This window comes from Streptomyces sp. NPDC006294, assembly GCF_042870895.1.
In the GTDB taxonomy this organism is placed as follows: Bacteria; Actinomycetota; Actinomycetes; order Streptomycetales; family Streptomycetaceae; genus Streptomyces.
Genome location: NZ_JBIAHV010000002.1, coordinates 1 through 225,742, shown reverse-complemented (window position 1 = coordinate 225,742; position 225,742 = coordinate 1). Strand labels below are relative to the sequence as shown.

208 protein-coding genes, 2 tRNA genes, 2 pseudogenes and 1 riboswitch (1 of these 213 cut by a window edge) are annotated in these 225,742 nt (G+C 72.6%); of the genes and pseudogenes, 110 read left to right on the top strand and 102 right to left on the bottom strand.

Features of this window, described 5'->3' with window-relative positions; all coding sequences use genetic code 11:
• Both ACFYOP_RS03970 and ACFYOP_RS03965 read left to right on the top strand, forming a co-directional pair.
• Positions 1-433 carry the end of an acetyl-CoA C-acetyltransferase gene (locus ACFYOP_RS03970; protein WP_356890768.1) on the top strand. 782 nt of this gene lie to the left of the window's left edge, so the window shows 433 of its 1,215 coding nt (coding positions 783-1,215); the start codon falls outside the window, past its left edge; the stop codon is at positions 431-433.
• Positions 434-471: 38 nt separating this feature from the next.
• Entirely contained in the window at positions 472-2,646 is a 2,175-nt protein-coding gene (locus ACFYOP_RS03965; RefSeq protein ID WP_356890770.1) for a 3-hydroxyacyl-CoA dehydrogenase NAD-binding domain-containing protein, read from the top strand.
• 42 nt (positions 2,647-2,688) lie between these two features.
• On the opposite strand, the gene ACFYOP_RS03960 is transcribed toward ACFYOP_RS03965, so the two are convergent.
• Complete coding sequence (locus tag ACFYOP_RS03960; RefSeq protein WP_356890772.1) at positions 2,689-2,964, bottom strand: DUF2087 domain-containing protein; 276 nt, start codon at positions 2,962-2,964, stop codon at positions 2,689-2,691.
• A gap of 41 nt (positions 2,965-3,005) precedes the next feature.
• On the bottom strand, positions 3,006-3,785 hold the full coding sequence (locus ACFYOP_RS03955) for a MerR family transcriptional regulator (RefSeq protein WP_356890774.1): 780 nt from the start codon (positions 3,783-3,785) through the stop codon (positions 3,006-3,008).
• Positions 3,786-3,898: 113 nt separating this feature from the next.
• Between ACFYOP_RS03955 and ACFYOP_RS03950 the strand changes: the two genes are divergently transcribed.
• On the top strand, positions 3,899-4,378 hold the full coding sequence (locus ACFYOP_RS03950; protein ID WP_356890776.1) for a macro domain-containing protein: 480 nt from the start codon (positions 3,899-3,901) through the stop codon (positions 4,376-4,378).
• Between the two features lie 181 nt (positions 4,379-4,559).
• Here ACFYOP_RS03950 and ACFYOP_RS03945 read toward each other — a convergent pair whose 3' ends face one another.
• From ACFYOP_RS03945 to ACFYOP_RS03935, 3 genes are all read right to left on the bottom strand, one after another.
• Positions 4,560-5,639: a S1 family peptidase gene (locus ACFYOP_RS03945; protein ID WP_356890778.1), complete on the bottom strand. Its 1,080-nt coding sequence runs from the start codon at positions 5,637-5,639 to the stop codon at positions 4,560-4,562.
• Positions 5,640-5,774: 135 nt separating this feature from the next.
• Positions 5,775-6,776 (bottom strand): sphingomyelin phosphodiesterase, encoded by a 1,002-nt coding sequence (gene sph, locus ACFYOP_RS03940; RefSeq protein WP_356890780.1) that lies wholly within the window; start codon positions 6,774-6,776, stop codon positions 5,775-5,777.
• Positions 6,777-6,897: 121 nt separating this feature from the next.
• Positions 6,898-7,356, bottom strand: coding sequence for a GNAT family N-acetyltransferase (locus ACFYOP_RS03935; RefSeq protein ID WP_356890782.1), 459 nt, complete (start codon positions 7,354-7,356; stop codon positions 6,898-6,900).
• Positions 7,357-7,772: 416 nt separating this feature from the next.
• Here ACFYOP_RS03935 and ACFYOP_RS03930 point away from each other — a divergent pair, with 416 nt between their 5' ends.
• The gene (locus ACFYOP_RS03930; RefSeq protein WP_356890784.1) at positions 7,773-8,648 is read left to right on the top strand and encodes an oxygenase MpaB family protein; all 876 of its coding nucleotides are present in this window, start codon (positions 7,773-7,775) and stop codon (positions 8,646-8,648) included.
• Here ACFYOP_RS03930 and ACFYOP_RS03925 read toward each other — a convergent pair.
• The 4 genes from ACFYOP_RS03925 to ACFYOP_RS03910 all read right to left on the bottom strand — a co-directional run bounded on the left by ACFYOP_RS03925 (position 8,623) and on the right by ACFYOP_RS03910 (position 13,569).
• The gene (locus tag ACFYOP_RS03925) at positions 8,623-10,020 is read right to left on the bottom strand and encodes a GH1 family beta-glucosidase (RefSeq protein WP_356890786.1); all 1,398 of its coding nucleotides are present in this window, start codon (positions 10,018-10,020) and stop codon (positions 8,623-8,625) included. The genes ACFYOP_RS03930 and ACFYOP_RS03925 overlap by 26 nt on opposite strands.
• Positions 10,021-10,149: 129 nt before the next feature.
• Positions 10,150-11,058: a carbohydrate ABC transporter permease gene (locus ACFYOP_RS03920; RefSeq protein WP_356890788.1), complete on the bottom strand. Its 909-nt coding sequence runs from the start codon at positions 11,056-11,058 to the stop codon at positions 10,150-10,152.
• Entirely contained in the window at positions 11,055-12,026 is a 972-nt protein-coding gene (locus tag ACFYOP_RS03915) for a carbohydrate ABC transporter permease (RefSeq protein WP_388450788.1), read from the bottom strand. The genes ACFYOP_RS03920 and ACFYOP_RS03915 overlap by 4 nt, the downstream gene beginning before the upstream one ends.
• A 238-nt stretch (positions 12,027-12,264) precedes the next feature.
• Complete coding sequence (locus ACFYOP_RS03910) at positions 12,265-13,569, bottom strand: extracellular solute-binding protein (RefSeq protein ID WP_356890790.1); 1,305 nt, start codon at positions 13,567-13,569, stop codon at positions 12,265-12,267.
• Between the two features lie 235 nt (positions 13,570-13,804).
• Here ACFYOP_RS03910 and ACFYOP_RS03905 point away from each other — a divergent pair, with 235 nt between their 5' ends.
• Positions 13,805-16,588: a glycosyl hydrolase gene (locus ACFYOP_RS03905; protein WP_356890792.1), complete on the top strand. Its 2,784-nt coding sequence runs from the start codon at positions 13,805-13,807 to the stop codon at positions 16,586-16,588.
• Between the two features lie 63 nt (positions 16,589-16,651).
• Here ACFYOP_RS03905 and ACFYOP_RS03900 read toward each other — a convergent pair whose 3' ends face one another.
• The 3 genes from ACFYOP_RS03900 to ACFYOP_RS03890 all read right to left on the bottom strand — a co-directional run bounded on the left by ACFYOP_RS03900 (position 16,652) and on the right by ACFYOP_RS03890 (position 18,647).
• The gene (locus ACFYOP_RS03900; RefSeq protein WP_356890794.1) at positions 16,652-17,677 is read right to left on the bottom strand and encodes a LacI family DNA-binding transcriptional regulator; all 1,026 of its coding nucleotides are present in this window, start codon (positions 17,675-17,677) and stop codon (positions 16,652-16,654) included.
• 189 nt (positions 17,678-17,866) lie between these two features.
• The gene (locus ACFYOP_RS03895; RefSeq protein WP_356890796.1) at positions 17,867-18,427 is read right to left on the bottom strand and encodes a TetR family transcriptional regulator; all 561 of its coding nucleotides are present in this window, start codon (positions 18,425-18,427) and stop codon (positions 17,867-17,869) included.
• Between the two features lie 4 nt (positions 18,428-18,431).
• Positions 18,432-18,647 carry a DapH/DapD/GlmU-related protein gene (locus ACFYOP_RS03890; RefSeq protein ID WP_356890798.1) on the bottom strand — a complete coding sequence of 72 codons (216 nt, stop codon included), beginning with the start codon at positions 18,645-18,647 and terminating at the stop codon, positions 18,432-18,434.
• A 235-nt stretch (positions 18,648-18,882) separates the two neighbouring features.
• Here ACFYOP_RS03890 and ACFYOP_RS03885 point away from each other — a divergent pair, with 235 nt between their 5' ends.
• Both ACFYOP_RS03885 and ACFYOP_RS03880 read left to right on the top strand, forming a co-directional pair.
• On the top strand, positions 18,883-20,175 hold the full coding sequence (locus ACFYOP_RS03885; protein ID WP_356890800.1) for a M14 family metallocarboxypeptidase: 1,293 nt from the start codon (positions 18,883-18,885) through the stop codon (positions 20,173-20,175).
• A gap of 80 nt (positions 20,176-20,255) precedes the next feature.
• Positions 20,256-22,055, top strand: a complete 1,800-nt coding sequence (locus tag ACFYOP_RS03880) for a BCCT family transporter (protein WP_388450784.1) — start codon at positions 20,256-20,258, stop codon at positions 22,053-22,055.
• 80 nt (positions 22,056-22,135) lie between these two features.
• Here the strand turns inward: ACFYOP_RS03880 and ACFYOP_RS03875 are convergent.
• Positions 22,136-22,316 (bottom strand): annotated as a pseudogene (locus tag ACFYOP_RS03875) (hypothetical protein); the annotation flags it as partial.
• A 42-nt stretch (positions 22,317-22,358) separates the two neighbouring features.
• Here ACFYOP_RS03875 and ACFYOP_RS03870 point away from each other — a divergent pair.
• Entirely contained in the window at positions 22,359-23,996 is a 1,638-nt protein-coding gene (locus ACFYOP_RS03870) for an ABC-F family ATP-binding cassette domain-containing protein (RefSeq protein WP_356890802.1), read from the top strand.
• Positions 23,997-24,042: 46 nt separating this feature from the next.
• Here ACFYOP_RS03870 and ACFYOP_RS03865 read toward each other — a convergent pair whose 3' ends face one another.
• The 3 genes from ACFYOP_RS03865 to ACFYOP_RS03855 form a co-directional block, all read right to left on the bottom strand.
• Positions 24,043-26,472, bottom strand: a complete 2,430-nt coding sequence (locus ACFYOP_RS03865; RefSeq protein ID WP_356890804.1) for a Tex family protein — start codon at positions 26,470-26,472, stop codon at positions 24,043-24,045.
• 120 nt (positions 26,473-26,592) lie between these two features.
• On the bottom strand, positions 26,593-26,736 hold the full coding sequence (locus tag ACFYOP_RS03860; RefSeq protein WP_356890806.1) for an LPFR motif small protein: 144 nt from the start codon (positions 26,734-26,736) through the stop codon (positions 26,593-26,595).
• Between the two features lie 126 nt (positions 26,737-26,862).
• A complete protein-coding gene (locus tag ACFYOP_RS03855) occupies positions 26,863-27,726 on the bottom strand; it encodes a hypothetical protein (protein ID WP_356890808.1) in 864 nt (287 codons plus the stop codon).
• Between the two features lie 124 nt (positions 27,727-27,850).
• On the opposite strand from ACFYOP_RS03855, the gene ACFYOP_RS03850 reads away from it, so the two are divergent.
• A complete protein-coding gene (locus ACFYOP_RS03850) occupies positions 27,851-28,819 on the top strand; it encodes a GlxA family transcriptional regulator (protein ID WP_356890810.1) in 969 nt (322 codons plus the stop codon).
• Positions 28,820-28,832: 13 nt separating this feature from the next.
• On the top strand, positions 28,833-29,474 hold the full coding sequence (locus ACFYOP_RS03845; RefSeq protein ID WP_356890812.1) for a DJ-1/PfpI family protein: 642 nt from the start codon (positions 28,833-28,835) through the stop codon (positions 29,472-29,474).
• Here the strand turns inward: ACFYOP_RS03845 and ACFYOP_RS03840 are convergent.
• The gene (locus tag ACFYOP_RS03840; protein ID WP_356890814.1) at positions 29,461-30,231 is read right to left on the bottom strand and encodes an enoyl-CoA hydratase/isomerase family protein; all 771 of its coding nucleotides are present in this window, start codon (positions 30,229-30,231) and stop codon (positions 29,461-29,463) included. The two genes, ACFYOP_RS03845 and ACFYOP_RS03840, sit on opposite strands and share 14 nt — an antisense overlap.
• A gap of 283 nt (positions 30,232-30,514) precedes the next feature.
• On the opposite strand from ACFYOP_RS03840, the gene ACFYOP_RS03835 reads away from it, so the two are divergent.
• Entirely contained in the window at positions 30,515-30,991 is a 477-nt protein-coding gene (locus ACFYOP_RS03835) for an ATP-binding protein (RefSeq protein WP_356890816.1), read from the top strand.
• Positions 30,992-31,038: 47 nt separating this feature from the next.
• Here the strand turns inward: ACFYOP_RS03835 and idi are convergent, their stop codons facing one another.
• The 4 genes from idi to galE all read right to left on the bottom strand — a co-directional run bounded on the left by idi (position 31,039) and on the right by galE (position 35,375).
• Positions 31,039-31,629, bottom strand: a complete 591-nt coding sequence (gene idi / locus ACFYOP_RS03830; protein ID WP_356890818.1) for an isopentenyl-diphosphate Delta-isomerase — start codon at positions 31,627-31,629, stop codon at positions 31,039-31,041.
• A gap of 155 nt (positions 31,630-31,784) precedes the next feature.
• Positions 31,785-33,029 (bottom strand): bifunctional class I SAM-dependent methyltransferase/N-acetyltransferase, encoded by a 1,245-nt coding sequence (locus tag ACFYOP_RS03825; RefSeq protein ID WP_356890820.1) that lies wholly within the window; start codon positions 33,027-33,029, stop codon positions 31,785-31,787.
• Between the two features lie 276 nt (positions 33,030-33,305).
• Positions 33,306-34,241 carry a cation diffusion facilitator family transporter gene (locus ACFYOP_RS03820; protein ID WP_356890822.1) on the bottom strand — a complete coding sequence of 312 codons (936 nt, stop codon included), beginning with the start codon at positions 34,239-34,241 and terminating at the stop codon, positions 33,306-33,308.
• A 150-nt stretch (positions 34,242-34,391) separates the two neighbouring features.
• Positions 34,392-35,375 (bottom strand): UDP-glucose 4-epimerase GalE, encoded by a 984-nt coding sequence (galE, locus tag ACFYOP_RS03815; protein WP_356890824.1) that lies wholly within the window; start codon positions 35,373-35,375, stop codon positions 34,392-34,394.
• A 252-nt stretch (positions 35,376-35,627) separates the two neighbouring features.
• On the opposite strand from galE, the gene ACFYOP_RS03810 reads away from it, so the two are divergent.
• The 17 genes from ACFYOP_RS03810 (at position 35,628) to ACFYOP_RS03730 (ending at position 54,182) form a co-directional block, all read left to right on the top strand.
• Positions 35,628-37,442: a DUF5941 domain-containing protein gene (locus ACFYOP_RS03810; RefSeq protein ID WP_356891197.1), complete on the top strand. Its 1,815-nt coding sequence runs from the start codon at positions 35,628-35,630 to the stop codon at positions 37,440-37,442.
• On the top strand, positions 37,439-38,188 hold the full coding sequence (locus ACFYOP_RS03805; RefSeq protein ID WP_356890826.1) for a phosphocholine cytidylyltransferase family protein: 750 nt from the start codon (positions 37,439-37,441) through the stop codon (positions 38,186-38,188). Before ACFYOP_RS03810 ends, ACFYOP_RS03805 begins: the two co-directional genes overlap by 4 nt.
• Entirely contained in the window at positions 38,176-39,237 is a 1,062-nt protein-coding gene (locus tag ACFYOP_RS03800; RefSeq protein WP_356890828.1) for an iron-containing alcohol dehydrogenase family protein, read from the top strand. The genes ACFYOP_RS03805 and ACFYOP_RS03800 overlap by 13 nt, the downstream gene beginning before the upstream one ends.
• A complete protein-coding gene (locus tag ACFYOP_RS03795) occupies positions 39,215-39,994 on the top strand; it encodes a CDP-alcohol phosphatidyltransferase family protein (RefSeq protein ID WP_356890830.1) in 780 nt (259 codons plus the stop codon). The genes ACFYOP_RS03800 and ACFYOP_RS03795 overlap by 23 nt, the downstream gene beginning before the upstream one ends.
• Positions 39,991-40,875, top strand: a complete 885-nt coding sequence (locus tag ACFYOP_RS03790; protein WP_356890832.1) for a glycosyltransferase — start codon at positions 39,991-39,993, stop codon at positions 40,873-40,875. The genes ACFYOP_RS03795 and ACFYOP_RS03790 overlap by 4 nt, the downstream gene beginning before the upstream one ends.
• Before the next feature lie 88 nt (positions 40,876-40,963).
• On the top strand, positions 40,964-41,893 hold the full coding sequence (locus ACFYOP_RS03785) for an ABC transporter permease (protein WP_356890834.1): 930 nt from the start codon (positions 40,964-40,966) through the stop codon (positions 41,891-41,893).
• Positions 41,886-42,680, top strand: a complete 795-nt coding sequence (locus ACFYOP_RS03780) for an ABC transporter ATP-binding protein (protein WP_356890836.1) — start codon at positions 41,886-41,888, stop codon at positions 42,678-42,680. Before ACFYOP_RS03785 ends, ACFYOP_RS03780 begins: the two co-directional genes overlap by 8 nt.
• A 440-nt stretch (positions 42,681-43,120) precedes the next feature.
• Entirely contained in the window at positions 43,121-44,029 is a 909-nt protein-coding gene (gene hpnC, locus ACFYOP_RS03775; protein ID WP_356890838.1) for a squalene synthase HpnC, read from the top strand.
• Entirely contained in the window at positions 44,026-44,976 is a 951-nt protein-coding gene (hpnD, locus tag ACFYOP_RS03770) for a presqualene diphosphate synthase HpnD (protein ID WP_388450777.1), read from the top strand. Before hpnC ends, hpnD begins: the two co-directional genes overlap by 4 nt.
• A 544-nt stretch (positions 44,977-45,520) precedes the next feature.
• Positions 45,521-46,909 carry a hydroxysqualene dehydroxylase HpnE gene (gene hpnE / locus ACFYOP_RS03765; protein ID WP_356890842.1) on the top strand — a complete coding sequence of 463 codons (1,389 nt, stop codon included), beginning with the start codon at positions 45,521-45,523 and terminating at the stop codon, positions 46,907-46,909.
• Positions 46,906-48,024 carry a polyprenyl synthetase family protein gene (locus ACFYOP_RS03760; RefSeq protein WP_356890844.1) on the top strand — a complete coding sequence of 373 codons (1,119 nt, stop codon included), beginning with the start codon at positions 46,906-46,908 and terminating at the stop codon, positions 48,022-48,024. Before hpnE ends, ACFYOP_RS03760 begins: the two co-directional genes overlap by 4 nt.
• 171 nt (positions 48,025-48,195) lie before the next feature.
• Positions 48,196-50,220, top strand: a complete 2,025-nt coding sequence (shc, locus tag ACFYOP_RS03755) for a squalene--hopene cyclase (RefSeq protein WP_356890846.1) — start codon at positions 48,196-48,198, stop codon at positions 50,218-50,220.
• Positions 50,220-50,864, top strand: a complete 645-nt coding sequence (locus ACFYOP_RS03750) for a 1-hydroxy-2-methyl-2-butenyl 4-diphosphate reductase (RefSeq protein ID WP_356890848.1) — start codon at positions 50,220-50,222, stop codon at positions 50,862-50,864. Before shc ends, ACFYOP_RS03750 begins: the two co-directional genes overlap by 1 nt.
• Positions 50,865-50,869: 5 nt before the next feature.
• Positions 50,870-51,889 (top strand): adenosyl-hopene transferase HpnH, encoded by a 1,020-nt coding sequence (gene hpnH / locus ACFYOP_RS03745; RefSeq protein WP_356890850.1) that lies wholly within the window; start codon positions 50,870-50,872, stop codon positions 51,887-51,889.
• A gap of 43 nt (positions 51,890-51,932) precedes the next feature.
• Complete coding sequence (locus ACFYOP_RS03740; RefSeq protein WP_356890852.1) at positions 51,933-53,327, top strand: aspartate aminotransferase family protein; 1,395 nt, start codon at positions 51,933-51,935, stop codon at positions 53,325-53,327.
• Positions 53,328-53,406: 79 nt separating this feature from the next.
• On the top strand, positions 53,407-54,009 hold the full coding sequence (locus ACFYOP_RS03735) for an XRE family transcriptional regulator (protein ID WP_356890854.1): 603 nt from the start codon (positions 53,407-53,409) through the stop codon (positions 54,007-54,009).
• 8 nt (positions 54,010-54,017) lie between these two features.
• Entirely contained in the window at positions 54,018-54,182 is a 165-nt protein-coding gene (locus ACFYOP_RS03730; protein WP_356890856.1) for a DUF6126 family protein, read from the top strand.
• Between the two features lie 24 nt (positions 54,183-54,206).
• Here the strand turns inward: ACFYOP_RS03730 and ACFYOP_RS03725 are convergent, their stop codons facing one another.
• A complete protein-coding gene (locus ACFYOP_RS03725) occupies positions 54,207-55,019 on the bottom strand; it encodes a tyrosine-protein phosphatase (RefSeq protein ID WP_356890858.1) in 813 nt (270 codons plus the stop codon).
• Between the two features lie 206 nt (positions 55,020-55,225).
• On the opposite strand from ACFYOP_RS03725, the gene ACFYOP_RS03720 reads away from it, so the two are divergent.
• The 3 genes from ACFYOP_RS03720 (at position 55,226) to ACFYOP_RS03710 (ending at position 59,706) form a co-directional block, all read left to right on the top strand.
• Positions 55,226-57,316 carry an alpha-galactosidase gene (locus ACFYOP_RS03720; protein ID WP_356890860.1) on the top strand — a complete coding sequence of 697 codons (2,091 nt, stop codon included), beginning with the start codon at positions 55,226-55,228 and terminating at the stop codon, positions 57,314-57,316.
• Positions 57,317-57,643: 327 nt separating this feature from the next.
• Positions 57,644-57,800, top strand: a riboswitch (cyclic di-AMP (ydaO/yuaA leader).
• Between the two features lie 4 nt (positions 57,801-57,804).
• On the top strand, positions 57,805-58,743 hold the full coding sequence (locus ACFYOP_RS03715; protein ID WP_356890862.1) for a LysM peptidoglycan-binding domain-containing M23 family metallopeptidase: 939 nt from the start codon (positions 57,805-57,807) through the stop codon (positions 58,741-58,743).
• A 171-nt stretch (positions 58,744-58,914) separates the two neighbouring features.
• Positions 58,915-59,706, top strand: a complete 792-nt coding sequence (locus ACFYOP_RS03710; protein WP_356890864.1) for an SGNH/GDSL hydrolase family protein — start codon at positions 58,915-58,917, stop codon at positions 59,704-59,706.
• A gap of 12 nt (positions 59,707-59,718) precedes the next feature.
• Here ACFYOP_RS03710 and ACFYOP_RS03705 read toward each other — a convergent pair whose 3' ends face one another.
• From ACFYOP_RS03705 to ACFYOP_RS03685, 5 genes are all read right to left on the bottom strand, one after another.
• Entirely contained in the window at positions 59,719-60,597 is an 879-nt protein-coding gene (locus ACFYOP_RS03705) for an STM4011 family radical SAM protein (protein WP_356891199.1), read from the bottom strand.
• An 8-nt stretch (positions 60,598-60,605) separates the two neighbouring features.
• A complete protein-coding gene (locus tag ACFYOP_RS03700) occupies positions 60,606-61,979 on the bottom strand; it encodes an STM4012 family radical SAM protein (RefSeq protein WP_356890866.1) in 1,374 nt (457 codons plus the stop codon).
• Positions 61,976-62,782, bottom strand: coding sequence for an STM4013/SEN3800 family hydrolase (locus tag ACFYOP_RS03695; protein ID WP_356891201.1), 807 nt, complete (start codon positions 62,780-62,782; stop codon positions 61,976-61,978). Before ACFYOP_RS03695 ends, ACFYOP_RS03700 begins: the two co-directional genes overlap by 4 nt.
• A gap of 94 nt (positions 62,783-62,876) precedes the next feature.
• Positions 62,877-64,031: an STM4014 family protein gene (locus tag ACFYOP_RS03690; RefSeq protein WP_388450770.1), complete on the bottom strand. Its 1,155-nt coding sequence runs from the start codon at positions 64,029-64,031 to the stop codon at positions 62,877-62,879.
• The gene (locus tag ACFYOP_RS03685) at positions 64,028-64,987 is read right to left on the bottom strand and encodes an STM4015 family protein (RefSeq protein ID WP_356890870.1); all 960 of its coding nucleotides are present in this window, start codon (positions 64,985-64,987) and stop codon (positions 64,028-64,030) included. The genes ACFYOP_RS03690 and ACFYOP_RS03685 overlap by 4 nt, the downstream gene beginning before the upstream one ends.
• Before the next feature lie 180 nt (positions 64,988-65,167).
• Between ACFYOP_RS03685 and ACFYOP_RS03680 the strand changes: the two genes are divergently transcribed.
• Together ACFYOP_RS03680 and ACFYOP_RS03675 are read left to right on the top strand one after the other, a co-directional pair.
• Positions 65,168-65,494: a hypothetical protein gene (locus ACFYOP_RS03680; RefSeq protein WP_356890872.1), complete on the top strand. Its 327-nt coding sequence runs from the start codon at positions 65,168-65,170 to the stop codon at positions 65,492-65,494.
• 111 nt (positions 65,495-65,605) lie between these two features.
• Positions 65,606-66,631 carry a DUF6745 domain-containing protein gene (locus ACFYOP_RS03675; protein ID WP_356890873.1) on the top strand — a complete coding sequence of 342 codons (1,026 nt, stop codon included), beginning with the start codon at positions 65,606-65,608 and terminating at the stop codon, positions 66,629-66,631.
• A gap of 353 nt (positions 66,632-66,984) precedes the next feature.
• Here the strand turns inward: ACFYOP_RS03675 and ACFYOP_RS03670 are convergent, their stop codons facing one another.
• Both ACFYOP_RS03670 and ACFYOP_RS03665 read right to left on the bottom strand, forming a co-directional pair.
• Entirely contained in the window at positions 66,985-67,605 is a 621-nt protein-coding gene (locus ACFYOP_RS03670; RefSeq protein ID WP_356890875.1) for a TetR/AcrR family transcriptional regulator, read from the bottom strand.
• Between the two features lie 141 nt (positions 67,606-67,746).
• Positions 67,747-68,343, bottom strand: a complete 597-nt coding sequence (locus tag ACFYOP_RS03665) for a carboxymuconolactone decarboxylase family protein (RefSeq protein ID WP_356890877.1) — start codon at positions 68,341-68,343, stop codon at positions 67,747-67,749.
• A gap of 218 nt (positions 68,344-68,561) precedes the next feature.
• On the opposite strand from ACFYOP_RS03665, the gene ACFYOP_RS03660 reads away from it, so the two are divergent.
• Positions 68,562-69,803, top strand: coding sequence for an MBL fold metallo-hydrolase (locus ACFYOP_RS03660; RefSeq protein WP_356890879.1), 1,242 nt, complete (start codon positions 68,562-68,564; stop codon positions 69,801-69,803).
• Between the two features lie 378 nt (positions 69,804-70,181).
• Here the strand turns inward: ACFYOP_RS03660 and ACFYOP_RS03655 are convergent, their stop codons facing one another.
• On the bottom strand, positions 70,182-71,168 hold the full coding sequence (locus tag ACFYOP_RS03655; RefSeq protein ID WP_356890881.1) for a LacI family DNA-binding transcriptional regulator: 987 nt from the start codon (positions 71,166-71,168) through the stop codon (positions 70,182-70,184).
• A gap of 289 nt (positions 71,169-71,457) precedes the next feature.
• Between ACFYOP_RS03655 and ACFYOP_RS03650 the strand changes: the two genes are divergently transcribed.
• From ACFYOP_RS03650 to ACFYOP_RS03600, 11 genes are all read left to right on the top strand, one after another.
• A complete protein-coding gene (locus ACFYOP_RS03650; protein ID WP_356890883.1) occupies positions 71,458-72,399 on the top strand; it encodes a sugar ABC transporter permease in 942 nt (313 codons plus the stop codon).
• A 3-nt stretch (positions 72,400-72,402) separates the two neighbouring features.
• Positions 72,403-73,353, top strand: a complete 951-nt coding sequence (locus ACFYOP_RS03645) for a carbohydrate ABC transporter permease (protein ID WP_356890885.1) — start codon at positions 72,403-72,405, stop codon at positions 73,351-73,353.
• An 88-nt stretch (positions 73,354-73,441) separates the two neighbouring features.
• Positions 73,442-74,779, top strand: coding sequence for an extracellular solute-binding protein (locus ACFYOP_RS03640; protein ID WP_356890886.1), 1,338 nt, complete (start codon positions 73,442-73,444; stop codon positions 74,777-74,779).
• A 44-nt stretch (positions 74,780-74,823) separates the two neighbouring features.
• Positions 74,824-76,869: a beta-galactosidase gene (locus ACFYOP_RS03635; protein ID WP_356890888.1), complete on the top strand. Its 2,046-nt coding sequence runs from the start codon at positions 74,824-74,826 to the stop codon at positions 76,867-76,869.
• 349 nt (positions 76,870-77,218) lie between these two features.
• Positions 77,219-78,946: an ATP-binding protein gene (locus ACFYOP_RS03630; protein WP_356890890.1), complete on the top strand. Its 1,728-nt coding sequence runs from the start codon at positions 77,219-77,221 to the stop codon at positions 78,944-78,946.
• A 6-nt stretch (positions 78,947-78,952) separates the two neighbouring features.
• Positions 78,953-79,387: a roadblock/LC7 domain-containing protein gene (locus ACFYOP_RS03625; RefSeq protein ID WP_356890892.1), complete on the top strand. Its 435-nt coding sequence runs from the start codon at positions 78,953-78,955 to the stop codon at positions 79,385-79,387.
• Positions 79,388-79,389: 2 nt separating this feature from the next.
• Positions 79,390-79,761 (top strand): DUF742 domain-containing protein, encoded by a 372-nt coding sequence (locus ACFYOP_RS03620; RefSeq protein WP_356890894.1) that lies wholly within the window; start codon positions 79,390-79,392, stop codon positions 79,759-79,761.
• Entirely contained in the window at positions 79,739-80,371 is a 633-nt protein-coding gene (locus ACFYOP_RS03615; protein ID WP_356890896.1) for an ATP/GTP-binding protein, read from the top strand. Before ACFYOP_RS03620 ends, ACFYOP_RS03615 begins: the two co-directional genes overlap by 23 nt.
• A complete protein-coding gene (locus tag ACFYOP_RS03610; protein ID WP_356890898.1) occupies positions 80,368-80,934 on the top strand; it encodes a GAF domain-containing protein in 567 nt (188 codons plus the stop codon). The genes ACFYOP_RS03615 and ACFYOP_RS03610 overlap by 4 nt, the downstream gene beginning before the upstream one ends.
• Before the next feature lie 85 nt (positions 80,935-81,019).
• Positions 81,020-81,385: an MmcQ/YjbR family DNA-binding protein gene (locus ACFYOP_RS03605; protein WP_356890900.1), complete on the top strand. Its 366-nt coding sequence runs from the start codon at positions 81,020-81,022 to the stop codon at positions 81,383-81,385.
• Positions 81,386-81,583: 198 nt separating this feature from the next.
• Positions 81,584-82,348, top strand: coding sequence for a L,D-transpeptidase family protein (locus ACFYOP_RS03600; RefSeq protein ID WP_356890902.1), 765 nt, complete (start codon positions 81,584-81,586; stop codon positions 82,346-82,348).
• Between the two features lie 40 nt (positions 82,349-82,388).
• Here the strand turns inward: ACFYOP_RS03600 and ACFYOP_RS03595 are convergent, their stop codons facing one another.
• Both ACFYOP_RS03595 and ACFYOP_RS03590 read right to left on the bottom strand, forming a co-directional pair.
• The gene (locus ACFYOP_RS03595; protein WP_356890904.1) at positions 82,389-83,276 is read right to left on the bottom strand and encodes a transketolase C-terminal domain-containing protein; all 888 of its coding nucleotides are present in this window, start codon (positions 83,274-83,276) and stop codon (positions 82,389-82,391) included.
• Between the two features lie 80 nt (positions 83,277-83,356).
• Positions 83,357-84,118: a transketolase gene (locus tag ACFYOP_RS03590; protein WP_388450762.1), complete on the bottom strand. Its 762-nt coding sequence runs from the start codon at positions 84,116-84,118 to the stop codon at positions 83,357-83,359.
• Between the two features lie 137 nt (positions 84,119-84,255).
• Between ACFYOP_RS03590 and ACFYOP_RS03585 the strand changes: the two genes are divergently transcribed.
• Both ACFYOP_RS03585 and ACFYOP_RS03580 read left to right on the top strand, forming a co-directional pair.
• Positions 84,256-84,329, top strand: a tRNA-Pro gene (locus tag ACFYOP_RS03585).
• 191 nt (positions 84,330-84,520) lie between these two features.
• Positions 84,521-85,966: a glyceraldehyde-3-phosphate dehydrogenase gene (locus tag ACFYOP_RS03580; RefSeq protein ID WP_356890906.1), complete on the top strand. Its 1,446-nt coding sequence runs from the start codon at positions 84,521-84,523 to the stop codon at positions 85,964-85,966.
• Between the two features lie 63 nt (positions 85,967-86,029).
• Here ACFYOP_RS03580 and ACFYOP_RS03575 read toward each other — a convergent pair whose 3' ends face one another.
• A complete protein-coding gene (locus ACFYOP_RS03575) occupies positions 86,030-88,453 on the bottom strand; it encodes a SpoIIE family protein phosphatase (RefSeq protein WP_356891205.1) in 2,424 nt (807 codons plus the stop codon).
• 207 nt (positions 88,454-88,660) lie between these two features.
• Here ACFYOP_RS03575 and ACFYOP_RS03570 point away from each other — a divergent pair, with 207 nt between their 5' ends.
• Positions 88,661-89,020: a DUF488 family protein gene (locus tag ACFYOP_RS03570; protein WP_356890908.1), complete on the top strand. Its 360-nt coding sequence runs from the start codon at positions 88,661-88,663 to the stop codon at positions 89,018-89,020.
• A gap of 29 nt (positions 89,021-89,049) precedes the next feature.
• On the opposite strand, the gene ACFYOP_RS03565 is transcribed toward ACFYOP_RS03570, so the two are convergent.
• Entirely contained in the window at positions 89,050-89,508 is a 459-nt protein-coding gene (locus tag ACFYOP_RS03565; RefSeq protein WP_356890910.1) for a hypothetical protein, read from the bottom strand.
• Positions 89,509-89,696: 188 nt separating this feature from the next.
• Positions 89,697-90,170, bottom strand: a complete 474-nt coding sequence (locus ACFYOP_RS03560) for a DUF309 domain-containing protein (protein ID WP_356890912.1) — start codon at positions 90,168-90,170, stop codon at positions 89,697-89,699.
• 162 nt (positions 90,171-90,332) lie between these two features.
• Between ACFYOP_RS03560 and ACFYOP_RS03555 the strand changes: the two genes are divergently transcribed.
• From ACFYOP_RS03555 to ACFYOP_RS03545, 3 genes are all read left to right on the top strand, one after another.
• A tRNA-Pro gene (locus ACFYOP_RS03555) sits at positions 90,333-90,406 on the top strand.
• A gap of 118 nt (positions 90,407-90,524) precedes the next feature.
• Positions 90,525-91,223 carry a GNAT family N-acetyltransferase gene (locus ACFYOP_RS03550; protein ID WP_356890914.1) on the top strand — a complete coding sequence of 233 codons (699 nt, stop codon included), beginning with the start codon at positions 90,525-90,527 and terminating at the stop codon, positions 91,221-91,223.
• Positions 91,224-91,300: 77 nt separating this feature from the next.
• Positions 91,301-91,702, top strand: a complete 402-nt coding sequence (locus ACFYOP_RS03545) for a helix-turn-helix domain-containing protein (RefSeq protein WP_388450758.1) — start codon at positions 91,301-91,303, stop codon at positions 91,700-91,702.
• 156 nt (positions 91,703-91,858) lie between these two features.
• On the opposite strand, the gene ACFYOP_RS03540 is transcribed toward ACFYOP_RS03545, so the two are convergent.
• From ACFYOP_RS03540 to ACFYOP_RS03520, 5 genes are all read right to left on the bottom strand, one after another.
• The gene (locus tag ACFYOP_RS03540; protein WP_356890916.1) at positions 91,859-92,767 is read right to left on the bottom strand and encodes a transporter substrate-binding domain-containing protein; all 909 of its coding nucleotides are present in this window, start codon (positions 92,765-92,767) and stop codon (positions 91,859-91,861) included.
• Between the two features lie 9 nt (positions 92,768-92,776).
• Complete coding sequence (locus ACFYOP_RS03535; RefSeq protein WP_356890918.1) at positions 92,777-93,517, bottom strand: hypothetical protein; 741 nt, start codon at positions 93,515-93,517, stop codon at positions 92,777-92,779.
• Positions 93,514-93,963 (bottom strand): hypothetical protein, encoded by a 450-nt coding sequence (locus ACFYOP_RS03530; RefSeq protein ID WP_356890920.1) that lies wholly within the window; start codon positions 93,961-93,963, stop codon positions 93,514-93,516. The genes ACFYOP_RS03535 and ACFYOP_RS03530 overlap by 4 nt, the downstream gene beginning before the upstream one ends.
• Positions 93,964-94,126: 163 nt before the next feature.
• Positions 94,127-94,333: a hypothetical protein gene (locus tag ACFYOP_RS03525; protein WP_356890922.1), complete on the bottom strand. Its 207-nt coding sequence runs from the start codon at positions 94,331-94,333 to the stop codon at positions 94,127-94,129.
• A gap of 387 nt (positions 94,334-94,720) precedes the next feature.
• On the bottom strand, positions 94,721-97,636 hold the full coding sequence (locus tag ACFYOP_RS03520; RefSeq protein ID WP_356890924.1) for a glycoside hydrolase family 48 protein: 2,916 nt from the start codon (positions 97,634-97,636) through the stop codon (positions 94,721-94,723).
• A 523-nt stretch (positions 97,637-98,159) separates the two neighbouring features.
• Between ACFYOP_RS03520 and ACFYOP_RS03515 the strand changes: the two genes are divergently transcribed.
• From ACFYOP_RS03515 to ACFYOP_RS03495, 5 genes are all read left to right on the top strand, one after another.
• Positions 98,160-99,923: a glycoside hydrolase family 6 protein gene (locus ACFYOP_RS03515; protein WP_356891206.1), complete on the top strand. Its 1,764-nt coding sequence runs from the start codon at positions 98,160-98,162 to the stop codon at positions 99,921-99,923.
• A 195-nt stretch (positions 99,924-100,118) separates the two neighbouring features.
• Positions 100,119-101,126 carry a LacI family DNA-binding transcriptional regulator gene (locus tag ACFYOP_RS03510; protein WP_356890926.1) on the top strand — a complete coding sequence of 336 codons (1,008 nt, stop codon included), beginning with the start codon at positions 100,119-100,121 and terminating at the stop codon, positions 101,124-101,126.
• 38 nt (positions 101,127-101,164) lie between these two features.
• Positions 101,165-101,695, top strand: a complete 531-nt coding sequence (locus ACFYOP_RS03505) for a SigE family RNA polymerase sigma factor (RefSeq protein ID WP_356890928.1) — start codon at positions 101,165-101,167, stop codon at positions 101,693-101,695.
• On the top strand, positions 101,692-102,372 hold the full coding sequence (locus ACFYOP_RS03500) for a hypothetical protein (protein ID WP_356890930.1): 681 nt from the start codon (positions 101,692-101,694) through the stop codon (positions 102,370-102,372). Before ACFYOP_RS03505 ends, ACFYOP_RS03500 begins: the two co-directional genes overlap by 4 nt.
• 98 nt (positions 102,373-102,470) lie before the next feature.
• Positions 102,471-103,280, top strand: a complete 810-nt coding sequence (locus ACFYOP_RS03495; RefSeq protein ID WP_356890932.1) for a pectate lyase — start codon at positions 102,471-102,473, stop codon at positions 103,278-103,280.
• Between the two features lie 67 nt (positions 103,281-103,347).
• On the opposite strand, the gene ACFYOP_RS03490 is transcribed toward ACFYOP_RS03495, so the two are convergent.
• The 14 genes from ACFYOP_RS03490 to ACFYOP_RS03425 form a co-directional block, all read right to left on the bottom strand.
• Positions 103,348-104,469: a pectinesterase family protein gene (locus ACFYOP_RS03490; protein ID WP_356890934.1), complete on the bottom strand. Its 1,122-nt coding sequence runs from the start codon at positions 104,467-104,469 to the stop codon at positions 103,348-103,350.
• Between the two features lie 19 nt (positions 104,470-104,488).
• Positions 104,489-105,817: a pectate lyase gene (locus ACFYOP_RS03485; protein ID WP_356890936.1), complete on the bottom strand. Its 1,329-nt coding sequence runs from the start codon at positions 105,815-105,817 to the stop codon at positions 104,489-104,491.
• A 19-nt stretch (positions 105,818-105,836) separates the two neighbouring features.
• The gene (locus ACFYOP_RS03480) at positions 105,837-106,628 is read right to left on the bottom strand and encodes a rhamnogalacturonan acetylesterase (RefSeq protein ID WP_356890938.1); all 792 of its coding nucleotides are present in this window, start codon (positions 106,626-106,628) and stop codon (positions 105,837-105,839) included.
• Positions 106,625-107,965 carry a sugar ABC transporter substrate-binding protein gene (locus ACFYOP_RS03475; RefSeq protein ID WP_356890940.1) on the bottom strand — a complete coding sequence of 447 codons (1,341 nt, stop codon included), beginning with the start codon at positions 107,963-107,965 and terminating at the stop codon, positions 106,625-106,627. Before ACFYOP_RS03475 ends, ACFYOP_RS03480 begins: the two co-directional genes overlap by 4 nt.
• Positions 107,962-109,566 carry a family 43 glycosylhydrolase gene (locus ACFYOP_RS03470; RefSeq protein WP_356890942.1) on the bottom strand — a complete coding sequence of 535 codons (1,605 nt, stop codon included), beginning with the start codon at positions 109,564-109,566 and terminating at the stop codon, positions 107,962-107,964. The genes ACFYOP_RS03475 and ACFYOP_RS03470 overlap by 4 nt, the downstream gene beginning before the upstream one ends.
• The gene (locus ACFYOP_RS03465; protein ID WP_356890944.1) at positions 109,563-110,402 is read right to left on the bottom strand and encodes a PmoA family protein; all 840 of its coding nucleotides are present in this window, start codon (positions 110,400-110,402) and stop codon (positions 109,563-109,565) included. The genes ACFYOP_RS03470 and ACFYOP_RS03465 overlap by 4 nt, the downstream gene beginning before the upstream one ends.
• Complete coding sequence (locus ACFYOP_RS03460) at positions 110,399-111,562, bottom strand: Gfo/Idh/MocA family oxidoreductase (RefSeq protein ID WP_356890946.1); 1,164 nt, start codon at positions 111,560-111,562, stop codon at positions 110,399-110,401. Before ACFYOP_RS03460 ends, ACFYOP_RS03465 begins: the two co-directional genes overlap by 4 nt.
• Positions 111,559-112,461, bottom strand: coding sequence for a carbohydrate ABC transporter permease (locus tag ACFYOP_RS03455; RefSeq protein ID WP_356890948.1), 903 nt, complete (start codon positions 112,459-112,461; stop codon positions 111,559-111,561). The genes ACFYOP_RS03460 and ACFYOP_RS03455 overlap by 4 nt, the downstream gene beginning before the upstream one ends.
• Entirely contained in the window at positions 112,458-113,408 is a 951-nt protein-coding gene (locus ACFYOP_RS03450; protein ID WP_356890950.1) for a sugar ABC transporter permease, read from the bottom strand. The genes ACFYOP_RS03455 and ACFYOP_RS03450 overlap by 4 nt, the downstream gene beginning before the upstream one ends.
• Before the next feature lie 85 nt (positions 113,409-113,493).
• Positions 113,494-115,218 carry an L-arabinonate dehydratase gene (araD, locus tag ACFYOP_RS03445; RefSeq protein WP_356890952.1) on the bottom strand — a complete coding sequence of 575 codons (1,725 nt, stop codon included), beginning with the start codon at positions 115,216-115,218 and terminating at the stop codon, positions 113,494-113,496.
• The gene (locus ACFYOP_RS03440) at positions 115,215-116,129 is read right to left on the bottom strand and encodes a dihydrodipicolinate synthase family protein (protein WP_356890954.1); all 915 of its coding nucleotides are present in this window, start codon (positions 116,127-116,129) and stop codon (positions 115,215-115,217) included. The genes araD and ACFYOP_RS03440 overlap by 4 nt, the downstream gene beginning before the upstream one ends.
• Positions 116,126-116,779 (bottom strand): GntR family transcriptional regulator, encoded by a 654-nt coding sequence (locus ACFYOP_RS03435; RefSeq protein WP_356890956.1) that lies wholly within the window; start codon positions 116,777-116,779, stop codon positions 116,126-116,128. The genes ACFYOP_RS03440 and ACFYOP_RS03435 overlap by 4 nt, the downstream gene beginning before the upstream one ends.
• A 170-nt stretch (positions 116,780-116,949) precedes the next feature.
• Positions 116,950-118,479 (bottom strand): amino acid permease, encoded by a 1,530-nt coding sequence (locus ACFYOP_RS03430; RefSeq protein ID WP_356890958.1) that lies wholly within the window; start codon positions 118,477-118,479, stop codon positions 116,950-116,952.
• Between the two features lie 90 nt (positions 118,480-118,569).
• On the bottom strand, positions 118,570-119,589 hold the full coding sequence (locus ACFYOP_RS03425) for a hypothetical protein (protein WP_356890960.1): 1,020 nt from the start codon (positions 119,587-119,589) through the stop codon (positions 118,570-118,572).
• Positions 119,590-120,084: 495 nt separating this feature from the next.
• Here ACFYOP_RS03425 and ACFYOP_RS03420 point away from each other — a divergent pair, with 495 nt between their 5' ends.
• The 5 genes from ACFYOP_RS03420 to ACFYOP_RS03400 all read left to right on the top strand — a co-directional run bounded on the left by ACFYOP_RS03420 (position 120,085) and on the right by ACFYOP_RS03400 (position 126,378).
• On the top strand, positions 120,085-121,545 hold the full coding sequence (locus ACFYOP_RS03420; RefSeq protein WP_356890962.1) for an FGGY family carbohydrate kinase: 1,461 nt from the start codon (positions 120,085-120,087) through the stop codon (positions 121,543-121,545).
• Entirely contained in the window at positions 121,542-122,939 is a 1,398-nt protein-coding gene (locus ACFYOP_RS03415) for an FAD-dependent oxidoreductase (RefSeq protein ID WP_356890964.1), read from the top strand. Before ACFYOP_RS03420 ends, ACFYOP_RS03415 begins: the two co-directional genes overlap by 4 nt.
• Positions 122,936-124,216: an FAD-dependent oxidoreductase gene (locus ACFYOP_RS03410; protein ID WP_356890966.1), complete on the top strand. Its 1,281-nt coding sequence runs from the start codon at positions 122,936-122,938 to the stop codon at positions 124,214-124,216. Before ACFYOP_RS03415 ends, ACFYOP_RS03410 begins: the two co-directional genes overlap by 4 nt.
• Positions 124,213-125,604, top strand: a complete 1,392-nt coding sequence (locus ACFYOP_RS03405) for an AlkA N-terminal domain-containing protein (protein ID WP_356890968.1) — start codon at positions 124,213-124,215, stop codon at positions 125,602-125,604. The genes ACFYOP_RS03410 and ACFYOP_RS03405 overlap by 4 nt, the downstream gene beginning before the upstream one ends.
• 213 nt (positions 125,605-125,817) lie before the next feature.
• Positions 125,818-126,378: a DoxX family protein gene (locus ACFYOP_RS03400; protein WP_356890970.1), complete on the top strand. Its 561-nt coding sequence runs from the start codon at positions 125,818-125,820 to the stop codon at positions 126,376-126,378.
• 58 nt (positions 126,379-126,436) lie between these two features.
• Here the strand turns inward: ACFYOP_RS03400 and ACFYOP_RS03395 are convergent, their stop codons facing one another.
• Together ACFYOP_RS03395 and ACFYOP_RS03390 are read right to left on the bottom strand one after the other, a co-directional pair.
• The gene (locus tag ACFYOP_RS03395; protein ID WP_388450748.1) at positions 126,437-126,775 is read right to left on the bottom strand and encodes a hypothetical protein; all 339 of its coding nucleotides are present in this window, start codon (positions 126,773-126,775) and stop codon (positions 126,437-126,439) included.
• A complete protein-coding gene (locus ACFYOP_RS03390; protein WP_388450746.1) occupies positions 126,657-126,914 on the bottom strand; it encodes an NAD(P)-binding domain-containing protein in 258 nt (85 codons plus the stop codon). The genes ACFYOP_RS03395 and ACFYOP_RS03390 overlap by 119 nt, the downstream gene beginning before the upstream one ends.
• Before the next feature lie 112 nt (positions 126,915-127,026).
• On the opposite strand from ACFYOP_RS03390, the gene ACFYOP_RS03385 reads away from it, so the two are divergent.
• Complete coding sequence (locus tag ACFYOP_RS03385) at positions 127,027-127,644, top strand: TetR/AcrR family transcriptional regulator (protein WP_356890972.1); 618 nt, start codon at positions 127,027-127,029, stop codon at positions 127,642-127,644.
• Between the two features lie 28 nt (positions 127,645-127,672).
• Complete coding sequence (locus ACFYOP_RS03380; RefSeq protein ID WP_356890974.1) at positions 127,673-129,364, top strand: acyl-CoA dehydrogenase family protein; 1,692 nt, start codon at positions 127,673-127,675, stop codon at positions 129,362-129,364.
• Positions 129,365-129,515: 151 nt separating this feature from the next.
• On the opposite strand, the gene folE is transcribed toward ACFYOP_RS03380, so the two are convergent.
• Complete coding sequence (folE, locus tag ACFYOP_RS03375; RefSeq protein ID WP_356890976.1) at positions 129,516-130,181, bottom strand: GTP cyclohydrolase I; 666 nt, start codon at positions 130,179-130,181, stop codon at positions 129,516-129,518.
• Between the two features lie 136 nt (positions 130,182-130,317).
• Here folE and ACFYOP_RS03370 point away from each other — a divergent pair, with 136 nt between their 5' ends.
• From ACFYOP_RS03370 to ACFYOP_RS03360, 3 genes and pseudogenes are all read left to right on the top strand, one after another.
• Positions 130,318-131,124, top strand: a complete 807-nt coding sequence (locus tag ACFYOP_RS03370; RefSeq protein ID WP_356890978.1) for a transcriptional regulator — start codon at positions 130,318-130,320, stop codon at positions 131,122-131,124.
• Positions 131,125-131,185: 61 nt separating this feature from the next.
• Entirely contained in the window at positions 131,186-132,433 is a 1,248-nt protein-coding gene (locus tag ACFYOP_RS03365) for an FAD-dependent oxidoreductase (RefSeq protein WP_356890980.1), read from the top strand.
• 171 nt (positions 132,434-132,604) lie between these two features.
• Positions 132,605-133,027, top strand: a pseudogene (locus ACFYOP_RS03360) (pyridoxal-phosphate dependent enzyme); the annotation flags it as partial.
• A gap of 69 nt (positions 133,028-133,096) precedes the next feature.
• Here the strand turns inward: ACFYOP_RS03360 and ACFYOP_RS03355 are convergent.
• The 5 genes from ACFYOP_RS03355 to ACFYOP_RS03335 form a co-directional block, all read right to left on the bottom strand.
• On the bottom strand, positions 133,097-133,342 hold the full coding sequence (locus ACFYOP_RS03355) for a hypothetical protein (RefSeq protein ID WP_356890982.1): 246 nt from the start codon (positions 133,340-133,342) through the stop codon (positions 133,097-133,099).
• 269 nt (positions 133,343-133,611) lie between these two features.
• A complete protein-coding gene (locus tag ACFYOP_RS03350; protein WP_356890984.1) occupies positions 133,612-134,796 on the bottom strand; it encodes a low temperature requirement protein A in 1,185 nt (394 codons plus the stop codon).
• A 62-nt stretch (positions 134,797-134,858) separates the two neighbouring features.
• Positions 134,859-135,173 (bottom strand): nuclear transport factor 2 family protein, encoded by a 315-nt coding sequence (locus tag ACFYOP_RS03345; RefSeq protein WP_356890986.1) that lies wholly within the window; start codon positions 135,171-135,173, stop codon positions 134,859-134,861.
• Positions 135,174-135,253: 80 nt separating this feature from the next.
• Entirely contained in the window at positions 135,254-136,018 is a 765-nt protein-coding gene (locus ACFYOP_RS03340) for an SDR family oxidoreductase (protein WP_356890988.1), read from the bottom strand.
• 136 nt (positions 136,019-136,154) lie between these two features.
• Positions 136,155-137,051, bottom strand: a complete 897-nt coding sequence (locus ACFYOP_RS03335; protein WP_356890990.1) for an AraC family transcriptional regulator — start codon at positions 137,049-137,051, stop codon at positions 136,155-136,157.
• 201 nt (positions 137,052-137,252) lie between these two features.
• Here ACFYOP_RS03335 and ACFYOP_RS03330 point away from each other — a divergent pair, with 201 nt between their 5' ends.
• Positions 137,253-139,331, top strand: coding sequence for a SpoIIE family protein phosphatase (locus ACFYOP_RS03330; RefSeq protein ID WP_356890992.1), 2,079 nt, complete (start codon positions 137,253-137,255; stop codon positions 139,329-139,331).
• A 95-nt stretch (positions 139,332-139,426) separates the two neighbouring features.
• Here ACFYOP_RS03330 and ACFYOP_RS03325 read toward each other — a convergent pair whose 3' ends face one another.
• Positions 139,427-140,968: a UDP-N-acetylmuramoyl-L-alanyl-D-glutamate--2,6-diaminopimelate ligase gene (locus ACFYOP_RS03325; RefSeq protein WP_356890994.1), complete on the bottom strand. Its 1,542-nt coding sequence runs from the start codon at positions 140,966-140,968 to the stop codon at positions 139,427-139,429.
• 194 nt (positions 140,969-141,162) lie between these two features.
• Positions 141,163-141,300, bottom strand: a complete 138-nt coding sequence (locus ACFYOP_RS03320; protein WP_356890996.1) for a hypothetical protein — start codon at positions 141,298-141,300, stop codon at positions 141,163-141,165.
• Positions 141,301-141,588: 288 nt separating this feature from the next.
• Here ACFYOP_RS03320 and ACFYOP_RS03315 point away from each other — a divergent pair, with 288 nt between their 5' ends.
• The 5 genes from ACFYOP_RS03315 to ACFYOP_RS03295 all read left to right on the top strand — a co-directional run bounded on the left by ACFYOP_RS03315 (position 141,589) and on the right by ACFYOP_RS03295 (position 145,866).
• Positions 141,589-141,963 carry a BlaI/MecI/CopY family transcriptional regulator gene (locus ACFYOP_RS03315; RefSeq protein WP_356890998.1) on the top strand — a complete coding sequence of 125 codons (375 nt, stop codon included), beginning with the start codon at positions 141,589-141,591 and terminating at the stop codon, positions 141,961-141,963.
• A complete protein-coding gene (locus ACFYOP_RS03310; RefSeq protein WP_356891000.1) occupies positions 141,960-142,940 on the top strand; it encodes a M56 family metallopeptidase in 981 nt (326 codons plus the stop codon). Before ACFYOP_RS03315 ends, ACFYOP_RS03310 begins: the two co-directional genes overlap by 4 nt.
• A 123-nt stretch (positions 142,941-143,063) precedes the next feature.
• Positions 143,064-143,741: an SCO family protein gene (locus tag ACFYOP_RS03305; protein WP_356891002.1), complete on the top strand. Its 678-nt coding sequence runs from the start codon at positions 143,064-143,066 to the stop codon at positions 143,739-143,741.
• Positions 143,742-144,099: 358 nt separating this feature from the next.
• Positions 144,100-144,879 carry a cytochrome c biogenesis protein CcdA gene (locus tag ACFYOP_RS03300; protein ID WP_356891004.1) on the top strand — a complete coding sequence of 260 codons (780 nt, stop codon included), beginning with the start codon at positions 144,100-144,102 and terminating at the stop codon, positions 144,877-144,879.
• A gap of 114 nt (positions 144,880-144,993) precedes the next feature.
• On the top strand, positions 144,994-145,866 hold the full coding sequence (locus ACFYOP_RS03295) for a F510_1955 family glycosylhydrolase (protein ID WP_356891006.1): 873 nt from the start codon (positions 144,994-144,996) through the stop codon (positions 145,864-145,866).
• A 114-nt stretch (positions 145,867-145,980) separates the two neighbouring features.
• Here the strand turns inward: ACFYOP_RS03295 and ACFYOP_RS03290 are convergent, their stop codons facing one another.
• From ACFYOP_RS03290 to ACFYOP_RS03270, 5 genes are all read right to left on the bottom strand, one after another.
• Positions 145,981-146,532: a copper chaperone PCu(A)C gene (locus ACFYOP_RS03290; RefSeq protein ID WP_356891008.1), complete on the bottom strand. Its 552-nt coding sequence runs from the start codon at positions 146,530-146,532 to the stop codon at positions 145,981-145,983.
• A 180-nt stretch (positions 146,533-146,712) separates the two neighbouring features.
• On the bottom strand, positions 146,713-147,852 hold the full coding sequence (locus tag ACFYOP_RS03285; protein ID WP_356891010.1) for a site-2 protease family protein: 1,140 nt from the start codon (positions 147,850-147,852) through the stop codon (positions 146,713-146,715).
• Between the two features lie 87 nt (positions 147,853-147,939).
• On the bottom strand, positions 147,940-148,395 hold the full coding sequence (locus ACFYOP_RS03280) for a PPC domain-containing DNA-binding protein (RefSeq protein WP_356891012.1): 456 nt from the start codon (positions 148,393-148,395) through the stop codon (positions 147,940-147,942).
• A gap of 261 nt (positions 148,396-148,656) precedes the next feature.
• Entirely contained in the window at positions 148,657-150,174 is a 1,518-nt protein-coding gene (locus ACFYOP_RS03275; protein ID WP_356891014.1) for a vanadium-dependent haloperoxidase, read from the bottom strand.
• Between the two features lie 61 nt (positions 150,175-150,235).
• Positions 150,236-150,868 (bottom strand): HD domain-containing protein, encoded by a 633-nt coding sequence (locus tag ACFYOP_RS03270; RefSeq protein WP_356891016.1) that lies wholly within the window; start codon positions 150,866-150,868, stop codon positions 150,236-150,238.
• Between the two features lie 761 nt (positions 150,869-151,629).
• On the opposite strand from ACFYOP_RS03270, the gene panD reads away from it, so the two are divergent.
• The 3 genes from panD (at position 151,630) to ACFYOP_RS03255 (ending at position 153,723) form a co-directional block, all read left to right on the top strand.
• Complete coding sequence (panD, locus tag ACFYOP_RS03265) at positions 151,630-152,052, top strand: aspartate 1-decarboxylase (protein ID WP_356891018.1); 423 nt, start codon at positions 151,630-151,632, stop codon at positions 152,050-152,052.
• 170 nt (positions 152,053-152,222) lie between these two features.
• Positions 152,223-153,053, top strand: a complete 831-nt coding sequence (locus ACFYOP_RS03260) for an MBL fold metallo-hydrolase (RefSeq protein WP_356891020.1) — start codon at positions 152,223-152,225, stop codon at positions 153,051-153,053.
• Positions 153,054-153,087: 34 nt separating this feature from the next.
• Entirely contained in the window at positions 153,088-153,723 is a 636-nt protein-coding gene (locus tag ACFYOP_RS03255; RefSeq protein ID WP_356891022.1) for an aspartate/glutamate racemase family protein, read from the top strand.
• Between the two features lie 452 nt (positions 153,724-154,175).
• On the opposite strand, the gene gndA is transcribed toward ACFYOP_RS03255, so the two are convergent.
• Positions 154,176-155,618 carry an NADP-dependent phosphogluconate dehydrogenase gene (gene gndA, locus ACFYOP_RS03250; RefSeq protein WP_356891024.1) on the bottom strand — a complete coding sequence of 481 codons (1,443 nt, stop codon included), beginning with the start codon at positions 155,616-155,618 and terminating at the stop codon, positions 154,176-154,178.
• Positions 155,619-155,847: 229 nt separating this feature from the next.
• Here gndA and ACFYOP_RS03245 point away from each other — a divergent pair, with 229 nt between their 5' ends.
• Together ACFYOP_RS03245 and ACFYOP_RS03240 are read left to right on the top strand one after the other, a co-directional pair.
• Positions 155,848-157,128, top strand: coding sequence for an ROK family transcriptional regulator (locus ACFYOP_RS03245; RefSeq protein WP_356891026.1), 1,281 nt, complete (start codon positions 155,848-155,850; stop codon positions 157,126-157,128).
• A 986-nt stretch (positions 157,129-158,114) separates the two neighbouring features.
• Positions 158,115-159,404 (top strand): peptidoglycan DD-metalloendopeptidase family protein, encoded by a 1,290-nt coding sequence (locus ACFYOP_RS03240; protein ID WP_356891028.1) that lies wholly within the window; start codon positions 158,115-158,117, stop codon positions 159,402-159,404.
• Here ACFYOP_RS03240 and ACFYOP_RS03235 read toward each other — a convergent pair.
• From ACFYOP_RS03235 to ACFYOP_RS03195, 9 genes are all read right to left on the bottom strand, one after another.
• Entirely contained in the window at positions 159,285-160,250 is a 966-nt protein-coding gene (locus tag ACFYOP_RS03235) for a DMT family transporter (protein WP_356891030.1), read from the bottom strand. The two genes, ACFYOP_RS03240 and ACFYOP_RS03235, sit on opposite strands and share 120 nt — an antisense overlap.
• 236 nt (positions 160,251-160,486) lie before the next feature.
• Positions 160,487-161,269 (bottom strand): endo alpha-1,4 polygalactosaminidase, encoded by a 783-nt coding sequence (locus ACFYOP_RS03230; RefSeq protein WP_388450890.1) that lies wholly within the window; start codon positions 161,267-161,269, stop codon positions 160,487-160,489.
• A complete protein-coding gene (locus tag ACFYOP_RS03225) occupies positions 161,269-161,925 on the bottom strand; it encodes a spherulation-specific family 4 protein (RefSeq protein WP_356891032.1) in 657 nt (218 codons plus the stop codon). The genes ACFYOP_RS03230 and ACFYOP_RS03225 overlap by 1 nt, the downstream gene beginning before the upstream one ends.
• Complete coding sequence (locus tag ACFYOP_RS03220; protein WP_356891034.1) at positions 161,922-162,854, bottom strand: NAD(P)-dependent oxidoreductase; 933 nt, start codon at positions 162,852-162,854, stop codon at positions 161,922-161,924. Before ACFYOP_RS03220 ends, ACFYOP_RS03225 begins: the two co-directional genes overlap by 4 nt.
• Positions 162,855-162,860: 6 nt before the next feature.
• A complete protein-coding gene (locus tag ACFYOP_RS03215; protein ID WP_356891036.1) occupies positions 162,861-163,574 on the bottom strand; it encodes a sugar phosphate nucleotidyltransferase in 714 nt (237 codons plus the stop codon).
• 148 nt (positions 163,575-163,722) lie between these two features.
• Positions 163,723-164,724, bottom strand: coding sequence for an SDR family NAD(P)-dependent oxidoreductase (locus ACFYOP_RS03210; protein WP_356891038.1), 1,002 nt, complete (start codon positions 164,722-164,724; stop codon positions 163,723-163,725).
• 58 nt (positions 164,725-164,782) lie between these two features.
• Positions 164,783-166,156: a hypothetical protein gene (locus ACFYOP_RS03205; protein WP_356891040.1), complete on the bottom strand. Its 1,374-nt coding sequence runs from the start codon at positions 166,154-166,156 to the stop codon at positions 164,783-164,785.
• The gene (gene pelF, locus ACFYOP_RS03200) at positions 166,153-167,646 is read right to left on the bottom strand and encodes a GT4 family glycosyltransferase PelF (RefSeq protein ID WP_356891042.1); all 1,494 of its coding nucleotides are present in this window, start codon (positions 167,644-167,646) and stop codon (positions 166,153-166,155) included. The genes ACFYOP_RS03205 and pelF overlap by 4 nt, the downstream gene beginning before the upstream one ends.
• Before the next feature lie 59 nt (positions 167,647-167,705).
• Positions 167,706-169,853, bottom strand: a complete 2,148-nt coding sequence (locus tag ACFYOP_RS03195) for a hypothetical protein (RefSeq protein ID WP_356891044.1) — start codon at positions 169,851-169,853, stop codon at positions 167,706-167,708.
• 482 nt (positions 169,854-170,335) lie between these two features.
• On the opposite strand from ACFYOP_RS03195, the gene ACFYOP_RS03190 reads away from it, so the two are divergent.
• On the top strand, positions 170,336-171,802 hold the full coding sequence (locus ACFYOP_RS03190; RefSeq protein ID WP_356891046.1) for an SDR family NAD(P)-dependent oxidoreductase: 1,467 nt from the start codon (positions 170,336-170,338) through the stop codon (positions 171,800-171,802).
• Positions 171,803-172,101: 299 nt separating this feature from the next.
• A complete protein-coding gene (locus tag ACFYOP_RS03185) occupies positions 172,102-172,272 on the top strand; it encodes a hypothetical protein (protein WP_356891048.1) in 171 nt (56 codons plus the stop codon).
• Positions 172,273-172,348: 76 nt separating this feature from the next.
• Here ACFYOP_RS03185 and ACFYOP_RS03180 read toward each other — a convergent pair whose 3' ends face one another.
• From ACFYOP_RS03180 to ACFYOP_RS03170, 3 genes are read right to left on the bottom strand one after another with little or no spacing between them, the layout of a single operon-like run.
• Complete coding sequence (locus ACFYOP_RS03180) at positions 172,349-173,755, bottom strand: lipase maturation factor family protein (RefSeq protein WP_356891050.1); 1,407 nt, start codon at positions 173,753-173,755, stop codon at positions 172,349-172,351.
• 29 nt (positions 173,756-173,784) lie between these two features.
• Entirely contained in the window at positions 173,785-174,315 is a 531-nt protein-coding gene (locus ACFYOP_RS03175) for a DUF1990 domain-containing protein (protein ID WP_356891052.1), read from the bottom strand.
• Positions 174,312-175,157 (bottom strand): YndJ family protein, encoded by an 846-nt coding sequence (locus ACFYOP_RS03170; RefSeq protein ID WP_356891054.1) that lies wholly within the window; start codon positions 175,155-175,157, stop codon positions 174,312-174,314. The genes ACFYOP_RS03175 and ACFYOP_RS03170 overlap by 4 nt, the downstream gene beginning before the upstream one ends.
• Before the next feature lie 143 nt (positions 175,158-175,300).
• Between ACFYOP_RS03170 and ACFYOP_RS03165 the strand changes: the two genes are divergently transcribed.
• Together ACFYOP_RS03165 and ACFYOP_RS03160 are read left to right on the top strand one after the other, a co-directional pair.
• On the top strand, positions 175,301-176,425 hold the full coding sequence (locus tag ACFYOP_RS03165; protein ID WP_356891056.1) for a DUF6777 domain-containing protein: 1,125 nt from the start codon (positions 175,301-175,303) through the stop codon (positions 176,423-176,425).
• A gap of 62 nt (positions 176,426-176,487) precedes the next feature.
• Positions 176,488-178,560 carry a SpoIIE family protein phosphatase gene (locus ACFYOP_RS03160; RefSeq protein ID WP_356891058.1) on the top strand — a complete coding sequence of 691 codons (2,073 nt, stop codon included), beginning with the start codon at positions 176,488-176,490 and terminating at the stop codon, positions 178,558-178,560.
• A gap of 21 nt (positions 178,561-178,581) precedes the next feature.
• Here the strand turns inward: ACFYOP_RS03160 and ACFYOP_RS03155 are convergent, their stop codons facing one another.
• A complete protein-coding gene (locus ACFYOP_RS03155) occupies positions 178,582-179,220 on the bottom strand; it encodes a DNA polymerase ligase N-terminal domain-containing protein (RefSeq protein ID WP_356891060.1) in 639 nt (212 codons plus the stop codon).
• A gap of 211 nt (positions 179,221-179,431) precedes the next feature.
• Here ACFYOP_RS03155 and ACFYOP_RS03150 point away from each other — a divergent pair, with 211 nt between their 5' ends.
• The 3 genes from ACFYOP_RS03150 to ACFYOP_RS03140 all read left to right on the top strand — a co-directional run bounded on the left by ACFYOP_RS03150 (position 179,432) and on the right by ACFYOP_RS03140 (position 182,231).
• Positions 179,432-180,424: an aldo/keto reductase gene (locus ACFYOP_RS03150; protein WP_356891062.1), complete on the top strand. Its 993-nt coding sequence runs from the start codon at positions 179,432-179,434 to the stop codon at positions 180,422-180,424.
• A complete protein-coding gene (locus ACFYOP_RS03145; RefSeq protein ID WP_356891064.1) occupies positions 180,421-181,263 on the top strand; it encodes an amidohydrolase family protein in 843 nt (280 codons plus the stop codon). The genes ACFYOP_RS03150 and ACFYOP_RS03145 overlap by 4 nt, the downstream gene beginning before the upstream one ends.
• A gap of 107 nt (positions 181,264-181,370) precedes the next feature.
• A complete protein-coding gene (locus ACFYOP_RS03140; protein WP_356891066.1) occupies positions 181,371-182,231 on the top strand; it encodes a DNA-formamidopyrimidine glycosylase family protein in 861 nt (286 codons plus the stop codon).
• A 41-nt stretch (positions 182,232-182,272) separates the two neighbouring features.
• Here the strand turns inward: ACFYOP_RS03140 and ACFYOP_RS03135 are convergent, their stop codons facing one another.
• On the bottom strand, positions 182,273-182,944 hold the full coding sequence (locus ACFYOP_RS03135) for a zf-HC2 domain-containing protein (RefSeq protein WP_356891068.1): 672 nt from the start codon (positions 182,942-182,944) through the stop codon (positions 182,273-182,275).
• 151 nt (positions 182,945-183,095) lie between these two features.
• Here ACFYOP_RS03135 and ACFYOP_RS03130 point away from each other — a divergent pair, with 151 nt between their 5' ends.
• From ACFYOP_RS03130 to ACFYOP_RS03110, 5 genes are all read left to right on the top strand, one after another.
• A complete protein-coding gene (locus tag ACFYOP_RS03130) occupies positions 183,096-183,902 on the top strand; it encodes a LytTR family DNA-binding domain-containing protein (protein WP_356891070.1) in 807 nt (268 codons plus the stop codon).
• Between the two features lie 132 nt (positions 183,903-184,034).
• Positions 184,035-184,304 carry a hypothetical protein gene (locus ACFYOP_RS03125; protein WP_356891072.1) on the top strand — a complete coding sequence of 90 codons (270 nt, stop codon included), beginning with the start codon at positions 184,035-184,037 and terminating at the stop codon, positions 184,302-184,304.
• A 125-nt stretch (positions 184,305-184,429) separates the two neighbouring features.
• Positions 184,430-184,810, top strand: coding sequence for a hypothetical protein (locus ACFYOP_RS03120; RefSeq protein ID WP_356891074.1), 381 nt, complete (start codon positions 184,430-184,432; stop codon positions 184,808-184,810).
• Between the two features lie 22 nt (positions 184,811-184,832).
• A complete protein-coding gene (locus tag ACFYOP_RS03115; protein ID WP_356891076.1) occupies positions 184,833-186,566 on the top strand; it encodes a cation acetate symporter in 1,734 nt (577 codons plus the stop codon).
• On the top strand, positions 186,563-187,786 hold the full coding sequence (locus ACFYOP_RS03110) for a histidine kinase (RefSeq protein ID WP_356891077.1): 1,224 nt from the start codon (positions 186,563-186,565) through the stop codon (positions 187,784-187,786). The genes ACFYOP_RS03115 and ACFYOP_RS03110 overlap by 4 nt, the downstream gene beginning before the upstream one ends.
• Before the next feature lie 24 nt (positions 187,787-187,810).
• On the opposite strand, the gene ACFYOP_RS03105 is transcribed toward ACFYOP_RS03110, so the two are convergent.
• Both ACFYOP_RS03105 and ACFYOP_RS03100 read right to left on the bottom strand, forming a co-directional pair.
• Complete coding sequence (locus ACFYOP_RS03105) at positions 187,811-188,326, bottom strand: hypothetical protein (protein ID WP_356891079.1); 516 nt, start codon at positions 188,324-188,326, stop codon at positions 187,811-187,813.
• Between the two features lie 85 nt (positions 188,327-188,411).
• A complete protein-coding gene (locus ACFYOP_RS03100; protein ID WP_356891081.1) occupies positions 188,412-189,029 on the bottom strand; it encodes a sigma-70 family RNA polymerase sigma factor in 618 nt (205 codons plus the stop codon).
• 273 nt (positions 189,030-189,302) lie between these two features.
• On the opposite strand from ACFYOP_RS03100, the gene ACFYOP_RS03095 reads away from it, so the two are divergent.
• A complete protein-coding gene (locus ACFYOP_RS03095; protein WP_356891083.1) occupies positions 189,303-190,481 on the top strand; it encodes a CapA family protein in 1,179 nt (392 codons plus the stop codon).
• Positions 190,482-190,499: 18 nt separating this feature from the next.
• On the opposite strand, the gene ACFYOP_RS03090 is transcribed toward ACFYOP_RS03095, so the two are convergent.
• Positions 190,500-190,958: a universal stress protein gene (locus ACFYOP_RS03090; RefSeq protein ID WP_388450888.1), complete on the bottom strand. Its 459-nt coding sequence runs from the start codon at positions 190,956-190,958 to the stop codon at positions 190,500-190,502.
• 149 nt (positions 190,959-191,107) lie between these two features.
• Between ACFYOP_RS03090 and ACFYOP_RS03085 the strand changes: the two genes are divergently transcribed.
• On the top strand, positions 191,108-191,941 hold the full coding sequence (locus ACFYOP_RS03085; protein WP_356891087.1) for a polysaccharide deacetylase family protein: 834 nt from the start codon (positions 191,108-191,110) through the stop codon (positions 191,939-191,941).
• 7 nt (positions 191,942-191,948) lie between these two features.
• Here the strand turns inward: ACFYOP_RS03085 and ACFYOP_RS03080 are convergent, their stop codons facing one another.
• Positions 191,949-192,596, bottom strand: coding sequence for a class F sortase (locus ACFYOP_RS03080; protein WP_356891089.1), 648 nt, complete (start codon positions 192,594-192,596; stop codon positions 191,949-191,951).
• 311 nt (positions 192,597-192,907) lie between these two features.
• Between ACFYOP_RS03080 and ACFYOP_RS03075 the strand changes: the two genes are divergently transcribed.
• Positions 192,908-193,435, top strand: coding sequence for a hypothetical protein (locus ACFYOP_RS03075; RefSeq protein WP_356891091.1), 528 nt, complete (start codon positions 192,908-192,910; stop codon positions 193,433-193,435).
• Positions 193,436-193,567: 132 nt separating this feature from the next.
• On the opposite strand, the gene ACFYOP_RS03070 is transcribed toward ACFYOP_RS03075, so the two are convergent.
• Both ACFYOP_RS03070 and ACFYOP_RS03065 read right to left on the bottom strand, forming a co-directional pair.
• Positions 193,568-194,086 carry a hypothetical protein gene (locus ACFYOP_RS03070; protein ID WP_356891093.1) on the bottom strand — a complete coding sequence of 173 codons (519 nt, stop codon included), beginning with the start codon at positions 194,084-194,086 and terminating at the stop codon, positions 193,568-193,570.
• Between the two features lie 169 nt (positions 194,087-194,255).
• The gene (locus tag ACFYOP_RS03065; RefSeq protein WP_356891095.1) at positions 194,256-194,801 is read right to left on the bottom strand and encodes a helix-turn-helix domain-containing protein; all 546 of its coding nucleotides are present in this window, start codon (positions 194,799-194,801) and stop codon (positions 194,256-194,258) included.
• Between the two features lie 55 nt (positions 194,802-194,856).
• Between ACFYOP_RS03065 and pip the strand changes: the two genes are divergently transcribed.
• From pip to ACFYOP_RS03045, 4 genes are all read left to right on the top strand, one after another.
• Positions 194,857-195,819, top strand: coding sequence for a prolyl aminopeptidase (gene pip, locus ACFYOP_RS03060; RefSeq protein WP_356891097.1), 963 nt, complete (start codon positions 194,857-194,859; stop codon positions 195,817-195,819).
• Positions 195,820-196,037: 218 nt separating this feature from the next.
• The gene (locus ACFYOP_RS03055) at positions 196,038-197,015 is read left to right on the top strand and encodes an SCO0930 family lipoprotein (RefSeq protein ID WP_356891099.1); all 978 of its coding nucleotides are present in this window, start codon (positions 196,038-196,040) and stop codon (positions 197,013-197,015) included.
• Positions 197,016-197,262: 247 nt separating this feature from the next.
• Positions 197,263-198,072 (top strand): SAM-dependent methyltransferase, encoded by an 810-nt coding sequence (locus ACFYOP_RS03050; protein ID WP_356891101.1) that lies wholly within the window; start codon positions 197,263-197,265, stop codon positions 198,070-198,072.
• Positions 198,069-200,231 (top strand): EAL domain-containing protein, encoded by a 2,163-nt coding sequence (locus ACFYOP_RS03045; RefSeq protein ID WP_356891103.1) that lies wholly within the window; start codon positions 198,069-198,071, stop codon positions 200,229-200,231. The genes ACFYOP_RS03050 and ACFYOP_RS03045 overlap by 4 nt, the downstream gene beginning before the upstream one ends.
• On the opposite strand, the gene ACFYOP_RS03040 is transcribed toward ACFYOP_RS03045, so the two are convergent.
• Positions 200,201-201,121, bottom strand: coding sequence for a LysR substrate-binding domain-containing protein (locus ACFYOP_RS03040; protein ID WP_356891105.1), 921 nt, complete (start codon positions 201,119-201,121; stop codon positions 200,201-200,203). The two genes, ACFYOP_RS03045 and ACFYOP_RS03040, sit on opposite strands and share 31 nt — an antisense overlap.
• An 83-nt stretch (positions 201,122-201,204) precedes the next feature.
• Here ACFYOP_RS03040 and ACFYOP_RS03035 point away from each other — a divergent pair, with 83 nt between their 5' ends.
• Genes ACFYOP_RS03035 through ACFYOP_RS03025 form a run of 3 tightly spaced genes read left to right on the top strand, consistent with a single transcriptional unit; the run spans position 201,205 to position 204,660 of the window.
• A complete protein-coding gene (locus tag ACFYOP_RS03035; RefSeq protein ID WP_356891107.1) occupies positions 201,205-201,912 on the top strand; it encodes a succinate dehydrogenase in 708 nt (235 codons plus the stop codon).
• A gap of 1 nt (position 201,913) precedes the next feature.
• On the top strand, positions 201,914-203,917 hold the full coding sequence (locus ACFYOP_RS03030; protein ID WP_356891109.1) for a fumarate reductase/succinate dehydrogenase flavoprotein subunit: 2,004 nt from the start codon (positions 201,914-201,916) through the stop codon (positions 203,915-203,917).
• Positions 203,914-204,660 (top strand): succinate dehydrogenase/fumarate reductase iron-sulfur subunit, encoded by a 747-nt coding sequence (locus tag ACFYOP_RS03025; RefSeq protein WP_356891111.1) that lies wholly within the window; start codon positions 203,914-203,916, stop codon positions 204,658-204,660. The genes ACFYOP_RS03030 and ACFYOP_RS03025 overlap by 4 nt, the downstream gene beginning before the upstream one ends.
• Here the strand turns inward: ACFYOP_RS03025 and ACFYOP_RS03020 are convergent.
• Together ACFYOP_RS03020 and ACFYOP_RS03015 are read right to left on the bottom strand one after the other, a co-directional pair.
• Positions 204,650-205,675 carry an MBL fold metallo-hydrolase gene (locus tag ACFYOP_RS03020; RefSeq protein WP_356891210.1) on the bottom strand — a complete coding sequence of 342 codons (1,026 nt, stop codon included), beginning with the start codon at positions 205,673-205,675 and terminating at the stop codon, positions 204,650-204,652. The two genes, ACFYOP_RS03025 and ACFYOP_RS03020, sit on opposite strands and share 11 nt — an antisense overlap.
• A gap of 72 nt (positions 205,676-205,747) precedes the next feature.
• Complete coding sequence (locus ACFYOP_RS03015; RefSeq protein WP_388450722.1) at positions 205,748-206,704, bottom strand: serine hydrolase; 957 nt, start codon at positions 206,702-206,704, stop codon at positions 205,748-205,750.
• A gap of 40 nt (positions 206,705-206,744) precedes the next feature.
• On the opposite strand from ACFYOP_RS03015, the gene ACFYOP_RS03010 reads away from it, so the two are divergent.
• The 3 genes from ACFYOP_RS03010 to ACFYOP_RS03000 all read left to right on the top strand — a co-directional run bounded on the left by ACFYOP_RS03010 (position 206,745) and on the right by ACFYOP_RS03000 (position 209,264).
• Positions 206,745-207,695 carry a LysR family transcriptional regulator gene (locus tag ACFYOP_RS03010; RefSeq protein ID WP_356891113.1) on the top strand — a complete coding sequence of 317 codons (951 nt, stop codon included), beginning with the start codon at positions 206,745-206,747 and terminating at the stop codon, positions 207,693-207,695.
• Between the two features lie 326 nt (positions 207,696-208,021).
• The gene (locus ACFYOP_RS03005) at positions 208,022-208,417 is read left to right on the top strand and encodes a tyrosinase cofactor (RefSeq protein ID WP_356891115.1); all 396 of its coding nucleotides are present in this window, start codon (positions 208,022-208,024) and stop codon (positions 208,415-208,417) included.
• A 19-nt stretch (positions 208,418-208,436) separates the two neighbouring features.
• Complete coding sequence (locus ACFYOP_RS03000; protein WP_356891117.1) at positions 208,437-209,264, top strand: tyrosinase family protein; 828 nt, start codon at positions 208,437-208,439, stop codon at positions 209,262-209,264.
• Between the two features lie 60 nt (positions 209,265-209,324).
• Here the strand turns inward: ACFYOP_RS03000 and ACFYOP_RS02995 are convergent, their stop codons facing one another.
• Positions 209,325-210,353 carry an LLM class flavin-dependent oxidoreductase gene (locus tag ACFYOP_RS02995; RefSeq protein ID WP_356891119.1) on the bottom strand — a complete coding sequence of 343 codons (1,029 nt, stop codon included), beginning with the start codon at positions 210,351-210,353 and terminating at the stop codon, positions 209,325-209,327.
• Between the two features lie 60 nt (positions 210,354-210,413).
• Between ACFYOP_RS02995 and ACFYOP_RS02990 the strand changes: the two genes are divergently transcribed.
• Positions 210,414-210,911, top strand: coding sequence for a hypothetical protein (locus ACFYOP_RS02990; protein ID WP_356891121.1), 498 nt, complete (start codon positions 210,414-210,416; stop codon positions 210,909-210,911).
• Between the two features lie 33 nt (positions 210,912-210,944).
• On the opposite strand, the gene ACFYOP_RS02985 is transcribed toward ACFYOP_RS02990, so the two are convergent.
• Positions 210,945-211,160 carry a dodecin gene (locus ACFYOP_RS02985; RefSeq protein ID WP_356891123.1) on the bottom strand — a complete coding sequence of 72 codons (216 nt, stop codon included), beginning with the start codon at positions 211,158-211,160 and terminating at the stop codon, positions 210,945-210,947.
• A 318-nt stretch (positions 211,161-211,478) separates the two neighbouring features.
• Here ACFYOP_RS02985 and ACFYOP_RS02980 point away from each other — a divergent pair, with 318 nt between their 5' ends.
• From ACFYOP_RS02980 to ACFYOP_RS02970, 3 genes are all read left to right on the top strand, one after another.
• The gene (locus ACFYOP_RS02980; RefSeq protein WP_388450718.1) at positions 211,479-212,726 is read left to right on the top strand and encodes an extracellular solute-binding protein; all 1,248 of its coding nucleotides are present in this window, start codon (positions 211,479-211,481) and stop codon (positions 212,724-212,726) included.
• A 185-nt stretch (positions 212,727-212,911) separates the two neighbouring features.
• A complete protein-coding gene (locus ACFYOP_RS02975; protein WP_356891127.1) occupies positions 212,912-213,730 on the top strand; it encodes a GNAT family N-acyltransferase in 819 nt (272 codons plus the stop codon).
• Complete coding sequence (locus ACFYOP_RS02970) at positions 213,727-214,584, top strand: lysophospholipid acyltransferase family protein (RefSeq protein ID WP_356891129.1); 858 nt, start codon at positions 213,727-213,729, stop codon at positions 214,582-214,584. The genes ACFYOP_RS02975 and ACFYOP_RS02970 overlap by 4 nt, the downstream gene beginning before the upstream one ends.
• On the opposite strand, the gene egtD is transcribed toward ACFYOP_RS02970, so the two are convergent.
• From egtD to egtA, 4 genes are read right to left on the bottom strand one after another with little or no spacing between them, the layout of a single operon-like run.
• A complete protein-coding gene (gene egtD / locus ACFYOP_RS02965) occupies positions 214,479-215,441 on the bottom strand; it encodes an L-histidine N(alpha)-methyltransferase (protein WP_356891131.1) in 963 nt (320 codons plus the stop codon). The two genes, ACFYOP_RS02970 and egtD, sit on opposite strands and share 106 nt — an antisense overlap.
• Positions 215,438-216,193 (bottom strand): ergothioneine biosynthesis protein EgtC, encoded by a 756-nt coding sequence (gene egtC, locus ACFYOP_RS02960; RefSeq protein WP_356891133.1) that lies wholly within the window; start codon positions 216,191-216,193, stop codon positions 215,438-215,440. Before egtC ends, egtD begins: the two co-directional genes overlap by 4 nt.
• Positions 216,193-217,518, bottom strand: a complete 1,326-nt coding sequence (egtB, locus tag ACFYOP_RS02955) for an ergothioneine biosynthesis protein EgtB (protein ID WP_356891135.1) — start codon at positions 217,516-217,518, stop codon at positions 216,193-216,195. Before egtB ends, egtC begins: the two co-directional genes overlap by 1 nt.
• The gene (egtA, locus tag ACFYOP_RS02950) at positions 217,515-218,792 is read right to left on the bottom strand and encodes an ergothioneine biosynthesis glutamate--cysteine ligase EgtA (RefSeq protein ID WP_356891137.1); all 1,278 of its coding nucleotides are present in this window, start codon (positions 218,790-218,792) and stop codon (positions 217,515-217,517) included. Before egtA ends, egtB begins: the two co-directional genes overlap by 4 nt.
• A 150-nt stretch (positions 218,793-218,942) precedes the next feature.
• On the opposite strand from egtA, the gene ACFYOP_RS02945 reads away from it, so the two are divergent.
• Positions 218,943-219,794 (top strand): TIGR02452 family protein, encoded by an 852-nt coding sequence (locus ACFYOP_RS02945; RefSeq protein ID WP_356891139.1) that lies wholly within the window; start codon positions 218,943-218,945, stop codon positions 219,792-219,794.
• A gap of 37 nt (positions 219,795-219,831) precedes the next feature.
• Here the strand turns inward: ACFYOP_RS02945 and ACFYOP_RS02940 are convergent, their stop codons facing one another.
• A complete protein-coding gene (locus ACFYOP_RS02940) occupies positions 219,832-220,329 on the bottom strand; it encodes a type II toxin-antitoxin system PemK/MazF family toxin (RefSeq protein WP_356891141.1) in 498 nt (165 codons plus the stop codon).
• 48 nt (positions 220,330-220,377) lie between these two features.
• Here ACFYOP_RS02940 and ACFYOP_RS02935 point away from each other — a divergent pair, with 48 nt between their 5' ends.
• Positions 220,378-220,647 carry a hypothetical protein gene (locus ACFYOP_RS02935; RefSeq protein WP_356891143.1) on the top strand — a complete coding sequence of 90 codons (270 nt, stop codon included), beginning with the start codon at positions 220,378-220,380 and terminating at the stop codon, positions 220,645-220,647.
• Between the two features lie 35 nt (positions 220,648-220,682).
• Here ACFYOP_RS02935 and ACFYOP_RS02930 read toward each other — a convergent pair whose 3' ends face one another.
• The gene (locus ACFYOP_RS02930) at positions 220,683-222,200 is read right to left on the bottom strand and encodes an IclR family transcriptional regulator C-terminal domain-containing protein (RefSeq protein ID WP_356891145.1); all 1,518 of its coding nucleotides are present in this window, start codon (positions 222,198-222,200) and stop codon (positions 220,683-220,685) included.
• A gap of 204 nt (positions 222,201-222,404) precedes the next feature.
• Between ACFYOP_RS02930 and ACFYOP_RS02925 the strand changes: the two genes are divergently transcribed.
• A complete protein-coding gene (locus ACFYOP_RS02925) occupies positions 222,405-223,589 on the top strand; it encodes a thiolase family protein (protein WP_356891147.1) in 1,185 nt (394 codons plus the stop codon).
• Between the two features lie 119 nt (positions 223,590-223,708).
• Here ACFYOP_RS02925 and trxA read toward each other — a convergent pair whose 3' ends face one another.
• Positions 223,709-224,104 carry a thioredoxin gene (gene trxA / locus ACFYOP_RS02920; protein WP_356891149.1) on the bottom strand — a complete coding sequence of 132 codons (396 nt, stop codon included), beginning with the start codon at positions 224,102-224,104 and terminating at the stop codon, positions 223,709-223,711.
• 118 nt (positions 224,105-224,222) lie between these two features.
• Here trxA and ACFYOP_RS02915 point away from each other — a divergent pair, with 118 nt between their 5' ends.
• Complete coding sequence (locus ACFYOP_RS02915) at positions 224,223-225,656, top strand: NAD(P)/FAD-dependent oxidoreductase (RefSeq protein WP_356891151.1); 1,434 nt, start codon at positions 224,223-224,225, stop codon at positions 225,654-225,656.
• Positions 225,657-225,742 lie beyond the last annotated feature (86 nt).

Genomic DNA, 225,742 nt, shown 5'->3' with positions numbered 1-225,742 from the left:
CGTGGACGGCGCCGCCCTCGTCGCCATCGGCTCCAAGGAGGCCGGTGAGCGGAACGGCCTGACCCCGCGCGCCCGGATCGTCTCCGCCGCGGTCTCCGGCTCCGAGCCCACCATCATGCTCACCGGCCCGGCGCCCGCCACCCGCAAGGCACTGGCCAAGGCCGGGCTGACCATCGACGACATCGACCTGGTCGAGATCAACGAGGCCTTCGCCGGCGTCGTCCTGCGCTTCGTCCAGGACATGGGGCTGTCGCTGGACAAGGTCAACGTCAACGGCGGCGCGATCGCCATGGGCCACCCGCTGGGCGCGACCGGGGCCATGATCCTCGGCACCCTCGTGGACGAACTCGAACGCCGGGACGAGCGGTACGGCCTCGCCACCCTGTGCGTGGGCGGCGGCATGGGCGTCGCCACCGTCGTAGAGCGCCTCTGACCCCCGTCCTCTTCCTGCCTTACGGAGTAGCCACCACCATGAGCGAGCCCACCACCATCCGCTGGGAACAGGACGAGACCGGCGTCGTCACCCTCGTCCTCGACGACCCGAACCAGTCCGCCAACACCATGAACCAGGCCTTCAAGGCCTCGATCGCGGCCGTCGCCGACCGCGTGGAGGCTGAGCAGGACTCCATCCGCGGCATCATCTTCACCTCCGCCAAGAAGACCTTCTTCGCAGGCGGCGACCTCAAGGACATGATCAAGGCCGGACCCGACGACGCGCAGTTCGTCTTCGAGGCGGGCATGGGCATCAAGCGCGCCCTGCGCCGCATCGAGACCATCGGCAAGCCCGTCGTCGCCGCCATCAACGGCGCGGCCCTCGGCGGCGGTTACGAGATCGCCCTCGCCTGTCACCACCGCGTCGCCCTCGACGCGCCCGGCTCGAAGATCGGCCTGCCCGAGGTCACCCTGGGCCTCCTCCCGGCCGGCGGCGGCGTCACCCGCTCCGTGCGGCTCATGGGCATCGCGGACGCGCTGCTCAAGCTGCTGCTCCAGGGCACCCAGTACAGCCCGGCGCGAGCGCTGGAGAACGGCCTCGTCCACGAAGTGGCCGCCACCGAGGAGGAGATGATCGCGCAGGCCCGCGCCTTCATCGACGCCAACCCGGAGTCCCGGCAGCCCTGGGACGTCAAGGGCTACAAGATCCCCGGCGGCACCCCGTCGAACCCCAAGTTCGCCGCCAACCTGCCCGCCTTCCCCGCGAACCTGCGCAAGCAGACCGCGGGCGCGCCCTGTCCGGCGCCGCGCAACATCCTCGCGGCCGCCGTCGAAGGCTCCCAGGTCGACTTCGAGACCGCGCAGGTCATCGAGGCGCGCTACTTCACCGAGCTGGTCACCGGCGCGATCGCCAAGAACATGATGCAGGCGTTCTTCTTCGACCTGCAGGCCGTCAACGCCGGCCGCAGCCGCCCCCAGGGCGTCGAGCCGCGGCCCGTCCGCAAGGTCGCTGTCCTCGGCGCCGGCATGATGGGCGCCGGCATCGCCTACTCCTGCGCCCGCGCCGGGATGGACGTCGTCCTCAAGGACGTCACCGCCGAGTCCGCCGCCAAGGGCAAGGGCTACTCGGAGAAGCTGTGCGCCAAGGCCGTGTCCCGGGGCCGCACCACCCAGGAGAAGGCCGACGCCCTGCTCGCCCGGATCACGCCGACCGCCGACGCCGCCGACCTCGCGGGCTGCGACGCCGTGATCGAGGCCGTCTTCGAGGACACCGCGCTCAAGCACAAGGTGTTCCAGGAGATCCAGGACGTCGTGGAGCCCGACGCGCTCCTGTGCTCCAACACCTCCACCCTCCCGATCACCGTCCTCGCCGAGGGCGTCTCACGGCCGGACGACTTCGTCGGCCTGCACTTCTTCTCCCCGGTCGACAAGATGCCGCTGGTGGAGATCATCAAGGGTGAGCGCACCGGCGACGAGGCGCTGGCCCGCGCCTTCGACCTGGTCCGGCAGATCAACAAGACGCCGATCGTCGTCAACGACTCCCGCGGCTTCTTCACCTCCCGTGTCATCGGCCAGTTCATCAACGAGGGCGTCGCGATGGTCGGCGAGGGCGTCGACCCCGTCTCCGTCGAGCAGGCGGCCGCGCAGGCCGGCTACCCGGCGAAGGTGCTGTCCCTGATGGACGAGCTGACCCTGACCCTGCCGCGGAAGATCCGCAACGAGACGAAGCGCGCGGTCGAGGAGGCCGGCGGCACCTGGGCAGGCCACCCCTCGGACTCGGTGATCGACCGGATGGTGGACGAGTTCGGCCGCACCGGCCGCAGCGGCGGCGCGGGCTTCTACGACTACGACGAGGACGGCAAGCGCCTCGGCCAGTGGCCCGGGCTGCGGGAGCACTTCACCCGCGAGGGGGCCGACGTCCCGTTCGAGGACATGAAGGAGCGGATGCTCTTCTCGGAGGCCCTGGACACCGTCCGCTGCCTCGAGGAGGACGTCCTCACCTCGGTCGCCGACGCCAACATCGGGTCCATCATGGGCATCGGCTTCCCGGCCTGGACCGGCGGCGCCCTGCAGTACATCAACGGCTACGAGGGCGGCCCGGCCGGCTTCCTGGCCCGCGCCCGCGAGCTGGCCGAGCGCTACGGCGAGCGCTTCCAGCCGCCCGCGCTGCTGGTCGGGAAGGCGGAGCGGGGCGAGGTCTTCACCGACGCGTGACGGGCCACGGCGCCTGACGCGTGACCGCCACGACGGCGGCAGTCACCGGCCGCGCCGGTAGCTGCCGCCGTCCCTCGTCCGGCTCAGCAGTCCGGCCACCACCAGATAGCGGCGCAGCGCCGCGCAGTCGTCGTGCACGGAGCGCAGCGCGTTGTTGACCTCGCGCTCGGTGTAGTCGCGGTCGCCTTCGAACAGCGTCTCGGCGAGGTGTACGAGCAGTTGCTCACGGCGGGCCGGCTTACGGGGGATCGCGGTCAGCCGCCCCTGTGAGAAGAGGTCGTGGACACTGCGCGCGGAGCTGGTTCGTTGATCGGACATGGCCGGTACCCTCGCGCACCGTCATGGCCCGGGCAACGCATTTATGCCCTCCCCGCCTCCTGTGCCTCCCGGCCGCTCTCCGGCGGACTCCCGTCCTGCTCCTTCGTGAACGCGGCTCGCAGCTCCTCCCGCAGCGACCGCTGGAACGCCGTCACCAGGGCCTGGATCACCATCGGCTGCATATGGGCGGAGAGCGACTTCATGGCCTTGACATGGTCGGGGTCCGACTCGCGTTCCCGGTACGGGCCCCAGACCTCGTCACGGAAGAGCCGGCTCAGGTCCTCGGCCGCGGCCCGCGCGTGCTCCAGCAGCACCGTGCGGGACGCGAGGATCGTCTCGTGCGCGATCGGCACGTCCAGCAGCTCCACGCCGAGCCGCAGCAGCCCACAGTCCAGCCGGTACGCGTCCGCGCCGGCCCGGTCCAGGACGCCCATCGCGGCCAGCCGGCCGACATCCTGCTCCGACAGCGCCCGGCCCGCCCGGCGCTCCAGTTCCTCCCGGCCGACCTCCTCCGCCGACTCGGGGGCCCACGAGGCCACCAGCGCCCGGTGGATCGCCAGATCCTGCGCGCTCAGGTCCGCGGGAAGCTGCCCGAGATAGCGCTCGATCGCGGCGAGCGTCATCCCCTGGCGCTGCAACTCCTCGATCAGCGCCAGCCGGGAGACATGCTCGCTGCCGTAGTGCCCGACCCGGCGGGGCCCGATGACGGGCGGGGGCAGCAGACCGCGGGTGCTGTAGAACCGGATGGTGCGCACGGTGACCCCGGCGCGTGCGGCCAGTTCGTCGACGGTGAGCGTCTGCTCCTCGGTCTCGGTCGCCATGACCCTCCTTCTGCTGGTCCACTCCGGTGCAACAGTATTGCTGTCTCACCAGTGTTGTGAAAGGCGTGGGGCGATCGAGGTCCGATGTCAGTGGCGGATCGTACGGTGGTGCCATGTCCGAGATCAGATATGTCCGGGGGGACGCCACCGCGCCGCAGGCCAAAGGCGTCAAGCTGATCGTCCATGTGTGCAACGACCTCGGCGGCTGGGGCAAGGGCTTCGTCCTCGCCCTGTCACGCCGCTGGCCGGAGCCCGAGGCGGCCTATCGCCGCTGGCACCGCGACCGCGCGGGCAACGACTTCGGGCTGGGCGCGGCGCAGTTCGTCCAGGTCGGCCCGTATCTGTGGGTGGCCAACACGGTGGGCCAGCGCGGTATACGGACCGGCAGCAAGGGGGTGCCGGTGCGGTACGAGGCGATCGACAGGGCCCTGGCGGCGGTGGGGGACAAGGCCGTCGAGCTGGGCGCCTCCGTCCATATGCCGCGCATCGGCTGCGGTCTCGCGGGCGGCACGTGGTCGCGCGTCGAACCGCTGATAGCCGGGCGGCTGACGGCCCGCTCCATACCGGTCACGGTCTACGACCAAGGGGACTGACCCGGCTGCCGCGGTCGCCGAGACGTCAGCCCCTCACGGCCCTCCGCCGCATGCCGCCCCCCTGCCCCTCCGCGGCGCCCCGGGGCACGGCGAAGGGCGTGCCCGGCCGAAGCGGGCACGCCCTGCTGTGCGGAGCCGGTTCGGGGTGCGGTCGGTGGACGGCGACCCCGTAGGCGTGCGGTCAGTACACGGTGACCCCGAAGGCGCCGAGCGCCTCCTTGACCGGCTGGTGGAGGGCGGAGCCGCTGCTGCCCGTGCAGCCGGCGCTGCCGGAGTGGATGCCGAGCGCGGTGGAGCCGGCGAAGTGCGCGCCGCCGCTGTCGCCGCCCGCGGAGCAGGCGGTGGTGCGGACCAGGTCGTGGACCGGGCCGTCCCCGTAGTTCACCGTGACGTCCACCGCGGTCACCGTGCCGCTGGTGAGCTTGGTGGTGGAGCCGCTCTTGCGGATGGACTGGCCGACGATCGCGTCGGCCGCGGCGGTGATGTCCTGGTGGGTGCCGTTGTAGAGGTTGACGTTGCCCGCCGGCTGCGAGCCGTCGGTGTAGCGGACGATGCCGTAGTCGTTGGTCGGGAAGCTGGTGCCCGTGCGGGTACCGATCTCGGCGCCGCCGGAGGTGGCGGACCAGCTGCTCGCGGCGTTGGTGCAGTGGCCGGCGGTCAGGAAGTAGCGATCGGTGCCGTCGGAGACGTTGAAGGCCGCCGAACAGCGGTAGCCGCCGCCGTAGACCGCGTCGCCGCCCGCCACCTCCTTCTTGAACGTGCCGGGGACTCGCTTGATGCTGACGGCGTCTCCGAGCTGAGCGGCGACGCTCCGCAGCTTCGCCATGGAGGCCGCGGAGACCGTGCTGTCGGCCTCCACCGCGACCTTGTTGGCCGACGGGTCGATGCCCCATGAGGTGCCGGTGATCCTCGCCTTGGACTCCAGGGTGTCCATGGCAGCCCTGAGCTGGGCCATGCTGCGGCTCACGAGCTCGGCACGGGCGCCGGTGGCCCGCACCTCCTCGGCGGCCGCCGCGTCGGTGACGGTCACCACGAGTTCGCCGCTCTCCGCGTCGAGGTACGAACCGGCGCTGCGGTCGCCGAGGTCTCGTTCGAGCGTGGTGTGCAGGGAGTACTGGGCGGGCGACGCGGCGACGCCCGGGCTCGGGTTGCCGCCGGCGCCGGCGGTGTCGGCGGCGCCGGCCGTGGGGGAGCCGAGTGCGGCGGTGGTCAGGGCCAGCAGAGCGGGAAGGCAGATGCGCGCGCGGAGCGTGCGTCTCATGGGGGGCTTCTCCTTCGTACGAGTCCGTGTGGGGGGGGATCGCCTGACGGCAATGTGGACTGGACCAGTCCGGAGTGCGGACTCAATCTGGCATGGCCCTGACAGTGGTACAAGGCCACCGCCGGCGGCTTGCGCCTATTGGCCGGAGGCAATCACCGGATAGTGGTCGGACAGATCGGTGTACGTGTAGGTGGTGCCCCAACTGGAGACCGACCAGGGCGCACTCCGCTCCTTGATCACCTCATTGGTCCAGCCGGACGGCTTCACATGACCCGCCCGGTGCAGGACGTGATCCAGGTCCTCGCGCGGGTCGTCCGGGTAGCGCTCGGCGGCGATCGAGTTGTCCCGCGTGTCGAACGAGTACGGGTGGCCGGTGCGCCCGTCGGCCCCCACCAGACCGCCGTCGGCCAGCATCGAGGCGTACTCGGGGGTGCGCGAGTCCACGTTGAAGTCGCCCGCCACCACGACCTGCTCGGAGGCCGGGATGTTCTTGGCGTCCAGGAAGGCGTCCATGGCGCGGAACTGACGGCTGCGCATCCGGGCCGCCTCGCCCACGTCGCAGCCGGGGTCCGTGGACTGCGCGTGGGTGCCCACGACGTGCACCCGTACACCGTTCACGTCGAGGACCGCGTACACGAAGCCCTTGTTCGACCACCAGTCCGCGCCGCACGCGTCCTTGTAGACGTACTGCTCCTTGCGCACGATCGGCCATGTGCTGAGGACGGCCACCCCGCCGTCCTCCGGCGTCGTCGCCGAGTACGAGCCGCCGGTCGCGTCCCAGCCGCTCCTGCTCCGGCCCAGCACCGGTGTGCTGTGCGGATACCGGTCGGCGGCGGCCTGTATCAGCGCATCGGAGGAGGAGTTGTCGAACGCTTCCTGGAGGACCACGACGTCGTGGCCCTGGAAGAACGGCGCCGCGGGTATGGCCGCTGCCCGGTGGTCCTGGCCCCAGTTGGGGTAGAGGGACTTGCTGAAGAGGAACGCGTTGTAGGTGAGGACCTGCAGGTCCGGCGTCGCGGCGGCCGGCGCGGCGGCCGCCGACGGCGCCGCGCCCGCCAGGACGGTGGCGGCGAGCACGGCGGACAGGGCGGCGGACACGGCCGCGCCGGAGGCACGGCGGAGCTGGGGATGCGGCACTGGATCTCCCGTTCGTGGTGGGGGGTCACCTCCGGTCGGCAGACCGGCGCCGCACATCAAATCAGCCGTAGTTACCTTCTGGTAATGGTCAGGTGCCGGGTTTCTGTGCCCGACTTCACGATCAGGGGCCGAGCGGCAGCTTGAACCCGACGTGGGAGCCGGTGAAGCCGAGCCGCTCGTAGAACCGGTGCGCGTCGGCACGGGAGGCGTCGGAGGTGAGCTGGACCAGTTGACAGCCCTGGTCGCGGGATTCCTCGATCGCCCACTCGACGAACCGCTGCCCGAGTCCCTTGCCCCGCTCCGACGTGTGAACGCGCACCGCCTCGATGATCGAGCGGGTGCTGCCGCGACGTGACAGGCCGTGCACGATGGTCAGTTGCAGAGTGCCGACCACCGTTCCGGCACGCTCGGCCACCATCACGTACTGATGAGGGTCGTCCCGCAGCCGCTCGTACGCCGCCAGATAGGGTTCCAGGTCGTCGGGGGACTCCCTGCCCACCCCCATCGAGTCCTCGGCGAGCATGGCCACGATGGCCGGGATGTCGTCCGCGACGGCGGACCTGATCACGATGTCCGTCATGAGGCGCAGGCTATCCGGGCGCCTGCCCGCCACCCGGCGGGGCCAGGCGCCCGCCCTCAGTCGAGGTGTCACCGTTCGGGGAGGTGCTTGTACGGCCCGTGTACGGGTGGGTGGACGTGTCCCGGGGATCGCCGACCCCGTCGAACCCCGGCCGAGTGCAACGGCGTTGGCGTGCGCTGCGGTGCGAGCGGGGCGAACTCGGGGACGGAAGGGCGTGAGGGCAGGGCGGCTGCTGCAACACCTGCGGAAGCGGGCCGGGACTCCAAGGCGACAGGTGACGGGCCCGCGCTGCGGGTCGGTCAGGACGAGTGCGCCGCGTTCGTGGCACTCGCCGCCGGGTAGGGCCGCCGGGGCGGCTCCGCCGCAGGTCGCATACTGGAAGGTGACCGACCGGCCCGCACCCAGGGAGACGACCGATGAGCAGGGCAGCCGACGACGAACCCCTGCCGCCGCCGCCCGGGGGCGTGCTCTGGGGGCTCGCCGGTGACGTCCGGGCCCTGCTGATGCTGCCCGCGGCGCTCACCATGCAGGTCGCCCACCCCGCCGTCGGCGCGGGCGTCGACGAGCACTCCGTCTTCCGCACCGACCCCTGGGGCCGCGGCGAGCGCTCGCTGCGCTCGCTCCAGCTGTGGATCTACGGCGGCGAGGCGGCCGCCGCGGAGGGCCGCAGGCTCCGCGAACTGCACCGCACCATCCAGGGAACGGACGCGCACGGCCGCCGCTACCACGCGCTGAGCCCGGCCTACTACTCCTGGGTCCACGCCACCGGCTTCCCCGTCTACCGGCACGCCGCCCGCTACCTGGTGCGCGAACTGACCGGCGCCGAGGAACGGCAGCTGTACGCGGAGTGGCTCCAGGTCGGCCGGATACTCGGCATCCACGACCGGGACATGCCGCAGTCGATCGAGGAGTTCTGGCCGTACTACCGCAAGGTGCTGGCCGACGAGCTCGAGGCGACCGTCGTCGTACGGGAACTGGTCGCCGTCGACCAGCCGGTGCCCCCGCCCGATCGGGGGCCGCTGCCCGTCCGGCTGGTGCTGCGCGCGCTGTGGCCGGTGCTGGCCCCGCCGCTGGCCCGCTTCCGCCGGTTCATGACCATCGGGCTGATGCCGCCGGACGCGCGGGAGGCCATCGGGTTGCCCTGGACCGGCGCCCAGGAGCGCCGGCTGCGGCGCTTCGCCCGGGTCGTACGGGCCGTGGTGCCCGTACTTCCCGAGCGGCTGCGCTATCTGCCTCTCGCCCGCGAGGCGCGCCGGGCCGAGCGGCTCAGGTCAGGCCGCCGCGCGCGATGACGTCCGCGTACCAGTGCGCGCTGTCCTTGAAGGTGCGGCGCTGCGTCGCGAAGTCGACGTGCACGATGCCGAACCGCTTGCTGTAGCCGTACGCCCACTCGAAGTTGTCCAGCAGGGACCACAGGAAGTAGCCCCGTACGTCCGCGCCTTCACCGATCGCCCGGTGCACCGCCGAGAGGTGGGCGTGCAGATAGGCCACCCGCTCCGGGTCGTGTACCTCGCCCGACGGGTCGGCGTAGTCGTCGTACGCCGCGCCGTTCTCGGTGATCACCAGCGGCACGCCCGGCAGCTCGTCGCGCAGCCGGATCAGCAGCTCGTGCAGGCCGTCGGCGTCGACCGGCCAGTCCATCGCGGTGCGCGGACCGGGCGCGGGTAGGAACCGTACGTGCTCCTCGGCGCCGGCCCACGGCGAGGGCGACTCGGAGGAGCCCGCGGCGACGACGGTGGGGGAGTAGTAGTTGATGCCCAGCGAGTCGATCGGCGTGGCCGCCGCCGCCAGGTCGCCGTCCAGCACGAACGACCAGTCGGTGACCGCCGCGGTGTCCCGCACCAGGTCCTCGGGGAGCCGGCCGCGGAAGACCGGGTCGAGGAAGACGCGGTTGCCGACCGCGTCGATACGGCGGGCCGCGTCCAGGTCCTCGGGCGAGTCGGTGTGGGCCCGCACCGCATGGAGGTTGAGCGTCAGTGAGATCTCCGAGCCCGACGGGAGCCCGGCGCGCAGGGTCTGCGCGGCCCAGCCGTGCGCCAGGTTGAAGTGGTGGGCGGCGCGGAGCGAGGCGAGCGGGCTGGTGCGGCCGGGGGCGTGGACCCCGTTGCCGTAGCCGAGGAAGGCGGCGCACCAGGGCTCGTTGAGCGTCGTCCAGGTGGCCACCCGGTCGCCGAGCGCCTCCGCCATGATCCCCGCGTACTCGCCGAACCGCTGGGCGGTCTCCCGCTGCGGCCAGCCGCCCGCGTCCTCCAGCTCCTGCGGCAGGTCCCAGTGGTAGAGCGTGGCCACCGGCCGGATGCCGGCGTCCCGCAGCTCGTCGACGAGCCGGCGGTAGAAGTCGAGGCCCTTCTGGACGGCGGGGCCGCGGCCGGTCGGCTGGACCCGGGGCCAGGCGACGGAGAACCGGTAGTCCGTGACGCCGAGCCGGCGCATCAGGGCGACGTCCTCGCGCATCCGGTGGTAGTGGTCGGCCGCGATGTCACCGGTGTCGCCGTTGCGGACCTTGCCCGGGACGCGGCTGAAGGTGTCCCAGATGGAGGGGGTGCGGCCGTCCTCGGCCGCCGCGCCCTCGATCTGATAGGCGGCGGTGGCGGTGCCCCAGCGGAATCCGGTGGGGAACCGGAGCGTCGTGGTGGTGTCGGGGCGTGCGTCGAGCGCGGTCATGAGGTGGGACTCCCAGGGTTGAGACGTCGAGCGAGGAGAGTGACGGTGCGGCCGTGTCCGGCTGATCGGGGCCGGACACCGCCCGGGGTCTTTCGTCGGGACAGCCCGGCGGGATCCGGACGAGAGGTCCTAGCCCTTGACCGCGCCCTGCATGATGCCGCCGACGATCTGCCGGCCGAGCAGGCCGAAGACCAGCAGTACCGGCAGCGTGCCCAGCAGGGTGCCCGCCATGATCACGGACTGGTCGTGCACATAGCCGCCGCCGAGCTGGCGCAGCGCCACCTGGACGGTCGGGTTCTGCGAGGAGAGCGCGACGATCGGCCAGAAGAAGTCGTTCCAGGCGGCCATGAACGTCAGCATGCCGAGCACGGCCATGCCGGGCCGGGCGACGGGCACCACGATCGACCAGAAGATACGGGCGGTGGAGGCGCCGTCGACGCGGGCGGCCTCGATCAGCTCGTCCGGCAGCGACTGCACCAGGTACTGGCGCATGAAGAACACACCGAAGGCGGAGACCAGGCCGGGGAGGATCACCGCCTGGAGCTGGTTCACCCACTGCAGTTCGGCGATCAGCATGAACAGCGGGATGACGCCGAGCTGCGGCGGGATCATCATCGTGCCGACCGTGACCGCGAGCAGCGCGCCCCGGCCGCGGAAACGCAGCTTGGCGAAGGCGAAACCGGCGAGCGTGCAGCACAGAACGGTGCCCACGGTGATCGAGCCGGAGACGATGAGGGAGTTGAGGAGGGCCTTGCCGATGTCGGCCTCCTCCAGCACCGCCTCGAAGTTGCGGAGCAGGTTGGGCCCCGGCAGCAGTGTCGGCGGCACCTTCGCCAGGTCCGCGTTGGAGCGGCTGGCGGCGACGATCGTCCAGTAGAACGGGAACGCGGAGACGAGGAAGGCGGCGATCAGGAAGGCGTAGGCGAGCTTGCCGCCCTTCGTCACGCGGCCCGCGCCGGACTTGCGGCGGCGGGGCCGCGCCTCCTTGCGGCTCCGGTCGGCCGGCTGCTTCGTCGGCGGGTCGGCGAGCGCGGTCATCGGCCGGCCTCCTTGCGGGAACGGCGGCGCGCGATCAGGGCGTTGACCCCGACGAGCACCACGATCAGCACGAACATCACCCAGGCGATGGCGGCGGCGCGCCCCAGGTGGAAGAAGCCCCAGCCCTGCTCGTACATGTAGAGCCCGAGCGTCTGGTACTGGTGCGAGATGCCGCCGGAGATGGAGCCCTCGAACAGCAGCGGCTCACCGAAGAGCTGGGTCGCGCCGATCGTGGAGACGACCACGGTGAACAGGATCGTGGGGCGCAGCCCCGGCAGCGTGACATGGAAGAACTGCCGCCACCGGGAGGCGCCGTCCACCTCCGCCGCCTCGTACAGTTCGGAGGGGATGGACTGCATGCCGGCCAGGTAGATCAGCGCGTTGTAGCCGGTCCAGCGCCAGATGACGATGGTCGACACGGCGATCTGCGAGGCGACGGTGCCGGTCTGCCAGTCGACGGGGCCGATGCCGACCACGCCCAGGGCGTAGTTGATCAGTCCGAAGTCGCGTCCGAAGAGCTGGGCGAAGACGAGCGTGGCGGCGGCCACGGACGTCGCGTACGGCAGGAGCATCGCGGTGCGCAGGAAGGTGCGGCCGCGCAGGCGGTAGTTGAGCAGGTGCGCGAGGCCGAGCGCCATCACGAGCTGCGGCACCGTGGAGAGTACTCCGATGGTGAACGTGTTGCGCAGCGCCGTCCAGAAGAACTCGTCGCTCAGCAGCGCGGTGTAGTTGCCCAGTCCGCGCCACTCCATGTCGCCCGGGGTCTGCAGCTCCACGCGGTAGAGGGAGACGAACGCCGTGTAGATCAGCGGGAAGAGCCCGAAGGCGGCGAACAGGGTGAAGAACGGGGCGATGTAGGCGTACGGCGAGAGCTTGCGCCAGGCGCGTCGCACGACCGGCGGCCGGGGCGCCGAGACCGGATCCTGTTCCGGTTTCGGCTCCGGCTTCGCGGTAGCGGTGAGGGTCACGGGGCGGCCCTTCGGGGCGAGTCGGTACGGGGCTGGGCTGCGGGGCGAGTCGGTGCGGGGCGGGCTGCGGGCCTGGGCTGCGGCCGGGCTTTCCGGATCGTGCGGGCGCCTGGTCCGGGGGCGCGGCCTTCGGGCCGGTCCGGTGCGGGGGTCGGGTGACGACGGACCGGCCCGAAGGGGTTTCTCGTCCGGACCGGGCCTGACGGACCGGCCCGGTCCGGACGAGAGGCGGTGGGCGTCAGCCGATGGTGTTCTCGACGCCCTTCTTGGCGTTCCCCCACGCCTTCTCGGACGAGATGCCCTTGCGCTCGACCTCGTTCAGCGCGTTGGTGATCTGCTGGTTGACGTTCTGGTCGTGCACGCCGAGGACCTGGACCGGGGCCTCCTTGGCCGCGTCACCGAAGATCCGGCCGATCGGCGCGCCGGAGAAGTACGGGTCCGTGGCGTCCGCGACCTTCTCGATGGCGCCGGTGGAGGAGGGGAAGTTGCCCTGCTTCTGGAACAGCTTGGCCTGCTGCTCGGGCGCGGTGAGCCACTGGATCAGCTCGTACGCCGCCTTCTTGTGCTTCGCCGCGCGCGGCACCGAGAGGTAGGAGCCGCCCCAGTTGCCGGCGCCGCCGGGCAGCTTGGCGATGTCCCACTTGCCCTTGCCGCTGTCACCGGCCTGGCCCTTGATGTAGCCGAGCATCCAGGCAGGGCACGGGATGGTGGCGAAGGAACCGGCGGCGAAGGCCTGGTTCCACTGCGGCGACCACTGGTCGAGCTTGGCGCTCAGGTCGCTCTCCGCGGCCTTGACGGAGGTGTCCCAGGCCGTCTTCAGCGCCGGGTTGGTGTCCCAGATCAGCTTGCCGGACGCGTCGTAGTAGCGCTCCTCCTCCTGGCCGATCATGATGGAGAAGAGGCTGCCGACGCTGTCCAGCCAGGCGCTCTTGGCGGGCGCCTTGGCCTTGTACTGCTTGCCGAGATCGAGATAGCCGTCCCACGTCGACCACTTCTTCGCGAGTTCCTCGCGGTCGGTCGGCAGGCCGGCCTGCTTGAACAGGTCGGTGCGGTAGCACATGGCCTCGGGGCCGACGTCGGTGCCGAGGCCCAGGACCTTGCCGTCCTCGGTGGTGGCCGCGGCCCACTTGGCCTCGGCGAACTGGCTCTTCAGCTTGTCCGCGCCGTACTTGGTCAGATCCTCGAACTTGTCGGACTGCTGCTGGGTGACCGACGCGATCCGCCCGACCTCGATGCCCTGGACGTCCGCGAGACCGCCGCCGCCGGCCAGCCGGGTCTGGAGCGACTTCCAGTAGTCCGCCTCGTCCTCGGTGTCGGTCTGCTTGATCGTGACGTCCGGGTTCAGCTTCTCGTACTCGGCGTAGAGGCCGGCCTCCTTGTAACCGAAGGAACCGAACAGGTCGACGGTGAGCGTGACCTTCCCGCCCTCGCCGTCGGAGGCGGTGTCCGACGAACCGGATCCGCAGGCGGCGAGCAGTGCCCCGGCGAGTGCGACGGCACCGAGACGGACGGCAGCCCTTTTGGCGGTTCTGGCTATGGGCATGGGAAGCCTCCCTTGGCTTCGGGGTGGGACGAGCACGTGAGAGCGCTCTCAAACATGCGCTTGGAGAGTGCCCCGCCGGAACTCGCCTCGTCAAGACTCGAAGGCGTAACGGCTTGGACTCGGGCCCAACTACCGGCTGTGTTCGATGTATTGACACATGTGTTTCAGGGGTTTTACGTTTCGGCCATCTGAGAGCGCTCTCAGCCACCCGTCTCGTGATGACTTGAGGTGCCGCATGCCAGCCCCCCGCACCAGGCCAGCAGCCGCGCTGGTCCTGGCCTCAGCCATGGCCGTCGTCGGCCTCGGCCCGGCCGCCGCACCGGCGGCCGCAGCCACCGTCCCCGTAGGCTCCGGCAGCTACTCCGACACCCGCCCCGCCGGTACGTCGGGCCCCACCACCAACACCGGAGCGCCGGTCACCCCCAAGGTGACCGCCGCCGCCAGGAACCGGCCCGTGCCCACCAACGACTGGTGGTCCTCCCTCGCCTTCCAGCGCTACGGCGACAACCCGTACTCGACCCCCATGTACGGGCACCCCCTCACCTACCAGGCCACGTCCGGCGGACTCGACGTCGGCTACCCGACCTCCGCAGCGATCGTCGGCGACGGCCGCCAGTACGAGTACGCCCACAAGCGCGACCTGACCATCGGGCTGACCGGCCTCAACTCGCCCGACACCAAGGCCGACGACTGGTCCGACTGGACGGTGACCCCCTACTGGTCCGACGGCGCCCGCACCCTGCGCACCACCATCGGCCACGGCTCCCCGTTCGTATACGCCAAGGGCTCCGGCGGCAACGCGCAGATCACCACCGCCGCCGCGCCCGCCGTCTTCGCCGACCAGGGCAACGTCCTCGGCATCACCGTCGGCGGACACCACTACGCCCTGTTCGCACCGTCCGGCAGCGACTGGAACGTCTCCGGCTCCACGATCACCGCCGGCCTCGGCTCCAAGGACTACTTCTCCGTCGCCGTACTGCCGTCCACCGGCGCGCTGGCGACCTTCCGGAAGTACGCCTACAGCTTCGTCACCGGCTCCAAGGCCACCTGGAGCTACGGCGGCGGCACCGTCCGGGCCACCTACCAGCTCAGCACCGAGGCCAAGGAGGGCACCGAGCGCGGCACGCTCCAGGCCCTCTACCGCCACCAGTGGCTGAACACCACGGACCCGCTCACGTCCTACACCTACGTCTCCCCGCGCGGCACGATGAAGGTCCGCGAGTCGGCGTCCTTCACCACCAGCCAGAAGGCCGCCGCGGTGCTGCCCGCGGTGCCGAAGTCGAACGGCGTGGACGCCGCCCGGCTGCGCGGCTACCTGAACGAGGTCGTGAACGCCTCCGACCCGTTCTCCGGAGCCTCCGACACCTACTGGACCGGCAAGGCGCTCGGCCGCCTCGCACAGCTCGTGCCGGTCGCCGAGCAGATCGGCGAGACGGGCACCCGCGACCGGCTCCTCGGCCTGATCAAGGGCAAGCTGCAGGACTGGTTCACGGCGGGAGGCGGAGGCGAGTTCAGCTACGACAAGGACTGGAGGACCCTCACCGGCTACCCCGCCTCCTACGGCAGCGACACCGAACTCAACGACCACCACTTCCACTACAGCTACTACGTCTACGCGGCCGCCATCGTCGCCCAGTACGACCAGGCGTGGGCCGCCGACTCCGCCTGGGGCGGCATGGTCAAGACCCTGGTCCGCGACGCCGCCAACCCCAGCCGCACCGACACCGCCTTCCCCTTCCTGCGCGGCTTCGACGTCTACGCCGGCCACAGCTGGGCCTCCGGCCACCAGGGCTTCGCCGCCGGCAACAACCAGGAGTCCTCCTCCGAGTCCACCAACCTCAGCGCCGCCCTCGTCCTGTGGGGCTCCGCCACCGGTGACACCTCGCTGCGCGACCTCGGCACGTTCCTGCTGACCACCGAGTCGGAGTCGATCGCCCAGTACTGGTTCGACGCCGACGAGCAGGTCTACCCGGCCGGCTTCAACCACGACACGGTGGGCATGGTCTGGGGCAGCGGCGGAGCCTACGCCACCTGGTGGACCGCCAACCCCGAGGAGATCCACGGCATCAACGTCCTGCCCGTGACCGGCGGTTCGCTGCACCTCGGCGGCGAGAAGACCGCGATCCGGCGCAACATCGCGGAGATGGAGCGCGAGAACGGCGGCCCGGCCGTCGAATGGCGCGACATCCTCTGGGAGTTCCAGTCCCTCGCCGACCCCGGCTCGGCCAAGGCCAAGTGGGACGCCGGCCACGCCGGCTACACCCCGGAGCAGGGCGAGTCGAAGGCGCACACGTACCACTGGATCAACACCCTCGACACCCTCGGCGCACCGGACGCCACCGTGACCGGTGACATCCCGACCTCCGCCGTCTTCACCAAGGGCACGACCCGCACCTACGCCGCCCACAACCACGGCTCGACCGCCCGCACCGTCACCTTCTCCGACGGCAAGACCCTCTCCGTGCCGGCCCGTTCCACGGCGACCGGCAGCGGGACCGGCGGGGGCGACCCCGACCCCGACCCGGACCCGGAGCCGCCGACCGGCAACACCTTCCAGCTCCGCAGCGGCGGCGCCCTGACCACGGCCACCGGCGGCACGGCCGGCAGCGACACCATCGCCTCCGCCGGCGGCGCCAACCACGACGGCACCCCGCACCAGCCACTGGTCTACGAGATCCGCGGCGTCAACGGCACGCTCAAGTCGGGCGCGTCGACCGCCTTCCGGCTCCAGGTGGACGCGGGCAGCACGGTCGGACTCGGCCAGCAGGCCCGGATCAGCTACGACTTCACCGGCGACGGCCGCTTCGACCGGACAGAGACGTACCACTACTTCGCGACCGACCCGGTCACCGGCTGGGAGGAGTACACGCAGGCACGCGGCCTCAAGGCGGTCACGGGCACACCGGGCAACCTGGCCGGCGGCACCGTACGCCTCGAGGTGTGGAACGCCATCGGCAACGGAACCTCGAAGCTGCAGACCGGCACGGACAAGTCCGTCCTGGTGATCCCCTACAGCTGACGGTCTCCGAGCCGGGGCTCACGGCTCACCACCGCGACACCGCACAGGCGGCGGGCATCGGAGTCAGGCCGATGCCCGCCGCACCAGCGTGGTGGGGGTGATCACGGACGCGGGCGCCGCACCGCCCGACTCGTTCAGCAGCCGCATCAGCAGCCGGACCATCAGCCGCCCCATCCCCTCGATGTCCTGGCGCACCGTGGTCAGCGGCGGGTCCGTCGTGCCGACGACCGTGGCCATGTCGTCGAAACCGACCACGGCCACGTCGTCCGGCACCCGCAGTCCGCGCTCGCGCAGCGTGCGCAGCGCGCCCGACGCCATCAGGTCGTTCGAGACGAAGACCCCGTCGAGATCCGGGCGGCGCTCCAGCAGCGCCGCCATCGCCCGCGCGCCGCTCTCCTCCGTGAAGTCGCCCTGGCAGCACAGGCCGGGGTCCGCGTCCACCAGGACGTCGTGATAGCCGTCGGTCCGGTCCTGCGCCGAGGTCTGGTCGCGCGGCCCCGCGATATGGGCGATGTTCCGGCAGCCCCGCGCGACCAGATGGCGGACGGCCTCCCGGGCGCCGCCGCGGTTGTCGGCGTCCACGTAAGGGACGGTGAGGTCGGAGCCGGAGACCGGGCGCCCGCCGAAGACCATGGGGATCTTCGTCCTGCCGATCAGCGCGGGCAGTTCGTCGTCGTTGTGCAGGGAGAACGCGAGAGCCCCGTCGACATGTCCGCCGCCGAGGTAGCGGGCGATCCGGTCGTGGTCCCCGGGGCCCTCCACCCACAGCAGCACCAGCTGGGAGTCGTACGCCGTGAGCTCACGGCTGATCCCGCGCACCTGCTGCTCGAAGAACGGGTCGGAGAAGATCCGCATCTCGGGCTCCGCGATCACCACGGCGACCGCGCCGTTGCGCCGCGTGACCAGGGTGCGCGCCGCGTGGTTCGGCACGTAACCGAGTTCCTCCACCGCCTGGCGCACCTTGTCGACCAGCGGCGCGCGCACCCCCACGCCGCCGTTCACGACCCGGGAGGCCGTGGCGCGGGAGACACCCGCGCGCGCCGCGACGGCCTCCAGGGTGGGGCGGGACCCAGCGGTCTGCTCCGACACGTGAGGCGCTCCTCGTCTGCTCCAGTGATGTTCCAGTGCGCCGGTCGGCGACATGATCTGACACGGACAGGATATCTGCCCGGTCAGACGTGTTGAGAGCGCTTCCATCGAGGCGGCCCACCGAAGTGCGCGAGCCCGGCCGGCGCCCTCGTCAGGTAGGGCGCCGGCCGGGCGGCTCGGGGGTCGGGCCTACGCCGGCCCGGGCGGCGGGGCCGCGGTGATACGGGCGACGGCGTCGACGGTCAGCGCGCGGTCGTGCGGTTCGGTGTCGAGCGCGCGGTGGATCGACAGCCCCTCGATCAGCGCGTCGAGCTGACGGGCCGTCGCCGCGTCGAAGTGCCGCTCCAGCGCCCGCCGGCTGCTGCGCATCCACTCCCGGGTCAGCTCCCGGTAGGCGGGCTGCCGGGCCGCGAGCGTGTACAGCTCGTGGGTCAGCACCAGGTCGCGCTCGCATCCCCCGGACAGCTGATGGATCAGGTCCACGACCGCGGTCCGGGTCTCGTCGGGCGACCCGGCGGCCCCGAGCCGCGCCTCGAACAGCTCCACGACGGTCCGCGAGAAGCGGGTGAACGCCTCGCGCAGCAGCTCCTCCATGCCGCGGAAGTGGTACGTCATCGAGCCGAGCGGGACGCCCGCCCGCGCCGCGACCTTGCGGTGCGAGGTGCCCGCGACGCCCTCCTCCGCGATGAGGTCCAGCGCTGCGGCGATGATGCGCTCCCGCCGCTCGGGGTCGACCCGTCCCGTCACCATCGCCTCACACCTCGACCGGCAGGACCACACGGGCCGGGTTGCCGAGAGCCACGACGTTCGCCGGGACGTCCTCGGCGACGACCGAGCCCGCGCCGATGACGCTGTTGTCGCCGATCGTGACACCGGGCAGGACGATCGCCCCGCCGCCGAGCCGCACGGCCCGCTGCGCCTCGCGGGCGAGATCGGGGTCGTCGGCGACGTAGAGGTCGCCCGCGATCATGCGCTCACGGTTGGTGCGGGTGTCGCCGCGAAGGGGTCTGCCATGCGTACGAACGTACACTAAGGGGGCGTACGCCCGTACACCTGAGGCACCCTCGTCGTCGCCTTTCATGGTCACCGGGTGACTTGCGGTGCTTGCCGGTTCCCGGGTCGGGAGTCGAGCCGTACGGTGAGCACTTGCCGGACGTCCGCCGCGGCGGCCGTCCGAAGTGTCCGAGTCCGGGAGGCCGCAGCCGATGAGAGCCGGCGTCACAGTCCGCGCCCGCACGCTCGTGCTCACCGCTTTCGCCGTCGCGCTCGTCGTGCCGGTGCTGACCGGGAACGCCCGGGCGGTGCACACGGTGCCCCGGACCGGGTTCGAGGCGAGTGGGGGTGCTCGGTGGACCTCCGAGGCCCAGGAGCGGGAGCTTCTCGCCGCGGTCGACCGGGGCAGTGCGCGGATGTCGTACGAGCGCGTCGGCACGACGAGGCGGGGCCGGCCGCTGCACCTCGTCCACCTGGGGAACGAGCGGGCGCCGCTCACCGTGCTGCTGGTCTGCAGCCAGCACGGCGACGAACCGGCGGGCCGTGAGGCGTGCCTCAGCACGGTAAGGGACCTGGCCTTCGCCCGGGACGGCGGGACCCGGCGGCTGCTGTCCCGTACGCATGTGATGGTCGTGCCGACGGCCAACCCCGACGGCCGGGCCGCGGGCACCCGGGGCAACGCGGACGGCGTCGACATCAACCGCGACCACATCGCGCTGCGGACGGCGGAGGGCCGGGCGCTCGCCGCCGTCGTGCGTGACGAACGCCCGGACGTCGTCCACGACCTGCACGAGTACGACGCCACGCCGCCGTACTACGACCGGGACCTGTTCGACCTGTGGCCGCGCAACCTCAACACCGACCCGCGGGTCCGCGACGAGGCGCGGACCCTCTCGGGCGCCTACGTCCGCCCGGCCGCGGCCCGCGCCGGCCACAGCACCGGCACGTACGGCATCTGGACCGACCCGGCCACCGGCGAGCCCCTCAGGCGGACCGCGGGCGACGGCCAGGAACGCATCCTGCGGAACGCGTCCGGCATCAAGCACGCCGTCGGCCTGCTCGTCGAGAGCCGCGCCGATGCCCTCGGCGCAGACGAGCCGGCCGATCCCGCACTGAACAAGCGCCGCCGCGTGGCCGGTCAGCAGGCGGCGCTCGGCGGGCTGCTGTCGTACGCGGACGAGCGGCGCGACCGGATCGAGGCCGTCACGGCGGCCGCCCGGGCGGCGGGCTTCGCGGACCGTGGGCCGGTCCACCTCGGCGGCGCGGACAACGATCCGCCGGCGCCGGGGGAGACCCTTGCGGACCCGCCCTGCGGATACCGCCTCGACGCCGCCCAGTACGCCGACGTGGGCGACGAACTCGCGCTGCACGGAGTGAGTTCCCGGCCGGACGGGGAAGGCGTCTTCGTGCCGCTGCGGCAGCCGCACCGGGAACTGGTGCCCCTGCTCCTCGACACCCGTGCGGCCTATCACCTCATTGCGGCTCAACCGGTCGAAGCCTGTTGATACCAGGGCGAGTGTGACTCTTGTGGTAGGGGGTACCGGGGAGTGAATTCAGGCTCCGCGTATCCCTGAAAGGTGCCTCCGTGTCGCACGAAGTACAGAAGCCACAGAAGCCGGGCAAACGGCTGTGGTATCCGGTGAAGGCCGCGCTGCCCGGCCGCCATCCGCACGAGGACAGTCCACCCGTCACGGACCGGGTGGTGTTCGGCGTCGCGGCGGTTCTCACCCTCGCCTTCGTGTTCTGGGGTTCGCTGTTCACGGAGACGCTGGAGAGCACCTCCGACAGCCTGCTCAGCGGCCTGATGCACCACGGCGGTTGGGGGTTCGTCCTGGCCGCCTCGGGCTTCGTCGTCTTCGCGCTCTGGCTGGCCGTCAGCCGCTACGGCCGCATCCCGCTCGGACAGGAGCACGAGGGGCCGGAGTTCCGCACGATCTCGTGGGTCGCGATGATGTTCAGCGCGGGCATGGGCATCGGGCTGATGTTCTACGGGGTCAGCGAACCGCTGGCGCACTACACGGAGCCTCCGCCGGGCACCATGCCGATCGACTCCGCGGACGCCATGCAGACCGCCCTGGCCACCACGCTCTTCCACTGGACGCTGCACCCGTGGGCCATCTACGCGGTCGTCGGACTCGCCATCGCCTACAGCACGTTCCGGCGCCGCCGGCGGCAGAACATCAGCGCCGTCTTCACGCCCCTGATCGGCGAGGAGCGGGCCGCGGGCACGCCGGGCAAGGTGATCGACATCCTCGCGATCTTCGCCACGCTGTTCGGGTCCGCGACGTCACTGGGGCTCGGCGCTCTGCAGATCGGCAGCGGATTCCGCGAACTGGGCTGGATGGAACGGGCGGGCACGGGCCTGCTCATCGCCATCATCGCGGTCCTGACGGTGTGTTTCGTGGTCTCGGCCGTCTCCGGCGTCGAGCGCGGCATCCAGTGGCTGTCCAACACCAACATGGTGCTGGCGGTGATCCTCGTCCTGTTCGTCTTCATCGCCGGGCCGACCATCCTGGTGCTCGACCTCATTCCCACGTCGCTCGCCGCGTACTTCGGTGAGCTGCCGCAGCTGGCCGGCCGTACGGAGGCGGCGACGGGCGGCGGCGACGTCGCGGAGTGGCTGAGCGGCTGGACGGTCTTCTACTGGGCGTGGTGGATCTCGTGGACGCCGTTCGTCGGCATGTTCATCGCGCGGATCAGCCGCGGCCGTACGATCCGTCAGTTCGTCGGCGGCGTCATCCTGGTGCCGAGCACGGTCAGCCTGATCTGGTTCGCCATCTTCGGCGGCACGGCCATGAAGCTCGAGGAGCGCGGCGAACTGGGCGGCGAGACCACGCCGGAGGGCCAGCTCTTCGGTGTGCTGCAGGAGTTCCCGATCGCCGGGGTGATGAGCCTCCTGGTGATGATCCTCGTCGGCATCTTCTTCGTGTCCGGCGCGGACGCGGCCTCGATCGTGATGGGCACGCTCTCCCAGAAGGGCACCTTCGAACCGGCGCGGCTCGTCGTCATCTTCTGGGGCGTGGTGACCGGGGCCGTGGCGGCCGTCATGCTGCTCGTCGGCGAGGGCAAGGGCGACGCCCTCGCGGGTCTGCAGCAGCTGACGATCCTGGTCGCGGCCCCCTTCGTACTGGTGATGATCGGCATGTGCCTGGCGCTCATGCGCGACCTGCGCCAGGACCCGCTGATCGTCCGTGGCGAGATCGCGGAGGAGGCGGTGGAGTCGGCGGTGATCGCGGGTCACGAGAAGTACGCCGGCGAGTTCGAGATCCGGATCGGTCCGGGCTTGGGCCCCGAGGCGGGGCAGATCCCCGTCGAGGAGCCGGAGATCCCGCCGGAGGCGGACCCGGGCACGCAGACCCGCAAGGACGGACCGGAGCCGGGCTGACGGGAGGTCGTCCGCAGGTCGTCCGGGGCTGGTGCCGCGCGTCGTCGGCGGCGGCCCCGCGCCCCCCGCCCGGCGGGCCGTCACCCCGGCGGGGCCGTCACCCCGACCAGGGCGGCCGCTGCCCCCGGCGCACCCCCACGCCACCGTGATGCCGGCCCCGCCGTGCCCGTAGTTGTGGACCAGCAGCGCACCGCCCGGCAGGCGTCCGGAGCCGACGCGCACACCGGCGTCCCGCGCCGGCCGCGGCCCCACACGGGCCGCCCCGGACCGGCCCGGCCGGCAAGCCTTAGAATGCACCCCCTGATGACTGCAACCCTCGTCGCCAAGGACCTCGCCGCCGCCCACGGCGACCGCTCGCTGTTCACCGGGCTCGACCTCGTCGTCGCCCCCGGCGACGTGATCGGTCTCGTCGGCGTCAACGGCGCGGGCAAGTCCACACTGCTGCGGCTGCTCGCCGGCCTCGACCGGCCGGAACAGGGCGAGCTGCGGCTCTCCCCGCCGACCGCGAGCGTCGGCCATCTCCCGCAGGAGCCGGAGCGCCGCGAGGGGGAGACCGTACGGGACTTCCTGGCTCGCCGCACCGGCGTCGCGGCCGCCCAGATCGCCATGGACACCGCCGCCCAGGGGCTGGCCGACGGCGTCGCGGGAGCGGACGACGCCTACGCCGTCGGCCTGGAGCGCTGGCTGGACCTCGGCGGCGCCGACCTGGACGAGCGCGCCGAGGAGGTCGCCGCCTCGCTCGGCCTCGCCGTCGGCCTCGACGCGCCGATGACATCCCTGTCCGGCGGCCAGGCCGCCCGCGCCGGGCTCGCCTCGCTGCTGCTGTCCCGCTACGACGTCTTCCTGCTCGACGAGCCCACCAACGACCTCGACCTGGACGGCCTCGAACGCCTCGAGAGCTTCGTCCAGGGCCTGCGCGCCGGCACGGTCGTCGTCAGCCACGACCGCGAGTTCCTCACCCGGACCGTCACCAAGGTCCTCGAACTGGACCTCGCGCAGCAGCAGATCACCCTCTACGGCGGCGGCTACCAGGCGTACCTGGAAGAGCGCGAGCGGGCCCGCCGCCACGCCCGCGAGGAGTACGACGAGTTCGCCGACAAGAAGGCCGCGCTCGAAGGCCGTGCCCAGATGCAGCGCAACTGGATGGACAAGGGCGTGAAGAACGCCCGCCGCAAGGCCACCGACAACGACAAGATCGGCCGCAAGCTGCGCAGCGAGGCGAGCGAGAAGCAGGCCGCCAAGGCGCGCCAGACGCAGCGCATGATCGAGCGGCTCGACGCCGTGGACGAGCCCCGCAAGGAGTGGGAGCTGCGGATGGAGATCGCCGCCGCCCCGCGCTCCGGCTCGGTGGTGGCCACCCTTCGCGAGGCGGAGGTCCGGCGCGGCGGCTTCCGCTTCGGGCCCGCGTCACTGCAGATCGACTGGGCGGACCGGGTGGCCATCACCGGCGCCAACGGCGCGGGCAAGTCGACGCTGCTGGCCGCGCTGCTCGGCCGGCTCACTCTCGACGAGGGACACGCCGCGCTCGGCTCGGGTGTCGTCGTCGGCGAGGTCGACCAGGCCCGCCGCCTGTTCTACGGCGACGAGACCCTGCTGGACGCCTTCTGCGCGGCCGTCCCCGACACCGAACCGGCCGAAGTACGCACCCTGCTGGCCAAGTTCGGGCTCAAGGCCGAGCATGTGCTGCGCCCCGCGACGACCCTCTCGCCGGGGGAGCGGACCCGCGCCGCGCTCGCCCTGCTCCAGGGCCGGGGCGTCAATCTGCTCGTGCTGGACGAGCCGACCAACCATCTCGACCTGGTCGCCATCGAACAGCTCGAGTCGGCGCTCGACTCGTACACGGGCACGCTGCTGCTGGTCACCCACGACCGCCGGATGCTGGACGCCGTCCGGGTCACCCGCCGCATCGAGGTGGCGGACGGCAAGGTGACCGAGCTCTGACGCACGACCCCCGGGCCGGGGAGCCGGCCCGGGAGTCATGTTGCTGTCAGCGGTTCTTGGGGTCCACCAGGCCCGCCTTGCGCAGGGCGTCCGCCATCGCGCTGTTGGAGGGGGCCGGGGCCTGACGCGCCGCGCCGCGCCGGTCGCCACCGCCGCCACCCCGGCGTTCGCGGCCACCGCCACCGCCACCGCCACCGCCACCGCCGCCACCGCCCTGGCGCTGCTGCGGCGGCCGGCCGCCGCGCTCCCGCTGCGGCGCCTCGGCCGCCGTCGCCTCGTCGTCCAGCCGCAGCGTCAGCGAGATCCGCTTCCGCGGGATGTCGACCTCGACGACCTTCACCTTCACCACGTCGCCCGGCTTGACCACGTCCCGCGGATCCTTGACGAACGTCTTCGACATCGCGGACACATGCACCAGACCGTCCTGGTGGACACCGACGTCCACGAACGCCCCGAACGCCGCCACGTTCGTGACGACGCCCTCCAGCACCATCCCCGGCGCCAGGTCGCCGAGCTTCTCGACGCCCTCCTTGAAGGTGGCCGTCCGGAACGCCGGACGCGGGTCGCGCCCCGGCTTCTCCAGCTCGCGCAGGATGTCCGTCACGGTCGGCAGACCGAAGGTCTCGTCCACGAAGTCCGCGGGCCGCAGCGACCGCAGCACCGCGGTGTTGCCGATGAGCGAGGCCACCTCGCCACCGCCGGACTTCACCATCCGACGCACCACCGGGTACGCCTCCGGGTGGACGCTCGACGCGTCCAGCGGGTCGTCACCGCCGCGGATGCGCAGGAAGCCCGCGCACTGCTCGTACGCCTTCGGGCCGAGGCGCGCCACGTCCTTGAGCGCCCTGCGGGAACGGAACGGGCCGTTGGTGTCGCGGTGGGTGACGATGTTCTCCGCGAGGCCGGCGCCGATGCCGGAGACCCGCGAGAGCAGCGGCGCGGAGGCCGTGTTGACGTCGACGCCGACCCCGTTCACACAGTCCTCGACCACCGCGTCGAGCGAGCGCGACAGCTTCAGCTCGGACAGGTCGTGCTGGTACTGGCCGACACCGATGGACTTCGGGTCGATCTTGACCAGTTCGGCGAGCGGGTCCTGCAGCCGGCGCGCGATCGACACGGCGCCGCGCAGCGAGACGTCCAGGCCGGGCAGCTCCTGCGAGGCGAACGCGGAGGCCGAGTACACCGACGCGCCCGCCTCCGAGACCATCACCTTCGTCAGGCCCAGCTCCGGGTGCCGGGTGATGAGATCGCCGGCGAGCTTGTCCGTCTCACGGGAGGCCGTGCCGTTGCCGATCGCGATCAGCTCGACCGCGTGCTCCTTCGCCAGGCGCGCCAGCGTCCCGAGCGAGGCGTCCCACTTGTTGGCGGGGACGTGCGGATAGATCGTGTCGGTCGCCACGACCTTGCCGGTCGCGTCGACCACCGCGACCTTCACACCGGTACGGAAACCGGGGTCGAGCCCGAGCGTGGCGCGGGTGCCGGCCGGGGCGGCGAGCAGCAGGTCCCGCAGGTTCGCCGCGAAGACCCGTACCGCCTCGTCCTCGGCCGCCGTGCGCAGCCGCAGCCGCAGGTCGATGCCGAGATGCACCAGAATCCGGGTCCGCCAGGCCCAGCGCACGGTGTCGGCCAGCCACTTGTCGCCGGGCCGGCCCTGCTGGGACACACCGAAACGGGCCGCGACGATCCCCTCGTACGAGGAGGGGCCCTCGACCGGCTCCTCCGGTTCCAGCACGAGGTCCAGGACCTCTTCCTTCTCGCCGCGGAGCATCGCGAGGACGCGGTGCGAGGGCATCTCCGTGAAGGGCTGGGAGAAGTCGAAGTAGTCGGCGAACTTCGCGCCCGCCTCCTCCTTGCCGTCCCGCACCTTCGCCGTGAGCCGGCCGCGGGTCCACATCCGCTCGCGGAGCTCACCGATCAGGTCCGCGTCCTCGGAGAAACGCTCCGCCAGAATGGCCCGCGCGCCCTCCAGCGCGGCGGGCGCGTCCGCGACACCCTTCCTGGCGTCGACGAACGCCTCCGCGGCGGCGAGCGGTTCGCCCGACGGGTCGGCCAGCAGGCCCTGCGCCAGCGGCTCCAGGCCCGCCTCGCGCGCGATCTGCGCCTTGGTGCGCCGCTTGGGCTTGAACGGCAGATAGATGTCCTCGAGCCGCGCCTTCGTGTCGGCGGCCCGGATCCGGGCCGCCAGCTCGTCGTCGAGCTTGCCCTGCTCGTGCACCGAGTCCAGGATCGCGGTCCGCCGTTCCTCCAGTTCCCGGAGGTAGCGCAGCCGTTCCTCGAGCGTGCGCAGCTGCGCGTCGTCGAGCATCTCGGTCGCTTCCTTGCGGTAGCGCGCGATGAACGGGACGGTCGACCCGCCGTCGAGCAGCTCGACGGCCGCCTTCACCTGCCGCTCGCGTACGCCGAGCTCCTCGGCGATCCTGCCTTCGATGGACGTCGTCACGGTTGTCCGACTCGCCTTCTCGTGCTCGCTGTGCATGAGTGAGCATTGTGCCGTGCCCCTGGGCGGGTGGCGGACCGGGTCACGCTCTCGGGCGTGGCCCGGTCCGTGTCGCCGCCCTGGGCGCGGCCCGGCGGGTCCGGGTCCGTGTCGGGTGCCTCAGACACGCCGTGTTCCGCCGGCGCGTGACGCGCTGTGCGAGGCGCCGCCGAAGAGGCGGGCGAGGAGCCGGAAGGGCAGCGTCACGACGGTGGCGATCGCCGAGCCGACCATACGGAGAGCGTCGGCTATGGACCGGAGCACGAACACGCTCCCTGCGCGTCCCCTGTCCCCGGGGCGGCCGTTTCGCCCCCGCCGGTGGGCGGGTGCGAGCGACCCCGGCGGGTGCGCGCGGCCCCGGCAGGAACGAGCGCCCCGGCGAAGCCCGGATCAGCCCTTGCCCACCAGGTCCGGGGGGAACGCGCCTGCCAGCGCCGCGGTCGTCAGGAAGCCGCGGCCCAGTTCGGTCAGGCGCTCGACGCCGTCCGCGCCCAGGTGCTCGTACGGTGCGCGGTCCAGGCGGTCCGTGTGCTCCTCGACCTCGGCCCGCAGCGCGGCGCCCGCCTCGGTCAACTCGCCCTCCGCGTCCAGCAGGCCGCGCTCCCGCAGCCGCGTCTGCGCCGCCTCCCAGTCGGCCCGGTCCCAGCCGCGGGTGGTGAGGATCCAGCGCGGGGCCATGCCTTTGCCCGTCGCGGTGTGGCTCACCAGCGCCTCGAGCGGGTCGAGCCCGGCCGCCAGCAGTGCCGCGAGATGGCCGTCGCCGCGGTGCTCGCGCAGCAGCGTAGCGGCGTGCCAGTACGCCAGGTGCGGCTCCTCAGGCACGGGCAGGTCCGCGTGGGCCGCGTACAGGGGGCGGGCGTGCCGGGTGCACGCCTCGGCCGCGCGCAGGGCGAGAGCGGCGGCCTCCGCCATGTCGGGGGAGGTGACCGCGTCGTTCCCGAGCAGCCGCCGCAGCGTGCTGTCGGCGGCGCGCAGCCGTGCGTCGAGCACCGTCTGCGGCGAGGCGGTGTCCCATACGGCCGGCAGGTGCTTGGCGATCAGCTCGTGGCTGAAGTTGTAGAACGCGGCGGCCACCGCGCCCGCCCCGACCGCTCCCATCGCGGCGCCGCGACCCGCGAAGTACGCGGCGTTCGGGTCCTCGATGCCGAGCCTGCCGAGTTCGCCGGTGAAGTCGGGCGAGAAGTAGACCGTGGAGTGCAGCGGGTTGACGACGTTGTGGCAGCGGCGTCCCGCGCGCGGGTGCAGAGGGCTCATGCCCGGCACGTTACCGACTGGTTGGTACGCCGGGAAGGGCCGGGTCTCCGCGCGAGCGGGCATGGCAGGAAAGGTGGGGTACTCGTCATTGCGGCCATGCGCCGGGCCGCTGAGGATGAGGGCCATGACGGAGCGAACGCTGCTCGTCGTCCTCTTCGACGGCGTGCAGAGCCTGGATGTGACCGGCCCCATCGAAGTCTTCGAGGGAGCCGGCCGCAGCCACGGCGACCGGTCCGCATACCGGATCCGTACCGCCTCGCTCGACGGTTCGCCGGTACGGACCTCCAGCGGCCTCACCCTGGTGCCCGACGGCGGTCTCCCGGACGCGCCCGCCCCGCACACGCTCCTCGTGCCCGGCGGCGAGGGCACCCGCCGCCCCGACCCGCTCCTGATCGACTGGCTGCGCGACCGCGCCCCGCGCGCCGGGCGGCTGGTCTCCGTCTGCACCGGGGCCCTGCTCCTCGCCGAGGCGGGACTGCTCGACGGACACCGGGCCACCACCCACTGGCGCGTCTGCGGCCACCTCGCCGCCGCCTATCCGGACGTCGAGGTCGAGCCGGACCCGATCTTCGTACGGGACGGCCGGGTATCCACCTCCGCCGGTGTCACGGCGGGGATCGACCTGGCACTGGCCCTGGTGGAGGAGGACCTGGGCAGGGACGTCGCCCTCGACGTGGCCCGCAATCTCGTCGTCTTCCTGCGCCGCCCCGGCAACCAGTCGCAGTTCAGCGCCCAGCTCGCGGCCCAGACGGCCTCCCGTGAACCGCTGCGCGAGGTGCAGCACTGGGTCGCGCGGCACCCCGAGGCGGACCTGTCCGTCGAGTCGCTCGCCGCCCGCGCGGGCCTGTCCCCGCGCCATTTCGCCCGCGCCTTCCAGGCGGAGACGGGTACGACACCGGGGCGCTACGTCGAGCGGGTGCGGCTCGAACACGCCAGACGGCTCCTCGAGGACACGGCCGACGGGGTCACGAAGATCTCCCGCGCCTGCGGCTACGGCACCACCGAGGCCATGCGCAGGGCGTTCCTGAAGTCCCTCGGCGTCGCGCCGGCCGAGTACCGCCGCCGCTTCCGCGGCCCCACGCAACCTCAATAGAAGGGACACCCACGTGACCACCCGGATCGCGATCCCGCTCTTCGACCGCTTCACGGCGCTGGACGCCGTCGGCCCCTACGAAATGCTGTGCCGCCTGCCCGACAGCGAGGTCGTGTTCGTCGCCGAGCGGATTGGCCCGGTGACGAACGACCGCGGCGATCTGTCCCTCGTGGCCGGCAGGACCTTGGCCGGGACGACCGCACCGGACATCGTCGTCGTCCCCGGCGGCCCCGGCCAGGACGCCCAGATGGACAACGAGGCGCTGCTGGGGTGGCTGCGCGCCGTGGACGCGACCAGCACCTGGACCACTTCGGTGTGCACCGGCTCGCTGCTGCTCGCCGCCGCCGGACTGCTGAAGGGCCGTGCGGCGACCTCGCACTGGCTCGCCCTGGACGAACTGAAGCGGCTGGGCGCCGAGCCGACCGGCCGCCGGGTCGTCACCGACGGCAAGTACGTCACGGCCGCCGGAGTCTCGTCCGGCATCGACATGGGCCTCACGCTGGTCGGCAGGCTGGCCGGCGACCGGCACGCCCAGGCCGTGCAGCTGCTCACCGAGTACGATCCCCGGCCGCCCTACGACGCGGGGTCGCCGGAGAAGGCTCCGGCGGACCTGGTGGAGGAGTTCCGCGCCGGGAGCCGTTTCATTCTGCGGTAGGCGTCCATTCGAAGCGCGGCGCGCGCCGCTCCAGGAAGGCGGCGACCCCCTCCGCGGTGTCGCCGCTGCCGCGTGCCTGCCCGGCCCAGTACGCGTCCCGGTCCGTGCGTCCGGCGGCGTACTCCTTGGCCGCGCACTGCGTGAGCTGCGAGCGCGCCACCAGGACCCGGGTGAACTCGGCGGCCTGGCGGCCCAGTTCGTCCGCCGGCAGCACCTCGTCGACCAGCCCGGTCCGCAGCGCCCGCTCCGTGTCGATCAACTCGCCGGAGAACAGCAGGTACTTGGCGGCCGCCGGGCCGACCAGCGCGGTGAGCCGGCGGGTCGAGGCCGCCGGGTAGACGATGCCGAGCTTCGCCGGTGTCACGCCGAACAGCGCGTCCTGCTCCGCGAACCGCAGGTCGCAGGCCGCGGCGAGCTGGCAGCCGCCGCCCACGCAGTAGCCGCGCACCACGGCGAGCGTCGGCTTGGGGAACGCCGCGAGCGCCTCCTCGGCGCGAACCGCCAGCGACTGCGGGTCCTGGCCCGGCTCCCGCAGCGAGGAGATGTCCGCGCCCGCGCAGAACGTCTCGCCCTCGCCGGTCAGCACCAGTGCCCGTACGGCGCGTTCCGCCGCCAGTCCTTCGAGCAGGTCCGGCAGTGCCTGCCACATGCCGGCGGTCATGGCGTTGCGCTTGGCGGGGTTGCTGATGACGACGGTGGCGACGCCGTCCGCGACGGTGTGCGTCAGCCGGGGCGGGCCGGCGTTCGGGGACTCCATGCGGCGGATGCTATCCGCAGCGCCCCGGCGGGTGATCAAGGAGGGGGCGGGCCGCGGAAGCCACGGGCGATGTGAAACCTGAATAAGAGTGCTGAAACGATCGCCCTGACCAAGTGGGCAGAAGACGGTTCCGAGCAGTCACACATCTGACCCTGTCATACGCGTTCAGTCAAATAGAGCCGATAACCGTGCACTTCCGATCAGGGGTGCGGCACGGACCACCGCACTACCAACACTTGTTACCCGAAGGTCAGTGGGACGAGCCGAAGGTGGGTGCCGGACTATGGAGAGCCGCGGGAGCGTGCCCGCCCGGCCGCTGTCGTACGAGGGCGTCTGGCGGTTCACCGCGCCGGCCCTCGACGTGTCCGTCCCCCAGGCCCGGCACGCCGTGCGGGACCTGCTCGCCCGCCAGGGCGTGCCGGTCGCCGACGACGTGATGCAGGGCCTGCTGCTGATCGTCTCCGAACTGGTCACCAACACCGTGCGGCACGCGGCCCTGCTCTCGCCGGAGGTGGCCGTGGAGGTCGCCATCGGCGCGCACCGGGTGCGGGTCTCCGTCGAGGACAACCACCCCTACCGGCCCAAGGCCCTCGAGACCGACTCCGCCCGGACGGGCGGCCGCGGCCTGCTGCTGGTCCGTGAGATCACCCGGGAGGCCGGGGGCGTCTGCGACGTCGAGCACACCGCGAGCGGCGGCAAGATCATCTGGGCGGAACTGCCGCTGGTGCCGCAGGTCCAGGGCGACGCGGCGGCCCTCTGACACGACGTCCGGCGGCGCCGCGGGCGCAGCGCCGCCGGACGCAAGGGCTACCAGCCGGCCGGCCCCGTCAGTTCCCTGACCGCGGGCCTGACCGCGTCCAGCACCGTCATGAACCAGGCGGAGAACGGCGCGGAGCCGTGCAGCTCGGTCAGTTCGTCCGGCGTCACGAACGCCGTCTCCCCGATCTCGTCGGGGTCCGGCCGCAGCGGGGACTGCACCATCCCGACGAAGAGATGGTTGAACTCCTGCTCGACCAGCCCCGATCCCGGATCCGGGTGGTTGTAGCGGACCGTGCCCGCCTCGGCGAGCAGCGAGGGCGACACGCCCAGCTCCTCGTACGTCCGCCGGGCCGCCGCGGCGAACGGCGCCTCACCCGGATACGGGTGGCCGCAGCAGGAGTTCGACCAGACGCCGGGGGAGTGGTACTTGCCGAGCGCCCGGCGCTGCAGCAGCAGCCGGCCCAGCTCGTCGAAGAGGAACACCGAGAACGCGCGGTGCAGCTGACCGGGCGGCTGGTGGGCGGCGAGCTTCTCCGCCGTGCCGACGGTGTTGCCCTCCTCGTCGACCAGCTCGAGCAGGATCGCTGGTGATGTGCCGTTCGACGCACTGGTCGCCGCGGTGGCTGGTGTGATCGGCATAACCGTCCTTCGCATCGGTCCTCGGCCCTGCGGCCTTCCGGTGGAAGGGCCCTGGGCTCCGCTCAGTCTGCCGTACAAAAGCGGCTTGTCCGTACTTCGGTGGCCGTCTGGCATGTCCGCCCCGCCGCGCGCGTACGCGGCGGGGCCGACGGCCGTCAGACGCCGAAGGCGGCCGGATAACGGATCGTGCCCTGCGGCACCTCCCGGCTGCCGTCGAGCGCCAACACCATCAGAGCCTCCTCCGGTACCTCGAAAGATGTCCTGACCCCGTGCTTCGCGGCGACCTCGAAACCGAAGGCCGGGTAGTACTCCGGGTGCCCGAGGACGACGACCGGTCCCTCGCCGCGCACCCGTGCCGCGTCCAGCACCGCGCGGACCACCGCCCGGCCCGCGCCCTGCCGCTGGTGGCGCGGCGCGGTCGCCACCGGCGCGAGGGCCAGCGCCGGCGCGCCGCCGATCCGGCACCGGGTGAGCAGCGCGTACGCGGCCACCGACCCGTCCGGCGCCTCCGCGACGTACGACAGCCCCGGCAGCCACGCCTCTTCGTCCTGGCGGAGCGCGTCCACCAGGCCCGCCTCGGCGGCGGTGGGGAACGCGGCGGCGTTGACGGCGCGCACCGCCGGGACGTCCTGCGCGGTCTCGGGGCGGGTCGGCCAGCGGGGGTCGGCGGGACGCAGCACATAGCCGGTGTAGCCGAACTCGTCGCCGTGCTCCCGGCGTACGGCGATCTCCTCGCGGGTCGCCGCCAGGGCCTCCGCCATCCCCGGGACGCCGGGGTCGGCGGCGTCGGCCCGCTCGGCCAGCGGGCCGTAGTACTCGTCCCAGTCGCTCGGCGGCTGCCGGTACAGCCCGGCGATCCGGTAGCCCGCGGCGACGGCCGCCGCGCAGTTCCGCGCGGTCGTGCGGAGCCGGTAGTGCCGGTCCCAGAAGGCCCGGGCCGCCGCCGAGGGGGCGGCCGTCCACTCGCACTCGGTGACCACCAGACTGCCGCCGGGGGCGAGCAGCCGGCGCCACCGCTCGAGGGCGGTGTCGAAACCGATGCTGTACGCGGAACTCTCCGCCCACACGGCGTCGAAGGAGCCGTCGGGGAGGTCGAGCGCGCCCATGTCGGCGCGTACGGTGCGGATCGCGTCACCGAGACCGCGCGCCTCGGCGCTGTGCCGCAGTTCGCCGAGGAACGGTTCGTGCAGATCGACCGCCGTCACCCGGGCGCCCGCCCGTTCGGCGAGCAGCAGGGCGCTGCGGCCGGGCCCGCAGCCCAGGTCGAGCACCCGCGGACGCGCGGGCAGCGGACCGGCCATGGCGAGCAGCCGGGCGGAGGTGTCGTCGGAACCGGGGCCCTGCCGCGGCAGACCGTGGTGCAGGGCGAAGAAAGCGTCGTGCAAAGCGTTGTCGGACAACGTGCAACCCTTGTTCGCGAGGGCTCCGGCCGACGGCGCGACCGCAGGACCGGGGAGACCGGACCGGGTCGGGTCAGGGCCGGACGGGAGCCCGGAGGAAGAGGAAGGACCGAGTGTGCGCAGGGCTGGGAGTACCACCACGCCGCTTGGCGCAGGGGGACTCCACGGCGACGGTCATCAACCTCATCCTCTCGAGACGCTCCGAAGGGTGGCGGGACGTCCGCGTCCCGCGCAGGAACCCTAGCAGCGGCCCGGCCGCCGCGTGACGGGCTTCGGTCAATGGCAGAGCTTCGCCTCGTGCTCCGCGTGACCGACGGGCTCCAGCTGGAAAGTGCAGTGCTCCACGTCGAAGTGCGCGCCCAGACAGCCCTGCAGATCGTGCAGCATCTTCTCGTGCCCCACCGAGTCCAGCAGGTCCTGGCTCACGACCACGTGCGCGGAGAGCACCGGCATCCCGGACGTGATCGTCCAGGCATGCAGGTCGTGCACGTCCTCGACACCGGGCAGCGCCAGTATGTGGGAGCGAACCTCGCCCATGTCGACGCCCTTCGGGGCCGACTCCAGCAGCACGTTCAGCGTCTCCCGCAGCAGCCGCACAGTGCGCGGCACGATCATCAGACCGATGGCGAGGGAGGCGATCGGGTCGGCGTACTGCCAGCCCGTGGCCAGGATGACCGCCGCGGAGACCAGCACGGTCACCGAGCCGAGCGCGTCGGCCAGCACCTCCAGATACGCGCCCCGCACATTGAGGCTCTCCTTCTGCCCCCGCATCAGCAGGGTCAGCGACACCATGTTCGCCGCCAGGCCGACGAGCGCGAAGACGACGGTCAGACCGCCCCGGGTCTGCGCGGGCTCGATGAAGCGCTCCACCGCCTCGAAGAGCAGAAAGCCGCCGACGCCGAGGAGCAGCAGACAGTTGGCGAGCGCCGCGAGGATCTCGGCACGGGCGAAGCCGTAGGTGCGGTTCAGCCCGGCGGGCCGGTTGGCGAAGTGGATCGCCAGCAGGGCCAGCGCGAGCCCCACCGCGTCCGTCGCCATGTGGGCGGCGTCCGCGATCAGGGCGAGCGAGTCCGCGAGCACTCCGCCGACGATCTCCAGCACCATCACGCCGAGCGTGATCGTCAGGGCGATTCGCAGCCGGCCCTGGTGGGCCGCGGCGGCGGTGCCCGTCGGCGGCGGGCCGCCGTGCCCGTGGTCGTGCCCAGCCCCCATGTCGGTGCCCTTCCGTGCGGATGCGTCCGGTCCGTCGCTCGGTCGAGCCCAGTGAACTACGGGCGGGGGGTATCGGGCAACACGGCACTGAACACCGTTGTCATATGCTCTGACCTGCGTAAATGCATGCAGGTCAGAGCCTTTGGGCGATCAGTGCGCCGCGGCCTCGGGGTGCCTGGCCCGCCAGCCCTCCCAAGCGGAGGCGACCATCTCGCGCACCCCGTACGAGGCGCTCCAGCCCAGCTCCGCGGTGATCCGCTCGACCGAGGCGACGGCCTTCGCCGGGTCGCCGGCCCGGCGCGGCTCGACCACCGGCCGCGGACCGCGGCCGGTGACCTCGGCCACCACGGAGGCGAGCTCGCGGACCGAGACGCCGATCCCGCGGCCGATGTTGACGGTGAGGTCCTCGCCGCCCGCCGCCCGGGCGAGCCGCCGCGCCACCGCGAGGTGCGCGTCGGCGAGGTCGGCGACATGGATGTAGTCGCGGATGCAGGTCCCGTCCGGGGTGGGGTAGTCCGCGCCGAAGATCCGCGGGGCCTCGCCGCGGGTGATGCGTTCGAAGAACATCGGGATGATGTTGAACACCCCCGTGTCGGACAGTTCCGGGGCGGCCGCGCCGGCGACGTTGAAGTACCGCAGACAGGCCGTCGACAGGCCGTGCGCCCGCCCCGCCGCCCGCACCAGGCGCTCACCGGTGAGCTTCGTCTCCCCGTACGGGTTGATCGGCTCGCACGCGGCCGTCTCGGGGACCAGCTCCATGTCCGGCACCCCGTACACGGCGGCCGACGACGAGAACAGGAAGCGCCGCACACCCGCCCCGACCACGGCCTCCAGCAGCGTGGTGAGGCCGCAGACGTTCTCCCGGTAGTACTTCAGCGGCTGCTCCACCGACTCGCCGACCTGCTTCTTCGCGGCGAGGTGGACCACGCCCGTGACGGCGTGCTCGGACAGCACCCGGTCCACCACGTCGCGATCGAGCACCGAACCGCGCACCAGCGGGACGCCGGCCGGCAGCCGCCCGGGAATCCCCGAGGAGAGGTCGTCGAGCACGACGACCTGTTCACCGGCAGCCGTCATGGCGTGCGCCACATGCGCCCCGATGTATCCCGCTCCACCTGTGATCAGCCAAGTCATGACGGTCACCCTATGGGGTGTCCGGCCCCGGTCCCCGGCACTCGGCGGGCAGGGCTGTGGAGCCGCGCTCCGGTGGACGGTTTGGAAGGCGGGGCACCGATCGACAATGATGATCCCGGCGGGCCGCCAGGGCGTGAACGGCCGGTGAAATCCCGCTTCCGTTCATCGGATAGCCTCAGCCGACGCGCCGCCGCCCCACTGCCGGGCCGGGCGCCGTGCTCCAGCATCCTCTGCTCCAAGGAGTGAGTTCGTCTGTCGACCGCCATCCTCACCGGTCCGCCGGTACCCGGATCGTCGCTCGAGGGCGATCTGCGGTCGCTCGGCTTCGACGTGCGGGTAGCCAACGGTCCGGAGCACACCGCCGCGCTGATCGCGGCCGTGCCCGGCGCCGAGCGCGTCGCCGTGGTCGACCCCCGCTTCGTCGGCCATGTGCACGCCCTGCGGCTGGCGCTCACCGACCCCAGATTCCCCACCGCCGCCGTCACCGGCGCGCTCACCGCCCAGCCGGCCGCCCGCGCCGCGCTGACCGGTGCGGTACGGGCGGTCTCCGCCACCGTGCCCGCCGGGGCGGGAGCCGTGGCCGGTGACGGCGTGGTCGACGGAGTCGCCGCCGAGCTCGAGGCCCAGGGTGTGCCGGTGCACCGCCCCGAGCTGGGCTCACTGATCGCCGCCGTGCCCTCCGAGGCGGAGGCGCGCCACCGGGCGCGCGCCGCCGTGGAGGCCGTCGACGACGAGGCGGTACGGCTGCGCTCCGCGGTGAAGGCCCGCGACGGCTTCTTCACCACCTTCTGCATCAGCCCGTACTCCCGCTACCTCGCACGCTGGTGCGCCCGCCGCGGACTGACCCCGAACCAGGTCACCACCGCGTCCCTGCTCACCGCGCTGGTCGCGGCGGGCTGCGCGGCCACCGGCACCCGCCCCGGGTTCGTCGCGGCCGGCCTGCTGCTCCTCTTCTCCTTCGTCCTGGACTGCACCGACGGGCAGCTCGCCCGCTACTCGCTGCAGTACTCGACGCTGGGCGCCTGGCTCGACGCGACCTTCGACCGGGCCAAGGAGTACGCCTACTACGCCGGCCTCGCGCTCGGCGCCGCCCGTGGCGGCGACGACGTGTGGGCGCTCGCGCTCGGCGCGATGGTGCTCCAGACCTGCCGGCACGTCGTGGACTTCTCCTTCACCGAGGCGAACCACGACGCCACCGCGAACACGAGTCCGACCGCGGCCCTGTCCAGCAAGCTCGACAGCGTCGGCTGGACGGTCTGGCTGCGCCGGATGATAGTGCTCCCGATCGGCGAACGCTGGGCCATGATCGCCGTGCTCACCGCCGTGGCCACCCCGCGCGTCGTCTTCTACGCCCTGCTCGTCGGCTGCTCCCTCGCCGCCTGCTACACCACGGCCGGCCGGGTGCTGCGCTCGCTGACCCGCAGGGCGCACCGCACCGACCGCGCCGCGCAGGCGCTCGCCGACCTCGCGGACTCCGGGCCGCTGGCCGAGGCCGTGGCCCGCGCCTCGGCGAGCCGCGCCCGGCGGCTGCCCGGCGCCGCGCCCCTGGCGGCGGCCGCGGCCGGTGCGGCCGCGCTCGTGGCGACCGCCGCGTTCACCGGCTTCGGCAGCGTCTGGACGGTGGCCGCCGCGCTCGTCTACGCGGTCACCTCGGGAGTCGCCGTCGCCCGGCCGCTGAAGGGCGCCCTCGACTGGCTCGTCCCCCCGGTCTTCCGGGCCGCCGAGTACGGCACGATCCTCGTGCTCGCGGCCCACGCGGGGGTGAACGGCGCGTTGCCCGCGGCTTTCGGCCTGATTGCGGCTGTCGCCTACCATCACTACGACACGGTGTACCGCATCCGCGGCGGCACCGGAGCGCCCCCGCACTGGCTGGTGCGCACGATCGGCGGGCACGAGGGGCGGGTCCTCGCGGTCACGCTGCTCGCCCTCCTGCCGGGCCCCACGGACTTCACCCTCGCGCTGACGCTCCTCGCCTCGGCCGTGGCCCTCGTGGTGCTGGTGGAGAGCCTCCGCTTCTGGGTGTCCTCGCAGGCACCCGCCGTACATGACGAAGGAGAACCCGCATGATCGGCCTCGTACTGGCAGCCGGTGCAGGACGGCGTCTGCGTCCCTACACGGACACGCTCCCGAAGGCCCTCGTGCCCGTGGACCCCGCGGGGGACGGTTCGGCCACGGTCCTGGACCTGACGCTCGGCAACTTCGCGGAGATCGGGCTCACCGAGGCCGCGATCGTCGTCGGCTACCGCAAGGAGGCCGTGTACGCGCGCAAGGCGGAGCTGGAGGCCAAGTACGGGCTGAAGCTCACCCTCGTCGACAACGACAAGGCGGAGGAGTGGAACAACGCCTACTCCCTGTGGTGCGCCCGTGACCTCCTCGCCCAGGGCGTGATCCTCGCCAACGGCGACACCGTGCACCCCGTCTCCGTGGAGAAGACGCTGCTCGCCGCCCGCGGCGACGGCCGGCGGATCATCCTCGCCCTCGACACGGTGAAGCACCTCGCCGACGAGGAGATGAAGGTCATCACCGCAGAGGGCAAGGGCGTCCGGCGGATCACCAAGCTGATGGACCCCGCCACCGCCACCGGCGAGTACATCGGCGTCACGCTCATCGAGCCGGAGGCCGCCGCCGACCTCGCCGACGCCCTCAAGACCACCTTCGAGCGCGACCCCGACCTCTACTACGAGGACGGCTACCAGGAGCTCGTCAACCGCGGCTTCACCATCGACGTGGCCCCCATCGGCGACGTCAAGTGGGTCGAGATCGACAACCACGACGACCTCGCGAAGGGCCGTGAGATCGCGTGCCAGTACTGACCCGGCTCATCCCCTCGCCGGTCGTCGTCGACATCCGCGCGGGCGCCCTCGACAACCTGGCAGGCATCCTCGCCGACCAGCGGATCTCGGCCTCCGGCCGGCTGGCCTTCGCGGTCAGCGGCGGCTCCGGGCAGAAGCTGCGCGCCGAGATGGCCCCGTCGCTGCCCGGCGCCGACTGGTACGAGGTCTGCGGCGGCACCATCGACGCCGCGGTCAAGCTGGCCGACGACATCAAGGGCAAGCGGTACGACGCGGTCGTCGGACTCGGCGGCGGCAAGATCATCGATGTGGCGAAGTACGCCGCGGCGCGGGTCGGGCTGCCGCTCGTCGCCGTCGCGACCAACCTCTCGCACGACGGTCTGTGCTCCCCGGTCTCGACGCTCGACAACGACAACGGCCGCGGCTCCTACGGTGTCCCGACGCCCATCGCCATGGTCATCGACCTCGACGTGATCCGTGACGCGCCGGTGCGCTTCGTCCGCTCCGGCATCGGCGACGCGATCTCCAACATCTCGGCCATCGCCGACTGGGAGCTCTCGCACCGCGTCACCGGGGAGCAGGTCGACGGCCTGGCCGCGGCCATGGGCCGCACCGCCGGCGAGGCCGTGCTGCGCCACCCCGGCGGCGTCGGCGACGACGAGTTCCTCACCGTGCTCGCCGAGTCGCTGGTGCTCACCGGGATCGCCATGTCGATCAGCGGCGACTCGCGGCCCGCCTCGGGCGCCTGCCACGAGATCAGCCACGCCTTCGACCTGCTGTACCCCAAGCGCGCCGCCAGTCACGGCGAGCAGTGCGGGATCGGCGCAGCCTTCGCGATGCATCTGCGCGGGGCGGTCGACGACGCCGGCCTGTTCGCCGAGGTGCTGCGCCGGCACGGGCTGCCCGTGCTGCCGGAGGAGATCGGGTTCACGCCGGACGAGTTCGCGCGCGCCGTCGAGTACGCGCCGCAGACCCGCCCGGGCCGCTTCACGATCCTCGAGCACCTCGACCTCACCCACGACCAGATCAGGGACGCGTACGCCGACTATGCCAAAACCATCAGTAGCTGAACTCCGCCCGGTCGTTCACCCCCCGGGTGTGAAGGACCGGCGCAGCGGTGAGCACTGGGGCGGCCGCCTCTACATGCGAGAGATCTCCCTGCGCATCACCCGCCACCTGGTCACCACCAGGGTCACGCCGAACCAGCTGACCTACGTGATGACCGTCGCCGGTGTGCTGGCCGCTCCGGCCCTGCTGGTGCCCGGCATATGGGGGGCCGTCCTCGGTGTGGTCGCGGTCCAGCTCTATCTGCTGCTCGACTGCGTCGACGGCGAGGTGGCCCGCTGGAAGAAGCAGTTCTCGCTCTCCGGCGTGTATCTGGACCGGGTCGGCGCCTATCTGTGCGACGCGGCGGTCCTCGTCGGCCTCGGCCTGCGCGCCGCCGACCTGTGGGGCACCGGCCGGATCGACTGGCTGTGGGCCTTCCTCGGCACCCTGGCCGCGCTCGGCGCGATCCTGATCAAGGCGGAGACCGACCTGGTCGGCGTCGCCCGGCACCAGGGCGGGCTGCCGCCGGTCAAGGAGGCGGCGGCCGAGCCGCGCTCGTCCGGGGTGGCGTTCGCCCGCCGGGCGGCCGCCGCGCTCAAGTTCCACCGGCTGATCCTCGGCATCGAGGCGTCCCTGCTCATCGTGGTGCTGGCCGTCCTGGACCAGCTGCGGGGCGACCTGTTCTTCACCCGTCTCGGCGTCGCCGTGCTGGCCGGCATCGCGCTGCTCCAGACACTGCTGCACCTGGTGTCCGTCCTGGCGTCGAGCAGGCTGAAATGACGTCCTCGCTGAAGCTGGGCGCCGTCGTCATCACGATGGGCACCCGCCCCGACGAACTGCGCGCCCTCCTCGACTCGGTCGCCAAGCAGGACGGCGACCCGATCGAGGTGGTCGTCGTCGGCAACGGCGCTCCGGTGACCGACGTGCCCGCCGGTGTGCGCACCGTGGAGCTGCCGGAGAACCTGGGCATCCCCGGCGGCCGCAACGTCGGCATCGAGGCCTTCGGCCCCGGCGGCTCGGACGTCGACGTCCTGCTCTTCCTCGACGACGACGGACTGCTGCCCGACAACGGCACCGCCCGGCTGGTCCGCGAGGCCTTCGAGGCGGACCCGGGACTCGGCATCGTCAGCTTCCGCATCGCCGACCCGGAGACCGGTCTCACCCAGCGCCGCCACGTCCCGAGGCTGCGCGCCTCCGACCCGATGCGCTCCTCACGGGTGACCACCTTCCTCGGCGGCGCGAACGCCGTGCGCACCAAGGTCCTGGCCGAGGTCGGCGGGCTGCCGGACGAGTTCTTCTACGCGCACGAGGAGACGGATCTCGCCTGGCGCGCGCTGGACGCAGGCTGGTCCATCGAGTACCGCGCCGACATGCTGCTCCTCCACCCGACGATGCCCCCGTCCCGGCACGCGGTCTACCACCGCATGGTGGCCCGCAACCGGGTGTGGGTCGCGCGCCGGAACCTGCCCGCGCCGCTGGTGCCCCTCTACCTGGCGGTGTGGATGCTCCTCACCCTGCTGCGGCGCCCGTCGATCCCGGCGCTGAAGGCGTGGTTCGGTGGCTTCGCGGAGGGCTGGCGCACCCCGTGTGGAGCGCGCCGCCCGATGAGATGGCGTACGGTGTGGCGTCTCACCAGGCTGGGCCGACCTCCTGTCATCTGACATGCTCGGCTCTGAGAGCATCGGGACCACAGGCCGGTGAGGCCGCGCCCCGAATTGCCGCGCATCTTGAACACGAAAGTTTCAACTTGTGAGTGACACAACCCATGACGGCGCCGTCGCGATGAGTTCCGCACCATCGCCCGACGACGGCCTGTCCCCGTCGCAGCTCGCCGCCAAGTACGGGCTGTCGGTCAGCGGTGCCCGTCCGGGCCTGGTTCCGTACATCAGGCAGCTCTGGGGTCGGCGACACTTCATTCTCGCCTTCTCGCAGGCGAAGCTGACCGCCCAGTACAGCCAGGCCAAGCTCGGCCAGCTGTGGCAGGTGGCGACGCCGCTGCTCAACGCGTTCGTCTACTTGGTGATCTTCGGGATGATCCTGAAGACCAGCCGCGGGATGTCGATGGACATCTACATCCCGTTCCTGGTGACGGGCGTGTTCGCGTTCACCTTCACCCAGAGCTCGGTCATGGCGGGCGTGCGCTCGATCTCCGGCAACCTGGGACTGGTGCGGGCCCTGCACTTCCCACGGGCCTCGCTGCCGATCTCCTTCGCGCTCCAGCAGCTCCAGCAGCTGCTGTTCTCCATGATCGTGCTGCTGGCGATCGTGGTCGGCTTCGGCAGCTACCCGGCGCTGTCCTGGCTGCTGGTGCTCCCGGCTCTCGCCCTTCAGTTCGTGTTCAACACCGGCCTCGCCATGATCATGGCCAGGCTGGGTTCGAAGACCCCCGACCTCGCGCAGCTGATGCCGTTCGTCATGCGGACCTGGCTCTACGCGTCGGGCGTGATGTTCTCCATCCCGGTGATGCTCGCCGACAAGCCGGCCTGGATCGCGGACGTGCTCCAGTACAACCCGGCGGCCGTCTACATGGACCTCATCCGGTTCGCGCTCATCGACGGCTACGGCTCGGAGAACCTGCCCTCGCACGTGTGGGCCGCGGGCCTGGGCTGGGCCGTCCTCATCGGCTTCGCGGGCTTCGTGTACTTCTGGAAGGCTGAGGAGCGGTACGGCCGTGGCTGAGAACAAGGACAACAGGGCCGGAGCACGCGTCCCGACGGTCATCGCCGACGACGTGCACATCGTCTACCGCGTCAACGCGGGCGGCGGCGGCAAGGGCGGCGCCACGGCGGCGCTGAGCCGGATACTGCGCCGCGACAAGGGCGAGTCGCGCGGCGTGCGCAAGGTCCACGCGGTGCGGGGCGTCAGCTTCACCGCGTACCGGGGCGAGGCGATCGGCCTGATCGGCACCAACGGCTCCGGCAAGTCGACCCTGCTGCGCGCCATCGCCGGTCTGCTGCCGACCGAGAGCGGCAAGGTCTACACCGACGGCCAGCCCTCGCTGCTGGGCGTCAACGCGGCGCTGATGAACGACCTGACCGGCGAGCGCAACGTCATACTCGGCGGCCTGGCCATGGGCATGACGCGCGAGGAGATCCGCGAGCGGTACCGGGGCATCGTCGACTTCTCCGGCATCAACGAGAAGGGCGACTTCATCACCCTGCCGATGCGCACCTACTCCTCGGGCATGGCGGCCAGGCTGCGCTTCTCCATCGCCGCGGCGAAGGACCACGACGTGCTGATGATCGACGAGGCGCTGGCCACCGGCGACCGCCGGTTCCAGATCCGCTCGGAGCAGCGCATCAGGGAGCTCCGCAAGGAGGCAGGCACCGTGTTCCTGGTCAGCCACAGCAACAAGTCGATCAGGGACACCTGTGACCGCGTCCTGTGGCTGGAGAAGGGCGAGCTGCTGATGGACGGGCCGACCGACGAGGTCATCAAGGCGTACGAGAAGGAGACCGGCAAGTAGCCGCCTCCGCACGGACGGCTGGGCCCCCGCCGCGGCGGGGGTCTTCGCGTGCCCGGCGTCCGCGTGCGACTGCGCCCGCCGGGTCGGTTGGTCAAGGTACGGTCAAGTTCCGCGCGGTGCGGGGAGGTTGGGCCGGAAGGCCGCGTTCCGCCGATGCGCGCGCCACCCGGGGGCGTCGCGGAGCGTTGTGCAACGTAAGCTGTACCGGTACTGAACGCGGCGACTTGGGTGATATGCCGTGGTCCGACCGGCGGAGTCCGTCGCCGCCGCGCGATGGACATGGGGGCGCAGCGTGCTGCGGCGTGTCCGAAATGAGATGTATTGCGTCGGCAGTGTAGAACGGGAGATGTGACGGCCATGACGGGAAATCTCCAGCTCCGAGAGTGCTGCGCCCTCCCCGCTCATGGCGGTGCGCCGTACCCCGCTCCCGGCAGCGCGCAGTGACGGGCGCCGCGTCGGCCCCCGCCCGCGCCACCCTCGACAAGGCGGCCGACGAGAACTTCCCCGTCGCCCCCTTCTTCCTGCCCCGCGCCTGGCGCGCCGACCTCATGGCCGTCTACGGCTACGCCCGCCTCGTGGACGACATCGGCGACGGCGACCTCGCGGCCGGCGGCGCGGACGCCCGGCACCTCGGCGTCCCGCCGGACCGGGCCGCCGACCGGCTCACCCTGCTCGACGCCTTCGAGGCCGACCTGCGCCGGGTCTTCGACCCCGCCGGCGACACCCCCCGGCACCCGCTGCTGCGCGCGCTGCGTCCCACGGTCGACCGCTGCTCGCTCACCCCGGAGCCGTTCCTCGGGCTGATCGCCGCCAACCGGCAGGACCAGCAGGTCCGCCGCTACCAGACGTACGGCGACCTCGCCGCCTACTGCGCGCTGTCGGCCGACCCCGTGGGCCGGCTGGTGCTCGGCATCACCGGGACGACCACCCCCGAGCGGGTGCGCCGCTCCGACGCGATCTGCACCGCGCTGCAGATCGTGGAGCACCTCCAGGACGTCGCGGAGGACCTGGCGCGCGACCGGATCTACCTGCCCGCCGAGGACATGAAACGTTTCCATGTGACCGAGGCCGACCTCGCCGCGCCGACCGCCAACGCGTCGGTGCGCGCCCTCGTCGACCACGAGGCCCGGCGCGCCCGCGCACTGCTCGACGAGGGCACGCCCCTGGTCGGGAGCGTCGACGGCAGACTGCGGCTGCTGCTGGCGGGATTCGTCGCCGGCGGGCGTGCCGCGCTCGCGGCGATCGCCGCGGCCGGACATGATGTGCTGCCCGGGCCGCCCAGAGCCACCAGGGCACATCTGCTGCGTGAAGTGGCAGCCGTCTTGCGAAGAGCGCGTAGAGAGGGATGAGCCGGACGATGGAGGGACCGACCGTGGTGCCCGCGCCGGTGCAGGCCGCGTACAGCTACTGCGAGGCCGTCACCGGGCAGCAGGCCCGTAACTTCGCCTACGGCATCAGGCTGCTGCCGGCGCACAAGCGCCAGGCGATGTCGGCGCTGTACGCGTTCTCCCGGCGCGTCGACGACATCGGCGACGGCACGCTGACGCCGCAGGCAAAGCAGGACCGCCTCGAAGGCACCCGAGCCCTGCTCGAACGCGTCAGGAGCGGCGCCGTCGACGAGGACGACACCGACCCCGTCGCCGTCGCGCTCTCCGACGCCGCCCGCCGCTTCCCCCTGCCGCTCGGCGGCCTCGACGAACTCATCGACGGCGTACTGATGGACGTACGCGGCGCGACGTACGAGACGTGGGACGACCTCAAGGTGTACTGCCGGTGCGTTGCGGGCGCGATCGGCAGACTCTCGCTCGGCGTGTTCGGCACCCAGCCCGGCGCGCGCGGCGCGGAGCGCGCCGCCGAGTACGCCGACACGCTGGGGCTCGCGCTGCAACTGACCAACATCCTCCGGGACGTGTCCGAGGACGCGGCCAACAGCCGCACCTACCTCCCGGCGGACGACCTCGCCAAGTTCGGCTGCTCCGACGGCTTCCGCGAGACGGCCCCGCCGCCCGGCTCCGACTTCACCGGCCTCGTCCACTTCGAAGTCCGGCGCGCACGAGCCCTGTTCGCCGAGGGCTACCGCCTGCTGCCGATGCTCGACCGGCGCAGCGGCGCGTGCGTCGCGGCGATGGCCGGCATCTACCGCCGCCTCCTCGACCGCATCGAGCGCGAGCCGGAGGCGGTGCTGCGCGGCCGGGTCTCCCTGCCGGGCCGTGAAAAGGCGTATGTCGCCGTCCGCGGCCTCTCGGGCCTCGACGCCCGCCTCATCGCCCGCCAGCCCCACGGCGGCCACCGATGACCCCCCGTCCCGGAGCGCCCCTGGCCCCGGCCGGGCCGGACGGCACCGCCCGCCCGTGCCCCGCCGCGCGGGCCGGGTCCGGGCCGCGGGACGGTGCCGTCCGTTCGGCTGCCGGCGCGCCCGTGGCAGTTCGGCAGGCAGCCGGTGCGGGCCTGTCGCTGCCGGGCGCGGTCTTCCCCGCGGCCGGGCGACCGCGCTTGGTCGACGCCCCGGCCGGACCGGACGGCACCGCCCGCCCGTGCCCCGGCGTCCCGGTGACGGCCGTGCGGGTCCCGCGGAGCGCGGCCCGGACCGCGCCGGTCGGCGCGGTGGGGGCCCTGGCCGGGCCCGGCCGGCGGGACGGCGCCGCCCGACTGCGCTCCGGCGCGCCTGCGGCGGGCGGCCCGGCGGTCGGTTCGGCGTCGCCGGCGCCGCGGTGCGCCGCTGCAGCGATGTGCGCCCTGTCCGGTGGCGCGGCCGGGACCGGGGAGCGGGCGGGCCACACCGCCGGCCGCCGGTCGGGGCATCCGCGGGGCGGGGCCCCAGTGGGAAGGGAGGCGAGGGTATGACCGCCATCGATGTGACGGCCGCGCGGCACGCCGTGGTCGTCGGCGGGGGGATCGCCGGGGTCACCGCCGCGCTTCAGCTCGCCGACGCCGGCGTGCGGGTCACGCTGCTCGAGGGCCGGCCGCGGCTCGGCGGGCTCGCTTTCTCCTTCCGGCGCGGCGACCTCACCGTGGACAACGGCCAGCACGTGTACCTGCGTTGCTGCACCGCCTACCGCTGGTTCCTCGACCGGATCGACGGCGCCCACCTCGCCCCGGTCCAGGACCGCCTGGACGTGCCGGTGCTCGACGTGGCCGCCAGGCGCGGGCCCCGGCTCGGCCGGCTGCGGCGCAGCGCGCTGCCCGTACCGCTGCATCTCGGCGCGAGCCTCGCCCGCTATCCGCATCTGAACGTCAGAGAGCGCGCCGGCGTGGGGCGGGCCGCGCTCGCCCTCGGCCGGCTCGACCCGGCCGACCCGGCCCTGGACGGCATCGACTTCGCGACCTGGCTCGGCCGCCACGGCCAGTCACCGCGCGCGGTCGCCGCTTTGTGGGATCTCGTCGGGGTGGCGACGCTCAACGCGCGGGCGCCGCAGGCCTCCATGGGGCTCGCCGCGATGGTCTTCAAGACCGGACTGCTCTCCGAACCGGGCGCCGCCGACATCGGCTGGGCCCGGGTGCCCCTCGGCGAGCTGCACGACACGCTCACCCGCAAGGCCCTCGACTCGGCCGGTGTCCGCACCCAACTGTCCACCCGGGTACGGGACATCACCCGGACCGAGGACGGCCGCTGGCAGGTCGCGGTGGACGGCGAGGAGCTCGACGCCGACGCCGTCGTGCTCGCCGTACCGCAGCGCGAGGCCCACGCGCTGCTCCCGGACGGCGCGCTGGAGGACCCGGACCGGCTGCTCGACATCGGCACCGCTCCGATCCTCAACGTCCATGTGCACTACGACCGCAAGGTGCTGCGCCGTCCCTTCTTCGCCGCTCTCGGCACCCCCGTCCAGTGGGTCTTCGACCGCACGGAGGCGTCCGGGGCGGACCAGGGCCAGTATCTGGCCGTGTCCCAGTCGGCCGCGCAGGAGGAGATCGACGAGCCCGTGTCCGTACTGCGGAAGCGGTATCTGCCCGAACTCGAGCGGCTGCTGCCCGCGGCACGCGGCGCCGGAGTACGGGATTTCTTCGTCACCCGTGAGCGGACGGCGACGTTCGCCCCGTCTCCGGGCGTCGGCAGACTGCGACCGGATGCGCCAACTCGGGCTCCGGGCCTGTACCTTGCTGGCGCGTGGACTGCCACCGGCTGGCCCGCGACCATGGAGGGTGCGGTCCGCAGCGGGTTCAGCGCCGCGGCCGCCGCGCTCTCCGCGCTCGGCCGCCGCCATGTACATCCGCTCGAGGAGGCGGCGTGAGCACCAGTACTGGAACCAGAGGAGAAAGCGTGCCGACAGTGCACTCGGCGTATCCGGCCGACGACACCGCGCAGAGCGCGGAGGGCGTCGACATCCCCGCGCTGCTGGAGCGCGGACGGACCCTGTCCACGCCGGTGCTGCGCGCCGCCGTGGACCGGCTCGCACCGCCCATGGACACCGTCGCCGCCTACCACTTCGGCTGGATCGACGCACAGGGCCGGCCGTCCGACGGCGACGGCGGCAAGGCCGTACGCCCGGCGCTGGCGCTGCTGTCGGCGGAGGCCGCCGGCGCGGCGCCGGAGGTCGGCGTCCCCGGCGCGGTCGCCGTCGAACTGGTCCACAACTTCTCGCTGCTGCACGACGACCTGATGGACGGCGACGAGCAGCGCCGTCACCGCGACACCGTCTGGAAGGTGCACGGGCCCGCGCAGGCGATCCTCGTCGGCGACGCGCTCTTCGCCCTCGCCAACGAGGTGCTGCTGGAGATCGGCACCGTGGAGGCCGGGCGGGCCACCCGCCGGCTCACCACCGCCACCCGCAAGCTCATCGACGGCCAGGCCCAGGACATCTCGTTCGAGCACCGCGAGCGGGTCACCGTCGAGGAGTGCCTGGAGATGGAGGGCAACAAGACCGGCGCACTGCTGGCCTGCGCCGTCTCCATCGGCGCCGTGCTCGGCGGCGCCGACGACGAGACGGCCGACACGCTGGAGGCGTACGGCCACCACCTCGGCCTCGCCTTCCAGGCCGTCGACGACCTGCTCGGCATCTGGGGCGACCCGGTCGCCACGGGCAAGCAGACCTGGAGCGACCTGCGCCAGCGCAAGAAGTCCCTGCCGGTCGTCGCGGCCCTCGCGGCCGGCGGCCCGGCCTCCGAGCGGCTCGGCGCACTGCTCGCCGCCGACGCCAAGAGCAGCGACTTCGACAGCTTCTCCGAGGAGGAGTTCGCCACCAGGGCGGCTCTGATCGAGGAGGCCGGCGGCCGGGAGTGGACCGCCCAGGAGGCCCGCCGGCAGCACGCCGTCGCGATCGAGGCCCTCAGCCGCGTCGACATGCCGGAACGGGTCCGCGCGCAGCTCGTCGCGCTCGCGGACTTCGTCGTCGTACGAAAGAGATGATCACCATCGTTACCGTCCTCGCCGCCGCCAGGCCGTGCTCCGCACGGTCCAGGACCTACCGGAGCAGCAGCCGCACCATATGAAGCGCGTCGCCGGCCGGTGACCCTCTCGTGTCACCGGCCGACGTCAGACCCCAGCTCAGCAGAGACCACTGCCACGAAGGGGAGACACATGACAGCGACGACCGACGGAAGCAGCGGGCCCCTGCGGGGCGGCGCTGCCACTGCCGGCGGAACCACTCCTACGAGCGCCCCCCGGACCACCGGGCCGGGCGAAGACGTACGGGACGCGGCCGGACGCGCCGCGGAACGCGCCGTGGAGCATCTGCTCGCACGGCAGGACGCCCAGGGCTGGTGGAAGGGCGACCTCGAGACCAACGTGACCATGGACGCGGAGGACCTGCTGCTGCGGCAGTTCCTCGGCATCCAGGACGCGGCGACCGTCGAGGCGTCCGCCCGCTTCATCCGCGGGCAGCAGCGCGACGACGGCACCTGGGCGACCTTCTACGGCGGGCCCGGCGACCTGTCCACCACCATCGAGGCGTACGTCGCCCTCCGGCTGGCCGGCGACCGGCCGGACGACCCGCACATGCAGCGCGCCGCCTCCTGGGTCCGCAGCCGGGGCGGCATCGCCGCGAGCCGTGTCTTCACCCGCATCTGGCTCGCCCTGTTCGGCTGGTGGAAATGGGACGCCCTGCCCGAGCTGCCGCCCGAGCTGATCTTCCTGCCCAAGTGGTTCCCCCTGAACATCTACGACTTCGGCTGCTGGGCACGGCAGACCATCGTCCCGCTCACCGTCGTCTCCGCGAAGCGGCCGGTCCGGCCCGCGCCCTTCGCGCTGGAGGAGCTGCACACCGACCCCGCACGGCCCGACCCGGGCAGACGGCTCGCGCCCGCGGCGAGCTGGGACGGCTTCTTCCAGCGCGCCGACAAGGCACTGCACGCCTACCGGAAGGTCGCGCCGCGCCGGCTGCGCCGGACCGCCATGAACGCGGCGGCCCGCTGGATCGTCGAACGCCAGGAGAACGACGGCTGCTGGGGAGGCATCCAGCCCCCGGCCGTGTACTCGGTGATCGCGCTGCGCCTGCTCGGCTACGACCTCGAACACCCGGTCATGCGGGCGGGACTGGAGTCGCTGGACCGGTTCGCCGTGTGGCACGAGGAGGACGGCCTGCCCGTCCGGATGATCGAGGCCTGCCAGTCCCCCGTGTGGGACACCTGCCTGGCCGTGATCGCCCTTGCCGACGCCGGACTGCCCGCCGACCATCCGGCGCTGGTGAAGGCGGCCGACTGGATGCTCAGCGAGCAGATCGTCCGGCCGGGCGACTGGGCGGTGCGCAGGCCCGGAGTCGGGCCGGGCGGCTGGGCGTTCGAGTTCCACAACGACAACTACCCGGACATCGACGACACCGCGGAGGTGGTGCTCGCCCTGCGGCGGGTGCGGCATCCGGACCCGGAGCGGCTCGACGCCGCCGTGGCGCGCGCCACCCGCTGGAACCTCGGCATGCAGTCGCGCAACGGCGCCTGGGCCGCGTTCGACGCGGACAACACCAGCCCGTTCCCGAACCGGCTGCCGTTCTGCGACTTCGGCGAGGTCATCGACCCGCCGTCGGCCGACGTCACCGCGCACGTCGTCGAGATGCTGGCCCACGAGGGCATGGCCCAGGACCCGCGCACCCTGCGGGGCGTCCGGTGGCTGCTCGCCGAACAGGAGGACGGCGGAGCCTGGTTCGGCCGGTGGGGCGTCAACTACGTCTACGGGACGGGGGCGGTGGTGCCGGCCCTTACGGCGGCCGGGCTGCCCGTCTCCCACCCGGCGATCCGCCGCGCCGTCGGCTGGCTGGAGTCCGTGCAGAACGAGGACGGCGGCTGGGGCGAGGACCTGCGTTCCTACCGGGACGAGAAGTCGATCGGCCACGGCGCGTCCACGGCCTCCCAGACCGGCTGGGCGCTGCTCGCCCTGCTGGCGGCGGGGGAGCGGGAGAGCAAGGCGGTCGAGCGGGGCGTGGCCTGGCTGGCCCGGACCCAGCAGGCGGACGGCTCCTGGGACGAGCCGTACTTCACCGGCACCGGCTTCCCGTGGGACTTCTCCATCAACTACCACCTGTACCGGCAGGTGTTCCCGCTGACCGCACTCGGCCGCTACGTGCACGGGGAGCGTCTTCCCGGTCGCACGGGCGTCCGTGAGGGGGGCTGATGGGGGACACCCGGGAGCCGGCCGGCTCCGCCGTCCCGCTGCTGATCGCCTGCGCGCTCGGCATCGAGAAGCTCGCCCTGCGCGCCGGCGGCGCCGCGGGTGACGTGACGATCCTCCGTACCGGGATGGGGCCGGTCAACGCGGGGCGTGCGGTGCGCGCGGCCTGCGGGACGGGCTCCCTCGCGGACGCGGCGGTCGTCGCGTCCGGCTTCTGCGCGGGACTGGCGCCCGGTATGCACCCGGGGGACCTGGTGGTCGTGGACGAGGTGAGGCTCGACGGAACGCCCACCGCCTGCACCCACACGGATCTGCTGGTCGAGGCCGTCGCCAGGGCCGTCCCCGGCCGCACGGTGCACACCGGACCGCTGATGGGCGTCGACCACGTCGTACGCGGTCCCGAACGGGCGCGCCTGCTGACCACGGGCGCGATCGCCGCGGACATGGAGTCCGCGGCCACGCTGAACAGCGCCTTGGATGCCGGACCGCGCCCGGTTGCCGCCGTACGGGTGGTCGTGGACGCCCCGGAACACGAACTGGTACGTATCGGCACGCTTCGCGGTGGAATATCGGCCTTCCGTGTCCTTCGTGCCGTCATGCCCGCTTTTTCCGAATGGCACCGTTCTTTGCTGCTCCCCAGGAGGTGAGCCAGATGGCCATGCCGCTTCGCCAGACCATCAGGGTCGGGACGTATCTCTTCGAACAGAAGCTCCGCAAGCGTGAGAAGTTCCCGTTGATCGTCGAGCTCGAGCCGCTGTACGCCTGCAACCTCGCCTGCGAGGGCTGCGGGAAGATCCAGCATCCGGCGGGGGTGCTCAAGCAGCGGATGCCGGTGGCGCAGGCGGTCGGAGCGGTGCTGGAGTCCGGCGCCCCCATGGTCTCCATCGCCGGCGGCGAGCCGCTGATGCACCCTCAGATCGACGAGATCGTCCGCCAGCTGGTACGCCGCAGGAAGTACGTCTTCCTCTGCACCAACGCCGTGCTGCTGCGCAAGAAGATCGAGAAGTTCACCCCCTCCCGGTACTTCGCCTTCGCGGTGCACATCGACGGGCTGCGGGAGCGGCACGACGAGTCGGTGGCGAAGGAGGGCGTGTTCGACGAGGCGGTCGAGGCGATCAAGGAGGCCAAGCGCCGCGGCTTCCGGGTCACCACCAACTCGACCTTCTTCAACACCGACACCCCCCAGACCGTCGTCGAGGTGCTCAACTACCTCAACGACGACCTCAAGGTCGACGAGATGATGATCTCGCCCGCCTACGCCTACGAGAAGGCCCCCGACCAGGAGCACTTCCTCGGCGTCGAACAGACCAGGGAGCTGTTCAAGAAGGCCTTCGCCGGCGGCAACCGGCGGCGGTGGCGGCTCAACCACTCGCCGCTCTTCCTCGACTTCCTCGAGGGCAAGGCCGACTTCCCCTGCACCGCCTGGGCGATCCCCAACTACTCGCTCTTCGGCTGGCAGCGACCCTGCTATCTGATGAGTGACGGCTACGTCCCCACCTACCGCGAGCTGGTCGAGGACACGGACTGGGACAAGTACGGCCGCGGCAAGGACCCGCGCTGCGCCAACTGCATGGCCCACTGCGGCTACGAACCCACCGCTGTGCTCGCCACCATGGGCTCGCTCAAGGAGTCCCTCCGGGCCGCCCGCGAGACCGTCTCCGGCGGCCGGTGAGCGATCCGCCCACGGCGGACGACCTGATCAGGAGGGGCGAGGAATGACCGAGCAGCCCAAGGGCTTCGACCTGGCGGACCTGCTGGCGCGGCGCGGCGGTGAGCGCTACGAGCTGCACGCCCGGCACCTCAACCACCAACTGCCGCGCATGCTCCGGACCCTCGGCTTCGACAAGGTCTACACCCGGGCCGAGGGCGCCTACTTCTACGACGCCGAGGGCAACGACTACCTCGACATGCTCGCGGGCTTCGGGGTGATGGGCCTCGGCCGCCACCACCCCGTCGTGCGCAAGGCACTGCACGACGTGCTCGACGCCTCGCTCGCCGACCTCACCCGCTTCGACTGCCAGCCGCTGCCCGGGCTGCTGGCGGAGAAGCTGCTCGCCCAGACCCCGCACCTGGACCGGGTGTACTTCGGCAACAGCGGGGCGGAGGCGGTGGAGGCGGCGCTGAAGTTCGCCCGGTACGCCACGGGCCGGCCCCGCGTCGTGCACTGCTCGCACGCCTTCCACGGGCTGACGACGGGCGCGCTGTCGGTCAACGGCGAGGCGGGCTTCCGCGACGGCTTCGCCCCGCTGCTGCCCGACACCGCGATCGCGATGGGCGACCTCGCCGCGCTGGAGCGGGAGCTGGTGCGCGGCGACGTGGCGGCGTTCGTCGTCGAACCGGTCCAGGGTAAGGGTGTGCACGCCACCCCGCCGGGATTCCTGCGCGCCGCCCAGGAGTTGCTGCACACCTACAAGGCCCTGCTGATCGTGGACGAGGTGCAGACGGGCCTGGGGCGCACGGGCGACTTCTACGGTTTCCAGTACGAGGCAGGCGTCGAGCCGGACCTCGTGTGCGTGGCCAAGGCCCTGTCGGGCGGCTATGTGCCGGTCGGCGCCACGATCGGCCGGGACTGGATCTTCAAGAAGGTCTACTCGTCGATGGACCGGGTCCTGGTGCACTCGGCGAGTTTCGGCGCCAACGCCCAGGCGATGGCGGCGGGCCTCGCCGTGCTGTCCGTGCTGGAGGACGAGCACGTCGTGGCGAACGCGCGGGTGACCGGTGAGCTGCTCCGCTCCCGGCTGGCGGCCCTGGTCGACCGGTACGAGCTGCTGCACGCGGTGCGGGGACGCGGACTGATGATCGGGATCGAGTTCGGGCGCCCGGAGTCGATCAGGCTGCGCAGCCGGTGGACCGTGCTGCAGGCGGCCCGCAAGGGGCTGTTCGCGCAGATGGTGGTGGTTCCGCTGTTCCAGAAGCACCGGATCCTCACCCAGGTCTCCGGCGACCACATGGAGGTGATCAAGCTGATCCCGCCGCTGATCATCGGCGAGCGGGAGGTGGACCGCTTCGTGGCGGCCTTCACGGCCGTGATGGAGGACGCCCACGGCAGCGGTGGTCTGATGTGGGACTTCGGCAAGACCCTGATGAAACAGGCGGTCGCCAACCGCTGACCTTCTTCTTGGGAGCGCGGGCCTTTGCCCCTGAGGCAAGAAGCTTGCCTCAGGGGCAAAGCTCTGGCTCAATGGAGGCATGACCATTTCCGCCGGCCCGGCGGCCGAGGGCCTGCCCGAGATGGCGCCCCGGCTGCGCGAACTGCGCCGCCGCCGCGGGCTCACCCTCGAGGCCGCGGCCCACCGGGCCGGCCTCTCGCCCGCGCACCTTTCCCGGCTCGAGACGGGGCTGCGGCAGCCCTCGCTGCCGATGCTCCTCGCCCTGGCCCGTATCTACGGTACGACGGTCGCCGAGCTGCTCGGTGAGCAGCCGCCCGAGCGGGACCCCGTCATCCGCGGCCGGCGCCCCGAGCCGGTGGCGGCCGGCTCCTGGGACTACCATCCGGCGGGCGGTCCGGGACGGGCCATGCAGGCCCTGCGGGTGTTCGTCCCCCACGGCGTCCAGGGCGATCTGGTGCGGGTGCACCCCGGCGAGGAGTGGCTGCACGTCGTCGCGGGACGGCTGCGGCTGAGCCTCGGCGAGGCCGCCCACGAGCTGGTCCCCGGCGACAGTGCGCACTTCGACTCGCTCACACCGCACCGTATCGAGGCGCTCTCGCCCGACGGCGCGGAACTGCTGTTCGTCCACACCCTCCTGCAGGCGCCCGAGCTGCATCCCTCATCCGACCGGCAAGGAATGTGATCCACGACATGTCGCACGACCCCTTGGACCGGCGCGGTTCCTCCGGCGGCAGTCCGCGTGAGGAGCGTTTCCCCCGCGGGCTGGTGATCCGGCTCTTCGTCTATCTGATCGCGGGCCACTTCATCGCCGGGTTCCTCTATCTGCTCTTCCTGGTCGGCGGCCAGAACCAGTAGCCGGCCGGAACCGCAGCCCTGGGCTCAGTCCTGTTCGACGAGCCGGTCCCGCAGGCGCTCGCGCGTCTCGGGGGCGAGCCGCAGTCCCTCGTCGAGGTAGCGCTCCGTCGTGCCCCAGGTCTGCCCGATGGCGTCGAACGCCGCGGCCAGATACTCGGCGCGGGCGTCGAAGAGCGGGCTGAGCAGCTCCATCACCTCGGGGGACATCGCGTCGGGCGAGCTGTCGCCGCGCCGGACCTTGTAACGTCGGTGCGGGTCGTTGGACTTGAGGTAGTCCGCCTCGATGGCGTCCCGCTCCACCCCGACGGCGAGGAGGGAGACGGCTATCGACAGGCCGGCCCGGTCCTTGCCCGCGGCGCAGTGCATCAGGGCCGGGACGCTGTCCTCGGCGAGAGCGTGCAGCACCTGGCTGTGCTCCGCCGTACGCTCCGTGATGATCGTCCGGTACGACTCGATCATGCGGCCGGCGCCCTTGCCGTCGGCGAGGATCGCCTTGAGCTGGTCCAGGTTCCCGTCGCGGACCATCTTCCAGAACTCGGCCCCGTCAGCCGGGTCGCTCAGCGGCAGATTCACATTGCGCACGCCGGGGAGTTCGACGTCCGGCCCCTCCAGCCGCTGGTCGGCGGCGTTGCGGAAGTCGAAGATCGTGTGGAGGCCGAGGGACGACAGGAACGCCGTGTCGGTCTCGGTCGCGTGTGCCAGGTGTCCGCTGCGGAACAGCCTGCCGGACCGCACCCGCCGCCCGTCCACGGTCGGCAGTCCGCCCACGTCGCGGAAGTTGCGCACTCCGGACAGTTCGGGCTCTGACGAGGTGGCCTGCGGCAGCTGCTGCGTCACGGGGACTCCTTCGGGGGGCGGTGGCCGGCGCTGCTCGCCGACGACGGCGCGGCCTTCGACCATACGACACACATTCATCGGGCAATCATCTTGTCCGCTGTTCGCGGGCGTTGGCGAGACTCCCTCCTTCCCGGCGTTGCCCCGGGCTGCCCGTACGACCGATGATGTTCGAATCTGTGCGGGGCTGTGAGTATCTGAGGGGCGAGATGATCGAGAATCTGAGAAACGGGCGTACGTGGATCCTCTCCGGGCCCGCGAGCAGTTACGCATTCCATCTCACCGACGCGGACGAGCTCGTCCATCTGCACTGGGGCGCCCGCATCACGGCCGCCGACGCCGAGGCGCTGGCGGCGCAAGGGCCGCCGCCCTACTGGCCGTTCGAGTCCCAGCTCGACGGGCGCGAGGAGTACCCCGTCGAGGGCGGCCCCCGGTTCGTCCGCCCCGCGCTGTCGGTCCGCACCGAGTCCGTACGCGGCACCGAGTGGGCCTTCACCGGCTGGACCGCGGAGGGCGACGAGCTGCGGCTGCGCTTCGCCGACGCACAGGTCGGCCTCGGCCTGACCCTGCACTACCGGATGCGCGACGACTCCGACGTGATCGAACGCTGGACCACCGTCGCCCACGACGGCGCCGGCCCGGACCTCGAACTCCTCCGGGCCGACGCCGCCGCCTGGACCCTGCCGCACCGGGACGCATGGCGGCTCTCCCAGCTGCACGGCCGCTGGGCCGCCGAGTCCCGGCTGGTCCGCTCCGAGCTCACCTACGGCGAGAAGATCATCGGCAGCCGGCGCGGCCACACCGGTCACCAGCACCTGCCGTGGGTGGCCCTGGACGCGGAAGGCGCCACCGAGGAGCGCGGCGAGGTGTACGGCTGCGCCCTCGGCTGGTCCGGATCATGGCGGATCGCCGTGCAGCAGCTCCCGGACAAAGGCGTACAGATAACCGGCGGGGCCGGTCACGACGACTCCGGGCTGCTGCGGCTCGCACCGGGACAGACCTACACCTCGCCCGTCTTCGCGGGGCTGTGGAGCGACGGCGGGTTCGGCGGTGCCAGCAGGGCGTGGCACGCCTGGCAGCTCGCCCATGTGATCCCCGGCGCTCAGGAGGCGCGTCCGGTGCTTTACAACTCCTGGGAGGCCACCGGCTTCGACATCTCGGAGCAGCAGCAGCTGGCCCTCGCCCGGCGGGCCGCCGGCATCGGAGTGGAGCTGTTCGTCGTGGACGACGCCTGGTTCGGGCGGCGCACCAGCGACCGTGCCGGACTCGGTGACTGGACGCCGAACCCGGACCGCTTCCCCGGCGGACTGGCGCCGCTCGCCCGCGAAGTCCACGGCCTCGGTATGCGGTTCGGGATCTGGGTCGAGCCGGAGATGGTCAACGCGGACAGCGACCTCTACCGCGCCCACCCCGACTGGGTGCAGCACCATCCGGGACGGACGCGCACCGAATTCCGCAACCAGCTCGTGCTGAATCTCGCGCGCGAGGACGTCCGGGAGCATCTGTGGAAGCAACTGGACGACCTGCTGTCCGGCGCGCCCGTCGACTATGTGAAGTGGGACTTCAACCGCTGCTTCACCGACGCGGGCTGGCCGGGGGAGCCGTATCCGCAGAAGCTGTGGACCGGCCACGTCGAGGGCTTCTACGCCCTGCTGGACCGGCTGCGGGCCGCGCACCCGGGCGTCGCCTTCGAGTCCTGCTCCGGCGGCGGCGGCCGGATCGACCTCGGGGTCCTCGGCCGCACCGACCAGGTGTGGACCTCGGACAACACCGACCCGCTGGACCGGCTCGCCGTCCAGCACGGCTTCAGTCAGCTGCACCCGGCCCGGGTCATGGCGGCCTGGGTGACCGACAGCCCCAACGTCCAGCTCAACGGCCGCCACAGCAGTCTGCGCTTCCGCTTCGTCAGCGCCATGGCCGGGGTGCTGGGCGTCGGGGGAGACCTCACACGGTGGAGCGAGGCGGAACTGTCGGAGGCGGCCGACTGGATCCGGCTCTACAAGGAGATCCGGCCGCTGGTCCAGCACGGGGAGCTGTACCGGCTGCGGGCCCCGGAGGGCGGGCTGAGCGCCGTGCAGTACGTCCGGGGCGACGAGACGGTCGTGCTCGCGCTGCTCGAGGCGCAGCGGTACGGCGAGCGGCCGCCGGCGCTCCGGCTGCGCGGCCTCGACCCGGCCGCCGCCTACGCGTGCGGGGACACCGGAGTGGTTCATCGGGGGGCGGTGCTGCTGCACCACGGACTGCACACCGGACTGAAGGGTGATCTGGACGCCACCGTGATCCGGCTCCGGCGGACGTGAACCGCGGTCGTAGTGCGGCACTAGATCACCAAATGCTTTCTTCTGTCCGAATTGGCTGCTTCGGCATAACGTGCCCCGTAAGCAGGGGAGATGGGCCCCGGCTGGTGAGCAGCGTCATATTCGTGACGTTGTGTGGCCGGGGGCGGCGGGTCAATTCCGTAACGTGCAAGGCGATTGAAGGGGTGTCGTCCACGGAGGGTGACCGGAATTCCCCGGCGATATCGGGCTCCGCATTGATCGTGGAAAATCCTCGCTTGTCCACGACTGCCCGACTCGCCTACGGTCACGCTCAATCCGGACGGAACGCCTAATCCTGCCGCCGCCCGGAATTCGAACCCACCCACGTGTGGCAGGAGCGGGGGACCCAGGTAGTACGCCGATTCCGGGAAAACCGGACGGCTTGGGGTGAAATCGCACAATCCGTGCGACCGGGCATCTCCAGCCCGAACCCGACAGCTCACCTCGTAGGCGCCGGAGAGGAATGCGCCATGCCCGCGAAGGGTAAGCACCGTCGTCCCAAGTTCAACCCGTTCACCCGCGGCTTCGTCGTCGCCGGCACGGGCGGCGCCGTCATCGCGCTCCCGCTGATCGGCGCCACGACCGCCACGGCAGCCCCCGCCGCCCCGGCGGCGGCTCCGGTCGCCGCGCCCCAGCAGGCCGCCCCGGCCCTCGCCGAGTCGGCGCTGCCGGCCGCCAAGAAGGCCCCGAAGACGTACACCGTCGTCGCCGGCGACTACCTGTCGAAGATCGCCGAGGAGCAGAGCATCCGCGGCGGCTGGAAGCAGCTCTTCAACGACAACCGCCGCGCCATCGGCTCCGACCCGTCGCTGATCCACCCGGGTCTGGAGCTGACGATCGGCGCCAAGTCCACGGCGAAGAACGACCCCGAGCCCCGCGCCGAGTCCAAGCCGCGCCCGTCGCGCGACGACTCGCGGGCCGCCGCTCCGCAGGCCCAGGCCCCGGAGAAGAAGGCGCCCGAGAAGCAGGCTCCCGAGAAGCAGGCCGCGGCCCCGGCGTCCGCGTCCGGCTTCAGCGCCCCGGTCGACGCGGCCGTCACCACGCCGTACCGCGCCTCCGGCGCGATGTGGTCCAGCGGTTACCACACCGGCGTCGACTTCGCCGCCCCGACCGGCAGCTCCGTCAAGGCCGTCGGCGCGGGCACCGTCGTCTCGGCCGGCTGGAGCGGCGCGTACGGCAACGAGGTCGTCATCCAGCACACGGACGGCACCTACTCCCAGTACGCCCACCTCTCCTCCCTGGCCGTCTCCGGCGGTCAGTCCGTGAGCGGCGGCCAGCAGATCGGCCTGTCCGGCTCCACCGGCAACTCCTCCGGCCCGCACCTGCACTTCGAGGTCCGCACCGGCCCGTCCTACGGCTCGGACATCGACCCGCTGGCCTACCTGCGGGAGCGCGGCGTCTCCCTCTGACCCGTGCGGCCCACCGTCCGGCAATTCCCGGAAGTCCCCGTTCCGTCCTGGCGGAGCGGGGACTTCCGCGTATTCCGGCCCGGCGAAAACTGACGGGTGGTAAAGATCACCCCCCGTCAACCCTTCCTTACGGTCGCGTAGGTCACATCCATAAAGGAATGATGTGCCCTTGTGGCAGACGATTCGAGAACAGAGAACAGTGGCGCATTCGGGTCGTACGCGGCGATCGGTGACAGCTTCACCGAGGGCGTGGGCGACCCGGGGCCCGACGGCAGCTTCGTCGGGTGGGCGGACCGTTTCGCGGTCCTGCTCGCCGACCGCAGGCCGGAGCACACCTTCCGCTACGCCAACCTCGCCGTGCGCGGGCGGCTCCTCGACCAGATCGTCGACGAGCAGGTGCCGAGGGCCCGGGAGCTCGCGCCCGACCTCGTCACCTTCTGCGCCGGCGGCAACGACATCATCCGCCCCGGCTCCGACCCGGACGACGTGGCCGAACGCTTCGAGCGGGCCGTCGCCGACCTCACGGCCTCGGTCGGCACCGTCATGGTGACGACCGGCTTCGACACCCGGAACGTGCCCGTGCTGCGCCATCTGCGTGGCAAGATCGCCACGTACACCGCGCATGTGCGGGCCATCGCCGACCGGTACGACTGCCCGGTGCTGGACCTGTGGTCGCTCAAGTCCGTCCAGGACCGGCGGGCCTGGGACGCCGACCGGCTGCACCTGTCGCCCGAGGGGCACACCCGGGTCGCGCTCCGCGCGGCGCAGGTCCTCCGGCTCGACGTGCCCGCCGATCCCGACCAGCCGTGGCCGCCGCTGCCCCCGCGGGGCGCGCTGGAGGTGCGCAGGGACGACATCCAGTGGGCGCGCGACTACCTGGGGCCCTGGATCGGGCGGCGGCTGCGCGGCGAGAGCTCCGGCGACCACGTCGAGGCCAAGCGTCCGGACCTGCTGCCGCTCTGAGGGCGGCGGGGGTCACCGGGGGGCCCGGGAGGGGATCCGTTCGAGAACGGCCGGGGCGGGGATCCGTTCGAGGACGCCGCCCGCGAAGACGTCGTACAGCGGCAGCGTCTCCAGGTGGACGTAGCCGATGTGGCAGTCGCACACGGCGAGCGGGCAGGCGCGGGGGCGCAGCGCCCGGCGGTACGAACCGTCGTAGAGGTTGCCCAGCTCGGCGGCCACGAAGTGGCAGCGGCGGACCGTCCCGTCGCCGTCCACCGAGACCACCGACTCGCCGGTGCGGCACGGCAGCCCGGCGGATCGGTGCGGACGGCGGCTGTAGGGGAAGAGCGGGTCCAGCTCCGTCCAGGCGTCGGCCTCGGCGTCGGAGAGTTCGTGCCCCTCGGGCGCGTTCACCCAGAGGTAGACGTGCGCCGGCAGCTCGGCGCGGAGCCGGCGCGCCTCCGCGAGATGGGCGGGGAAGCCGACGATGCCGACGCTGAACCGGATTTCCCGCCGGGTCAGATCCAGGCATTTGCCAATGAACCGGTCGTAAGGGGTCTGTCCCGGGTGGTAGGTGCACCACAGCGCGAGCTTCGCCGGGTCCGCGTCCGCCACCCAGTCGGTGCGGCAGCTGAGATTGGTCTGGATCGCCACTCGGCGGATGTGCGGCAGCTGCGACAGCTCGGTCAGCGCCTTCCGGTACCAGGAGCGCACCAGCCCCTCGCCCCACGGGGTGAACAGCACCGACAGCCGGTCGTCCCGCTGCGCGGCGGCCCAGGCCGTGAACCGCTCCAGCGCCGCACGGTCGGCGCGCAACTGCTCGCGGCTGTCGCGCCGCTTCGCGAACGGGCAGTACGGGCAGTCGTAGTCGCAGGACGCCAGCGGGCCCCGGTACAGCACGGTCAGGTCCATGGGCCCGGTCACTTCGCCTCGTACGCGGCCATGGCGGCGCGCACCGCGGGTGAGAACAGCTCCGGGCCCAGGGCGTCCGAGTGGGCCAGGCCCTCCGGCGTCAGCCGCAGCCGGTCCGGGGCGGCGGCCGGGTCCAGCCAGCCGAGGGCGGCGAACCGCTCCAGCTCCACGGGGAAGTCGTCGGCGGGCGCGGCGCCGAACCGCTCCCGGTAGCCGGCCGCGTCCATCCCCTCGGCCTGGAGCAGCGACTGGAGGAGATGGCGGCGGCGCGCCTCGTCCCGGTCGACCCACCGGCCCACCTCCGGGCGGGAGAAGTCCTGTGCCGTGGTGAAGTCGTCGATGATGCCGCGTATCTCGCCCATGCCGACGGCGTAGTCGAAGGAGTAGTGCAGGGACGAGGTGTAGGAACGGGCGCCGCAGCCCAGACCGATCATGCCGTCCGTCTGACAGGCGTGGTCGCCGGCGGCGGGCTGGGCGCCGGCGCGGCGGAACATGCGCATGGACACCTGCTCGTAGCCGTTCGCGAGCAGATGGTCGCGACCCGCGCGGTACAGCCGCAGCCGCTGCTCGTCCCAGGCGATGTCCCATGCCGCGTGCGCGTGCGCGTCCGCGCCGGCGCTCAGCCGGCCGAGACCGGTGAGCGGCCGCACGTACAGCGGATACAGATACAGCTCCTCCGGCTCCCAGCCGAGGGCGGCGTCCAGCGAGGAGAGCCAGCTGCGCTCGGTCTGGCCGTCGATGCCGTAGATGAGGTCGATGTTGAGGACGGGTATCCGGGCGTCCCGTATCCGGCCGAGGGCCGCCTCCACGTCCGCGCGGCGCTGTGGGCGCACCGCGGCTCGCGCCTCCGCGTCCACGAAACTCTGCACGCCGATGCTGACGCGGGTCGTGCCGCGCCCGGCGAGCACGGCCAGCCGGTCGGCCGTCGCCGTCGACGGTGACGTCTCGACGGAGAGCGGCACCGCCGCCAGGTCCGCGCCCATCCGCTTCTCCGCGATGTCGCACAGCCGCTCCAGCTCACCGGCCGTCAGGAAGGTTGGCGTGCCGCCGCCGAACGCGGCCGCCGCGAAGCGGACGGGCGAGCCGGCCCCGAGGGCCTCGCGCACGGCGGTCGCCTGGCGGTCGAGGGCGTCCAGATAGCGCCCGGTCAGCTCGTCGGGGGCGCCGATCCTGGTGAACAGGTTGCAGAAGCCGCAGCGCACCTCGCAGAACGGGATGTGCAGATAGAGCGAGAGCGCGTCCTTCGGCTCGTGCGCCCACAGCTCGCGCAGCGTGGGCCGGCGCTCGTCGAGCGGGCGGTAGGCCGTCTTGTGGGGATAGGCGTAGACGTAGCTCTGGTACGGGCGCGGGGCCGCGGTGCCCGTCGTCTTTGTCGTGCTCATGTGATGGCCTCGAGGAAGAAGTGGGCGTAGGGGACCGTCCAGACGGCCTCATGGCCGAGGCGGTGGCCGGTGAAGCCGCCGTCGCCGTAGGCGGTGCCGTGGTCGGAGCAGACGATCGCGAAGCACCGGCGGCGGCTGCTCGCGGCGGCGAACAGCCGGCCGATGTGCCGGTCCACGTACTCCAGGGCCGCGGCGTGTGTCGCACGGGAGTCGCCCTCCGCGTCGGTCGCGCCCGGCAGATGGAACCAGTTCGGCTGGTGCAGCGACGGCACATTGACGAACAGGAAGAGCCGGCGCTCGGCCGGCAGCGAGGCGACCACCTGCTCGGCGCGCCGCACCTGCGCCTCGAAGGACGTCGGCGAGGCGACCCCGAACTCGGGCTCCCAGTGGCTCTCGTCGAACAGTCCCGGCAGCACCGAACCCAACGGAGCCTGCTTGTTGAAGAATCCGACACCGCCGATGCACACCGTGCGGTAGCCGGACTCCGCGAGTGCGGAGACCAGATCGGGGTTGTCGAAGACGAAGGTGCGGCCGGCGGTCGTCTCACTGCCCGCGAACCGGGAGGCGAACAGCCTCGGGTGCGGTCCCTGCACCGCGGGCGTGGGCAGGAAACCCGCGAACATCGCCTGGTGGGAGGCGTAGGTGAAGCTGCCGGGGGCGTGCCTCTTCTCCCAGACGCCACCGGGCAGATGACGGGCCAGATTCGGTATCCGGCCCTCGGCCGCCAGCTCGGCGGCGACGTCGTAGCGCAGGGTGTCGAGCGTGACGAGCAGTAGGTCGTCCCGCCCGACGACCTCGTTCATGTCGGGCGGCTCGACGGCGGCGTCCTCGAGGCCGGGGGCGGTGTCGCGGCCGGTGCCGTCGGTCCGGTGGACGGTGTCGGTGGGTGTGTGTCGGTCAGGCATGTGCACGGTGTTCGTTCCTCGTCCCGCTCAGTGTCCCGCTCAGTACGGCGGCGACCTGCGCCGCATAGGTGTCCAGGCCCTCCGCGCCGCTCCCCGGCAGGCCGGTCAGTCGCGGCAGCAGGTCGCCGAAGGCATTGACCTCCCCGACGGAGAAACGCCGCCAGCCCCGTCCCGGCAGCAGGTCGACGCCGACGCGCGACATTCCGGGGAAGCGTTCCGCGGCCCGCTCGCAGACCGCGAGCGTCTCCGCCCAGCTCCCGCCGGCCGCCTCCGTCGCCGCCCGGGCGGCCGCGAGGTCGCCGCGCCCGCCACCCAGGTGGAGATTGGTCATGGGGGAGCGGCTGGTACGCACCACCGCGTGGGTGGCGCGGCCCGCGACCACCACGACCCGCAGATCGGCGACCCGGCCGTCCTGCGACGCCTTCGGAACCCAGCGCTCGATGTACAGACCGTCCGGGGCGAGGGCGTCGATCAGCGGGGCGACCTCATGTTCGCCGCTGTAGCGCCGGACGCGCAGGGAGTTGAAGAGGCGCCCGCGCGCATCCCGTTCCACCGAGGTGGTCGCCTGCACCCGGCCCCGGCTCGCGGTCTCCAGTGCCAGCACCCCCGAAGCGGACGAGCCGTGCGCGAGCTTGACGAACACCCGGCGCAGCCCGGTCGCCGCCTGCAGCGCGCACACGTCGTCCCAGCCGCGGACCTCGGGCGCACCGGCGCCGGACGTCGGCGACTCGGGCACCGGAACGCCCGCCGCCGACAGGGCCCCATGGCACAGCCGCTTGTCGAACAGCACGGCCGGCTGCGCCGGATCGTCGAGCAGCGTCGCCCCGCCGGCCCCGGCGAGAACCCCGATCTCACGTACGGCCGCGGTGAACCGCTCGTACCAGAGCCGGGTGCCCTCCACCCGGGTCGGGTCGTCCGTCCCGCGCAACGCCCGGTCCACCTCGGCGTCCTCGCCCGGCGAGTCGATCCGCACCAGCTCGCCCGGCCGGAACTCCGCCCGGCCGCCCAGCACGTCGAGCCACGACACCACACGCGCCGCGGGCAGCCCCGCGGCACGCACCGCGTCCTGGAACAACGCGACCCGGCGGCCCGCCGGAACGCCGACGACGGCGAGGCGGGGGCCGGTGCGGCGGGTGGGCACGCTCACTCCGCGACAGCCGTGTAGCGGTCTTCCCTGCCGCGGGAGCCGCCGCCCTCCGACTTCGACACGTCGAGCTCCACACCGGCCGGCACCAGGGCGTCGGACAGCCGCTGCACCATCGCCTCGCTCATGAAGTGGTGGTGCAGATCCAGCTTCTTGAGGTGGGTCAGCGGCTGACCGTTGAGCAGCGCCTCCGCGCCGTCGTCGCCGAGGGTGCCCATCGACAGGTCCAGGACCTCCAGGCGCGCCACCACCGGTGCGCCGGCCGTCGCGACCGCGATCTCGTCCTGTATCTCGCTGTTGCGGAGCGCCAGATACCGCAGGCTCGGCAGCCTCGTACCGGACAGGAACGGCTCCAGGTCCGACACGTCCGCGTTCGCCCCGTACCACGACGTGCCGAGCCAGAGGTCGAGGTCCTCCAGCGCCGGCAGGTCGCTCGCGGCGATGCCGCGGACCACGCCGACGTCCAGGCCGCCCGTCTCGACGACCAGCGAGCGCAGCCTCTCGTGCCGCACCGCGGGGAACAGCAGACCCTCCCCGCCGCGTACACCCAGGTCCTCGAGGTCCGGGAAGGCGCCGAGCAGCCCCGTGACGTCTCCCTGGTGGATCCAGGAGATCTCGCACTCCTCGTACGTGATGTCGCCGAGGAACAGACCGCGCAGCCGGGGCAGTTTCTCCTTCGCCCCGATCAGCGCCTCGAAGATGCCGTCGGGCCCCGAGTCGTACGCCTCGCTCCACGAACCGACGACGAGCGCCCGCACCCGCGTGGTGTCCACCGCCGCGGCGAAGCGGGCGAACGCTTCCGCCCACTCCTCCTCGGCCTCGTAACTGTCGACGGAGACCCGCCACGCGACACTCTCCGCCGACGGCAGCCCGGTCGTCGACGCGGCCTGTGTCTCGGCGTCGGGGAAGTCGAACACGGGCAGGCCGTACCACTCCTGCAGATGGTCCGAAATGGTCATGACGGGCTCCAGACACCGGTGAGGCTTGATCGCTGACGTGCGAGCAAGTTCTACCAAGTGCCACTGACATCGCCGCCCGCGGGCCCGGTTCGGCGCGCAGCCGGACGGCGTTGTCAGACCCTCGCCCTAACGTCGTGAGCAGGTCGGAGGCACACGGCGTCCGGCGGGAAGGGGAGAGCCATGTACCGGCAGGGAGACGTGCTGATCGTGCCCGTCGCGCAGGAGGCCGTGCCGTCGCACGTCGTCGACGCGCCGGGAGAGGCGCGGGACGCACGCGGCCGCATGGTGCTCGCCCTCGGCGAGGTCACGGGCCACGCCCACGCGGTGACCGGTCCGGGCCGACTGGTGCGCGAGCCGGGGCCGTTCGGGCCGATGCTGCTCCATCTGCCGGAAGGCGGCCGGGTGGTGCACGAGGAGCACGCCGCGATACCGCTGCCGAAGGGGTGGTTCCGGGTGGTGCGCCAGCGGGAGTACCTGCCCGGAGCGGTGCGGATCGTCGCCGACTGACCCGACGCGGGCGGCACGGTCCAGAAGACGGCAGCGCACGGAACAACACACGACACGGCACGCGGCACGACGCGGCGGACGCAGAACGACGACAGGGGACGGGACTTTCACATGCAGTATGCGGACAAGTGGCGGGCCATCGCGGCGGCGACCGGACCGGCGGACCGGGCGGCCGCGGAGGAGGGCGTACGGCTCGCATACCGCACGGCCGGGCTCACCGCGCCGGACCGGATCGTCTGGGCGGCATCGCCCCTCGCGGGCGTCGAGGCGGTACGGGCCCTGGAGGATCCGGGACGGTCCGTGCGCGACGACGTGCGCACCCGTCCCTGGGCGGACGAACGAAGGCGGGTGCACGACGAGTTGGGGCCCGGCGGCTGGACCGCGCTGTGGAGCACGACCGGCGCGCTGCTGTGGGACGGCACCCGATCGCTGGCCGAGCGGATACGCGCGGGGATCGTGGACGCGCTCCTGGAGAAGACGCCCGACGACCCGGCGGCCCGTGCTCAGGCGGAGACGGACATCCGCGTCGTCCTGCTCGACGCGGTGCTCGGGCAGCACGACGCCGCATGGCTCGCGGCGTTCGACGGACGCAGCGACCGGCTGGAGGCACTCGCGCGCGTCGCCGCCCACGCGGGCTGGTGGTGGCCCTTCGAGAACGCGGTCGTGATCTGCGAAAGGCCCTCGCAGCTCCACCGCGACGAGGCGGGCCGGCTCGACAACGGCGACGGCCCCGCGCTGGTCTTTCCGGACGGGTTCGCGCTCCACGCCTGGCGCGGCATGCCGGTGCCCGCCGAGTTCCTGCGCGAGCTGGCGGCGCTCACACCGGAGCGGATACGCACCGAGGACAACACGGAACTGCGCCGCGTGATGCTCGAGTACTACGGATACGACCGGTACCTCGCCGAGTCCGGCGCCGAACCGGTGCACCGCGACGAGACCGGCATTTTGTGGCGGATCGCGCTCGCCGACGACGAGGACGTGGTGATGGTCGAGGTGGTCAACTCCACGCCGGAGCCCGACGGCACCCACCGGACGTACTGGCTGCGGGTGCCGCCGACGACGAGGACGGCGAAGGAGGGCGTCGCCTGGACGTTCGGCCTGGACGCCGCGGTCTACGAACCAGTGCGGCAGACCTGAACGGCGGGGGCGCGGACGGGACTTGGCGCGCCGGCGGTGCCCGGCGGGCACCCGGCCGGCCGGGGCGCTCGGCGCACCCCTGGCCGGGGTCACCGCTCGGGGGCGCGTGTCGTCGGCCGGGGTCACCGCTCGGGGTCGCGTGCCGTCGGCCGGGGTCACCGCTCCGGCCGAGTGCCACCGGCCGGGGGTGTTCGACGCGTCTGCGGCCGGGCGCGGTGCCCGGGGCGCCTCCGCCGACCGCGGTGCGTGCATCCGCCGGCCGGGGGTGGTCGACGGATCCCCGTCCGGGCGTCGCACTTCGGTCCGCCTTGCCGGCCGGAGCGCTCGGCGCGCCTCCCGCCCGGTCCCCGGACTCAGCGTGCCGAGGGGTTCAACTCGCTGCGGTCGATGCCCAGTTCCCGGGCCAGCGCCTCATCGGCCCACTGAAGCATCGCTGCGCGGGACAGCGACCCGGCGTACGACGTCATCTGGACGGCGAGTCCGTCCAGGAACGCCGTCAGCCGCCAGGCTGCCGCCGCCGGGTCCTCGCACGGGAACTCGCCTGCGGCCGCGCCCTCCGCCATGACCCCCGCCAGCGCGGACTTCCACTGCTGGTCGAGGTCGCGGAACACGTTCCGCAGCGCCGGTTCGCGCAGCGCGGCGGCCCAGGCGTCGATCCACAGCCGCCAGCCCTTGGCCTGGCCCGTCGGCGCGTACCAGCGCACCGCGGCGCGCAGCCGGCGCAGTGCGCTGGTACGCCGGCCGAGCAGCTTGCGCAGATGGGCCAGATCCGCGTCGGCGGCATGGGTGAAGGCGGCCGCGACCAGCTTCTCCTTCGTGGAGAAGTGGTAGAGCACCAGCGCGCTGCTCACGCCGAGGGCGGCGGCGACGTCGGCGATCCGTACGGCCGCCACACCACGCTCCTGAATCTGCTGGACGGCGGCGCCGAGCAGTTCCTCGCGCCTCTCCGCCACGCTCAACCGGACTCTGGCCACGGCGTCACAGTACACAGCCGATCTTGGATGAAGTCCAGCCCTGTAACAGCATCACCTCACACCACGCCGGTACCTGTTGTGCGCGCTCGTGACGCGTCCGCGGTGCGCCCGTGACGCGTCCGCGGGACGCCCGTGGGCGTCTCATCCGGCGCCCACACCGTCCGCGGCGGCCGGGGCCGCGTCCTGCCCGGGTGCCGGGACCTCGCAGTGGTCGTTGAAGCCCTGACTGGTCAGGCCGAGCGCCGTGTTCATCCGGGACCGCAGGTTCTCCACCGCCACCATCGTCGTGAGCTCGACGAACGCCGCCTCACCCAGCGTGGCGACCAGCCGCGCGGCGAGGTCGTCGTCGACCTCCGGCGGGTTGGCGGTCACGGCCTCCGCGAACGCCATGACGTCGCGCTCCAACGGTGTGTACGCGTCGCTCTCCCGCCACCGGGGCACCTCGCGGATCTTACGGGCGTCCATCCCGCGCTGCCGGCTCTCCCAGTGGCCGAAGTCCATGCACCAGCTGCAGCCGATGGACGCGGCGGAGGCCATCACCGCGAGCGCCTTCAGGTCGGCGTCCAGCTTGTTCCACCTGCCGACCGCCAGCTCGAAGCGCAGATCCGCCCACAGCACCCCGGGGTGATGCCCCAGCGCGCGGACCGGGTCGAGGACCTTGCCGTAGGTGCGCCGGGAGTACCACTCGATGGCGCGCAGGAAGAGAGTGCGGCGCGGTTCGAGGGAAATGCGGGCCATGACGTGCTCCTCGTCGTCCGAATCCGTGTGCTGTCACGGGTACGACGGACCGGGCGGCGCCGGATGTGACATGGCGGCGGACCGTTTCGAGGAACACCGGAACGCGGGCGGGCGTTGGCAGGTCAAGGCGGAGTGGCCGGCCCGATCGGCCTGTGGACCGGCCCGCACCGTATCCGAACCGCACATAATGGAATGAGTTCCGAGCATCAGGAGGTGCCGTGTCCGGCGCTGGTTCCCCCTACTCGCTGCGCTCGCGGCTGCGCTCGCACAGGCCGGCCGCCTTCGGGGCCGACCCGGCCGGAGAACGCATGGCGCGCATCCGCCGCTCGCCGAACTTCGTCGACGGCGTCTTCCGGAACCCGGAAGGGTCCAGGACGAGACCGTCGGGCAGCTCCATGATGGAGTTCGCCAAGGCCTACTTCGCGCGGGAGTCGCGGGCCCGCCGGGTGCCGGCCGCCCCCGTTCCCGTGCATCGGACCACGGTCGCCGACCTCGCACGGCCCGCCGCGTCCGGGCTCCGGCTCACCTGGATGGGGCACTCCAGCGTCCTCGCGGAGATCGACGGCCGCCGGGTGCTCTTCGACCCGGTCTGGGGAGAGCGGTGCTCTCCGTTCTCCTTCGCCGGGCCCAAGCGGCTGCACCCGGTGCCCGCCCCGATCGCGGCCCTCGGCAGCGTCGACGTCGTCGTGATCTCCCACGACCACTACGACCACCTCGACCTGCCCACCATCCGTGCGCTGGCAGCGGGCGACACCGTCTTCGCCGTGCCGCTGGGCGTCGGCGCGCACCTGGAGCGCTGGGGCGTCTCCCCGGACCGGCTGCGCGAGCTGGACTGGAACGAGACCACCGAGGTGGCCGGTATCCGGCTGACCGCGACCCCCGCGCGCCACTTCTGCGGGCGCGGACTGCGCAACCAGCAGCACACCCTGTGGGCCTCGTGGGTCGTCGTCGGCCCCGAGCACCGGCTCTACCACAGCGGTGACACGGGGTACTTCCCCGGCTTCAAGGACATCGGGGCGGAGCACGGACCGTTCGACGTCACGATGATCCAGATCGGCGCGTACTCCGAGTACTGGCCCAAGAACCACACCGGTGTGCCCGATCCGGGGCCGTGGCCGGACATCCACATGACGCCCGACGAAGGGGTCCGGGCACAGCTCGACCTCCAGCGGGGCAAGCCGCACGGCGTCCTGCTCCCCATCCACTGGGGCACCTTCAACCTCGCCCCCCACCCGTGGCACGAGCCCGCCGAACGCACCCTGCACGCCGGGCACAAGATCGGCCAGACCGTCGCGACGCCGCGACCGGGCCAGCCGTTCGAGCCGTCGGCCATGGACCCGGCCCATCCCTGGTGGCGCGAGGTCGCCGAGACCCCGTCCGGCGGCTGGGCCGCCTGGCCGGCCGTCGCGACGGCCACGGTCAAGGACCACCGCGAGCCCGACCTGGCGGGCGACCGCTAGCGCGGCGGCCGCCGCGCAGGCGGCCCCGTTGACACCGACCGGGCCGGCGCCGCGGACCGGCCTACGGCCGGCAGCCTCGCCGCCAACACCAGCCGGATCGGTCCGGCGCTCACCCCAGCCGATTCGGTGCCGCCGCCGGCCCCGGCCGGGGCAGCGCCGCGACGGGCCCGCGGTCGGCAGCCCCGCCGCCAACACCGGCCGGGTAGGTCCGCCCACCGCCCACCGCCCGCAGCAGCGCGGCGACCGGCGTGCATTCGGCAGCCCCCGCCGCCCACCGGGCAGCGCCGACCCCGACCGGGCAGCGCCGACCCCGACCGGGCGGCTCGCCGCCGACCCCGACCGGGTCAGCGCAGGCCCGGCCGCCGCCCGCAGGCCCCGTCACTCCCGCGGTGGGGCCGTGCTGTCTCTCAGTACCAGCCTCGTCGGCACGAGGGCCGTGCCTGGTTCGGCACTCTGGAGGCGCATCTGGCGCAGCACCCCCGCCACGCAGCGGCGGCCCACCTCGGCGAAGTCCTGGTGGACGGTGGTGAGCGGTGGCAGGAAGGAGCCGGACTCCGGGATGTCGTCGAAACCGATCACACTCACGTCCTGCGGGACTCTCCGGCCCCGTTCCTGAAGCGCCCTCAGCAGCCCCAGTGCCATCTGGTCGTTCGCCGCGAAGACCGCCGTGCAGTCGGGTTCGTCCGCCAGCCGCAGGCCGGCGCGGTAGCCGGACTCCGCCGACCAGTCGCCCCGCACCAGGGGCGGCGGGACGCGCCCCGCCTCGGTGAGCGTGGCGCGCCAGGCCGCCGCGCGGCGTTGCGCGGCGAAGGACTCCTCGGGGCCCGAGAGGTGCCACACCGTCCGGTGGCCGAGGTCGAGGAGATGCCGCACGGCGGCGCGCGACCCGCCGGCCTGGTCGGTGTCGACGACGCTGTAGCGGTCGCCCGCGTCGGAGTCGGCGACGACGACCTGGACGTTCGGCGGCAGGGCGACGGTCGCGGTGTCGAGGAGGTGGACCTCCATGATGACGATGACGGCGTCGACGGCCAGTTCTCCCAGGCGGGAGAAGGCGCCGCGCACCTCGTCCTGGGTGGGCACGGCGACGGGCAGCAGGGTGACCGCGTACCCCTCCTCCGCGGCCGAGGTGGCGATCGCCTCCAGGGTGCGGACGTTGCCGGTGGTGGAGAGGGAGAACAGGATGACGCCGATGGTGCGGAACTCGCCGCGTTTGAGGGCGCGGGCGGCGCTGTTGGGCCGGTAGCCCAGCTCCTTCATCGCGGCGAGGACCTGCTGTCTGGTCTCCTCCGTCACGCCGGGGAAGCCGTTGGAGACCCGCGAGACCGTCTGCGAGGAGACGCCGGCGACGCGTGCGACGTCGGCCATGGAGGCCGTACGGGTGCGCCGCGCGGTCGGTCTGCCCGGGTGCTTCCGGGTCTGCCGCCCTCCCACTGGTGTGCTGTCCGCGGTGTCCACCCGGCTCCTCCCAGCTACCGGCGTCGAATCCGTCCGCCGACCCTTGACGCTCGTCCTGGGGGCAGTGTAGACATTCCGCCATCCGATGTTTACGTAAACATAACAGCTCGCCGGATCGCCGGCGGCCTGATGTTTGCGTAAACATCGAGTCGCCCCGAGAGCCGGCGCCCGGTTCCCGGACACCCGAGCGAGGAACGACATGACGACGCTACGACCCCCACCCGCCGAGGAGGTCGGTGCCGACCGGCCGGAGCGGCGGATGCGGCCCGTGAAACGGCAGAGGTACGCGTGGACCGGATGGGGCTTCATGGCCCCGTTCGCGATCGTCTTCGCCCTCGTGTTCCTCGCCCCCATCGCCTATTCGCTGTTCCTGAGCCTCTTCCGGGAACAACTCATCGGCGGCAACCAGTTCGTGGGCCTCGACAACTACCGGCGCGCCCTGGAGGACCCGCAGTTCTGGTCCGGACTGGGCAGGGTCGCGCTCTTCCTCGCCGTGCAGGTGCCGATCATGCTCGGCATCTCGCTGCTCGTGGCGCTCGCCCTGGACAGCGGCCGCCTCTACGGCAAGAGCTTCTTCCGCATCGCGGTCTTTCTGCCGTACGCGGTTCCCGCCGTCGTCGCCACTCTGATGTGGGGCTTCATGTACGGCACCCGCTTCGGACTCCTCGGGGACGTCAACGCCGCGCTGGGCACCGCGCTCCCGGACCCGCTCTCCCCGGACCTGGTGCTCGCCTCGATCGGCAACATCGTCACCTGGGAGTTCGTGGGCTACAACATGCTCATCTTCTACTCCGCGCTCCGGGTGATCCCCCACTCCCTCTACGAGGCCGCGGAGATCGACGGCGCCGGCCAGATCCGCGTCGTCACCGCGATCAAACTGCCCGCCATCCGGGGCGCGCTGGTCATCGCGACGATCTTCTCCGTCATCGGCAGCTTCCAGCTCTTCAACGAGCCGAGCATCCTGCAGAACCTCGCCCCCAACGCGATCACGACGTACTTCACGCCGAACCTCTACACCTACTCGCTGGCCTTCTCCGGCGGGCAGCACAACTACGCCGCCACGGTCGCCATCGTGATGGGCCTGGTGACCATGGTCATCGCCTACGCGGTCCAGCTGCGCGGCATGCGGAAGGGAGCGTGAACGATGGGCAGCCCCACCATGACCGCGTCCGGCGGCACCCCGAAGTCCGCCGCCCGCGGCGCGCCGAGACTGCGGAGCAGGACCCCGCGCCGCGTCGAGCCGGGACCGCGCCGCACCCGCCGCAGCGTCCTGCTCACCGTGCTCACCGGACTGGTCCTGCTCTACAGCCTGGTGCCGCTGTGCTGGCTGCTGATCAGCGCCACGAAGACCCAGGAGGGCCTGTCCGGCTCCTTCGGCCTCTGGTTCAGTGACGACTTCGCGCTCTGGGACAACATCGTCCAGACCTTCAGCTACGACGACGGCGTCTTCACCCGCTGGCTGCTCAACACGCTGCTGTACGTGGTCGTCGGCGCCGGCGGAGCCACTTTCCTGGCGGTGCTCGGCGGTTACGCGCTGGCGAAGTTCCGGTTCCCCGGCAGGCGGGCGGTGTTCGCCGTGGTCATCGGCGCGGTGGCCGTCCCCGGCACGGCTCTGGCGGTGCCCACCTTCCTGATGTTCAGCGAGCTGGGCCTGACCGACACCCCGTGGGCGGTGGTCATCCCCTCGCTCATCTCCCCGTTCGGCCTCTACCTCATGTGGGTCTTCGCCACCGAGGCGATCCCCACCGAGCTGATGGAGGCCGCCCGCATCGACGGCGCGAGCGAGGCGCTCATCTTCTTCCGGGTCGGCCTGCCGCTGCTGGCGCCCGGTCTCGTCACCGTGCTGCTGTTCACGATGGTCGCCACCTGGAACAACTACTTCCTGCCGCTGATCATGATCAAGGACCCGGACTGGTACCCCCTGACCCTGGGCCTGAACGCATGGAACGCCCAGGCCGCGACGGCCGGCGGCGAAGCCGTCTTCCACCTCGTGATCACCGGATCGCTGATCACGATCCTGCCCCTCATCGCCGCCTTCCTGCTGCTCCAGAAGTACTGGCGGTCCGGTCTCGCCGCCGGAAGCGTCAAGGAATAGCCGCCCGTTGCCCCGGCCCCCCGTCCCACACGCCCCCATCGGCTCCCACCCGCGCCGTTTCGGACCTCGACGAAATGGAAACACCCTCATGTCCCTGAAGACCCGCCGCGCCCTGAGCGGCACCGGCCTCCTCTGCGCCCTCGCCCTGCTGGCCACCGCCTGCGGCGGCTCGTCCGACACCTCCGGCCCTCAGACACTGTCCGAGAAGGACATCCAGGCGGCCCTGGAGAAGGGCGGCACCATCAAGGTCTGGGCCTGGGAGCCCACGCTGAAGTCCGTCGCCGCCGACTTCCGGAAGAAGTACCCGAAGGTCAAGGTCGAACTCGTCAACCCCGGTACCTCCAACGACGCGTACACCGCCCTGAGCAACGCCGTCTCTGCGGGCAAGGGCGTGCCCGACGTCGCCCAGATCGAGTACTTCGCCCTGGGCCAGTACACCCTGGGCGAGTCGCTCACCGACCTGTCCGCCTTCGGCGCCGAGGACCTGGCCGGCACGTACACCCCCGGCCCCTGGAACGCCGTCGCCACCGAGCAGGGCGTGCACGGTCTGCCCATGGACTCCGGGCCGATGGCGCTGTTCTACAACAAGAAGGTCTTCGACAAGCACGGCATCGACGTGCCGACCACCTGGGACGAGTACGTCGAAGCCGGCCGCAAACTCCACAAGGCCGACCCGGACGTCTACATCGCCAACGACACCGGCGACGCCGGGATGACGTCGAGCATGCTGTGGCAGGCCGGCTCCCGCCCCTTCAAGGCCGAGGGGAGCGACATCACCGTCGACTTCTCCGAGCAGACCACCGCCGCGTACACCGCGACCTGGCAGAAGCTCATCTCCGAGGACCTGCTCGCCCCCATCACCGGCTGGACGGACGAGTGGTACCAGGGCCTCGGCGACGGCACCATCGCCACCCTGGTCTCCGCCGCCTGGATGCCCGCCAACTTCGCCTCCGGCGTCAAGGGAGCCTCCGGCGACTGGCGCGCCGCCCCGCTGCCCCAGTGGAAGGCGGGCGGCAAGGCGAGCGCCGAGAACGGCGGCAGCTCCCTCACCCTGCCGGAGGCCGGCAAGAACGAGGCCCTGGCCTACGCCTTCGTCCGGTACGCCAACGCCGGCGAGGGAGTGAAGACCCGTATCTCCGAGGGCGCCTTCCCCGCCACCAGGGCGGAGCTGGAGTCGGAGGAGTTCCAGAACACCGAGTTCGAGTACTTCGGCGGCCAGCAGGCCAACAAGATATTCGCCGAGTCCGCCGCCATGGTCGCCGACGACTGGACCTACCTCCCCTACCAGGCCTACGCCAACTCGGTCTTCAACGACACCGCGGGCCAGGCCTACGTCTCCGGCACGCCCCTGGCCGAGGGGCTGCGGAGCTGGGAGAAGTCCATCGTCAAGTACGGCATCGAGCAGGGCTTCAGCGTCAACAAGTAGCCGGCACGCCACCCCGCCCCCGCGGGCGCATCGGAAGGACCACCATGATCAGCACCCTCCTGTCCCAGCTGCACCCCGGGCCGGACGGTGAACCCACCCGCCGGATCGCCTACGGCGCCGACTACAACCCCGACCAGTGGCCGCGCGAGGTCTGGGACGAGGACGTCCGGCTGATGCGCGAGGCCGGCGTCAACATCGTCTCCCTCGCCATCTTCTCCTGGGCCCGGATCCAACCCGCAGAGGACCAGTGGGACTTCGGCTGGCTCGACGAGGTCATGGACCTGCTGCACTCCCACGGGATCGGCGTCGACCTGGCCACCGCCACCGCCTCCCCGCCGCCCTGGCTCACCACCGCCCACCCCGAGGTGCTGCCCGTCACCGCCTCCGGGGAGACGCTCTCGCCGGGCGCGCGCCAGCACTGGCGGCCCACCTCGCCCGTCTTCCGCACCCACGCGCTGCGCCTGGTGACCGCCCTCGCGACCCGCTACGCGGACCACCCCGCCCTGGTCGCCTGGCACATCTCCAACGAACTCGGCTGCCACAACGTCCACGACTACTCCGACGACGCCGCCCGCGCCTTCCGGGACTGGCTGCGCGCCCGCTACGAAACCCTCGACAGCCTCAACACCGCATGGGGCACCGCCTTCTGGTCCCAGCGCTACAGCGACTGGGAGCAGATCCTGCCGCCGCGGCTGGCCGCCTCCCACCCCAACCCGACGCAGCAGCTCGACTTCAAACGCTTCTCGTCCGACGCGCTGAAGGAGTATCTGCGCGCGGAACGCGACGTACTGCGCCGGCTCACCCCCGATGTCCCGGTCACCACCAACTTCATGGTGATGCCCGGCATCAAGGGCATGAACTACGCCGACTGGGCCGACGAGGTCGACTTCGTCTCCAACGACCACTACACCCACCCGGGCCCGCAGGCGCGTGACGAGCTGTCCTTCTCCGCCAACCTCACCAGCGGCATCTCCGGCGGCCGCCCCTGGTTCCTGATGGAGCACTCCACCAGCGCGGTCAACTGGCAGCCCGTCAACCTGCCCAAGAAGGAGGGGGAGCTGGCCCGCGACTCCCTGCTGCACGTGGCCCACGGCGCCGACGCCGTCTGCTTCTTCCAGTGGCGCCAGTCCGCCGCCGGCGCGGAGAAGTACCACTCCGCGATGGTGCCGCACGCCGGCGCCGACAGCGACGTCTTCCGCTCCGTCGCGGACCTCGGCAGGACCCTCGGCGAACTGGCCCCGGTCGCCGGGTCCGTACGGGAGCCGGCGTCGGCCGCGATCCTCTTCGACTGGGAGTCGTGGTGGGCGAGCGAACAGGACTCCCACCCCACCTCGCGGCTCAGCTACCACCAGGAAGCCCTCGACTGGTACTCCGCGCTCCTCGACCTCGGCATCCGCGCCGACGTCGTCCCCGCGGACACCGACCTCGACCGGTACCGCCTCGTCGTCGCCCCGGTCCTGCACATGATGCCCGCGGCCCTGGCCAAGCGGCTCACCCGGTACGCCGAGAACGGCGGCCACCTCGTCACCACCTACTTCTCGGGCATCGTCGACGAGAACGACCACATCTGGCTCGGTGGCCACCCCGGCGCGCTGCGGGACCTTCTCGGCGTCCGCGCGGAGGAGTTCGGCCCGCTGCCCGACGGGGAGGGCGTCCCCCTGGACGACGGCACCACCGGCACCCTGTGGACCGACCGCCTCGCCGTCACCGACCCCGCCACGGAGGTGCTCGCCCGCTACGCGGCCGGCGAGCAGGACGGCCGCCCGGCCGTCACCCGCCGCACCACCGGCTCCGGTTCGGCCGGTTACGTCTCCACCCGCCTCGGCCGGGACGGGCTCACCCGGCTGCTGCCGCGGCTGCTCTCCCCGGCGGGAGTGGAGAGCGAACTGCCCGAGGAGGCCCGCGGCCGCGTCGAACCCACCGTGCGCACCACCGCCGGCAGCCGCTACCTCTTCCTGGTCAACCGCACCGACGACCGGGTGACCGTGCCGGGCCTCGCGGGCGAGGTGCTCATCGGCGAGGCCGCCGCCCCCGGCGCGCTCGTCGTGGCCCCGCGCGGAGTGACCGTCCTGCGGCAGCCCGCCGGCTGACCCGTACGCCGTCCGTCCGCCGCGCGCCGCGGCACACGGGCCGCGGTCTCGGAATCCCGAGGCCGCGGCCCGGTCGTGTGTGCGCCGTCGGTCGGGAAGTACGCCGGGCCCGCGTTTCACTCTCCGTATTCGTGCTGCCGTGCGATGCCTCATACCAGAGTGGGACGAATGGCGGGGAACTTCGGCGACTGGCCCTCGGACGTGTTCCCCCCGCGGCTACCGTGTGTGTCCGGTGATCGACGGTGGCTCCCCGTCCGCGTGCCCGGAGCCCGCCGTGGAGTCATGCCGATCGGACGTCGGCCGACAGCACCACGCCGATCCCTGGGGCCCCCACGTACCGAGGACGCTGATGTCTCAACTACGCGCACCCGCCGCGCGGTCCGACCGCCGCGAGGGCGGACGGCACGGCCGGCCGGGCGCCCGCGCCCTGGCGGCCGCGAGCCGGACGCCGTCCGCGGCCGGGCAGCCGGAAACCCGTATACGACCCCGACTGCTGCGCACCGCCGTGCTGCCGACCGTGGTCACCGCCCTCAGCGGAGCGATCGCCGTCGCTCTCACGGTGCGTGCCGTCACCCCCGGGCCGTCCGCCGGCCTCTGGGTGGCGCTGATCCTGCTGGCCGGGATCGCCCTGGCCGCCGTGGCCGTTGCCGCACGCGGCGCCGAACGCACGGCCACGTCCGTGCTCGACCGCTGCTCGGAGCTGCGCCGCACCACCGCCCGCGCCCAGAACGACCTGCGTACCGCCGTCGACCGGCTCCGGCGCGGCGAGGGCCCGCCGCCCCGCCCTGCGCCGCCGCAGCGGACGCCGGGCGGCGGGGACGAGTTCGACCTGCTCGCACAGGAGCTGGTGCGCTCGCACGACACCGCGCTGACGGCCGTGGTGCAGGCGTCCCGGCTCTCCAGCAGCGTGGGCAACGAGCAGAAGGTCGAGGTCTTCGTCAACCTGGCCCGCCGGCTCCAGTCCCTGGTGCACCGCGAGATCCAGCTCCTCGACGACCTGGAGAACGACGTCGAGGACCCGGAGCTGCTCAAGGGCCTCTTCCATGTCGACCACCTCGCCACCCGGATCCGCAGGCACGCCGAGAACCTCGCCGTCCTCGGCGGCGCCGTCTCCCGGCGGCAGTGGTCCCACCCGGTCACCATGACGGAGGTGCTCAGGTCCGCGATCGCCGAGGTCGAGCAGTACCCCAGGGTCAAGCTCGTGCCGCCGGTCGACGGCACACTGCGCGGACACGCGGTCGCCGACGTGATCCACCTCCTCGCGGAACTGGTCGAGAACGCCACGCTGTTCTCCGCCCCGCACACCCAGGTGCTGCTGCGCGCCACGCACGTCACCGCCGGACTCGCCGTCGAGGTCGAGGACCGGGGCCTGGGCATGCCGCTGTCCGAGCAGGACAGGATGAACGCCCTGCTCGCCGACCCGGACCAGGTCAACGTCGCCCATCTGCTCCAGGACGGCAGGATCGGTCTGTTCGTCGTCTCCGCGCTGGCCCGCCGCCACGGCATCGTCGTACGGCTCCAGTCGAACATCTACGGAGGCGTCCAGGCCGTCATCGTCCTTCCGCAGGGGCTGCTCGGCGGCGACCGGGAAGAGGCCGGACAGAGCGCGAGCGCCGCACCCGAAGCGCCCGCCGCCGGGCCCCACATCGCGGCCGTGTCACCGCCCACGCTGCCCCCGTCCGCACAGCCCGAACGGTCCCGCCCCGTGCCGGCGCAGCGCGAACCGGCAGCCGGCGGCGCGCAGGGCCCCGGCCCGGACGATCCACCGCACGCCACGGCCCCCGCTCCTGTCTCCGCGCCCGAGCAGGCCCGTCCCGCGCCGCAGGGCCCCGCCCCGCAGATCGTCCGCGGCACCGTCGGCCGGCCTCCACTGCCCAAACGCCGCAGCCAGGAGCACCTCGTCCCGCAGCTGCGGGACACCCCCGCCCCGCGCGGGGACGACGAGCCGGCCCTGCACGACCCCGGTCTGATGGCGGCCTTCCAGCGGGGCATCGGCCGCGCCGAGACCGGGCCGGAGCGCGTCCCCCGGCCCGCCGGCCAGACCGGCGCCCCGCGAAACGACCACACCAAGGAGTGATGCGCCATGGCGAGCGATGTGCCGACCGGCCATGTCTCGGACCTCGACTGGCTGTTGAGCGGTCTGGTCCAGCGTGTCCCGTACACCCGCAGTGCGGTACTGCTCTCCTCCGACGGACTGGTGAAGTCGGTGCACGGCCTGGACAGCGACAGGGCGGACCACATGGCCGCCCTGGCCTCCGGCCTCTACTCCCTGGGCCGAAGCGCCGGAGCGCGCTTCGGCGACGGGGGAGAGGTGCGCCAGGTCGTGGTCGAGCTCGACTCCACGCTGCTGTTCGTCACCACGGCCGGCTCGGGCTCCTGCCTCGCCGTGCTGGCCGGACGGGAGGCCGACGCCGCCGTACTGGGCTACGAGATGGCCATGCTGGTCAAGAGCGTGCGTCCCTATCTCGCCACCCCCGCCAGACAGGCCGCGGGAGCCCCGGGCACCGCAGGACGGTGACCATGCCCTCGCCCCTGGACGGGCCGCTCCTGGACGACGCGGCGGGCCGGCTGATCCGCCCGTACACCGTGAGCGGCGGCCGCACCCGTCCGACGGCCCCGCTGGACCTGCTCTCCATGGTGATGGCGACCGGGACGGTGCCGCAGGCGCACCTCGGTCCGGAGCACACCACGGCCCTCGGCCTGTGCCACGGACCGGTGTCGGTGGCCGAGATCGCCGCCCACCTGCGCCTTCCGGCCGCCGTCACCAAGGTGCTCCTCTCCGACCTGGTCGACTGCGGCGCCGTCACGGCGCGCGCGCCGCGCAGCCACGACACACCCACGGACCGTTCACTGCTGGAGGCGGTGCTCGATGGCCTACGACGACGGCTCTGACCGGTACGGCGCCGGGAGCGACGACCGGTTCCCCACCGCGCTCAAGGTCCTCATAGCGGGGGGATTCGGGGTGGGCAAGACGACCTTCGTCGGAGCGGTCAGCGAGATCGATCCCCTCAGTACCGAAGAAGTGCTCACCCAGGTCAGCGCGGCGACCGACAGCCTCGAAGGCGTCGAGTCCAAGACGACGACCACCGTCGCCATGGACTTCGGCCGGATCACCCTCGACGCCCGCCATGTGCTGTACCTCTTCGGCACGCCCGGGCAGGAGCGGTTCTGGTTCATGTGGGACGAGCTGTCGACGGGGGCTCTGGGCGCCGTCGTGCTCGCCGACACCCGAAGGCTGGAGGCATCGTTCTCCGCCGTCGACTTCTTCGAGCGGCGCGGCATCGGATTCGTCGTCGCCGTCAACGAGTTCGACGGCGCCTACCGCTACGAACCGGACGAGGTGCGGGCCGCGATCGGCCTCGGACCGGCGGTGCCCATCGTGCTGTGCGACGCACGGATCGCGAGCTCCGGCATCGGGACCCTGGTCACGCTGGTCCAGCACCTGCTCACCACCACCGCCGTCGTGCCGGGCCCGGCACCGAGCCATGGAGCACCGACATGACGTACGACCCCACCGGCCATCTGCTGCTGACACCGGTCGACCGCGAAGCACCCGCCCGCGTCGAGCGACTTCGCCGGCTCGGGCTCGGCGAGCGGCCCGACGCGGCCTTCGACGACTTCGCGCGCAACCTTGCCGCGGTGACCGGAGCTCCGTACTCGATGGTCAACTTCATCGACGAGAAGCGTCAGTTCTTCGCCGGACTGCATCCGTCGTGGGCCCGGCGCGACGCCGATCCGGGCACCGCGCCGAGGGGCGAGGAGATCAGCCGGTTCATGGCGCGCGACCACGGCTACTGCCCTCACGTGGTGGTGCGCCGCAAGGCGCTGGTCCTGGAGGACGTGTGCGACTACCCGCGCTTCGCGGGCAACCCGGTCGTCGACGAGATCGGCGTCCGCTCCTACCTCGGGGCGCCGCTGATCGACCGTACGGGCATCGCGCTGGGCACCGTCTGCGTGTTCGACACCCGGCCGCGGCCCTGGGGCAGGCCGGGGCTCGAGACGATCAAGTCGCTCGCGGCGGAACTGGTCGAGCAGATCCACCGCCGCGAGGACGGCGGCATCTGAGCCCTGAGGCCCGTCGGGGCCGCGCGAACGCGGGGCGACCAGGACGCCGGCGGGCGTTGTCGGTGACGGCGTTTACGGTGGTGCCATGGCCACTGCCGACGACGTACGCAGGATCGCACTGTCGCTTCCGGGGACGATCGAGAAGCTCGCCTGGGGCATGCCCACCTTCCGGCTGAAGGACCGCGGCCCGGTCTTCGCGTCGCTGGACGACGACGACCGCGTGATGGGCGTGAAGTGCCCGAAGGAGGAGCGCGAGGAGCTGATCGCCGCCGAGCCGGACAAGTTCTTCCTCCGCGGGGGACACGACGACCACTACGCGTGGGTGCGGGTGCGCCTCGAAGCACTGGAGGACGACGACGAACTGCGGGCGATCCTGCTCGACTCGTGGCGGCAGGCCGCTCCCCGCAAACTGCTCGACGCCCACCCGGAGCTGGCCCCGCCCCCCCGGTGACGCGCCCGCCTCCGCGCTGCCAGGCACACGGGTACGGGTCCCCCCGGTCAGGTGGCCCCGGGTCCGGGTGTCCGCCGGGCCGGATGGCCGCGCGGCCGGTGCCACGGTCGGGTGAGTGCGCGCCCGGGGCTACCGCTTCCCGCGCGGACCGGGGTACGGATTGCGGCGCCGTTCCACGACGCCGGGAGGACTCCACCCATGCCCGTCACCAAGAGCGCCGGGAGCACGCTGGCCGCGGCGGTCTGCGCCGCACTGCTTCTCACCGGCTGTACGGACACCTCGTCCGTGTCGCCCGCACCCCAGGCGCCCGCGAAGCGCCCCGCCGGGCACGCCGGCCCCGGACCGCACAAGCCGTCGGTCCGTCACATCCCGGGCCTCGGCCCGGACTTCCGCTCCCGCATCCCCGGCGGCACCCGTCAGGCCCTGGTCGTGTCGGGCGGCACGGCCGACACCAACGTCGCGGAGACCACGCTCTACGAGAACGGGAGCGAGAGCGGGAAGGGAGACGACTGGCGGCGCGTCGCCGGCCCCTGGCCCGCCCACAACGCCCTGCGGGGCTGGACCCACGACCACAACGCCGGTGATCTGCGCACCCCCATCGGGGTCTTCGGCCTCGGCGACGCCGGCGGACTCGAACCGGACCCCGGGACCCGGCTGCCGTACGACCAGGACGAGGAGTTCGTCGCCCCGGGGACCGGTTTCCTCGGGGAGCCCCTCGAAGGCTCCTTCGACTACGTGATCGCCATCGACTACAACCGGGTCCCGGGGACCAGTCCGCTGGACAAGGAGCGGCCGCTCGGCCCCGAGAAGGGCAGCGGGCTGTGGATCCACGTGGACCACGAGGGGCCCACCCAGGGGTGTATCTCGCTGCCGAGGGAGCGGATGCGCGAGCTGCTCCGGCTGCTCGATCCCGACAAGCGGCCGGTCGTCGTGATGGGGCCCGCCCCCGAGCTCCGGAAGTGACCGGCCGGCGCCCCTGAGCCGCTTCCCGTCCCCGCGCCGGTCACAGGAACACGGAGATGCGCGCCCTCAGGGACGCCGGGTCCAGTCCGTGCGCGGCGAGGTGCTCGTCGATCGCGCCGTAACGGCGCAGCTCCCGCCGTGCCACCCCGAGCCCCAGCACCCGGTGCGGCACGTCCGCCAGGGCGTCGTTCGCGGCCGTCGTCGACGTGCCCTCCAGATACGGCTCGACGATCACCACGTCGGCCCGGCCGCCCACCGCGGCGCGGACGGCGGCCCCGTCGAAGGGGCGCACGGTCGTCGCGTACAGCACGCTCACATCCAGCCCCTCGGTCGCCGCGAGCACGTTGTCCAGCATCGGTCCGACCGCGATCACCACGCCGCCGCGCCCTTCGCGGACGGTGAGGAACCGGTCGCCCGTGACCGGCCGGGCCTCGGCGTTGCTCTGCAGCGACAGGCGTACGTACACCCGGTCGTCGCCGGCGGCCGCGTGCCGGAGCAGCGCCTCCGCCTCGTCCGGGTGGCCGGGCACATGGACCGTCCACCCGTCCAGGGTGTCCAGCAGGGCCACGTCCCCCGGCGACATGTGGGTGAAGCCGCCGGCCGGCCAGTCGTACGAGGCGCCGGCGCTCACCAGCACCCCGCCGGTGTTCTGGTGGCCGAAGTCGAGCTTCACCTGCTCGAACGGCCGCTCCACGAGAAAGCTGGCGAACGTGTGCATGATCGGCCGCATCCCGGTGAGGGCCATGCCGCCCCCGGCGCCGATCAGCAGCTGCTCGCGGATCCCGACGTTGATCACCCGGTCCGGATGGCGCCGCTGCGCCTGCTCGAAACCGGCGGCGCTGATCTCGGCGAGGACGAGGGCGAGGCGGGGGTCCTCGTCCAGCAGGCGGGAGGTGGTGGCGATGAAACGGTCGCGCATGGTGTCCATGGTCGGAAGTCTCCTCTGCGGCGGCGCGATGAAAGGTGCGATGAATGGTGCGGTGAGAGATGCGACGAAGGGGCGGTCGGTCAGGCGCTCTTGGGCTCGACGCGGGCGACGACCGCCCGCGGCCGTCCCGGGTGCGGCGCGGTGAACGCGGCGTACAGCGCCTCGTGGTCCCTGCCGTCGACCGTCCGCGCCGACCAGCCGGCCGCCTCGAAGCGGGAGGCGATGCCGCCGGGCCAGCCGTGGGTCGCGGACGAGTTGTCGACGACGAGCGTGTGGAGCTGCTCCAGGCCGGCCGGGCCCGCGTAGGCGATGGCCTCGTGGTTGCTTCCCTCGTCCAGTTCGGCGTCGCCGATCAGGACCCAGACCCGCGGGTCCGTCAGCCCCTGGGCGCGCAGGCCCAGTACGGAGCCGACGGCCAGCGGCAGGCCGTGGCCGAGAGAGCCGCTGCCGATCTCCGCGCCGGGCACGAGGACCCGGTCGGGGTGGTGGCCGAGTGGCGAGTCGTACGAGCCGAAGCCGGGCAGCCACTCCTGCGGGAAGAAGCCCTTGGCGGCGAGGACCGCGTAGTACGCCATGGGTCCGTGCCCCTTGGAGAGGAGGAACCGGTCCCGGTCCGGAGCGTCGGCGGTCTCGGGCGTGACGCGCAGGACGCGGTCGTACAGGACCCAGAGGGCGTCGAGCGTGGACGTGGCGGCCGGTCCGTGCTTCTCGTCGCCGGTCATCAGGGACATGAGCCGGTCGAGATCGCCGAAGCCGACGGGCGCCGGGCCCCGGACGGACGCGGTGCCGGACGTGGTCGTGGGGGTGCGGACGGATGCGGTGGTGGATGCCGTTGTCGTCATGCCCACCACCGTGCAACCTCAAGTTTGCTTGAGGTCAAGCGCGTCGGTCCGCACCATACGGGTTCGTGACCAGCGGTCCGAGTGCGGTATTCTTCTCGTGCACGTTCGGCCGGGGGAAACCCCAGGTCAGCGGGCACCGGGACGTGGCGCAGCTTGGTAGCGCACTTGACTGGGGGTCAAGGGGTCGCAGGTTCAAATCCTGTCGTCCCGACTCTGCTTCTGGCGAGTCGTAGGCCGTTCTCTCATCCAATGGGAGAACGGCCTTTTTTCATGCCCGGACGACACGTCCGCCGTGCCCGGTGACGGGGCGAACGGGGCGATTTCGCACAGACCGCACCGCTGGATGAGTCCGAATCCGGTACGGCTAGCATATGAGCACCGCCTAGCTCGAAAGATAAACCTGTGACTGTCAAAGACGACTCGTTCACCAACTGGAAGAACCGCGAGGAGATCGCGGAGTCGATGATCCCGATCATCGGGAAGCTGCACCGGGAGCGGGACGTCACGGTCCTGCTGCACAGCCGCTCCTTGGTGAACAAGTCGGTGGTCAGCATCCTCAAGACCCACCGCTTCGCCCGGCAGATAGCCGGTGAGGAGCTGATCGTCACCGAGACGATGCCGTTCCTCCAGGCCCTCACCACGCTCGACCTCGGCCCCTCCCAGATCGACATCGGCATGCTCGCCGAGACGTACCGGGCCGACGACCGCGGTCTGACGGTGGAGGCGTTCACCGCCCAGGCCGTCGCCGGCGCCACCGGCGAGAACAAGATCGAGTGCCGCGAGGGCCGCGACGTCGTCCTCTACGGCTTCGGCCGCATCGGCCGCCTCGTCGCCCGCCTCCTCATCGAGAAGGCCGGCTCCGGAAACGGCCTGCGGCTGCGCGCCGTCGTCGTCCGCGGCGGCGGCGAACAGGACCTCGTGAAGCGGGCCTCGCTGCTGCGCCGTGACTCCATCCACGGCCAGTTCCAGGGCACGATCACCGTCGACGAGGCGAACAGCACGATCATCGCCAACGGCAACGAGATCAAGGTGATCTACGCGGGCGACCCGTCCGAGATCGACTACACGGCGTACGGCATCAAGGACGCCATCCTCATCGACAACACCGGCAAGTGGCGCGACCGCGAGGGCCTGTCCGAGCACCTGCGCCCCGGTATCGACAAGGTCGTCCTGACCGCCCCGGGCAAGGGCGACGTCCCGAACATCGTGCACGGCGTCAACCACGACACGATCAAGCCGGACGAGCGCATCCTGTCCTGCGCCTCCTGCACCACCAACGCGATCGTCCCGCCGCTGAAGGCGATGGCCGACGAGTACGGCGTCCTGCGCGGCCACGTCGAGACGGTCCACTCGTTCACCAACGACCAGAACCTGCTCGACAATTACCACAAGGCCGACCGCCGCGGCCGCTCCGCGCCGCTCAACATGGTCATCACCGAGACCGGCGCCGCGTCCGCCGTCGCCAAGGCACTGCCCGACCTGAAGGCGCCGATCACCGGCAGCTCGATCCGCGTCCCCGTCCCGGACGTCTCCATCGCGATCCTCAGCCTGCGCCTCGGCCGCGAGACCACCCGCGAAGAGGTCCTCGACCACCTCCGCGAGGTCTCGCTGACCTCCCCGCTGCGCCGCCAGATCGACTTCACCAGCGCCCCCGACGCCGTGTCGAACGACTTCATCGGCTCGCGCCACGCCTCGATCGTCGACGCCGGCGCCACCAAGGTCGACGGCGACAACGCGATCCTCTACCTCTGGTACGACAACGAGTTCGGCTACTCGTGCCAGGTCATCCGGGTCGTCCAGTACGTCTCCGGGGTGGAGTACCCCACCTTCCCGGCCCCGGCGGTCTGATCCGCCGACCGTTCCGGTGTCGTCCCGGCCGTCCACCGCAGGTGGGCGGCCGGTGGCGCACGCTCAGCCCTGCCCGCCCACCTCGATCTCGGCCCACACCTGCTTGCCGCCGCTGAGCGGCAGCGAGCCCCACGCCGCCGTCGTCGCCTCGACGATCAGCAGGCCCCGGCCGCCCGTCGCCTCCCAGTCGACGTTCGCCGGTTTGACGGGGGAGCGGGGCGAGGTGTCGTTCACGGCGATCCGCAGCCGGTCCGACGACAGGGTCAGGTCGAGGCCCACTTCGCCCTGCGTGTGCGCGATGGCATTGGTGACCAGCTCGGAGACCACCAGCAGCGCCATGTCGATCTCGTGGGTCAGGCCCCAGGAGCGCAGTGTGCGCGCGGCGAAGCGGCGGGCGTGCAGCACGGCGTTGGTCAGCCGCCACACCGTCCAGTGGGTCCGCAGCGGACGCACCCGGGTCCCGTCGTAGCGCAGCAGCAGCACCGCGACGTCGTCGTCCCGTCCGTTCACGGTGCCGAGGAGTTCGTCGGCGACCCGGCCGATGTCGGACGGGTCGGCCGCGGCGAGCGCCTCGTTCGCCCGCCGGATGCCCTCCTCCAGCGGGAGATGGGCCGACTCCACCAGGCCGTCGGTGACCAGGGTGAGCAGGGTGCCCGGCAGCAGACCCGCCTCGGTCATGGAGAACTCCGCCTCCGCCAGCACCCCCAGCGGCGGCCCGCCGTCGACGGCCAGTTCCTCGGTCGTGCCGTCCGGGTGCCGCAGCAGCGGCTGCAGATGCCCGGCGCGCACGAAGATGGCGATGCCCTCCTCCATGTCCAGGTCCACGTACAGACACGTCGCGAAGAGATCCGTCTCCATGCCGACGAGCAGCCGGTTGGCGCGCGAGACCACCACGTCGGGGGGATGGCCCTCCACCGCGTACGCCCGTACCGCCGTGCGCATCTGGCCCATGATGGTGGCCGCCGCGGCGCTGTGGCCCTGGACGTCGCCGATGACGAGCGCCACGTGGGCGTCGGCCAGCGGGATCACGTCGTACCAGTCGCCGCCCACCTCCAGGCCGGCCGTCGCGGGCAGATAGCGGGCCACGGCGACGCCGCCCGGCAGCACCGGGAGCTTGCGGGGCAGAAGGCTGCGCTGGAGCATCCTGGCCAGCTCGTGCCCGGCGTCCAGAGCGTGCGCGCGCCGCAGCGCGCTGCCGACCAGGCCCGCCACCGCCGTCAGCAGCGACCGCTCCTCCGGGGCGAACTCGTGCGCCGCGTCCCAGCCGACCAGGCACACCCCTACCAGGCGCCCGTCGGCGGGCAGCGGCACGACCGCCAGCCCGCCGGGACCGATGCCGATCAGGCCGGGCTCCAGATCGGCGCCCGGCGGCCACAGGCTCATATGGCCGTCCCGCAGCGCCCTCTCCAGAGTGGGCAGCGCATGGCAGGACGCGTCCGGCCACTCGGACCGCCACTCCGTCTGCCACACGCCCGGCCACGAGTCCGGCTCCGGCGGGTCCAGCACGGTGACCAGCAGCCGGTCGGCCTCCACCTCCGCGACCGCGATCCGGCTGGCGGCCAGCGGCTGGCGCAGGGTCTCGACGACCGTACGGCTGACGTCCCGGACCGTCGTCGCGCCCGCCAGCCGCGCCGAGAGGCCCTGCACGACGGCGACCTCGTCGTCCGTCGGGCGCAGATACACGGCGTCGGCGACCACCCCGAGCACCCGCTCCGGCGCGCCGTCGGCGCCGAACCGGAGACGGCAGCGCAGGCCCAGCCAGCGCAGCTCGCCACCGGGGCGCCGGATACGGAACGCCAGCTGCTCGCCGGAGGAGGACGACAGCCGGCCCGGCTCGACCACGGCCATCAGCGCCGGGATGTCGTCCGGTACGGCGCACGCGAGCAGCGTCTCCACCCGCCCGTCGAAGTCCTCCTGCGCGATGCCCAGCAGCTCCAGTACGCGCGTGTCCGCCTCCATCTGCCCGGTGTCCAGCGTCAGGGTGAACGCCCCGCTGTGGAGCGGCACCAGCGTCGGCCCCGGGTGCGCCCGCGGAGCCGGCCGGCCCGCCACACGGGCCGGTACCGACTCCAGTCCGGCCGCCACCTGATCGGCGTAGAGCTCCAGGAGGCTGCGGCGGTCGGCGTCGAAGCCGTCCGCCGTCTCACCGGCCACGATCAGGCAGCCGAGCTGGGTCGTGCCGCGGCCCAGCGGCAGCGCGCCGAGCGAGAACTTGGCCGGCAGCGTCCCGGCCCCGACGGGGGACACCCCGCGGGCGTCGGCCGAGAGGTACGCGGCCAGCTCCGCCGGGCTCAGCCACAGCGGCCGGGCGGCCCGGTAGGCGTCCGTGGCGGGGGAGCGGCCGCCCAGCGAGACCACGGACGGCAGCCCGTACGACCCGCCGCGATCGCCGACCACCTCGGCGAGCCGCAGCTCGTCGCCACTCTCCGTGAGCACGTAGACAGCGGCCAGCTCGGCCCCGCAGAACGCAAAGTTCGCCCGTGTCAATGCGCGCACCGCCTCCGTACGCGGTCAGGTACCGCGCTGCTCCCATGCTGCCGTTGTTCGCGTGGTGGGAGCTAGTCAGGAGACGACATTGATCGTGTGGCGGTGGCGCGGGGCGCGCCCACGCCGGGGGCGGACTGCCGCCGGACAGCCCGGTTCCGGGCGTGAGCCCGGTCGCGTTCACGCCTTCGGCCTGTGACGCTGGGGGGTGTGCAGCGAGGCATCGGCAGGGTGAGGCTCCGCAGGGTCTATGAGGCGCCCGACCCGGACGACGGGGTCCGCGTCCTCGTCGACCGGCTCTGGCCGCGTGGCCTGAGCAAGGTCGAGGCGCGGGTCGACGAGTGGCCCAAGTCGGTGACCCCGTCGACGGAGCTGCGGCGCTGGTACCACGGTCCGGACGGCGAGTACGAGGAGTTCCGCCGGCGCTACGAGGCGGAGCTGGCGGAACCCGCCGCGGCAGAGGCCCTGAGCCGGTTGCGTGCCCTGGCCGCCGAAGGCCCGCTGACGCTGCTGACGGCGGCCAAGGAGCCCGACCGCAGCCACGCCGCCGTGCTCCTGAGCCTCCTCTGAACAGCCCCGGCCGCGCCGGACCGGGGCTGTCAGCCGCGCGGGGCCTCTTCGGCGGCCGGCGCCGGTGGGCCGTCCGCCGTGACGCGGGTCAGCAGCGTGCGGGCCTCCCCGACGCGGGGGTGGTCCAGGTGCAGATGCCGCTCGCAGTCGGCCAGTGCCCCTCGGGCCGCCGCTTCCGCCTCGCTCCGGTGGCCCAGACCGTGCAGGGCGGCGGCTGCTTCCATGTCCAGGCTCCCGGCCAGGCTCCGGTCCCCGTGCGGGGCGACCCGGCGCGCCTCGGTGAGCGCCTCTTGGCAGCGCCCCTGCCCGTTCAGGCTGTGCACCAGGCCGCGGTGCAGAGCGGCGGCCGCGGCGCCTTCGGCCCGGGGAAGGTTCCCCCGGGCGATCGCCTCGGCATCCTCGTACCGGCCCTCCTTCCACAGCTGATGGAGGACCTCCAAGGCGGCGGCTTCCCGTGAGCGGCCCCGTATCATCCGTGCGATCTTCACAGCCGGTGAGGCTAGGTGAAGACGCCTGACCAGGAAGTCCGAGCTGAAAACGAAGGCATAGGCCCCGGAGACCTGGGGGCGAGCGGTCCGCCGCACGCGCGGCGGCTTCGACGGAGACGTGCGCGAAGCGGTGCGTAGCGCCCGGGACTTCAGGTCCCGCAACGGCCGCGAGCCGGTGCGGCGTCCCGTCAGGTCCGGCCCGTCAGCCGCGGCGCCTCCGCGGCCGGGTCCACCGGGCCGGTCATCCGGTCCGCGAGTTCCCTGGCCCAGCGGCTCAGCCCCGGCACGTCGATGTCGTGCGGGGCCGGGAAGTCCGCGATGCGCTCCGCGCCGCGCAACAGCAGCCGGGCGCCGCCCGTGGTGTTGCCGCGCGCGGCGTGGGTGAGACCCACCGCGAGCTGCGCCAGGCCCCGCCACAGCTCACGTTCCCCCTCGGGGCCGGACTTCCAGGCGTCCTCGAACACCTCGTGCGCGTGGAACGGCATACCGGCGTCGAGCAGCCGCTGCGCCTCGGAGAGCGTCTCTGCGGGTGTGCGCACCACCCCCTCCGGCTGGCGCTCCACGCCGGGCGCGCCATGGGGAAGGGGACGGCCCAGGCCGTCCCGGGGGCGGGCGTTGCGGGCGCGGCCCTCGGCGTCGCGGTCTCTGCGTGCCTTGTCCATGCAGCAATTGTCCCTCCTCCGTACCGGCGGACGGCGGCGGGCCACGGCGGAGCACCCGCGGCGACGCGGGCAGCGTCGGCCGGGCCGGGCGTTCGGCGGGCCTGCGGAGTGGGGTAATGTTCTCTTGCGCGCTCGGGCAGGGAAACCGGCCGGACGGCGCATCGGGACGTGGCGCAGCTTGGTAGCGCACTTGACTGGGGGTCAAGGGGTCGCAGGTTCAAATCCTGTCGTCCCGACTCTGCGGAGTCGCAGGCCAGAGGTCGTATCGGAGTCAATCCGATGCGGCCTTTGGTCATTCCCGGGGGTCAGCCCGGCCGGTCGACCGTCACGCAACATCATGAGAGGTACAGCACGATGGTGAACCGCGACGTCGTCGCACTCGACGAGCCGGTACGCGAGTCCCTGCGCGGTCATCACGCCCATCTCGCCCGCCAAGTCGGCCGGGCCGCCACGTATATGGCGGACGTCGCGACCTTCGCCGCCGTCTCCGCAGAGCCGGATCCCGAGGAGTGGACCGACCTCGCCCGGCTCCTCGGCCCGGGCGCGTTCGCCGACATGTTCAGCTGCCCGGCGACGCCGCCCGCGGAGTGGGAGTCGGTGTTCGTGCTCGAAGGCCGCCAGATGATCTGGCCGGACAGCGGGCGCCCGGCCGATCCCCGTACCGACGCCGGCGTGGTCGAACTGGGTGCGGACAGCGTGTCCGAGATGCTCGACCTGGTGGCCCGGGCTCAGCCGGGGCCGTTCTGGCCGCGCACCCACGAACTCGGTACGTATCTGGGCATCCGAGACCACGGCAGGCTGGTCGCCATGGTGGGCGAACGGCTCCGGCCACCGGGCTGGACCGAGATCAGCGCCGTCTGCACCGACCCCGGGTCCCGCGGCCAGGGCCACGCCGCCCGCCTGGTCGGCGCGCTCGTCGAGCGCATCGTGGCACGAGGCGAACGCCCCTTCCTGCACGTCGCCGAGGCGAACACGCGGGCCATCGACCTCTACGAACGCATCGGCTTCGAAACCCGCAAGCCGGTGACCTTCCGCGGCTTCCGCACTCCGTAACAGCCCCGGGACCCCGGTTCGGTGGCGCTGTCGGGCGGCATCGCCTCCGTGGTGGCGGGCGATTGCGGCGGCGTACGGTGGCACCGTGGCAAACGAACCTGGGGCGGACCCTGCGCCGCTTGCGCCGGCTGGCCGCCCTGACACAGGAGGAGCCGGCCGAGCGGTCCGGCGTGTCCGTCGATGTGATCCGCCAGCTCGGACAGCGGCGGAAGCACTCGGCCCGTCTCCCCACGCTGCACGCGCTGGCCAACGGTCTCGGCGTCGAGTTGACCACGCTTCGTGGCGGTGCGCCGCGCCCTCATGCCCGCGCTCTGGGGAGCGGAGCCCGAGCCACCGGGGCCCGACTTCTCGCTGGACGTACTGCGCGAGCGGATCGCGGACGGCTGGACCCAGTGCCACTCCGCCGAGTTCGACACAGTGACGAAGGCGCTGCCGGACTTGATCTCGGACGCGCGCAGCGCCTCGGTTTCCAGCGATGACGACGACCGCGGGACCGGTCCGGTCCTCCGAGCCGCTGCCCTGGGGCAAGCGGGTGTGGGCGGAGTCGCACGCAACGCAACACGATGGCCGGCGGGGCACGACCCGGACAGGCCCGGCGCGGACCCGGCCCGGACCCGTGGTCCGGACCGCTCGGGTCACGGGCTGATGCTGTTCCGGCAGGAGCGGGCCTCGATCTCCGCGCCGTTGGGTTTGTGGCTGCTGATCCAGGCGCGGTCCTGCTCCGGGAGGGCTGGCAGGGAGGTTTCGACGTCCCGGATCCATGTGCTGGTGCCGACATGCTTCTTGAGCCAGGTCTTGAGCCGGGCGCAGTCCTCCTGATGGCCCTTCGGGAGGCCGATGCCGTAGTACTGGGGTGCTCCTATCGTCACGTCCGGGACCACCCGGAGGCCGTCCTTCTCGTGCTGCCGGGCGAAGCCGTAGAGGATGGCCTGGTCGGTGGAGACGGCCTGCACCTGGCCGCTGATGAGCTGCTCGATGCAGTCCGACGCGTCGGTGTGGGTGACCGGGTCGGCGCCGACTGTCTCCCTGATGCCGTCGAGGGCCTCCTGCGAGGTGGTGCCCTGCCAGGTGCAGATCCGGCTGCCGCGCAGGTCGGACAGGCGTGCCACGTCGGCTCCCTGCGGGCCGACGAGGAAACCCTGCCGGGTCTTGAGGTAGGGGCCCACGAAGTCGATCAGGTCCATCCGGTCCGCCGTGATGGAGAACGAGGCGATCGTCATGTCGGCCTTGCGGTCCAGGAGTTGGGTCACCCGGTCGCCCGAGGAGACGTCGACCGGTTCGCTGAACGCGACGTCGAGTTCCTCCTGGACGTGCTGGAACACCAGGAAGTCCAGCCCGGACCGATCGTAGTTGGACGAGTACGACACACCGGGCAGGTCGTTGTGCATCGCGACCGTGATCCGCTTGACGCCCAGGAACTCCGGCTCCGGCTCGTCGGACGAGCAGGAGGCGAGGTTCGCCAGCACGGTCACCGCCGCGGCGATGCCGAGAACGCGTCTGAGGAGCCGTGGGGCGGAGCGCCGGGATTCAGGGGTGGCAGCCACTGTGTCCTCTCAGTCGTGAAGTACGGCGTCCGCGACGAACAGGCCCATCTCGCAACCCTCGTCGGTGCTCAGGGCGATCCCGACCTCGATCTCGCCCTGAAGACCGCCGAGAGGGAACTCGATCGTCTGTCCGCTCTGGACCTCTTCGACGCGGGTGCTCGCGTTCCCCCGCAGCTCGGCGGAGTAGGTGGTCTCCGGCGCGCAGAACTGGGCGGCCCGGGCCGCGTCCCGTATCGACAGCGTGAGGCGCAGCCGGGAGCGGTCGACGGGGCTGTCGACCACGAGCCGGAGCCGGGAGCCGTCGGTGACCGTCTCGCCGCCCTTGATGTCGGTCCGGCCGGTGACATTGATCTCGCCGTGGTCCGCGAGATGGTCCATGCCGACCGTCCCGGCCACCGCGCAGATCAGCGCCGTCGCCGACATGAGAACGCGCCAGCGGCGGGCCCGTTTCTCGCCGGCGGGGGCGACCAGCCGGGCGAGCGCCAGGCCGACCGCGGCGCAGATGGCGAGGTAGACCCAGACGAACTGACGCAGCGGCCCGTCGGGCGCGGTGATCAGGGCGAAGCCGCCGAGCAGGACGACCAGCAGGAACGGCGGCCAGTTCCAGCCGCTCCAGCGTTTCGCCTTGTCGGCGAACTCGACGACGTCCCCGACGAACACACTGAGGAACAGCTTGCCGACGAAGCCGATCGCCGGCGAGTTGTCCCCCACCGTGGAGGCACCGCCCCGCACCGGCGGGTCGCCGCTCAACTACCGCCCCCCTGCTCCGGCCGCGGGTTGTAGTTGAAGGTGGCCGTGTCCAGTTTGCCGATCGCGGGGGAGCCGTCGCCGTACGTCGTCACATTGATCCGGTCGCCCGCGTGGTACTCCTGATGGGCGACGCGGATGTGCGCACGCAGGGAATCCGCGCTCAGATCGTCCCCGTCGGCCAGCCATTCGCCGACCGCGGTCTCCAGGATCTCCCGGTCGTCCGGGGCGAGTTCCTCGACGGCAGCGGCCGCCGCGGCGTCGTCCTCGGTGGGGGGAGGGTCATCGGGGCCCCGGCGCAGCACCCTGCCCAGCAGCACCCGCCCCCGCTCCACCGCGCTGTCCGCCACCGCGGTCTGCGCGGACTGGGCGACGGCGCCGGCGAACGACATCGCCGCGGTGCTGATGAACGGCGCGATGACAGCCGCGGCCGTCAGTAATTCGGACATGCGCTCTCCCCTCCCGGATCACCCACAACTCTAGTCAACTACCCGGGGCCGAGGTCCCGGTTTGCACAGGTGGCATCACGCTGCCGCCGGGCCGACGAGAAGCCGATCACCTTCCGGCCCGAGGGCGGGCAGCCGTATGACGACCGGATGCTGTCCTGGCAGATCACCGGGCTGCCTGCGCCCCACGCCCCCAACGCGACGTGACCTGCTCGTAGGTGTGCTTGCGCAGAGCGAAGTTCTTGAACCCTCCCTGTCCGAACGCGACCTTGCTCACCCAGGTGGCGGCCTGGTTGCAGGCGCACAGGGTCGCCTCAAGCGCCGCCGTCTGCACGGGTGTCGGCAGCAGCTTCACCTGTACAACCAGCCTCACGGTCACCGACCGTACACACCTGTGCGAGACCCCACCACACGTTCCCGACCATTCACGCAACCGGATGAACCGACCGCCTCGTCGGCACTCGGCCCGTCCCACGAAGCGATTACCGGCCGCTGCGCGGCCCGGTAATCGCAGTGGATGCAGCGGCGCTTTGTGCCGCGAACACATGGCCCCGTCCTTCTGCGGCTGAAGTGCCGGGGTTCCTCGCAAGATCCGCTGGACTCCCCGTGCGACGGGAATGACTTGACGTCACACGCGTCACAATTCCGCGCCATTCCGCGCCCATTCCGCGCCCGCGCGCGGCGACGGAACCGGGCGGGCATCATGGGGGAGATGCCCGCCCGGCTCCGCGTGCCGGGGCCGCTCAGCTACGTGGTGGCGTCACTCGAGCAGCTCCGCGTACGCCCCCATGGCCAGCGCGATGTCCGCCTGGGCCCAGAAGCGGTGGTAGGTGAACTCGGGCGCTGCGCCGCCCGCCAGATAGGCCTCGATCTTCGACCACGCCGGGTCGTCCTGGTAGAAGGAGCGCAGTGAGGCGAACGTGGACGACGAGTCGATCGTGTCGCCGTTCGGCATCGTGCCCGTGAAGCTGTCCGGCACGTACACCGGGTCGTCGAACCGGTTGTAGTCGGTCCGCGTCTCCGGCACCGCGATGCCCAGCGCGTCCTGGTGGTGGTCCCACATGCCGTCCAGCAGACCCTTCGCCACCCGCTTCGCGTCGGCGTCGCCCGACCGTGCCGCGTAGTACGTCAGCACCTTGGCGTACGCACCGGCCACGCCCACGTCCTGGGTGTAGTCGGCCACGGTCACGTGCAGGCCGGCGTTGGCGCCCGGCGACGAGGGGTTCCAGGTGTCGGGCTTGCCGGACCACTGGAGAGTGGAGGGCATCAGGAACGTGCCGTCGGGGTTGATGGTCGTCTCCGACACGGCCCAGTCGACCCACTTGTCGAGCACGGCCTTCGCCTTGGCGTCGCCCGTCTGCTGGTAGTACTCGGCCACCCGCTCCATCGACCACGCCTGGAAGCCGAACCACTGGTTGGAAGGCGGGTCGTGGTAGACGGGCTTCTCGTCGTACGCCATGCCGTAGAAGGTCGGCGTGCCCGCCGCCGGGGCCTCGTAGCGGCCGCCGACGCTGTTGGTCGCGCCACCCGCGATCGCGCCCTCGTCCGCCTGCAGCCAGCGGTAGAACTCGATCTGCCGCTCCAGGCTCTTCGCCCAGTCGGACCGGCCGGTCGCCGACTTCGGCTTCAGCGGCGCGTACGAGCTCAGCGCGTACGCGGCCATCGGGTTCTGGTAGCCGCCGTGCGCGTGGCTGGAGCCGATGCGCCAGGCCCAGCCCGCGGAGGCGTCGTTCGCGCCGCCCCAGGCGTAGTACCAGGACAGCAGGTAGTGCGAGCTGTCCTTGCCGGTGCCGGCCGGGCAGGTCGTCGGCCCGACGCAGTCGCCGATCTTCTTGAAGTACTTGTCGAACATGGCGTAGCGCAGATAGTCGCCCATCTTCGCGGCCTTGGCGACCGTCGCCGAGACCTCGGAGCCCTTGCCCTGCTCCTTGGCCCAGAGGTCCGCCCAGTAGGCGGCCTGCACGGCGCGGGCGTCCGCGTCCGGCGCGTTGGTGAACTTCCACTGCTTGGCGTAGGACGCGTCCTTGGTGAACAGGTCCAGGTAGCCGTTCGGGCCGCCGTAGGCGAACCGGTCGCAGGTCGGCTGGGGCACGGTCTCCCAGACCGACTCCTGCGGCCCGCGCTGGAAGGTGTTGATGTACGAGGGCCCGGTGGCGCTCGGACCGGCCTCGCACTTGCCCGGCTCGTTGCCGTATCCGTAGACGTTGTCGACGTCCTGGAGCCAGTGCATGCCGTAGACGTCGTCCGTGCCGTACGCGCTCTTCAGCTCGGCCGCGATCGGGTCCTTGCCGGAGGCGACGGAGGGCTGGAGCTCGGCCGGGTACTGGGAGGGCAGGTCGTGCTCGGGTGCGTAGGTCGCCGGCTTGTTCGGGTCGTAGAAGGAGCCGGTGGCCTGGTCGGCGTGGGTGGGGATCATGAACTTCTCCATGATCTCCCAGGCGCCGTTGAACTTCGTCCAGTCGCCGCTGATCCGGCCGTACATGGCCTGCAGCCAGATCAGATAACTGTACGCCTCGGAGGTCGTCTCGTGCCCGTGGTCGGGGGCCTCGACGATCAGCGTCTCGACCGAGTGGTACGGGATGCCCTCGGGCGAGAAATAGCCGTTGGCCGGGTCGGTGATCTTCCCGTACAGATCGAGGAAGCGCTCGTCGTACTGCTTGGAACCGCCGAGCTGCGTCGCCGTCACCTCGGCGGCGGCGTGGCCGGGCGCCGTCACGGCGAAGGTGGCGGAGCCGGTTCCCTCGCTGTCGGCGGCGATGGTGACCTGCTGCGCGGTGTTCCAGTTCGACGGGGTGAAGGTGAGGCCGGCGCCGCTGCTCACGCTCAGGCCGGAGTTGCCCGCGGTGCGGGCGACCGTGGCCGTGACGTTCGACGACGGCTGCGTCGAGAGCTTGACGGCGAACGTGCCCGACTCACCCTGACGAACCGCCAGTTGGGACGGTGTGGCGACCAGGGCGGGGCCGGCGGCCACGGTGATCCCGACCGGCGAGGACTCGGCGGAGGCGCCCTGGCTGTCGTACGCCTTGGCGTAGAGCGAGTAGGAGCCGGCCGCGAGGCCGGTGGCGCTGAAGGTGTACGGCGAGGTGGTGTCCGTGCCCAGCAGGGCCGTGTCGCTGTAGAACTCGACCTTGCTCACCGTCGCGCCGTCGGCGGCCGCGGCGGTGGCGGCCAGCGGGACGGGGTCGCCGGCCGAGAAGACGGCGCCGGCGGCCGGGCTGGTCAGGACCGCTATGGGCGGCTGGTGCGCGCCGGTGCACTTGGTGCCGTTGACGAAGAAGGAGGTGGGAGCGGCGTTGGTGCCGCTGTAGGAGAACTGGGCGCCGGTGCTGACGGCGGCGCCGGCGGCGATCGTCCTGCTCCAGGCGGGCGCCTTGACGGTGACGGTGCTGCCGGACTGCGACCAGGTGCCGTTCCAGCCGTTGCTCAGCCGCTGGTTCCCCGCGTACTCGTAGGTCAGGGTCCAGTCGTCGACGGCCTCTGAGCCGCGGTTGGTGATCGTGAGGTCGGTGGTGAAGCCGGAACCCCAGTCATTGGCCTTGTAGTCGACACTGCACTGCACGGCGGCGGCATGGGCCGGCGCGGTGCCGGTCGCGGTGAGGGCCAGGGGGAGCGAGAGGACGGCGGCGAGCGCCGTCAGTACGCGCCGCAGCGGGCGCCGTCTTCCTGGTGGGGACATGAGGGTGACTCTCCTAGCGGCTCTGGGAGTTGGGCATGTGGAGGCTGGGCACAAGCCTTGAACCAGTGGGAGCGCTCCCACGGTGGAGTGGCCGGGCAACGCTGTCAAGACTTGGCGCAGAAACCGGTGTACGGAGGTGTGCTCCGTCAAGAAATTTGCCAACTCCCCTTTTCTGGTTCGCGGTTCGGCGCTAGCCTCCGGTGCAACCAGTGGGAGCGGTTCCATCACTGGACACGCCGGTTTCGGCGGGTCCGAGCTGCAAGGAGTCGCTCATGCGTCACCCCCCGCACCTCCCCGTCGCCCCGTCCGGCGGCCCGCCGCCACCGGACGCCGTCACCCTGCGGCGGCTTGCGCCATTGCGGGTCGAGCTTCCCGAGTCAGTGGATTCCTCCGCGGAATCCGGCCACTTTGGCTGGGAGCGCTCCCATGGATTTGCCGGTTGTCGTTCGGCCGGCGGACCCGTCGCACGCCCCCACTCTGCTCCGTCGACGAGAGGAAACGTCACCCCATGAGCCGCGACACAATGAGCCGCGACACCGCGCCACCACTGCGCAGAAAGCGGACCGCGCTGCTGGCTGCCTGCAGCCTGCTCGCCACCGGCGCCGGCGCGGTCACCGTGATGCAGACGCCGGCCGCCGCCGCGGCGCTCGCCTGCAGCGTCGACTACAAGACCAGTGACTGGGGCTCCGGCTTCACCGCCACGGTGGACATCAAGAACACCGGCACCTCCAGCCTCGACAACTGGGCGCTTACCTACGCCTACTCGGGGAACCAGCAGCTGGGCAACGGCTGGAACGGCATCTGGTCGCAGTCCGGGAAGACCATCACGGTCAAGGGCCCGGACTGGAACCGGTCCATCGCGGCCGGCGCCACCGTCTCGCCCGGAGCCCAGTTCTCGTACAGCGGCACCAACACCGCCCCGACGTCCTTCGCGGTCAACGGCGTGGCCTGCAACGGCGACACCACCCCGACGGACCCGCCGACCGATCCCCCGACCGACCCGCCCACGGACCCGCCGACCGACCCGCCGACGGGTGAGAAGGCGGACAACCCGTTCGCCGGCGCCAAGCTGTACGTCAACCCCGAGTGGTCCGCGAAGGCCGCCGCGGAACCGGGCGGCAGCCGCATCGCGGACACCTCCACCTCGGTGTGGCTGGACCGCATCGCCGCGATCGAGGGCGTCAACGGCGGCATGGGCCTGCGCGACCACCTCGACGAGGCGCTCGTCCAGTCCGGCGGCGACCCGCTCGCCATCAATGTCGTCGTCTACGACCTGCCCGGCCGCGACTGCGCCGCCCTCGCCTCCAACGGCGAGCTCGGACCCGAGGAACTCCCGCGCTACAAGAGCGAGTTCATCGACCCGATTGCGGAGATCGTCGCCGACCCGAAGTACGCGGACCTGCGCATCACCACGATCATCGAGATCGACTCGCTGCCCAACCTCATCACCAACGCGGGCAGCCGGCCCACCGCCACCCCGCAGTGCGACGTGATGAAGGCGAACGGCAACTACGTCAAGGGCGTCGGCTACGCGCTCGCCAAGCTCGGCCCGATCCCCAACGTCTACAACTACATCGACGCCGGCCACCACGGCTGGCTCGGCTGGGACGACAACTTCGGCCCCTCCGCGGACCTGTTCGCCGAGGCCGCCAAGGCCGAGGGCAGCAAGCTCGAGTACGTCCACGGCTTCATCACCAACACCGCCAACTACGGCATCCTCGACGAGCCGTACTACGACATCGGCGACTCGGTGAACGGCACCTCGGTACGCCAGTCCAAGTGGGTCGACTGGAACCGCTACGTCGATGAGCTGTCGTACGCGCAGGCCTTCCGCGGGCGCCTGGTCCAGGCCGGCTTCGCCTCCGACATCGGCATGCTGATCGACACCTCCCGCAACGGCTGGGGCGGCGCCGACCGGCCCACCGGACCGGGACCGCAGACCAACGTCGACACCTATGTCAACGGTGGCAAGCTCGACCGCCGCATCCACCTCGGCAACTGGTGCAACCAGGCAGGCGCCGGAATCGGCGAGCGGCCGCAGGCGGCTCCCGAGCCGGGCATCGACGCCTACCTGTGGGTCAAGCCGCCGGGCGAGTCCGACGGCTCCAGCAAGGAGATCCCGAACGACGAGGGCAAGGGCTTCGACCGGATGTGCGACCCCACGTACACCGGTAACGCCCGCAACGGGAACAACATGTCCGGCGCGCTGGGCGACGCCCCCGTCGCCGGACACTGGTTCTCCGCCCAGTTCCAGGAGCTCATGAAGAACGCGCACCCCGCGCTCTGAGGACACCCCTGGGGCACCTCCGGGAAGTCTCCGGAACACGAGCCGGGTCACCGGGTCACCGCGGTTCGGTGACCCGGTGGCCCGGCGCCACCGCGACGGACGCGCTGCGGCCTGCCTGGACACGCCTTGACCCGCAACTTAGGGTCATGGCCCAGGACGCCGAGGCGCGTCCGTACGTCCGCTGTGGAGAACGTGATGGTCACCCTTGCCGATGTCGCCCGCCATGCCGGAGTCTCGGCCAGCACCGTCAGCTATGTGCTCAGCGGAAAACGCTCGATCTCCGGGACCACCCGCGACCGCGTGAACCGCAGCATCGAGGAGCTGGGCTACCGGCCCCACGCCGGCGCCCGGGCCCTCGCCAGCAGCCGCTCGGACATCATCGCCCTGATGGTCCCGCTGCGCACCGACGTCTATGTGCCCGTGATGCTCCAGATCGCCATGGCGGTCACCACCACCGCCCGCGCCCACGGCTACGACGTCCTCCTCCTCACCGGCGAGGAGGGCCCGGACGCCGTGCGCCGCGTCGAGGGCAGCGCGGTCGCCGACGCGATGATCGTCATGGACGTCGAGCTCGACGACGAGCGCCTGCCGCTGCTGCGCGAGGCGCGGCGGCCCTCCGTCCTCATCGGGCTGCCCGCCGACGCCGACCGGCTGGGCTGCGTCGACCTCGACTTCGAGGCGGCGGGGGCGCTGTGCGTGGAACACCTCGCCGGACTCGGCCACCGGCAGATCGCGTTCGTCGGCGAGGCGCCCGGCGTCTACGAACGCCGCACCGGCTTCGCCGAGCGCACCCTGGCCGGCCTGCGCTCCGCCGCCGACGCGCACGGAGCGCGGCTGCTCCACCGCCCCTGCGCGAGCGGCTGGACCGCGGTCGACGCCACACTCGGCAGAATTCTCGAGGAACGCCCCGGCACCACCGCCTTCGTCGTCCAGAACGAGGCCGCCGCCGATCCGCTGCTCGCCCTGTTGCGCCAGCGCCGGCTGGCCGTCCCGGAGGACGTCTCCGTCGTGGCGATCTGCCCCGACCAGGTCGCCGAGCGGGCCTCCGTCCCGCTCACCGCCGTCGCCGTCCCGGCCCAGGAGATGGGCAGGCGCGCCGTGGAACAGGTGGTGGCCGTGCTCGACGGCCGCCAGGCCGCCGGTACCGTACTGCTGCCGCCCGAACTGACCGTACGGGCCAGCTCGGGACCGGCGCCGCGCTGACCGGACGCGCCCCGAAGACCCGGAGAGAGGACACCGCCGTGGGCACACCCGCCGCTGACGCGCGCGCGGAGTTCCAGGACTTCTTCGAGCGCCACTACGCGGAACTGGCCCGCCTCGCCCACCTGCTGACCGGCGAGGCCGACGCCGCCGACGACCTCGCCGCGGACGCGATGCTCGCCCTGTGGCACCGCTGGGACCGGGCCCGCGCCGCCGAGCATCCCGCCGCCTACGCCCGCGGCGTGGTCGCCAACCTCGCGCGCAGCCGCATCAGGAGCGCCGTCCGGGAGCGCCGCCGTGTCGCGCTGTTCTGGTCCCGGCGCCCCGACACGGTGGAGGGCCCCGACGTACCCGGCGTCGTCGACGTGCAGGAGGCACTGCGCGCGCTGCCGTTCCGCAAGCGCGCCTGCGTCGTGCTGCGCCACGCCTTCGACCTGTCGGAGCGCGACACGTCCCTGGTGCTCGGCATCTCGGTCGGCACGGTCAAGAGCCAGACCTCCAAGGGCATGGCGGAACTGCACAGGCTGCTGGGCCCCCAGGCGGCCGTCGATCTGGTCGGAGGCAGGAAGTGACGCACGACGAGGTACGCGGGCGGCTGCGGGAGGCGGCGCGGTCGCACAGCCCCGACCGGGCGCGGATCCTGGCCCGCGTCGAACGCGGCATGGCCGAGGAGCCGCACCCGGTCGTCAGGCCGCCGCTGGCCAGGGCCGGCCGGGTGCGGATCGCCGGGGCGACGGCGGCCGTCGTCGCGGTCCTGGCGCTCGGCGGGTACGCCGTGGCGGCCATGGACCACGAGGGCGACGGGAGCGGCGTGGCGGCGCCCCCGGCGACCCCCTCCGCGCCGGCCGGCACCGGTGACGGCCGGCTGTGGACCGACGGTTCGGTGGACCCGCACAGCAACAGCTACTGGGCGCAGTCCAACGTCACCGTGAGGAACGCCGGGGAACTGACCTCGCTCACGGTGGAGCTGAGCGTCGCCCGCACCGGCGGCGTCGAGAGCACCGGCAACTGGCGCACCCGCCCCGCCGCCGACTTCGACTTCTCCGTGCGCGAGGAGAGCGGCGCCCTCGTCTACCGCTGGGTGCTGCGCCCCGGCCGCACCGTCCCGCCGGGCCGGCACGTCTTCGCCGCCCAGTACAACCACGCCGAGGGCGGGCGCGACGCGGGCGGCGACACGTACACCGTCCGGACCACGCTGTCGGGTGAACCGGTCGAGACCGGCGGGGAGTTCACGCCTGCCCCGAAGTGATCCGGATCACGGAGAAACCCCGGCCGGCGCGGCAACCCCGGGCCCCTCGGCGGCGACCTGCACACGTAGGTCACCCCCACACCGAAGGGACCGGAACAATGAGCCGACACAAGAGGAGCCCACGCCGCCGAAGGGCGGTCGCCGCGCTGGGCGCGGCGCTCGGGCTGACCGTTGCCGGCGTCGTCACCAACAGCATGCTCACGTCCGCCGGCGCGGCCTCCCCCTGGCCGACGCCCAAGGGCAGCAAGGCGGTGACCGCGACCATCGAGGTCTCCGGCACGTACGACGGCGGCCTGAAGCGCTTCCACGGCAGCGGCGATCTCGGCGGCGGCGGCCAGGACGAGGGCCAGGACCCGGTCTTCAAGCTCAAGGACGGCGCGGTCCTGAAGAACGTCGTCCTCGGCACCCCCGCCGCCGACGGCGTCCACTGCATGGGCAGCTGCACCCTCCAGAACGTCTGGTGGGAGGACGTCGGCGAGGACGCGGCGAGCTTCAAGGGCAAGTCGGCGGGCTCCGTCTACACCGTCTACGGCGGCGGCGCGCGCAAGGCGTCCGACAAGGTGTTCCAGTTCAACGGCGCGGGCAAACTCGTCGTCACCAAGTTCCAGGTCGCCGACTTCGGCAAACTGGTCCGCTCCTGCGGCAACTGCTCGACGCAGTACCGGCGTTCGATCATCGTGAACGACGTCGACGTCACCGCGCCCGGCAAGTCGCTCGTCGGCATCAACAGCAACTACGGCGACACGGCCGCGCTGCGCAACATCCGTATCCACGGCGACGACAGCCGCAAGATGGAGCTGTGCGCCCGCTACGAGGGCAACGACGACGGCGACGAGCCGAGGAAGATCGGCAGCGGCCCCGACGGCACCCACTGCCGCTACGGCTCCTCCGACATCAGCTACGACTGAGGACCCGGCCAACGGTGAGGCCCCCCGCCGGACACGCCCGGCGGGGGGCCTCCTGCGCGGCCGTGGGTCAGCCCGCGCTCCGCCGGGGCGCCCAGCCGTCCAGATACACCTCCCGCGTCGCCGACGCCGCCCCGGCGCGGTCCAGTTGCGGCCGGTTCTCCGGCACGGTGATCCGCGCCCCGGGACCGGAGTTGCGGTACTCGGCGTACCGCTGCGCCTGCCACGGGTACGCGTCCCGCATGTTCGTGTACGGCGCGACGGCGTCGATGCCCGGTCCGATCACGCTGTCGCGCACCACCAGAGACGGCCATGCCGTCGGGTCCGAACTCGGCACCCACGGCCGCGACAGTTTGTACGCGCCGTCCGGTGCGCCGCTGGTGAAGCGGCACCGCACGGCGAGGAAGCCGTACGGGTTGGCGCGGGCCGTGGACGGGGCGAACACCATGCCCTGGGGCGTGAAGTCCACGTCCCGGGCCAGGGTGTGGAAGCGGCAGTTCTCGAACACGGCACGGGCACGTCCGAAGACGAAGTCGACGTCGCCCTCGGCGTAGCAGTGCGAGAAGTACTGCCGCGCGACGGCCGACTGGGCGAGCGAGTCGGTGTAGAGCGTGTCCTGGTGGCCGAGGAAGCGGCAGTGATGGAACGCCGAGCGGTCGCCCATCACCTTGAGCGCGACGGCCTGGGTGGAGGTGATCTCCGGATGATCCGTTCGCAGCCAGTCGTTGGCGAAGGTGATCCAGCGGGCGGTGAAGCCGGCGGCGCGCACGGTGGTGGTCGCGGAGCCGCTGGTCCCGTAGGCGCCGGAGCCGTCCGGCCGCGGAGTGCCGGCCGCGTTGTCGTACACCAGGACGACGTCACGCGGGTCGCGGCTCGCGCCGATGAGGGTGAGACCGGCGTGGGTGTCCGGGACCGTCACCACCTCGCGGTAGGTCCCGGGGGCGACGACCAGCGTCCGGCCGGGGCCGCCCGCCGCGGATACGGCGGCCTGGACGGTGGTGTGGTCGCCGAGCCCGCCGGGGTGGACGTACAGCGTGCGCGGTGTGAGCCGGGCCGTGGGAGAGCCGAACGGGCCGAAGGGCCCGGGCCGGCCGGCGGCGGCCGCGGGCCGCTGCACGGCGAGGGCGAGCGCCGCGCCCGCGCCGGCCGCCAGCAGGGACCGGCGGCCGACGCCGGTGGGATGTGTGGTCATGGTGGGCTCCTTTCGGCCGTCAGCGCAGCCGGCCGGCGCCCGCGCGGTCCGTGACCAGCCACGGGACGGCCCGCGGGTGGTCGACCCGGGTCCGCAGGACCGGCGTCCAGCCGGCGTCCCGGCGCAGCGTCTCCTCGGGCACCTCCGCGTTGTGGACGGCCACCAGGTCCACCGGCCGGCCGTTGACGTAGTTGCCCTCCGTTGTGACGGGCGCGTCCTTCCACTTCTTCAGAATCCGGCCGGCGCCGACGCCGTCCGGGAGCGAGAAGGAGTTCCGCTCGGCCACGAGCTGCGACTCCGCACCGATGCCGAAGGTGTAGCCGTAGGCGTCCCCGTCGACGACGTAGTGGTTGTTGTACGTGTCCACCTGACCGAAGCGGACGCGCGGGGCGCGCTCCACGACGTCCTTGAAGAGGTTGTGGTGCAGGGTGACCCGGAGCTTCCCGCGGTCGGTGGCGCCGGCGCTGTCGCTGTTGCCGATCATCAGCGTCTTGTCGTGGTCGGCGAAGACGTTCCACGAGGCGGTCACCAGGTCGGCGCCGCGCACGATGTCCAGCTCGCCGTCGTGCTGCTGGTACAGCTGGCCGTAGTAGCGGGGGAGTGAACTGTCGGGGTGGCGTCCGTCGGTGAACGTGTTGTGATCGATCCACACGTGGGTGGAGCCGTACACGACGAGGCCGTCGTACTCCGAGTTCCACGCCCCGTTGGCGCCGTCCGTGGGGTCCCACTGCGGGAAGCAGTCCAGCGGGCTCTCCAGGGTGAGGTTGCGGACGATGACGTTGTCCACGCCCTTGACCTGGAGACTGGCGCCGACGATGCCCGCGTCCCGGCCGACGCCGACGATGGTGGTGTTGGGCGGCACGAACGCCTTGACGGCCTCGGCCTGGTTGTCGGCGGACTGCGCGCGCAACTCCTCCTGCAGGCCGCTGACCTCGGTGTCGCGGCCCCACACGTCGGGGTGGTAGTCGGCGAGGTAGGTGTCGAAGTCGTACCCCTCGGCCTCGAACGCCGCGCACCCGGACGCCGTCGCGTCGACGGTGCCCTTGACCTTGATGATCCGGGGAGCGTCGCTCTCGTCGGCGAGCGCCGCTCTGAACTCCTCCCAGGTGGTGACGGTGTGGACGTGCGCGCGGTCGGCGTGCGCGCCGCCGGTGGTGCCGCCGTCCAGCGCCGCCCAGCCGTCCTGGGCGGGCAGGGTCTGGCGGGCCGTGTCCCGGTGGTGGCCGTGGTGGCGGTCCCCGTGCGGTGCGGCCGCCGCGGTCGCGGTCACGGAGAGGACCAGTGCGGTGCATCCCACGACCGCCGTGATGGCGCGTCGCCGGCTTCTCTTGCTTCTGTTGGTGGACATGGTGCGGCTCTCTTCCCTGTCAGCCGGCCGTTGGCCAGGTGATCCATGAGTCGGGGATCTCGTCGTCGAGACGGCGTACGTCGCGCGGAGCGAGCACACCGGCCCGCAGCAGCTCGCCGGCGACCATCCGCGCGACCGCGACGGCGCCCGGCGGATTGAAGTGCGTGTTGTCCTGTTCGGTGGGCGTCCAGTTGAAGTACGCCTTGGTCCCCTCGGGGCCCAGCTCCTGCCAGCGGGCGATCGAGCGGGCCTGGATGTCGAGGAGCGCGGTGCCGGTGACGCCGGCCAGCGCCCGCATCGCCGCCGGATAGTCGCCGTGGGTGGGGACCGCGTCGCCCCGCGCGTCGAACCTGCGCCGCTCGACGGAGGTCGCGAGCACCGGCACGGCGCCGCGCGCCCGCGCCCCCTCGACATAACGGCGCAGCTGTTCCTGGTACGTCGACCACGGCTCGGTGTACCGCGCCGGGTCGGCGCTCTTGGCGTCGTTGTGACCGAACTGCACGAGCAGAATGTCGCCCGGGCGGATCCGTTCCCGGACGGCGTCCAGCCGGCCCTCGTCGGCGAAGCTCTTCGAACTGCGCCCGTTCACCGCGTGGTTGTCGACCCGCACGTATCTGCCCAGGAAGAAGGGGAGCGCCATGCCCCATCCGGTCTCCGGTGCGGCGTCGGCGTACTTCTGCGCGGCGGTCGAGTCGCCCGCGACGAACAGTGTGCGCGTCGGGCGGCCCGCCGCCGGGGCGGCGGGGGCCGCGGCGATCGTGAGCGGGACGCCCGCGACGGCCGCGACCACCTGGCGGCGGGTGGGCCTCACTTGTTCTGCTGCTTCCACTCGGCCTGCGCCTCGTTGAGCTGCTCGGCGAGCGTGTCGAGGAAGTCCTTCGCGGACATCTTGCCGAGCAGCACCTTCTGGAAGCCCGGCTCGTTGTCGGCCTTGGACATGGTGTTCCAGTCGGGCAGGTAGTACGGCAGCTGCACGATCTTCGTCGTACCGCTGAACAGGGCCTCGGCCGCCAGCCTGGTGGGCTCCGCCTTCTGCACCCAGGCGTCCTTCGCCGCGTCGGTGTGGGCGGGGATCGCGCCGGCCGACTCGTTCCACTTGCTGTTGGACTCGTGCGAGGCGGCGAACTCGATGAACTTCCAGGCGGCCGTCTTGTTCTTGCTGGACTTGAACAGGCCGAGCCCGTCGACCGGGTTGGAGACCTGCACCCGGGTGCCGTCGTCCGCCGTGGGGAGCGGGATGCCGCGGAACTTCTCCGTGCCCAGCGCCTTCACATGATCCTTGTACGAGCCCAGGTTGTGGTTGAGCATGCCTATCTCGCCGCTGTCCCACTGGGCGACCATCTTGGTGAAGTCGTTGTTCACGTCGGCGGCCGGAGTGTTCTTCTTGAACAGGGCCGCGTACTTCTCCAGCGCCGCCACGTTCTTCGGGTCGTTGACGGTGGTCCGGTCGCCGTTCCAGAACGTCTCGATCCCGCTCTGGCCGTACATGGCGTCCAGCGCCTGGGCGATGGAGCCGGAGCCGCCGCGGATCGTGTAGCCGAAGCGGTTCTTGTCCCTGGCGGTCAGCCGGTCGGCGGCGGTGAAGAACTTCGACCAGGTGGTCGGCGGCTCCAGACCGGCCGCCTCGAACAGGTCGGTGCGGTAGTACAGCACACCGTTGCTCGCGGAGGTCGGCACCGTGAACATCTTGTTCTGGCCGCCCGCGGCCTTCACGCTCTCCACCATGCCGGCGTTCAGCTTGCCGTCGAGGGAGCCGGCGGCGATGCGCTCGTCCAGGGGTTCCAGCGCGCCCTGCGCCGCGATCCCGGCCAGCATCGCGGCCCCGACGCCGCCGACGTCGGGCAGGCCGCCGCCCTGGATGGCGGTGTCGTACTTGGACTGGACCTCGGTCGAGGCGACCCCGACGTAGTCGACCTTGATGTCCGGGTGCTTCTTCTCGAAGTCGGCGATGATCTCCTTCCACACGTCGGTGCGGACACCGCCGTTGTTGTCCCAGAAGGTGATCTCGCCCCTGCCGGAGCCCTCGCCGCCCTTGTCGCCGGCGGCTCCCCCACCGCCGTCGCCGCAGGCGGTGGCGGTCAGCGCGAGGGCCGAGGTGAGGGCGAGGACACTGGCGGCTCTGCCGTGTCCCCGGCGGAAGATGTTCATGGTCGGCTCATTTCTGCTGGTACGGACGTGCTGGGTGGGTTGGTGGTGGGCGGGTGTACGGGGGTGATGCGGAACTGCGTGAACGTCGCGGCGCCGGCGTGGCCCGCCGCCGCGGGCCCGTCCCCCGGCGCCGCGGCGAACAGGCCGAGGAGGGCGCCGACCCAGCGCCACGGGGCGGCGGTGAAGACCTGGCCCGACGGCAGGAACCCGGGGTCCGGCGCGCCGGGCACGGCGGCCGAGAACCGGCACCGCGCCCCCGCCCCGACCGCGATCCGCAGCCGCGCCCGGCCCTCGGGCGCGGGCCGCCGGTGCGCGGCGTCCCGCTCCGCCTCCGCGGTGGCCTCGGCGAACCGGTGCACCAGGTGCACCGCCCCGCCGGCCGCCCGCTCGAGGCCGATCCAGGCGAACGCGTCACCGAGCACGGCGAGCCCGGCCCGCGCCCCCGGTTCCCCGCTGTCCAGGCGCAGTTCGACCTCGACGACGGCCTCGTGGCCCGGGAGCCGCTGGGTGAGTACATGGGGCAGCCGGCGCAGATCGTGCGCGTCGCCGCCGCGTACGCACATCAGCCGCAGACCGTCGCCCGAGTGCAGCGTCACCCAGCCGTCGCGCGGATTGGCGGTCCACTGCCACTGGCGGCCGTGGCGCCCGCCGGGGAACGCGTCGTCGGTGGCCGGCGCGCACCGGGGCTGGCGCGGCAGCGCGGGCTTGGGGTGGCGGAGCACGGGCGAGCCGTCCTCGCCGAGCACGGGCCAGCCGTCGTCGTCCCACCGCATCGGCTGGAGATGGACGACCCGCCCGTACGCCCCGCGTTCCTGGAAGTGCAGGAACCAGTCCTCGCCGTGCCGGGTCCGGACCCAGCCGCCCTGGTGCGGACCGTTGACGGGGGTGGCGCCCTGCTCCAGGACGACCCGCTCCTCGTAGGGGCCGAAGAAGTCCCGGGAGCGCAGGGCTCCCTGCCAGCCGGTGGCGACTCCGCCGGCGGGGGCGAGGATCCAGAACCACCCGTCGTGCCGGTACAGCTTGGGTCCTTCGAGGGTGAACCAGCCGGGCAGGGCGTCACCGTCCACGACGGTCCGGCCGCCGTCGAGCAGCGCGCTGCCGTCGGGGCGCATCCGGTGCCCGGTGAGCCGGTTCTTGATGCCGGAGCGGGACCTGGCCCAGGCGTGCACGAGGTACGCCTCGCCCGTCTCCTCGTCCCACAGGGGGCACGGGTCGATCAGCCCTCTGCCTTCCTTCACCAGGTGCGGGCGGCTCCAGCCGTGCCTGATGTCGGGGGAGTTGACCTGCCAGATGCCGTGGTCGGGGTCGCCCCAGAAGATCCAGAAGCGGCCGTCGTGGCGCCGGATCGAGGGCGCCCACACTCCGCCGTCGTGCCGGGGAGCGGCGAACGCGGCCGCCGGCTCCAGCCGCCTGAGCGCGTGCCCGACCAGCCTCCAGTTGACGAGGTCGCGGGAGTGCAGCAGCGGCAGCCCCGGGGCCCGGCCGAAACTGGACGCGGTGAGGTAGAAGTCGTCGCCGACCGCGACCACGTCGGGGTCGGACCAGTCCGCGTTCAGCACCGGGTTGCGGTACGTGCCGTCGCCGAGGTCTCCGGTGATCACGCGGCCACCGCCCTGCGGACCAGCACCGCCGCGTCCGCACGGCCCAGCCGTCCGTCGGCGACCACGGTCACCACACGGCGCACCACCGTCTCGCCGGGCGCGATCGGCAGCCGTTCGGTGTGCGCCAGCGACGAACCCACGCCGGGGTACTCCTCGGCCCGGACGAACCACGGGTCCTCGCGGGTGCGCCCGGTCGCCCCCGCGAACACCAGCGTCCAGCCGGCGCCCGCGAGGGCCACCCAGTCGGCGCGCGCGCCGTGCGCGGCGGCCTCGCCGTCGGCCCGGTCGGTGAACACCGCGGGCGGGGACGGCTCCTTGGGGGCCCGCCAGAAGAAGCCCCCGTAGGCGGCACCGGGCCGCCCGTTGGTGGCGGGGCTGCCGACGGACAGGGCCGTGCCCGCCGTGTTGGTCAGCGAGAAGGTGAGGTCCAGGGCCCATGCCGTGCCGGTCAGCGGGGTGGCCGCGACGGTGCGGTGCTCGCGCAGCAGGGTGCGCTTCCCCGCGACCCAGCTCAGCTCCTCGACGAAGCCGTCCTTGTCGCACAGTTTGAAGCCGGTGTGCCGCTGCTCGCCGTGGTTGTCGAGCTCGGTCGGCCCCTGGTCGCGCACGAAGGTGCGCCCGCCCCAGAAGTTGTGCCCCGCCATGTCCGGCACCGCGACCGACACACCCACATGGTGCCGGTGGTCCGCGGGCCGCAGCTCGGTGACCGGCACGCCGGCCGGCGTGGTCAGGGGGTGGAGGTAGGGGCGCGGGGAGGAACGCCGGTCCATGTCCGGCAGGAAGGTGTAGCGCCCGACAGGGCGTCCGGAGCAGCTGAGGGTGATCGTGTCCGTCATGGTGCGGCCACCTCCGCGGTTCGCGCCCAGGGGGCGCCGAGTTCGGAGTAGAGGCGCAGGGACGTGGCGCCGGCGGCGACGAGGGAGTCGATGCCCGGGACCACCCGCCGCGGCACGCCGCCGTCCTCGACGGAGCGCCACACCGACGGTGGCAGCGGCGCCGGGTCGGGGGCGGTGCGCACGGCCTCCACGACGCGCATGAAGGCGCCGCAGACCTCGGGCGGTACGAGCAGCGCCGCGCCCTCCGTCAGATGCCTGACCAGGTTCTCCAGCAGATCGGTCCGGCCGTGGACGCTCTCGTCCGGGCCGTGCCCGGTCCGCTGCAGCAGCACCTGGTCCTGCTTGTACCAGAAGGTGATCCGGCCCCGGGCGCCGTGCACCATGACGTACGGCTCGGCCGCGGTCTCCGCGCACAGCGTCGCCGCCACGGCGACCCGTCCGCCGAGCGCCGTCGTCAGCCGGACGCAGGACGTGTCGTCGGACTCGACGGCGTTGGCACGGAACAGCTCGGTCTCGACGTCCGTGATGTCCTCGGCGTGCGTGCTGCCGGCCAGCGCGAGGGCCGTCGACACCGCGTGGGCGAGCGGGTTGGTCAGCACCCCGTCGACCACGTCGACGCCGTCGAGCCGGCGGCGGCCCGCCCAGGGCGAGCGCCGGAAGTACGCCTCGTCACGCACCCACGCCCCGGCCGCCCCGACGCCGCGCACCTCACCGATCGCGCCGTCGCCGACGAGCGAGCGGATCGCGGGCAGCGCGTGCGAACCGAGCGCCTGGAACCCGATCTGACAGGCGACGCCCGCCGCCGCGACCCCGTCGGCCATCCGCCGGAACTCCGCGTACGAGGGGGCCGGCGGCTTCTCCAGCAGCAGGTGCGCGCCGCGCCGGGCGGCCACCAGTGCCAGGTCCGTGTGCGTCTGGATCGGGGTGCAGACGACCGCGATCCGGGCGCCGGTGGAGGCGAGCAGCGCGTCGAGGTCCGGCGACTGCTCGACGCCGGGGAAGCCGTCGAGCTCCCGCGGGGAGAGCGGGCGGACGTCGCAGACGCCGGCCAGCCGCACCAGCCCCTGGCGCTGGAGCCTGCGGATGTTCGCCAGGTGGTGGCCGCCGTGGCCGCGTGCGCCGACGAGCACCACCGGCAGCGGCTCGCGTACGGTGCTCATCCCTTCACCGCCCCCGCGCTGAAGCCGGTGATCAGCCACTTCTGGATGAACGCGAACACGATCACCACCGGAACGGCGGCGATGACGCCGCCCGCCGCCAGCGCGCCGAGGTCGACGCTGTCCGCGCCCATCAGGGTGTTGAGGCCGACCGGGATGGTCTGCTTGTCCTGGTTGTTGAGGAACATCAGGGCGAACAGGAAGTGGTTCCAGGCGTGCACGAAGGCGAAGGAGCCGACCGCGATCAGTCCGGGCCGCAGCAGCGGCAGCACGACGACCCGGAAGGCGCTGAAGCGGTTGCAGCCGTCCACCCAGGCCGCCTCCTCCAGGGAGTACGGCACATTCTTGATGAACCCGCTGATGAGGATCATCGACAGGGGGAGCTGGAAGACGGTCTCCGCGAGGATGACGCTGCCCAGCGAGTTGATCATCCGCAGATTCGCGAAGATCTCGAAGAGCGGCACCAGCAGCAGCGCGCCCGGCACGAACTGGGAGCACAGCAGGGCCAGCATGAACGCCTTCTTGAGGCGGAAGTCGAAGCGGGCGAGCGCGTAGCCGCCGGCCAGTGCGACCACGGTCGTCATGAAGAGGACGGCGATGCCGGTGAGAACGCTGTTCTGGAAATAGGTGGCGAAGGCGCGTTCGGTCCACACCTTCTCGAAGTGCTCCGTGGTCATCGGCCACGGCACCAGCGAGGTGGACCCGGAGGGGCGGAGCGCGAAGAGCAGGATCCAGTAGAAGGGGACGAGCGTGAAGACGAGATAGACGCCGAGCGGCAGATAGATCTGCCACCGGGGCACCTCGTCCCAGGCGCGCCTGACGCGCCGGGGTGCGGGCGGCGGCGCGGCGGCGGCCGCCGGGGGCGCGGGAGCGGGGGTGCGCGTGACCGAAGTGGTGATCACTTGTCCTGGCCTCCGAACTTGCTCAGGCGCAGATAGACCATCGAGAAGAAGAGCAGGATCACGAACGCCACCGTCGTCAGTGCCGACGCGTATCCGAAGTCATGTGCGTCGACGCTGGTGTTGGCGATGTAGAGCGGCAGCGTGGTCGTCTCGCCGGCCGGCCCGCCGCCGGTCAGGGTGTAGAGCAGGTCGACGTTGTTGAACTCCCACACCGCCCGCAGCAGTGTGGACAGGACGATCGCGTCCTTCAGGTGCGGCAGTGTGATGTGCAGGAACTGCCGTACCCGGCCGGCCCCGTCCATCTCGGCCGCCTCGTACAGGTCCTTGGGCACGGACTGGAGGTCGGCGAGGATGAGGATCGCGAAGAACGGCACGCCCCGCCACAGGTCGGCGATGACCACCGCGGAGAACACGGTCGAGGTGTCGGAGAGCCACGAGGTGCCGTACTCGCCGACGCCGAAGTCCGCGAGGTAACGGGTGAGGCCGGTCTGGGAGTTGTAGAGCAGTACCCAGATCGCGGAGGTCAGCACCCCGGAGACGGCCCACGGCGAGAACACCAGCGCCCTGCCGAGGGCACGGCCGGCGAAGGTCTGGTTGATGATCAGCGCGAGGGCCAGGCCGAACAGCAGCTGCAGGCCCACCTCGACCACGACCCACTTGAGGCTGAAGGTCAGGGTGTCCCAGAAGAGGGGGTCCTCGGTGAAGATCGTCGTGAAGTTCGAGAAGCCGGCGAAGCCGTTGCGCCACGGCTTGGTCGGGTTGTACTCCTGCAGGCTGTAATAGAAGACGCTCAGCACCGGGTACGCGATGAAACCGAGCAACAGCAGCCCGGCGGGAGCGATCAGCAGATACGGCAGCCGGCGTGGGACCGAACCCGTACGGCGGCCGGGCGCGCCCGGCCGCCGGGTCGGCGGCCCTGGCGATTTCTGCGCCACAGCTTGGGCCATGACTGCATCTCCGATCTGGTGGTAAGCGCTTTCTCCGGCGCTGTGCGGATGACGGGCGAAAGAGCAGGAAGGGGGAGGGCCGTTCTCAGCCCGCGTACGGGTCCGGGACGTCGCCCGGCCTGGCCAGGAACGCGAAGTCGCATCCCGTGTCGGCCTGGGTGACCTGTTCGCTGTAGAGCGCGCCGTAGCCGCGCTCATAACGGGCCGGCGGCGGGGTCCACTGCGACCTGCGCCGCTCCAGCTCCGCGTCGGACACCTCGAGACGCAGCGAACGCGCCTCGACGTCGAGTGTGATCAGGTCCCCGGTGCGGACCAGGGCCAGTGGCCCGCCCACATACGACTCGGGGGCGACGTGCAGGACGCAGGTGCCGTAACTGGTGCCGCTCATACGGGCGTCGGAGATCCGGACCATGTCCCGCACCCCCTGCTTCAGCAGGTGGTCCGGCAGCGGCAGCATCCCGTACTCCGGCATGCCGGGCCCGCCCTTCGGGCCCGCGTTCTGCAGGACCAGCACATGGTTCGCCGTGATGCCGAGCGACGGGTCGTCGATCGTGCGCTGCATCGTCCGGTAGTCCGGGAAGACCACCGCCGGTCCGGTGTGCTTCAGCAGCGCCGGGTCGGCGGCGACGTGCTTGATGACGGCGCCGTCCGGACAGAGGTTGCCCCGCAGGACCGCGACCCCGCCCTCGGCCGCGACCGGGTTGTCACGGGTGCGGATCACGTCGTCGTTGTGCACCAGCGCGCCGTCGAGCTGTTCGCGCAGGGTGGCGTGGGCGACGGTCGGCCGGTCCAGGTGGAGCAGGTCGCGGATGCGGGACAGGAAGCCCGGCAGGCCGCCCGCGAAGTGGAAGTCCTCCATCAGATAAGGCCCGCCGCCGGGACGGACGTTGGCGAGCACCGGCACCGTACGGGCGATCCGGTCGAAGTCGTCCAGGTCCAGCGGCACCCCCGCCCGCCCGGCCATGGCGATCAGATGGATGACGGCGTTGGTGGAGCCGCCGAGACCGAGAACCGTGGTCACCGCGTCCTCGAACGCCTCCCTGGTGAGGATGCGCGACAACCGCAGGTCCTGGCGCACCAGTTCCACGATCCGCAGTCCGGACGCCGCCGCCATCCGGTCGTGGCCGGAGTCGACCGCGGGGACCGACGACGCGCCGGGGACGGTCACGCCCAGCGCCTCCGCCGCGGCGGTCAGCGTCGCGGCGGTGCCCATGGTCATACAGGTGCCGGGGGAGCGGGCGAGCCCGCCCTCCAGCTCGCTCATCTCGCAGTCGCCGATGAGCCCGGCCCGCTTGTCGTCCCAGTACTTCCACATGTCCGTGCCGGAACCCAGCACCTCGCCCCGCCAGTGGCCCGGCAGCATCGGGCCCGCCGGCACGAAGACCGCCGGCAGATCCGCGCTGGCGGCGCCCATCAGCAGCGCCGGCGTCGTCTTGTCGCAGCCGCCCAGCAGCACCGCGCCGTCCACCGGGTAGGAGCGCAGCAACTCCTCCGTCTCCATCGCCAGCATGTTGCGGTAGAGCATGGGGGTCGGCTTCTGGAACGTCTCGGAGAGCGTGGAGACGGGGAACTCCAGCGGGAAGCCGCCCGCCTGCCACACCCCCCGCTTGACGGCCTGCGCCCGGTCGCGCAGATGGGCATGGCACGGATTGATGTCGGACCAGGTGTTGAGGACCGCGATCACCGGCTTGCCCAGGTGCTCCTCGGGCAGATAGCCGAGCTGGCGGGTACGTGCCCGGTGGGAGAACGAGCGCAGCCCGTCCGTCCCGTACCACTGGTGGCTGCGCAACTGCTCGGGCCGCACCGTCATACGGACCACCCGGCCACCAGATCGGCGACCTCGTCCCGCCGCCCGCTCGCCAGCATGCTGCTCGGCGGGCGGACGTCGCGGCGGCACAGGCCGAGCGAGGCCAGCGCCTCCTTGACCACCGTCACGTTGTCGGCGGACCGCTGGGCGGCGCGCAGTTCCTCCAGCGGCCGGATCTGCTCCCAGATCTTCATGGCGGCCGCGTGGTCGCCGGTGCGCAGCGCGGCGAGCATCCCCAGTGAGACGGACGGCGACACATTGACCAGTCCGGAGGTGAACCCGGTGGCGCCGGCGGAGAAGTACGAGGGCGCGTACAGCTCGGCGAGGCCCGCGATCCACACGAACCGTTCCATGCCCGCGTCGCGGGCGAAGGCGGCGAACCGCGCCGCGTCCGGGACCGCGTACTTCACGCCGATGACATTGGGGCACAGCTCCCCGAGCGCGGCCATGCGCTCGCCCCGCAGCTGCGGATTGCGGACGTACGGCACGACCCCCAGCTCGGGAACGGCCTCCGCGATCGCCCGGTGGTAGTCCACCCAGCCGTCCTGCGACACATACGGGTGCACCGGCTGATGCACCATCACCATCCGCGCGCCCACGTCCCGCGCGTGCCGCGCGCCGGCGACCGCCGTCGGCACGTCGAGGCCCACACCGGCCAGGACGACGGCCCGGCCGGCACACTCCTCGACGGTCAACTCGGTGACGGTGCGCCGCTCGTCGGGGCCGAGCGCGTAGTACTCGCCGGTGTTGCCGTTGGGCGTGAGCGTGCGCACACCGCCGTCGAGCAGCCGGCGCACCAGCGCCCGGTACGCACCGGCGTCGACGGTGTCGTCCGCGGTGAAGGGCGTGACCGGGATGGCCACCACATCGGCGAGCGCCTCCCGCAGGGAGGTGAAGCCCGGATCGCCACTCATGCCTGGCCCTCCTCGGCCGTCATCGGGAACGCCCGCTGCACGAACGAGTCGATGTGCTCGTGCAGGGCGCGGGCCGCGGCATCGGCGTCGCCGGCCAGCGCGAGCCGCAGGATCTCGCGGTGCTCGTCCGCCTCCCGCTGCCACGACGGGTCGGCCGCCCACGCCACCGTGGACACCAGGGCCGCCTGGTCGCGGACCTCGTCGAGCATCCGGGCCAGCAGCGGATTGCCGCAGGGCACGTACAGCGCCCGGTGGAACTCCCGGTTCGCCAGCGACCGTTCGGCCTGGTCGGCCGCCTCGTCGGCCCTGACCAGCGCGGTCCGCGCCTCCTCCAGGGAGGCGCGGCGGGTGATCGAGCGCCGCAGCGCCTCCGGCTCGAGCAGCAGTCGCACGTCGTACACCTCGCGCGCCATGTCGGCGTCGACCATGCGGACGGTGACGCCCTTGTACTGGCTCATCACCACCAGCCCGGTGCCGGCCAGCGTCTTGAGCGCCTCGCGCACCGGGGTCTTCGACACCCCGAACTGCGTGGCCAGTTCGGTCTCGACCAGGGCCTGGCCGGGGCTGAGGCCACCGGTGAGGATGCCGTGCTTGATCGCCTCCAGGACGTACTGCGTCCGGGAGGGGATCGGAGTGGGAGCGAAGGTCATCAGCACTCTCAGATCTCGCGTATCGCGTCTCATATATGACGTACGAAGTGCAACGCGCCGAACGTAGGGCCCCGATGACGCGCCGTCAATGCCTTGCGCAGAAATTCCTCGGGCCAGCACGCGGAAGGGCCCGACCGTCACGGTCGGGCCCTTCGGTGCGCATGGGGCGGTCAGACGATGTTCTCCGCGATCTCCGCCCGCTCGCGGGCGTTCCCGTACGCGGCCGGGACGCTGTACGAGCGGCGGGCCACGAACCACCACACCGTGGCCAGGATCAGCACCGCCGCCAGCGCGATCGAAGCGTAGTTCATCGATTCGACGGTCACCGGATTCGACTGCGGCAGACAGAACAGCACGGTCACGCACGCCACCCACACCACGGCGACCCAGCCGATCGGTCTGCTCCACCGGCCGAGGGACCACGGACCGGGCTGGAAACGGTCGCCGGCCCGCAGCCGCAGATAGACCGGGATCGCGTACGCCGGGGTGATGCCGATGACGTTGATCGCGGTGACCGCCCCGTAGGCGGTCGCCGAGTACAGCGACGGCACGGCCAGCAGACAGGCGAACGACACGGACAGCCACACCGCGGGGACGGGCGTCTGCGTGCGGCTGCTCACCTTGCGCCACAGCTTGGAGCCGGGCAGGGCGTTGTCACGGCTGAAGGCGAACACCATCCGGCTCGCGGCGGCCACCTCCGCGTTGCCGCAGAAGAGCTGCGCGACGATCACCACGAGCAGCAGCGCCGTGGCGGCGCCGGTGCCCAGCGCGTCGATGAGGATCTGCGCGGGCGGCACCCCGGTCGCGGTGTTCTGGGTGCCCGCGTAGTCCTGGATGGCGAAGGTCAGGCCGGCGAGCAGCGCGAACCCGGCGATCCAGGAGACCCAGATGGAGCGCACGATGCCCTTGGCGGCGGCGACGGACGCGTTCGAGGTCTCCTCGGAGAGATGGGCGGAGGCGTCGTACCCGCTGAAGGTGTACTGGGCGAGCAGCAGACCGATGGCGGCGACATAGATCGGGTTGTCCCACCCGGTGTTGTTCACGAACTCGCCGAAGACGAACTCGGGGGACTGATGGTCGGCCGGCACGATCGCCAGGGCGCCCACGATCAGTGCCACACCGCCGAGGTGCCACCAGACGCTGACCGAGTTGAGCAGGCTGACCAGCCGCACCCCGAACAGGTTGAGGGTGGCGTGCAGCAGCAGGATGCAGATGAAGATGAGCATCGTGGAGCCCGGCGTGGGCTCGAAACCCCACTGCAGGTTCAGGAACGCGCCGGTGAACAGGGCGCAGCCGTAGTCGATGCCGGCGATCGCGCCGAGCAGGCCGAGCAGATTGAGCCAGCCGGTGTACCAGCCCCACTTGCGGCCGCCGAGCCGGTCGGCCATGTAGTAGAGCGCGCCGGACGTCGGATAGGCGCTGGTCACCTCCGCCAGGGCCATGCCGACGCAGAGGACGAAGAGGCCGACGCCGGCCCAGCCCCACAGCATCACCGCCGGACCGCCGGTGCCGAGCCCGAACCCGTACAGCGTCATACAGCCGGACAGGATCGAGATCACCGAGAAGCTGATCGCGAAGTTGCCGAAGCCGCCCATCCGCCGGGCGAGGACGGGCTGGTAGCCGAGCTCCCGCAGCCGTTCCTCCTCGTCCTGAGGGGGATCCTGGCCGGGATCCGACCACTTCGGCGGGGATATGGACATCGGGATACCTCCGGAGGGGGACGGGGACGTGCTGAGCGGGCACGGGAGGGACAGCGGGGAGCGGGCCTACGGGCTGGAGGAGCGGCGGCCTCAGCTGTACGTGTCCGGGGGCGGGCCCGGACGGGTGTCGCGCGCCGCCGCCAGACAGCGGGCGCGGGCGCGCGCGAACACCTCCTCCGCGAGCCCCGCGTCACCGGGATCGGGCGTGCGGCAGCCCCACGGCTGCATCGTCCAGAACGGTCCGAGGGCCTCGAACACCCGCCCCGCCTCGGCGAATTGGTGCGATCCCCACAGCGCGTGCGCCAAGTGGCTCAGATCGAGCAGCGTGCAGGTCTCCGGCCGTATCGCGTCGAACCAGTCCCGCAGCGCCAGCCGCGCGTCACGGGCCGCGTCGTCCGTGACCCAGTGCAGGTCCAGCGCCTTCTCATGGCCCTTCTCACGCCGGTAGCGCTCGACCCGCACATACAGCGGCAGCGCCTTGACCGACGATCCGGCGGGCGCGGCAGAAGACGCCCACTGGACGAAGTTCACCGCCTCCGACAGATGGACGCCGGACCGCCGCGCGTACAGGAACTGCAGCATCCGGTGGTACGCCTCGCGGTTGTGCGGGTCGCGCTTGTCCGCCTGGGCCAGCAGGCCCCAGGGCCCGGGGAAGAGCATCGGGCCGGGCGGCGCCATCCGGTGCTCCTCCAGCCGCTGCCCCTCGTCGAGCTGGGCCAGGGCCAGCAGGCACACCCACGGCACGGGGTCCTCCGGCGACCGGTGCGCGGCGAACCGGCACGCCTCCCAGGCCTCGTGCCACAGCTCCTGGGTGCGCCGGTGTCCGTCCCGGTGGGCGCGTAACGCCCGTTCGACGACGACCCGGCAGTGCATCACGGCCGCGGCGGAACTTCCGGGCTCCTCGGTCCGCCACGCCTGCACCGTGTCGGAGCCGGCCGCGACCGCGGCCAGCACCTGGGTGCGCCGTGTCCACAGCTCCCAGTCGGCCGTCGTCTCGAGGAGGTCGCGCATCGACCGCCAGCGGCCGGTGCGCAAGTCCTGGAGCGCGGTGCGCAGTTCCTTGTCCTGGCCGGCCGGGTGGTAGACCGGGCGGAAGGTGTCCGGGGCCATCAGCGCCGGGTCCGTCCGGGGCGCGCGGGGCGCCGGGACGTGGGGGCGGGGCCCGGCCCCGCCGGGTGGCGTAACGCCGCGAGGGGGTCCGTCAACACGGCCGCCGGGCCCCCGATTCCGTCACCGGAGGGTCCGCCGGGCGCGGTGCCGCAAGGGGCAGCTCGGGTCGTGCACTGGTCGTCATGAGGCCTCTTGGGGCAGTGGGGGCTGAGGCGTACGCCGACGGCAGTGGTCGGCCGGCATCTGCACAGATCGGGCGACGCGGAGAGCTGCGCCGGCCCCCCGTTCCGCTTCGTTGCGCGGCTGATCTTACTCAAGTGACGTCGCTCGGCAAGCAGTTCCGGACAACGGTGTCAGCTACGGGTCCGGCCCTTGACGACGATGCCCGTCTGCACCACGCTTTCGTCAGCGATCAAGGTCTGTGCCGCGTTCCCTCGGCGTTCTCGTCGTTCCTTCTATTCTTGTCGTTTCTTCCACCGGAGAGCGGGGTGGCCGATGACGGGCCCGGTGCTTGCCGTCGACCAGGGCACGTCCGGCACCAAGGCGCTCGTGGTCTGTCCCGCCCGCGGAGTCATCGGCTCCGGCTTCGCGCCGGTGTCGCCCCGCCACGGGCCCGGCGGGCGCGTCGAGGTCGACCCGGCCGAGCTGCTGTCCTCCGTCGTGGACGCGGGGCGCCGCGCGCTGGCCGACGCCGGTGAGAGCGTCGAGGCCGTCGGCCTGGCCAACCAGGGCGAGACCGTCCTCGCCTGGGATCCGTCCACCGGCGAGCCGCTCACCGACGCGATCGTCTGGCAGGACCGGCGCGCCGAGCCGCTGTGCGCCGAACTCGCGCCGTACGCCGAGGAGCTACGTCACCTCACCGGACTGCCCCTGGACCCGTACTTCGCCGCGCCGAAGATGGCCTGGATCCGCCGTGAACTCACCCGCGAAGGCGTCGTCACCACCAGCGACTCCTGGCTCGTGCACCGGCTCACCGGCGCCTTCGTCACCGACGCTGCCACCGCCGGACGCACCCAGCTCCTCGACCTCGACCGCGTCGCCTGGTCGCCGCGAGCACTCGAGATCTTCGGCCTGACCGGCGAACGTCTGCCGGACGTCGTCGACGCCGCCGGACCCGTCGGCGTCACCACCGCCTTCGGCGCCGGCATCCCGCTCACCGGCCTCCTCGTCGACCAGCAGGCCGCGCTCCTCGCCCAGAGCGTCACCGGACCCGGCTCCGCCAAGTGCACGTACGGCACCGGCGCGTTCCTGCTCGCCCAGACCGGGCACCGGCCCCGCCGCTCCACCACCGGACTCGTCGGCTGCGTCGCCTGGCGGCTCGGCGGCCGTACCAGCTACTGCCTCGACGGGCAGGTCTACACCGCCGCCTCCGCCGTGCGATGGCTCACCGACCTGGGTGTGATCTCCGGCGCCGCGGACCTCGACACCGTCGGCGGCGCGGTGCCCGACAGCGGCGGCGTCACCTTCGTACCGGCGCTCGCCGGACTCGCGGCGCCCTGGTGGCGCGGCGACGTCCGCGGCAGCGTCACCGGTCTCGGCCTGGACACCGGCCCCGGGCATCTCGTGCGCGCGCTGTGCGAGGGGCTCGCCGCACAGGTCGTCTCCCTCACCGACGCAGTCGCCACCGACCTGGGCGCCCCCCTGACCGCGCTGCGCGTCGACGGCGGCCTCACCCGCTCCGCGCTGCTCATGCAGACGCAGGCCGACCTCCTCCAACTCCCCGTCGAGGTCTCCGCCCTGCCGGACGCCACCGCCCTCGGCGCCGCGGTCGTCGCCCGCCTCGGCATCGACGCGGACCTCACCTCCGAACAGGCCGTCCCCGCCTGGCGGCCGTCCGCCGTCTACGAGCCCCGTATCGGCGCCGAGCAGGCCGCCGAACGGCTCGGCGTCTTCCGCGCCGAGGTCGGGGCCCTGCTGGAGCGCACCCCGCCGCCCGCCGGACCCGGAGCGTCATGACCGTCACGACCGGCGGCCCACTGCCCGACCAGCTGTACGACGTCACCGTTGTCGGCGCCGGTGTCGTCGGCGCCGCCATCGCCCGCGAACTCGCCCGTCATCGGTTGCGCATCGCGCTCGTCGACGCCGCCGACGACGTCGGGGAAGGCACATCCAAGGCCAACACGGCCATCCTGCACACCGGTTTCGACGCCGTGCCCGGTTCCCTGGAGTCCCGGCTCGTACGCGACGGCCGGCGCCGCCTCGCCGCCTACGCAGAAGAGAGCGGCATCCCCCTCGAACCGGTCGGCGCCCTGCTCGTCGCCTGGGACGCCGAGCAGCTCGCCACCCTCCCCGCCCTCGCCGCCAAGGCCGCCCGCAACGGGCACCACGGCACCCGCCTCCTGGACACCGCCGAACTCGCCCTGCGCGAACCGCACCTGGGCCCCGGCGCGCTCGGCGCACTCGAGATCCCCGACGAGTGGATCATCTGCCCCTGGACCACGACCCTCGCCTACGCCACCCAGGCCGTCCGCGCGGGCGCCGCCCTGCACCTGGGCTGCCGGGTGGAATCCGTGACCGGCGGCGGACACCACGAACTCGCCACCTCACGCGGCCTGCTGCGCACCCGCTACCTCGTCAACGCCGCCGGACTGCACGCCGACGAGCTCGACCGGCACCTCGGCCACGACGACTTCACCGTCACCCCGAGGCGCGGCCAGCTCATCGTCTACGACAAGCTCGCCCGCCCCCTCGTCCGCCACATCCTGCTCCCCGTCCCGACCGCCGTCGGCAAGGGCGTCCTCGTCGCACCGACCGTGTACGGCAACGTCCTCCTCGGCCCGACCGCGGAGGACCTCGACGACAAACAGGCCACCGGGTCGACCGCCGAGGGCCTGCGGACGCTGCGCGACCAGGGCCGGCGGATCCTGCCCGCCCTCGTGGACGAGGAGGTCACCGCCGTCTACGCCGGCCTGCGCGCCGCCACCGGGCAGGAGGACTACCGCATCCGGGCCCACGCCCGGCAGCGGTACGTCACCGTCGGAGGGATCCGCTCCACCGGCCTGACGGCCTCCATGGCCGTCGCCGCCCACGTCACCGGCCTCCTCGGCGACGCCGGCCTCCACCTGGGCCCCGCCCGCGACCTGGAGCCGGTCCGGATGCCCGGCATCGGCGAAGCGGGCACCCGCCCCTACCAGCGGGCCGGTCTCATCGCCGCCGACCCCGCGTACGGCGCCATCGTCTGCCACTGCGAACGCGTCACCCGCGGCGAGATCCGCGACGCGCTGAACAGCACCGTCCCGCCCCGGTCGCTCGACGGACTGCGGCGCCGCACCCGCGCCCGCGGCGGCCGCTGCCAGGGCTTCTACTGCGGACCCGCGGTCCGCGCACTGTTCGAGGAGGGCCGCGGATGAGCCGCGCGGAACGCGCCGTGGACGTCCTCGTCGTCGGCGCGGGACCGGCCGGACTCGCCGCGGCCGCCCACCTGGCCGCCGCCGGCGCCGGCCGCGTCGAGGTACTGGAACGCGAACAGCGGCCCGGCGGCATCCCGCGTCACAGCCGCCACCGCGGGTTCGGGCCCCGCCACCGGCCCGTCGACGGCCCCCGGTACGCCGAGCGGCTCGTGGACGCGGCCACCGGCGCCGGAGCCGTACTGCGCACCGGCGTCACCGCCACCGGCTGGGCCGGCCCCCGCGCCGTGGACACCACCGGACCGGACGGCCTCGAACGCCTCACCGCCCGCGCAGTCGTCCTGGCCACCGGCGCCCGCGAGCGGCCCCGCAGCGCCCGTCTGGTCCCCGGCACCCGGCCGGCCGGCGTCCTGACCACCGGGGAACTCCAGCAGGCCGTCCACCTGTACGGGCAGCGGGCCGGCCGCCGCGCGGTCGTCGTCGGCTCGGAGGCCGTCGCACTCCACGCCGTGGACACCCTGCGGGGAAGCGGCACCCACGTGGTCGCCCTCGTCACCGAGGACCCACACCCCCCTCTGCGCTCGCCCCGGCACCGGGTCCCGGTGATCACCGGGACGGCCGTCGAGGAGGTGACCGGCCGCGGCAGGGCGGCGGGTGTCCGGCTGCGGGGCGGCGACGGCAGCAGTACGTTCCTCGACTGCGACACGATCGTCTTCACCGGCGACTGGATCCCCGACCACGAACTCGCCCGGCTCGGCGGCGCCGCCCTCGATCCCGGCACGCGCGGCCCGGCCGTCGACACGGCCTTCCGCACCTCCCTGCCCGGCGTCTTCGCCGTCGGCAACCTGCTCCACGGCGCCGAACCGGCCGCGACGGCGGCGGCGGAGGGCCGCCGGGCCGCCGGCTTCGTCCTGCACCATCTGGCCGGAGCCGGAGCCGGAGCCGGAGCCGGGACGCACGGGCGGGTGCCCGTGCACGTCGAGCGCCCCCTGCTCTGGGTCGCGCCGAACCGCCTGAGTCCCGACGGCCCGCCGCCCCTGGACGGGCGGTTCACCCTCCGTACCTCGCAGCGCCTCGCCCGGCCCGTCCTCCTCGTCAGCCAGGACGGCCGCGAGCTGGACCGACGGCACCTGCCGCGCACCGCCCTGCCCGGCCGGGCCGTCCACCTGCGCGCCGACTGGATCAGCCGGGCCGACCCCGAGGGCGGCCCGGTCCGCGTCGCCGTCATGTCCGATTTCCGCCGGCCCGGTGCCGGGGCCGCTCGCATACTGGCCGTATGACCACCGAGGCGCCCGCGGTCCCCGACAGCCGCTACGAGGCCGTGAGCAGCCGGGACGCCCGGTTCGACGGCGTCTTCTTCTTCGCCGTCTCCACGACCGGGATCTACTGCCGTCCCAGCTGCCCCGCCATCACACCCAAACGCCGGAACGTGTCCTTCTACCGCACCGCCGCCGCGGCGCAGGCCGCCGGCTTCCGCGCCTGTCGCCGCTGCCGCCCCGACGCGGTCCCCGGCTCCGCCGAGTGGAACGTCCGCGCCGACGTCGTCGGCCGCGCCATGCGGCTGATCGGCGACGGCGTCGTCGACCGGGAAGGCGTCGCCGGGCTCGCCACCCGCCTCGGCTACAGCGCCCGCCAGGTGCAGCGCCAGCTCAACGCCGAACTCGGCGCGGGCCCCGTCGCCCTGGCCCGGGCCCAGCGCGGTCACACCGCCCGCGTACTGCTGCAGACGACGACCCTGCAGGCCGCCGAGATCGCCTTCGCGGCCGGATTCGCGAGCGTACGGCAGTTCAACGACACGATCCGCGAGATCTACGCCGCCACGCCCACCGAACTGCGCGCCCTGCGGCCCGGCCGCGCCACGCCGGTCGACACCGGCTCCGGCATCCCGCTGCGGCTGGCCCACCGGGGCCCGTACGCGGCGGAGTCGATGTTCGGCCATCTCGCCGCCCACGCCGTCCCCGGCACCGAAGAGGTCACCGGCGCCCGCGGCGCCCGCACCTACCGCCGGACCCTGCGGCTGCCCCGCGGCGCCGGCATCGCCGAAGTCGGCGAACGCCCGGGCGCCGGCGGCTGGCTCGAGTGCCGGCTCCACCTGACGGACCTGCGCGACCTGACCTCCGCCACCCAGCGGATGCGCCGCCTGCTCGACCTGGACGCCGACCCCTGCGCGGTCGCGGAACGCCTCGGGACAGACCCGGCCCTCGCCCCGCTCGTCGCGGTCCGGCCCGGCCTGCGCGTCCCCGGTGCCGCGGACCCGCACGAGGCGGCGATCCGCACCCTGGTGGGCCGGCGGACGGCCGGCGAACTCGTCGCCGCACACGGCGAGCCGCTCCCCGCCCCCAGCGGCGGCCTCACCCATCTGTTCCCCCGCCCGCGGGACCTGACCGGCACCGACCACACGGCGCTGCGCGCCCTCGCCGAAGCGCTCGCCGCCGGCGATCTCGTCCTCGACCCCGGCGCCGACCGCGAGGAGACCGAGCACCGGCTGCTACGGCTGCCCGGCATCGACGCCCGGACCGCCGCCGCCGTCCGCCTCCACGCACTCGGCGACCCCGACGTCCTGCTGCCCGACGACCCGGCACTGCCGCCCGGCGCGGACCCCGAACGCTGGCGGCCGTGGCGCTCGTACGCGATGCACCACCTGTGGGCTGGGGCTCGCCCGTCTTGAGGGCTCGGTTCTCCCCCTGCCTCCGGGGAGCCCCACCCGTGTACTCACGGCGGCCTCCGGCCGCGGGCCGCGCGCCACTTTGGCTCACTCGCCCCGGTCCCGGCGAACTGACGGCTCCTGCCTCACCCGTACGGCCCAGCAACGCAGCGGACCCGGCGTGCGGCGCGCCCAGAGTGGAGGGCGTCGCCCACCGTCACCGCACCGGGAGTACCGATGACCTGCCTCAACCGACGTGACCTCGGCCTGCTCGTCCTGCGCACGGGAACGGGCGCCGTCCTCATGGCCCACGGCACCCAGAAGCTCTTCGGCTGGTTCGGCGGCGGCGGCCTGGAAGGCACCGCGCAGGGCATGGAGGCCATGGGCTTCCACCCGCCCAGGCAGAGCGCGATGGCCGCGGGCATCGCAGAGACGGGCGGCGGCCTGCTGCTCGCCCTCGGCCTCGCCACGCCCGCGGCGGGCGCGGCGGTGACCGGCAACATGGCGGGCGCCGTCTCCGTCCACGCCCCGGCCGGCTTCTTCGTCCAGTCCGGCGGCTTCGAGTACCCGGCGTTCCTCGGCTTCACCGCGGCCGCCATCGGCCTCATGGGCCCCGGCCGCTACTCCCTCGACCACGTGACCCGCCACCGTTTCGACGGCCCGTGGATCCTCGGCGCCGCCTTCGCCGCCAGCGCCCTCGCGGCGGCCGCCGTCGTCGGCAAGCGGGCCAAGGGCCAGATCGGGGCGGACGTCGACGACTCGGCGAGGGAGCAGGAAGCCGACACACTCGAGGACTAGGTCCGGTCCGTCGAAGTCCCGGTGGCCCGGTCGCCGGCCCCGGTGTCCGCCCCGGGTGTCACTCGTTCCTGAGCAGGTCGACCGTGCCCGCCAGGCCCTCGTCGCCGTGGCCCTGGGTCACCCGTCGGTGCATCAGTTCCATGTAGGGCGTGAGGAGCCGGGGGTCGACCGACTGCTCCTCGGCCGTGGCCAGCAGCGCGGCGTTTTCCGCCGACATCATGGCGAGGTTCGAGGTGACCCCCTCGGTGTAGTCGCCGCTCTCCACCTGCGCGGCGATCTCATGGGTCATGCCGGCCATGGCGCCGAGCCAGTCCGCGAGCAGGGCGGCGAAACCGGCCAGGTCGAGGTACTTCTCGGGGCGCACCAGGGCGAAGGCGTGGGTGACACCCGCGAACATGCCGGTCATCGCGGGCGCGGGTGCGGTTCCAGACGGTCAGCGGATGCCCCGCGGCGAGCCAGGCACGGGCGAGAGCGGTGCCCATGTCGCCGAGGCCGAGGAGGGTGACAGGAGCCTTCGAAGCGGTGTGTTCGTCCATGGCGTCAGGCTCGTACGGGCCCGGACCGTGATCAAGTACGCACTTTTCAGTGCGTGTTCACCTCCGCCGCAAGGGGCTGGCCCGAAGGTCTGAACAGTGGTTCACTTGTTGCGTGGCCTACCGCAAGACACCCGCCGTGCAGAGCCGGCTCGACGCCGCCAGGGAGCGCCTCGTCGAGCAGGCGACGTCCGTCGTCGCCGAGTCCGGCTGGGCGAACGCGTCCGTCACCGCGGTCGCCGCCGCGGCCGGTATGTCCGTCGGGTCCGTCTACCAGCACTTCCCCTCCAAAGGGGCGCTGGCCGTCGAGGTCTTCCGCCGTGCCTCTGGCCGTGAGGTCGAGGTGCTCGCGGACGTGCTCAGGGACGCGGGCGGGGACCCCGTCGAGCGACTCGCACACGGCGTACGCGTCTTCGCCCGCCGTGCCATGGAGCGCCGCGGGCTCGCCCACGCGCTGCTCGCCGCCCCCGCCGAACCGGCCGTCGGCCAGGAACGGCTGGATTTCCGGCGCCGCTACCGCGACGTGTTCGCCGAGGTGATCCGCGAGGGCATCGCGGGCGGGCAGCTGCCACCGCAGGACCCCGAGGTCACCGCGGCGGCACTGACCGGAGCGATCGGCGAGGTGCTGGTGGACCCGCTGTCCGACACGGCGTCCGGCGACGCCGCCGAGCACCTGGTCGCCGAACTCGTCGCGATGTCCCTGCGCTGCGCCGGCGCCCGGACCGCCGGCTGACCACCCCTACGACTCCCCGAGGACCACGATGACGACTCCGGCCGCAGCCCACGACACGACCGCCGCCACCCCGAGCAGCCGGCCCACCGCCGCCACCCATGCCGTGACCAACCAGCCGCCGCCGCTCGTCGGCCACGACGTCGCGGACGACCCCGTACTGCTCGAGGGCCTGCGCCGCGAAGGCGCCGGCTGGTACGCGGACGACCTGCACCGCGTCGGCAGGCTGGCCGGCTCGGAGGACGCCCAGCGCTGGGCCGAGGAGGCCAACCGCTGCGAACCGCTGCTGCGCACGCACGACCGCTACGGGAACCGGATCGACGAGGTCGAGTTCCACCCCTCCTACCACGCGCTCATGGACGTCGCGATCCGTGAAGGGCTCGGCGGCGCGCCGTGGGCCGACGACCGGCCCGGCGCCCATGTCGCGCGCGCCGCGGGCTTCATGGTGTGGAGCTCGGCCGAACAGGGCCACGCCTGCCCGGTCTCCATGACGTACGCCGCCGTGCCCGCCCTGCGCTCCGCGCCGCAACTGGCCGCGGTCTACGAGCCGTTGCTGACCAGCCGGGTGTACGACCCCGGGCTGCGCGCGCCCGGCGGCAAGCGCGGGCTGCTCGCCGGGATGGGTATGACGGAGAAGCAGGGCGGCACCGATGTGCGCGCCAACACCACCGTCGCCGTCGAACAGCCGGACGGCACCTGGCGGTTGCGCGGCCACAAGTGGTTCACCAGCGCGCCCATGAACGACCTGTTCCTGGTGCTCGCCCAGGCGCCCGGCGGCCTGTCCTGCTTCCTGGTGCCGCGCGTCCTCCCCGACGGCAGCCGCAACACCTTCCGCATCCAGCGCCTCAAGGACAAGCTCGGCAACCGCTCCAATGCCAGCAGCGAGCCCGAGTTCGACGACACCGTCGCCTGGCCGGTGGGGTCCGAGGGCCAGGGCGTGCGCACGATCATCGACATGGTCACGATGACCCGGCTCGACTGCGTCCTCGGCTCGGCGTCCGGCATCCGCACCGCGCTCACCCAGGCCGCCCACCATGTCCGACACCGCTCCGTGTTCGGCGCCAAGCTGATCGACCAGCCGCTGATGCGCAACGTCGTCGCCGATCTGAGCGTCGAGTCCGAGGCGGCGACCACGCTCGCGCTCCGCATCGCGGGAGCGGCCGACCGCGCACAGCGCGGCGACGCCCAGGAGCGGGCGTTCCTCCGGCTCGCGACCGCGGTCGGCAAGTACTGGGTGTGCAAGCGGCAGCCCGCGGCGGTCGCCGAAGCACTGGAGTGCCTCGGCGGGAACGGCTACGACGAGGCGTCCGGGATGCCCCGGCTCTACCGGGAGGCGCCGCTGAACGGCATCTGGGAGGGCTCCGGCAACGTCAACGCGCTCGACGTGCTGCGCGCGCTGGCCAAGGAGCCCGAGTCCCTGGCGGCGTACGCCGCGGAGATCGAGGCCGCGGCGGGCGCGGACGCCCGACTCGACGGGGCGTGGCGCCAGTTGCGCGCCGAGCTGGTGCCCACCGACGACGCGGCGCTGCTCGCCCGCCGGCTGGTCGAGCGCATGGCCCTGGTCCTTCAGGGCTCCCTGCTGGTCCGGCACGCACCGGCGGCCGTGGCGGACGCGTTCTGCGCGTCACGGCTCGCCGGCGACCGCGGCCTCGCCTTCGGGACGCTGCCGGCCGGCCTGGACCTCGCCACGCCCATCGCCCGCGTACCGCTCGCCGGAAACTGACCACGGCGGGCTGCGCCCGGACGCGGGGCGTGGCCGGCGCACCTGATGCGCGCAGCCGGCCCGCGGACGCCGCCGACTTCACCGACGCGGATCCCGACAGCGCGGCCGCGTACCGACCGCCGCGCAGCAAGGGACCGGGCTCTGCCGTGCGTCAGCGGGGCGGGCCGGTCAGGGCGAGGAACTCGCTGCGGGAGCGGGCGTCGGTGCGCAGCAGGCCGAGCATGGTGGAGGTCAGGGTGGTGGTGCCGGTTGCCTGCGCGCCGCGCAGGGTCATACAGGTGTGCTCGGCCTGGATCACGACGCCGACGCCCTTGGGTTCCAGCTGGGCCTGGAGCCAGTCGGCGACCTGCTTGGTCAGCCGCTCCTGCACCTGGGGGCGGCACGCGAAGTGCTCGAGGACGCGGGCGAGTTTCGACAGGCCCAGGATCCGGTTGCCGGGCAGATAGCCGATGTGGGCCGTGCCGACGAACGGCAGCAGATGGTGCTCGCACACCGACCGCAGCGGGATGCCGCGGGCGAGGACCAGCTCGTCGTAGCCCTCGTCGTTGGGGAAGGTGGTCAGGTCGAAGGGGCGGGGGCTGAACAGTTCCGCGTAGGCGCGGGCCATCCGGCCGGGCGTGCCGCGCAGGCTCTCCGAGTCCGTGCTGATGCCCAGGGCCTCCAGGAACTGCCCGGCGGCGAGCTCGGCGGCGGGCAGATCCGGTTCCCGCGCCTCGCGCACCACCCGCAGAGCGGCCGGTTCCGCCGCCGGGGGCGGAAGCTGTGCCTCGGCGGCGTCGGAGGCGAGGTGCAGGGTGGTGTGAGGGTGCTGCGTCATGTCACTCTCCGATGCCGACACGATCATACATTTCACTAAAGAGTATTGGACTTATTGTGATCACGGTCAAGAAAGGAGCCGCAAAGAGGGCTCTGCTTGCCATTACGGAAGCAGTCATTGGAGTTACGATGAAGGCATGACCTCCTCCGACCTGACACCGCCGTCACTCACCGCGGCCGAGGGTGTCGAAGCGGTCTCGGTCCTCGCCGACGAGACCCGCCGCAGGATGCACGGCTTCATACGCCGGGCCCGTCGGCCGGTCACGCGGGAGGAGGCCGCCGCCGACGCCGGGATCTCGGTCAAGCTGGCCGCCTTCCACCTGGACAAGCTCGTCACGGCCGGGCTGCTGCGCGCGGGTTACGACAGCCCCGGCGCGGCCCCCAGGGTCGGCCGCCGGCCGAAGGTGTACGAGCCGGCCGGAGCCGACATCCGCGTCAGCATCCCCGAGCGCCGCCCCGACGTGCTCGCCGAGATCCTCGTGGACGCCGTGCTCGGCCAGCAGGCGGGCGAGGACGCCCGCACCGCCGCGCTGCGCACGGCCCGCACCCGCGGCGAGGAACTCGGTGCCGCCACCCGTGCCGACAGCCGTCCCGGCAGGCTGGGCCCCGAGCGTTCCGTCACGCTCAGCGAAGCCGTCCTGGCGCAGCGAGGCTTCGAGCCGGAGCGGCCGACGCCGACCGGCCTGCGGCTGCTCAACTGCCCCTTCCACCCCCTCGCCGCCCGCTCTCCCGAGCTGGTGTGCGCCATCAACCACGCCTTCCTCGGAGGGCTCCTCGAGGGGCTGCGCGCCAACGGGATCGAGGCCGTCCTCGCCCCCCGGCCGGGGCGGTGCTGCGTCGAACTGCGCGCCGCGTCCGACGGTCACGGCGCCCCCGGCCCCGACGGCATCTGTACGAGGGAGCCCGGCGTCCCGCCCCTCGACGAGCTGCCCCCACCCGGCTGACCGGCTCGGCGGGGCTGCACGCAACCGCCCTGAGAGACCCCCACGCGACAGAGGAGCGGACATGCCCGCACACAACGCCCATGTGATCGTCGGAGCCGGCCTGGCCGGCGCGAAAGCAGCGCAGGCCCTGCGCGAAGAGGGTTTCGACGGCCCGCTCGTGCTGGTGGGGGACGAGGCCGAGCGCCCCTACGAGCGGCCGCCGCTCTCCAAGGGGTACCTGCTCGGCCAGGAGGAGCGGGACAGCGTCTACGTCCACCCTCACCAGTGGTACGCCGACCACAAGGTCGAGCTGCGCCTCGGCATCGCGGTCACCGCCGTCGACCCGGCCGCCCACGAGATCACCCTCGCCGACGGCAGCCGCATCGGATACGCGAAGCTGCTGCTGGCCACCGGATCGTCGCCGCGCCGGCTGCCCGTACCGGGAGCCGACCTGGACGGCGTCCACTATCTGCGCCGGCTCGCCGACAGCGACCGGATCAAGGACGCCTTCGCGTCCGCCTCACGGGTGGCCGTGGTCGGGGCCGGGTGGATCGGCCTGGAGACGGCCGCCGCCGCCAGGGCCGCCGGCGCCGAGGTGACGCTGCTGGAGGCCGCCGAACTGCCGCTGCTGCGGCTGCTGGGCCGCGAGGCGGCCCAGGTCTTCGCCGACCTGCACACCGAGCACGGGGTCGACCTGCGCTGCGGCGTGCAGGTCGCGGAGATCACCGGAGCGGGCCGCAGGGCGAACGGCGTACTGCTGGCCGACGGCAGCCGCGTCGAGGCCGACGCGGTCGTCGTCGGCGTCGGCATCACCCCCGACACCGGACTCGCCGAGGCCGCCGGTCTGGAGACCGGCAACGGCATCCGGGTCGACGCCGCCCTGCGCTCCTCCGACCCCGACATCCACGCCGCCGGCGACGTGGCCGAGGCCTTCCACCCGCTGCTCGGCACGTACATCCGGGTCGAGCACTGGGCCAACGCGCTGAACCAGCCGCAGACCGCTGCCCGGGCCATGCTCGGCCAGGACGTGGCCTACGACCGGGTCCCGTACTTCTTCACCGACCAGTACGACCTGGGCATGGAGTACACCGGCTACGTGGAGCCGGGCGGCTACGACCAGGTCGTCTTCCGCGGACGGAAGGAGAGCCGCGAGTTCATCGCCTTCTGGGTCTCCCGCGGCCGGGTGCTCGCCGGCATGAACGTCAACGTCTGGGACGTCACCGACCCGATCCGCGAGCTCGTCACCTCCGGGCGGCCGGTCGACCCCGCGAAGCTGGCCGACCCCGGCGTGCCGCTGACCGACCTGATCGAGCGCGCAGATCCCGTGTAAGGCGTCCGCACGGCACCGACAGCACCCCCGGCCCGGCCTTCGGGCCGGGGGGCCTCGGGCGGGCCTTGACAGGACTCTGGCGCCGGCATCCATATATTGCATGCCGGTACCCCAGACCCGAGGTCTCGTCCCCCGATCGCTCCTCCGGGAGAACGCCTGCCGCGCCATCCGTGCAGCGTCACCGGCAGCACCCACGCCGGCATGATCGCCGGTTTCGCCGGCCAGGACCGGCCCCGCCGTGTGCTGGGCATCGACGCCTCGGCCAAGCCGGCCGAGACACGTGCGCAGGTGGAGAAGACCGCGCACAACACCGCCGGGCTCATCGGCCTGGACCGCGACCTGCGCGACGACGAGATCACCGTTCTCAGCGACTGGGCCGGCGACCGCTACGGCATCCCCGTCGAGTCCACGCTCGACGCGATCCGGCTCACCGCGGGCCTGGAGGCCGTGATCATCGACCCCGTCTACGAGGGCAAGTCGATGGCCGGCCTGATCGACCTCGTCAGGAGCGGTGACATCCCGGACTCCGACGTGCTGTACGCCCACCTCGGCGGCCGGCCCGCCCTGAACGCCTACAGCGGCCTGTTCGACTGACGGCCGCGCGGTCCCATGCCCGCCGCCGTCAGGGGCCGTACGACGGGTCGTCGGGCCGTGGGCCCTCGGTCAGTGCGGGACCATGCTGGGCGACGAGGCGTCGCGCGCGACGCGTGCCGGGGCGCCGGTGCCGTCGGCAGGCACGGACCAGATGTCGGAGGAGCCCTTCGCCGCGCCCGTCAGGGCGTAGGCGAGCGTCGAGTCGTCCAGCCACGCGGCCTCGTCGTCGACGCTGCGGACCTCGGCCAGCGGGATGTCGCGCATCGTCCTCAGGTCCAGGACGTGCAGCCGTACTGCGCGGTCCCTGCCCTCCACCGAGACTGCCCGCGTCCGGCCGCTCCAGCACGACGAGCATCCGGGCGATGACGGCTCGACGCGTACCCGATGCGCGTCGGCCGCCGCCGGATACGGTCGCCGACCGGCGGGCCCGGTCGAAGCGGAGCCGCTCGCCAGGCCGTCGGCCCGGCGCGGAGCCGCTCGGTGAGGCGAGCCGGCCGACGGCCGGGCGCTGACATCGGACGCGTCCTGCCGGCTCCCCGTCCGGGAACACCCCCCGACGGGGAAGCCCCGACCGCCGCGCGGCCTCAGGCGCGCCGCGCCGCCGCGGCGGCGCGGGCGCCCACGACGAGGCTCCCTGCGATGAGGAGCGTCGCGACGATTCCGGTGACGAGCACGGGGACGGGGGCGAAGGTCGCGGCCAGGACCGCGACGACGGCCAGGGGGTGGATGATGTCGCTCGCGCCGCGCACCTCGGAGGACCGGTGGTGCAGAAGCCAGACGACGGTGATGAAGACGGCGACGGGGATCGTGTAGGCGGCGGCGACGGCGTGGTCGGTGAGGCGGCCGTGGCCGGTGGTGTGGGCGACGTTGAGCGCGAGTCCGGCGCCGACCGCGGCCGCCGAGGCGAAGACGGCGTAGTGGCCGTAACCCCACAGCAGGGCGGCGCGCAGACCGGTGAGCCCGCGCGGTGCGTTCTGCGCGAAGTACAGCCACCACAGAGAGAAGACGGTGAAGATGCCGCCGACGACGAGGGTGGCGATGTCTGCGAGCACGGCGTCGTCGTCGAGGGCGGCACGGACGGCCAGCGTGGCCGCCGTGATCGATTCGCCGAGGACGATGATGGTGAACAGGCCGTAGCGCTCGGCGATGTGGTGCGGATGCCATGTGGTGATGGCCGCGCGTTCCGCCCAGACGGGAACGGACAGTTCGGCCACGAGCAGGATTACGAACGAGACAAGGCCGCCGTCGTCCGGGAGGAACAGGCGTGCGACCCAGCCGATCTGGACGACGAAGATCCCCACCGCGTAACGCAGGCAGCTGGTGCGGCGTTCGGAGTCGGCGTGGGCGGCGCGCAGCCACTGGGTGACCATCGCGAGGCGCATGACCACATAGCCCCACGTGATGACGGTGAAGTCCTGGTGCTGGAGGGCCTCGGCCGCGCCGGCGGCCATGATCAGCGCGCCGGTGATCTGGACCAGGGTGAGCAGCCGGTAGGGGACGTCGTCGGTGTCGTAGGCGGAGGCGAACCAGGTGAAGTTCATCCACGCCCACCAGATCGCGAAGAACACCAGGGCGTACCCGAGCACCCCGTGGCCGATGTGCCCTTCGGCCAGCTCGTGTTCGAACGCCGCGGCCGCCTGGGCGACGGCGACGACGAAGCACAGGTCGAAGAAGAGCTCCAGCGCCGTCGCGCTGCGGTGCTTCTCGTCGGAGGGACGAGCGACCATCGGCCGGTGCCAGGCGCCGGCGATAAAGGGTGTCTGGCTCATGGGCGGGCGATCCCTGCGGTGCGTCGACGAGCGGGGGGAGTGGCGGGGGCGAGTTGGGCGGTTCAGGCCTGGCCGGTCTCGAAGCGGCTGATTTTGCCCCCGGAGACGGTGAACGTCCAGCGCGTGCGCATGGAGCCCCAGGTCGAGTTGGTGTAGACGGCGGTCAGGGTGCGCCCGTCGGGAGAGACGTCCTCGACGTCCATGCGCCCGTCCGAGGAGAAGATCTCCTTCTCGGTCCAGTCGCGGATGTCGCGGTCGGTACCGTCGTCGGCCATGGTGGCGTCCGGGGTGAGCGCCGCGAAGAAGGCGTCCTTGTCGCCGGCGTTGACGGCGTCGACGAACGCGGCGACGGCCGGGTCGTTGAGCTGGGCTGTCACGGTGGTCTCCGATCAGATCGGTACGAGGGGGACCGGCCGGGCGGACGGGCCGGCGGCGGTGTGCGCCCGGCCGGATCCGGTCAGCGGGTGGTGTATCCGCCGTTGAGGAAGAGGGTTTGACCGTTGGCCCACCAGCCGTCCGTCAGCAGGTGCGTCACCCACGGAACGATATCCTCGATCTTGGTCAGGTCGCCGTTCATCGCGGACGACTTGTGGTACGCGACGGAGCCGTCGTCCTCCGCCGGGTAGAAGAACGACGTGTCCATCGGCCCGGGGGCGATGTTGTTGACCGAGATGTTCCGGCCGAACAGCTCCTTCGACAGGGCGCGGGTGAAGTGCTCGACCGGCGCCTTGCTGCCCGCGTAGGACGAGTACAGCCCTGTGTAGGCGGCGAGCAGCGACGTCACGATCGTGATGATCTTTCCGCCGTCCTCGATGCGGCGCGCCGCCTCCCGCATGACGAAGAACGCGGCCTTGGAGTTCACCGCGAACATACGGTCGTACTCGTCCTCGGTGATCTCGGTCAGCGGCTTCTTCAGCACCATGCCGGCGGTGTTGACGCTGAAGTCGAGCTTGCCGAACCGGTTCAGGACCTCGTCGAAGACCCGCTCCACCTCGGCGGCCTTCGTCAGATCCCCCTGGATCGCGAACGCCTCGCCCGGCCCCTCGTTGATCTGCGCGACGACGTCCTCGGCCTTGGCCCGTGAGGAGTCGCTGTTGTAGTGCACGGCGACCAGGGCGCCTGCCGCGCCGAGGGTGGAGCTGATCAGCCCACCGAGGTTGCGGGACGCGCCGCCGACGAAGGCGGCCTTGCCGTTGAGCGTCCTGTCCGGAGTGTCGACCATGACGGCCTCCTTGCGATGTGGCTACAGGGACGGCACCGACCGGCGGACCGCGCCGGGGGCAATGCCGTGCCTCACAGAATCGCGGCCACAACGGGCGCGCATCTTGAACGATCCGATCACCCGTGGAACAGAACGCTCACGACTTCGGGCGCCGCCCGTCAGCGGCCGCCGTCCCGTCCCGCAGCGCCCGCGGCGTGGCCCCCTCGTGGCGCCGCATCATCCGCGTCAGGTGACTCTGGTCGGCGAACCCCGCCTCCGTCGCGATCTCCGCGATCGGACGGCTGGAGAGCATCAGCTCACGCCGCGCGTGCTCCAGGCGCCGCTGCGTCACGTACCGGTGCGGGGACTCCCCGGTCGAGGCCCTGAAGACGCGGGTGAAGTGCGACTCGCTCACCCCCGCCACGCTCGCGAGATCCGCCAGCGTGACCCGCTGGGAGAGGTTCGCGTGGATGAAGTCCACCACCTCGGCCAGCCGGCGCGGCGACAGTCCGCCCTCCCGGCGCGCCACGGCGCCGCCCTCGCCCGCCACCCGCAGTACCACCGCGGCCGCGGCCTGTACCAGCGACTGCGCGTACAGCGCGTCCGCCGGGCCCGGACCGGCGTACTCGGCCACCAGTCGCTCCAGCAGCATCTTCAGCAGCGGATCGGTGAAGTGGAACCGCGGAACCAGCTCGACCGGGCCCGCCGCCCCGCCCTCCTCGGCCAGTTTCTCCAGCCACACCGGATCGATTCCGAGCAGCAGCAACTCCACGTCGTCCTGCCAGCGGGGCCTCGACGCCCATCCGGCCGGATTGACCAGCGCCTGCCCCGCGTGGAAACGCTCACGGCGCGCCGTGCCGTCCGCGGACCAGCGCAGATTCGACGATCCGCCCGTATGGACCACGAGCACGTGGACCGGCGGGCCCAGCGGAAGCGGCGCGACGTCCGACTTCCCCGCCGCCCGCTCCAGCGACCGCTCCGCCACCGCGTGGCCGAGATCGGAGCCGCTGCCATGGAGGCATCGCAGGTGAGGCTTGATGTGCGAATCACTCACCCCACCAGTATCGGACCTCTTCGCACGGGCGGCCCCGGGCGGCGCCCGCCGCCCGGCCCGCTTCCCCGGACGGGCCCGCGACGAGGCGCCTCGTCCCAGCGAGAGAGGATGTCGCATCCTGTTCCTACCATTGAGAACAATTCATACGATGAGGGAAAATTCATCCGGCTTTGCTCGATCACTGGAAGGTGTGGCGCGGCCATGGTCGAACCCGCGGGGCTCCGGAACCTGCTCGCGCGGGTACTGGGCTGCCGTGACCCGCAGGCACTGCTCGAGGCCCTGACGCTCGCGGACGACAGCGCCGGCGCCCTTCCGGCCGGACGGACCTTCCTGTACGTGCAGGACCGGACGGGCCTCCACTGCCGGCCGGCCCCGGCGGACGGCCCGGGGAACGACGACCGCGACCGCGCGCTCGACGCCGTCGCCCGCGAGGTCCTGCGCACCGGACGGCGTACGCAGCCGGACGGCGCGGGTCCCCGGACGCATGCGCTGCCGCTGTCCTCGGGCGGGCAGGTCCGGGGCGTCCTGGTCGTGGCCCTCGAGGGCGGCGGCGCGGACGGCGTCTGCCACGAGCACCCGGAAGTCCTCGACGTGGTGGCGGAGTGCTGCGCCCATGTGCTCGCCGCGCACAGCTGCGACGCGACGCTCGGCGAGGCCGCGGAAGCGGCACGGGCCGGTGTCTTCGCCTGGGACTTCATGGCCGACAACGTGTACTGGGACGAACGGACCTGCGCCGTCTACGGGGTGGATCCCGCCACCTTCGACGGCAAGGGCGACACGTTCTTCGCCCTGCTGCACCCGGACGACGTGCCGGTTCTGCAGGCGGCCATCGCCCGCGTGACGGAGGAGGCGGTCAGCGCCCCCGCGCACGGCGCGGCGGAGGACGCCGGGAGGTACCACCTCGGCTACCGCATCCTGCACCCCGACGGCAGCGTGCACGCCGTGACCGAATTCGGCCGCGTGATCATGGACGACCAGGGCCGCCCCGCCCGCGCGGTCGGCCTGGTCATGGAGACCGGGGACGGATCCGACCGGTCGCCGCGCGGTTCGGTGTCGGCGGACAGCTCACGCGACTCGTTCCTCTTCACGCTCACCCGGGCGCTCTCGCAGGCCGTCACCGTGCGGGACGTCACCCGCGTCATGACGCAGCTCGCCCGGCCGGCGCTCGGCGCCGAGAACCTCGTCCTCGGCATCGAGGAAGCCGGCCGGCTGACGATCGTCGGCGAGACCGCCATCCCCACGGCGCTTTCCCACCTGCGCGGGCCCGCGCACACCGTCATGGCCCTGGCCGCCAGGCAGGAGCAGGCGCTGTTCATCGAGGACCTCAGCCGGCACACCGGTCCGGCGCTCGCCGAACTCGCCGCCACCGGCGACGTACCGCCGCGCTCATGGGTGGTGCTGTCCCTGGGGTCCGTGGACCAGGTCACCGGCGCCTGCCTGATCGCCTTCGCCCGGCCGCGGAAGTTCGACGCCGGCGAGCGGACCTTCTACACGGCCGTCGCCGTCATCCTCACCCAGAGCCTGGAACGCGCCCGGCTGTTCGACACGGAGCACCAGCGCGCCACCGACCTGCAGGAGGCCATGCTGCCGCGGCATCTCCCGGCGCTGGACTCGCTCACCGTGCACTCCCGCTACCTGCCCGGCACGCAGGGCATGCACATCGGGGGCGACTGGTACGACATCCTCTCGCTCAGGGACGGAACGGCGGCCCTCGTCATCGGCGACGTCCAGGGCCACGACGCCCACGCCTCCGCCGTCATGGGGCAGCTGCGCGTCGCCCTGCGGGCGTGCGCGGAGGCGGGGCTGCCGCCCGGCGCCCTCCTCGGGCAGGTCAACCGGGTCCTCTGCGACCTCGACACCGATCGCTTCGCCACCTGCACCTATCTGGTCCTCGACCCGAAGGGCGGCGCGCTGAAGGGCGGCCGGGCCGGACATCTCCACCCCCTGCGCATCCGGCGCGGAGCCGTCAGCGAGGTCGTCCTGGCGGGCGGCCCGCCCCTCGGCGTCGACCCCGCGGCCGTGTTCCCGACGACCAGGACCGGCATGGACGGCGACGAGGCGCTGGTGCTGTTCACCGACGGGCTGGTGGAGCGCCGGAACGCCGACATCGACGTCTGCGTGCGCGAGATGATCGACGACATCCACCGCTGGGCGGCATCGCGCGAGGACGGGCTGGACCTGGGACAGCTGGTGGACTTCCTCGCCCGGCGCGACGCCCCGGAGCGCATCGACGACGTCGCCCTCCTCGCCGTCCAGCGCGTCTCCAGCACCGAGGTGTGACCCTCACCCGCTGAGACGGCCGGCCGGACAGCCTCGGCCGTCCGGTCACCGACTCCTCGAGACGGCGTCGGATTCGATCCCGGCCGCGCCGCGCGTCAGCGACCCGCTGCTGAGGAAGCGGCGGACCGGGCGGCGCGGGCGCGGACGACGGCCTGCTGTTCCAGGGCGAGTTCACGCACGGTGGCCATGTCGCTGAAGGGCAGCAGTTCCTCGCCGACGATCTGGTGCGGCTCGCTGCCCTTGCCGGCGATCAGGACCGTGTCCTTCGGACCTGCCGCGGACATGGCGAACGAGATGGCCTCGCGGCGGTCGGCGATCCGCTCGAACGGGGTACCGGTCGCGGCGAGGCCGGGGGCGATCTGGTCCAGGATGGCCTGCGGGTCCTCGTTGCGCGGGTTGTCCGAGGTGAGGACGCACAGGTCGGAGTGGGTCCCGGCGATCCGCCCCATGTCGGCCCGCTTCGTCGTGTCCCGGTCGCCGCCGCAGCCGAAGACGGTGATCACCCGGCCCCGCGCGTAACCGCGGATGGTGGTCAGGACCTTGTCCAGGGAGTCCGGCGAATGGGCGTAGTCCACGATCACGGAGGCGCCGCCCGGCGTCTGGAAGCGCTCGAACCGGCCGGGGACGGGCGGCATCCGGTCGAGTGCGGCGACGAGGGCGCCCAGCTCGTGCCCGAGGACGTGGCAGGCGGCCAGGGTGGCGAGCGCGTTGGCCACCGAGAACCGGCCCGGGATCGGGATCGACGCCGGATAGGTGCGTCCGCCGTGATGGAGGGTGAACCGCGTGCCGGACGAGCTGACGACGAGGTCGGTGGCCCGGTAGTCCGCCGGCGCTTCCAGGGCGTACGTGGTCACCGCACCCGGCATCATCGCCACGATCCCGGCGCCCACCGGGTCGTCGGCATTGACGACCGCGCGCCGGCACAGCCCCTGGAAGAGACGGAGTTTGGCGTCCCGGTAGTTCGCCATCGTGCCGTGGTCGTCGAGGTGGTCCTGCGTCAGGTTGGTGAACACGCCGACGTCGATGAACGTACGGTCCATGCGGTGCGTCAGCAGGCCCATCGAGGTGGCCTCCAGCACCACACTGCCGACCCCGCGGTCGCGCATGCACCCCAGCAGATACTGCATGTCCGGTGACTCCGGGGTGCTCAGCCCCGACTGCGGCATCGGGATCAGCTCGTCGCCGATCCGGCTGCCGGCCGTCCCGATGACCCCCGACTTCGCGCCCTCGGAGATCCGCAGGGCGGACTCGATCATGTACGAGACCGACGTCTTGCCGTTGGTGCCGGTGATCGCCACCATGTCCATCTGCCGCCCCGGCTCGCCGAAGTAGCGGGAGGCCACGATCGCGGCCGCCCTCCGGACGTCCGGCACCCGCACGGCACAGGTACCGGGTGGCCACACCGTCAGCGACAGCGCCGGGTCCGTGCCGTCGACGAGCACGGCGGCCGCTCCGCGGGCGAGCGCGGGCGCCACGGAGCCGTGCCCGCCCTTCCGGTGTCCTGGCACGGCGATGAACAGGCAGCCCGGCGTCACCCGGTCCACGTCGAACGTCGTCCCCGCGGTGATCGCTGTTCTGCTCGGGTCACCCTCGAGTACGTGGTGCTCCTGGCCGGCCAACAACTCGCTCAGCTTCACAATGATCCCTTCGAGGTGGCACGGCCCGATCGTGCGGCCGTCGCCAGGCTGCAGCGCCGGCGAGTGCCGGAGGCTGCTGTGGTGACGTGGAGCAGGGCGGAGACCGCCCGGCCGTCAGCAGGGCGAGGCGGGCTCGGCCGGGGAGAAGCACGGCGTACGGCGGGGGAAGCGGCGCGCCGGGGGAGAGAGGATCGCTAACCGTGGCCGTGCAGCGCGACACGGCGGGTACGGGGCGCCTCTACGCCGGCGGCGGTGGCCGGGTGGGCGACGGCCGGACGCACTCCCGAGGCGGCCTGGCGCAGGCACTGCCTCGTAGAACTCGTGCGACCCATGCTGCGAGTGTACGGCCGTTCCGGCGGCCCGCCGCCCATGGAAGCGGGGAGGCGGGCCGGGGCCGTGGCCCGCCTCGGGTCTGCGTGGCGGCGGGCCCGGAACGTCCGGTTGCTTCTGCGGTGCACTCTCCGCGGAAGCAGCCGTTCCCCTGCGAAACGACGTGCGTAGGCCCCGGGGCCCGGCCGAACTCGCCCACCTGGACAGGCGCGGCGTCGCCGCGGCCGCCCGGCCGCCTGAGCGGCGGCACGTACTATGGCGCTTAGGTTTTCATCAGGGAGGCGGCCGGGATGCGGGGCTTTGGCGAGCTCGAACAGGCGATCATGGACGTGGTGTGGGCGGCGAAAGCGCCACTGCCGGTGCGTGAGGTGCTGGAGCGGCTGAACCGCGACCGGCCGCAGCCGCTGGCGTACAACACGGTGCAGACGGTGATGGAGATCCTGCACCGCAAGGGCTGGCTGTCCCGGACCAAGGTCAGCCGGGCGTTCCAGTATCGGGCCACGAAGGACCGTGAAGAGTACGCGGCGTCGCTGATCGACCAGGTGTGGGCGACCGGTGCGGACCGTACCGCGACGCTGGTGCGACTGTTCGACGGGCTGGACGAGGCCGAGGTCGCCGAGCTGCGGGCGGCGCTCGCGGCGCGCCGTGAGGGAAGCGGTTCGTGAAGGCCGCGATCCTCCTGCTCGGGTACGCGGCGCTGGTGGGCGCCCTCGCCCCGGTGCTGCTGGTCCGGACGGGCTGGGCGGTGCGGGCGCCGCTGCTGGCGATCTGGGCCTGGCAGGCGGTCACGGCCACGCTCGTCGTCTCGGTCGTGCTGGCCGGGCTCGTCCTGGCCGTGCCGACGATGCCGGTCAGCGGCAGCCTGGCGGACATGCTCCACGCGTGCGTGATGGCGCTGCGCGCTCAGTACGTCACGCCCGGCGGCGCCGTGGCGGCCGCCACCGGCACGGTCCTGGCCCTCGCCGTGGTGGGCCGCGCCGGCTGGTGCCTGGGGGCGTCCCTGTGGCGGGCGCGGCGGGAGCGCAGTCGGCACGCCGAGGTGCTGGCGATGGTCGGTCGCGCGCATCCCGGTCTGGGTGTGACGGTGCTCGAGGACGACCGTCCGGCGGTGTACTGCCTGCCCGGCACCGGACACCGGATCGTGCTGACCTCGGCGGCGCTCGCCGCGCTGGATCCTCGCGCACTGGACGCGGTGATCGCCCATGAGCGGGCGCACATCCGTCAGCGGCACCACCTGGTCCTGGCCCAGGCGGAGGCATTGGAGCGGGCTTTCCCGAAGGTGGCGCTGTTCCGTACCGCGGCGCAGGACACCCGGTGGCTGGTGGAGATGGCCGCCGACGACGAGGCCACGGCCCGTACCGATTCCCTCACCCTGGCCGGGGCCCTGGTCGAGCTGGCCGGGGCCGGCGTGCCGACCGCTTCGCTGGCGGCCTCCGGCGGTCAGGTCGCCGTCCGGGTGCGACGGCTCATGGGCCCTCCTCGACCGCTGCGCCGGGCGGCCGTCCGGGCCGGGGCGACGGCAGCGGCCGCGGTGCTGGCGCTGCCGCTGGTCCTGGCCGTCCAGCCCGCGGTGGCGGCGGCCGGTATGACGACCTGCCCGCTGCCCGACGCACCCGTGGCGGGCGCGCAGCGTCTCGCATGAGGTCCGAAGGCCCGGGCCCGGGTGTCTGATAGTTTCACCCCTGTCACCTAAGTGGCTTAGGTTTTGTGTGCGTGGAGAGCATCCCGCGCCGTCGCCGTCACCACCCCATGGGGGTCGCTCGTCATGCGTCGTCATCGCACCCTGCTCGCCGCCGCGTTCACCGCGGCTGCCGCGCTTGCGCTGTCCGCCTGCGGCAGCGGCGCGGGAGCCGAGCCCGGGGCTGAGGACAAGCCCTTCGTCATCGCCGACACCGGCGGGGGTGCGGACAAGGCCGCGACCGTGCTGGACCAGCCGTTCACCAAGCCGGACCTGGTCCTCACCGACACCCACGGCGAGGAGTTCGACCTCCGGGAGGAGACCAGGGGCCGCCTGACCCTGGTCTATTTCGGCTACACGCACTGCCCGGACGCCTGCCCGCTGACCGTGAGCAACCTTGCCCTCGCCTACCAGGGTCTGCCCAGGGCCGAGCAGGACAAGCTCCGGTTCGTCTTCGTCACCACCGACCCCGAGCGCGACACGCCCCAGGAGCTCGGCACGTGGCTGCGCAGCGCCGGGAACGCGGACTTCATCGGGCTCAGCGGGGACTACAAGACGGTCGAGGCCGCCGCCCGCAGCGTGGGCGTGGGCATGGAACCGCCGGTGACGAGCGAGGACGGCAAGGTCACTGCCACGCACGGCAAGACGGTCCTGGCGTTCTCCCCGAAGGACGACAGGGCGCACGTGCTCTACAGCGGGCAGGAGGCCACCGCCGAGGACTACGCCAAGGACCTGCCGAAGCTCCTCAAGGGGCAGCTTCCGTGACCGGGCATCGGCCCCGATCACGGCTGGACGTCCCGGCCGGGCGATGCCCACGGACGGAGCAGCCGCGTACTGCCCGGCCTCCGGGTGCCGGTGGAGGAGGACCGTCGCGGGCGTATGCCCGAGCCGCTCGGCGTGACTCGTTCTGGATCCGCACGGCGTCGGTGGGATGCGCGGTGCACGGAGGCCGTCGATCTCCTTGCGCAGGGCTACGAGTTCGGACCGGCACGGGTCCTTGTCGAAGCCCGCGGTCTCGCCCCGCGAGACCTGGGCGCCGCCCCCGCACCTCCGCTCGGCCCGGACGGCGCACCCCGACGGGACCGGGCGCGGCCGGCCCCGCACCTCACAGAAAGGCATCGCTTTGTCCGTCGACATCAGCCAGGTGGTCGGCTCCGGATCCCTGTTCCTCGCCGGGCCCGTCGCGCTGGCCGCCGGGGCGATCACCGTCGCCTCGCCGTGCTGCCTGCCCCTGGTCCCGGGCTATCTCTCGTACACCACCGGCATGACCGCGGCCGACGCCCAGGAGGCACGGAGTGCGCCGGGCGGCCGCGCCCGGAGCCGGGCCCTGCTGGGCACGGCCCTGTTCATCCTCGGCTTCGCCGCCGTGTTCACCGCCTACGGCGCACTCTTCGGGTCGGTCAGCACGCTGCTGCTGGCGCACCAGGACACCGTCATCCGGGTCCTCGGCGTGCTCACCATTCTGCTCGGCCTGATGTTCCTGGGCGCCCTGGAGCGCCTCCCGCCGCTCGCGCGTACCTTCAAGCCGCGCTTCACCCCGCGCGCCGGGCTCGCCGGGGCACCGTTCATGGGCGTGATGTTCGGCATCGGCTGGACCCCCTGCATCGGCCCGACCCTCGCCGCCGTGCTCTCGCTGTCCCTGACCACCGGCTCGGCGGGGCGCGGCGCCTTCCTGGCCTTCCTCTACGCCGTCGGCGTCGGCGTACCGTTCCTGGTGTTCACCCTCGCCCTCGGAAAGTCCCTGCGGGCGTTCGCATTCGCCCGCCGCCACACCCGTACGGTGCTGCGCGTCGGCGGCGCCCTGCTGGTGGTCGTCGGCATCGCCCAGGTCTCGGGCCTGTGGACGCTGATGATCTACCACCTGCAGACCACCTGGATCAGCGGCTACGAACTCCCGCTGTAACGGTGCGCGCGACCGGAGCACCCGTTCGCTGCGGCGCCGTACTCCCCAGCACGAACTCCGAAAGCGTCGCCCACGCCACAGGAGCCCGTTCCTCCCTCGCAAAGGACCTCTCCCATGACGTTCCGTTCCCGCTTCCGTCCCGCCGTGGCCGCGGCCGTACTCGCGGCCACCCTGACCGCCTGCGGTGGAAACGCCGAAGCCCCATCCGAGGAATCACCGGCTTCCGGGGTGGCCGTCAGTCACATCCACGGACTCGGCATCGACCCGGCCGACGGCCGGATGTACGTCGCCACCCACGAGGGCGTCATCGCCGTCGAGGACGACGGCTCCACGCAGCGCGTCAGCGACACCGCCGACTACATGGGCTTCACCGTGAAAGGCCCCAACACCTTCCTCGGCAGCGGCCATCCCGCACCGGGCGGCGGCGACCACGCCAACCGCGGTCTGATCGAGTCCACCGACTCAGGCAAGACCTGGAAGACCCTCTCCCTCGGCGGCAAGGCGGACTTCCACGCCCTGGAGTACGCCCACGACACGGTCTACGGATACGACAGCACCAACGGCCTGCTCCGCGTCAGCGAGGACGGCAAGACGTGGGACGACCGCGCCGAGCTCACCGCCCTCGACATCGCCGTCAGCCCCGACGACCCCGACCTCGTACTGGCCACCACACAGGCGGGCGTCGCGAAGAGCACCGACGGCGGCAAGACGTTCGGCCCCGGCGCCGAACCGGTGATGGCCTACCTCTCCTGGGCCGGGCCCGACGCCCTCTACGGCATCGACCCGACCGGCGCACTGCACCGCAGCACCGACAGCGGCAAGACCTGGAAGAAGGCGGGATCCGTGCCCGGCGGGCAGCCCCAGGCGCTCACCGCGGTCAGCGCCGACCGTGTGCTGGCAGCCACCCAGGACGGCGTCCACGAGACCCGCGACGGCGGCAGGACCTTCACCGAGCGCGTGCCGGTCGCCTCGGCGGCCGGCCACTGAACCAGGCGGGCGACGGCGGCGAACCAGGCGGGCGACGGCGGCTCAGCGCACCAGGGGCATCCCGACTGCGGACTCGTGACGCCACAGCATCGGGGAAGGCGTCACCGGGAGCCCTCACGGGCTGGGCGAGGGCGGGGTGAGGCCGGGGGCCTTGGTGGCGTCCTTCTCCTCGTAGGTCGGCAGCTGCGCGTGGACCTGGAGGGCTACCTCGCCAGCCCGTTCGAAGCGCAGGGTCACCCAGGCGAAGTCGCCGCCGCGCAGTTGCTCACGGAGCCCGCGCAGGAGCAGATGCGGCTGCTCGTCGTTTAGTGCGAGCAGTTTGCCGGTCGGCACGTCCACCGGGCCGCGGGTGTCGCCCGCGGCGGTGACGATGTCGACGGAGCGCGCGATCGTCGTTTCGGCGCCGAGCAGCCTGTCGGAGCGTTGGCCCTGGTTGAACAGCCACACGTACAGCGGGGCGTTGTCTCCCGGCTCCCACGGCCCGTCGGTGGGTTCGGCGATGTGGGCGTAGCGGATGAGCATCGAGCCGATGCGGGCGTTGGCGCCCGGCGGGTTGTACTCGTCCTGAGTGGCACCGCAGCCGGTGGCGGCCAGGAGGCATCCGGCCACCAGGGCGGCTGCGGCCGCTCTGCGCCGGCGGTGGGGAACGTGTTCTCTCAAGGCCACGGGAATCTCTCGCTCGGTCGTAGGGGCTTCACGGAGGTACGCATCTCTCTGTGTGCCCCGCGAGAGACCGCGGCTTCCTTCTGCTGGGCCGGACGGCCCGGTCGGCCACCGATGCGGGTGACGCGCCGCCTTCCTGCCTCGCCGTGACGGCACGGCAGCCGCCTCATGAGCGGCCCGGGCTCAGAAGGTCCGGCGTCGCCACGAGGAGGAGGACGCCAGCCAGGAGGTGACCCGGCTGATGTCGGAGGTGGTGACCATGCCCACGACTCTGCCGTTCTCGACCACCAGGGCGCGGTGCGCCGGGCTCTCTTCCAGACCGGGCAGGACGCGCACCAGCGGTCCGTCGGGGTGCGGCGTGGGGATGTCGGCGACCGGGATCATCACGGAGGCCACGGTGGAGTCCCGCTCCACCTCCGGAACGCCGGCGGCGGTCTTCACACTGACCAGCCCCACCGGACGATGCTCCTGGTCGACGACCGGGAAGGCGGAATGCCGGTACCGGAACTCCGGCGCGGCCAGGAACTCGGACACCGTCAGGGAAGCGTTCACGGTGATGGGGTCGCGCCCCATCGCCTGGCGCACCGGAACCCCGCTGAGCAGTTCCCGCAGCTTCGCCTGGCCGCCTTCCGACGTGGCCATGGCGAGGAGGAACCAGCCGATGACGACGAACCAGATTCCGCTGAGGGCCGCGCCGAGGAAGACGAAGGACAGGCCGATCGCGATCAGGAGCCAGCCCAGTGCCCGGCCGGCGCCCGTCGACACCGCGGTGGCGCGCAGCGGATTGCCGGTCCGGTGCCACACCACGGCCCTGAGGAGCCGTCCACCGTCGAGGGGAGCGGCGGGCAGGGTGTTGAAGACGGCCAGCAGGATGTTGATGGCCGCCAGCCATGCCAGTGCCTCGGCGACCAGTCCGGCCCCGTAAAGGGCGCGGAAAAGTCCGGCCAGGAACCCGAAGACCAGCCCGAGCAACAGGCTGACCAGCGGGCCGATCCCGGCGATGCGGACTTCGGCGGCCGGGGTGGGCGCCTCGCTCTTCAGCCGGGCGATACCTCCCAGGAGCCACAGCGTGATGTCCCCGACCTCCACGCCGTTGCGGCGGGCCACGAGGGCGTGGCTGAGCTCGTGGGCGAGGAGCGACAGCAGGAAGACGACCGCGGCCAGAATCCCGGTCACCCAGTACTGCCAGGCCGGCCGATCCGGGTAGGCGTCGGGGAACCGGCCCGCGAGGCCCAGGGCGAGCACGATGACGATGACCAGGACGCTCCAGTGCACCCCGAGCCGGATGCCGGCCACATGCCCGAGGGAAAAGGTCGCCTTCACAGCGCGTTCGCCTCCGTCCCCTTCCCTGCCGGGTGCCGTGCCGGCTGCCCTCGCGCGGGGTGCCGAAGGGGAGTGCCGGCACGGGCGTCACCCGGCGTGGTGCCACTCCTTCGAGGGGTCGATGAGAGCGAGGCCGATCTCCGGCCGGAACGTCTTCACCAGTGTCGCCGGGCTGCTGCGTATGACGATCTCCAACGTGGGCCAGACCTCGCCCTCCAGCAGGTGGCCACCGCGGGTCGTCCCGTCCGAGAGCCCCAGGACGGCGTGGACGTGCGGCGCCGGTCCTTCCTCGCCGACGGCGATGTCCCCGACCAGCGAGAGCACCTCGCACTGCTCCTCGACCGGAATGCGGCGGTAGTCCTTCTCGTCCCGGTCGAACCAACCGACGACGGCCCTCTTGAACGCACCCACCGCTGTGACCTGGGCGGCACGCAGTCCCCGCGCACGCACGAAGGCCGTCAGGACCTCCGTCGTCTCCTCGTCCGGATCGAGGACGAGCACGTACGTTGCCGCCGGAGGGTTTTCCACCAGTTGCCACTTCATGCCCGCCGGGTACCCGCATCCCGGCGAGTCAACAGCTTTCCCGGGGCAGGCTGCCGGAGTGGCGGTGACCGCGGACGCCCGTTGGGCAGGTGCCGCGCGGGTGCGCCGGCAACCCGACGGCCGAATCATCACTGACTCCGTGGAAATCCCCGCACCGACTCCGTGGAGATTCCCGCGAGGCGCGGCACGTCGAGGGCCTTGCCCGGGGCTGCCGGGCAGGCCCTCGACGCGGGGGGACGACGCGGTGGGGCAGGGGAGGGATCAGGCGTCCGGGTGGGTGCCGTCGAAGTACTGCTGCGCCTCGGCGTACACGTCGCGGGCGAGCTCACGGCCCTGGATGTCGGCCGCCGTGTGGTCGAATTTCCAGTGCACGCCGCCCCACAGGCGGGACAGGCCCACCTCCTTGGCCGCGTCGGAGAACGTGGCCCACTTCAGCTGGACGTCCTTCGACGGCATGTCGGTCTCGATGGCCGAGCTGCCCGCCTTGACGACACCGGTGCCGCCGTACCTGTCGGAGCCGGTGAACTGCTTGAGGATCTCCGCACCGACAGCGGTGAACCCGGTGTGCCCCGAGCCGTAGGCCGCGAACGCGGGCGTCTTGAGGTAGGGCTGCCACTTGGCGCCGTCGATCAGCTTGGTCCCCCGGTCGGGCCCGGCGTAGCCGAGGATCTTCTTGCCGTCCATGGCGTACCGGATCATCGTGATCGGGCGGCCGTAGTCGAAGTGGACCTTGGTCTTCCAGTCGACCACCGCCTCGTCGCCCTGGGCGACGTTGAGGGCGAAGTACAGCTTCACGTCCTCGTCGAGGCTGTGGTGATCGCGCTTGGAGACGAAGGCCGCCCACTCCTGGGGGATGGAAGAGGACGAGGTGTCCCGGTACTGCCAGTGCTCGGCGATCGCCTTCTGGCGCTCCGTCAGGCGCACGCTGATCTTCATCTGCTCGGCGATGGCGCGCTTGGAGGCCCCGCTGCCGTACCGCGGCGGCGCCGGCGGCAGGTAGCTGTCGACGTCATCGATGAGGAACGGCTTGACGTCGGCGAAGTGCGGGGTGAGGAAGTCGTGCGTCAATCCGTTCAGCGTCAGCGGCGTCCAGCGGCTCGGGTCGACGATCTTGCTCTTGTCGAAGTCGTCCACGTCCTGCGCCTGGTTGACGGGCTCGTAGTAGCCCTCCGGCGTTTTGTACGCCGGGCTGGCCTGCTGGTTGGAGCCGTCCCGGTGGCGGACCTCGAGCAGCGCGTCGGTCGCCTCGACCGCCACGGCGGCGGGCGTGCCCGCCTCGGCCGAGCCGGCCTCGGCCGCGTCGTAGCCGAGTTCCGCGAGCTTGGCGTCGAACGTCGCCCGCTGCTCGGGGAACAGGTCGCCCAGTGCCCGGTGCGCCGCGAAACTGATCGCCTTGCGCTTGTTCGCCTCGGTGCGCTCCGCCGCGGGGCGGCGCAGGTCGCCGCCGAGCTGGGTGCCCACGGCCTTCGCGTCGTACGCGGCCCAGGCGTCGTACATCGCGTTGTGCACGACGGCGAGGGTCCGTCCGCCGACCGGCGGCGGAGTGGGGTGCGGGGAGCCCTGGTTGTTCACCCGCATCGCCTCGCTGACCTGCTTGTTCCACTGCAGTACGACGCTGTCGCCGCCGGTGGCCGCCTGTGCCGCGGCCGGGTTCGTCGCGTCGTCGCTGGACACCGCGGAGGCGGGACCGGTGATCGTGCCGGCCAGGGTCATGGCGGTGAGGGACCCGAAGACAGCCCAGCGCTTCAGCGGGTTCGTCCGGTTATGGAGGGACTTCATGACGGTGCCACGGGTCCTTTCTCGGTGAGGTGTCGGGAGGGGCCGGCGGTCATGCGGTGGGTCACTCGGGCCAGCGCGAGCCGGTGATGATGTCGACGAAGTCCGGCCGTACGTAGCCCTCGGTGTAGCGCGCGAGCACATCGGCCTTGATGTTCCCGAAGGTGGTGTCGGGGCGGTGCGCGATGCCGTCGTTGAAGGCCCGCAGGATCTGGTTCTTGAAGTCGGGTCGCGGGTGGGCCGCGACCACGGCGGCGCGCTGCTCGTCGGTGATGTCGTCGTAGCCGATGCCGAGAACGTCGAGCTCGACGCCGGCGGTGACCAGGGCGATCTCCGGAGCCATGTACGTGGGGATTTCGGGAGTGGTGTGCAGGGCGATGGCCTCCCACACCACACGGGCCGAGTCCGCGGAGACGCCGCGCGCCAGGAGGAACTCCTTGGCGTCCTCGGCGCCGTCGATCTCGAAGCGGCGGGTGGAGGAACGATGCTTCTCGGCGAGCCCCAGGTCGTGGAACATGGCGCCGACGTAGAGCAGCTCGGGGTCGTACGACAGGCCGCGACGCTCGCCCTGCAGGGCACCGAAGAGGTACACGCGACGGGAGTGGTGGAAGATCAGTTCATCGGCCGTGTCACGGACCAGCTCCGTGGCCTCCTTGGCCAGGGCGCTGTCGGGAACCTTGATGTCGGCAATGGTCATGCGTGCTCCAGAGGGCAGGTTTCAGCGGCACGGAATGGGCGCCGGGGACGGGTGTCTGCGGGCGGGGTACGGTCCGGGGACGGCGGACGGGTGCGCCCGGCGGCGTGCGGCGACGGTCGCGGCCTTTGGCGGTCAACTACCGCGACGCGACCAGTGGTTGTGCTCGACACGCTCTCGTCGGAGACAGAGCAAGACACTAGGCACCGGTCCGCGGGAGCACAGGGGGCGTGCGGAGATTTAGTCAACTGGCCCGGATGTCGCACCGGGTTCCGCATGATGACCCAGCGGACCTGACAGGGCCCGAGCCGGTTGCTGCCGTTGCTTCCCGCTCATGTCCGCCGGACCCGCAGTCGGTACGCCGCCTGTGCGATCGGCTCCGGTCGACGCCGGTGCCCCTCGGTGGCGGGTGCGCCGGTGGCCCGGTCTCGGCCCCGGTCGGCCCTGCGTGCGCGAGCACGCTCCCTCGCCCGTACTTGCCGCGCGGTCGCTCGGGGCGAGCGTGTGGCGGCGCGCGACCCCCGGTCGACCGCCTTCGCTGCCCACGGCCGCCCGGACCGCCGGAGTGACGGTGATCACGGACGCCCTTCAGAGGGTGCGGCTTAGGCTTGTGCCGTCGTCGCGCGCGGGGTCCGGGGGCGATGAGCACGAGTCCCGAAGGACCCTGGGGAGCGCTGACCGGACACGCCCCTCGTTGTAAGGTAGGGAAACCGCCCTTGACCTGCAAAAACGCAGGCAGGGAGCCTAGCTCCAGGAGTACCTCGATGCTGCGCACCATGTTCAAGTCCAAGATCCACCGGGCCACCGTCACGCAGGCCGATCTTCACTATGTGGGCTCCGTCACCGTCGACCGCGATCTCATGGACGCCGCCGACCTGCTGCCGGGCGAGCTCGTCCACATCGTGGACATCACCAACGGCGCCCGCCTGGAGACCTACGTCATCGAGGGGCAGCGCGGCTCCGGTGTGATCGGGATCAACGGCGCGGCGGCGCATCTCGTCCACCCCGGTGATCTCGTCATCCTCATCAGCTACGCCCAGGTCGAGGACGCGGAGGCGCGCACCCTGGTGCCGAGCGTCGTGCACGTGGACGCCGACAACCGGATCGTCGCGCTCGGGTCCGACGCCTCCGAGCCCGTGCCCGGCAGCGACACCGCGCGCAGCCCCCAGGCGGCTCCCGCGCTCTGAGGTCCGCTCCCGAGACGACGCGCGCGGGCGTGCCGCGCCGCCGGGGCGCAGACTGGGAGCAGAAGTCTCTCGGCCCGGTGGTGGGCACGCCTCGAGCGTGGGGCCCTCGGGGACCGCGGGCGTTCGTGCCGGCGATCCCCTCCCTGTCACCAGGGGGTCCCGGAGCAGACATGAGTATTCACAAGATCGGTCCGGACGTCAGCGTCCTCAACGACTTCCTCGAGGTGCCCGGCATCGGCTACCTGCCGGTCAACGCGTTCGTGCTCCACGCCGCCGAACCCGTCGTCGTCGACACGGGCCTCGGACTGCCCGACCGCGACTTCCTCAACACGCTCGGCTCGGTCGTCGACCCGGCGGACGTCCGCTGGATCTGGCTGACCCATCCCGACCGCGACCACACCGGAGGGCTGTTCGCGCTGCTGGAGGCGGCGCCCCGGGCCCGCCTCGTGACGACGTACCTCGGCGTCGGCATCATGTCCACGGAGCGGCCGTTGCCGCTGGACCGGGTCCATCTGCTCAATCCCGGCCAGTCCCTCGACGTCGGCGACCGTACGCTCAGGGCCTTCCGGCCGCCGTTGTTCGACAACCCGGCCACGACCGGCTTCTACGACGACGCGTCCCGCACCTGCTTCAGCTCGGACTGCTTCGGCGCCCCGATGCCCACGGCCGAACTCGCCGCCGCGGGACACGTGGGCGACGTCAAGGACGACGAGCTGCGGGCCGGCCAGCTGCTCTGGGCGACCGTGGACAGCCCGTGGATCCACAACGTCGACCCCGCCAGGTACCTGGCCGGCGTCCAGCCGCTGCGGGACATGGCCCCCGAGGCCGTGCTCAGTACGCATCTGCCGCCCGCCGTCGGCCGCGCACCGCAGATGATCGACACGATCAGCGGGGCCCCGGGCGCCGACCCGTTCGTCGGACCCGACCAGGCCGCCCTGGAGCTGCTGCTCGCCTCCTTCGAGCCGGGAGAAGCGCCGCCGGCGCCCGCCGTGCCCGGCTGACGACGTCCGTGCCGCGGCGCGTAGCATCCCGATCATGCTGGCGCTGCTGCACACCTCCCCGGTCCATGTGCCCGTCTTCGACGGTCTGCGGGACAGCGAGCACCCGTCGCTGGCGGTGCGCCACCTCGTGCACGAGGAACTGCTGGTCCGCGCCGTACGCGAGGGACCCGAGGCCGTCGCCGGTGACGTGGCCGCCGTCCTCGCGGATGCGGTCGCCGGCGGCGCGCGCGCCGCGCTGTGCACGTGTTCCACGATCGGCGACGTCGCCGAGGCGTGCGGGCCCGCCCTCGGCGTACCGGTGCTGCGCGTCGACCGGCCCATGGCGGCCGCGGCGGCCCGGCACCGGCGGATCGCCGTGGTGGCGGCGCTGCACAGCACGCTGACGCCGACGGCCGCCCTGATCCGGGACGAGGCGGCGGGGCGCGAGACCGAACTGAGGACGGTGCTCGTCGAAGGCGCCTGGGAGCGGTTCGAGGCGGGCGACCGGGACGGGTACCTGGCGGCGGTGGCGGCCGCCGTGGACGACATCGGCGACGCGGACGTCATCGTGCTCGCCCAGGCGTCGATGGCGGCTGCCGCGGAGCGCACCGGCAGCCGCGTGCCCGTGCTGTCCAGCCCCCGGCCCGGCCTGCGGGCGGCGGCGGCCGCGGTGCACGCCGCCGCTTCCTGAGCCGCCCGCGGCCGCACGCGCCACGGGCGTGCCCGGGTTCCCCGGCCGTCCTGACGCTCCCCCGCGCACGCCCCCGGCGAGGCCACGCTCCGGTCCGCCCCGGCCCCGGCCCCGGTGAGATCGTCCCGTCGCGCGGGGAGTGGATCCGGCCCGCATGGGCACGCGGACGGGAGACATGCGCGACGGTACGACTTCGCACCCTGGAGGCCGGCATGACGCACCCGTACCCCGACCCCGCACCACCGGTGCCGACGCCCGACCCCGGGGCGCCGCCGGACCCGGGTCCGCTGCCCGGGCCGGTGCCGACGCCGAACCCGCCGCCGGTCCCCTCACCGGACCCGATCCCGAGGCCGCCCGGGCCGAGCCCCGACCCCGTACCGGAACCCGAACCTCAGCCGGGCCCTGCCGGGCCCTGACCGCACGGCCGGGCCCCGGCGAGGGGATCCGGCCCGTCAGCCCGCGTCCACCTCCGTGCGGTCACCGCCCCAGAGGGTGTGGAACGACCCCTCCCGGTCGGTCCGCCGGTAGGTGTGCGCGCCGAAGAAGTCACGCTGCCCCTGCGTGAGCGCCGCGGGGAGCCGTGTGGCGCGCAGCGCGTCGTAGTAGGCCAGCGCCGCCGAGAAGCCCGGGGTCGGCACGCCCTGCCGGGCGGCCGTCGCGACGACCTGCCGCCAGTCGTCCTGCGCCGCGCCGATCTCCTCGGCGAACTGCTTGTCCGCGAGCAGGCTCGGCAGGTCCGGCCGCTCGTCGTACGCCCCGCGGATACGGTCCAGGAACGCGGCCCTGATGATGCACCCGGCCCGCCAGATCGCCGCCACGGAACCGGCGTCCACGTCCCAGCCGTACGCGTCGCTGCCGGCCTGCACCTGGTGGAAGCCCTGCGTGTACGACACGATCTTGGACGCGTACAGCGCCTGCTCGACCTGGTCGGCGAAGCGCGCCGCGTCTTCGGGGGCCGGCGGCTCCGGCTGCGGGCCGGGCAGCGAGCGCGACGCGTCCCGCAGCCCCGTGTGCCCCGAGAGGGACCGCGCGAAGACCGCCTCCGCGATCCCCGACACCGGAACCCCCAGATCGAGCGCGATCTGCACCGTCCAGCGGCCCGTGCCCTTCTGTTCCGCCTGGTCCATGACGACATCGACGAACGGCTTGCCCGTCGCCGCGTCCGTGTGCGCCAGCACCTCCGCGGTGATCTCGATCAGATACGAGTCGAGGCGCCCCGTGTTCCACGTGCGGAAGGTCTCCGCGATCTGCGCGGGGGAGAAGCCCGCGACCGCGCGCAGCAGGTGGTACGCCTCCGCGATGAGCTGCATGTCGGCGTACTCGATGCCGTTGTGGACCATCTTCACGAAGTGGCCCGCGCCGTCCGGCCCGACATGGGTGACGCACGGCGTGCCGTCCGGGGCCTTCGCCGCGATCCGCTCCAGCAGCGGACCGAGCGAGGCGTACGACTCGGCCGAGCCGCCCGGCATGATGCTCGGACCGTGCAGGGCGCCCTCCTCGCCGCCGGAGATGCCGACGCCCACGAAGTGGATGCCGCGCTCCCGGAGATCCTTCTCCCGGCGCCGGGTGTCGGCGAAGTGGGCGTTGCCGCCGTCGATGATGACGTCGCCCTCCTCGAGCAGGGGCGCGAACTCCTCGATCACCGCGTCCGTCGCCTCACCCGCCTTGACCATGATCACCAGACGCCGCGGCCGCTCCAGCGCCGCGACGAACTCCTCCGCCGACTCGGCGGCGACGAACGTGCCCTCGTGACCGAACTCCTCCACCAGGGCGCGCGTCCTGGCCGCCGTACGGTTGTGGACGGCCACCGTGAAGCCGTTGCGGGCGAAGTTCCGGGCCAGATTGCGGCCCATCACCGCGAGCCCCGTGACGCCGATCCGAGCTGTTCCACTCATGCGTGTGCTCCTGGAAGTCCGTGGATTACGTGCGGCCCCTGCGCCCCTACGCATACGTACGGGCGAGGCGGGCCATTCACCGATCCTGGTGCCACGAGCGGACATCCGCACCCGATCCTCCGCGTCCTTGTCGGGTCGCGGCCGCACGTCGGTCGCCCGCGGGCGTCCGCGCCCCTGGCCGCGGAGCGGTGACCCGCCGGGGTATGTTGCGTTCCCGGGAAGGAGCACCATGGCGGAAGGCAAGAGGCGGACCGTGCGTGACCTGCGGCGCGGCAACCGCGCCCTGGTCCTGCGGCGGCTGTACTTCGACGGCCCGCTGAGCCGCCAGGAGCTCGGTCCGGCCACCGGACTCAGCTCCGGTTCGATCAGCAACGTCGTCTCCGAACTCGCCGCGGACGGCCTCCTCGAAGAAGCCGGCATCGTCGGCTCCGACGGCGGCAGACCGCGGACCCTGCTGCGCGTCGCTCCCGGCAGCGGACTCCTGATCGGCATCGACATCGGCGAGACCCGCGTACGGGTCGAACTCTTCGACCTCTCCCTCACCGAACTCGCCCGCACCGAGCGGCCGATCACCCGGCACGGCTACGACGTCGACCGCATCGTCTCCCATGTACGCGCCGCCGTCGCCGACGTCCTGCGCGACGGCGACGCCGACCCCGGCCGGCTGCTCGGCATCGGCATCGGCGTACCCGGCATCGTCGAACACTCCGCCGACGGCGCGGTCGTACACGGCCAGACCATCGGCTGGAACGCCGTCCCCTTCGAGCAGTTGCTGCGCAAGAGCGTCGACATCCCTCCCGGGGTACCGCTGTTCATCGACAACGGCGCCAAGACCCTCGGGCAGGCGGAGATGTGGTTCGGCGGCGGCCGGGGCGCGGCCTCCGCAGCGGTCGCCCTCATCGGCTCCGGCGTCGGCGCGTGCGTCGTCCACGCCGCCACGCCCGACGAGAGCGCCCGTACCGACGCCCTCGAATGGGGCCACACCGTGGCCCACATCCGCGGCCGCCGCTGCCGGTGCGGCTCTCTCGGCTGCCTCGAGGCGTACGCGGGCGCCGAAGCGCTGCGCGAGCGCTGGCGGGAAGCGGGCGGGTCGCTGCCGGCCGACGCGGACGACGAGTCCGCCCTCGGCGCGCTGCTGGCGGCGGCGTATCCCGAACGGGGCGCCGGGGACCGCGCGGCGCTCGCCCTCCTCGACGAGACGGCCGAGTACCTGGGCGCCGCCGTCGCCGACCTCATCAACCTCTTCCGGCCCGAGCGCATCCTCCTCGGCGGGTGGGCCGGGCTGCAGCTCGGGCCGCGCCTCCTGCCCGAAGTGCGGCGCTACGCGGGGGAGTACGCGCTCGCGCACGCGGCGTCCCGCACGACGATCGAACTGGGCCGGCTCGGTCCGGACGCGGTGACGGTGGGAGCGGCGACGCTCCCGTTGTCGGCGTTCCTGCACGGCGGCGGTCACGCGGCGGGGCGCCGCCAGGTCTGTCCGGGTCCGGGCGGGCCGGGCCGGGTCCGGTAGGTCCGGCCGGGTCTGGTAGGTCTGGCCCGGGCCCGGTCGGGGTCCGGTTCTGGACGTCCGGGCCGGTCGGGGTCCGGTAGGTCCGGCCGGGGTCGGGCGGGTCCGGGCCACCGCCCGGTGGTGGGTGCGGGTGCCGGGGTCTCCGGAGGGGGATGCCGGACTGCTGTACGCACCGCGCTTCGCGCGAGTTGCGTCGCTTCATGTCCGGTCACCCCCCTCCTCCGACCCCGCTCCCCTCCCGCCGGGTCGTGCCCGTCCCGCCCGGTGGCCGCCCCAAGGGGGTACCCCCTTCCCGCACGGGATGGTGCGAGTCGGCAACTGCCCGCGCGCGGATCCACTGCCGGGGGCGTCGGCCCGAGCCCTCGCTACGCTCCGGCCGGTGGCGGCGCGACCGCCCCGGTGGAGCGACACTTTCGAGCCAACTGGCGTACCCGCACGGGTGCCGCGTCTCCCGGGGGCTGGGGCAGAGCCCCGGTTCGGAGCCCGCCGCCCGGGCCCGCCTCGTCGGGGTCTGGGGCGGAGCCCCAGTTTCGGGAAGGGGCGGGGTGGGGGACTTCTCCCATCTGCACACGCCCACCGGCGGGGGCGAAACGGCCGCCCCGGGGCAGGGGGACGTGCAGGGGGCGTGTCCGGGACGTAAGGCGTCGGGAGACAGGGCGAGGCAGGTACGGGAAAGCAGTCCCGGACATGCCTCCGGAGCGGCACCCGGGCGCAAGCGCACAGGACCGGGCCACGCTCCGGACGCGCGGCACCCGGGCGCAAGCGCACAGGACCGGGCCACGCCCGGCCCCGCCCGGACGCGCGCCGCCCGGACACCGGACTACACGGACCGGGCCAGGACCGGAAACGTAACCCGGACCCACCGGGCGCCGCCCGGACCGGCGGGATCGGGCCAGCGTCGGGCTGAAGCCTTGTCACTGTCCGTACGCCGCCCGTAAGTTGCTCGATTGCGACATGACCAGAATTGCGCTCAGGGGGAGACCGTCATGGCCGGAACCGGTCGGCACCGCCGATATCAGCCGAGCCGAATCAACCGCGCTTCGCTCACCGTCACCGCCGGCGGCGCCGGCATGGCTCTGCCCCTGATCGGCGCGGGGTCCGCCCACGCCGCGTCCGTGGACGTGTGGGAGAAGGTCGCGGCCTGCGAGTCCACCAGCGACTGGGGGATCAACAGCGGCAACGGCTACTACGGCGGTCTCCAGTTCAGCCAGGCCACCTGGGAGGCGTACGGCGGCCGGCGGTACGCCCCACGCGCGGATCTGGCCACCAAGGACCAGCAGATCGCCGTCGCGGAGAAGGTGCTCAAGGGGCAGGGGCCGCGCGCCTGGCCGACGTGCTCGGGCGAGGCCGGGCTGACCCGTGGCGGCGGGGCCCCGGACATCGCGAGGACGGGACCGCAGCAGGCCGCGCCGCCGAAGCGGATCGTGTCGAAGGACGCCGCGTCCCCGACCACCGTTCCGACGCAGCGCGAGGGCTACACCGTCGCCCGCGGTGACTCACTGTCCAAGATCGCAAGCTCGGAGCGGGTCAGGGGCGGCTGGCAGGGGCTGTACGCGCGGAACCGCGCGGTCGTCGGTGACGACCCCGATCTGATCTTCCCCGGGCAGCGGCTGACCCTGCGGGGCAGGACGGCCCCGCCCCAGGAGCGGACGCCGTCCAGAACCGAGACCCCGAAGCCGCAGCCCGGACCGGAGAAGCCGCAGCCCCGCCCGGAAGCGAAACCGCAGCCGAAGCCGGAGAAGACACAGCAGGCAAAGCCGCGGCCCAGGCCCCAGCCCCAGCAGGAGAGGCCGCAAGCAAATCCCAAGCAGGACGAGCCGCAGTCGAAGCCCCGGCCGCAGCCGCAGAAACCACAGACGACGGCGCCGAGGGCGCCATCCGTCGCCCCCGTCGCAGCCGGCCCCTCGACCTCCTATCGGAAGACCGGTTCGTCATGGTCGAGCGGCTACCACACGGGCGTCGACTTCCCCGTCCCGACCGGCACCTCCGTGAAGGCGGTCGCGGCCGGGAAGGTCGTGTCGGCCGGGTGGGCCGGGGCGTACGGGTACGAGATCGTCGTACGGCACAACGACGGCAGGTACAGCCAGTACGCCCATCTGTCGGCCATGAACGTGCGGGCGGGTCAGCAGGTGAGCGCCGGTCAGCGGATCGCCCGCTCAGGATCCACCGGCAACAGCACGGGGCCGCATCTCCACTTCGAGATCCGCACGGGACCCGGGTACGGCTCCGACATCGACCCCCTCGCGTACCTGCGGGCGCGAGGTGTGTCGATCTGACCCGGGCCGCGTGGTCCGCCCGGTGCCGAGCCGTTCGACGGTGAGCAGGATCAGGCCGCCCGCGGCGACCGCACCGCAGGCGAGGGCGAGCACCGTGCCCGCGACGCCGTAGCGGAAGCCCTCGCCGAACATGGTGATGCCGACGACCGCCGCGACGACCGGGTTGACGACGGTGAGCGTCGCGAGCGGTGCGGCGAGCCCCGCGCCGCGGTAGGAGGCCTGGGAGAGCAGCAGGCCGCCGGTGGCCAGGGCGGCGATGACCGCCAGGCTCGGCCACTGGGCGAACGGCGAGCTCCACAGCCAGTCCACGGCGACCGATTTGGTGAAGACGGACGCGATACCGAAGGCGACGCCGGCCGCGACGGCGAGCAGCATGCTGCGCTTGATCGGCCGGTGCACGCCCTGGGCGGCCAGGAAGAGCAGCGCGACCGTGCCGAGGGTGGCGATCGCGAGGGCGCCGCGCCCGGTCGCGTCCAGCGGGCGGGACTCCGTCTCCCCCGTGAGGGCGAGGAGTCCGGCGAGGCCGACGGTCGCCATGATCGCGCCGCGCCAGGCGGTGGAGCCGGCCCTGCGCCGTACGAAGAGCGCGGCCATCGGCAGCGCGAAGACGATGGTCAGTGCTCCCAGGGGCTGCACCAGGCTCAGCGGGCCGTACGCGAGGGCCACCACGTGCAGGACCGCTCCCGTGCCGTTGAGGGCGACGGCGGCCCACCAGCCCGGCTGGTGCAGCGGCGCGTACGGGCGCGAGGGGGTGGTGGTCGCCACGTGTTCCTGAAGGATCGCGCCGGCCGCGTAGGCGACCGCGGAGACCAGCGACAGGAGCACGGACAGCGCGAGGGAGCTCATAGTGACAACCCTGTCCCCCTTCTGCCGTCACGTCGTCGTTCTTGAGCAGGCACTTGCCCGTACTGCCGAAGTAGTACGGGGACGGGTCCAAGGTCCGCCTCCGGGTGTGGGTGCGTGCTCCGGCCGGGGCGGTCGGGGTGCACACGACTCGTCTCCAGTATCCGTTCGGCGCCGGTCGAACGCCCACTTCTGCGGCCGGCCCGCGGCCCCACTTCTGCGGCCGGCCCGCGGCCCCGTCAGCAGGGCTGCCGCCAGGCCCCCAGGTCGAGCTTCTTGCGCATCGAGCTGAAGCCGAGCCGGGTCGCCTGCCCGCAGAACCGCTCCACCGGGAGCGCGTACTCGACGTGGAAGACGGCCTTCCCCGCCGCGACGAACGGGGTCAGGGCCGTGCACCCGCCGTACTGGGCGCACTCCTCGTTCACGGCGAAGTCGAAGTCGTCGACCAGTTCCGGCACTTGGTCCAGGTCGTTCTTGAGCCCGACCGACAGTCCCCGCTCGTGGGAGAGCCGCGCGATCATCCGGTTGTAGGCGAGCTGGTGCGCGGCGGTCAGCGGGAAGCCGGTGTCGTTGGTCCAGCCGTCGAGGAGGTCCGGTTCGACGGCGTCGAAGCCGCGCTCGCGGCACATCTCGATCCGCTCGGCCATCAGCGGTTCCAGCACGTCGAGCCGGCGGATGTCCAGCCAGCGCTCGCCCGCCCAGCCGTTGGGCGAGCCCAGCACCGAGCGAGGGAAGTCGCCGGCGTCGGGGCGGAAGTCCTCCCAAGCGCCGGCGTTGATGTAACAGATGACCTTGCGGCCCTCGCGGTGGAGCCGGCGCACGGTCGCGGCGTCGTTCTCGAAGCCGTCGATGTCGTAGACCGGCACGTCGATGCCGTGGTCGATCCTCCCGTCCAACTGCCACTGCCAGTCCGTGCCCGGCTGGGGCAGCCACCGCGGCCGCGGGTCCTCGCCGCCCGTGGCCGTACAGGCGGCGAGCAGCACCAGCAGCAGGGCGGCGAGAACCGCACGGGACCGGGAGATCACGACGCGCCCAGGGCCGGCGGCAGCGCCGACCACGGGTTGGGCCCCCGGCCCGGGACGGCGCAGTGCACCGCGGCCCGGCGCAGCGCGGCCGTGCGGGCGGCCAGTCCCGACAGCGCGCGCGGCACCCCGTGCACCAGGTGGCAGAACGTCTCCGGCGGATGGGCCCCCGTCCACGGCGGCGCGGCCGGGGCCGTGCGGTACGCCTCCCAGCCGCCCTCGAAGGTGACCAGCAGGTCGGCGAACGCCGCGTAGCCGGGCGCGGGATGCAGCCCCGGATTGAGGACTACCGTCGCCGCGCCGTGCGACCTGGCCGTCCTGGCCAGGCGCCGGTAGTGACGCACCCCGGCCTGGTCGGGCGCGACCTGGTCGAGGAAGAACCCGTCCGTGCCGTACCAGTCGCGGTGACGCCCGTAGTCGCCGGCGACGGCGCGGGCGGGGCGGCGCCCGTAGTCGGTGTCCACATAGCCGAGCACCCGCACACCGGCCGCCCGCAGCGCGCCGGCCGCCGCGGCGAACCCGGCGTCCGGCGCGGTCCCCGGACCGTCGGCGGCGTTGAGCACGACGCCGTACAGCAGGGGAGCGTGGTCGACCAGCGTCCGCCAGGCGGCCGGGTCGACGCCGGGGTGGATGTAGAGGGGGACGAGCAGCTTCATGCCGGGCCGCTCACCGCCTCGACGGGGCCGGAGCCCATGGCCCGAGCGGCCCCGCCCGCCGCCTGCCACAGGTCGGCGACGGACTCGGCCGGCGTCCGGCGCGGCCGCCAGCCGAGCGCGGCGCGGGCCGCCGAGACGTCCGCCGCCTGCCACGGCACGGCCGCCGAGCGCCCGGACCCGTCGCCGGCCTCGTCGAGGTGCCCGGCGAACCCTGCCGCCTCCACCAGCAGCGCCGCCAGCTGGCGCACCTGCGTCGGGTGCCCGCTGCCGATGTTGAGCACCGGCGGCAGCGGGCCTTGCGCGGTCACGGCCGCGGCGACCGCGTCCGCCACGTCCCGCACGTCGACGAAGTCGCGGTACGCGGACAGGTCGCCCACCCGGACCCGGCCGTGCCCGCCGGCCCGCCGCAGTTCCGCGGTGAGTCGGCCGGGCAGTCCGGCCGCCGGGGCGCCGGGACCGACCGGGTTGAAGACGCGGAGGACGACGGCGTCGACGCCGGAGGCGGTCACGGCGACCGTCCCCGCCAGCTTCGTCGCGCCGTACGGGCCGAGCGGCCGGGTCGGGGCCGACTCGGCGACGGGCTCACCGGGCACGGTGGGACCGTACTCGGCCGCCGAGCCCAGATGCACGAGACGCGCGCCCGGCAGGGTGTCGCGCATCGCCTCGCACAGGGCGGCCGGTCCTCGTGCGTTGACGTCCGTGAGCCGTACGGCGCTGCCCGCCACGAGCCCCGCGCAGTTGACGACCACGTCGGGCGCCGCGAGGCGCAGCGCCGAGGCGAGTACCTCGGGCTCTGCGGTCAGATCGGCCTCCAGGTCCGAGCCGAGCGTCCGGCCGCCCAGCAGCAGCCGCACGTCCGGCAGGGCGCGCAGTCGTGTCGCGGCGTGAGTGCCGATGAATCCGGTGGACCCCAGCAGGAGGATGCGCACCTGTGCTCACGCCCCCTTGAGCAGCAGGCCGCGGTGGGTGGTGAACTCGGCGTTGGCGCGGTCGTAGTCGTCGGGCCGGCCGATGTCGAGCCAGTAGCCGTCGAACTCGTAGGCGTGCGGCGGGTCGCCCGCCTTCAGCAGGTCCAGCATCAGTTCGTCGAATCCGAGCGGCAGGCCGGGCGTGTACCCGGCGAGGGTGTTCCGGCTCAGCCCGTACACGCCCATGGAGACCCGGTAGTCCATGCTCGGCTTCTCCGCGAAACCGGTGACCTTGCCCGCCTCGGTGGTGAGCACGCCGAAGTCGATGGCGACCTTGCGGGCGTACGTGGCGACGGTCAGCGGCGCGCCGGACTCGGTGTGCTGTCCCAGCACGTCGCCGTAGTCCAGGTCCGTGAGCACGTCCCCGTTCATCACGAGGAAGTGCTCGGGCAGCCGGTCCATCATGGTGAGCAGCGGGCCCATCGTGCCGAGCGGGCTGTCCTCGCTGGAGTAGCCGACCCGCAGCCCCCACTGGGAGCCGTTGCCGACGTAGGCGCGGATGATGTGGCCGAGATGGCCGATCGCCAGTGTGCAGCTGCTGAAACCGGCGGTCGCCAGCTGGCGGAGCACGATCTCCAGGATGGCGTGCTGGTCGCCGATGGGCACCAGCGGTTTGGGCAGTGCGGTCGTGTACGGGCGGAGCCGGACGCCCTTGCCTCCGGCGAGTATCACTGCGTGCATGGGGCTCTCCTGTGCGGTCGGTTGCCGTGCGGAGGGTCCGGGCGGGAGGTCCGGGCCGGATTCCCCCGGTGTGCCGGACCTGTGCGTCGGACCTGTGCCTTGGGCTCTCGTCCGTCCGACGTCTGCGTCGGACGGCTCGGACGTCGGATCAGATGTTGTAGATGCCGGTCTTGTAGCGGGCCAGGTTGGCCGGGTCGCGGAAGAAGTCGATGGTGTGGCCCAGGCCGCGCTCCAGGTCGTGCTCCGGCGCCCAGCCGGTCGCGGCGCGCAGCCGGGAGGCGTCGGCGACCAGGCGCATCACCTCGGAGGCGGCCGGCCGGATGCGCTGCTCGTCCTGCCGTACCTCGAGGTCCGCGTCCATCAGTTTGCCGATGAGCGCGGCCAGTTCGCCGACCGACACCTCGCCGCCGGTGCCGGCGTTGAAGGTGCGGCCCACGACGGCGTCGGCGGGCGCCGTGCCCACCGCGAGGAACGCGCGCGCCGTGTCCTTGACGTAGAGGAAGTCGCGGGTCGGGCGCAGGTCCCCGAGGGTGATCGTCCGTTCCCCCGCCGCGACCTGGCCGATCACGGTGGGGATGACGGCGCGCATCGACTGGCGCGGCCCGAAGGTGTTGAAGGGCCGCAGTGTCACCACGGGGGTGCCGAAGCTCGCGTGGTAGCTGTCGGCGAGCCGGTCGCCGCCCGCCTTCGAAGCGGCGTACGGGGACTGGGTGTTGATCGGATGGTCCTCGCTGATCGGCACCGTCTGCGCGGTGCCGTACGTCTCGCTGGTGGAGGTGTGCACCAGCCGGGGGGTGCCGAGCCGCCGCACCGCCTCCAGCACGTTGAGCGTGCCGGTGACGTTGGTGTCCACGTAACTGTGCGGCGCCTGGTAGGAGTACGGGATCGCGATGAGCGCGGCGAGGTGGTAGACCGCCTCCGCGCCGTCGACGAGCTGGTGCACGGAACCCGGGTCGCGGACGTCGCCGAGGACGATCTCGACCTGGTCCAGCACCTCGGGGGAGAGGGTTTCCAGCCAGCCGTAGGAGGAGAAGGAGTTGTACTGGGCCATCGCCCGGACCCGGAGTCCCGCGGCGACGAGGGTCTCGGTCAGGTGCGAACCGATGAAACCCTCCGCCCCGGTGACGGCGACCAGCGTGTTCGGTGTCACGAAAGAGCTCCCGTGGTGGATGTCGGAATGACGCAATGACGGAGTGCGGACATGACGGTCAGCGATGGGCGGTCGGCCGGCAGAGCTGCCGTACCGCGGTGAGGACCAGGGCGGCCGCCGCCGCGGTGCCGCAGACGGTCCCGACGGCGTCCTGCGGGAGGCCGGCCGCCGCGGCGCCCGCCTGCGCGGCGGCGGCGAGAAGCGTCACCAGAGCGGGGACCCACGGCAGCGCGAACGCCTGGAGCAGCAGCGCCGTCCACAGCACGACGCCGAGCGTCAGCAGCGACAGCAGGGCGGCGGGCCCCCTCCCCAACAGCAGGGCGCCGGCCGCCAGGAGCGCCGAGTACCCGCAGAGGCAGCGCGCAAGCGCCCAGGCCGAGCGCAGCGCGAAGTCGCTCATGCCGGTGCTGTTCCGCAGGGCGCCGACGGAGAGGGACCGGTATCGGTACAGCAGCCATTCGGCGTGTCCCATGCTGAGCGTCAGCACCACGACCAGGGCCGGGTCCGCCGCCCCCATGAGCGCCGCGAGCACGCCCGCGCCGAGCCCGAACAGGCCGTACGGAAGCGAGCGCGGCAGCCCCGGCCCGCCGTCGTCGCCGGCCGGTCCCGAGCGCAGCGCGGAGCGCACCGTGTGCGCGGCGGCCGCGGCGGCGAGCACCACCGTGGCCAGCAGCAGCGCCACGGCCGGCGGCACGGGTGGCGTTCCGGCCGCGGTGGCGGCGGCGCCCGCGGCGACCGGCAGGAGCGAGGCCAGCAGCAGCCGCTCCCGCTCGAGGACGAGCAGAACGCTCGCCGCGGCCAGATAACAGGACTGCCCGGCGGCGAACCACGCGCCCGCGCCGGGGCCCGCGACGGCCAGCCCGGCGGCCGAGGCCACCAGCGCCCCCGCGGGCGCCCCCATCGCCAGGGTCCGTCCGCCCGCAGCCCGCCCCCCGGCCGCGAGCCGTACGTAGGCGCGATGGCTCAGGCCCTGGTTCCACGCCCACGCGGCCAGTCCGGCGACGACCAGCCCGGCGATCTCCGAACGGCCGTGCCACAGACCGCCGCCCAGCACGTACGCCAGCCCCGGCAGCGCGAACACGAGACTGCGCAGCACACAGCGGACGGGGTCAGCGCGCCAGGGGTCGACGGCCGCGGGCGGCCGCGGATAGTGGCGCGGCACCCGCTCGTACAGGTCCTCGGCGAGCGTGAACAGGTCCGGCCGGCCGTAGCGTTCGCCTATCTGATCGGGCGTCAGGCCGTCCGACTCGAGCAGGGCCGCCACCTCGTAGGGGTGCACGGCGGACGCGATCGGCTCGAAGAGCCGCTCGGCCAGTTCGTCGGCGGGGTCCTTCGCCCAGCCGGGCCGCCGGCGCGCGCGGGGGAGCGGCGCCGCCAGGGAGGCGGACAGCGTGTCCCCGTCGCCGGGGACCAGCCGCAGCGGGCCGCTCATCCGGTGGCTCCCGCGGTGGCGAACGGCCGCGCCACGACGGCTTCCCGTGTGCCGAGGGCGAGTTCGAGATAGATGGAGCGGAAGGTGTCGACGGTCTGCCGCAGGGTGAACTGCTCGATCACCCGCAGCCGTGCCCGCTCGCCCAGCGCCGCCCGGCGCCCCGGGTCGCGCAGCAGCTCCAGCGCGGCACGGGCCATGGCCTCCGGCTCCCGCGGCGGCACGACGAGACCGCAGGCGCCGACGGCCTCCCGCACCCCGCCGACATCGGTCGAGACCGTCGCCCGCCCGCACGACATGGCCTCGATCAGGGTGAACGGGAAGCCCTCGCTGATGCTGGACAGCATCACCACACTGCCCGCCGCGTACGCGTCCCTTATGTCGTCGACCCGCCCCTCGAACCGGACCGCGTCGCCGTGTCCCAGCTCGGCCGCGAGCGCCTCGCAGCTCTCCCGGTACGCCTCCCCGCCGCGCGGTGTGCCGCCGAACAGCCTCAGCCGCGCCTGCGGCACCTCCTGCCGTACGAGCGCGAGCGCCCGGATCAGCGTCCCGAGATCCTTGATCGGGTCGACCCGGCCCGCCCAGCTCAGCGTCGGCGCCGCGGGCTCCGGGCCGGCGGGCGGGAACGCGGACGGGTCGACGCCGTTGTAGACGGTGCGTATCAGCCGCGGGTCGGCGCCACCGCGCTCCTCCCACAGCCGGTTGTAGCGGTTGCCCGGTGTGACCAGGGCGGCGACCCGGTACGTCTCCTCCGCCAGCAGCCGGAAGAAGGCCAGCAGCAGCGCCTTGACCGGCCAGCTGTACGGCCCGGTGCGATAGCCGAGGTAACGTTCCCGCAGGTAGACGCCGTGCTCGGTGAGCAGCAGCGGCACACCGTGTTCGTGCGCGCCCACCAGACCGGGCAGCGCCGCGATCCCGCCGCTGACGGCATGGGCGACGCCGGTCTCCGGAGGGGCCGCGGCCAGTGGCCGCAGGGCGTGCTCCAGCAGGTCCGTGGCGGTGAGCGCGTCGTGGAGCGTGGGCCGCGCGGCGGACAGCGGCAGGTCGCGCCGCGTCCACAGGCCGGTCAGGACCCGCACCGCGCGGTCGGACCGCAGCACGGGGGACAGCACGCCGTCACGGGCGGCGCGGGCCAGCTCGTACAGCGCCGGCCCGAAGCCGTCCTCGGCCGCCGGCTCCACGAGCGCGGTCAGGAACCGCTCGTAGACGCCGGTCAGCCGGCGCAGCCGTGCCCCGCGCGGCGCCCGCCCCGTCGGGGCCGGGCCCCACATGGGCACGGTGACCGGGTCCGCGACATGGCGCGGCAGCTCCCAGACGACCGGCTCCTGCCCGGTGCCGGTCACCGCGGTGACGCGGAAGCCGACATCGGGCATGCCGCGTACGAGCTGGTCGCACCAGACGCTCACGCCGCCGTGACTGTGCGGATATGTGCCTTCGGTCAGCAGGGTGACCTTCGGCGCGCCGGCACGCGGCGGCCCGATCCTGGGTGCCATGCGGAACTTCCCCCGGGTGTGCGAGTGGTGCGAGTCGTCCTTCGGCCGGGTGCGCGTGGTCAGCGCGCGACCCCGTGTGCCACCGGCTCGCGCACCCCTCGGGGCAGCGGCAGCCGCGGAGTGCGCTCCCGCACCGGTTCCGCCTTCTTCACGCGGAGGAGTGCGGGCGCCGGCGTACCGGCCGGCAGAGCGAGCGTGACCCGGTCCTGCAGCAGCCCCGGCGACACCCAGCCGGAGACGGAACCGGCGTACGGGGTGCCGAAGGCGGTCGAGCCCAGCAGCTGGTTCTGGCGGGTGCCGGTCGGCATCGTGGCCGTGACCTGTACGCCGGAAGGCGCCCGCACGGTCACCGCGTCGCCGATGCGGTACGCGGTCACCTGTCCGGCCGCGACCGCCGCCCGCCATGCCGCACGGGCCCGCAGTTCGGCGCCGATGTCTCGCTGACGCAGATTCACCAGCGGGGCGCTGTCGGCGAACAGGGCGGCGTAGCTCTCCAGGACGCGGTCGAGCACCGGGTAGGCGATGCGGTCCTCCGCCAGATTGGACTGGTGGATGAAGTGGGGCCGCGGATCGCCGGACAGCACATGGCCGAGCGCGATCCGCGCCTCCAGCGGGACGAGGTACGCGTCGTATCCGGTGGCCGGGTCCAGCGGCTCGTCCAGACACGTGGTGACGGGCGAGGACTCGCAGATGCCGCTGCCGCCGTCGGCGGCCCGCGTGTAGATCCAGTTGTACTCGTCGATCTGCTCGGCTCTGCGGCCCGCGTTGTAGAAGATGTTCATCGGGTAGCGGGGCACGGTCAGGGCCGGGCCCACCTTGCGTTGCTGCCCGTCGCGGGAGTTGTCGGAGGCCAGGGATGTGATCGCGTTGTCGGCCAGGGCGGGCGCGAGGTTCGGGTTGTCGTCCGGCTGCTGCGGCAGGATCTTGAGGCCCGAGTGCTCGCCGGTGACCAGCTCGTCGGCCCGCATCGGGAGTCCGGCGCGGCGGCCCCAGGCGCGGTTGTCCGCGATCTGGCCGGCGATCTCGGCGCGGCTGACGTACTTCACACTGCCGTCCGTGTTCTTGGCGCAGGTCCACGGGACGGTGGAGACGTCCTGGACGCAGCCGAGGAACGGGTGGTTGTAGGTGTGGTTCACCCACCGGTAGAGGTCTCTGTCGGCGGTGAGCTGCCCGGCCAGCGGGTCGGCGCCGCCGTTCTCCTCCTTGAACAGCTCGCTGCCGCCGCCGTTGAAGACCATGTCGAGGGTGAAGTCCCTCGAGACCGACCACCCGGCCGCGTACCGGGCGTCCTCCGCGGACATCCGGATCGGGTCGGGCTCGCCCTGCCCGGGCGGGCAGTCGACGTCGCCGGGGGTGCAGTCGAGCTCGCTGTCCCAGCGGTCGTCGGCGGCCAGCACGTCGTCGACGTGGACCGCGAAGTGGTTGCGGCCCGCGCCGAGCCGCACGCCCTGCGTCATCCAGTCCACGATGCCCCGCGCCAGCAGCCGGAACTGCTGCTGGTACTGGTTGTAGACGAAGGTCACGACGAGTTCCCGCCGGCCGTCGTGCCGGTACTCCCCGACGAGCGAGCCGCGCCCGCCGGTGCCCGGCACGGGGACGTCCACATAGGTGGTGAAGTCCGCGCCGGCCGCCGGCAGCGCTGCATGGGCGTAACTCTCGCCGACGACGGGGGAGTTGTCCTCGAACGGGACGGGCCCGTCCAGATAGCCGAACGGCCCCGCCCGCCCGGCGGCCGTCACCCCCGCCTCCGCGCCGTCCAGCGACCCGCTGTAGCCGCCGTGCACCGGATAGGCGAGCCCCACCTCGGGCCTGGCATAGGTGTACGCGTCCACCTGCGGGATCGCGAAGCGCTTCTCGTACGAGGTGAGCGCGGCGAGCTCGGTCGCCGCGAGCTGGGCCGGGCTGTCGCTGGGCAGCACCACCGCCTGGTACTTGGCGCGCGGCCGGCCGTCGACGGTGTCGGCGAGGAAGCCCGCGTCGATCTCCGCGCGCTCCGCCGTGCGGAGATCCACGCGGGTGAACGGTGTGCCCTGGCCGCCCAGTTCGGCGGCGATCGCCTCGACGGCGGGACCGCCGTCGTCGACCACGAGCACCCGCAGATCGACCCGCGGCGCGGGCGGCTCCGCGGCGCTCGCCGCCGGCGCCATGAGAGCCGGCAGCAGTGCGCCTGCGCAGGCGAAAGCGGTGGTGCGGACGGTACGCCTCACAGTGTTTCCTCCCCTGACAGGGCATGCCGGACCCCCATCCGGCATGCGCTGTCCCCCCAGAAATGGCCGGACCGCAACGCGATCCGCCACGTCGGCTCTGTCGGATCACATAGTGGGGTGCGCTGTGCCGCAAGTGTGTGGGGACGGTGAAACCTGGCGTAAAACGGATGCGGCGCCCAGGGCCGGCCGTACGCCCCGCAAGGGGAGGCCGGACGCGTGAGGTGATCGCCGCCACCGCCGGATCGGCAGGCGGCGCATGGGGTGAGCGAATGGCGACACCTACAGAGGTGCAGACCAATCGCCCCCGATGTCGATCATTGACGGCACTGCACACATTTCGGCCAATCCCTGCCCGCCCGGTTTTCCCGCCTCGTCCCCGGATCTCATGTGACGGGTGTCATTTGGCCGGTACCTCAACAGTCAGTAAAGTCGAGCTTTTGAAACGCGGCATTCGAGTGACCTAGGAAGAACGGCAACAAGCGATGACGGTGACAGAGGACAGCCCGGTGGCGTACGGGCCGGGCATCGACCCTGAGCGGCTGGCCGTCTGCCTGAGCGTGCTCGAAGAGCTCGACAAGCTCGAGGTCGACCATCCGGACGCGATCGCGGTACGCCGCGCCACCGCCGGTGTGTACCGGACGGTCAAGCAGCGACGCCGCCAGGAGCGCCGCGCGGCCAAGACGGCGCACGACAAGGCCGTCACGGAGGCGACCGCGACGGGCTCCGCGGTCCGGATCGACGACGAGACGCAGGGCGTGCTGCCGTCGTCCTCGTCCCAGGGGGAGATCGCGGGCGTCCTGCGGCGCCCCCGCTCCTGCTACATCTGCAAGACCCGCTACGTCGAGGTGGACGCGTTCTACCACCAGCTGTGCCAGGAGTGCGCCACGGAGAACCGCGCCCGGCGCGACGCCCGCGCCGATCTGACCGGCAAGCGCGCCCTGCTCACGGGCGGCCGGGCCAAGATCGGTATGTACATCGCGCTGCGGCTGCTGCGTGACGGCGCCCACACCACCATCACTACCCGCTTCCCGAGCGACGCCATCCGCCGCTTCAAGGCGATGCCGGACAGCGACGAGTGGATCCACCGCCTCAAGGTCGTGGGGGTCGACCTGCGCGACCCGGCGCAGGTCGTCGCCCTCGCCGACTCCGTCGCGGCCGCGGGCCCGCTCGACATCCTGATCAACAACGCCGCCCAGACGGTCCGCCGCTCCCCGCAGGCGTACCGGGAGCTGATCGCCGCGGAGTCGGCGCCGCTGCCGGCGGGCGAGCTGCCGCCGGCCGAGGTCATCGGCACGTTCGGCAGCGGTGCCGTCGACTCGGTGGCCGCGCTGCCGTCGTCCGGCGCGAAGGGGCTGACGGCGCAGGACGTCACCGACCTCGCCCTGGTCGGCGGCTCCGCCTCACTGGAGCGGATCGCGGCGGGCACGGCCATCGACGCGGGCGGCCTGGTGCCCGATCTGCACGACACGAACAGCTGGATCCAGACCGTCTCCGAGGTCGACCCGGTCGAGCTGCTCGAGGTCCAGCTCTGCAACTCGACCGCGCCGTTCATCCTGATCAGCCGGCTCCGCCCGGCGATGGCGGCGGCCGCGTCCCGGCGGAAGTACGTCGTCAACGTCTCCGCGATGGAGGGCGTCTTCAGCCGCGGCTACAAGGGCGCGGGCCACCCGCACACCAACATGGCGAAGGCCGCGCTGAACATGCTGACCCGCACCAGCGCCCAGGAGATGTTCGAGGCGGACGGCATCCTGATGACGGCCGTCGACACCGGCTGGATCACCGACGAGCGGCCGCACCCCGACAAGATGCGGCTGGCGGACGCGGGCTTCCACGCCCCTCTCGACCTGATCGACGGCGCGGCCCGCGTCTACGACCCGATCGTGCGCGGCGAGGAGGGCGAAGACCTGTTCGGCTGCTTCCTCAAGGACTACGCCCCCGCCAACTGGTAGACCGCCGGGAGCACATCGCACCGCCTGTCACGGCCGGTGCACCCGCCAAGGGTGCACCGGCCGTTGGGCTGTCCCCGGACACCGATCGGCCGGAAACGAGCGGAATTCAAGGCGCTATCGAGCGCAGCGCCGCTCATTTGGTTATCTTGGGGTGAACGGACGAGCCGCCAAGGGATCCACAAACCCCCCTTCGGCCGTCCTGGGACAGGTCTGCAACCAGGCTGCGGTCCCGCCCGAGTGACGGCGCCACCGCGACCGAACTGCCCCTGCCCCAGTTACCCGACACAGAGGAGTGCGCGGTGACACCAGATGTGAAGCAAGACCAGCGACCGCCCGAGCGCGGCGGCGAACGGGCCGGCAAGGCCGAAGAGCTCGGCAATCTCGAGGTCTGGGCACGCTCGGCCCCGATCCGGCTCGCCGGTTACGAGGAGGACCTCGCCGAACCGCACATCCTGCCGGGCATCGACTGACCAGTGCTTCACCGTGTGCCCCCTGCCGCCCCGCAGGGGGCGCACCGCTGCGCCCTCCGGGCCCGCGCCGAGCAGATCAGGACAGCCGTGTCGGCGCCAGGAACTCGCGTACGAAGGTCCGGTGCCACCGCGCCCCGGTCTCCCGCCGCTCCCGCCGGGTCGTGAACCGGTAGCGGTAGAGCCGCGCCCGCACCTGCGCGGGCGGCGCGTCCGGGAACGGGTTGCGCCGCAGCAGCCTGAGCGTGTCCCGGTCGCCTTCGAGCAGCCGCTCCACGAACGGCAGGAACCACGGCCGCGCGTAGGCGGGGGAGAGCGCGGCGAACCACATCATCCAGTCGAGCCGCAGATGGTACGGGGCGTACTGGCGCGGCAGCCGGCGCACGTCGCCCGGCTTGCCCTTGAACTCGTACTCCCGCCAGACAGTGCCCTCGTGCACGGTCCGGTCGTCCGTGCCCTCGACCACCAGTTCCTGACGGACCCGGCCCACCGTGCCGAAGGCGCCGTAGGAGTTCACCAGGTGCAGCGAGTCGTAGGAGCGGTTCATCGCCTGCTGCTTGGAGAACAGGTTGAGCGCCGGGCGGTAGCTGAGGACCAGCACCAGCGCGGTCACGGCCAGCACCACGACCTGGTACCAGAGCGGCGCCGGTGGCAGCGGGTGCGCGCCCGCGATCGGCGAGCCGTCGACCGCGGAGAGGGCGAGGACGATCGTCAGCCAGTTCAGCCAGGCGAAGTTGCCCGACAGGACCAGCCACAGCTGGGTCACCACGATCAGTGCCGCGGCGATGCTCGCCACCGGCTGCGGGGTGAACAGCAGCACCGGTACGCCGAGTTGGACCACATGGTTGGCCGCGGTCTCGATCCGGTGGACAGGTTTGGGCAGCAGATGGAAGAGCCGGCTCAGCGGTCCGGGCATCGGCTGGGTCTCGTGATGGAAGTACAGACAGGTCAGATCGCGCCAACACGCGTCACCGCGGAGCTTGATCAGCCCCGCACCGAACTCCACCCGGAACAACAGCCAGCGCAGCAGCCACAGCACCAGCACCGGCGGCTCGACGTGCTCGTTGCCGAGGAGGACGGCGAGGAAACCGGTCTCCAGCAGCAACGACTCCCATCCGAAGCCGTACCAGGTCTGGCCCACGTTCACGATCGACAGGTACAGCACCCACAGCACCGCCCACCAGGCCATCGCGGCCCCGAGCGGCAGCCGGTCGGCCGCTCCCGCGACCAGGGCCGCAGAGAGCAGGCAGCCGGTCCAGGCGACCAGTGCGAAGAAGCGGTCGGAGTAGTGCAGCCGGAACAGGGTCGGCGCGCTGCGCCGGTCCGTCCGGCGCAGGAAGTCCGGCACGGGCAGCATGCCGCGCTCGCCGATCAGCGCCCTGAACTGCAGTGCGGCGGAGAGGAAGGCGACGAGATACACGGCGGCGAGCGCCCGCTGGAAGACCAGCCGGCTCAGCCAGTAAGCGTCGTCGCCGAACCATTCCATGGCTGCCAGTATCGGTCCGCGCCCGGGGATCAGCCCGCAGCGATCCGCCGCAGCGTGTTGCCCAGCCGCCGGGCGTACCAGCGCTGCAGCACGGGCACGAGCGGGCCGCCGAGCCTGCTGTACCAGGCGGCGGGCCGGCTGAACGCGAGCACGGTGAACCACACGGAGCCGTCGTCGTGCAGGTCGACGGTGAACGCCTCCTCGCCCTGCTCGGGGTGGCCGGTCAACGTGCCGTACGCGAAGCCGGCGCGGTCCCGGTCGTGGATCGTCCAGACGACCTCGCAGGGCGCGGCGACGCGCAGCGGTCCGACGCCGACGGAGACCTCGACCCGCACGCCGGCGCCGGCGCGCTCCGCGGTGGCCCGCACCCTGGCTCCCGACGCGCGGTGCATGCGCCAGGTCGTGACCGCGCTGCCCGCCGCCTCGAAGACGGCCCGGCCGCTGCCGATCCGGGCGGTGTGGCGCAGGTGGTGGTAGCCGCCCGGCAGCGGGTCGTTCCGTGTCGCGCCGACCTCGGGGTAGTCGAGGCTGCGGGTGGTGTTCCTGCGTGCGGCGCTCATACGGCGTTCTCCTTCATGCTCCCGGTCCTTCTCGTGTCGTGGATCCTGCGCCAGGCCGGCACCGAACAGAGCGCGAAGCCGAGGGCGTTGCCGAGGCCGTGGGTGGCGGCCATCCAGGTCAGGTTCGGGTGGGGGAGACCCGCGGCCTCGCCGACCGCCCAGCTCAGCGCCAGCAGCATCGTCGCCACCAGCACGGCCGCGGAGACGGCGAGGAGCGCCCGCGTCCACGGGTCGCGTTCCGCGCTTCGGACCTCGCGCCAGGTCACCAGCGCCACGGCCCACATGCCCGCGGTCAGCACCAGCGCGCCGGCCAGCTCGGCCCAGTCGTCGACGAAGTAGCCCCCGAGGACGCCCAGCGTGCCGATCGGCACGCTGAGCGCGGCGAACCGTGCGAGCGGCCCGTCGGCCCGGCCGCAGACCAGGCCCGCGACGAGCGCGGCGGCGAAGCCGGCGAAGTGGAAGTGCGGCACGGTCAGCGCCAGGATCGGCAGCGTGAAGCCGAACAGCTCGTGGCCGGTCCGCTCCGCGACCAGCGCGAGACCCGCGACGGACGGTGTGACCAGGGCCGTCAGCACCGCGATCTCCGCGGGCGCGACCGAGCGGGTGGCGGCGAGCCGCCGGAGCGCGTGGGCGGCCGGCAGCAGCGTGCCGAGCGCGTAGACGACGGCCAGGGCGGTGGCTCCGTGCCCTCGCGGCAGCCAGAGCGCCACCGCACCCGGCACGGCGAAGAGCGGCCAGATCCGCCGAACGGGCGCGAGCCGTACGGGGTCCACGAGTCGCAGCCCCGCGGGGACGATGAACAGCATCCCGAGCATGACGATCAGGTTGACCAGTACGAACATGCCGCACCCCCCGCTGGTTGAACGTGTTCAAACGCCTCGGCGCTGACTCTACGCACCGAACTGAACGCGTTCAAGTCGCACTGTTCGTGATGATCCGTCAGAAATGGAGGAACGTCCCGGGTTGCGAAAGGCAGGAGATCTTGGTGCGCTCACCCATGCGTGGTCTGTACGCGGCGGTCGCCGCGCTGTGTGTGGGGCCGCTGGCCGCCGGCTGCGGCGGCGAGAGCAAGGCGGCGGAACCCGAGGAGATCCTCCTCCAGTCGTCGGCGGCGCAGGGTCCCGACCCCTTCACGGCCTCGACCGCCACGCCCGGACCGCCGCCCGCGCTGCCGCGCGTCGCGAGCGCGCCCAAGAGCCCGTCCGGGGGAGGGGTGACGCTGCGCACCCTGTCGGGTGCGACACCGGGCCTGTACGCCGGCACCCAGGAGGTGGCCGCCTGCGACGTGGCGCGGCAGGCCGGACTGCTGGCCGCGGAGAAGGGCAAGGCCCGCGCGTTCGCCGAGGGGGCGGACATCGAGCCGTCGGGCATCGGCGCCTTCCTGCGCGGCCTCACCCCGGTCGTGCTGCGCGCCGACGTCCGCGTCACCGGCCACGGCTTCCGTGACGGCTCGGCCGTCGCCCGGCAGTCGGTCCTCCAGGCCGGCACGGCGATCCTGGTCGACCAGTACGGCGCGCCGCGCCTGCGGTGCGCCTCCGGCACGCCGCTGAAGCCCCCGGTGCCGGCCGCGGCCGGGATGGTCACCAAGGGCACCGCCTGGCCCGGCTACCGCGCCGACCGGACGCTCGTCGTCAAGCCCTCGGGGCAGCCGGTCAACAACCTGCTGCTCGTCAGCATCGTGGACAACGGCTGGATCCAGCGCCCGAGCGGCACCGAGGGTGAGGACGACTCCCGGCCCACGGCGCAGCCGCCCGTGGACCCCGAGGAGGTCTTCGCCGACCCCGACCGCCCCGAGCCGGACGGCGGCGCCGACCCCGCGGGCGTGGAGGGCGCCGAGAGCGCCGAGAGCGCCGACTCGGGACCGCGGCCCTCTGAGGGCCCGGCCCGGCCACAGCCCCCCGCCGCGCCCGCGCCGCCGGTTGAGCCGGACCTTCCCGCCGTCCCGCAGCCCGACCTCCCCGATCTGCCCGCGGAGCCGGACCCCGTGGCGCCCGCGCCCGCCGAACCGGCGCTCCCCGACGGCGCCGGCGACGGAGCGGGCGGCGGCCCGGCCGCGCCGTCCGGTCCGGCCCCGGACGGGCCCGCCGAGGGCGACGCGTTCCGGCCCTGACCGCCGGACAGGCCCGGTCCCGACCGTTCGTGAATCGCGACAAACCATGGCAGAGTGGCCACATGGCTGATCGGGCAGCGGGTGCCCTGTCGCTTCCCGACGACTGGCCGGCGCACGCGGATCTAAGTCTCGTCCTCAACCGGATGGGCACGTTCGACTGGGACCTCACCAGCGGGCTCATGCACATGGACGGGGCCGGCCTCGAGGTGTTCGACCTGCGTCCCGAGGAGTACGACGGCCGTCCGGAGAGCCTGGCGCCACGGGTGCCCGCCGACGAGGCCGCCCGGCTCGACACCATGGTCTCCCAGGCGCTGAAGAACGGGAGCGACAACTACGGCGCGTACTTCCGCATCCGGTGCCGCGACGGACATCTGCGCTGGACCCACACCCAGGCCTGCGTACGGCGGGACGAGACCGGCCGTCCGGTGCGCATCATCGGCATCGTCAGGGACGCGACCCAGGAACTGGCCGACTCCAGCACCCATGTGGAGGTCGACCTCGAACGCCGCAGGCAGACCAGCGTCGTCGAGAGCACCACCGCCGCCCTCGCCCACGCCCGCACCGTGCAGGACGTCATCGAACTGCTGAAGGACTCCCACGGCCTGGAACACCTCGGTGCCACCAGCCTCGTCATGGGCCTCCTGGAATCCGGCCGCATCCACCTGGTGGCGGAGGGACCCGAAGGCTCCTTCGTCCCCGGCACCCGCTACACGCGGGTCGACGAGCAGTACCCGATGAGCGAGGTGGTGCGCACGCTCACCCCCCGTTTCATCGAGTCCAAGGCCGACTTCGCCCGGTCGTACCCGATCCTGTGGCCGCACATCAGCGGACTCGGCATCACCGCCGCCGCCTACCTGCCGCTGATCGCGCAGGCCCGCCCCATCGGCGCGCTCGGCCTGCTCTACCGAGACAAGACCGCCTTCAGCCCCGACGAGCGCAATCTGCTGGTCGCCCTCGGCAGCAGCATCGCGCAGAGCCTCCAGCGGGCCGTGCTGTACGAGCAGGAGCACGACCTCGCAGAGGGGCTGCAGCAGGCCATGCTGCCGCGCCGCATCCCCGACGTCCCGGGCGCCGAGATCGCGGTGCGCTACCGCTCCGCGCGATTCGGCCAGGACATCGGCGGCGACTGGTACGACGTCATCCCGCTGCCCGGCGGCCGCGTCGGGGCGGTCATCGGCGACGTACAGGGACACGACACGCACGCGGCCGCCGTCATGGGACAGCTGCGCATCGTCCTGCGGGCGTACGCGGCGGAGGGGCACCCCCCGGCCACGGTGATGGCCCGCGCCTCCGTCTTCCTGCACGAACTGGACACCGACCGGTTCGCGACGTGCATCTACGCCGAGGCGGACCTGTCGACCGGAGTGGTGCAGGTGGTCAGGGCCGGACATGTCGACCCGCTGATGCGCGACCGGAACGGCACGTGCCGCAGACTCGCGATGTCGGGCGGCCTGCCGCTCGGGCTCTCCGCGGAGTTCGGCCGGCTGGAGTACCCGGTCGTCATCATCGAGCTGGACCCGGGGCAGACGCTGGTGATGTACACCGACGGCCTGGTCGAACAGCCGGGCTCGGACCTCGACGACGGGATGCGGGCCCTGTCCGAGCTGGTCCGCGAAGGCCCCCGCGACGTCCAGCGGCTCGCCGACCGGCTCTGCGAAGTGGTGGACGAACGCGAAGGTGACGACGACGTGGCGCTCCTGCTGCTGCGCCGCAAGGACGCCTACACCGCCAAGGCGGGCGGCCGGCTCCAGCAGCACGTCGCCCAGGGCGACCCGGAGGCGCTGCGCTCCGCCCGCCACATGGTCCGCGCTGCGGTGGAGTCCTGGGGCGCCCGGTACCGGGCGGACGAGATCGAGCTCGCCGCGGACGAACTGATCACCAACGCGCTGACGCACACCGACGGCGGGGCCATCGTCACCGTACGGGTGCCGGCCGGCGGGGAACGGCGGCTGCGGGTGGAGGTCGAGGACCGCTCCAGCGCACTGCCGCGCCGGCGCGAGGCGAGTGTGTCGGGCGTCTCCGGGCGGGGCCTGATGCTGGTCGAGCGGCTGTCCGACGCCTGGGGCGTCGAGCCGCGGGGCACCGGCAAGTGCGTGTGGTGCGAGATCCGGGTGCCGGACCGGTCCGCGCCGTGACCCCTTCTCCGCGACCGTCGTTCAGGTCCGGCCCGCCTCCGCCTCCGCCTCCGCCTCCGCGTCCGCGGCCACCCGCCCCAGGGTGCGGCCGGTGCGCGCCGACCGGGCGCGGCGCGGCTCGGGCGCGTCGTGCGAAGAGGCGTGCCGGTCCTGCTTCTTCACCAGCAGCCAGGTCTCCCGATCGCCGTACCGGCCGCCGCGGGTGCGGGTGAGCGCGTAGCCGCCGTGCAGCTTCGCGCCGTCGAGCCAGAACGAGGCGTGCCCGTTCTCCAGGGCCTCGGCGAAGGGGATCTCGTGGCCGCGCCGGTCGGTGGCGAGGCTGCGGTAGATGCCCTCGTCCCAGATGATGACGGCCCCGGCGCCGTACTCGCCCGGTGCGATGACCCCTTCGTAGTCCGCGTACTCCAGGGGATGGTCCTCGGTCGGCATGGCCAGCCGCTTCGCGCCCGGATCGGCGGACGGCCCCTTCGGCACCGCCCAGCTCTTGAGGACGCCGTCGACCTCGAGGCGGAAGTCGAAGTGCATGGTGCTCGCGTCGTGGATCTGCACCACGAACGAGCGGACCTCGGCGTCGCGGGGGCCGCCGTCGCCCGAGGGCTCCGTGGTCCGGTGGAAGTCGCGCTTGCGGCGGTACTCCGCCAGGGCGTCGCGAGCGGGCATGGAGACCTCCTCGGGTGCGGCCCGTACGGACGGGTGCGGCCCGTGCGGATCGCGGGTACCCGGCCGACTGGCTCTCAAGCGTTCCCAGAGATCGGACAGCTCGGCTGCCGGGAAGTGCTTTTCCCGCTCCCCGGGTGTTGACGGGGCCGAAGTGCTCCGATGAATATGCGGGTACGGACGTCCGGATCCAGGGCGAGGGGGCAGCAGCCGGATGCGACGCACCAGGCTCGGGCACAGCGCCGTCGAGATCACCGAACTGTCCTTCGGGGCGGCCGGCATCGGAAACCTCTACGCACCCATCGGCCACGACGACGCGCTGGCCGCGGTCGACGCCGCCTGGGACGTGGGCGTCCGCACCTTCGACACCGCGCCCCACTATGGACTCGGCCTCTCCGAGCGCCGACTCGGCGAGGCGCTGCGCGCCCGGCCGCGCGACGCGTACACCCTCTCCACCAAGGTGGGCCGGCTGCTCGAACCCTGCCCCGCCGACGGCGACGACCTCGCCCACGGCTTCGCCGTGCCCGCCGACCACCGGCGGATCTGGGACTTCAGCGCCGACGGCGTACGCCGCTCCATCGAGGCGAGCCTGCTGCGGCTGGGGCTGGACCGTATCGACGTCGTGCACCTCCACGACCCGGACGACCACGAGGAGACCGCGCTGCGTTACGCCTACCCGGCGCTGGAGGCGCTGCGCGCCGAGGGAGTCGTCGGGGCCATCGGCGCGGGCATGAACCAGGCGGCGATGCTCGCCCGGTTCGTACGCGACACCGACATCGACGTCGTGCTGTGCGCCGGCCGCTGCACCCTGCTCGACCAGAGCGCGCTCGCCGAACTGCTGCCGGCGGCCGCCGCGCGGGGCAGGAGCGTCGTCGTCGGCGGCGTGTTCAACTCCGGCCTGCTCGCCGATCCCCGGCCCGGCGCCCGCTACGACTACGCCACCGCGCCACCGTCGCTCGTCGAACGCGCCCTGCGCATGAAGTCCGTCGCCGAACGCCACGGCGTCCCCCTGCGCGCCGCCGCCCTTCACTACCCCCTCGGCCGTCCGGCCGTGGCGGGCGTCGTCGCCGGCGGGCGGTCCGCCGCCGAGGTGCGGGACACGGCCGCCCTGCTCGCCGTGCCCGCGCCGCCCGTCCTCTACGACGAGATGCGCGCCGAGGGACTGCTGCGGGACACGCCCCCGCCCGGCCTGGTCGAGCAACGGTGACCGTCGTCGACGCCCACCACCATGTGTGGGACCTGTCCGTACGGGACCAGGAATGGCTCAGCGACCCCGGCACGGCCGCCATCAGGCGCAGCTTCGGCATCGAGGACCTGGCCCCGCGGGCCCGGGTCGCCGGGGTGCACGTCACCGTCCTCGTCCAGACCGTGTGCGTCGCGCAGGAGACCCCGGAGCTCCTGGCCCTCGCCGCGGCCGACGGCCTCGTCGCCGGCGTCGTCGGATGGACCGACCTCACCGCCCCCGGCGTCGCAGACGCCCTCGCCGCCCTCCGTGAACTCCCCGGCGGGCAGCGGCTCGTCGGCATCCGCCACCAGGTCCAGAGCGAACCGGACCCCCGCTGGCTGCTGCGCCCCGACGTGCTGCGCGGCCTCGCGGCCGTCGCGGACGCCGGGCTCGCCCACGACCTCGTGGTCCTGCCGCACCAGTTGCCCGCCGCCGTGGAGGCGGCCGCCCGGCTGCCGGGACTCACGTTCGTCCTCGACCACCTCGGCAAACCACCCGTCGCCTCCGGCCGGCTCGAGCCCTGGCGCGGCGCGCTGCGGAGCCTGGCCGCGCTGCCGAACACCGTCTGCAAACTCTCCGGACTGGTGACGGAGGCCGACCGGTCCTCCTGGGCCGTCGAGGACCTGCGGCCCTACGCGGACACCGCGCTGGACGCCTTCGGCCCGGACCGGCTGATGTTCGGCTCCGACTGGCCCGTGTGCCTGCTCGCCGCCGGTTACGAGGAGGTCCTCGACGTCGCCCGCGCGCTGACCGGACACCTCGGCGAGTCCGACCGGCGCGCGGTCTTCGGCGGCACGGCGGCCCGTGTGTACGGGCTCTGACGGACCGGCTCCGGCATACGGACTCCGGGCTGATGTACGGGCTCTGGATTCACGGGTTTTGAGCGATTCGGCGCGCGACCGGCGGTCCGCTGCGGCAGGGTGGAGGCATGCCCGAACTGCCCGAGGTCGAGGCGCTGCGCGAATTCCTCGGCTCCCATCTGGTGGGCCGCCGCATCGCCCGCGTGCTGCCGGTGGCCGTCAGCGTGCTCAAGACGTACGACCCGCCGGTCTCCGCTGTGGAAGGCGCGCAGGTCACCGCCGTGGACCGGCACGGCAAGTGGCTCGACGTGACCGCGGGCGGCCTCCACCTGGTGATCCACCTCGCCCGCGCCGGCTGGCTCCGGTGGCAGGACGAGATCCCCGCCGCGCCGCCCCGGCCCGGCAAAAGTCCGCTGGCGCTGCGGACCGTGCTGGCGGAGGGCGGGGGGTTCGACCTGACCGAGGCCGGTACGACCAAGCGCCTGGCCGTGCACCTCGTACGCGACCCGGCCGAGGTGCCCGGGGTCGCGGCGCTGGGGCCGGACCCGCTCGCCGACGACTTCGACCGGGCCGCGTTCGCCCGCGTGCTGGCCGGCGAACGGCGACAGCTCAAGGGGGCGCTGCGCGACCAGCGTCTGATCGCCGGCATCGGGAACGCGTACAGCGACGAGATCCTGCACGCGGCGAAGATGTCCCCCTTCAAACCGGTGCAGAACCTGAATGACACCGAGCGGGACGCGCTGTACGAGGCGCTGCGGACGACGCTCGGCGAGGCCGTGGAACGCTCCCGGGGGGTGGCGGCCGGCCGCCTCAAGTCGGAGAAGAAGAGCGGACTGCGCGTCCACGGCCGCACCGGGCAGCCATGCCCCGTCTGCGGGGACACCGTGCGCGAGGTGTCCTTCAGCGACTCGTCGCTGCAGTACTGCCCGACCTGCCAGACCGGTGGCAAGCCGCTCGCCGACCGCAGGCTCTCCCGCCTCCTCAAGTGAGGCCGGCCGGGACGTCGCTCGGGCGAGGCCGGCGCGCGCCGTCAGCCGCCGATCGACAGCAGCCGCTCGCCGCGGTCCGAACGGACCTCCCAGCGGCCGATCTCGCCCGGGTGCAGTCCGGTGCTCGCCTCCAGGTCCAGCGGGCCCTCGCCAGCGGGTTCCTTGGGAACGCCGTAACCGCCCTTCGGCACCCACCAGCTGAGCACCGGGTGCTCCACCCCGTCCTTGCCGATCGCAACGAGCCGGCAGGTGCGCGGACCGGCCAGCCCGCTCAGCCGCATCGCGACCGACGTGCCCCAGTCGCGGTCCTCCAGGGCCACCGACGCGGTCACCCCCGAGACGGGGTCCGAGGCGACGACCCGGGGCGGTTCCGGCTCCTGCGCGGCGCCCCGGACGGTGACCACGGCGACGGGCAGGGCGACGATCAGTGCGGCGGCCACGGCCACCAGCCGGAAGCGCCGCCCGCGGTCCCGCCGCCGCTGCACCACGACGGCGCCGGTCAGACGTTCGAGCAGCTGCGGCCCGGGGCGGGCGTCGATCCGGCCCGGGCCGGCGAGCTCGGACAGCGCGGTCGCGACGCCGGTGAAGTCGGACAGCCCCACGGCACACGCGGCGCAACCGGCGAGATGCTCCTCGAACCGATGGGCGTCGGCCGGTTCCAGGATGCCCAGCGCATACGCGGCCACATCCCGGTGCGGCTGCTGCCGGCTCATGGGCGGTCCTCGTTTCCTCAAGGTGTTACGGGCGGTCACCCTGGAATACGCAGCGGGAAGGCGCTCTGCTCAACCCGCCGCGGACACGGCCGCGATCGCAAAGCCGACCGCCCGTGGCCGAGGCCCCGGGAGCACACCTAGACTCCGCCCCATGCTGCGCGTACTGGCTGTCGACGACGAGAAACCGGCGCTCGAGGAACTGCTCTACCTCCTGCGTGCCGACTCGCGGGTCCGCAGCGCCGAGGGCGCCACCGACGCCACGGAGGCGCTGCGCCGCATCGGCCGCGCCCTGGAGGGCGGGCCGGACGGCGAGGACGACATCGACGTCGTGTTCCTCGACATCCACATGGCCGGGCTGACCGGGCTGGACGTCGCGCGGCTCCTCGCCGGATTCGCCAGGCCGCCCCTGATCGTCTTCGTTACGGCGCACGAGGGGTTCGCGGTCCAGGCCTTCGACCTCAAGGCCGTCGACTACGTGCTCAAGCCGGTGCGCCGGGAGCGGCTCGCCGAAGCGGTGCGCAGGGTCAGCGACCTGGTCGTCACCCTGCGCGAACCGCAGCGTCCCGACCAGCCCGTGCCTGCACCGGAGACCCCGGAGGCCGCGCAGCAGGCCGCGGGCGGGGGACCGGAGCAGATACCCGTCGAGCTCGGCGGGGTCACCCGCTTCGTGCCGGTCGACGACATCACCTACGTCGAGGCGCAGGGCGACTACGCCCGGCTGCACACCCCCGCGGGCAGCCATCTGGTCCGCATCCCGCTGTCCGCCCTCGAGGAGCGCTGGGCGTCGCGCGGGTTCGTCCGTATCCACCGCAGCCACCTGGTGGCCCTCGGCCGCATCGACGAACTGCGGCTGGACGCCGGCGCGACGACCGTACGGGTCGGCGGCGCCGAGCTCGCGGTCAGCCGGCGTCACGCCCGCCAGCTGCGTGACCTGCTGCTGCGGCACGCCAGAGGCTGACGGACCGTTCGGCGATCATCAGCGGCCGTTCGTCGCGCGGTACCGGCCGTACGGCGACGCGGCGGCGGACTCGGCCCATGATCACGCCCGCCCGCCCCTAACCTTGATCACGCCGGTGAAGATGGGGGCCTGATGCGCGACATCGACGCACTGCTGGACGAGCTCCGCGGCGTTCCGCACACCCACCCGGCCGACGTCCACGACCTCCAGGAACTCCTCGCCACCGTGCGCAGCGCCGCGGGACGGTGGGCCGACGTGCTGGACGAGATCCGCCAGTCGGCACAGGGGATCGCCGGACCGCGCGCGGAAGCGGCCCTCGAAGTCGCCTTCCGCCGGGCCGAGGAGTCCTACGTCGAGCTGGAGATCGCGCTGCGGGACTGCGCCGGTGACACCGGCCGCTGAGCAGCGGCCGGGCGGGCCGGGCCGGCCGCCCAGAAGGGCCCCGCTCGTCTCTACCGCCCGTAATCACTCCTGCGTAGACTCCAGGACCTCCCCGAGTTCGCCGACAGACGCTGGAGCGGACGACGATGTCTGCAGAGCAAGCCCCACGCCGCGAGGTGGTCACCGGTGTGCCGCGCGGCACCCGCCGTCCGCCCGGCCACGCGCCCGCCCGCTCCGAGATCAGCGAGCAGACCACCCTCGGCGCCACGTATGTCCGCTCCCTGATGCGCAGTCAGCTGCGGGCGGCCCTGTACGCGCTCGGCACGCTCGCCCTCCTCGTCGGCTCGCTGCCGCTGCTGTTCGCCCTGCCGTCCGCCCTGGGCGGTTCGCCGGGCTCGCCGGAGCCGTTCGTCTGGGCCGTGCTCGGCGTGGCCGTCTACCCCGTGATGTGGCTGATCGCCCGCTGGTACGTGCGCCGGGCCGAGCGCAACGAGCGCGACTTCACCAGGCTCGTCGAGGGACGCTGACGGTGCCCGCGGGAGCAGCCAGGTGAACCAGACCTACGCGGTGGCCGCCGTCACCGCCGTGGTGCTCGCCACTGTGCTCATCGGCGCGCTCGGCCTGCGCATATCCCGCACCACCTCCGACTTCTACGTCGCCTCCCGCACCGTCAGGCCCGCTCTCAACGCGGCCGCCATCAGCGGCGAGTACCTCTCCGCCGCGTCCTTCCTCGGCATCGCGGGGCTGGTGCTCCTCCAGGGCCCGGACCTGCTCTGGTATCCGGTCGGGTACACGGCCGGCTATCTGGTCCTTCTCGTATTCGTCGCCGCCCCGCTGCGCCGCTCGGGGGCGTACACGCTCTCCGACTTCGCGGACGCCCGCCTCGAATCGGCGCAGGTGCGCAGGCTCGCGAGTCTCTTCGTCGTCGGCATCGGCTGGCTGTATCTGCTGCCGCAGCTCCAGGGCGCGGGCCTGACCCTGCAGATCCTCACCGGCGCGCCCGACTGGGTCGGCAGTGTCGTCGTGGCCGTCGTCGTCACCGGGGCCGTCGCCGCCGGCGGAATGCGCAGCATCACCTTCGTCCAGGCCTTCCAGTACTGGCTGAAGCTCACCGCCCTGCTGGTCCCGGCGCTGTTCCTGGTCGCGGCCTGGGTCGGCGACGACACCCCGCGTGCCCGGTTCGACGCGCCCGCCGTCTTCCAGCAGCACACCGCCGTCCGCCTCGACGACACCGTCCGTGTCGACGTCGAGGCGCCGCTGAGCCTCACCGTCTCCGGAACGGTCGACGGCGTGCGGCACGAGCGGAGCCCCGTCACCCTGAGCGAGGGCACGCACCGCATCGAGGCGGGCACGACACTGCGCTTCCCCGAGGGCGCTGAGGTCCCCCGGCCCCGCAGCGAGGGCACCGGACCGTACAGCTGGTCGGAGCCGCTGTCCGGCGGCCGGGACGGCCATCAGCTGTACGCGACGTACGGGCTGATCCTCGCCACCTTCCTCGGCACCATGGGCCTGCCCCATGTCGCCGTCCGCTTCTACACCAGCCCCAACGGACGGGCCGCCCGGCGCACCACCCTGGTCGTGCTCGGACTGATCGGCGCCTTCTATCTGCTCCCGCCGGTCTACGGCGCGCTGGGCCGCGTCTACGCGCCCGAACTGGCGCTCACCGGGGCCGCCGACGCGGCCGTACTGGTGCTGCCGGACCGGGTCATCGGCGGGCTCGCCGGGGAACTGCTCGGCGCGCTGCTCGCCGGCGGCGCGTTCGCCGCCTTCCTGTCCACGGCCTCGGGCCTCACGATGTCCGTGGCCGGGGTGCTCACCCAGGACGTGCTGCCCTCGCGCGGTGTACGGCACTTCCGCCTCGCGACCCTGTTCGCGATGGCCGCGCCGCTCGCGCTGAGCGTGGTGGCGACGAAGGTGCCGGTCGCCGACGCGGTCGGCCTCGCCTTCGCCGTCTCCGCCTCCTCGTTCTGCCCGCTGCTGATCCTCGGCATCTGGTGGCGCGGGCTCACCCCGCCCGGCGCGGCGGCCGGTCTCGTCGTCGGCGGCGGTGCGGCCCTGACCGCGGTGATGGCCACCCGTACCGGCCTGGCGTCGGGCGGCTGGACGCACACGCTGATGGCCTGGCCCGCCGTCTGGTCGGTGCCGCTCGGCTTCCTGACCATGATCGGGGTGTCCCTGGCCACGCCGCGCCACATCCCGGCCGGAGCCGCCGCGACCCTGGCCCGGCTTCATCTGCCGGAGGGCCTGGTGGGCCGGCCGCAGCGCGAAGGAGCACCACGATGACCGGGACGGAGTGGGCCGCACTGGCCGCGGCGGGGCTCCTGCTGCTGGCCCTCGGCACGGTGATCGGCCGGCTGACCGCCGGCCGCGGCGGCGACCGGCCGGACCTCGACCTCGGCACGCCCGTCGAGCGCGCGACCTTCCACACCCTGCACACCGCGTCCCTCGCCGCGCCGCCGCTGCGGGCGGGCCTCACGGAGGACACGGCGCGCAAGGCGGCCCGGCGGCTGCGCCCGCTGCTCGGGACGGAGACCCTCTGCCTCACCGACCGCGACGGGGTGCTCGCCTGGGACGGACCCGGCGCCGACCGGCACCGGCAGCAGGTCATGGAGCTGGTGGCGGAGGTGCTCGACTCCGGGCGCAGCCGCAGCGTCCATGCCGAGTGCGACGAGCTGGACTGCCCGCTGCGCTGGGTCGTCATCGCACCGCTGACCGGCGAGGAAGGGGTGCTGGGCGCGCTGGTCGCGTACGGCTCACGGGAGTCGGCCGTACTGGTACGGGCGGCCACCGAGGTGGCCCGCTGGGTCTCCGTGCAGCTGGAACTTGCCGAGCTGGACCGCTCCCGCACCCGCCTGATCGAGGCGGAGATCCGCGCCCTGCGGGCGCAGATCTCCCCCCACTTCATCTTCAACTCGCTGGCCGCGATCGCGTCCTTCGTCCGCACCGACCCGGAGCGGGCCCGCGAACTGCTGCTGGAGTTCGCCGACTTCACGCGCTACTCGTTCCGCCGGCACGGCGAGTTCACCCAGCTCGCCGACGAACTGCGCTCCATCGAGCAGTACTTGGCCCTCGCCGGGGCCCGCTTCGGCGACCGGCTCAAGGTCACCCTCCAGGTCGCCCCCGAGGTCCTGCCGGTCACGCTGCCGTTCCTGTGCCTCCAGCCCCTGGTCGAGAACGCCGTCAAGCACGGCCTCGAGGACTCCAGGAACGCCTGCCGCGTCACGATCTCCGCCCAGGACGCGGGCGCGGAGGCGATGGTGACCGTGGAGGACGACGGCGTGGGCATGGACCCGGACGCGCTGCGCGCCATCCTCGCCGGGGAGCGCACCACGTCGTCGGGCATCGGCCTGAGCAACGTCGACGAGCGGCTGCGCCAGGTGTACGGGGACGACTACGGCCTGGTCATCGAGACCGCCGTCGGCGCCGGGATGAAGATCACTGTCCGGATACCCAAGTACCGGGCGGGCGTCCACTCCTCGGCGGGCCCGCGCGCCCTGACCTGACCCCGTCCGCCGCGGCGGGACGGCTCACCACAGGTGGACCGCCAGATGCCCGAGCGGCAGCCCGAGTTCCCAGGCGGGCATCCACACCTTCACCGCCTCGTCGGGCGGGGTGTCCGCCGGGCGGGAGGTGTGCCACGGTTCCAGGCCCCCGAGGTCGGTGGCGAGCAGTTCGGTCTCGCGCAGCAGACGCCAGGCGTCGAACGCGAGCGCCAGGTCGGGGTCCTCGCCGCCGTGCCGCTCCCGTGCCCTGCGGGCCGCGAGCCGGTCCCGCACCCACTGCGGCCAGGGGTGCCCGTACGAGGTGACCGCCAGCCAGTCGTCGACACCCGCCGTCGGCGACGCCCCGGACAGCGGGTCGGCGCCGTCGCACAGATGGATGGTGAGGGCGAGCGCCTGCCGGCCGGCCCGGAACTCGAGGGAGGCCGGATCCACCAGCGCGGCGGTGCGCATCATCTCGTCCGCGGTGTATTCGGCGCACAGCCACGCCATGGGGACGGCGATGCCGCCTCCGCTGGTGCCGTTCGTACTTCCCGGCCGCATGTCTCCTCACCCTCTCCCGTGGGACTGGGTCCGCCTCTCCACGACGAGCCTCCACCGACAGACACGGTGGGGAAGGCAGGTTCGCTCAACTCGCCCGTGACGTTCGGCATACGGCCGCCCGGCGCCCGCGACCGGTGGGGGAGGCGGCCATCACCGTGGCTCGCGGGGCGGACGGGGCGGTGCGCCTGCTGTACCCCGGCAGACAGCGGGCCAGGGCGCGCAGCGCGTAGTGCGAACGGGACTTGACCGTGCCCGGCGGAATGCCGAGGGCCTGCGCGGCCTCGTTGACGCTCATCCCGTGGAAGTAGATCTGGACGAGGACGGCGCGGTGCTCCGGGCTCAGCGAGCCGACCGCGGCCCGCACGTCGAGGGCGGCCACCGCGCTCTCGGTGACGTCGGCCGGGTCGGGCGTGATGGCCAGCACCCCATCGCCTATCTCGGTGGGCCGGGCCATCCGGGAGCGCCGGGCGTCGATGGCGAGCCGGCGCCCCACGGTGAACAGCCAGGGGCGCATGGACTCGTACGGGGCGTCGAAGGCCTCGGGGTGCTGCCAGGCCCTGACCAGTGTCTCCTGCAGCAGGTCCTCGGCGCGCTGCTGGTCACCGTAGGTGAGGCCCAGCAGGAAGCTCAGCAGCGCGGGGCCGTGCTCCCGCTGCAGATCTGCCAATGCCTGCTCGTCGGTCGTCGCGGTCGCGGTCGCCATCGCCTGCACCCTTCTCCGTAGAAGTCCCCTGACACGTGGCGTATACGAACGCATCCCGGCGCGCCGCGACAGACGGTGTGCCGCGGTCTGTCGGCGAACGGTCGCACCGAGCGGCGAATGGTGCGGTGAGCGGTCGACCGGCCTCCGGAGGGTGGATGCGCAGGTCCGTTGCAGCGAACGCGTGGGCCGTGTCGCTTGACTCGGCGCGTCCTCCCCTGTGGATTCGGTTCGTCCGATATTCCGTTAATCACACAAATGGGAGGGTGGTCGGCGATGCCACACGCGCGACCCGCACCACGGGCCACGGCGGCCGTCTGCGCCGTCCTGCTCGCAGGAGCCGCGGGCTGTGCCGGACCCGACCCCGGCCGGCCGAGTCCGGCACAGCCCGCGGCTCCGGGCGCCGCCGCCGCGCCCCGCGGCTTCACCCTCGTGGCCAGCGGGGACGTCCTGCCGCACGACTCGGTCATCGACCGGGCCCGGCTCGACGCCGGCGGCCACGGCTACGACTTCCGCCCCATGCTCGCCGGGGTCGGCCCGGTCGTCTCCCGCGCCGACATCGCCCTGTGCCACATGGAGACCGTCTACGGGGAGAACGGGCACTACACCGGCTACCCGAGCTTCAAGTCCCCGCCGGAGATCGCCGCCGCGCTCGCCCACACCGGCTACGACTCGTGCTCCACCGCCTCCAACCACACACTCGACGACGGCGCCGCCGGAGTGCGGCGCACCCTGGACGCCCTCGACCGCGCGGGCGTCCGGCACGCCGGCTCCGCCCGCACCCCGCGGGAGGCGGACCGGCCGGCCTGGCTCACGGCCGGCAGCGCCAGGGTGGCCCACCTCGCCTACACCTACGGCACCAACGACATCCCGCTGCCGCAGGGGCAGCCCTGGGCCGTCGACCTCCTCGACGAGCGTCAGGTCGTCGCCGACGCCCGCGCCGCCAGGGCCGCCGGCGCCGACGTCGTGGTCGTCAGCCTCCACTGGGGCACCGAATGGCAGACCGAGCCCGACCGGCGGCAGCTGGACCTCGGCCGGTCCCTCACCGCCTCCACGACCGGCGGGCGCCCCGACATCGACCTGATCCTCGGCACCCACGCCCATGTGCCCCAGGCGTACGAGAAGGTCAACGGCACCTGGGTCGTCTACGGCATGGGCGACCAGATCGCCGGCGACATGATCAACCACTGGGGCGAGCAGGACCCCCGGGGCAACCAGGGCACCCTTGCCCGCTTCACCTTCTCGCCGCCCGCCGCCCCCGGCGCCCGCTGGGAGGTCACGAAGGCCGAGTACATCCCCCAGTGGATGGACACCGCCGCCGGCCGGGTCGTCAACCTGCCGGACGCGATCCGCCGCGAAGGCCCCCGCGCCGACTACGCCGCCGCCCAGCAGGCCGTCACCGAGGCGGTCCTCGGCCGCGGCGCGGCCCGGGACGGCCTCACCATGGGCCGCTGAGCAGGGGTTTCCGCGAGGTTACGGAACCACCGTCACCGGCCACCGCCCGGCCTTCACCAGCCGCACCGCCACCGACCCGACGAACCGGTGCCCGGCCGACTCGGACGCGCCCACCACCACCGCGTCCGCCCGCAGCTCGTCCGCCGCCGCCACCAGCCCGGCGTACGGGTCCCCGCGGCGGGTGTGGAACTCCCAGCGGACGTCCCAGATCCCGTGCACCCGCTCGGCAGCCGCCCGGACCTCCTCCACCAGCTCCTCGGCGATCTCCCCCGTCGGGTCCGGGACCGGCATCCCCAGGGCGGCCCCCGCCGGCATCACCGGCTGCACGTAGACGATCGCGAGCAGCGCGTTCTGCCGCCGGGCGAGACCGCTCGCGTACGCGGCGGCGCGCAGCGAGGAGTCGGAGCCGTCGAGGCCGGCGACGATCACCTTCGGACCGTCGGTGCCCCGTTCGAACCGGTGCGCTGTCACACCCACGAGGTTACCCACGCCGGTCACCCACGAGGCCGGCGACGCCGGCCAGCCGGCGTCGCCGCGCGTCCGCGCACTGCTCTCATCGGGTGCTTTCGCCGGTGCAACCGGTGTTGATCGACCCGTCATGGCGGCGGTCGTGCGAGCAGTGGCCCATGACGAAGGATCAGTCGCCTCCCGGCCGCCGCTCGGTGTTCCGCATCGCCGCCTGCCTCGGCGCCGCCGCCGTCGGCGGCCTGCTCGTCAGCGAGCGGGCCGAGACCCCGGGACGCCTACCCGCCGCCGGGACGGCCGGGGGCCCGCAGGCCGCCCCTCCGCCGGCGGCCACCTCCTACCGGCTGCGGCCCCTGGCGGCGTACGCGGTGCCCGCACTGCGGCGCGCCAGGCCGCCGGTGCGCGAGCGGCCCTTCCTCGAGGTCACGGACATGGGCCGCACGATGGTGCTCACCTTCGACGACGGCCCCGACCCCCGCTACACCCCGGACATCCTCGCCGTCCTGCGCGAGCACGGGGTGCGGGCGATGTTCTTCGTGTGCGGCGAGATGGCGACCGCCCACCGCGACCTGCTGCGCGAGATGGCCGACGACGGCCATGTGGTCGGCAACCACACCTGGTCCCACCCGCTGGTCCCGAAGCTGCCGCCGTCCAGGATCCGCGACCAGCTCGGCCGCACCAGCGAGGTGATCGAGAGGTCCGTGGGCCAGGCGCCGCTGTGGTACCGCGCGCCCTACGGCGCCTGGAACAAGCACTCGTTCGAGATCGGCGCCGAGCTCGGCATGGAGCCGCTCGGCTGGACGCTCGACACCCTCGACTGGACCCGGCCGGGCACCACGACCATCGTCCGGCGGGTGCTGCGCGGCGCCGCCCCCGGCGTGGTGGTGCTCTCGCACGACGCGGGCGGCAACCGCTCGCAGAGCGTCGCGGCGCTGCGCCGCTATCTGCCGAAGCTGCTCGACGACGGCTACCGGATCACGGTGCCGCGCCACTGACGCACCGTCAGAGCGCCTTGACCATCCGGGCGAAGACCACCACGTTGCCGTCGTAGCCGTCCGCCTTGGAGTATCCGCCGCCGCAGGTGATCACCCGCAGCTCCGGCTGCCCCGTGTCGGCGTACACCCGGACGCCGGGGAAGTCGTACTTGGAGAAGACCTCGACGCCGTACACCTCGAAGACGGCGACGCGCCCGTCGAAGCGGGGCACCTCGATCCGGTGGCCCGGCTTGACGGAGCCGAGGCCGTAGAAGACGGCGGGGCCCGCCTGGTTGTCGACGTGGCCCACGACGACGGCGGTGCCCCGCTGGCCCGGCGAGATGCCGTTCTGGTACCAGCCGGCGAGATTGGGGTCGCGCGGCTCGGGCGCCGCCACCCAGCCGTCCTGGTCCAGGCCGACGTTCACGATCGGGGCGTCCACCTTGATGGAGGGGATGCGCACCCGCTTGGCCGCCGCGTACGGCAGCGGTTCGAGCGGTACGGGCAGGAACACCTCGCCCGCCCTGGCGTGCGAGGCGGCGGCCGCCGGCTGAGGCGGTCCGAGACCCACGTCCACACCGTTCTTGACCAGAGCGATGCCGGTGAGCATCGCCAGAGCCAGTACGCCCCAGGGCGAGCGCCTCCTCGGCTCCCAGCCGTACTTGTCCTGGCCCATGGTTCTCCCTTCGCGCGCTTGTGGGCACGCTAAGCGGGGTGCGGGGCTCCGGCGAGGGGGAAAGCGCGAACGGGTGGCCGGGGCCAGTCGAGATGACCCATCCGTGTAAGAGGCCCGATAAAACTTCTGACGGTGCGTGACCTGCGGGTCCGTCAGGTGGCGGGGTGCTTCGTCGGCGTGTCGCCTCACCGGGGTGGACCAAGGCCGAAATGCGATGAAAGCACCGTCCGGTGATCGTTCGTCATGGAAGACGTACTCGTCGATCATCCCGGAGCGCCGCTTTGGGGCGTCTTCCTTCTGGAGGTTCAACGATGCGTGCCTCACGCGCTCTCGCAGCGACGGTGACCGCTTTCGCGGCCGTCGGACTGTGCGCTCCCATGGCCGTCGCCGGTGGCGGCAACGGCCCCAGGAACGTTCAGGTCAGCCCGTCCTCGGTCCACCAGGGCGGCATCCTGACCATCACCGTCGACGGCTGCCACCGTGGCGGTGTGGTCAGCTCCAACGCGTTCCCGGACGCCACGCTCTCCAACCGCGACCGGGACCATGACCGGGACCGGGCAGGCGGTGACAGGGGCGGCGAGTCGGTCGCCACGGCCCGGGTCCGCGACAACGCGACCCCGGGGAACTACAGCCTGACGGTCAGGTGCAACGACAACCCGCAGACCGCCACCGCTTCGTTCCGGGTGCTGCCCGGCCGCGCCGCGACGGGCGGTCTCGGCGGTTCGATCGGCCCGACCGACGCAGAGATGGCGATCGGCGCGGGTCTGGTCGCCACGGCGGCCGTGGGCGGCAGCCTGTTCATCGTCCGCCGCCGTCGCACGGTCGGCGGTCCGGCCTGACCGGTTGAACCTCCCGGTCCGGCCGCAACCGCCCGTCGCCCCGGGTCCTGAACGGGACCCGGGGCGACGGGCGGTCGGCGTCTGTGGCTGGGGCACCGGCGAGGTGCGGGGGAGCGTGGGCGGCCGGGCCCATCAGTGCCGGCGGTCGGCCGACCGCCGACGCACCACGAGCACCGTCGCGGTGGCCGCGGCGGCGACCAGCGCGCCGCCGGCGGCGATCTCCGCGGCGTTCATGCCTTCGAAACTGCCGCCGATGCCGCCGCGGACGCCCGCGGGCGGGGTGGTCGTGCGCGTGGAGCTGGCCGTGGGGCTGGCGGTGGTGCCGGAGATCGTGAGGTTCAGGGTGCCGATCCGTCCGACGCAGTTGAACTGCACCGTGTAGACGGCGCCCGGCTTGGCGTCCCAGTCGACGACGGCCGTCGCGGCACCGTTGCGGGGGACGCTGACGGTGTCGAACACGGCGGAAGTGACGGTGGTACTGCTCGGGCAGCCGCCCGCGGTCAGCGTGACCCGGCCGCCCGCCGCGACGGTCGAGGGTGTGACATTGAAGTCGTACGGCGTGTTGTTGACGGCCATGGCCGTGGGGGCCGCCGTCACAGCGAGTGCGGCCGCTCCGAGCAGAGCGGCGGATGCGGCACGTATCGCGCGCATGGTGGTCCTCCGGTCCCGAGGAGCAGTCGCGGAACGATTTCCGCAGGGGTCGGAAAATGCACCTCGATCACCGAAACGCTAAAAGGGGTGTCTGGTCTCCGCGATCGGTGTAGGGCAAACGGGTCATTTCACTGATCCACGCAGGCGAGACGGCAGGTGTGTCGGCGTTTCAGCGGGCGGGCGGGGTGAGATGGGGCGCCGCGTCCAGGATGCGTTCGCGCATGGGCCGCCGCCGCAGGGCCTCCAGTGCCTCGCCGATCAGCTCGCTCAGCGGGAACGGGAGCTCGGCCTCGAAGGCCGCCGCAGCCGCGGCCGTCGCCCGCCACTCGGCGTCCAGTGCGGGCAGCAGGGACTCGGCCCGCGTTGTGAGGGACGCGATGCGTCGGCGCCCGTCGCTGCCGGGCCCGACCGTCACCAGGCCGTCCTTGACCAACTGGGCCACGGTCTGGCTCGCCGCCGAGTGCGTCACGCCGGTGGCCGCGGCAAGGTCCTGGATGGAGCGGGGGCCGTCGGCGGCCAGTGCGCGCAGGACCGGGGCGTAGCGCGGGCGGACGCCTTCGAGGCCCAGGTCCTCGTAGACGGCCGCCACGCCGGCGTCGAGCCGGGCCAGCAGGAGGCGCAGTCGGGTGCCGAGCAGCTCGGGGCCGGGGGAGGGGGCGTGGGCGCCGGAGGTCCGGGCGTCCTGATCCTGGGGGTCTTGGTCTGGCCTGGTCACGGGGATAATGTAACAGCGCTGTTGTAATTTTGGGGAACCGGAAGGGCGTCGGGCCATGGCAGAGCTGTATCCGCCGATCGAGCCGTACGAGCAGGGGATGCTGGACGTGGGCGACGGGAACCTCGTCCACTGGGAGGTGTGCGGCAACCCGCGGGGCAAACCGGCCCTCGTCGTGCACGGCGGGCCCGGGTCCGGCTGCAATCCCCGGATGCGGCGGTACTTCGACCCCGACGCCTACCGGATCGTGCTGTTCGACCAGCGAGGCTGCGGACGCAGCACACCGCACGCGGCCGACCCGGCCGCCGACATGCGGCACAACACCACCGGCCGTCTGCTCGCCGACATGGAGCGGTTGCGCGAGCACCTGGACATCGAGCGCTGGCTCCTCTACGGAGGCTCGTGGGGCTCGACGCTGCTCCTGGCCTACGCCGAGCGCCATCCGTCGCGGGTGACGGAGATCGTCGTCAGCGGTGTCACCACCACCCGCCGGCGGGAGACCGACTGGCTCTACCGAGGCGTCGGCCGCTTCTTCCCCGAGCAGTGGGACCGCTTCCGCGCCGGCGTCCCCGAGGCCGAGCGCGGCGGTGACCTGGTGGCCGCGTACGCCCGGCTGATGGAGAGCGACGACCGCGCGGTGCGCGAGAAGGCCGCCGACGACTGGTGCCGCTGGGAGGACGCCGTGCTGTCCCTGGAACCGGGCGGCGGGCCCGACGTCTACAGCGGCCGGCCCTCGCAGGCGCGGATCGCGCTGGTGCGGATCGCGGCCCACTATTTCGCGCACGGCGCGTGGCTCGAGGAAGGGGCGCTGCTGCGCGACGCGGGGCGTCTGAATGGAATTGCCGGAGCGCTCTTCCACGGCCGGCTCGATCTGAGTTCACCGCTGGAGACCGCGTGGGAACTCGATCGCGTCTGGACCGACGCGGAGCTGGTGGTCGTGGACGACTCGGGTCACAAGGGTAGTGCCACGATGCGAAGCCTCGTCATCGGCGCTCTGGAACGATTCCGGTACACCGAGTGACTGGCGCGCCTGTCGAGGCAGTTGAGATCCAGCCATTTCTTCGGGGGTTCCACTTGGGCGGAATTCACCTGTTGGAAGGGGGATTTCGACCCTTCGCGGTCGTGACGCCGAAGATTCTTTGAAAGCGGTTGAACACGCGCTGCCCTCCCGTCCGTACCTAGAGCCATGAACGGCGCACTCGCGGCGCCGGACCGGATGGATGAACTACGGGAGTGGACATGAACACCTGGCGGAACGCCTCGCTCGCGGTGACTGCGACGGCCGTACTCGCGCTGACGACGGCGTGCGGTCAGGACAAGGGCACCGAGACGCCCAACGGTCAGGCGGTCGGTGCGGCCAACCCGGCCGCACAGCCCGGCAACGGCTACGGCTCCGACGCCGGTTACGGCGAGGCCGCCGGCGGTGAGGCGGCCGCCGCCGAGCCGGCCGGGCAGCTCGCGGTCTGGGAGAGCGCGGAGCTCGGCAAGGTCGTCGCCGACAGCGCGGGCCTCACTCTCTACCGGTTCGACAAGGACACCGCCAAGCCGCCGAAGTCGAATTGCGAAGGCGACTGCGCGAAGACCTGGCCCGTCGTGGCGGCCGGCGGCGCCTCCGCCGCGCCCGGCGTCGACCCCTCCCTGATCGGCGAGGTCACCAGGGCGGACGGCACCAAGCAGCTCACCATCGACGGCTGGCCGATGTACCGCTACGCCAAGGACACCAAGGCCGGCGACGTCAAGGGGCAGGGGATCGGCGGCACTTGGTACGCGGCCGCACCCGACGGCAAGAAGGCGGCCTCGGGCGCGGGCGGCGAGGCCGGCGGCGACGAGGCCGCCGAGCCGGCCGACCTCGCGGGGCTTTCCGTACGCAAGGACCCGAAGCTCGGCGAGATCGTGGTCGACAAGAACGGCATGACCGTCTACCGGTTCATGAAGGACTCCGCCTGGCCCATGAAGACCGCCTGCACCGGCGAGTGTCTGGAGAAGTGGCCCGTCGTGGCGCCCGTCGACAAGAACGACATCAAGGGCATCAAGGTTTCCGAGCGGGGCAACGTCACCTTCGACCGCCCCGACGGGATCGTGCAGCAGACCATCGACTGCTGGCCCATCTACACCTTCAAGGGCGACGCCAAGGCCGGTGACACCAACGGACAGGGCGTCGGCGGCACCTGGTACGCCGTCTCGCCCGAGGGCAAGCCGGTCGGAGCGCCCAAGTAGTCCCCACGCCGCGCCTCCGGCCAGCGCCGGCCCGCCGCACGCCTCGCGCGTGACGGCGGGCCGTCGCATGTGCGCTGCGGATGTGACGAAGTCTGTTGCCAAGGGCGAGTGACGAGGAGGTGTGACCAAGAACGGACCGCTAATTTCCGTTTGGGGTCGCCCTCTTGGCGGGCGATCAGTAGCCTCGGCTCGAACGCCGGCCATGAACACGGCCGAACTCCCCCGTGGCGACTTGTTGGAGACATCGATGGAGCGTCCCGCCTGGGCCCCGCAGGGCATCGACATATCGGTGCCGAGCGTGTCCCGCATCTATGACTTCTATCTGGGCGGCTCCCACAATTTCGAGGTCGACAGGGCGGCCGCGCGCAAGGCCATGGAGTTCATGCCGGGACTCCCCAAGATCATGCAGGCGAACCGGGCGTTCATGCGCCGGGCCGTCAATTACGCGGTGGACACGGGCGTCACCCAGTTCCTCGACATCGGCTCCGGCATACCGACCTTCGGCAATGTCCACGAGGTCGCCCGCCGGGCCACGCCCGACGCACGGGTCCTCTACGTCGACAACGACCCGGTGGCCGTCGCGCACAGCCGCGCGGTGCTCGACGGGGACGAGCGGTCGGGCGTCGTCGCCGCCGATCTGCGCAAGCCCCGGCAGATCCTGGACAGTCCGGAGGCCGCACTGCTCGATCTCGAGCGGCCGGTGGCCCTGCTGCTGGTCGCCGTACTCCACTTCATCGAGGAGGACGACGACCCGTACGCGGCGGTGGCCGAGCTGCGTGACGCGCTGGCCCCGGGCAGTCTGCTGATGCTCACCCACGCCTCGTTCGAGGGCATCCCGGTGCCCCCCGAGCAGGCGGGCGGCACCGTCGAGGTGTACCGGAGCATCCGCAACCCGCTGGTGATGCGCTCGCGCGAGCAGATCACCCGGTTCTTCGACGGCTGCGAGATGGTCGAACCGGGCCTGGTGTCCATGCCGGACTGGCGGCCGGACGGCCCGGTCGACCAGGAGGATCCGTATGCCTTCTCCGGCTTCGCCGGCGTGGGGCGCAAGGCGTGAGGCATACGTCAGAGGCGGACGCCGCGGAGGGACATCCGGGCGTGCTGGAGGACCGGCTGCGGCGGTTCGCGACGATCTGGAGCCGGGCGATCTTCCCCGCCACGGCCACGTCGCTGACCCGACCCGAGTTCGAACAGCATCTGCTGCCGCTCGCCCGCGAGTTGAGCAGCGCGCTCCATGCCCGCCCGTTCACCGCGCAGACCGCCCAGCAGGTGGGCGCCGCGCTCGTCGGCGCGCACTGCACCGACCCGGACGCGCTGAGCCGCACCCTCGGCGTGATCGACGCCTACCTGGTGCTCTACTGCGGTGACCCCGACCGGAGCGCGGAGGAGAGCCGGGCCCGCTGCGCGCGGCTGCAGCACGCGCTCGCCGCGGGCTTCGCCCAGGCGCTGCGTGAACGCACCCTCGCCGAGCAGGAGTCCATCGCCCGCTCCGCGCTGCTGGCCCGCAGCGAGGCCCTGGACGCGATGCACGCCACAGAGGTGCGCTTCCGCGCGGTCTTCGAGGGCGCCGCGATCGGCATCGGCATCGCCGACCTCGAGGGCAACGTCCTGGAGGTCAACGACACCCTGACCCAGATGTTCGGCGGCCTGGAGAACCACGTCCGCGGCCGCAAGGTCACCGACTGGGCCCACCCGGAGGACCGGCCGCAGGTGTGGGAGCTGTACCGGGAGCTGGTCAGCGGCGAGCGGGAGGACTACCGGGTCGAGAAGCCCTTCTACCGCAACGACGGCACCGTCCTGTGGACCAACCTGACCGTCTCCCTGCTGCGGGACCCCGACGGCCGCCCGCAGTATCAGCTGGCGCTGTTCGAGGACACCACCGAGCGCCGGCTGCTCAACCTGCGGCTGCGGTACGAGGCCACCCACGACGCGCTGACCGGGCTGCCCAACCGCACCCTGTTCTTCGAGCGGCTGGAGAAGGCCGTCGGCGCCGGCAACGGCTCCCGCTTCGGGCTGTGCTACCTCGACCTCGACGGATTCAAGACCATCAACGACAGCCTCGGCCACGCCACCGGCGACCGGCTGCTGGTCGAGGTCGCCGACCGGCTGCAGAGCTGCGCCACCGCGCCGGGCGAGATGGTCGCCCGGCTGGGCGGCGACGAGTTCGTCGCGCTGACCACCGGGCCCGACACACAGTCCGAGGTCGACGAGCTCGCCGGCCGCATCCTGAACGCCCTGTCGACCCCGATCCGCGTCGACGGGCGGGAGTTCACCGTGCGCGGCAGCATCGGCATCGTCGAAGGTCCGGCCGGGGAGCGGACCAGCGCCGAGGTGCTGCGCAGCGCCGACATCACCATGTACCGGGCCAAGTCCGCCGGCGGCAACCGCTTCGAACTCGCCGACCCGGAGGCCGACGCCCGCGCCATCACCCGGCACGGCCTGACCAACGCGCTGCCCGCCGCCCTGGAGCGCGGTGAGTTCTTCATCGAGTACCAGCCGCTGGTCCATCTCGGCGACGGCAGCGTGCACGGCGCGGAGGCCCTGGTGCGCTGGTGCCACCCGCAGCACGGGGTGCTCGGCCCCGACCGGTTCATCCCGCTCGCGGAACACACCGGGCTGATCGTGCCGCTGGGCCGCTGGGTCCTCCAGGAGGCCGTACGCCAGGCCCGGTTCTGGAGCAGGCGGCACACCGACGGCGGACCGCTGCGGATCAACGTCAACCTCTCACCGGCCCAGCTCCAGCATCCCGGGCTGGTGGCCGACACCGTCGACGTGCTGGAGCGCTCCGGCCTCGAACCCGGCGCGCTGTGCCTGGAGGTCACCGAGTCGGCGCTGATCGGCGCCGACGAGGACCGGCTCAAGCCGCTGCGGCAGCTGGCGGAGATGGGCGTCGACATAGCGCTCGACGACTTCGGCACCGGCTACTCCAACCTCGCCAATCTGCGCCGGCTGCCGGTGAGCATCCTGAAGCTGGACCGTTCCTTCACCCAGGGCATGCAGCGCCACCCCGCCGACCCCGTCGACCTCAAGATCGTCGAGGGCATAGTGTCGCTCGCCCACAGCCTGGAACTGGCCGTCACGGTCGAGGGCGTGGAGACCGCAGCGCAGGCGGAGCAGCTGCGGGAGATCGGCTGCGACACCGCCCAGGGCTGGTACTACGCGCGTCCCGGCGCCCCCGACCGGATTCACTCCCTGGTGCTGGCGGACGCGGTCTGACGCCTGCGTACGGCCCGCGAGTCCAGCAGCACCCGCTGCAGCTCGCGGGCCGCCCGCGGCGGCGCGACATCGCTGCGGTGCGCCAGCCCGATGGTCCTGCGCAGCCCCGGCCCGGCGAGCGCGGTGACCCGCAGGTCGCCGCCCGCGCCCTCGGCCACCATGGCGGGGACGACGGCGGCCCCGAGGCCCGCCCTGACGAACCCGAGCACGGCGTCCATCTCGCCGCCCTCCACGGTGAACGACGGCTCGAACCCCTCGGCCCGGCAGGCGGCCACCGTCAGGTCACGCAGGTCGTAGCCGTGCCGGAACATCACCAGCGGCTCACCGGCGAGGTCGGCGATCCGCAGCGGTGTGGGCGGTGCGGGCGCGGCCGGTGAGGAGATCACGACCAAGTCCTCCCGCAGCAGCTCGACCGTGCTCAGCGCGGGCGACGAGGACGGCAGCGGCAGCACCACGAGCGCCAGGTCGAGCGCGCCGCGCGCCAGTGCCCGTACCAGATCGTGGGAGCCGGACTCCTCGACGAGGATCTCGATGCCCGGGTGCAGATCGTGGAAGGTGCGCAGCACCTGGGGCAGCAGACCGGTGCACAGGCTCGGCGTCGCACCGAGCCGCACCCGGCCGCGGCGCAGCTGGGCCACCTCCTGCACCTCGCGGCGGGCCGTCTCGGTGTCGGCGAGGATCCGGCGGGCGAGCGGGAGCAGCGCCTGACCGGCGTCGGTGAGGGCGATGTTGCCCCGGGCGCGGCGGAAGAGGTCCGCGCCCAGTTCCTGTTCCAGCGCCCGGATCTGCTGGGAGAGCGACGGCTGGGAGACATGCACCCGCTCCGCGGCCCGGGTGAAGTGAAGGGTCTCTGCGACCGCGGTGAAGTAGCGGAGCTGCTGGAGCTGCATGGATCCATCATAGGACCTGGCTATGAACAGCAGCCGGATCATGTCTTGGACCTCTGATGGTCCCGGCCCCTAGCGTCACCACCATGGCTCTGGCAACGCGGACGGAACGACAACCGTCCATGACACGCACCTTCTGGCGCTCGACCGTCGGCAAGAAGACGGTCATGGCCGTCAGCGGTCTGATCATGCTCGGCTACCTCGTCGCCCATGTGATGGGCAACCTCAAGATCTTCTTCGGGCCGGACGAGTTCAACGCCTACGGCCACTGGCTGCGCACCATGGGCGCCCCGCTCCTGCACCACTCCTGGGCGCTGTGGATCGTCCGCGTCGTGCTGCTCGCCGCCGTCGTCGCCCACGCGGTCAGCGCGTACCAGCTCAGCCGGCGCGACATCAGGGCCCGGCCCACCGCGTACGTGCACAAGCGCCGAGGCGCGAGCTACGCCACCCGCACCATGCGCTGGGGCGGCGTCATCCTGGCGCTGTTCATCGTCTGGCACGTCCTCGACCTGACCACCGGCACCGTCCACCCCGGCGGTTTCGAGGAAGGGCGCCCCTACCAGAACGTCGTGGACACCTTCTCCACCTGGTACGGCAACGTGATCTATGTCGTCGCCATGCTGGCCGTCGGACTGCACGTCCGGCACGGCTTCTGGAGCGCCGCGCAGACCCTCGGCGCCGGCGACGCCCGCCGCGACCGCGCCCTGAAGGCCGTCGCAGGCGGCCTGGCCCTCGCGCTGACCGCCGGATTCGTCTCCGTACCCGTCGCCGTCATGACCGGATTGGTGAGCTGACATGACGTACCCCGACTACGCCGACTACGAGGTCGGCGCGCCGATCGCCGACACCAGGGCCCCCGACGGACCGGTCGCGGAACGCTGGGCCAGGCGCCGCTTCGAGGCCAAGCTCGTCAACCCGGCCAACCGCCGCGGCCACACCGTCATCGTCGTCGGCACCGGTCTCGCGGGCGGCGCCGCCGGCGCCACACTCGCCGAACAGGGCTACCACGTGGAGCAGTTCTGCTACCAGGACTCCCCGCGCAGGGCCCACTCGATCGCCGCGCAGGGCGGCATCAACGCCGCCAAGAACTACCGCAACGACGGCGACTCCGTCCACCGGCTGTTCTACGACACCGTCAAGGGCGGCGACTTCCGCGCCCGCGAGTCCAACGTCCACCGCCTCGCCGAGATCTCCGTCGAGATCATCGACCAGTGCGTCGCCCAGGGCGTTCCCTTCGCCCGCGAGTACGGCGGACTGCTCGACACCCGCTCCTTCGGCGGCGTCCAGGTCTCCCGCACCTTCTACGCCCGCGGGCAGACCGGCCAGCAACTGCTGCTCGGCGCCTACCAGGCCCTCTCCCGCCAGATCGCGGCCGGCAACGTCACGCTGCACGCACGCACCGAGATGCTCGACCTGATCGTCGTCGGCGGACGCGCCCGCGGCATCGTCGCCCGCGACCTGGTCACCGGCGAGATCTCCACGCACTTCGCCGACGCCGTGGTCCTCGCCACCGGCGGCTACGGCAACGTCTTCTACCTGTCGACCAACGCCATGAACTCCAACGCCACCGCCGTCTGGCGGGCCCACCGCCGCGGCGCGTACTTCGCCAACCCCTGCTTCACCCAGATCCACCCCACCTGCATCCCGCGCACCGGCGACCACCAGTCCAAACTGACGCTGATGAGCGAGTCACTGCGCAACGACGGCCGCATCTGGGTGCCCAAGGCGCGCGGCGACGCCCGCCCGCCGAACGAGATCCCCGAGGAGGAACGCGACTACTACCTGGAGCGGATCTACCCGGCCTTCGGCAACCTCGTCCCCCGCGACATCGCCTCACGGGCGGCCAAGAACGTCTGCGACGAGGGCCGCGGCGTCGGCCCCGGCGGCCAGGGCCAGGGGGGCGGGGCCGAAGGCTCCTCGGTTGAGGGCGGTGGTGGGCGACGGGAGGGCGTCTACCTGGACTTCGCCGACGCCGTCGCGCGGATGGGCAGAGACAGGGTCGAGGAGAAGTACGGCAACCTCTTCGAGATGTACGAGCGGATCACCGCGGAGAACCCGTACAAGGTCCCGATGCGGATCTACCCGGCCGTCCACTACACGATGGGCGGACTCTGGGTCGACTACGACCTGCAGACCACGGTCCCCGGCCTCTTCGCCATCGGCGAGGCCAACTTCTCCGACCACGGCGCCAACCGCCTCGGTGCCTCCGCCCTCATGCAGGGCCTCGCCGACGGCTACTTCGTCCTGCCGTCCACTCTCAACGACTACCTCGCCCGCGGCGGCCTCGATGCCGTCGACCCCGCCGACCCGGCGGTCACCGAGGCCGTCGCGGAGACAGAGGACCGGATCAACCTGCTGCTGGCCGTCGACGGGGACCGTACGCCCGACTCCTTCCACCGCGAGATCGGCGAACTCATGTGGGACTTCTGCGGAATGGCCCGCACCGACGAGGGCCTGCGCAAGGCCCTGAGGCGGATCCCGCAGATCCGCGAGGAGTTCTGGCGCCGGATCAAGGTCCCGGGCACCGGTGAGCAGTTCAACCAGTCGCTGGAGAAGGCCAACCGCGTGGTCGACTATCTGGAGCTCGCCGAGCTGATGTGCCTCGACGCCCTGCACCGCGCCGAGTCCTGCGGCGGCCACTTCCGCGAGGAGTCGCAGACCGCCGACGGCGAAGCCGCCCGCAAGGACGACGAGTTCGCCTACGCGGCCGCCTGGGAGTTCACCGGCGGCGCACCGGTACTGCACAAGGAAGACCTCGTCTTCGAGTACGTCCACCCCACCCAGCGGAGCTACGCATGAAGCTCAACCTGCGCGTCTGGCGCCAGCACGGCCCGGACGCCGAAGGCGCCATGGCCACCTACGAGGTCGACGGCATCTCCCCGGACATGTCGTTCCTGGAAATGCTGGACACCCTCAACGAGGACCTCATCCTGCGCGGCGAGGAGCCCGTCGCTTTCGACCACGACTGCCGCGAGGGCATCTGCGGCGCCTGTTCGCTGGTCGTCAACGGTGACGCCCACGGCCCCGAACGCACCACCACCTGCCAGCTCCACATGCGCTCCTTCCGCGACGGCGACACCATCGACGTCGAGCCGTGGCGGGCCTCGGCCTTCCCCGTCGTCAAGGACCTGGTGGTCGACCGATCCGCCTTCGACCGGATCATCCAGGCCGGCGGCTACATCAGCGCCCCCACCGGCTCGGCCCCCGAGGCCCACGCCACCCCCGTGCCCAAGCCGGACGCCGACTCCGCCTTCGAGCACGCCGAGTGCATCGGCTGCGGAGCCTGCGTCGCGGCCTGCCCCAACGGCTCGGCGATGCTCTTCACCTCGGCCAAGGTGAACCACCTCAATGTGCTGCCGCAGGGCGCGCCGGAGCGGGAGACCCGGGTGCTCGACATGGTCGCGGCCATGGACGACGAGGGGTTCGGCGGCTGCACCCTCACCGGGGAGTGCGCCACCGCCTGCCCGAAGGGCATTCCCCTGCCGTCCATCGCCGCGATGAACCGTGAGTGGCTGCGGGCGACCCGCAAGGTCAGGCGGTAGGCCGCAGATCGGCGCCGTACACCGTCGCGTAGTCGGGCACCACGATCCGGGAGTCGGGGGAGAGCCGGCGGACCGCGGCCGTGAACCCGTCGAGGTCCATCACCGGATCACGCTTCGGCGGCGCGCTCAGCGGCTCCTCGAAGTTGTCCCAGTGCACGGGGACGACCGTCCCCGGGTTCCCGAGCGTGTCCAGCAGCCGCGGCAGGTAGCGGTGCGTGGAGCGGGTCGAGGGCGTCGCGGCCATCAGCACGTCGGGCCGCAGCCCGGCCGCGGACCGCTCGTCGAAGTCGCTGGCGCCCATGAGGAAGAAGGAAGGGCCGCCGGCGACGGTCACCTGGAAGGCGAGCGTGTCGCCCTCCGGGAGATCCGAGATGGTCCGCGGGGCCCGGCTCGGCACGGCGTGGAGGGTGCCCGGCGCGAAGTACGACCACTTCGCGTTGCGGCTGTGGCGGCTCGCCACCACCTCGACCGTGAAACCGTCGAAGTCGAGCACCTCGCCCCCCTTCACCACACTGATCTGCCCGGCGTCCACGCCGAGCGACCGCAGCACGTGGTACGTCGTCTCCGTGCCGACGACCCGGGCGCCGGTCGACGCCGCGATGTACGGCACGTCGCCCAGGTGGTCCCAGTGCGTGTGGCTGACGAGCACCAGCTCCGGACTGCCCGCGTGGCGGGCCACCAGCTCCTTGTCGCAACTCAGCGGGGTGTTCGGGTCGAAGCTCCCCTTCGGGCCGAACAGACCCGTCGGGAAGCGCGTGATGTACGGGTCGAACAGGACGGTCCGGCCGCCGACGCCGATGCGCCAGCCGGACGTGCCGAGCCAGCGCAGCGTGGCCGCGTCGGGACTCGGCGTCTGCGTGGTGCTCCGCGCCGCCCCGGCCGGGCCGGCGTGCGCGGCGCCGGCCGCGGCGGGCAGCAGCGGAACCGCCGCGCCCAGGGCCGCGCCGCGCAGCAGGGTCCGCCGTACGAAGGCCCGTCGTCCGTCGGCGGGCCGCGAGTTCATGGATTCGCTCATCGGGTGTTCGCTCATGGGGCAGAGAAGATCAGCCCCGGACGGCGGGTGTCCAAGACCCGGACACCGCACGACTCATACCCCAGGACGCATGACGCCTGGTCGGACGGGGTGCCCGGACCGGGACGCGCGCAGCAGATCCACCGCGGTCCGCGCCGCCGCGCCGATGGCCACGTCCGTCTGCGTGTGGTTCGCGACGAGATCCGGGGTACGGGCGAACACGGCGACCGCGTACCGCCCGCCGTCCGGGAACTCGGCCACGCCCACCTCGTTGTGCAGCCCGGGCAGCGTTCCCGTCTTGGCCGTGACGCGCACCCCGTCGCCGAACCCGGCGGGCAGCCGGTGCCGGAACACCTGGCGGGCCATCAGGTCCCGCACCTGGGCGCACGCCCGGGGCGGCCCCGCCTCGTCGCGCCACACCATCCGCAGCAGCCGCGTCATGTCGCGCGGTGTGCTCGCGTTCGTACGGGCAGGGTCGTGGACGCCGAGGGCCCGCACCCGCTCCGGGGACAGGGTCGGGAACACGGCGGCGAACTCCCGCTCGTCGCGGGCGCCCACCTCGGCGAGCATCGACTCCAGCAATTGCCGCGGTCCGCCCACGATCCGCGTGTTCGCCAGGCCGAGTTCCCCGGCGAGCAGTGCCACGGTGTCCTGTCCCACCCGTTCCATCAGCAGGTCGGCGGCCGTGTTGTCGCTCACCGCCATGGCGAAGTGCGCCAGGTCGCGCAGCGACAGCTCCACGTCGTCCAGGCAGCCGCCGGTGCCCCAGCCGCCGAGCCGCCGGTCCGCGCCCACCCGGACCCGCTCCCGTGGATCGAGCTGACCGGCCTCGGACTGGCGGGTGAACTCCAGCACCAGCAGCACCTTGAACACCGAGGCGACCACCACCGGTTCGTCCGGGCGGCACCCCGCCTCGCCGGGGCCGTCGATGTCCACGGCGTGCAGCGCCCCCTCGGCCCCCGCCGCGGCGAACACCGCGCCCAGCCGTTCCTCCACCAGCCGTTCCTCCACCAGCCGTTCCTCCTCCGGCATCCGGATCAGCACTCCTTGCTCTGTCGCCTAAGGTCGTCCCGTGGATCTCCTGCGCCACCTGCGTATCTTCGTCGCCGTCGCCGACGAGTTGAACTTCGGGCGGGCAGCCGAACGGCTCGGCATGGCCCAGCCCCCGCTCAGCCGTGCCGTCCGCCGGCTGGAGGACGACCTCGGGGCCGAACTCTTCGACCGCTCCCGCCGGCAGGTGCGGCTCACCCCGGCCGGGTCGGTCCTCCTGGACGAGGCGAAGGAACTGCTGGCCCGCGAGGAGCGGACGAGGGCGCTGGTACGGCGCGCCCGCGACGGCGACCTCGGCACTCTGCGCGCCGGCGTGCCGCCCGACACCTCGGCCGCCGTGCTCGGCGCGCTCCTCGCCCAGTGCGACGACCGGGGGCTGCGGGTCGACCTCCAGGAGGTGACGACGGACGAGCAGTTGCGGCTGCTGGCCTCCGGGGGCCTGGACGCGGGCCTGGTGCACCAGCCGGTCGACGCCACGGAACTGGAGCTGGGCCCGGAGGTCCGCATCGAGCTGGGGGTGGTGCTTCCCCGCACCTCGCCGCTCGCCCGGCTGCCGGAGGTCGCCCTGGCCGACCTGGCGGGCCACGACCTGGTCCTCTTCCCCCGGGCGTCGGCGCCCGGCTGGTACGACATGGCGCTCGACGTCTGCCGGCGTGAAGGGTTCGTCCCCGGCAGGATCAGACACGCGCGCAACCCCGCGTTCCTGATCGGGCTGGTGACGGCGGGCCACGGAGTCGCCTTCGACCAGGGGCCGGTCGCACGGAAGGAGCCCAGGGCCGCCTGGCGGCCGCTCGTCGGCCGCCCCCTCGCCCAGCGGATCCGCGCCGCCTGGCCGCGCGGGTCGCCGCACGGCGCCGCCGTCCGGGAGTTCGCGGCCGTCGCGGCGGAAGTGCTGGGGCGTGACCGCACGGCGGTGCCCGGCGGCGGGGGAGAGGAGCAGGGGCCGCGGCCCTGGTCGGTGGTGTACGGCTGAGGGGCCGCGGTCGCCGCGTCGCCGAATGGATCGGCATATGTTCCGGTCATGTTCAGGACGCGAGAATGCGCATGGGTTCCGTGCCTGTACCGCAGAAAGTCCGTCAACAAGCTGGTTTCAGAGCGGAATATGTGCCTCCGTGCTTCCGTGACAGGTGTGTCAGCGCAAGATCAACTCCGTTCAATTCCGTACCACTCGCGGTGAGTTGTCCAGTTCGGGGCCAACCGGTCCCCACCGTTTACCGGACGCCGCGCGGACCCAGGTAGGCATGTGTACGGCGGTGCCGACCACACCGCCGTACACGGACCACCTCTGGGGGATCAGCCATGTCCCGACTCACCCGCCGCCGGGCCCTGGGCGCCGGCGTCGCAGCCGCGGGCCTCGCGGCCGTCGGCGCGGCACCGGCCGCACCTTCCGCGCCTTCGGCACCGATCGCGCTGCCGCGCCGTACCGGCCCGAACACTCCGCAGCCCTTCGACGAGGTCTACCTCGGCCGCCGGATACAGGGCGGTCCGTCGCACGGCGGCGGACACCACGACCACCACGCGGGCGGCTGGGCCGTCCGGATCGACGGCCGCGAACTGCACGTCATGCGCAACGCCGACGGCACCTGGATCAGCGTCGTGAACCACTACGAGCCCCGGGCCACCTTGCGGGCCATCGCGCGCGCCGCCGTCCTGGAGCTCCAGGGCGCCTCCCTCGTCCCCCTCGACCCCGCCTGATCAGGGAGCAGCCCGCACCATGACCGTACGCAAGAACCAGGCCGCGCTCACCACCGCCGAGAAGAGGCGCTTCACCGACGCCGTGCTCGAACTCAAACGCACCGGCCGCTACGACGCCTTCGTCACCACCCACAACGGCTTCATCATGGCCGACACCGACCACGGGCCCCGGACCGGCCACCGCTCGCCGTCGTTCCTGCCGTGGCACCGCAGATTCCTCCTCGACTTCGAGCAGGCGCTCCAGACCGTCGACCCGTCCGTCGCCCTGCCGTACTGGGACTGGACGGCCGACCGGACGGTCGCCTCCTCACTGTGGGCCGCCGACTTCCTCGGCGGCACCGGCCGCAGCCGCGACGGCCGGGTGACGGACGGGCCGTTCGCCGCGTCCACCGGGAACTGGCCCATCACCGTACGGGTGGACGGCCGTGACCATCTGCGCCGCTCGCTCGGCGCCCACGGCCTCCAGCTGCCCACCCGGGCCGAGACCGACTCGGTCCTCGCCATGCCCGTCTATGACATGCCGCCGTGGAACAGCGCGTCCGACGGCTTCCGCAACCACCTCGAAGGCTGGCGCGGCGTCAACCTCCACAACCGGGTCCATGTCTGGGTCGGCGGTCAGATGGCCACCGGCGTCTCGCCCAACGACCCGGTGTTCTGGCTGCACCACGCCTTCATCGACCGGCTCTGGACCCAGTGGCAGGAACGCCACCCGGACTCGGCGTACGCCCCGGCGGCCGCCACCTCCGACGTGGTGGACCTGCGCGGCACGATGCGCCCCTGGAACGACGTGACCCCCGCCGACCTGCTCGACCACCGGCCGCACTACACCTACGACACCGCCGCCTGACCCTGCCGTCCGGGCGGCGCCACCGCCGCCCGGACGCGTGCCGCCGGGTGCCGTCGCCGGTCAGCCCGCCGGTGCCGGTGCCGGTGTCAGGCCCGCGAGCCGGGCCAGCCTCCGCAGCGAGTCCAGCAGCGCCGTGCGGTCGTACGTGCTCGTCGTGACCAGCACCTCGTCGGCGCCGCTCTCCTTGATCGCCGTCCCCAGCGCGTCGGCCACCTGCTCCTCGGTGCCCGCGATGTGGCCCCGCAGCCCCGGCTCGTAGAAGCCGCGCTCCTTGGCGGTCATCTCCAGTGCCTCGATCCGTTCGGGCGGCAGGAGCGGCGGAAAGGTCCCATGGGTGCGTGAGTACGCCATCGACCAGGCCTCCGGCATCAGCAGTCGGTGCGCCTCCTCCTCGGTCCCGGCGACGGCGACCGTGCCCGAGACGATCACGTACGGCCGCTCGGCCCACCGGGACGGACGGAACTCCCGCCGGTAGCCGTCCACGGCCGTCAGCAGCCGTTCCCGGCCGCGCAGATCGCCGACGACGAGCGGCAGACCGGCATGTGCCGCGACCCGGGCGCCCTCGCCGGTGGCGAGCACGTACGGCGGGACCCGGAGCCCTTCCGAGGGGCGTGCGCGCACCTGCGGGTGCCCGGTCTGCTCGCCGGTGAACCAGCCGAGCAGCTCCTCCAGTTGCGCCGCGAAGTCCTCGGCGTCCCTCTTCTCCCGGCCCAGCGCCCTGCGGATGCCGTCGGTGAAGCCGACGGAACGGCCCAGCCCCATGTCGACGCGGCCCGGGAACAGCGACTCCAGCACCCCGAACTGCTCGGCGACGACCAGCGGCTGGTGGTTGGGCAGCATGACCCCGCCGGTCCCCACGCGGATCGAATCGGTGGCGGCCGCGACGGCCGCCGCGAGCACGGTCGGCGCCGAACCGGCGACGCCGGGCACACCGTGGTGCTCCGAGACCCAGAACCGGTGGTAGCCGAGCGCCTCCGCCTGCCGGGCCAGGGCCACGGTGTCGCGCAGCGCGGCGGGGCCGTCGTGCCCCTCCCGGGTGCGGGAAAGGTCGAGCACGGACAGGCGGGTCGAAGCGATGGCTGAGCTCACATACGGGTTCAACGCTCAGGGCACGCCGGGATTCCCGTCCGCCGATCTAGGGTGGGCGACGTGACACGCAGCAGCAGGCCGCTGGCCGTATTCGACCTCGACGGAACGCTCTCCGACGCCGGGCACCGCCAGCATCTGCTGGAGCGCAGACCCCGCGCCTGGGACGCCTTCTTCGCCGCCGCGCCCGACGATCCACCGCTCGCCGAGGGGGTGGCGCTGTGCCTGGAGGCCGCGAAGGAGTGCGAGGTCATGTATCTCACGGGCCGGCCGGAGCGGTGCAGGGCCGACACCGTGGCCTGGCTCGCCGCCCAGGGGCTGCCGGAGGGCCGGCTGTTCATGCGGCGCAACGACGACCGGCGGCCGGCCCGCAGGACCAAGCTGGAGATCCTGCGGCGGCTCGCCCGCGACCGGGAGGTCGGGATGCTGGTCGACGACGACGAACTGGTCTGCCAGGACGCCGAGCGCGCCGGCTTCCGGGTGGTCCGGGCGGCGCGCTGGGGCGCGTCGAGCACGACGCCCGCGATGCGGGAGGCGCAGGAGCGCGAGGGCCGCACCTGAGGCTGCTGTTCCGCGACGCCGCTCGGGACGGCGTCAGTCGCCGTCCTCGAGGCGGAAGCCGACCTTCAGGCCGACCTGGTAGTGCTCGATCCGCCCGTCGACGATATGACCGCGGACCTGGATCACCTCGAACCAGTCGAGGCCCCGCAGCGTCTGCGACGCCCGGCTGACTCCGTTGCGAATGGCCTGGTCGACACCGTCGTGCGAGGTGCCCACGATCTCGGTGACGCGGTACGTGTGGTTGGACATGTCTGTCGCGCTCCTCTCGATGCGTTCCCTCCACCGTGCCCCACCGGCACGCTTCCCGCGAGGCGTCGGGACCGGGCGGACGGGCACACTGGCGCGTCCCGCCGGCCACGCGGCACGGGCGCGTCTCGGCCACAGTCATGAGCGCGGCGTGAAGGCCCGGTGAGCACCCCGTGTCGGGCGCTCACCGGTTCTCCCTCGGCCGACGGACTTGACCGGGCCTTTGGTGCAGACCAAAATCCAGCCACACACCCGTGCGAGCGCCGTGCGCTTCCCCCCACGTCGGGTCCCATGCTCCGTGTCCCGCAGAAGGTGTCCTACGTGAAGAAGCGCTCGCTCGCCCTGCCCACCGCGCTCGTGTGCGCCGTCGCGCTCGGCGGCTGCGGGGTTCTCCCCGGCGGTTCGGGCCGGACCACCGTGGACGTCTGGCTGATGCAGGGCAGTGTCTCCGAAGAGTTCCTCGAGCGTTTCACCAGCGAGTACGAGAAGGAACATCCGTCCGTCGAGCTGGAGGTGACCTTCCAGCAGTGGACCGGCATCGGCGAGAAGGTGATGGCGGCGCTCGAGAGCGACGACGCGCCCGAGGTCATCGAGGTCGGCAACACCCAGGTCGCCCGGTACGCGGAGAGTGACGCGCTGCGCGACCTGACCCTCGAGTCGGTCCGTGACCTCGGCAGCGAGGAGTGGCTGCCGGGCCTCGCGGAACCGGGCAGCATCAACGGCTCCCAGTACGGCATCCCCTGGTACGCGGCCAACCGCGTCGTCATCTACAACAAGGACCTGTTCGAGGCGGCGGGCATCACCGAGCCGCCCAAGGACCGCGCCGAGTGGCTGGAGACCACCGAGAAGCTCGACGGCGGCGGCCGGCAGGGCATGTACCTCTCCGGCCAGGACTGGTACACCCTCGCCGGGTTCGTCTGGGACGAGGGCGGCGAACTGGCCGTCGAGCGGGGCGGCAACTGGGAGGGCGCCCTGCACACCAAGGAGGCGCTGCGCGGCATGGCCTTCTACCAGGAGCTCCAGTCGCTCGGGAACGGACCGAAGGACGCGGACGAGGTCACCCCGCCCCAGGAGAAGGTCTTCGCCCAGGGCGACGTCGCGCAGATCATCGCGGTGCCGAGCCTGGTGCCCGCCATCGAGAAGGCCAACCCCGCGCTCAAGGGCAGGCTGGGCTTCTTCCCGGTGCCGGGAAAGACGTCCGAGGCGCCGGGCGCCGTGTTCACCGGCGGCTCCGACCTGATCGTGCCCGAGAACGCGAGCGACCGGTCCGCCGGCGTCGAGGTGGTCACGGCGCTCGCGAGCGAGAAGTGGCAGACGGAGCTCGCCCTGACGATGAACTATGTGCCCAACAAGACGACACTCGCCGGCGTCATCGAGGGCAACGAGGGCACGTCCGCGATGGCCGCCGGCGCCGCGCAGGGCCGCGCCACCCCGAACTCCCCGCAGTGGGCGGCGGTCGAGGCCGCCAACCCGATCAAGCCGTACATGACGGCCGTCCTCCAGGGCCAGGACCCGGCACGTGTGGCGCGCGCGGCGTCCGACAGGATCACGGCGGCACTGCGCCCCTGACGTGCCGGGGGGACCCGAGTGCCGCGGCGTCCGGGCCCACCGGCGGGCCCGGACGCCCGGCATTCAGCGTCCTCACATCCGCTCTCCGCCGGGCGGTCATGCCGAATCCAGCCTGCCACGGAAGAAACAAGGAGTCGGGCCGCTCACCCCGCGGTCCGTCCTTCCGTCCGGCACAGGAGACCGCCATGCCCGCATCGCCGCTCGTCATGCCTGCTCCGCTCCCGGCCCAGGCGCCCGCTCCCGCACCCACCCCCCTGCCGGCCCGGGGCGACGAGCCCCGCTACGTCGTCTCACTCGCCCGCGACCAGGAGGACGTCCGCGCCGCCCAGCGGCTGCGCCACCAGGTGTTCGCCGGCGAGATGGGCGCCCGGCTCGACGGGCCCGAGCCCGGTCTGGACACCGACGCCTTCGACGCCTACTGCGACCACCTGCTGGTCCGCGAGACGGACACCGGCGAGGTCGTCGGCACCTACCGGCTGCTCCCGCCGGAGCGCGCCCGGATCGCCGGCCGCCTCTACTGTGAGGGCGAGTTCGACCTCACCCGTCTCGGCCCCATCCGCGACGACCTCGTCGAGGTCGGCCGTTCCTGCGTCCACCCGCTGCACCGCAACGGCGCCGTGATCGCGCTCACCTGGGCCGGCCTCGCCCGCTACATGACCCGCACCGGCCACAACTGGCTGGCCGGCTGCTGCTCCGTCCCGCTCAACGACGGCGGCGGCCTCGCGGCCGCGACCTGGGACACCGTGCGGGACAGGAACCTCGCGCCCGAGGAGTACTGGGTCACCCCGCACAAGCTCTGGAACGCGGAGAACGTTCCCCGCCCCGCCGGCCGCACCGAACTGCCGCCGCTGCTGCGCGGCTACCTCAGGCTCGGCGCCTGGGTCTGCGGCGCCCCCGCCCACGACCCCGACTTCAACGTAGCCGACCTCTACGTCCTGCTGTCGCTGCGCCGCACCAACCCCCGCTACCTGCGCCACTTCCTCTCCCTGGCACCGGCCCGATGAGCGTCTGGCTGCCCACCGCGCCCTGCACACCGAAGGCCTGCGCCACCCACCACGGCACCGTGGCCGGTCCGCTCAGAGCCGCCGTGCGGCTGCTCGCCGGCCTGGCGGCCGTCGTCTGCGGCCTGCTGCTCGCCCCTCTGGCGGCCCTGCTGCGCGCCTCCGGCCGCCACCGGGTCACCCGCTGGTGGTCACGGGCCGTGCTGCGGGCGTTCGGCGTGCGGGTACGCGTCGTGGGCCTCCCGCACGGCCTGCGGGGCTCGCTCGTCGTGGCCAACCACATCTCGTGGCTGGACATCCCGCTGGTCGCCGCCGCACTGCCCGGGCGGATGCTCGCCAAGAGCGAGGTGCGCTGCTGGCCCGTCCTCGGTGCGGTCGCCGCCCGCGGCGGCACCCTCTTCGTGGAACGTGACCGGCTGCGCACGCTGCCCGCCACCGTGGCGGCGATGGCGGGCGCGCTGCGCGCGGGGTCGCGGGTCGTCGTCTTCCCGGAGGGCTCCACCTGGTGCGGCCGCGGCGGCGGACGGTTCCGGCCGGCCGCCTTCCAGGCCGCGCTGGACGCGGGCGTCGCCGTCCAGCCCGTACGCATCACGTTCTCCCCGACCGGGGCGGCTGCCTTCGTCGGTGACGACCCGCTGCTCGCCTCCCTGTGGCGGGTGGCGACGGCCGGGGCGCTCACCGCGGAGATCCGGCTGCTGCCGCCGATCCTCCCCGGGAGCGTCCCCGACCGCCGCTCACTGGCGCGGGCCGCTCAGCTCGCCGTCGAGAGCGACAGGGCGAACCTGCCCTCCTCGTCCGTCCACCAGTGCGTCAGCTCCAGGCCCGCCGCGCGGAGTTCGGTCCGCACACCGTCCTGACGGAACTTCGCCGAGACCTCCGTGCGCAGCTCCTCGCCCGCCTCGAACGGCACCGCCAGATCAAGCTCGCGAATCTTGACGGTGAAGGCCGAACGCGCCCGCAGCCGCATCTCGATCCACTCGTTCTCGCTGTTCCACAGCGCCACATGGTCGAAATCGTCCGGGTCGACGTCCGCGCCCAGCTCCCGGGCGAGGACGGCGAGCACGTTCTTGTTGAACGCGGCGGTCACCCCCGCCGCGTCGTCGTACGCGCGCACCAGCACCTCCTCGTCCTTCACCAGGTCCGTCCCCAGCAGCAGGAAGTCCCCGGGGTCCAGCAGGGAGCGCACCGACCGCAGGAACACCGCCCGCTCCCCGGGCAGCAGATTGCCGATCGTGCCGCCCAGGAAGGCGACCAGCCGCGGCCCCGGCGTACCGGGCAGCGCCAGCCCCCGGGTGAAGTCGGCGATCAGGGCGTGCACATTCAGCGCCGGGCGCTCGGCGAGCAGCGCCTCCGCGGCCCCCTCCAGCGCGCTCTCGCTCACGTCGACCGGCACATAGGTGTGCAGGCCGGGGAGCGCGTCGAGCAGGAAACGGGTCTTCTCCGAGGAGCCGGACCCCAGCTCCACCAGGGTCCGCGCCCCGGTCGCCGCGGCGATCTCCGGAGCCCGGGCGGCTAGGATCTCCCGCTCGGCGCGCGTCGGGTAGTACTCGGGCAGTCTGGTGATCTCCTCGAAGAGCTCGCTGCCGCGCGCGTCGTAGAACCACTTGGGCGGCAGGGACTTGGGGGTACGGGTCAGGCCGTGCAGCACGTCGGCGCGCAGCGCGGCGTCCGTCGCGTCCTCGGGCAGGGTGCGGGTCAGCTGGAACGGGCTCACTGGGTCGGCTCCTTGAGCTCGGTCAGCAGGATCTCGGTGCGGGTCGCGGTCAGTACCGTGCGATCGGGCACCTCCTGCCAGCGGGGATCGTCGTCGTACGGCTCCGAGGCCACGACCGTGCGCCGGCCGGGCTCGGTGAGATACCAGAGCGTGTCGCCCCACGCGGTCGCGGCGATCGCCGTGCCGTCGGTGAGGAGCAGGTTCAGCCGGGACCCGGGAGAGGCCACGGCCGCGTCACGGACGGTGTCGGCGAGCGCCTGCCCGAGGCCGTCGCCGGCCCGCAGCCGGCGCAGCACCAGCGCCCACAGCAGCGCCGAGTCGTTGCGCGCCTCCATCGACAGCAGCTCGTCCGCGGGCAGCGCCGTCGCGAGCGCGCCCATCGAGGCGGGCCAGCCGCGCACCGCCCCGTTGTGGCTGAACAGCCAGGGCCCGGAGGCGAACGGCGCCGCCGCGGCCTCGGCGTCCGCGCCCGGCTCGGTGGCGTCCCGCACGGCGGCGAGCACCGCGGAAGCGCGCACCACCCGCGCCAGGTCGGTGAAGGACAGGTCGGCCCAGATCGGTCCCGCGCGCCGGTACCTGGCGGGCACCGGGTCGCCCTCCGCGTACCAGCCGACACCGAAACCGTCGGCGTTGACCGTGCCGTGACGCTGGTGCCGCGGCGCCCAGGACTGGCGCAGCAGACCGTTCGGCGGCCGGACGAGCGCGGCGCCCAGCGGCTCCGGCGGGCCCAGCACGGCTATGTGACGGCACATCAGGCGAGCCCTCCGTTTCCGTCGCCCCGCTCGTGCGCGTCCCGCGCCGTACGGAAGCCGGAGAAGATCTGGCGGCGCACCGGCAGGTCCCAGTTGCGGAAGGTGCCCCGGCACGCGACCGGGTCGACGGCGAAGGAACCGCCGCGCAGCACCTTGTGCTCGCTGCCGAAGAACACCTCCGAGTACTCCCGGTAGGGGAACGCGGCGAAGCCCGGATACGGCAGGAAGTCGCTCGCGGTCCACTCCCACACGTCGCCGATGAGCTGCCGTACGCCCAGCGGCGACGCCCCGTCCGGATAGCTGCCGGCGGGGGCGGGCCGCAGATGGCGCTGGCCGAGGTTGGCGTGCTCCGCCGTGGGCTCCTCGTCGCCCCACGGGTAGCGCCGGGTCCGGCCGGTGTCCGGGTCGTGCCGGGCAGCCTTCTCCCATTCGGCCTCGGTGGGCAGCCGGCGCCCCGCCCAGCGGGCGTAGGCGTCCGCCTCGTACCAGCTGACGTGCAGGACCGGCTCCTCCGGCGGCACCTCCTCGGTCACCCCGAAACGGCGGCGCAGCCACACACCGCCCTCCCGCCGCCAGAACAGCGGGGCGCCGATGTCGTGCCGGCGGATCTGGTCCCAGCCCTCATCGGCCCACCAGCGCCGCTCGCGGTAGCCGCCGTCCTCGATGAACGCCTGGAACCGGCCGCAGGTCACCGGCACGGTGTCGATGTGGAACGCGGGCACGACCCGCTCGTGCGCGGGCCGCTCGTTGTCCAGCGCCCACGGCTCGGTGGACGTGCCCATCGTGAACGGCCCGGCGGGCACCAGGACTTCGGTCGGCAGCGAGCCGGTGTCATGGACGGGCGGCGCGGGCGCGGACAGCGCGGCCGGGCCCATCCTCAGCTGATGGGTGATCAGCATCGTCTCGTCGTGCTGCTGTTCGTGCTGGGCGATCATGCCGAAGGCGAAGCCCGCGTCCACCAGCGGACCGCCCTCGAACGGGGTCCGCTCCAGGATGTCCAGCACCCGGCCGCGGACGTCGGACGCGTAGATCCGCGCCTCCGCGGGCGCCAGCAGCGGCAGCGAGGGGCGCGCCGCCCGCGGGTGCTCGAACGCGTCGTAGAGCGAGTCGATCTCGGGCCGCAGCGCCTCACCCCCGCCGACGGTGCGCAGCAGCCACTGCTCCTCCTGGTTGCCGATGTGGGCCAGGTCCCACACCAGCGGCGACATCAGCGGAGAGTGCTGCGCGGTCAGGTCGCGGTCGTCGACACAGGACGTGAGAGCGGCGGTACGGGCACGGGCACGGGTCAGCGCGTCGAGAGCCTGACCCCGCAGTTCGTCGGTCATGTGCCGGACTCCTTCCCGACGGGGGGAAAGCTCGGGTCGTCGGCGGGGCACCGGCCCCGCAGGACATGGCGGTCGTTGAAGCGGGCGACGGCGTCGCGTACCGGCGCGGAGACGCCGAGCCGGTCCAGCGCCTCCAGTGCGGCGGCGAAACACGTCACGGCGGCCGCGTGCAGCTCCGGATCGGCCAGCCCGTGCCGCGCGGCCGCCACCCACAGCGGGCTGCGCGGCGCCATGGCGTGCGCGTCCATGCACTCGGCGAGCGGCTTCAGCGCCCGGTACACCGTCTCCGCGGCCTCGGCATCGTCGAACAGCGCCGTGGTGACGGCCAGCGGCACCATCCAGCCGTCCTCGCCGGACTGCGCGTCGATCATGCGCAACTCGAGATGGCCGCGGGGCCGTACCGGCGGGAAGAGCGTCGTGAGGTGGTACTGCAGATCCTCCGCCGTCGGCGCCCGCTCCGTGTCCGAGCGCAGCCACTCACGGAAGCTGAGCCGGTCGGGCAGGGGCCACGGACCCTCCCGCGTACGCACACACATCACCGGGGCGTCCAGGACGTGCGCCGCCCACGCCGCACGCGGCTCGGACTCCAGCTGCGGCGCCATGGGGCGCACCGGATCCAGCACGTTCCACACCGCCTGCCGGGTGGAACGCCAGCCGGTGCGACGCCCGGCCAGTAAGGGGGAGTTGGCGAATGCCGCCAGCAGTACGGCGCCGAGCAGATGGGCGAGCCGCCAGCGGCGGCCGTGGCCGAGCGGCCCCGGCTCCTCCTCGCCCGCGTCCAGGCACACCTGGACCGAGGCGGAGCTGCACATCATGGAGCGGCCGAAGGGGCCGGAGCGGTCGAGATACGTCTCCATCGCGTCGTAGCGAGGCTGACGGAGGATGCGGCGGGGCGGATTCCAGGGATCCAGGCCCAGCCCGTTCAGGAAGAGGCCCGCCGGACGGAGCGCAGCCCGTACGGCTGCCAGGTCGGCGGCTGTGGAGTCGATGCACTCCATCAGCGAGGCGGCGGGGCGCGAACTGAGCTCCAGCTGGCCGCCCGGCTCGAAGGTGAGCGCGGAATTCAGGCTCAGGGCGCGTATGTCGTCGAAGGCCGCCTCAAGGCGGTCCTGCGGCACGGGTTTCTCGGGCTGCTCCCTCGCGTGGACCAGCCACTCCAGCTCCACACCGACGGTGCGCGGAGGGCCCGTCTTGAAACAGATGCATCGGAGCAGGTCCTCTGCCTCTGGCTCGGACATCGGACGGCCGAAGTCGCCCGTTCCGGGTGGATGCATGATCGCTCCTCCTGTCGAAGGGACCCTGTCGTAGGGACTCAGTCAACCTAAGGCCACTGCCGCGGCCGCGCACAAGAGCGCCTCCGGGAGCCGCTTTGAGGAGCGGAAATGTATTTGCGGCCGTTACCCGCGGTTCTCGATGATGACTCCATGAGCGCACGACTGCGGGGGATCGCGAAGCAGACCGAGGAGATCGTCCGGGCCGGGAAGTACCACCTGCCCGACGGACGCGAGGTGCGCCTGGAACCGGGACTCGCCGCGGCGCTGGAGGCCCCCCGGCTGTACGGGCCCGCCCCCGTGGCGGTCACGCCGGACACCGACCGGGCCACCGCCCGCGAGGTCACGGGCGAGAGCAGCACGGAGGCGGCCCGCCGGCTCACCGCCGCCGGACCCGGCCCGGTAGCCGTCCTGAACTTCGCCTCCGCGCGCAACCCCGGCGGCGGCTACCTCAACGGGGCGCAGGCACAGGAGGAGGCGCTGTGCCGGGCCTCCGCCCTGTACGCCACGCTGCTGCGCGTTCCCGGGTTCTACGACCACCACCGCGCCGAACGCAGCGCCTTCTACTCCGACCGGGTGATTCTCTCCCCGGGCGTGCCCGTCTTCCGCGACGACCGCGGCCGGCTGCTGGAGACGCCGTACACGGCCGGCTTCCTCACCTCGCCCGCGCCCAACGCCGGGGTCATCACCAGCCGCACCCCCGACGAGGCCCACCGCATCCCCGCCGCGCTCGCCTCCCGTGCCGAGCGGGTCCTGGAGACGGCGGTGGCGGGCGGCTACCGCCGTCTCGTGCTCGGCGCGTGGGGCTGCGGGGTCTTCCGCAACGATCCGGCGGTGGTGGCCGGGGTGTTCCACGGCCTGCTCACGGGCGGGGGCCGGTTCGCCGGCCACTTCGACGAGATCGTCTTCGCCGTCCTGGACAAGCCGGGCACGTCGCCCGCCCTGGCCGCCTTCCGCAGCGCCTTCGCGGACCGGTGCGGCGCGGGCGCTGCGCCCCGGCCGTAGCGCCCGGCGCCTGCGTCGACCGGCCCGGTGCCGGCGCTCAGCTCCAGCCGTAGCGCTCCCGCAGCCGCCGCACGACCTGGTCGAACCGGGTCCGGTCCAGCGCGCACGCCTCGCGGCGCATCCCCGCCTCGTGCACCCGCAGCACCCGGTCCAGATCCACCCACGACTCGCGCCCGGCGGCGTCCCACGGCCCGACGCCGATCGGCACCCACTCGTGGTCGTGGTCGTGGCGCTTGCTGGACAGCTGCACGGCGAGCAGCGTGCCGCCCGCCTCCCTGGCCACCACCAGCACCGGCCGGTCCTTGCCGCGCCCGTCGTTCTCCTCGAACGGCACCCATGTCCACACGATCTCGCCCGGGTCGGGATCGCCGTCGCGGTTCGGGGCATACGACGTGCGCACCGGCCCGACACGGGCCGCAGCGGCCTCCGTGGTGGCGGTCGGCCCGGTGCTGCCGGGCAGGTCGGGGGCGGCGTCGGCGCGGGAGGAGCCGTGCGGGCGCGGGGCGCCGGGCACGGGCGTGGCGGAATGCGTCATCCCGGCACCGTAGTGCGCGGCGCGCGGCGGGTGTCTAGCGTCGCCTGCATGAACACTCAACCGCAGCGCTTCGGGATCCTCGTCATCCCCGAGACCGCAGAAAGCCAGGACCCCGCCACCCTCGCCCGTCACGCGATCCGTGTCGCCGTCGTCGACGCCACGGGCGAGCAGGGCGCGTCCGGCTACCCGCGGTACGTCGGCGACGGCGTCGAGGCCGACATCGACCCGCGGACCCGCACGGTGGAGGCACTGCTGGTGGACGGCGCGGAGCTGTCGCTGGGCCTGGTCGTACGCGTGGTGGACGCGGCCGACGTGTGACGCGGCGGGTCGGCCGCGGGCGCCCCGTGCCGTCGTCACGCCGCGCCCGTCACCACCCCCACCGCTCCCAGCTCCGCCTCCACCCGCCCCGCCGCCTCGCGCAGCGCGCCCAGCATCGCCGCGCGCATCGCCTCCGCGCTGCCCCGCCCGGCGTGCTGCGCCACGTTCAGCGCGGCCACCACCCTGCCCCGGCCGTCGCGGACCGGGACGGCGAGCGAACGCAGGCCCTCCTCCAGCTCCTGGTCGACCAGCGCGTGGCCCTGCGCCGCCACCTCGTCGAGGACGGCCGTCAGCCGGCCCGCCGACGTCACGGTGTGCCCGGTCAGCGCCGGCAGCTCGGCCGGCAGCGCGGGCCGCTCGCCCGCCGGCAGACCGGCGAGCAGCACCCGCCCCATCGCGGTGGCGTACGCCGGGAAGCGGGTACCGACGGTGATGTCGATGCTCATGATGCGTACGGTCGGCACCCGTGCCACGTAGCGGATGTCGGCCCCGTCGAGGACCGCCAGCGACGCCGACTCGCCGACCCGCCGCACCAGGTCCGCGAGATGCGGCTGCGCGATGTCGGTCAGACCGAGGCCCGACAGCCGGGCGCAGCCCAGTTCGAGGACGCGCGGCCGCAGTACGAAGCGCTGCCCGTCGGGGCTCCGCCCCGCGTAGCCGAGGTGCTCCAGCGTCAGCAGCGACCGCCTGGCCGTGGCACGCGCAAGACCGGTCGCCTCCGCGACCGCGGTCAGCGGCACACCCCCGCCGGGGTCCGCGCCCAGCGCACGCAGCACGTCGAGCCCCCGGGCCAGGGACTGCAGATACGCGGGCCCCAGTTCCCGTTTGGCCGCCGCGGTCGAGTCGTCGCCCCGGGCCGCCGGCGCGCCGCGCTGCGGCCGCGGCGCGGCGAGCGCCTCCTCCATCGCGCCGTGTGTCCGGCGCAGCCGGGGCAGCACCGCTCGGGCCAGCGAGTCGGCCGTGTGGCGGCTGGTGTGACTGGCCACGCTCACCGCGCACACCGTCCGCCCGGCGGCGTCCCGCAGCGGCAGCGCGACCGTCACCAGACCCGGTTCGACCCCGTATGACGGCTCCTGCGACTCGTCGAACGCCGACTCGCGCCCGTCCCGGAAGGCCGCGCCGGCGGCACACCGCTCCGCGGGAAGCGCGTCCCCGACCCTGAAGCTGAGGTTCATGGTCAGGCGGCTGGACGCCCGTACGACGAACCGCACCAGATCCTGATCGGGGACCGCGACCGAGACCGGCTCGCCGAACTCGTCCGCGAGCCGCGCCACCATGGGGCCCAGCGCCGCGGGGAGTCCGCTCGCCGTCAGGTACGCGCCGCCGAGTTCCAGCAGCCGGGGCGTGAGCGCCACCTCGCGTCCGTCGCCGCGCACCAGCTCCAGCCGGGCGAGCGTGGACACCACCCGGTCCACCGTGGAGCGGGCCAGGCCCGTCGTACGGGCGAGATCGCTGTGCCGGACCCGGTCCGCGGCCTCGGGCGAGCACAGGGCGCGCAGCACGGCGAGGCCGCGGTCGAGCGGGCCCACGGGAGGGGGCGGGGGCTGCGGCATGGGGCTCCTTGTGCGGCGGGCGTCCCGGCAGGCCGTTGACAGCGGGCACCGCCGGGCCGAAACTCGGGCGCGAGCAATTGTGAACCAAAGTTCACCACGCGAACAAGCGAAGAGCCGAAGCGACCGCAAGAACCGAACCGCCCGCAGAACCGGCCCGAGCGAAGAACTGAACAGCCCGCCCCTCCAGGCCCTGGGAGAGAACCGATGAGCATCCGCGACGTGTACATCGTCGACGCCGTACGCACTCCGATCGGCAAGTTCGGGGGCGCGCTCTCGTCCGTACGGCCCGACGACCTCGCCGCGCACGTCGTGCGGGCCCTGGTGGAACGGACACCGGAGCTGGACCCCGCCCGGATCGACGACGTCGTGTTCGGCGACGCCAACGGGGCGGGCGAGGACAACCGCGACGTCGCCCGGATGGCGGTGCTGCTCGCCGGGCTGCCGGTCTCCGTGCCCGGCGTCACCGTCAACCGGCTGTGCGGCTCCGGCATGGAGGCGGTCATCCAGGCGGCACGGGCCATCGCGCTCGGCGACGCGACGGTGGCGATCGCGGGCGGCGTCGAGTCGATGTCCCGCGCGCCGTGGGTGCTGCAGAAGCCGGAGCGCGCTTTCCCGGCGGGCCACCAGCAGCTCCACTCGACCACGCTCGGGTGGCGCATGGTCAACCCGGCGATGCCCGCCGAGTGGACCGTGTCCCTCGGCGAGGGCGCGGAACTCGTCGCCGACAAGCACGCCATCACGCGGGAGCAGCAGGACGCCTTCGCCCTCGCCAGCCACCAGAAGGCAGCGGAGGCCTGGGCGAAGGGCCTGTACGACGGCGAGGTCGTCCCTTACGGCGATGTGGACCTGCCGCGGGACGAATGCATCCGCGACGCCACCTCCATGGAGGCTCTCGCCAAGCTGAAGCCCTCGTTCCGCACCGACGGCACGGTCACCGCGGGCAACGCCTCACCCCTCAACGACGGGGCCGCGGCGCTCCTTCTGGTCGACGAGGAGGGGCTGCGGGCGACGGGCCGCGAGCCGCTTGCCCGGATCCGCGCCTCCGCGGTCACCGGGATCGAGCCGCAACTCTTCGGGCTCGGCCCGGTCGAAGCGGTCCGGCGGGCCCTCACGAAGGCGGGCAGGTCCTTCGACGACCTGGCGGCCTTCGAGCTCAACGAGGCCTTCGCCGCGCAGTCGCTCGGCTGCCTGGCCGAGTGGCCGGAACTGGACCCCTCGGTCGTGAACCGGCGGGGCGGCGCCATCGCCATCGGCCACCCGCTCGGCGCGTCGGGCGCCCGGCTCACCGGCTCCGTGGCCCACCAGCTCGCGGCGGCGGGGTCCGGGACCGGCCTGGCGGCCCTGTGCATCGGGGTGGGGCAGGGGCTCGCCCTCGTACTGGAGCGCTGACGCGGCCGTCACCGGCACGCCCGCGGGCACATGTACGGGGCGCGACCGGACCTTCGTCCGCTCACGCCCCGTACGTCCCACTGATGGCCCGGAGGGCACAGGTCTCGCTCTTCGGCGGCTCAGGCCGGGGCCTGGCCGCCCTCGGCGGCGGCGCCCTGCTGGGCGTCATCGATCGACTTGCGGACCTCGTCCATGTCCAGGGCGCGGGCCTGACCGATGACGTCCTCGAGCGACGACTCGGGCAGCGCGCCCGGCTGGGCGAAGACCGCGACGTTGTCGCGCACGATCATCAGCGTGGGGATCGAGCGGATCTCGAAGGCCGCCGCGAGCTCCTGCTGGGCCTCGGTGTCGACCTTCGCGAACACCAGGTCGGGGTGACGCTCGGACGCGCCCTCGTAGACGGGCGCGAACTGGCGGCAGGGACCACACCAGGAAGCCCAGAAGTCGATCAGGACGAACTCGTTGTCGGTCACGACCTGATCGAAGTTTTCCTTGGTGAGCTCAACGGTGCTCATGGCTTGCTACCTCTTCCTGACGACCGGCGGACTCGCCCCGGACAACGGTGCCCGGGGCGGTGGTATTCCTGCCCCTGCCCATGTGGCCATGACGCACACCCCCGATCAGACTGTGCCTATGACCCAAGCTGTGGAGTACGACGTCGTAGTGCTGGGAGCGGGCCCCGTCGGGGAGAACGTGGCGGACCGGACCAGAGCGGCGGGCCTGAGCACCGCTGTGGTCGAGAGCGAACTCATCGGCGGGGACTGCTCGTACTGGGCGTGCATGCCGAGCAAGGCGCTGCTGCGTCCGGTCATCGCCAGGGCCGACGCCCGCAGGCTGCCCGGCCTGAACGGCGCGATGCAAGGCGCCCTCGACACCAAGGCCGTACTCGCCCGCCGTGACGAGAAGGCGTCCCACTGGAAGGACGACGGCCAGCTCGCCTGGCTCGACTCCACCGGCGCCCACGTCTACCGGGGCAGAGGCGCCCTCGACGGCACGAGGAAAGTGGTCGTGCACGGACCGGACGGCGAGCTCCACTCGCTGACCGCGCGGCACGCCGTCGTCGTCAGCACCGGCAGCCGGGCCGTCCTGCCCGACCTCCCCGGCCTGGCGGGCGCCGGTGTGTGGACGAGCCGCGAGGCGACCAGCGCCCGCGAGGCGCCGGGGCGGCTGGCGATCGTCGGCGGGGGAGTGGTCGGCGTCGAGATGGCCACCGCCTGGCAGGCGCTCGGCTCGCAGGTGACCATGCTCGTCCGCGGCGGGGGACTGCTGCCCCGGATGGAGCCGTTCGTGGGCGAGCACGTCGCCGAGGGCCTGAAGGAGGCCGGCGTCACGATCCGGACGGACACCGAGGTGGCCGGCGTCGAACGTCCCGGCGGCAGCGGCCCCGTGACCCTGGTCCTCGCCGGCGGCGAGCGCATCGAGGCCGACGAGGTGCTCTTCGCGACCGGCCGCGCACCGCGCACCGACGACATCGGGCTGGAGACCGTGGGCCTGGAACCGGGCTCGTGGCTGACCGTCGACGACAGCTGCCGCGTCACGGGCACGGAGTGGCTGTACGCCGTCGGCGACGTCAACCGCCGTGCGCTGGTCACCCATCAGGGCAAGTACCAGGCGCGCATCGCGGGCGACGTCATCGCCGCGAGAGCGCAGCACGTCCCGCTCCTGGAGTCCGACCGCTGGGGCGCGCACTGTGCGACGGCCGACCACGCCGCGGTGCCGCAGGTCGTGTTCACCGACCCGGAGGCCGCCTCCGTGGGTCTGTCCCTCGCCGAGGCGGAACAGGCGGGCCACCGGGTGCGCGCCGTCGACCACGACCTCGCCTCGGTCGCGGGCGCGAGCCTGTACGCGGACAACTACCGCGGCCACGCCCGCATGGTCGTCGATCTGGACCGGGAGACCCTGCTCGGCGTCACCTTCGTCGGGGCCGGCGTCGGGGAACTGCTGCACTCGGCGACGATCGCGGTGGCGGGGGAGGTGCCCCTGGAGCGGCTGTGGCACGCGGTCCCTTCGTTCCCGACGATCAGTGAGGTCTGGCTGCGGCTGCTGGAGACGTACCGGGCTTCCTAATGTTGTTGTCAAGCGGTCGCCGTCACCGGCGGTGTCACTTCGTAGCGTCGTCGGTCACGGATCAGAGCCCATATGACGTTGACGCG

Bases quoted from the DNA above. Each gene is read 5' to 3' on its own strand.
- ACFYOP_RS03020 (WP_356891210.1), bottom strand. From the start codon at position 205,675: ATGAGCGAATCCATGAACTCGCGGCCCGCCGACGGACGACGGGCCTTC.
- ACFYOP_RS03050 (WP_356891101.1), top strand. From the start codon at position 197,263: ATGGAGCGTCCCGCCTGGGCCCCGCAGGGCATCGACATATCGGTGCCG.
- ACFYOP_RS03520 (WP_356890924.1), bottom strand. From the start codon at position 97,636: ATGTCCCCACCAGGAAGACGGCGCCCGCTGCGGCGCGTACTGACGGCG.
- ACFYOP_RS03055 (WP_356891099.1), top strand. From the start codon at position 196,038: ATGAACACCTGGCGGAACGCCTCGCTCGCGGTGACTGCGACGGCCGTA.
- ACFYOP_RS03100 (WP_356891081.1), bottom strand. From the start codon at position 189,029: ATGGCGACCGCGACCGCGACGACCGACGAGCAGGCATTGGCAGATCTG.
- ACFYOP_RS03665 (WP_356890877.1), bottom strand. From the start codon at position 68,343: ATGGCCCGCATTTCCCTCGAACCGCGCCGCACTCTCTTCCTGCGCGCC.
- ACFYOP_RS03015 (WP_388450722.1), bottom strand. From the start codon at position 206,704: ATGCCGGAGGAGGAACGGCTGGTGGAGGAACGGCTGGTGGAGGAACGG.
- ACFYOP_RS03515 (WP_356891206.1), top strand. From the start codon at position 98,160: ATGAGCCGCGACACCGCGCCACCACTGCGCAGAAAGCGGACCGCGCTG.
- ACFYOP_RS03655 (WP_356890881.1), bottom strand. From the start codon at position 71,168: ATGGCCGACGTCGCACGCGTCGCCGGCGTCTCCTCGCAGACGGTCTCG.
- ACFYOP_RS03135 (WP_356891068.1), bottom strand. From the start codon at position 182,944: ATGAGCCGGCAGCAGCCGCACCGGGATGTGGCCGCGTATGCGCTGGGC.
- ACFYOP_RS03645 (WP_356890885.1), top strand. From the start codon at position 72,403: ATGGGCAGCCCCACCATGACCGCGTCCGGCGGCACCCCGAAGTCCGCC.
- ACFYOP_RS03370 (WP_356890978.1), top strand. From the start codon at position 130,318: ATGACCTCCTCCGACCTGACACCGCCGTCACTCACCGCGGCCGAGGGT.
- ACFYOP_RS03175 (WP_356891052.1), bottom strand. From the start codon at position 174,315: ATGAGCGCCGCACGCAGGAACACCACCCGCAGCCTCGACTACCCCGAG.
- ACFYOP_RS03400 (WP_356890970.1), top strand. From the start codon at position 125,818: ATGACCTGCCTCAACCGACGTGACCTCGGCCTGCTCGTCCTGCGCACG.
- ACFYOP_RS03870 (WP_356890802.1), top strand. From the start codon at position 22,359: ATGACTGCAACCCTCGTCGCCAAGGACCTCGCCGCCGCCCACGGCGAC.
- ACFYOP_RS03795 (WP_356890830.1), top strand. From the start codon at position 39,215: ATGCCAAAACCATCAGTAGCTGAACTCCGCCCGGTCGTTCACCCCCCG.
- ACFYOP_RS03095 (WP_356891083.1), top strand. From the start codon at position 189,303: ATGCCACACGCGCGACCCGCACCACGGGCCACGGCGGCCGTCTGCGCC.
- ACFYOP_RS03590 (WP_388450762.1), bottom strand. From the start codon at position 84,118: ATGACGACAACGGCATCCACCACCGCATCCGTCCGCACCCCCACGACC.
- ACFYOP_RS03675 (WP_356890873.1), top strand. From the start codon at position 65,606: ATGCAGTATGCGGACAAGTGGCGGGCCATCGCGGCGGCGACCGGACCG.
- ACFYOP_RS03730 (WP_356890856.1), top strand. From the start codon at position 54,018: ATGTCGCACGACCCCTTGGACCGGCGCGGTTCCTCCGGCGGCAGTCCG.
- trxA (WP_356891149.1), bottom strand. From the start codon at position 224,104: ATGAGCACCGTTGAGCTCACCAAGGAAAACTTCGATCAGGTCGTGACC.
- ACFYOP_RS03340 (WP_356890988.1), bottom strand. From the start codon at position 136,018: ATGGTCGACACTCCGGACAGGACGCTCAACGGCAAGGCCGCCTTCGTC.
- ACFYOP_RS03720 (WP_356890860.1), top strand. From the start codon at position 55,226: ATGATCGAGAATCTGAGAAACGGGCGTACGTGGATCCTCTCCGGGCCC.
- hpnE (WP_356890842.1), top strand. From the start codon at position 45,521: ATGACCGCCATCGATGTGACGGCCGCGCGGCACGCCGTGGTCGTCGGC.
- ACFYOP_RS03490 (WP_356890934.1), bottom strand. From the start codon at position 104,469: ATGACCACACATCCCACCGGCGTCGGCCGCCGGTCCCTGCTGGCGGCC.
- ACFYOP_RS03850 (WP_356890810.1), top strand. From the start codon at position 27,851: ATGACGGAGCGAACGCTGCTCGTCGTCCTCTTCGACGGCGTGCAGAGC.
- araD (WP_356890952.1), bottom strand. From the start codon at position 115,218: ATGACGGTGCGGCCCGAGCAGTTGCGCAGCCACCAGTGGTACGGGACG.
- ACFYOP_RS02975 (WP_356891127.1), top strand. From the start codon at position 212,912: ATGCCCGCATCGCCGCTCGTCATGCCTGCTCCGCTCCCGGCCCAGGCG.
- ACFYOP_RS03430 (WP_356890958.1), bottom strand. From the start codon at position 118,479: ATGTCCATATCCCCGCCGAAGTGGTCGGATCCCGGCCAGGATCCCCCT.
- ACFYOP_RS03890 (WP_356890798.1), bottom strand. From the start codon at position 18,647: ATGATCGCGGGCGACCTCTACGTCGCCGACGACCCCGATCTCGCCCGC.
- galE (WP_356890824.1), bottom strand. From the start codon at position 35,375: ATGACTTGGCTGATCACAGGTGGAGCGGGATACATCGGGGCGCATGTG.
- ACFYOP_RS03120 (WP_356891074.1), top strand. From the start codon at position 184,430: ATGTCTGCAGAGCAAGCCCCACGCCGCGAGGTGGTCACCGGTGTGCCG.
- ACFYOP_RS03235 (WP_356891030.1), bottom strand. From the start codon at position 160,250: ATGAGCTCCCTCGCGCTGTCCGTGCTCCTGTCGCTGGTCTCCGCGGTC.
- ACFYOP_RS03805 (WP_356890826.1), top strand. From the start codon at position 37,439: ATGATCGGCCTCGTACTGGCAGCCGGTGCAGGACGGCGTCTGCGTCCC.
- ACFYOP_RS03595 (WP_356890904.1), bottom strand. From the start codon at position 83,276: ATGGACACCATGCGCGACCGTTTCATCGCCACCACCTCCCGCCTGCTG.
- ACFYOP_RS03605 (WP_356890900.1), top strand. From the start codon at position 81,020: ATGGCCACTGCCGACGACGTACGCAGGATCGCACTGTCGCTTCCGGGG.
- ACFYOP_RS03105 (WP_356891079.1), bottom strand. From the start codon at position 188,326: ATGCGGCCGGGAAGTACGAACGGCACCAGCGGAGGCGGCATCGCCGTC.
- ACFYOP_RS03600 (WP_356890902.1), top strand. From the start codon at position 81,584: ATGCCCGTCACCAAGAGCGCCGGGAGCACGCTGGCCGCGGCGGTCTGC.
- ACFYOP_RS03180 (WP_356891050.1), bottom strand. From the start codon at position 173,755: ATGGAATGGTTCGGCGACGACGCTTACTGGCTGAGCCGGCTGGTCTTC.
- hpnD (WP_388450777.1), top strand. From the start codon at position 44,026: ATGAGCCGGACGATGGAGGGACCGACCGTGGTGCCCGCGCCGGTGCAG.
- ACFYOP_RS03705 (WP_356891199.1), bottom strand. From the start codon at position 60,597: ATGGACCTGACCGTGCTGTACCGGGGCCCGCTGGCGTCCTGCGACTAC.
- ACFYOP_RS03790 (WP_356890832.1), top strand. From the start codon at position 39,991: ATGACGTCCTCGCTGAAGCTGGGCGCCGTCGTCATCACGATGGGCACC.
- ACFYOP_RS03475 (WP_356890940.1), bottom strand. From the start codon at position 107,965: ATGAACATCTTCCGCCGGGGACACGGCAGAGCCGCCAGTGTCCTCGCC.
- ACFYOP_RS03920 (WP_356890788.1), bottom strand. From the start codon at position 11,058: ATGACCGCGCTCGCCGACCCGCCGACGAAGCAGCCGGCCGACCGGAGC.
- ACFYOP_RS03350 (WP_356890984.1), bottom strand. From the start codon at position 134,796: ATGAGCCAGACACCCTTTATCGCCGGCGCCTGGCACCGGCCGATGGTC.
- ACFYOP_RS03635 (WP_356890888.1), top strand. From the start codon at position 74,824: ATGATCAGCACCCTCCTGTCCCAGCTGCACCCCGGGCCGGACGGTGAA.
- ACFYOP_RS03735 (WP_356890854.1), top strand. From the start codon at position 53,407: ATGACCATTTCCGCCGGCCCGGCGGCCGAGGGCCTGCCCGAGATGGCG.
- ACFYOP_RS03035 (WP_356891107.1), top strand. From the start codon at position 201,205: ATGGCTCTGGCAACGCGGACGGAACGACAACCGTCCATGACACGCACC.
- ACFYOP_RS03750 (WP_356890848.1), top strand. From the start codon at position 50,220: ATGGGGGACACCCGGGAGCCGGCCGGCTCCGCCGTCCCGCTGCTGATC.
- hpnH (WP_356890850.1), top strand. From the start codon at position 50,870: ATGGCCATGCCGCTTCGCCAGACCATCAGGGTCGGGACGTATCTCTTC.
- pelF (WP_356891042.1), bottom strand. From the start codon at position 167,646: ATGGCACCCAGGATCGGGCCGCCGCGTGCCGGCGCGCCGAAGGTCACC.
- ACFYOP_RS03650 (WP_356890883.1), top strand. From the start codon at position 71,458: ATGACGACGCTACGACCCCCACCCGCCGAGGAGGTCGGTGCCGACCGG.
- ACFYOP_RS03435 (WP_356890956.1), bottom strand. From the start codon at position 116,779: ATGACCTTCGCTCCCACTCCGATCCCCTCCCGGACGCAGTACGTCCTG.
- ACFYOP_RS02940 (WP_356891141.1), bottom strand. From the start codon at position 220,329: ATGACGCATTCCGCCACGCCCGTGCCCGGCGCCCCGCGCCCGCACGGC.
- ACFYOP_RS03240 (WP_356891028.1), top strand. From the start codon at position 158,115: ATGGCCGGAACCGGTCGGCACCGCCGATATCAGCCGAGCCGAATCAAC.
- ACFYOP_RS03305 (WP_356891002.1), top strand. From the start codon at position 143,064: ATGCGTCGTCATCGCACCCTGCTCGCCGCCGCGTTCACCGCGGCTGCC.
- ACFYOP_RS03205 (WP_356891040.1), bottom strand. From the start codon at position 166,156: ATGAGCGGCCCGCTGCGGCTGGTCCCCGGCGACGGGGACACGCTGTCC.
- egtC (WP_356891133.1), bottom strand. From the start codon at position 216,193: ATGTGCCGTCACATAGCCGTGCTGGGCCCGCCGGAGCCGCTGGGCGCC.
- ACFYOP_RS03625 (WP_356890892.1), top strand. From the start codon at position 78,953: ATGGCGAGCGATGTGCCGACCGGCCATGTCTCGGACCTCGACTGGCTG.
- ACFYOP_RS03945 (WP_356890778.1), bottom strand. From the start codon at position 5,639: ATGAGACGCACGCTCCGCGCGCGCATCTGCCTTCCCGCTCTGCTGGCC.
- ACFYOP_RS03450 (WP_356890950.1), bottom strand. From the start codon at position 113,408: ATGGCCCAAGCTGTGGCGCAGAAATCGCCAGGGCCGCCGACCCGGCGG.
- ACFYOP_RS03865 (WP_356890804.1), bottom strand. From the start codon at position 26,472: ATGCACAGCGAGCACGAGAAGGCGAGTCGGACAACCGTGACGACGTCC.
- ACFYOP_RS03835 (WP_356890816.1), top strand. From the start codon at position 30,515: ATGGAGAGCCGCGGGAGCGTGCCCGCCCGGCCGCTGTCGTACGAGGGC.
- folE (WP_356890976.1), bottom strand. From the start codon at position 130,181: ATGACGCAGCACCCTCACACCACCCTGCACCTCGCCTCCGACGCCGCC.
- ACFYOP_RS03550 (WP_356890914.1), top strand. From the start codon at position 90,525: ATGGTGAACCGCGACGTCGTCGCACTCGACGAGCCGGTACGCGAGTCC.
- ACFYOP_RS03460 (WP_356890946.1), bottom strand. From the start codon at position 111,562: ATGAGCACCGTACGCGAGCCGCTGCCGGTGGTGCTCGTCGGCGCACGC.
- ACFYOP_RS03260 (WP_356891020.1), top strand. From the start codon at position 152,223: ATGAGTATTCACAAGATCGGTCCGGACGTCAGCGTCCTCAACGACTTC.
- pip (WP_356891097.1), top strand. From the start codon at position 194,857: ATGGCAGAGCTGTATCCGCCGATCGAGCCGTACGAGCAGGGGATGCTG.
- ACFYOP_RS03415 (WP_356890964.1), top strand. From the start codon at position 121,542: ATGACCGTCACGACCGGCGGCCCACTGCCCGACCAGCTGTACGACGTC.
- ACFYOP_RS03125 (WP_356891072.1), top strand. From the start codon at position 184,035: ATGCGCGACATCGACGCACTGCTGGACGAGCTCCGCGGCGTTCCGCAC.
- ACFYOP_RS03530 (WP_356890920.1), bottom strand. From the start codon at position 93,963: ATGTCCGAATTACTGACGGCCGCGGCTGTCATCGCGCCGTTCATCAGC.
- egtA (WP_356891137.1), bottom strand. From the start codon at position 218,792: ATGCATCCACCCGGAACGGGCGACTTCGGCCGTCCGATGTCCGAGCCA.
- ACFYOP_RS03695 (WP_356891201.1), bottom strand. From the start codon at position 62,782: ATGAACGAGGTCGTCGGGCGGGACGACCTACTGCTCGTCACGCTCGAC.
- ACFYOP_RS03640 (WP_356890886.1), top strand. From the start codon at position 73,442: ATGTCCCTGAAGACCCGCCGCGCCCTGAGCGGCACCGGCCTCCTCTGC.
- ACFYOP_RS03960 (WP_356890772.1), bottom strand. From the start codon at position 2,964: ATGTCCGATCAACGAACCAGCTCCGCGCGCAGTGTCCACGACCTCTTC.
- ACFYOP_RS03040 (WP_356891105.1), bottom strand. From the start codon at position 201,121: ATGCAGCTCCAGCAGCTCCGCTACTTCACCGCGGTCGCAGAGACCCTT.
- ACFYOP_RS03005 (WP_356891115.1), top strand. From the start codon at position 208,022: ATGTCCCGACTCACCCGCCGCCGGGCCCTGGGCGCCGGCGTCGCAGCC.
- shc (WP_356890846.1), top strand. From the start codon at position 48,196: ATGACAGCGACGACCGACGGAAGCAGCGGGCCCCTGCGGGGCGGCGCT.
- ACFYOP_RS03245 (WP_356891026.1), top strand. From the start codon at position 155,848: ATGGCGGAAGGCAAGAGGCGGACCGTGCGTGACCTGCGGCGCGGCAAC.
- ACFYOP_RS03410 (WP_356890966.1), top strand. From the start codon at position 122,936: ATGAGCCGCGCGGAACGCGCCGTGGACGTCCTCGTCGTCGGCGCGGGA.
- ACFYOP_RS02945 (WP_356891139.1), top strand. From the start codon at position 218,943: ATGAGCGCACGACTGCGGGGGATCGCGAAGCAGACCGAGGAGATCGTC.
- ACFYOP_RS03275 (WP_356891014.1), bottom strand. From the start codon at position 150,174: ATGAAGTCCCTCCATAACCGGACGAACCCGCTGAAGCGCTGGGCTGTC.
- ACFYOP_RS03440 (WP_356890954.1), bottom strand. From the start codon at position 116,129: ATGAGTGGCGATCCGGGCTTCACCTCCCTGCGGGAGGCGCTCGCCGAT.
- ACFYOP_RS03820 (WP_356890822.1), bottom strand. From the start codon at position 34,241: ATGGGGGCTGGGCACGACCACGGGCACGGCGGCCCGCCGCCGACGGGC.
- ACFYOP_RS03170 (WP_356891054.1), bottom strand. From the start codon at position 175,157: ATGTTCGTACTGGTCAACCTGATCGTCATGCTCGGGATGCTGTTCATC.
- ACFYOP_RS03885 (WP_356890800.1), top strand. From the start codon at position 18,883: ATGAGAGCCGGCGTCACAGTCCGCGCCCGCACGCTCGTGCTCACCGCT.
- ACFYOP_RS03130 (WP_356891070.1), top strand. From the start codon at position 183,096: ATGCTGCGCGTACTGGCTGTCGACGACGAGAAACCGGCGCTCGAGGAA.
- ACFYOP_RS03365 (WP_356890980.1), top strand. From the start codon at position 131,186: ATGCCCGCACACAACGCCCATGTGATCGTCGGAGCCGGCCTGGCCGGC.
- ACFYOP_RS03465 (WP_356890944.1), bottom strand. From the start codon at position 110,402: ATGACGGACACGATCACCCTCAGCTGCTCCGGACGCCCTGTCGGGCGC.
- ACFYOP_RS03395 (WP_388450748.1), bottom strand. From the start codon at position 126,775: ATGTTCGCGGGTGTCACCCACGCCTTCGCCCTGGTGCGCCCCGAGAAG.
- ACFYOP_RS03315 (WP_356890998.1), top strand. From the start codon at position 141,589: ATGCGGGGCTTTGGCGAGCTCGAACAGGCGATCATGGACGTGGTGTGG.
- ACFYOP_RS03560 (WP_356890912.1), bottom strand. From the start codon at position 90,170: ATGGACAAGGCACGCAGAGACCGCGACGCCGAGGGCCGCGCCCGCAAC.
- ACFYOP_RS03955 (WP_356890774.1), bottom strand. From the start codon at position 3,785: ATGGCGACCGAGACCGAGGAGCAGACGCTCACCGTCGACGAACTGGCC.
- egtB (WP_356891135.1), bottom strand. From the start codon at position 217,518: ATGACCGACGAACTGCGGGGTCAGGCTCTCGACGCGCTGACCCGTGCC.
- ACFYOP_RS03715 (WP_356890862.1), top strand. From the start codon at position 57,805: ATGCCCGCGAAGGGTAAGCACCGTCGTCCCAAGTTCAACCCGTTCACC.
- ACFYOP_RS03685 (WP_356890870.1), bottom strand. From the start codon at position 64,987: ATGACCATTTCGGACCATCTGCAGGAGTGGTACGGCCTGCCCGTGTTC.
- ACFYOP_RS03330 (WP_356890992.1), top strand. From the start codon at position 137,253: ATGGTCGAACCCGCGGGGCTCCGGAACCTGCTCGCGCGGGTACTGGGC.
- ACFYOP_RS03740 (WP_356890852.1), top strand. From the start codon at position 51,933: ATGACCGAGCAGCCCAAGGGCTTCGACCTGGCGGACCTGCTGGCGCGG.
- ACFYOP_RS03080 (WP_356891089.1), bottom strand. From the start codon at position 192,596: ATGGGCCAGGACAAGTACGGCTGGGAGCCGAGGAGGCGCTCGCCCTGG.
- ACFYOP_RS03110 (WP_356891077.1), top strand. From the start codon at position 186,563: ATGACCGGGACGGAGTGGGCCGCACTGGCCGCGGCGGGGCTCCTGCTG.
- ACFYOP_RS03405 (WP_356890968.1), top strand. From the start codon at position 124,213: ATGACCACCGAGGCGCCCGCGGTCCCCGACAGCCGCTACGAGGCCGTG.
- ACFYOP_RS03075 (WP_356891091.1), top strand. From the start codon at position 192,908: ATGCGTGCCTCACGCGCTCTCGCAGCGACGGTGACCGCTTTCGCGGCC.
- ACFYOP_RS03630 (WP_356890890.1), top strand. From the start codon at position 77,219: ATGTCTCAACTACGCGCACCCGCCGCGCGGTCCGACCGCCGCGAGGGC.
- ACFYOP_RS03155 (WP_356891060.1), bottom strand. From the start codon at position 179,220: ATGCCCGCTCGCGACGCCCTGGCGGAGTACCGCCGCAAGCGCGACTTC.
- ACFYOP_RS02970 (WP_356891129.1), top strand. From the start codon at position 213,727: ATGAGCGTCTGGCTGCCCACCGCGCCCTGCACACCGAAGGCCTGCGCC.
- ACFYOP_RS03295 (WP_356891006.1), top strand. From the start codon at position 144,994: ATGACGTTCCGTTCCCGCTTCCGTCCCGCCGTGGCCGCGGCCGTACTC.
- ACFYOP_RS02915 (WP_356891151.1), top strand. From the start codon at position 224,223: ATGACCCAAGCTGTGGAGTACGACGTCGTAGTGCTGGGAGCGGGCCCC.
- ACFYOP_RS02935 (WP_356891143.1), top strand. From the start codon at position 220,378: ATGAACACTCAACCGCAGCGCTTCGGGATCCTCGTCATCCCCGAGACC.
- ACFYOP_RS03905 (WP_356890792.1), top strand. From the start codon at position 13,805: ATGCCAGCCCCCCGCACCAGGCCAGCAGCCGCGCTGGTCCTGGCCTCA.
- ACFYOP_RS03485 (WP_356890936.1), bottom strand. From the start codon at position 105,817: ATGTCCACCAACAGAAGCAAGAGAAGCCGGCGACGCGCCATCACGGCG.
- ACFYOP_RS03190 (WP_356891046.1), top strand. From the start codon at position 170,336: ATGACGGTGACAGAGGACAGCCCGGTGGCGTACGGGCCGGGCATCGAC.
- ACFYOP_RS03700 (WP_356890866.1), bottom strand. From the start codon at position 61,979: ATGAGCACGACAAAGACGACGGGCACCGCGGCCCCGCGCCCGTACCAG.
- ACFYOP_RS03030 (WP_356891109.1), top strand. From the start codon at position 201,914: ATGACGTACCCCGACTACGCCGACTACGAGGTCGGCGCGCCGATCGCC.
- ACFYOP_RS02925 (WP_356891147.1), top strand. From the start codon at position 222,405: ATGAGCATCCGCGACGTGTACATCGTCGACGCCGTACGCACTCCGATC.
- ACFYOP_RS03855 (WP_356890808.1), bottom strand. From the start codon at position 27,726: ATGAGCCCTCTGCACCCGCGCGCGGGACGCCGCTGCCACAACGTCGTC.
- idi (WP_356890818.1), bottom strand. From the start codon at position 31,629: ATGCCGATCACACCAGCCACCGCGGCGACCAGTGCGTCGAACGGCACA.
- ACFYOP_RS03910 (WP_356890790.1), bottom strand. From the start codon at position 13,569: ATGCCCATAGCCAGAACCGCCAAAAGGGCTGCCGTCCGTCTCGGTGCC.
- ACFYOP_RS03000 (WP_356891117.1), top strand. From the start codon at position 208,437: ATGACCGTACGCAAGAACCAGGCCGCGCTCACCACCGCCGAGAAGAGG.
- ACFYOP_RS03680 (WP_356890872.1), top strand. From the start codon at position 65,168: ATGTACCGGCAGGGAGACGTGCTGATCGTGCCCGTCGCGCAGGAGGCC.
- ACFYOP_RS03160 (WP_356891058.1), top strand. From the start codon at position 176,488: ATGGCTGATCGGGCAGCGGGTGCCCTGTCGCTTCCCGACGACTGGCCG.
- gndA (WP_356891024.1), bottom strand. From the start codon at position 155,618: ATGAGTGGAACAGCTCGGATCGGCGTCACGGGGCTCGCGGTGATGGGC.
- ACFYOP_RS03225 (WP_356891032.1), bottom strand. From the start codon at position 161,925: ATGAAGCTGCTCGTCCCCCTCTACATCCACCCCGGCGTCGACCCGGCC.
- ACFYOP_RS03510 (WP_356890926.1), top strand. From the start codon at position 100,119: ATGGTCACCCTTGCCGATGTCGCCCGCCATGCCGGAGTCTCGGCCAGC.
- ACFYOP_RS03965 (WP_356890770.1), top strand. From the start codon at position 472: ATGAGCGAGCCCACCACCATCCGCTGGGAACAGGACGAGACCGGCGTC.
- ACFYOP_RS03925 (WP_356890786.1), bottom strand. From the start codon at position 10,020: ATGACCGCGCTCGACGCACGCCCCGACACCACCACGACGCTCCGGTTC.
- ACFYOP_RS03270 (WP_356891016.1), bottom strand. From the start codon at position 150,868: ATGACCATTGCCGACATCAAGGTTCCCGACAGCGCCCTGGCCAAGGAG.
- ACFYOP_RS03930 (WP_356890784.1), top strand. From the start codon at position 7,773: ATGAGCAGGGCAGCCGACGACGAACCCCTGCCGCCGCCGCCCGGGGGC.
- ACFYOP_RS02985 (WP_356891123.1), bottom strand. From the start codon at position 211,160: ATGTCCAACCACACGTACCGCGTCACCGAGATCGTGGGCACCTCGCAC.
- ACFYOP_RS03495 (WP_356890932.1), top strand. From the start codon at position 102,471: ATGAGCCGACACAAGAGGAGCCCACGCCGCCGAAGGGCGGTCGCCGCG.
- ACFYOP_RS03615 (WP_356890896.1), top strand. From the start codon at position 79,739: ATGGCCTACGACGACGGCTCTGACCGGTACGGCGCCGGGAGCGACGAC.
- ACFYOP_RS03150 (WP_356891062.1), top strand. From the start codon at position 179,432: ATGCGACGCACCAGGCTCGGGCACAGCGCCGTCGAGATCACCGAACTG.
- ACFYOP_RS03840 (WP_356890814.1), bottom strand. From the start codon at position 30,231: ATGGAGTCCCCGAACGCCGGCCCGCCCCGGCTGACGCACACCGTCGCG.
- ACFYOP_RS03610 (WP_356890898.1), top strand. From the start codon at position 80,368: ATGACGTACGACCCCACCGGCCATCTGCTGCTGACACCGGTCGACCGC.
- ACFYOP_RS03935 (WP_356890782.1), bottom strand. From the start codon at position 7,356: ATGACGGACATCGTGATCAGGTCCGCCGTCGCGGACGACATCCCGGCC.
- ACFYOP_RS03085 (WP_356891087.1), top strand. From the start codon at position 191,108: ATGACGAAGGATCAGTCGCCTCCCGGCCGCCGCTCGGTGTTCCGCATC.
- ACFYOP_RS03895 (WP_356890796.1), bottom strand. From the start codon at position 18,427: ATGGTGACGGGACGGGTCGACCCCGAGCGGCGGGAGCGCATCATCGCC.
- ACFYOP_RS03215 (WP_356891036.1), bottom strand. From the start codon at position 163,574: ATGCACGCAGTGATACTCGCCGGAGGCAAGGGCGTCCGGCTCCGCCCG.
- ACFYOP_RS03950 (WP_356890776.1), top strand. From the start codon at position 3,899: ATGTCCGAGATCAGATATGTCCGGGGGGACGCCACCGCGCCGCAGGCC.
- ACFYOP_RS03070 (WP_356891093.1), bottom strand. From the start codon at position 194,086: ATGCGCGCGATACGTGCCGCATCCGCCGCTCTGCTCGGAGCGGCCGCA.
- ACFYOP_RS03280 (WP_356891012.1), bottom strand. From the start codon at position 148,395: ATGAAGTGGCAACTGGTGGAAAACCCTCCGGCGGCAACGTACGTGCTC.
- ACFYOP_RS03025 (WP_356891111.1), top strand. From the start codon at position 203,914: ATGAAGCTCAACCTGCGCGTCTGGCGCCAGCACGGCCCGGACGCCGAA.
- ACFYOP_RS03320 (WP_356890996.1), bottom strand. From the start codon at position 141,300: ATGGGTCGCACGAGTTCTACGAGGCAGTGCCTGCGCCAGGCCGCCTCG.
- ACFYOP_RS03425 (WP_356890960.1), bottom strand. From the start codon at position 119,589: ATGGCCCCGGACACCTTCCGCCCGGTCTACCACCCGGCCGGCCAGGAC.
- ACFYOP_RS03620 (WP_356890894.1), top strand. From the start codon at position 79,390: ATGCCCTCGCCCCTGGACGGGCCGCTCCTGGACGACGCGGCGGGCCGG.
- ACFYOP_RS03255 (WP_356891022.1), top strand. From the start codon at position 153,088: ATGCTGGCGCTGCTGCACACCTCCCCGGTCCATGTGCCCGTCTTCGAC.
- ACFYOP_RS03140 (WP_356891066.1), top strand. From the start codon at position 181,371: ATGCCCGAACTGCCCGAGGTCGAGGCGCTGCGCGAATTCCTCGGCTCC.
- ACFYOP_RS03390 (WP_388450746.1), bottom strand. From the start codon at position 126,914: ATGGACGAACACACCGCTTCGAAGGCTCCTGTCACCCTCCTCGGCCTC.
- ACFYOP_RS03420 (WP_356890962.1), top strand. From the start codon at position 120,085: ATGACGGGCCCGGTGCTTGCCGTCGACCAGGGCACGTCCGGCACCAAG.
- ACFYOP_RS03380 (WP_356890974.1), top strand. From the start codon at position 127,673: ATGACGACTCCGGCCGCAGCCCACGACACGACCGCCGCCACCCCGAGC.
- ACFYOP_RS02930 (WP_356891145.1), bottom strand. From the start codon at position 222,200: ATGCCGCAGCCCCCGCCCCCTCCCGTGGGCCCGCTCGACCGCGGCCTC.
- panD (WP_356891018.1), top strand. From the start codon at position 151,630: ATGCTGCGCACCATGTTCAAGTCCAAGATCCACCGGGCCACCGTCACG.